The organism is Psychrobacter fozii (assembly GCF_003217155.1).
Taxonomy (GTDB): Bacteria; Pseudomonadota; Gammaproteobacteria; order Pseudomonadales; family Moraxellaceae; genus Psychrobacter; species Psychrobacter fozii.
In genome coordinates, this window is sequence record NZ_QJSU01000002.1 from 173,015 (window position 1) to 403,700 (window position 230,686).

A 230,686-nucleotide genomic window follows, 5' to 3' on the forward strand; every position below is an offset into this window, starting at 1 on the left:
TATATGCGCTCAGCGGATTAGAGTTTATCAAACCAGATTTGCAAAAGTTTGCTTGTTTACGTTTGGCACGTCAAGCTATGCAAGCGGGCACGCAAGCGACTATTGTGCTCAATGCTGCGAACGAAATCGCGGTGGCTGCATTCTTAGATGGACAAGTTCGTCTGACTGATATTGCGGATATCAATGAGCAAGCCTTAAATGATATACAAGTACCGCCATTGAATGAAACGGCTGACATAGAAGATATATTAACCATTGATAAGATAGCACGGCATCTTACTGACAAGCTTGTAGCAAAGTTGGCATAATCGTAATTAGTATAATCGCAGAAAAAGCTTTTAGTCAAAAGACGATTTATAGCAGACTCTAGCAAAGATGTTGATAAAAGATGCTAAGAAATCATACTGAGAAAAGATCATGACGTTTTTATTAACGCTCCTTGCAGCAATATTTGTCTTAGGTCCGCTTATTGCTTTGCATGAGTGGGGTCACTATATCGTGGCACGTATGTGCGGCGTTAAGGTGCTGACTTACTCTATTGGTTTTGGGCCTAAGCTGTTTGGTTGGACCAGTAAAAAAAGCGGAATTGACTATCGTATCTCGGCATTGCCACTGGGTGGTTATGTCAAAATGCTCGATGAGCGTGAAGGTGAAGTGGCCAAAGATGAGCAACACTTGGCATTTAATCATCAGCATCCGCTAAAGAAGATTGCGATTGCCGCTGCTGGCCCTATCATGAATTTTGTCATTGCTATTGCGCTGTTTTGGGTACTGTTTATGACGCCATCAGAGCAATTAGCGACTAAAATTGGCAGCGTATTGCCTGATACGCCTGCTGCTATGGCACAGCTGCCTGTTGGTGGTAAAATTGTTGCGATCGATGGTCATGATGTGCAAACGTGGGAAGGTATTAATTATCGTTTGGCTGGACGTATGGGCGAAACAGATGATGTGAGTATCACGGTGCAATCAGCTGTCCAAACTGATAACTCGACCAAAACGTATCAAGCGCCCGTGCAGCAATTTATGCAAGGCGCGGCTCAAGGCAAAGACGCATTGACCAGCTTTGGGATGCTACCGTGGCAACCAGATATTGCCCCGATAGTGGGTGATTTGAGCGCTGATGGTGCTGCCAGTCGTCAGGGACTAAAAGTCGGTGATCGCATTACGGCTATCAATGATACAGAAATAAAAGACTGGATCAGTGCTACCCGTATCATCCGCGATAGTCCTGAAACGCTGCTTAATTTTACGGTCCTACGTGATGGAAAATCTGTTCAGTTGCAGATTATGCCGCAAGGCAAAAAAGATAACTTAGGTAACGATTATGGCCAAATTGGTGCTATGGTGGTACAGTCTGAGATTGTGGTCCCTGATGCGTATAAAACCACAGTCGTCTATGGTCCTGGCGAGTCATTGGTAAAGTCATTTGAGAAGACAGAACAGCTAGCAGTAATGACGGTTAGCTCAATGGGAAAAATGCTGTCGGGTATGATTGGGTTGGATAATTTGTCAGGTCCTATCACGATTGCCAAAGTTGCCAAACAGAGTTTTGATATCAGTTGGCAGATGGTATTGTCCACTGCGGCTTTGATTAGTTTGAGTCTGGCGGTATTGAATCTTTTGCCCATTCCTGTATTGGATGGTGGTCATATCGTCTATCATTTTATTGAACTGATTCGCGGTAAGCCACTGTCAGAAGGCGTGCAAATGATCGGTCTAAATATCGGTTTACTCTTGCTGGCAGGTTTCATGGTGTTAGCAATTGGTAATGATATCAGTCGGCTATTTTGATTAAATGATAGCTAATATAAATGATAAGGCATTATGTACTAATGGCTTTACGCCTATCATAGGCTGATTGTTTCTATGATAAATGATAGTGCTTCATCTCATGGTCTCTGTACTAATCGTAATTTTTAGTTTATTTTGTGATGCATTTTATATAAAGTGTTCTGAGTCTCCCTCATATGAGTTGAAAATTTCATATGCAATGGGCTAGACAATATGTGCTTTTTAACTTAACTTAAGCAAGTTTTTTATTGACGGATAGTGTTTATGCGTACGCCTTTATTTATGAGCGCGGCAGGGTTGCCGTTAGTTGTAGCGATGATGAGTATGCCAGTACATGCTGCAGAGTTTGTAGTCACTGACATCGGTTTTAATGGTCTACAACGCCTAACCCCCGATAGCCTCTATCCGGTTCTGCCTATTTCGGTAGGAGACACGGTGAGTGACAGTAGCTTGGCAGCGAGTATTAAGGCGCTATATGCGACTGAAAATTTTGCTGACATTCAAAGTCGCGTCGAAGGCGGTCAGTTACGATTTGATGTCGTTGAGCGTCCAACCATTGCTGAGGTGACTTTTGAAGGCAATAAGCTTATTCCAAAAGAAGGGCTTGAGCAGGGACTGAAGAATGCTGGCCTAACTGCAGGTGATGTGCTTAAACAAGCCACACTACAGGGCGTCGCTAACGAGTTACAGCAGCAATACATCAGCCAAGGTTACTACAATAGTAATATTGAAGTGGATCAAACGGTACTTGACGGCAATCGTGTCAAGTTAGAAGTACGCTTCGTCGAAGGGGATCCTGCTAAAGTTGTCGATATCAATGTTATTGGTAATAAACACTTCAGCGATGAAGAAATCAAAGACGTATTTGCGGTAAAAGAATCGTCTTGGAAAAATCTGATCTCTAAATCTGACCGCTATGCTCAAGAGAAGCTGGCCGCTAGTTTAGAAAACCTAAAAGCGCTCTATCAAAATGATGGTTATGTGCGCTTTGCCGTAGACAATGCCGTGCTTAATATCAGTGAAGATAAAAATAGCATCTTTATTGAAGTGAGTCTTAATGAAGGTGAACAATATCAGTTTGGCGACGTTAACTTCTTAGGCAAGCCAACGTTTGATAACGATGAGCTAAAAGAGCTGGTTACTTTTGCCCCTAACGAAAAATACTCGCAAGCCAAGTTAGACGCGACTACCGCAGCACTTAAGAGTCGTTATGGTAATGAAGGTTATTATCTAGCGCAGGTCAGACCGGTACCACGTATCAATGATGATACCAAAATGGTTGAGATTGATTACTTCATCGATCCTGCACGTCCTATCTATGTTCGTCGCATTAACTTTACGGGCAACATTAAAACCCAAGATGAAGTGCTTCGCCGTGAAATGCGTCAGTTAGAAGGGACACTGTCTTCTAATGACAAGATTCAGCTGTCACGCACACGTTTGATGCGTACTGGTTTCTTTAAAAGTGTGACTGTCGATGTTAAACCAGTACCTAATCAGCCAGACCAAGTTGATGTGAACTATGTGGTCGAAGAGCAGCCTTCTGGTAGCTCTACTATTGCCGCAGGTTATTCACAAAGTGGTGGTGTGACATTCCAGTTAGATTTGACTCAGAATAACTTTATGGGTACTGGTAACCGTGTAAAAGCTGCGTTGTCACGCTCAGAAACCGTTGACTCTTATAGCTTAGGGTATACCGATCCGTACTTTACGGAAAATGGTGTTTCTCAGGGTCTGAGTGCTTATTATCGTAAGACCAAATATGATGATGATAACGTCAGTAACTATGTGACAGATTCCCTTGGTGCTACACTTAATTACAGCTATCCAATTGATGAAACCAAGCGAGTCAGTGCTGGTTTGAACGTTGATAATACGACCGTACGTGGCGGTAAATACCTTGGTATTTCCAATGTTCAAGAGCTGTTAGAAGATGGTGGCACGGCAACATATTATGATGATACAGATTTAAGCGATGCCAGTTTTAAAAATGACTATACGACTTATAATTTACTATTTGGTTGGGATTACAGCACGCTAGATCGCCCTGTGTTTCCAACGAAAGGTATGAGCCACGCCATTGATGCAACGATTGGCGTTGGTGATTCTAGCTACCAGAAATTAACCTATAGCGGTAATGTTTATTATCCTATATATAAAGATGTTATCGCCCGCGGCTATACCAAACTTGGCTATGGTAATGATTTGCCATTCTATGAAAACTTCTATGCTGGTGGTTATGGTTCGGTCCGTGGTTATGAGTCTTCTACGCTTGGCCCTAGATCAGAAAACTATTATTATGCTGAGAATGGCATAGAAAGTGAGGGTGAAGAGGTCGGTGGTAATGCCTTGGCAACTTTCGGTGCCGAACTGATTTTACCAATGCCATTTAAAGGCGATTGGGCAGATCAAGTACGTCCAGTATTGTTTGCTGAAGGTGGACAAGTCTTTGATACCACGGGCAAAGAAGATGAAACCTTTGAGGATACAGGTGTGTCTTTAATCACTCAAGACAATAGCTTACGCTATAGTGCGGGTGCGGGTATTACTTGGTATACGCCAATTGGACCGATATCACTCAGTTATGCGATGCCTATCGGTGATAAAGAAGGCGATGAGACTGAAAAAGTTCAGTTCCAGATTGGTAGTACGTTCTAACGCTATATCCGTTAGACAGTAATAGATTGCCAAGATGATTTTTCAGCTTGGCAATTGCCTTATTCATAACAATATTAATAATCACTATGATAACGATAGAGCAAATTATCACTCGGATTGAGCAGCGTCAGCCGGTTACCAACAAGACTGAAATTAACGCTGAACAATTACGTCAAGAGCTCGATGGTGTGGGTAGTCTGACCAATGCCAATCATCAGCAGTTGAGTTTTTTGGCAGGTGCTCGCTATGCTTCTAGTCTTGCTAGTAGTCAGGCAGGAGTAGTGCTAGTCACTGCAGAGTATAGTGATCAAGTACCAGCGATAGCGCTAGTGGTTGCAAGCCCGTATTTGGCTTATGCGAGTGCTAGTCAGCTATTCGGTCGCGAACTACGGTTTAACGAGATTCATCCTAGTGCAGTGATTGCTGATAGTGCGATTATTGGTAATAATGTTAGCATCGGTCCTTTTTGTGTGATCGGTGACCATGTGCACATTGGTGAGCGTAGTTCATTGGCTGCTCATGTGGTCGTTGAGGCAAATACTACAGTAGGCACTGATTGTATTATAAAATCACACGTGGTTATTGGACATGATTGCATCATTGGTAATCATGTCAGATTGCATGCAGGTGTAAGCGTGGGCTCAGAAGGGTTTGGTTTTGCACCAACCACTGATCCTAGCACTACAGGCTGGGAGCGTATCGCTCAATTAGGGCGTGTAATGATCGGTGACTATGTACGAATTGGTAGCCAGACCTGTATTGATCGCGGTGCCATTGATGATACGGTTATCGGTAATCATGTGATTATTGATAATCTAGTGCAAGTTGCTCATAACGTGCATATCGGTGACGGTAGTGCGATTGCTGCCCAAACGGCTATCGCCGGTAGTACTCGAATAGGTAAGCGCTGCATCATTGGTGGTGCTGTTGGCATTACTGGTCATATTGAGATCACAGATGATGTAACCTTGTCTGGAATGACAATGGTAACCAAATCCATCAAAACTGCTGGTTCATATTCCTCTGGAACGGCTGCAATGCCGACGGCTAACTGGCGACGTGCTGCGGTACGTTTTCGTCAGCTTGGCCATGATTAGCGCCACTACAAACAAATCATAAAGATTCAACACATAGCAAGGAAGCGCCATTATGAGCAGCCAAGACATAAATATTTTAAATGATGACAATATCAAAAGTTTAGATGAGCAAGGTCTTAAGTTACCATTAACTTATCATACGCTTAAGCATTATTTGCCACATCGTTATCCTTTCCTTCTAGTGGACAAAATTATTGATTGTACACCTGGAGAATGCATTACTGGTGTGAAGAACGTGACGATTAATGAAGAGTTCTTTAATGGACATTTTCCTGATGAGCCGATTATGCCAGGGGTATTAATGGTAGAGTGCATGGCTCAAGTTTCAGGCGTTCTTGGATTTATTAGTGCGGGGCTCACGGCAGAAGATGGTTATCTATATCTGTTTGCAGGCGTAGACAAGGTTCGCTTTAAGCGTCGTGTTATTCCTGGTGATCAGCTAACTATTCGTGCCAAAACAGTCATGCAAAAGCGTGGCATTTATAAGTTCGACTGTACTGTACATGTCGACGATGAGTTGGCTGCTAGCGCCCAAATAATGATTGCTCGTCAAGAGCAATAGCATTGGTTTGGTTGATAACGAACGATAATGTCCATAGTGAGCCATAGCATCTAAATAGCTATCTCAAAATGGACAATCAGAATGACCACTGAATATTTTATATAATAGCAGAGCCAGTTTTAGCTTTTTAAACACCGCTAAATTGGCTGTATTTTTACCATTTACTCGCATCAGATGATACAAAGGCCCACATTATGAGTCAGATCCATTCAACAGCACTCATCTCACCGTCCGCTCAGATTGATGAGACTGCCACCATTGGTCCATATTGTATCGTTGGTGATGAGGTATCCATTGGTGCACATACTGTTTTGCACCGACATGTAGTCGTCACTAAGTTGACTTGTATCGGCCAGCACAATCAGATTTACCAGTTTGCCAGCATTGGTGAAGATCCACAAGATTTGAAGTACGCAGGTGAACGCACCTGGCTTGAGATTGGTGATCACAATACCATTCGTGAGGCCTGTAGCTTACACCGTGGTACAGCACAAGATGGTGAGCTGACCAAAATTGGTAGCCACAATCTGCTGATGGTCAATACGCATGTGGCTCATGATTGTGTGATTGGCGATCATAATGTGTTGGCGAATAATGTCGGTGTGGCAGGCCATGTCACGATTGGTGACCATACGATTATCGGTGGTAACTCAGGTATTCATCAATTTTGTACGGTGGACGACTATAGTTTGATCGGTGGGGCGAGCTTAATTCTAAAAGACGTGGCTGCCTTTACAATGGTATCTGGTAATCCGGCAAAAGCGCATGGTCTGAACATCGAAGGTATGCGCCGTAAAGGTTGGTCAAAAGAGACCATTAATTTTTTACGCGAAGCCTATCGTACAATTTTCAGATCGGGTTTGACGACCGTAAAAGCGCTAGAAGTTTTGAATAATGAGCTGTTGCCACAAGAGCCAAAAATTCAACTACTCATTGACTCATTACAGAAAAGTCGTCGCGGCGTGGTACGTTAAAAGTAGGATAAAAATACGCTAAGAGTTAGTAATAGTATAAATCTTCTAATCGACCAAACGCTTGTTAACTTTAAATAAAACATAAAAAACCATAACTAATAGTTATGGTTTTTTATGTTTATGAGTACTTGACTTTTTTGGTCGCTTAGCAGAAACTGAGCGTTTACGGTATTGTAATCAATTCTTTCTTAATGTTACTGGGCGTTTCGTATTGATGCGCTTACTAAATAGCCTACTATTATAAATGGCGTTTATGATAATCAAGGAAGATTATCAGTGACATTAATTGAAGCACGAGGATGGAAAAATGGCTATCAATAAACAAGAACATGCACAGTGGAGCTCAAGTTTTGGCTTCGTGTTGGCAGCAGTAGGCTCAGCAGTTGGTTTGGGAAATATATGGAAATTTCCATACATGGTAGGTGAAAGTGGTGGTTCAGCTTTCGTTATCGCTTATTTATTTTGCATTGCGTTAGTTGGTTTTCCAATTTTGGTTGCTGAATGGCTGATTGGTCGCCGCGGACAAAAGAACCCAGTTAATACCTTTGTTGATGTTGCCACAAGTGAAGGCAAGTCACGCAGTTGGGGGATTATTGGTGCTTCAGGTATTTTGGGTGGCTTCTTAATTCTATCGTTCTATAGTGTCATCGGTGGTTGGGCACTCAACTATGTGACTAAAATAGCGACAGGTCAGTTCGTTGGACAAGATAGCGATGCTGTTGGTGCCACATTTGATGCTATGTTAGCCTCTGCTGGTACATTAACGATATGGCATACAGTATTCATGTTCTTTACCGCTGTTATCGTTGGTATTGGTGTGACGAGCGGTATCGAAAGAACGGCTAAGATTTTAATGCCATTATTAGGTTTGATTCTATTCGTTATCGTTGGTTACAACGTCATGAATGGTGGCTTTGGTGAGGCAGTGGCTTATCTGTTTACTCCTGATCTAAGCAAGCTGACCGAAGATGTTATGATTGCCGCATTGGGCCATGCTTTCTTCACACTATCAATTGGTATGGGTATCATGGTTGCTTATGGCTCATATTTGGGTCGTGAAGTGAACTTACTTAAGACGGCACGTACGGTTGTTATTCTAGATACTGTGATTGCTTTGGCTGCTGGTCTAGCTATTTTCCCAATTATCTTTAGTAATGGTCTAGATCCTGCTTCAGGTCCTGGTCTTATCTTTGTTAGTTTGCCAATTGCTTTTGGTAGCATGGGCGCTGGTACGATTATTGGTACATTGTTCTTCTTACTTATTACTTTTGCTGCTGTTACATCAGCAATCTCATTGCTTGAGCCAACGGTTGAGTTTTTAGAAGAGCGTACTTCAATGAGCCGTACTGTAGCGACGATCGTTTCGAGTACTATCATTTGGTTGTTAGGTATTGCGGCATTACTATCGTTCAATCTATGGTCTGACGTTACTATCTTGGACAACAATATTTTCGATGCTCTAGATAAACTGACCAGTAAATTCATTCTACCTTTAACGGGCCTTGCAGCGATTATATTCCTTGCTTGGAGAATGGATCAGCGTAGCATTCAACAAGAGCTTGGCCTGTCTAATGGTGCATTTCAGATTTGGCAAATTGTTGCTAAATTCGTTGCCCCAATTGCAGTCGTGGTCGTATTTGTTAATGCGTTAATCTAATAAATTTAAAGCAGGGCATTTGATTGCTCTACTTTAAAAGTAATAGATAAAAAAAGGGCTTAAGATAATTCTTAAGCCCTTTTGTATGTTTATCGATGAATAATTGCGATGATTAGCGCAAGTTCAGCTCAGGTACAGTTTGACCACGCTTAGTATAGAACTCGATGACAAACTCATCAAACTTGTCTTGTTCAATAGCATCTCTAATACCCTGCATCAAACGTTGGTAATAGCGTAAGTTATGAATGGTGGCTAGCTGAGCGCCTAGCATCTCTTTGCACTTATTCAGGTGATAGAGATAAGCTCGGCTGAAGTTCTGGCAAGTATAGCAGTCGCATTCAGGGTCTAATGAACCTTCGTCATTGCGATACTGGCTATTACGGATACGTACCACACCAGCGTTGTCTGTATCGCCTGTGACAAAGTAGTGGCCGTTACGTGCGTTACGAGTGGGCATGACACAATCAAACATATCGACACCGCGACGTACGCCCTCAACTAAATCCTCAGGCTTACCAACGCCCATCAGATAACGTGGCTTATCTGCTGGCATATCATCAGGAAGGTAGTCTAGGACATCCATCATCTCATCTTTTGGCTCACCAACAGACAGACCACCGATGGCATAACCATCAAAGCCGATATTTAGCAGACCTTCAAGTGATTGCTGACGCAAATCAGGATACATGCTGCCTTGTACGATACCAAATAAGGCATTGGTACTGCCCAGTCTGTTGTGCTCATCCACGCAGCGTTGTCCCCAACGTAATGATAGCTCTAAAGATTTTTTCGCTTCGTCATGAGTGGCTGGATAGGGCGTACACTCGTCAAACTGCATGACGATGTCTGAATTCAAACTGTACTGAATCTGCATCGATTTTTCTGGAGACAGAAATACCTTAGCACCATCGATAGGGGATTTAAAATCTACGCCTTCCTCGGTGATTTTACGCATGGCACCCAGACTGAATACTTGGAAACCACCTGAATCAGTCAGGATAGGCTTGTCCCAATGCATGAACTTATGCAAGCCGCCAAACTTATCAATCACCTCGGTACCTGGACGCAACCATAGATGAAAGGTATTGCCCAAAATAATATCCGCACCGATGGCCTCGATATCACGTGGTAGCATACCCTTAACCGTACCGTAAGTACCGACAGGCATAAAGGCGGGCGTTTGCACGTCGCCATGATTGAGATGAACTGTACCACGGCGTGCACGCGTGTTACCGCTGGCCGTTTTATGTAAGACAAATTGCATATGATTATCACTATTTACGCTATGAAAATGGCGATAATTATAGCATTGTTAGCGGTTTTTTTGGACATATAGTCAGAGAATCACTGAACTGCTACGGTGTTACTCTACCTAAATGTACTACTTGTACCATCTTAAGTCGACGGCCTTTCACCCATTTTAGCGTTCTTTGACTATAGATATTGAGTGTCATCGGTATACGCTCGATATGCACTTTGGTCAATATCGCTTTGTTATAACCAAAAAACACAGATAGCACCCCAAAAGACACAGACAGCAAGTGGCGTCATTGATAAAGTACCAGTCATACAGGTGAGGCAGTCAGAGTCATCAGGCTTATTTTAAGAAACAGATTTGTTTTAAGAAACTAGGAAAATAATATGAAAAAGACAGGTTATTTATTATTAATGGGCGGATTGTTATTGATATCAAAAGGGGCGATGGCCGCTGAGACAGAAGAGCCAGAGTACACGTTATTGACGCAAACAGGCGACTTTGAGCTGCGTCGTTATGACGAGCAGCTCGTGGCGCAAACGTGGGTGAGTGGCGATCAAGACGCCGCCAGTCGAGAAGGGTTCAAAGTGTTAGCGGATTATATTTTTGGTAATAATACAGCACCAACGGGCGGCAGTAGTAAAATTAGCATGACAGCGCCTGTGACCATGCAGCCTAATAATAAAAAAAGTGAGACCGACTCACAGAAAATCGCGATGACAGCACCAGTGAGCATGCAGCAGGAGGATGGAAAGTGGCGCGTGCAGTTCACTATGCCAAGTCAATACACTATGCAAACGTTACCAAAGCCTAATAATCCAAATGTTGAGATTATTGAAGTGCCTGCACAGACTTATGGTGTGATTAAGTTCTCTTGGCTCGCAGGAGAAGACAAAGTAGCGGAAAAAACCAAAGCGCTGCAAACATGGATGCAAGACCAGAATCTGACCCCTACAGGCGAGCCTGAATTGGCACGTTATAACCCACCTTGGACGTTACCATTTTTGCGCCGCAATGAGGTAATGATCGCCTACGAGTCAAAATAGTAGCCGCAGCTAAAGGATATCATTTTTAATGAGTATGTTATTTATCTGCTTTGACGATTCATAGGGTTATAAAAACTAGGCCCATAAAAAAAGACAGCAATCGCTGTCTTTTTTGTATTTAAGGTTTTAGATAGTTAGTCTAGTTTTTTTGTTCGCGGATGATATTAAGCATACGGCGTAATGGTTCAGCTGCGCCCCATAGCAGTTGGTCGCCGACAGTAAATGCACCTAGATATTCAGGACCCATATTGAGCTTACGCAGGCGGCCCAACGCAACAGTCAAAGTACCAGTAACAGCCACTGGCGTTAGACGATTCATGGTGGCTTCTTTGTCGTCTTCAACCAAATCCAACCATTCGTTGCCGCTGTTTTTAAGTGCTGCTTCGATTTCTTCTAACGGAATATCTTTTTTGAGCTTGATGGTTAAGCCTTGTGCATGACAGCGCATCGCACCAACGCGAACACACATACCGTCGATAGCAATCTTATCAGCTTCAGAATTACCAAGGATTTTGTTGGTTTCAACACCACCTTTCCATTCTTCTTTTGACTGTTTGTTTTCTAGTTGAACATCAATATAGGGGATTAAGCTACCTGCTAGTGGCACACCAAAGTACTGAGTAGGAAAGTCTGCTGAACGCTGAGTCTGAGCGATTTTTTTATCAATTTCAAGAATCGCGCTAGCAGGATCAGCCAATTCGTCTTGGACGGCATCATGCAATACGCCCATACCACTGATGAGCTCGCGCATGTTATTAGCGCCAGAGCCACTAGCGGCTTGGTAAGTCATGGCGCTGACCCATTCGACCCAGCCCTTATTAAACAACTCACCGATAGCCATCAGCATCAATGACACAGTACAGTTACCACCGATAAAGTCTTTCTTACCATTGGCTAAGGCACTATCGATGACAGCGCGATTGACTGGATCAAGAATAATGATGCTGTCATCTTTCATTCGCAACGTGCTCGCTGCATCAATCCAATAACCATTCCAACCGCCATCACGTAATGGCTGATGTACCTTTGACGTGTAATCACCACCTTGGCAAGTAATAACGACATCACAAGCAGCAAGTGCGTCAATATCATGAGCATCTTTTAATTGGCTAGTTTCAATACCCTCAAAGCTTGGCGCATCTCCGCCTGCGTTGCTGGTTGAAAAGAACACAGGTGTGATGCCATTGAAGTCATTTTCTTCTTGCATACGTTGTATCAATACTGACCCAACCATACCGCGCCAGCCTACCAAGCCTACTGTTAAATTACTCATGAAATCCAATCCTATTTACAATTATTTGTTGCATCACCAACCGATAACAATGCCGTGAATAGCGCCAAAAAGCAAGGCGTTTTAGCGGTTTTCTATATACTATTAACTATGTTCGTTATAACTTTAAGTTATTAGCATAATAGTGACACTCACTATGCCTTAGACAACTCATCGTATATTAATAATATCTAGCAATCATGACTATAGAAAAGACAGATACGATGATGGTTATTATGAGCTTGTAAATATTGTAATGTTTTATGATAGTTGTCGCATAATGATGGCTCATTAGTAGTCTATAATATCGTGAAATGCTAAGGTTAGAAGCGAGCTTCAATTCAGACCAAGCCATGCAATATTTCGTCATCGAATAAGTCATAAACATGGCCATTTCTTCAGTCATCATCCTAATAGACGGTTAATACACACTATGGATCTCTCACTATTATATTACAGCCTACAGGGACTAGCAGGATTCATCGCCTTCGTAACGATTTGGGGTTGGATACCACTTGATAATTGGTGGGTACGCGGCGTTGAGTTTCCACGTATTCAGATCATGGTGTTAGGTGCTATTGCTTGGATTGGCATGCTGCTTTTTTGGTCAGAGTGGGCGTTAAGTCAGTGGCTGCTGTTCTTGGTCTTAAGTATCACTTTAGCATTTCAGCTGAGAATGATACTGCCTTATACTAGGCTGTGGAAAAAAGAAGTCGAGAAAGCAAAAGACAAACCAGAGGAACAGGGTAATCATCTAAAAATAATGGTTTCAAATGTTTTGACGCCTAACGATAATACACAAAAACTGGTTGATTTGGTTAATCAAAAAGAACCTGATATTTTGATTACTTTAGAAAGTGATAAAAAATGGGAAAAGGCATTACAGCAGATTGAATCTGATTATCCTTATACCGTAAAAGTGCCACTGGATAATCTGTATGGTATGCATCTCTATTCTAAGCTTGAGCTGATTGATCCTGAAGTCAAATACTTGATGATTGATGATATTCCTTCTATTCATGCGCAGCTGCGCCTGCAAAGTGGTCGCGTCATTTGGTTGTATTGCTTGCATCCTATGCCGCCCAGTCCAACCGAAGCAGACAAATCTACCACTCGAGATGCCGAGCTGCTCATGGTCGGAAAACACATAAAAGAAAACGACCAAACGGCGATATTGGCAGGTGATCTCAATGATGTGGCATGGTCAAAGACGACTCGACGTTTTCAGCGTATATCTGGGTTACTAGACCCGCGTATTGGCCGACATTTTATCAATACTTTCCACGTCAATTATCCATTTCTGCGTTGGGCTTTGGATCATATTTTCCATAGTGCTTGCTTTACCGTTGTAGATATAAAGCGTATGCCCTCTATTGGCTCTGACCACTTTCCTGTTATGACGACGCTACAATATGAGCCAGAAAAGACCAGCCAACAAGCACAAAATGCGCCTACTAAGGACGCAGAAGATATTAAAGAGACGGACCATAAAATAGAAGAAGGTAAAAAAGAAGGTAAAAAGGTATCAAAAGAACACGCAGAAGAGTAAATGATTTTGGGCCAACAGATACGATCTTGTTAGCCTATTGCATGGTTTAACTTTCTCTAAAAGCGTAAGCATATGCTTACGTCAAATAAGGTCTTTAGCCTCTAGTTGTATCAAACTGATTGCCCTACAATACGACCATCAACACAAGGATATGCAAGGATGCAGTGTTGAGACAGTATCAATAAAAGCTCAGGTCAGCCCGCTGTCTTATAGGTTACTGTTCATGACTTAGGATGAGTCAACACGGAAATAATAACAACATGAAGCGTTAAAGCCTCGAACCAATCGCCCTAGGTTCGGGGCTTTTCTTTGTGTGTAAAATTCATTCGTTGAAGAGTAATTTTTTGGGCTTTATAAAAAATTAGAATATCAGGAATCAGAAAATATTCTCAAACGATATAGTCGGTGAACTACTAAACCGCTACGGCGTTACCCTTCTTAGATGTACTACTTGTACAATCTGCAGTCGGCTGCCTTGTATCCATTTTAGAATTCTTTGACTATAGCTTCTAAAAATAGGCGCTTATCAATAAAAAAGGGTACATGCATTGGCATGTACCCTTTTTCGAAAAGATTATTTATGTTGCTAATCTATTTAGTAGCTTATCCAAGTACTTGGATATAAGCGCTAGAACGTAACTCTTGTAGCCAGTCTTCTTGAGCTTGTGGTGCTAGGCGTTGGTACAGTGCTTGACGTGCCATATTGCGACGATATTGTTCACTAACGTCCTGATCACGTTTACCATCAACTTTCAAGATATGCCAACCGAACTGAGTCTTGAAGGGAGCAGAATAATCACCGACCGCTGTATTTTTCATGACAGCCTCAAACGGACCGACCATATCCTCTTCACTAACCCAATCAAGATCACCACCGCGACCAGCTGAACCTGGATCATCTGAATAGGTCGATGCTAAACCAGCAAAGTCAGCGCCACTGCGTAGCTGCTCATATAAGTCATTGATTTTTTGTTCAGCAAGCGCATCAGTCTGGAGCTCATCAACTTTCACCAAGATGTGACGAGTTTGCCATTGCGGTATCAGCATAGTATCACTGGCTTTTTTATTAGCAAGCTTAATGATATCGATACCTTCAGGGGTAACTAATGGTTCGCTAACCGCACCGACGTCAAGCTTGGTAATTTGGCTTGACAGTTCTGTAGGCAATGAGGCCGCTTTGTGAAAGCCCATATCGCCACCTTGTAGTGGGATAGGATAGCTACCTTGGCTAGCAGCGACAGCTTCCGTGACATTGACATCTGATACGAGCAGGCGAGTGCGTAATGCTTCCGCTACCTTTAATGCTTCTGCACGCTGCGCTTCAGATAAACGGCTATAGTCATCGATATAAGGCACGCGTACATGAATGGTTTGATATTCACTTTGGTTCAAACGCTTGGCTTCAGGAGATGCCAAAAATGCATCGATATCCTGCTCGCTGATGCGGACACGATCACTGATTTGACGTTGCTGCAATGCTTGAATAGAGGCATCTTCGATCAACTGAGCACGCAGAGCAGCGTAGCTACCAGGTCTTGCTGCATCTAGACGTTGCTGCAATGCTGAGATGCTACCCAGTCCTTCTGCTTGTGCGATTTGACCCAGGCGCTGATTGATAGCGGCATCGTCAGGTTTTAGGCCTGAGCGCTTGATCATAGATAGCTGTAACTCACGTAAGATAAGTGCATTTAACACTTCAGACTGTAGCTGAGCTGAGTTGGCAATTGGCTCGCCAGCAGCTTGAGCACGTGCTTGAGCTTGCGTAATAGCCGCAACCAATTCACTTTTTAAGATAGCATTCTCATTGACTAATGCAATGATGCCGTCTGTGCTATTGGCTGGAGTCAGGCGATTCACGTTGCTTTGTTCAGCATTGGTTGTCGCTTTAGCCGCTGCAGGCTTTACGGTGGCAGCTTGGGCATTGAGACTAAGCACAAGGCCTGCACTCATACCCATAGAAAACAGTACAGCACGGCTGGTTTGACGTACAGAAAAAAATCTCATGATGCTCCTCATCAATGTCATCGCATCGGATGGTAGTTGGTCAACCATATCCATTATATTTTAATAATCATATACTGAATAATCTTGTCCATAATAATGTGATAAATAGTATCACGTAAATAGATAGCTACGCGAGTAATGGGATAGGCTGACTTTATTTAGCCGCTCATTCTTAATTTGTTCAGCTAAGCAACTTATCGGTCTGTCATAAAGTTTTGGTTTTATAACAGACCTTGTAAGAAATCCTAGTTTTTCCACGCAGTTTGTACAGTATCAAAGCCACGTACCTTCTCAGACAGTAAACGCGTCAAACTGCCATTACCACTGCCAAGACCACTTAGTCTAAGCTCTGCCATGATTGCTTGTGTCGGCTCATTGGTAACATCCAAGTCATTATAATAACGACGGCCATAAACGGCAAAACCAAAGCAGCAGTCTTCGTAATCGACACCAACAAGTGCATCAAGCATCTTGCTGTTGCGATAATCATATTGGCCTTGTGTCAATATTCGCCATTTATTATTGATAGGGAATATAGCCGATGCAGTAACGGCAGATAATGGTAGCTGATTGGTGTTCGTATCACTTTGACGCTTTACAAAGCCGACATTAAATAAGCTGTTGTCTGTTGGCTGGTAACGTAGCTCAGTTGTGATAAAGTTTAAGTCATAGCTATTGTCCAATGCACCGTTCACATCGACCCAAACGTTATTATATGGTTGGATACTCGCATCCCAAACCATGCCTGATGATGACGTAGTAAAAACAGGCTCATCATCGGTGAGCGTGACGCGACCATCATCGATATAAAACTGCTCTGCAATACTACCATCGAAACGTGTCACACCCGTTGCATCGATGTAACGATAATTAATCCCTGGCGTAACGGCATGCAAGTCTTGCAAGCGGTCATGACCTAAAAACCAACTGTCCGAAAATAGCTGCTCATAGTTGGTTGAGGCAATACGGGTATTAAAGTTAGGAATGTCATTCTGGTCTTCGTATGGTGCATAAGTGTACTTCAATCGCGGATTGAGTAACTGATAACCACCCATAGTATCGTCAAACGCACCAAATGGTGAACCGGCACGGTATAGATGTAGTCCGGCATCAATGCTGGCTTGCGGTACAAACGCTGATAGACTGCCATCTTCTGCACTTAGCGAGCTATCTTCTAAGCTGTCTTCGTCGTATGCCGTATAGAGATGTTGTAGGCTCAGCTTTGGTTTAATGTAGCCCCACGAAGATTCGATCGGGTAAGCGGCGCTAATTTTATTATAAAGACGTGTACCGCTTTTTTCAGTCTCAGAACCATCATCGATAGATTTTTTAAAGTACGCTGAATCACTAACACCCGTAATTTCAAAGTTATTGTTTGTCGGTATACGGTAGTTCAGCATTAGTTGTGGCAGGCGAGAGTAAGGTTTGTCTTTATCCTCTAGTGCGTCACCATCGCTATCAAAAGCATCCAGTGTTTGAAAGGTCTCGAGTTTTAGCTCACCAGTGACATAGTCGTTATAATAGTTGAGACGGGCACGTCTCGGTAAATTTACCGTACTATCGGATAAACCAAGGGTATCAAAGTCATCCAGGTAGTCCGAATCCGAGACATAGCTGTATTTGAGATCCCCGCTTAAACGCGGAATACTCTTGGATTCCCAAGTATGATCATAAAATAGACTGCTACGATTTTCGTCATCGTACTCGTTATCATTAGGGAGGTATGAACCAGTTACCGTACCTTTCCCATAGTTTTCGGTCAAATAACGAAACTCACCTGATAACATGGGGTTGCGATCAGTATAAATATGGGTATTAAGCGTAGCATCGTAATTGGGTGCCAAATTTAAATAATAAGGTACATCAACTTCAAGACCAGTTTCACTACTAATACCGACATTCGGTAATAAGAAGCCACTACTGCGGCGACTGTCTATTGGGAAGTTAAAATAGGGTAGATAGAATACTGGTATGTCAGCGATACGGAACGTTGTATCGTAAGCTTCACCGCGGCCTGTTTCTGTATCTAAATCAATAGTTTTGGCATCAAACTGCCATTTTCGATTCATGGGTGGGCAGGTACTAAACATGACATCATCTAATTCATAGTGACTGTCATTGGGTCTGTTTAAGCGCTTGGCATAGCCATGTGCTTGTAGATCGACACTAGCAAAAGCCACATTCTCAGCGGTTGATTGTCCCGTTTCCGTGTTGTAGTTCAAGCTGTCAGCGACGCCAATCAGGCCACCTTGTGACGCTCTTTCACTTAAACTGGCTTGAGTATTATTCATAGCCTGATTGGGTACATTATTCCGTGGTACTTTTTGCCCTGTCGCTTGGTCAGTAAACATGACGTTGCCTTGGGCTGCTGCCACACCTTTGCTCAAATCTAGCGAGACTTTTTCTGCTGCTATTTGTTGGGTGCCTTGATTAATAATGACATTACCCGAGAGCTCAGCATAGTCAACGCTGTCGTAATAACCATAGTCCGATTCTGTAAACAGAGGTGCTCGGTTATTTTCTAGACTATTAGTTGCTCCAGCCTCATTGACAGCACGCTGATAATTAGGGTTGCTATGTGGATATACCCATTGACCTTCACAGCGTTGTGAGCTATCTACAGTACGTATCGGTATCTGTAAATTCTTACCAACTTTAGGAATGACCTGAGGACTGGTTGTGTCGACCATACTATCAGCGGTTGGAAGCTCAGTATCGGGTGTTAGCTCATAGAACTCTGCCAAGCGCATTAAGCTGTCTTGAATGCTTTCATCATTTAAATCAAGCTTGTTGGTGTTTTTTGCAGCTTTAGGCGTGCTGGTATCATTACTTTGTGTAGCGGCAATGCTTTTCTGAGTATCGAGTGCTGGTACAAAAGCTGAATTGTTACTGTCTTGATTATCGCTGTCTTTATTGTCGCTGTCTTTAATGGCAGTGACTTCTAGAGAGCTGTCATCTAGGGTGTCTTTACTAATGGCACTCTCAGTATTGAACAAGCTGTCATTATTGACAGAGCTATCACTGAGGCCGCTATCGTTAAAAGAGCTGCTATCTAAAGTGCTAACACTTGCAGCCGTATCAATACTATTAATGCCGTCAGTTAAAGTTGAGTCATCAATAGTAGCTTTAGCAGCGACGGCTGCCTGTTGCGACTGCTTGGTTGCAGCAGTAGTCTTTGGACTCTGACTCGCTTGATAGTTAATATCACTATAATCAGGCGTTTGATTGATGTTGCTATTAGCATTAGGCGCTGCTTTAGATATGTAACGTGTACTACTATCGGTGAGGATCGGCGCAGTTTTTTGTGTGTCAGCATCGCTGATTGCAGCATTAACGGCTAGGCTAGATAAGCCTAAGGCGCCAAATAAGATCACGCGAATGCTTTGGTAAAGCGGAGAATATAACAAGGGCACACCTATGATTGCAGAGCCTATTGGATTGCGATACTGAGCTTAGTAGCCGCATTATTGAACAAGGTATAGCAGTTAATAAACGACTAAAAAATCACTAATTGCTAATAGCGATCTCAAGAATTTGAGTGTTTTACATATAATGACGACTAATCATAGTCAAAAAAAACCAAATCAGCTACACTATTTACCAAAATTTATAATATAGCTAGGCTGCTTTTCGAATGATTGCCGAGATTATGCTTAGCGCCGCTAGATATTGAATGATAACTCAATATACTTGTTATAGCAGTTATTGTGGCTCAAGATTTCACCATTTTAACAAGGTTTTGCCTGACTTATCACTACTTTAATTGTTTACGACTTATATTTAACCTGCGATGCCCATTATGACTGACAAACTAACTTTAGAGCCGAACATGACTGATACCAAAACCAATAGTCGCCTACAGCAGCTAGAGAGCTGGTTGCAGCAGATATTTACAGGTAAAATATTTAACTTAGATAGCCTGCCTGGTGATGCCAGCGCCCGCCAGTATCACCGTATTCAACTACCAAAAGATGATGGTAATGGAGCGTTGAATTACATTGTCATGGATTCTGCTGACGAACAAGACGCCATGCGTCAGTTCATTAACGTCGCAAAATTGATGTCACCTGCTATTAATGTACCAGCGATTGTCGCACAAGATGTGACCAAAGGCTTTTTGGTCTTACAAGATTTTGGTGCGGTAGAGTTCGCCCATTTGCTTGTTGATGCACCCTCTACTCAAGTGAACGAATACTATCAATTGGCAATGCAGACGTTGGTCGCACTACAGACCGTACCTGTTGAGACAGCAAAATCTCAGCACCAATTGCCAGATTATGATACGGCGTTATTAGATCGTGAAATGGAGCTGTTTACGGATTGGTTTATACCATATATCGGCATAGCGCTTGATAAAACGTTGTGGGACAATTTAAAAGTAGCATTGACCAAAGAGATTTTGCAGCAGCCACAAGTCATCGTTCATCGTGATTATCACAGCCGAAATCTGATGCAAGACCAAGCAGACCATTCACGCTTGGGTGTGATTGATTTTCAAGATGCAGTGGTTGGCTCTTACACCTATGATTTGGTGTCATTGGTACGTGATGCTTATGTTGAATGGCCGGAGCGTCAAATATCTGAATGGATAAAAGACTTTTGGCAATTACAGCAGCAAGCAGAGCTAACCACAGCTGCCAGTGCGCAACAGTTTGAAAATGATGTCAATGTGATGGGCGTGCAGCGTCATCTAAAAGTACTGGGGATTTTTATCCGTTTGTCTGAGCGTGATGGCAAAGACCGCTATTTAGCAGATATTCCTAAAGTGATGAGTGATTTAGTTTTTGAGCTAGAGTGGCTTGGCAAACACGGTAGTGATAGCTTACAACAAGCGCTACTACCATTTAATAAATGGCTTGTGGATACTGTGCTGCCTGCATATCAGCATAAGTTTGTGCAACAGTATATCTAAACCTATTTATCATATTAGTATTTCAAGAGCTTAAAACTCACACATTATAGGAGGGTACATGTCTACCTCTACGATTACACAAGCCATGATTTTGGCAGCGGGCAAGGGTACTCGTCTACGCCCGTTGACGCTTGAGACGCCCAAGCCTTTGGTGGAAGTTGCGGGTCAGCCGCTTATCGTTTGGCATATCAAAGCGCTACAGGCGGCAGGTATCACTGATATTACGATCAATGCGTCATGGTTGGCTGATAAGCTCATCGATACGTTGGGTGATGGCGCTCAATATGGCGTAAAACTGCATTGGTCAGTAGAAGGCGATGAACCTTTAGAAACGGCAGGTGGTATTTTTCAGGCACTACAAACTGGTAAGCTGCGTGATGAGCCGTTTATCTTAGTGAATTCTGATGTTTGGACGACATATGATTTTACCCAGTTGCAAGACTATACACTGGGTGCTGATCAGCGTGCGCATTTACTCTTGATTGATAATCCGGCGCACAATGATAGCGGAGATTTTGCGATTAATAACGGGCTTGCTAGTGAGCAACCTGTAGGTGATGGTGATAAATATACCTTTGCTGGCATCAGTGTGATGTCGCCTAGATTGGTTGATGGCTTGGTATCAGGTCAGCCAGCAGCATTGGCACCATTGCTCAAACAAGCAATGCTCAAGTTCCAGATTACTGCTGAAGTCATTATTGATAATTGGATAGATGTGGGCACGCCTGAGCGCTTGGAACAGGTAAACGAGTTTATTGAAAGTAAAGGTGCCCAAAATCACTTAGGTGTATAAGCTCAATAAATTCTTATATAGTCAGAGAACTACTAAACTGCTACGGTGTTAGCCTCCTTAGATGTACAATCTACAATCAACTGCCTTGTAGCAATTTTAGATTTCTTTGACTATATGATTATGTGCAAAAAAGCAGCGTTGATTTAATCAACGCTGCTTTTTTATGCGTGTATTTCAATAAATATTAAACACCCATTGCTAGTTTGATTAGCTGTGCGATGGTAAACACGACCAAAAATCCTGCCACATATAGGCCGACAAACCATAGCCATTGTGACTTTTTCTTACTGAGCTTTTTCATGCTCGTCTCCCATTTACGTGTCAATACGCTTTTGAACATCAGTATAGCTACTGCTAATAACAGCAATAGCCAGTGACTGTTTTATCAATTCATATGTCCATGCTTAACGTTCTTATTTATCAGTACATATGCTCATGATCCGTCTTACCCTTAAAGGTATAATACGCAAAAGCGGTGTAACTCAGAATAATGGGTAGCATAATACCAGCACCAACGAGCATAAAGGACAGTGACGTATCTGCTGCGGCTGCTTCATAAATCGTCATTTGATACGGTACGATATAAGGGAACATGGCAGAACAAACACCGATATAACCCATCAAAAATAGCGCGACAGTCAATAAGAATGGACGATATTCACGTTCAGTGTTCAAGTCTTTACGCATAATAAAGAATAACACCATGACGATAATAGGCATGGGAGCCAGATATAATAAATCTGGGAAATGAAACCATCCGTCGAGTGCATTGATATCTGAAAAATACATAAATACTGTCACGACAATCATGGCGACGACTAAAGCAGATAGCATCCAGCCAGAAACTCTGCGTGCCCAAACTTGTAGTTTGTGTTCTGTCTTGATAATAAGCCAGGTAGAGCCAAGTAGGGCATAACCGATAATCATCGCAAAACCGCAGACGATAGAGAAAGGTGTTAGCCAGTCAAACGGCCCACCGGTATACAAGCGATTACTTGCTTCGAGCCCTTGTACCAATGCCCCAAGCATAATCCCTTGAGAAAAAGTAGCAAGTACTGAACCGACAAAAAAGCAAGTATCCCAGACATGGCGACGTGTCGATGATTTAAATCGAAACTCAAATGCTATGCCGCGCAAGATAAGACCAAATAACATCGCTGTCACAGGTAAATAAAGACCCGTCATAATGATGCCGTAGGCGACTGGGAAAGCGGCAAACAAGCCACCACCGCCCAATACCAACCATGTCTCATTACCATCCCAAAACGGTGCGATAGAGTTCATGATGCGGCTACGATTTTTATCGGAGCCTGCAAATGGAAATAAAATACCGCAGCCTAAATCGAAACCGTCCAGTAAAACATAGACGAAGACTGCGAGAGCGATAAGTCCGCCCCAAATCAAAGGTAAGTCTAATACATCACCGTAGTTAAACATTAGCGTAACCCTCCTTCATCGATGTCATCTGCAGGTTCATCAAGGTCTGTTCTCATTCTGTCGCCAGCACTGGTATCGCCAGTCAACGTGCGACCTTGACCTTCTGTGACAGAATGCTCATAGAAGTTATCTTCAGAAGGGTCTGAATAGGGTTTTGGCCCTTGAGCAATTAAGCGTAGGATATAGAAACTGCCTGCGCCAAAGACAAAGATATACAGCACAATGAAACCAATCAATGTGGTCGCGACTTGCTGTGCAGCGACTGGTGACATACTCTCAGCTGTACGAATCACGCCATACACGGTCCATGGTTGGCGACCCGTTTCAGTCACAAACCAACCAGACAATAATGCAATAAAACCAAGCGGTGTCATCATCATCCACGCACGGTGGAACCAAACACTTTCGGGATTGAATTGCTGTTTTTTGAAGTATTTGTATATGCTGAATAAACCGACCAGCACCATCAACATACCAATAGCGACCATGATACGGAACGCCCAAAACACAATCATAACGTGCGGTTGGTCTTCAGGTGCCCAGTTTTTGAGACCTTTGATTTCACCATCTAATGAATGTGTCAAAATCAAACCAGAGACATATGGAATCTTAACTTCATATTTATTGGTTTGGTTTTCTTGGTCGGGAATCGCAAATAAGCGTAAGGCTGCACCGCGCTCATCTTCCCAGATACCTTCCATCGCAGCGACTTTGGCTGGTTGATGCTCCAAGGTATTTAGACCATGCTCATCACCAATCAACACCTGAGCTGGCGCTACAAATATGGCCATAATCATCGCCATACCTAGCATGACACGACCGTGTTTGCGGTGCTCAGTATGTTTTTTGGATTGTAAATAATAAGCACCGATACCACCAATGACGAATGCAGTGGTCAAAAATGCTGCTGTCATCATATGAGCATAACGGTAAGGGAAAGATGGATTGAAGATAATCTCAAGCCAGTTGGTTGGGTATAGCAAGCCATCTGCGCCCACCATAAAGCCCTGCGGCGTTTGCATAAAGCTGTTGGCGGCTAAAATCCAAAAACCTGAAATCAGCGTACCAATGGCGACGATAGCGGTTGCAGCAAAATGCATGCGTTTGCTCACACGTCCCCAACCGAACAGCATAATCCCTAAGAAAGAAGCCTCTAAGAAGAATGCAGTCAGTACTTCATAGGCGAGTAGTGGGCCTAAGACGTTACCGGCTTTGTCAGAGAATACCGCCCAGTTGGTGCCGAACTGGTAGGACATTACCACACCGGATACGACACCCATACCGAAGACGACAGCGAATATCTTAATCCAATGCTTATAAACTTCGGCATAGATAGGATCGCCCGTTCGAAGCCAACGGAATTCAAGCACCGTCAACCAACTGGCTAGTCCAATAGAAAAAGCAGGAAATACAATATGAAATGAAATAACAAAAGCGAATTGAATACGCGCGAGTAACAACGCGTCCATTTGGTCGATCATAAATGCAGCGAACATAAGCGCTTACCTTTATTTGTTAGCCAAGTAGCGCAAGCTTCCATGATACGCTCAAGTAACTGCCCGCAACCTTTTATACGAGTATCGCGGTCAATAATCAGGTTTTCTTTAGCTGTGAATATTAGCGAGTTAAACCGTTTTATTTATGCTATGACTAAAGCGATTCAACTGAATAAATAATTTATATCCATACAAATTAAGAAATAGTCGTTCATTCAATTACTGTTACTGATGCTTCATTATGCGCCTGCAGCTTTATCGCTACAAGTAAGGCCATGTAACGCATACTTACTAGTAAATATAAATTAGTAAGAATAAGTTAATGCTATATTCCTTATACAATATTATATATTGTAATAAAGTATAAAGAAGGTGTTTTATCGTACTTAGCAGTGTTCAATATCGTCAATGTTCAACAGACCCTAAACTATTGATTGAGCTGCTGATGCAGTATACGCCTTAATGTCAAAATAGTTTGAGGGTTTTCTTGAATGCTGTGACCACCATTAATAACGGTTTCGGAAGCTGCACCGTCCAGATGGGCACTGGTATAAGGTACGATACCATCAGATAGGCGTTCAGTTAATGCCTGACTGATATTTTCATCGATGGTAACGGCCGCTACAAGCGATTCATCTGTCAGTTTAGCGCTATCAGAATCAGCGTTTTCACTTGCACTGATAGCCTCACCTCTTGCGTCTTCTTCTATCGCTTGTGACAAGTCGATTCTCGCACCGCCCGGCTGCATTTCTGCCAGTCCTTTGGTGATGTCAGCATCGTTATTGGCAATAATTGAGTGATAAGTAATGCGGTCATTGATGGCGAGATCTTTGGTGAGCTGTATAAAGGAGGATTTATTGCTGAGCTGGCTAGCACCGTTTTGTAGATATAGCGCGCCTAATGGGTTGTCTGCCAAATCGCCTTTCGTTGCAATCGTTGCTAAATTTTCAGTGACGGTTTTCACTAAACCGACAGGTAAGTAGACAACACGGCGTAGGGCACGCGTGAACCAGCGGTCTGCATAATCAGTACCACGAAACGGCGCAGACAAAAAGACAGCAGTATCTACTTGTGGTAATGTCTGTAGCTTAAAACGTTCTTGTAATTGTGCCTCACCAAAAGAGGCTTTGAGTGCGTCGCGGACTTTACGTTTTTCACTATTAGAGAGTATGTTTTGATCATCGAGATTGTCTAAGTCATCGACTAAGTTTTCATCAGACAGCATCATGCGAGCGATCACAGCACCCATACTATGACTGATAATCACGCTATTTTTGCTCGCGAGATTTTGTCCTGTCGGATCCGTCTGCTGATAAGTGCTGTCAATCAGACGTTGTATTTGGTAACGGTTTTCTAAAATGGGTAAGTTGGTTGGGTAAAATATTTGCCAAACCTGATAGTTGTCACGTAACTTATCATCATTGAGAATATCGTTGGTCAAGTTCACCCACGTTGCAGGGCTAGAGGCCAAGCCATGCAGCATAATCAGCACGCGCTTATTGGGGTCATAAGGCTCGAGCATAAACAGTTTGGGCAGTCTTTCTTCTGGTTGGCGAGTGATTAAATTTAGATAGCCGACGCCATCTAGTTGGTTCTCTGATAGCCACAAGCCATAACCGGCAGAGAAGTTGGCTGCCAGTGGATAGTCATTATTGAGGATGTTAACACTTTCGCTTTGATACGGATTATACAGATGGATATCGAGTTTACGACTGTCTAGTACTTCTAGCACGCTATCGCCACTGGGTTCAATCAGCCCCGTTAAAAGTAAATGGCCTGTGGGATAAATTCGCGAACTTGGTTTACTATCGTCAATATTGTCTTTTTTATCATCCGATTGACCTGACAGTGAGGATACCAATAATTGGCGAATCGTGGTGGTGTAGCGGTCATCCAAGGATGCAACCAAGCTAATACCCAAGCCTGGACGTTTACTGATTGAGTTGAGCCCAGAGAGACGTAAATCATAAGTGGAGACCAAGTCTGCCAGAGCGGAGGTTTGCTTATGTGCATTTTGCAGATAGCTGTTTTCATTGGGCAAATAGACACCGAGGTCATAGCCATCGACTTGTATCTTCATGACTTTGACTTGGTCGGTAGTCTTGCCTTCTAGAGGTGCACGATTGGCAATAGCCGCCTGCGCGCTGTTATCACGCTCAGTGGAGGCTATTGGTAAATGTTCTATCTGTGGGTCGCCCATCAGTTTATCTGAACCATCTACTGCCTTGTAGAGCTGAGTGATGACATCGTTGCTCGCTGCATTATAAATATCTTGGGTCTGAATATCGGTATCGTTTGGAATGCGGTTTGGTGTACTAGAATGGCTACTACCCTGAGCGCTACCTTCAAAGTCATGTGCTAAGCTGTCATAAAATAGATAGGTATAACTGTATTTTATCGCATTAAACAATCGCTCTTGGTAGCCAGTTAGGCAACGACTGGTACTTTCCTGTTGAGCATTGGCCTCGGTATCACTTAACGGTGCATTGGCATAATAAGGGTCGAGTGGTGGGCGAGAAAGCGCATTGAGGCAGTCTTGCGATTTTGCAAGCTGTCGAGCCTTTGCATAATGTAGTTCAGAAAAAATAGCCAGTGAGGAACGGTGGTGTTCATCTAAGATGCTATCGGTGAGCTGGGTCAAACATAAATCAAACTGCTGCATACAAGCTTGCTCATTGAGCCCTGCTGATAAGAGTGCTGATGCGGTATCACTACTGAGCTTGTTGTCCGTGACAATGTTGCCACGCTGTGCCGTAATGGTCTTTGCTGAAGTTTGTTTATTCACCGAGACCGTACTGCATGCAGGCAATAATGCCATCGCTGCTATCAAAGCGACTGAAGTGATCGGTATGCTTTTTTTATTGGCGTGCGTTACCATATTTTTTATAGGGTTAACGAAAGTCATAGTTCAGTCCAGTTAGTCATCAAGGTATGAGTCAGTAAGCGGTGTACAAGAGAGAGTGTAGCGTAACTTTTGCGATTAAGCTTTTTTATTTCATGCTTTGTCACTAGGGCTTTGTTATTGAGTAATATCAAAGGAATAAAGATATCTTTTATTGATGCTAACGTTGCCACTGATGAATTATATTTACATCTTATTAATCGAATATATGACTCTTGTCAGTAAGATAAGAAACCAACTAACTAACATAATCAGTTTATTTGCAGACACAAAAAAGCGTCTTCATTTTATATTGAAATAATATCGATATAAAATGAAGACGCTGATTGCTTTGGGCTTAGATTATGTATCAATCATTTTGATGAATACATAAAGCAGCTTTAGGCCCCTGGTTTAACATTGATGTCAGGTGCTGGTATGTCCCAAATGTAGAACTTACCTTCTTCAACAATTTTTATCTGTTGACCAATCATAGCATTGTTGGGGTTTTCACTCTCAAGGCGACGTAGACGCTCTAATGCGCTATCACGACGGTCACTTAAGACGTCTGACTGTGCCAAGCTTTGCTCTGCTTCGGTGTAGCCTAGAGAGACGGCCTTATCTAAGTATTTTTGACCTTCTTTGAACCCGCCACCTTCTGATAGCATCATGCCATACAAAAAGTTAGCTTCACCGCTGTCAGGTTGCAGCTTGATAGCGCGATCCACATATTTGCCGCCGCGTATCGTATAGTCTGAACCCAAATCTAGGTTACGTCCCATGCCATTAAGCTTGGCTGCACGAAGCAGCACATCATACGAGGCATTTGGTGACAGGGCATAAGGTTCAATCCACTCAGCCAATACTTTGATTTTTTCGCGAACATTATATCGTTGTGTACGGTTAGGGAAGTTTGGTGGATAGTGGCGGGCATTAGGTGATGCTTCTTGGATAAAGTCATCAAGCAGACTCACATCTAATTTGTCAGAGTTAGCGGTTGTTTGTTGTGGAATCAATACGGTCTTTAAAAAGCTCACGTCTGACAACTGTACTTTCGGCGTTGGAATGTTTGCAAGTTGACCACTACGCAGGTCGATACCAGATGTCGTCATTGGACCTGGCTCATAGACATGAGTGCTACCTGTGTACACCGGCTTGGTTGGAGCAGGTGTGACAGTTTGTGGCTGCCCAGAGCTCATTGGAAAAAGACTTTGCGTAGGCGCGCTTTGTTGAGTAGCAGCGACAGGTGCATTAGTTTGTGGCGCTGGTTGAGTACTTGATTGAGCTGTACTGTCTGCTTTGGGTTGAGCAAGACGAATCACACGTTTACTAGAGTCTACAGCACTAGGGACGGATGTGGCTGCTGCATTGGTTTCAGCTGCATTGACAGGCGCTGATAGCAACATTGTGCATGCGGCTGCCAGTGCGGTCATCGTGACCAGTTTCGAAGACTTGGTAGACACACTGCTAGAGAGCATTGATTTTTTAGTGGTTTTCATAAAAATTGTTACCTTGTTTATTTAGTCGTTATTTAGCAATTAAATGGTCATATAGGTTGTGTCTTTGCTGCAAAATCGTACAAATTTCTCATACCGTAGCAAATTAAGCTTTACGCTATCAGTAGTAGGATTGTTAATAATAAACGTTAAAAACTCGATAGTAGATGCGATAATCAAGCTTATAGTCTCTATTAATCTAGAGCTGGCAACTACATCGTTTACTACTACAAATGATAAGCAGTGGCTTTCATACGGTTGGCCATCCAGCGCATCGTCTTGCGTACAGGCGGTGACAATGCAGCGCCGCCGCTGGCAAGTGCGAGCTCACGATGGTGTAACTCTTCGATATCCATTTGTGCCAGTATCTCTTTTGAGCGTTTATCATGCTCAGGCAGTTGCTGGATATGATCTTGCAAGTGCTCACTGACTTGCGCTTCTGTCTCTGCGACGAACCCCAAGCTGAACTCATTAGAGATAGCACCAGCTACTGCCCCAAGACTAAAAGACATGCCGTACCATAGTGGCGTAAAGAGACTGGCGTGGCTACCAAGCTCACTTAGACGAGTCTCACACCAAACCAGATGGTCAACTTCCTCTTCGGCAGAGTGTTGCATGGCCTGCTTGACGCCGTGGTCTTTCGCCGCAAATGCTTGACCGTGATAAAGCCCTTGCGCGCATACTTCACCAGTATGATTGATACGCATCAACCCTGCGACATGCCGTGCTTCAGTGATGGTCAGCTCAGGAATTTCATCGTTGCTGACTGGTAATGGACGCGTACTAGGGTTTGAGTGCGGTACGACAGCTCGTAATGCCTTATCGACGCCGAGTAAGAACTGGTCAATTTTGGATAAGGGACGTAGGGCCATAATTCACTCCTAATGGCTGTATGTACTATCAAAAGGTACTGTTATTAAAAGATTCTGTTGTTAAAGTGCTATTGTTAAGAAGTACTATCAAAAAATAAGGTTGTCTGTTTTTCTGAGACAATTATAGTCTCAGCTTCACAAGCATTACTATAGCAAACAATCTAAATTATCAGCACGAATATTATCGGCTCAAAAACATACTGATTACTATAGTAATACTCAATTCAGCTTTAGCATATTTATGGAACGACTTCATCATGCGTTTGAATCACAGCGCTTTTGATATGTTTATTGAGCTTGACGTATAAAAACGCGCCAAATGCAATATTGAGCAGTCCTGTTGCCAAAAACAGTTGAGGCATGCTCAACGCCAACGTATTTAAGATAACAATTGCGAAAATCGCTGAGGTAACCATAAATATCGCATTAAAGATATTATTAGCACCAATGATACGCGCGCGATGGCTTTTGGGTGCATACGCCTGCATAGACGCATAAAGAGGCACAATATATAGACCGCCACTAAAGCCCAAAAAGAACAAGTCTGCAAATACTCGCCAGCTACCACTCATACCCACTAAATCACCGACACTGAGGAAAGTGTCATTACTCACGTTGATATTAAGACCTGATAGTGAGAAATATAAATCGATCGCAAAAATACTTAATCCAGCAATACCAAAAGGTAATAAGCGCAAACTGACTTGGTTTTTGGTCAGTGATTTACACAGTAATGAACCAATCGATACGCCAACTGAAAATAGCGTCAATAGGAAAATTACCACTGACTCATCACCATGCAAAATGACTTTGCTAAGCTCTGGCATTTGGGTCAAGAACGTCGCACCATAAAACCAAAACCAGCTGTTGCCAAGAATGACGCAAAATAGAAAAGGTAATGAATATAAGTAGCGAACCGTGGCCAAACTGGTGGTGAAAATATTCCAGTTGATTTTTAGACTGGGCTGCATCGCTGGCATGGTTGGAATGTAACGTGCTGCCAAATAGCCCAACACGGCTACGATGAGAACGGTCACACTAATCCAATATAGCGACTGCGACAGTTGTGTGAGGACGCCCGCGATAATCATACCCAGCAAAATAGCTAATGATGTGCCCATTTGAAACAAACCATTGGCACCAACCAACTCGTCTTCTTTCATCGCTTGCGGCAAGTAGGCGTATTTAATCGGTCCAAAAAAAGTTGAATGGGTACCCATTAAAAACAATGCTACAAATAATAGGGCATACCACTCAAACACGAAACCAACCGCAGCGATCGCCATGATTACAAGCTCAAGCAGTTTGATCAATTGCGTTAGCTTGGACTTTTCGTATTTATCCGCAATTTGCCCTGCCAGCGCTGAAAACAAAAAATAGGGCAAGATAAATAACATCGCGGCTAAGTTATTTAAAATACTGACTTCCATTCCCAACTGACTTGCAGCGGTGTAAGTCAGAACCAGTATGAGCGCTTGCTTAAAAACATTGTCATTAAACGCGCCCAAAAACTGGGTAAAAAACATGGCACTAAACCGGCGGTGCTTAAATAACTGAAACTGATTTGCCATGAAAGTTCCTACAGATAGATCGCGGCTGATAGATTAAAAGGACATACGGAGTGCGGCTTTTAAGATAAAGGTAATTATTAATAGTATCAAAAACTTATCGAAATATAGCATAGGTTTTATCAATATTAGGACGTATAATAGCAAGGCTTTGGTATAAATACATGCGCCCGACGCTATGATTTCATAATTATCTACGTTATGATTTGTGAATTTTACAGGGTTTTACTGTCATATATAAGTGATGGCAAGCCCCGCTATCAATACAGTCTACCTACCTATTGATACGATGACGGCACTCAGGACTAAAGTTTGCACTATAGGCCGTAGACTGTCATTATCAAGAGCAAAGGTAGTCAATCAGAATCTCAGCCAACTGTTAATAAGTTTATTCACCGGTAAGACTTAGCGATTGCCCTCGTTAATGACATTGTGCCGCGTGAGGTGATAGGAAATAAACATGAACCACCAGCCTTCAACTCTAGCGCGTCCTGTATCGGTTAATCCGTGTGATACTCCTATAAATGTGCCAGATAATATCAGTGCCCAACGCATGCAAACTTGCCATGCTCAAGCTTGCGATATTAAACCTTGCCATGCTCAACCTTGCCAGACTCAAAACGGCCCTCGTATGGCTACGTGCGATGCGCCGCGCATTCACTTTACACGCTCTGCGCTTTTTTCTGCTTTAGCGACCAGCTTTGTCGGTTTTGGTATCGCACCTGCAGCTTTGGCTGATACTGCTATCAATGCAAATACTCCTGCTCAATCCATGACCAATCAAGTAGCGGCCAGTCAGTTAGCCACACTTTTAGATTCAAATGATGATGCTCAGCGCAATATTTTTGATAGTTCGGATGATGAGTTGTTGCAACAAGCCACAGCGATACAGCAGCAGGGTTATCAAATGATGACGCCTGCGCAGATTGATCGTGAACTGGCTGAGTTGAATACGCAAAATACCCAAGACATTAATACGATAGGTGGCGGCAATAACCGCAATAATGCTAACGCTATCAGTAATAGTGACGTTGATAGCGATTTTACAGCACCAATCGCGACGCTGGATGATACGGCACCTCCTATTGGCTTAGATGTGGATCTTGATGCGGATAATCTGCCATTACCTAGCAATCTTGATACATTGGGTAAGAGTGAAAACGCCACTGAGCCAACAGCAGCGACTGAATCGGTGTCGAATCCGATAAATGTCAGCGGCTCTGTTAGTGCTGAAAGTGTGGACGGTGACAGTGATAGCGATGATAATAGCGACAGCGATGCTCTTGATAATAGTAATGAGCTAGTCGCGAACAACAGTGGTGTCACGGATGTAGAGGGTGCGACATCAAATATTATCGATCCAGGTGATTATCTGCCAGATTATCAAACAGATACTCAGGTAGCCGTTGAAAATGTTGAACAAACTAATAGACCTGGGCCTCGGGAACGTAACAAAGGCAACATCGTAAAGCGCCTTTATAATCGTTTCTTTAATGATGGCGCCATTGCCATACCTAATGTTGAAACGACCATCTATTTACAGGAAGCCACGTCTGAAGATACGGACGATAGCGAACCAAAAGAAACCAAGGCGGATAATGATATCCAGCCAATGAAAAATATTAAAGCCGCACTGGATAACACCACAGTTCAGTCTGTTGCTGACTTTACTGCTGCTTTACCGCGCTTGCGTCAAACGGCACTGGATGCTGCAAAAGCCGTGGGCTATTATGAAGTTACGTTGAGTCTGCGCCAGCCTAGTAGCGATACTTTGGATGTGGTTATTGAAGAGTTGGGTGAGCCAGTACGTGTCGATAGCCGTATTATTGAGATTCGTGGCGAGGGTAGTGAGCAAGAGGAATTTGCAAACTTTGAAAAAGAACTCCCACCACAAGAAGAAGATATCTTCAATCACCGTGTCTACAAAAACAGCAAAGCTGCGCTAGAGTCACTGAGTAATACCTATGGTTATTTTGACCAATATTGGCTAAACAAATCGGTTGATATTATCTTGCCGGATAACACAGCAGATGTCTCTTTGGTCTATGACACGGGCAGTCGTTACCAATTTGATGACGTTGTGTTTTTCACCTATGACCGAGAGACCAATACGTTAACGGAAGACCCTGATAAGCTGCCTGTTGAGCTGCCATTATTGCAGCAGTTGCTTGATTTCAAACCCGGCGATCCATTTTATGCGCCTGATGTGACCAAATTTAGTAATGATTTATCAGCGACTCGTTACTTTAATACAGTGAACGTTGAGTCGATACTACCACCAAATGAGAGTAGTGAAGCCAGTACACTGGCTTTTGATAATACCCCAGTGAATAGCGACGGTACGTCAGAGTCAGATGAAGACGTTAGTAGCGGTAGCATTACTGATGTTATTAATAATGGTAATGACTCTCTAATGACGGCGAACGAGGCACTTGTTAGTGGCGCCAGCGATTCTAATAACGGCAGCGTGGTTAGTGAAAACACAGTCAATGAAGACGATATTGCTGCTATCGAGTTCGAGGCTGATGAAGCAACCCTAGATAAGCTGCAAGCCATTGAACAAAAAGCAGATCGTTTAAGCCGTTTGCCGAACGATCGGGTATTAGATGAAAAACCTCAAGAAGCAGACAACCTGTTAGGTAAAATCAGTGACTCAATCAGTAATGTCGCTCAAAAAATACTGCCTGATGAAAAAAGCCTGCTTTCCGATGAAAGCTTTGTACCACCGACATTAGCAGGACGTAAAACACCGCAAGAAGTGGCAGAAAGTAAAAAAGTGCCGTTGTATGTATTTGTTGCCTCTGACAAACCGCGCGATGCCCAAGTCGGTCTTGGTTACGGTACGGATACTGGCGTGCGAGCAACGGCAAAGATAGATTATAACCTGATAAATCGTAAAGGTTATCAGGCTGGTGCAGAAACAGAAGTTTCAAGAATTGCTAAAAATGTGGCGGTCTATGCCAGTCGACCTTGGAAGCACCCGCTTAATGATAAGCTAGATGCGCGTCTGACTTATGAGGAAGAGGTGATCGACCAAGGTGAAGGTAACTTTGACCTGTCTACCAGAACACTAAAAGCAGCATTGGCACGTAACATCCGTCAAGATAACGGATGGAATCGTAGCTACTCTGTGCGCTACCGTTTGGATGAGTTAGAAACAGGGGTCGATGAAACAGAGTTGGATGATCTGCCTATACGTTTTACGTCTTCAAATCCTAGTCAGCAAGCGTTGTTATTTGGCTATGGCATGAGTAAAACCAGTATAGATAGTGTGACTAATCCGACTCAGGGCATACGTCAGTCTTACTCTATTGAAGCAGGCAGTGAATCAGTTGCTAGTGATACCAATATGGCAATCGTTCGTGCAGGTGTTAGTGGTCTTTATAGCTTCGGCGATGCCGATAAGCATCAAGTATTAGGCAGTCTGAATACGGGCTATATCTGGGCAGATGATTTTTACGAAGTGCCTTATAAATTACGTTTCTTTGCAGGTGGTGACCAGAGCATCCGTGGTTATGACTATGAGAGCTTATCACCACTAGAGAACGGCTATCTGACAGGTGGTCAAATTCTTGCGGTGGGTAGTGCAGAGTATAACTATGAGTTCAAACCGGGTCTTCGTGCAGCATTCTTCACGGATGTGGGTAATGCTTATGACGAAAACTTTGATACTGAGACAAAGGTCGGTGTCGGCGTCGGTATTCGTTGGTCGTCACCTGTGGGCGTGGTGCGAGTCGATGTAGCGGCTGGCGTGACAGAGGAGAGTATTCCCATTAGACTGCACTTCTTTATTGGTTCGCCTTTATAATTGTTTGATTCGTTCTGTTATTTATTATTTATCGTACCGATTGCCGGTAATCATTCTTTAACGTAGTTGAGTGCCATGCTGACAAAAAACAACCCGCCTAGTAACTCACCAGATGAAGATCCGGCACAGCGTGACGCTCGTGCAGTCAGGCGCTTGTATCCGTTATCATTTTTGCTCAAGCTACTGGTGCTGATTTTAATCGTACTAGCGATTATGTTTGCGGTGTTCTTTTATGCAGCCGGCACAGAGTCAGGTACCAAGTTTATATTAGAGAAAGTCAGTGCCGAGACAGGCATAGAGTTCGAATATGGGAAAGGTAACTTGCGTGACGGTATTTGGGTGACCGACATCGATATCAAGGCGACTGAAGACCTTGAGATATTGGTTGATAAAGCCTATGTAAAGATAGGCTGGCGCGCTGTATTTGCCAAAGAAGTGCATTTGCGTGAGGCCGATATACAGACTATTGAGATTATCAACAATGAGCCACCAACGGGTGAGCCCTTCGATTATAAAACCCTGCAGTTACCCGTTAATCTACGCTTTGATCAAGCTAAAATCAAAAGCATCACTTATAAGCAAGTGACCAAAGAGCCTATCATCATCCGTAATATCGTTGCCCGTGATTTGACTTGGGTCGGCAGCACGGTATCCATTGCTCGTGGTGATTTGCAGTATGCTGATATCGTCAATATCAGTGCTTTAAAAGGTGAAATTGATTTACAAGGCGATTATCCGCTAGATTTAAGTGCTATTGCAGAGGTGAGTGCGCTAGAACAAGCCTATATTGATCCACTAAACATTACCGCAACAGGTACGCTTAAGCGTACGGTTGGTAAAGTAAGCAGCCGCTATAATGATAGTGATGTTACCGGTGATTTTATCGTGCAGGGATTGGACAGCGATTCACCGTTTCGGGCGAAACTGCAATGGGATGATATCTTAATCCCGTATGCAGAAGATCAAGATATTCGCCTAAAAAGCGGTACGGCCACAGCAGAGGGTGTCATCTCTGAGATACGTCTACGCATCAATACTGAACTGACGGCCAAAGACATTCCTTCAGGTCATTATCAAGGCCGTGCGGTTATTGCTGATAGTCAGCTGCGTATTGATCGTTTAGATGCTGATGTACCTGCTGGACGTTTGGTGTTGCAAGGTATTTTAGATTGGAAGAGTAGCTTTGATGCAAAAATCCGAGCGACAGGCAGTAACTTTAATATCCGCCAAGCGATTCCTGATGAGTACGCTGACTTTAAAGCGTACGCACCGCAAACGCTTGATGGCAGACTGTCGCTACATTATCAGCAGCAGAATAGCGCTGGTAATACAGAGATAGATGCAGACTTACGTCAACGTGATGGTGAGCATGTTAATGCTAATATTGCCAGTGGCAAAGTTTCAGCGAAATCTAAACAGGCGGCCCCTTGGTATATTGATGCTAAATGGCAAAACCTAGTCCGCCGTGATGTGCCTGATGTCGGCAATATTAATAGCCCGAGTGGACAGGCAGATGTCATCATTCGTGACTCACAGCTATCCGTTGATGCCAACGCGGTTATCAATGAGCTCAATGCTGCTCCAAAAGGCAACTATGATGTGCGTCTACGTAAAGCTGGTGACGTCATTGATATCAATCGATTGAACTATGAAGGAATCGTAGGCGACCTATCTGGAACTGGACAGATTCGACTAGCGAGTAAGAATACGCCACTCACATGGCAAGTGGATGCGAGTACCAAGGGCTTACTGCCGAAAAAATACCGCAGTGACTTACCACTTGAGCGTCTAACGGGTAATATTAGTGCACGCGGTCGTCTGTTAAATATCACCAAAAGCGGTGTCAGTGGTCAGCGCCATATCATTACGCTGAATAACACTGATTTGCAGACGCAGCTTGATGCCACACAAGACAGTCGTACTATCGGTATAACAGGTGGCGGTGATGCCAGCGTCGATATCGTCGGTGGTGAGCTGTCTGTATTTGATGCGCGTTTTGATGGTCAAATTGATACGGCAGATGTACCAAAAGGCCGCCTATCTGTTGATGCCGCTGGTACGCCAAATCTGATTAGTATCCGTAAATTGAATTACAATGGCGAGGCTGGTGCAGTGGCAGCGAAGGGTGTCATTGATTTACGCAAAAATATTGGTTGGACGGTAGATGGCCGCTTTGACGATTTCAATTTGGGTTATTTTCTACCCAACAACCCAGCAATTTTGACGGGCGATCTAACCACCAGTGGCGAATGGCAAACGCCGCCTAGCAATAGCAAAAATACAGCAGGTAAGCTGAAACGTTTTGCCGTAAATTTCGATGGTGTACTGGATGCTGAGCAACTGCCAGCAGGTAAGCTGACTATTGATGCCAGTGGCGATGATCAATTGATTCGTATCAAACGCTTCCGTCATGTGGGTGCTGCCGGCAGCATCGATGCCAAAGGTACCGTAGATGTGCGTCAAGGAGTTGCGTGGGATATCAATGCGGTAATGGATCGTTTTAACCTAGGGTATTTCCTAAAAGACACACCAAGTCTTATCACAGGTACGATAGATACTGATGGACGCTGGAGTGATTCGCAGCAAATTATCAATATCAAGCAAGTTAATTTGAGCGGTATGTTAAAAGGGCAGACGTTGAGCGCTAAAGGCAGCTTGGCGGCGAAAATGCGCTTACCAAAAGACTTGGCAAGCTACTTTGAAAGTCTGCAAACGCAAGATGCTCAAGCGCAATACAAAAAAGTAAATGCCTTAATTGATAGCTTAAATGCCGAAAACCTCGTACTGCGTTGGGGTGATAATTACGTAACTGCTAACGGTAATGCTAAGCAGCTACAAACCAAAATCAATATCACCAGCTTAGATCAGCTCTCAGATCAGCTGGCTGGTAAAGTAACTGGCGGTGCCACTTTATCGCAGCCAGTAGGACAAGCGTTACCAACCATTTATATTGATTTGGTAGGTGAGCGTCTTGCGCTACCAGGCTTTGTTTTACGTCAGGGTCGTGTCCGCGGAAAACTGGTCAATCTGGCAAATAGCCCAAGTCAGCTTATCATTACTGCCGAAGGCTTAGATGCTGCTGGACAGAGTTTTAAAAGTGTTAAGGCTTCATTTAATGGGACAGAGCAGGCACATGTGGTCGATCTCGACGTAGCCAATGAACAGCTAACTATTGGTGCGCGAGTCAAAGGTGGATTCAATCGCAATAACGTGAGCTGGTCTGGAGTCATCGGTGAGGGTCGCATTCAGTCTAAATACGCGACCTTAAACCAGTTGCAACCAGCGCAGTTGATTGTGAATTTACCTAATGAACAGAACGGAAAAAATACGGACTTTAAAGTACAGCTAGCCGCGCATTGTTGGCAAGCTGCTGATCAAACTGGCAAGCTGTGTTTACGCAAAAAATTAGTCGCATCACCAGATCAAGGTGAGGTCGATGTGGCCTTACAGAATTTAGATACTTCATTATTCTCAGTCTTTTTGCCCAAAGATATTGATTGGCATGGCAAGATTAATGGTAAAGCTATTGTCGGCTGGCAACGTGGTCGTCCGCCGACTATTAATACAACATTGTATTCGGATAACGGCAAAATTGGCTTAGCTCAAGAGGGTGATAGCGCTGCTGTTACTTTACCTTATAAGCGGGTTTCTCTCATTGCTGTATCCGTTCCAGAAGGCCTCAAGCTACGCACAGACATCAATACCGGAAGCGGTGCTCGTGGCTATGCTGAAGTCGTTGTTGATCCTTATAAGGCGCCTAAGCCAATTTCGGGTGCATTGGTACTCAATGAGCTTAATCTAGCGATATTTAAGCCTTTCTTCCCAGGGATGCGAGTCCTGCGAGGAAATGTCACGATGGCAGGTGGCGTCGGTGGCACGCTGGACAAGCCGCAGTTCTATGGTGATGTGAAGCTTTCTAATGGCCGTATCGCCATGTTGGATTTACCGATTAACTTGACCAATGTGAATGCTGCTGCCAAAATTCGTGGCACTCAAGCAACGATGGATGGCACGTTTAACAGTGGTACTGGTAAAGGCTCTCTAACAGGAACGGTTGATTGGAAACAGAAGCTACAGGCTAAGCTAAGTGTTATCGGCGAAGGCTTGGTGCTTACTCAGCCGCCGTTGCTAGTGGCTGAAATCGATCCGGATATTGATATTATTGTGCGCCCAGGTGATCGCTATGTTGATATCAAAGGTGCCATTAGTGTACCGTCAGCGACTATCCGTCCACCAGAAGCCAGTGAAGATATCGTGACGCAAACCGAAGATGCAGTCGTGCTCGATCGTCGTTTGATTGGTAATATCGATGAAGTCTTGGCCATCTCGAAGCCTTGGTCTATCAATGCAAACATTGGTATTGATTTGGGTGAGGATATCAATTTCCGTGGATTTGGTGCCGTGATTCCTTTAGCAGGGGCGATTAATATCACCCAAAATGGTACTGGGGTTATGCGTGCAAAAGGTGTGGTGCAGGTATCGCGTCGTACAGATATCAATGCTTTTGGTCAAAGTTTAGAGCTCAATTATGGTCAAGTACGCTTTGACGGTGATGTGATGAACCCAACGCTGAGTGTCGAAGCAGTTAAAAGCATTGAAGGAAAAATAGTAGGCCTACGCGTTAAAGGTGATACTGAATCACCAAACATTATTGTCTTCAATAATGCTGGTCTGACACAGCAGCAAGCGATGAATGCGTTGGTCACAGGCCGCCTTACTAATACAGGTGCGACCCAAATCAGTGAGCAAGGGTTTAAATCGCAGGTTACCAATAACTTAGCAGCGGCTGGATTGAGTTTCGGACTGAGTGGTACACGCAGCTTAACCAATCAGATAGGTCAGGCTTTTGGTTTGCAATCTCTCACCGTGGATGCCTCCGGCAGCAGTGAAGACACCAATGTCAATGTCACCGGTTATGTGACCCCTGATTTATATATCCGCTACGGAGTGGGTGTGTTTAATGCTCAAAATAGCTTGTCGGTTCGTTACCAATTGACGCGTCGTATCTATGTTGAAGCAAGCGCAGCTGCAGAGAATGCAGTAGATGTGGTCTATAGCTGGCAGTTCTAAACGCAACGCTATAGTCAGAGAACTACTAAACTGCTACGGTGTTAGTCTCCTTAGATGTACTACCTGTACAATCTGCAGTCGACTGCCTTGTAGCAATTTTAGATTTCTTTGACTATAAATTATTATCAATATCTAAAACCTATATCCATTAACGATGACTATAGTAATGTTCAGCCAATAAAAAACGCCTTTTAATGAAGGCGTTTTTTTATAAGTGGACATCGAGTGATGTTCATTCTATTTGGTTAGGATTAATCGGTTATTACGTGTCAGGCGTAGGCGGTATTCTTCACCTTCATGCTCGATACGTACTTCCTTGGTTAGGGCAAATAAGTGCTGTGATTGTAGGGTAGGTAGACGGTTTTCGCGGCAGTTTAGATAACGAGAGATGACCATGCTCATAATAAAATCCTTTTGATAAAAAATAGCTGAGTAGCGATAACAGTAAGTAATCGTCTTTAACGATAATAATTATCATTTAGATTGAATGATTTTGCAAGACAATTGATAAAATAAAATGCAGTTATTATGTAAACTTATCTAAAGCAGTTGTTATAAAGCCTATCTTATTCGAGATGAACCATAAGTATTGTATTTGAAATCAGTAATTTAAGTTATATTTCTACTATTTCCTAATATTTTCGTATGACTGAATATACTCTAATAAAAATAAACAACGAAGGACAAAACCATGCCAATCGAACCAAATAACCAAGAAATAAACCAAATCATAGATAAAAAAGTAGTCATCGTAAACGTTGCAGTCGCTGTTATTCATCATAAAGAGCAGTATTTGCTTGGGTTTAGAAATGCTACCCAACATCAAGGCAATCGCTATGAGTTCGTCGGCGGTAAGATTGATGCCAATGAGAGTGCAGAACAGGCATTGGTTCGAGAAGTCGCTGAAGAAACAGGTATTGCTATAGATAATGACATTATCGTCAAGCTTGGTCGTTTGCATCACGACTATGGTGACAAGCAGGTTGTGCTACAGGTTTACAAAATTGAGCTGGCAGCGCAGCAATACGAGCAGCATAAGCATTGCGAATATGGATTAGAAGGGCAGGCATTGACATGGGTAGATAAGTCTAAGCTGTTGGCAGGTGAGTATCCCTTGCCCGCTGCGAATAAAACGATTCTAGAGTGGCTGAGATTGCCAATGCAGATAACCATCACCTATCCGTTAGCACATTTTAGCGAATGCGCAGATTCAGCGGCAGCATGGTTGCAATATCATCAAGACAATTTAGCGATAGAGTCTTTGGTTTATATTCGAACAAAAGAAGCTGATGCAGAGCGCTCAGGCAGTCTAGCAGCGCAATTGATGCATGGTCGTCCAGACGTTCAAGTAATTGTACCTTATGATGCCGATAGCCAAGTTGTGGATGTTGATAAGTCAACACCGATTAAAGATGAAAATATCTCTCATCAAATCGTTGCAAATCATTTGACCCATACGGCATTAATGCAATGGCTTGAAAGTGTTTCAGACACTTCTGTATCTGAGCATTGTTTATCGGATGACTTTCCATTGATAATAAGCTGTCACGATATTGCCAGTATTGAAGCGGCCAACAAACTCGCCAGTGCTCGAATACAGCAACAGCTGCTGCCAGTGATCGGTATTTTCATCTCACCAGTATTAGCCACTCACACGCATCCTGATACTGTACCACTTGGTTGGGAGGCATGGTCTGCCTTAGCACAGCTGGCCGATATGCCAGTCATTGGTTTGGGCGGTCTATCACCCACGATGATAGATCAAGCATTAGCACATGGCGGTATCAGCGTTGCTGGTATTCGTCAGTTTTTTAACAGTGAAAAATGAGAAGAAATTCGGCTTATATTGAGCCTATTATTTGTTGAAAATTATCAGGGATATCACTGATTTGTCTGATATTTATCCAGTAAGTAACTATGTTTTTATTAGGTGTTTGTTCTACCGCATAAAGACCTAGTTACTTACAAACCGTTGCGTTTCCCTACATTGCGACACTGTTTTAATAGTCAAGTTGTCCTTAATATAGAATACCTAATTAAAGAGTATTTACTCTATCATTCATAAGCAAACTGTTTATTATTCATTAGCAAATTGCCTATGAAAACATATTTTGACCCTTGCAATAAAATCAAATTCTGTAGCGCTGGTTTACTTATTAGACACGCTTTTTGAATTTGGCGACGTTCAGAGAGTTAGACTAGGTGGATAAATACACAAAGAATTTTTCACAGTCATTATTAATAACGGTAATTCTATGAAAGCCAACAAGTTACCTAAGTCAGGATGGTCTGATTCACAGGAAGCTGGTTCTCAATCTCAGCAGACTAGCCAGTCAAGCAGTTATTATCTAGATAAAGATAATGCGCAAAAGGCAGGCTATGCCAGCAATGATGCTAGCTACAACCATGACGAATCGAATGATGAGTATCCGAGCCATTCGGTAAAAAACACGTCTTCGCAAGACAGTTATTTTGGGTACAAGAGCGCTGTCAAAAGCCTGTTAAAGGCAAAAGAGTCTGCTATGTCTGATGATGACATTACGAAAAATAATGATTTGAAAAGCAGTGTTGAACAGTCCCAAGGACTGACTCTGTCTACGCCAATCACCTCAGAATCTGTAGGTGGTCAAATAAAAATAACAAAAGATAAGTATGAGCATAGAGATTCTGAACAAGAAACCGATTCGTCATCGGATACCACTCATTCATCATACAAAGAAATACCGGAGCGCATATTTATGAATGGACTGATCAAACATACAGGTATTGCCTTAGCTATTATTATACCATTGGCTGCGTTTTCAGCTTATGCTGCTACGCCTCCAGTCAATGCAGCGTCTATGGCGGCTACCAATGCAACGATGGATAAGACGACAACAGAGATGCTGTCTATCGAACCAAGCGCCATCATTCATAAGTCTGTAAATACCCCAACGACAGTCGATAGCGTCGACCTCGAAAAATATGCTGGAACGTGGTACGAGATAGGTCGCTTACCGATGTACTTTCAGCGTAAATGTGCAGGTGATGTTACGGCCAATTATGCTCAAAAAGCTGATGGAAAAGGTATAACCGTCACTAACAAGTGTATGGCCGAAGATGGCTCGGAGATTGTTGCTGAAGGTCTCGCTAAGCCAACGGACGAGACTGGTAGTAAGCTCAAAGTAACTTTCTTGCCCTCATGGATTCGTTGGTTGCCAGTCGGCCGTGCCGATTATTGGGTACTAGCACGTGATGCTGATTATAAGACGGCATTGGTCGGCACACCTGACAAAGATTATCTATGGCTATTGGCTCGTTCACCTAATGTCAGTCAAGAAACCTATTCTAAATATCGTCAGATTGCACAACAACAAGGTTATGACTTAAAAGAATTTAAGCTCACACCGCAAACCAATCAGACGGTAAATTTGACGCCATAGTTAATATGAATATAAAACGTTAAATTGAATTGTAGAATGAATTTGTATATCTGAATATCTGATAGATAACTGGTTATTATCAGGTTATTTCAATAAATAAAAAGTCATAGTAACTCTCATTCAAAAAAACTAATAAGGCAGCATATATGGCTGCCTTTATTTTTATCCCTGTTTATATATGAGTCTGTATATGAGAATGAAACCTATTATGCACACTAGCTAATCGGTTACTACTGGCAAAATGAGGCGTTTTAGGCTAAAATCTATGCGATTCAAATACTCTAGTGTCAATAACCCATATTGATAGTGGTTGATTATCACATTAGAGTCACCATTTAGAGCATACACAACCTATCTATTTCATATTTCTTCATATTTTATTGATCATACATTACTGACCATAAGGATGTTTCTCGTGAGCAACGCTGATACCTTACGCCAATTACATCAAGACCACTTAAGCAACTATAACAATCAAGAGCAACAAGCGATTGAGCTAATGGGGTTATTGAATAAGCTCTATAATGCGCAAGACGTACAAGTGACCTTGTTCGGCGAAACGCTAGACTCTACCTCAGTTGGTCAAATACTCGCTTTGCATCAAAAAGTTGCGTTGCGTGACCATGGCGCTAAGTCTATTGATATCGCTGACACGTTAGCGATGGTAAAAGTCATCGCAGAGAGCAAAGATATCCAAGCCACTCGTATCGATGTTGGTCAATTGATTGCTAATGACACTGACGTACAAGCTGCGCTAAAATCTGTTAATAATGCAGGTGCCGTGAATGGCGCGACAGATGTTGTATTATATGGTTTCGGCCGTATTGGTCGTATCTTGACCCGTTTATTATTGGCGCAAGCGTCAAGTGCAAAAGGTATGCAGTTAAAAGCTATCGTCGTACGCCCAGCAGCTGCTGGTGACTTGGCCAAACGTATTTCATTGCTTGAGCGTGATTCGATCCATGGTAGATTCTTGGGTGGCATCAGTATCGATGATGACAACAACGGCATGATTATTAATGGTCGTTTTGTACAAGTTATCTATGCTAAAGACCCTAGTGAAATCGATTACACCGCTTATGGTATCAACGATGCTCTCGTTATCGATAACACGGGTATCTGGAAAGACGAAGCAGGCCTTGGCAAGCATCTACAATCTACTGGCGTGAAAAAAGTACTACTAACTGCCCCTGCTGGTGGTGACATCAAAAACGTCGTTTATGGTGTGAACAATGACACGGTTGGTGATGACACTATCGTTAGTGCTGCCAGCTGTACGACCAATGCTATTACACCAACGTTGAATGTATTGAATGATGAGTACGGTATCGAAAACGGTCACGTAGAGACTATTCACTCATTTACCAATGATCAAAACTTGGTTGATAACTATCATAAAGCAGACCGCCGTGGTCGTAGTGCAGTGATGAACATGGTTATCACGAGCACAGGCGCAGCAAAAGCAGTTGGTAAAGCACTACCAGAATTAAGTGGTAAGCTAACGGGCAACGCCATTCGTGTACCAACACCAAATGTCAGTTTAGCGATTCTGAACTTAACGCTTAAAACGGCACCAGAAAGTGCTGAAGCGTTGAATGAATTCTTGCGTAAAATTGCTAACAGCAGCACTTGGCAGTCGCAGATTGCTTATACAGATTCTACAGAAGCCGTATCAACGGATTTCGTTGGTACGACTCATGTTGGTATCATCGATGCGCAGGCGACTATTCTGACTGGTAATCAAGCCATTGTGTATGTTTGGTATGATAACGAAGTAGGTTATAGTACTCAGGTATTGCGTCTGGCGACACAGATGGCTGGAATTAGCTACACTCAGATTCCTGCATAGAACGCTAAATATAACAAACCAGTTGTCTATTATTGTGTGAATCAGTGCGGTCATACTGCAAAATTTGCCATAATAGTGTCTGGTTTGGATAGCTTGATATTGCGTTAGCTGTCATACTTAAACACCCGATAGTCCGATTGATTATCGGGTGTTATTTTCATATTGAATATCAAATACAAGTAGCGTGCTTTTAGCGCTTATTTTGTCACAATATTTTTTGTGACAATACAGTAAAACCCCATAATATAACCGTTGGTTGTAACCAGTATATAAACTGGATTGTGAATTAAGGAAAGTAAAATGCGATTTATTGATGAAGCCGTCGTAACGGTAAAAGCAGGTGACGGTGGTAACGGAATCGCCAGTTTTCGCCGAGAAAAATATGTCCCACGTGGTGGCCCTGATGGTGGTGATGGTGGTAAAGGCGGAGATGTTTATGTCATTGCAGAAGACAACACCAATACCCTAGTTGACTACCGTTATACCCGTCGTCACGACGCCATGCGAGCTGAGAATGGTCACAGTAGAAACTGTTCAGGCAAAGGCTCTGATGATTTGTTTTTACCAGTACCTATCGGCACCACGGTAGTTGATACCGAAACAGATGAAGTATTGGGCGATTTGATTGAACTTGGTCAGACGTTACTGATTGCCAAAGGTGGTGATGGTGGTTTGGGTAATACCCATTTCAAGAGCTCTACCAACCAAGCACCGCGTAAAGCGACGTCAGGTTTTGAAGGTGAGCTAAAAGTCCTTAAATTTGAGCTAAAAGTAGTGGCTGATGTTGGCTTGATTGGTTTGCCTAATGCTGGTAAATCTACCTTTATTCGTCAAGTTTCTGCTGCTAGACCAAAAGTTGCTGACTATCCATTTACCACACTCGTTCCTAATTTAGGTGTGGTTGATATCGGTCGTCATCGCTCATTTGTGATGGCAGATATTCCGGGTTTGATCGAAGGTGCTTCAGAAGGTGCCGGACTTGGTATCCGCTTCTTAAAGCATGTGGCTCGTACACGTCGATTGTTACATGTGGTCGATGTAAAGCCAGTTGATGGCAGCGATCCGGTAAACAACGCTCGTGTTATCTTGAATGAGCTTGAACGTTTTTCACCTGAGTTATCTAACTTGCCCCAGATTTTAGTATTAAACAAAATCGATCAGGTGCCTGAAGAAGAGTTAGATGAGCTCTGTACCCATATTGTCGCTGAGCTTGATTGGACAGGCGATGTATTTCGCACCTCAACCCTAATGGGTGAAGGGACTGATGCGGTTAAATATCATTTGATGAATGAGATTGAACTAGAGCGCGAGCGTGAACTAGAAGATCCTATCTTCGCTGAAGCACAAAGAACACGTTTTGAGCGCTTAGAAGTAGAAGTCCGTCTAAACACTGAAGCCCAGCGTGAAGCCTATCGTGCGGCCCGCAGAGCAGCACGTGAAGGGGTGGACTTAAATGACGATGATGACGACTTCGATGATGAAGACGGTGTCGAGGTGGTTTACGTTCCATAAGTGAACAAGCTTGAACTGATGTACCTGAATTTTTTAAATCAATCCCCTAATCAATTCATAAGATAAAAAGGAGTTTATATGGCAGATGGCATAGAAAACACGATCGAAGAAGCAAGATTTGTTAAGCAAAATCGCAACTTTGATATTCAGCGCGTTATTGTCAAGATTGGCTCATCGTTGTTAACCAATAACGGTCGAGGGCTGGATCGAACTGCCATATACGAGTGGGCCAAACAGATTGCTAAGCTGCATAAGCAAGGCGTCGAAGTGCTACTAGTATCGTCAGGTGCTGTTGCTGAAGGTGTGGTACGTATGAACCTTGAGGAGCGCCCTAAAAAACTAGCCGCACTACAGGCCTGTGCCTCCATTGGTCAGATGGGTTTGATTGAAACATGGTGGTCAGCTCTGATTCAGCATGGTATTCAAAGCTCGCAGCTGCTATTGACTCATGATGATTTGTCTAATCGTAGCCGTTATCTCAATACGACAGGCGCATTGACGCAATTATTAGAATGGCGCGTGTTACCTGTTATTAACGAAAACGACACCATCACCATTGATGAAATCAAATTCGGTGACAACGATACATTAGGGGCAATGGCAGCAGCGATGGTCAATGCTGACTTGTACATTATCCTCACCGATCAAGATGGTGTGTTTACAGATAACCCACGTGACAATCCTAATGCAAAAATGATTCGTCAAGAGCGTGCGATGGCTGATTATTTATTTGATATAGCCGGAGATGGTGGCAAGCTCGGACGCGGTGGTATGTTGACCAAAATCCGTGCTGGTCGTCTTGCTGCAATGGGTGGCTGTCCAACCGTTATCGTAAGCGGTGCAATTGATGACGTCATTACTCGTGTGGTATCAGGTGAAGCAGTTGGTACGCTTTTGACAACCAACGATGAAGACAAGATCATTGCTCGTAAGCAATGGCTGGCGGCTCACCTGCGTATGTCAGGTAGCTTGGTTGTGGATGCAGGTGCGGCAAAGGCACTGACTGAGCATAATAGAAGTCTACTACCCGTTGGTGTTGTCGAAGTCCGTGGTGGTTTTGATGAAGGTGATGTGGTTGAAATTATCCATCAAGATACTGGTGAGCGTCTCGCAGTCGGGCAAGTCAACTTTTCATCGCAGGATGCGCATCGAGTAGCACGTGAGCGTACAGAGCAGTTTGATAAGATTTTTGGTAGCAGTGAAGAGCGTGTTGTCATGGTACACCGTGATAACTTGGCACTAACCGTATAGCACATTAATAATATAGAATCGCTTAGTATGCACACAGTCTCAGTCTAAATATAGGTTAATAATATTTAAACTGAGATGTCATCATGACCATTCTATAAATATTTATCATTCTTTTATTTAACGTATTTTATCCAACAAAGTATTCATCAATAAGTATGAATACTTTGTTGTTTTGGAGATTTGTACATGAGTGCTTCAGACAATAGTAATTCAACTCAGCACGACTTTGCGCCATTAAAGAACGACAGATTGTTGCGAGCACTACGATTTGAAACGATAGACACCACTCCAGTTTGGATGATGCGTCAAGCAGGTCGTTATTTACCAGAATACAAAGCGACCCGTGCTGAAGCGGGCGACTTTATGAGTTTGTGTAGAGATACAGACCGTGCCACTGAAGTGACCTTACAGCCACTGCGTCGTTATGATTTAGACGCTGCTATCTTATTCAGTGATATTTTGACCATTCCTGATGCCATGGGGTTGGGCTTATATTTCGAGGCTGGTGAAGGTCCTAAGTTTAAGCATCCTATTCGTACGCAAGCGGATCTTGATAGAATACCAAAGCTTGATCCGACCGACTCTCTTGATTATGTCATGCGTGCGGTGACCAGTATTCGTAAAGCTTTGAATGGTCAAGTGCCGTTATTTGGTTTTTCTGGTAGCCCGTGGACGCTAGCTACATATATGATTGAAGGCGGCAGCTCAAAAGACTATCGCTATACCAAAGGTTTTTTATACAGCAATCCTGACTTTCTACATCAACTATTGGATAAATTGGCAACGTCTGTCATTGATTATCTAGATGCGCAAGTAGTTGCTGGTGCCCAAATTTTACAGATATTTGACAGTTGGGGCGGCGCGCTTGGTCATCGTCAGTTTATTGACTTTTCTCATGCTTATAATAAGCGTATTGTCGCTGAGCTAAAGGTACGCCATCCGGAAATACCAGTAGTATTGTTTACGAAAGGTGGTGGGCTATGGTTAGACATCCAAGCTGATAGTGAAGCTGATGCTTTAGGCCTAGACTGGACGATGCCGATTGATCGTGCACGTAAAGTATTGACTGACAGTCAGCGTCAACTGACCAAGCAGCATAAAAAACTACAGAGTAGCAAAGCCATCCAAGGTAACTTGGATCCAGCAACCTTGTATGGTTCACCTGAAACGATTCGCGCTGAAGTAAATGCAATGCTAGATAGTGCTTATGCGAGCGGCGAAAAAACAGGTTATGTCGCAAACTTAGGTCATGGCATCACTCAGTGGGTCAACCCTGACAATGCAAAAGTATTTATCGATGCAGTGCAGGATTACAAAATCTAAAGTTTGAATATGCAAAGCTTATAAGCGTTAACATAGACGTGATATTTATCTGCTATTTACTGAGTAAAAGAAAAAAGGATATCTTATGATTTCAGCAGCGATTGTTGGTGGTACAGGTTATACAGGTATTGAGCTGATTCGCTTATTATCTGCCCATCCTGAAGTATCTATTGATTTGCTAACCTCGCGTAGTGAAGCTGGTACACGAGCTGATGAGATATTCCCAAGCTTACGCGGTATATCAGATATTGTCTTTAGCGACTTAGGTGACGATACGCTTGCGACGCTACAAAAGTGTGATGTGGTGTTTTTTGCGACACCACACGGCGTGGCAATGCAACAAGCTGAAGCGCTTACTCAAGCTGGTGTAAAGGTCATTGATTTGGCTGCTGACTTTCGTTTGCAGTCATTGACTGACTTTGAGAAATGGTACAAACAGTCACATGCGTGTCCTGAGCTATTAAAGACCGCTGTTTATGGACTACCTGAAGTTAATCGCGATAAACTTGCAAATGCATTGTTGGTGGGCAACCCTGGCTGTTACCCAACCACTGCCATTTTGGGTTTGAAGCCGATCATTGAAGCACAAAATAAACAAGCAGAACGTTTGATTGAATCTCGCATTGTCATTGATGCAAAGTCTGGTGTGTCTGGCGCGGGTCGCCAAGCCTCGCTTGCGCTTAATTATGCTGAATCAACAGATAACTTTAAAGCTTATAGCGTCGAAGGGCATCGTCATCTACCTGAGATTGAGCAGGGTGTGGCACAATTATTAGACAGTCAGTTTACCCATCGTATTCGTTTTTTACCGCATTTAGTACCGATGATACGCGGTATGCTAAGCTCAATTCATATGGAACTGACGGATGCTGGGGCTGCTATCGACTGGCAACAGGCGTTTGAAAACGCATATGCATCAGAGACGTTCGTTGATGTGATGCCAAAGGGTGTTTACCCTGATACACGTAGTGTACGCGCCAGCAATCGTTTACGTATTGCCGTGCATCAAGACAGTGATCGTGCTGAGTTGACTGTCATCGTAGTACAAGACAATTTGGTCAAAGGAGCAGCAGGACAGGCCGTGCAAAACATGAACGTTATGTTTGGGTTTGATGAGTCAATGGGACTGAACTTTGCGCCGATTGTTCCTTAAAGTCGACTGCTTTATATTCCAATCATTCACATTTACGGTGCTAGGTATTGATTATAAATTCCGCTATAATAACAGGTACTTATTGTTAAGAGATACCGCCTAAATGCGTGTTAAGTTTGTATTACGCTTTTGCTCACAGTCAGCACGTTCATCGTGTATAGACGCCAATCGCCATCGTTTTAGCCCAGTAAGTTCTATAGGCCGCGAGCAGCAAGGAGCGTCTACATTGGTACTGGCGCTATTTGTGGTTGTCATACTGGTAACTGCCATGGTTGGATTAATATTTGGTCATAAGCTCGGCTATCAGCGCGGCTACCACTCTATGGAAACAGAAACCCAGCAAGCACTAATCAATAGTGAAGAGGCGACCAAAGAGCTGGAAGACACGCGTCTTAGTCATAAAATAGCGATCAATCAAGCGGCTACTGCCAAGCAAGAGTTGGCGATAAGCTTAGCCAATGTAAAAGAGCTGAGTGAAAACAAGCAAGAATTGACGGTTGAAAACAGACAGCTTTCGCAGCTCAACGAGTTATATGCTGATATCGTTAGTAGCAAAGGCGGCATGCCATTACAGGTGCTTGGCGCTCATATTAAACCGTTACCCGAAAATGCTTTTGAGTATATGTTTGATGTTGGAATGCTTGCCAGTGATGGCGCATCAAAACGACTGACGCCAACATTGACACTGCTCAATGATGATGACTTCGTAGAAGTGCCTTTAGAGTATCCAGTCGATACGATTGAAGGCATTGTTCGTATTCGTGGTCGCTTTATCATGCCATCTAGCTTTAAGCCGTTACAAGTAAAACTCAGCTTGAAAGCAGACGGGCAGGAAGTAGAGCAAATCTATGATTGGAAGCTCGGTGCTCGAGTTGACAACATGCCGCTATCACTCTTGGATTTGCCAGAAGTTGATGACAGTCCTATTAAGCCTTAGTTGGTTCTAGATAACTGAGATATGAGAAAGGCGAGTGACAATACTATAAACAGTAGACTCAGCAAGCCTGATACTATATCTGAATGTGTTAAATCTAATTTTATTAAACTAGCGATTACCTCTCTTCACTATCCCTTATTCCGTAATAAATATACCTATTAATTTGTACTCTAATTATGATAAATCAAGCAATACTACAGACTACGCCAATCGTCTCTGATTGGCATCTCCCAAACATGCCTGCTGACCGTGCGCAAGATGGGGATACGGATGGCGAAACGTCACCACAAGCAGACGTACTAGTGGCAGAGCCGGAAGTGGCTAAGCCGCCGATGTATGCAGTCGTTATGTATAATGATAACTATACGCCGATGGAATTTGTCGTCTATATTCTGCAATCAGAATTTCGTCACAGTATGGACTCTGCCGTTGAGATTATGCTGACGATTCACAATGCGAGCAAAGGTATTGCGGGTATTTATCCAAAAGACATTGCTGAGACTAAGGCCAAAAAAGTAAATAGCTTGGCGCATCGTGAAGGCTATCCACTATTGACTCAGATAGAGCCACATCAAGGCGAATAACTGAATCCCTCTATAATGCTGATTTCAACGTTTCGTTTATCTATTCTTAGCTTTGATAAATAGCTCACTTTCCACAGTGAGCTAGATAGTTATCTTACATAGAAATTTTTTCACTTCACTGTTTAGATAAAGCCCCTTCAAATTCTTTGTCACTTCGCTCATTCTCTCTGTTATCTGTTTAATTCTCTAAGCTTTTATCATTTATTATTTCTAACACTGTTGGCGTACAGCACGCTTTGATACACTTTAGTCGTTTTTAATAGATTGACTCTGATTGAGTATCGTGTTGATATAAAGAACAGCAAGTATGAGTTATCAACACTCTTGGTTGGTAATAGTTAGTTGATGATAGACAGTACTGTTATTTATACAATCCCTAGACAGTGTCATTTAGCAAGATATTTTAATAATACAGATATTACCCTTGAACAATCCATCTATCGCCCTGATTTACTTACTAACTCATTCATAAAGCTATCAATTATAAAGATAGGTATAACCGTAGGAAGTTGTTATGTTAAGTCGTCATCTTGAAGTTTCTTTGCGTTTAGCAATGACACTTGCGCGTCAAAAATCGCATGAGTATCTAACTGTTGAACACTTACTACTGGCATTGCTAGAAAATACGCACGCCGCCAATACATTGACTGCTTGCAATGCAAATGTCTCAACGCTGCGTACTGAGTTGGAAGCTTATATCAATAAGCATACGCCAACGATAGATGCAGATACAGAGCAGTCACCGCAGCCTACCCAAAGCTTTGATCGTATTTTGCAACGTGCTATTTTCCATGTGCAATCTATTGGTGGTGGCCGTTTGGTAGAAGGCTCGGATATCTTGGTATCTATGTTCTCAGAGCATGATACCTATGCTGTTTACCTGCTTAAAAAGCAAGGTATCAGCCGCCTTGAGCTGACTCAGTATTTATCACATGGCCAAGATAAAGAAGAACCCTCTGAGCCGCGTGCTTCGATGACTGGTGAGCGCCGTAATGCCTCAGAGAAAACCAGCAAAGATCCATTGGTGGAGTTTGCGACCAATTTAAACCAACGTGCTGCTGAAGGTAAAACGGATCCATTGATTGGACGTACCTCTGAAATTGAGCGTGCTGCGCAAGTACTGTGTCGTCGCCGTAAAAACAACCCATTGTTAGTCGGTGAACCTGGTGTGGGTAAAACCTCTATTGCTGAAGGTTTAGCATGGTTGATTATCAATGACAAAGCACCAAAACCATTGAATGGTTGCGTTATTTATAGCCTAGATATTGGTTCATTAATCGCTGGCACAAAATACCGCGGTGATTTTGAAAAACGTATGAAGTCGTTGCTTGACGCATTAAAGAATAAACCCAATGCTATTTTATTCATTGATGAGATTCATATGATTATTGGCGCAGGGTCGTCAATGAGTAGTAATATGGATGTGTCGAACTTGATCAAACCGGCACTTGCTAATGGTGAGCTACGCTGTATAGGTTCTACGACCTTTACCGAGTATCGTCAGGTATTTGAGAAAGATCATGCGCTATCACGTCGTTTCCAAAAAATCGATGTAAAAGAACCAAGCGTTGATGACAGTATCGACATCTTACGTGGTCTAAAGCCTCGCTATGAAGAATTCCATAACGTTGAATATACAGATGAAGCATTGGTTACAGCTGTTCAGTTATCTGCTAAACACATTCACGAGCGCTTTTTACCAGATAAAGCCATTGATGTGATTGATGAAGCGGGTGCTTATAAGCGTTTGGGCGTGATTCCAGATGCGGATGATATCGATGCAGAAGAAAGCTTCATTGCTGATTTAGAGCAAGACTTTGATGCTCAGATTGATGCTGATGAAGAAGATTTTGATGGTGTGACTCACAGCGAGATTGACAGTAATGAAATGCAGGATGAAGCAGATACTGCTAAAGTCAACGATCGCGTTCAATCATCTAAAGATTCAAAAGCTGCGAAAAAAAGACCACCGATGAAAATCGATGTGGCAGACATTGAAGCCATCGTTGCTAAGCTTGCACGCATTCCACCCAAGTCAGTGTCTAGCGATGATAAGAGTATTCTCAAGCATCTAGATCGCGACCTCAAGCATTTAGTATTTGGTCAAGATGAAGCGATTGAAACGTTAGCAGATGCGATTAAGCTGTCTCGTGCTGGCCTAAAGGCACCAGATAAGCCTATTGGCTCGTTTATGTTTGCTGGTCCTACAGGCGTAGGTAAAACAGAAGTATCACGTCAGCTAGCCAATCTACTTGGTGTGGAATTAGTTCGCTTTGATATGTCCGAGTATATGGAAGCACATACGGCCTCACGTTTGATCGGTGCGCCTCCTGGCTATGTTGGTTATGATCAGGGCGGTCTGTTGACTGAAAAAATCAATCAGCATCCACATTGTGTCTTATTGCTCGATGAAATCGAAAAAGCGCATCCTGATGTATTCAACTTGTTACTACAAGTGATGGATCACGGTACTTTGACGGACAACAATGGTCGTGTTGCCATCTTCAAGCAAGTTATCGTCATTATGACCACCAACGTTGGTGCTGACAGTATTAGCCGCTCATCTATGGGCTTTACTCAGCAAGACCACAGTCGTGATAATACAGAGTCGCTCAAACGTGTCTTTACGCCAGAGTTCCGAAATCGTCTTGATGCTATCATCCAATTCAACCCACTAGATACGTCGGTCGTGGTATCAGTAGTCGATAAATTCTTGGTTGAGTTGCAAGTGCAGCTTGATGATAAGCAAGTTACTTTAGAGATTGACGATGATGTCCGTAACTATCTAGCTGATAAAGGCTACGATCGCCTAATGGGTGCACGTCCTATGCAGCGTCTGATTCAAGACGAGATCAAAAAGCCATTGGCAAGCATGATTTTGTTTGGTGACTTGGTCAACGGCGGGGTTGTACATCTAACGCTAGAGCCTGAAGACAGTGCTGTGCAAGATGATAAGTCTGTTAAGATTGAAAAAACCAATGGTAAAACGTCAGATAAAGGTTCGTCAGACAGTCGTATTATTTTGACCGTCGTTGAAACGCATGAGCCATATCCGGACTCTGAGTCGTTAGCCAGCTAAGTCTTTTATTATCAATAAAACAAGAACGGTTACCATGTTGCTACGGTAGCCGTTTTTTTATTGCTATAATTCATCATAAAGCCAATGTATGAGTCTACTTATTCTAATGTGAAAGACTTGTTCAGGTAGACTTATCTAGGGCGTGTCATCATTTAGATTGTGTGGCTTAAAATGAGAAAAATTGCAGTCAAACAAGGAAGAACTCGCCGTAAATATGAACATATTGACAAGGTTTCTGACGATGTTTGACAAAATTTAGCCATTTTAAGGCCACTAAATGTATCAATGTGCTAATTGATGACATGCCCTATTATTTATATGATGTATAACAAATAAAAAAGGATATATTATGGAATTGTTTGATGAACAGACAACCAAAACCACCGAGCAAAAGCAAGCGATTTTAGACAATGTACGCCTGCCAACAGATTGGAAAACAGCATTAGCAGATGAGCTAACCTCTGATAACATGGATAATTTGCGTGCATTTTTAAAAGAAGCGTACCAATCAGAGGAAAGCGTTTATCCGCTAGCACCACTGATGTTCAATGCTTTTAACCTAACGCCTCTATCACAAGTCAAAGTCGTGATATTAGGTCAGGACCCTTACCATCGTCCAGGACAAGCAATGGGGTTATCGTTTTCTGTGCCAAAAGCTATCCCAAAACCGCCATCGCTTAATAATCTGTTGAAAGAAATGGCTACTGATATTGGTCTGAAACCATCAGCACATGGCGATTTAACGTACTGGGCGCAGCAGGGAGTATTGTTATTAAACAGCTCATTGACTGTAAAAGAGGGTGAGCCGAATAGCCATCAAAATCAAGGGTGGGAGCAGTTCACTGATGCGGTGATTGATGTAGTCAATGAACAAACAGAGCGTACAGTATTTATATTATGGGGCAGTAAAGCACAGAAAAAGGGCAAGTATATCAATACAGATAAGCATCTTATCCTGACGGCTGTGCATCCTTCACCGCTTGCTGCTAACCGTGGTGGTTTTTTCGGCTCTAAGCCATTTTCTAAGACCAACGACTATTTGGTACAGTACGGCCAAACACCAATTGATTGGCAGTTACCGCAATAGATGATAAACATACCGGATATAAGCTTGAAACCATCTCAATTCTTCAATCATCATCCAGTTATCGAAGATATTCAGACTAGTATATTTTGGTCAACTGAAGATGTTAAGTGGATGCAAGAAGCACTCAAGCTTGCTAAGCAAGGTGCTGAGCATGGAGAAGTGCCAGTAGGGGCGATACTAGTACATGGTCAGCAGGTCATAGGGCAGGGATTCAATGAGCCAATTGGCCGCCATGATGCAACTGCACATGCCGAAATTATCGCATTGAGAGATGCCTGTACCCGTTTAAATAACTATCGCTTGCCATTACAGACAACGCTGTATGTTACCTTAGAGCCTTGCACAATGTGCGTTGGGGCGCTGATTCACGCACGGGTAGAAAGGCTTGTCTATGCGGCGAGCGAGCCAAGAGCAGGTATGGTTGGTAGTCAGATGAACTTGCCGATGCAGCCTTTTTATAATCACAGTATTCAAGTAAACAGAGGTCTTTGTAGCGAGCACAGTAGTCAAATACTCAAAAGCTTTTTTCGCGAACGACGAAAACTGGCCAAAATGAAATCAAAATAATCTGTTAACAAGATATCGGACTTGTCGCTAGTGATAGGGATGTTTCTTTGCTATAATATCGCCCTATTTAATGGCGAAGTTGTCAGCCATATGAGTATTGTCTCCGATTAAGTGATTATTATGACCGTTTCTACAACTGATAACACCGCACTTCATAATGATAATAGTCAAACGCAACCACTGCGTTATCCTGTTATTTGTATTGATGGGCCGAGCGGTGCAGGCAAAGGCACGGTTACATGGCGCTTAGCTCAAGCATTGGACTATCAGTTGCTTGATTCGGGTGCTCTGTATCGTATTGTAGGACTCAAAGCTTTCGAAGCTGGTCTGGTTACCGCAGATACCAGTCAAGTCATTGATGAAATGGCGGTATTAAAGTTGACTCAAAGCCTAGAGATTGCATTTGTGCCTAATAATGCGTCAGGACGTGTCGATATTTTGGTGAATGATGAGGCAGTTGGTGAGCAGGTACGTAACGAGACAGTTGGAGGCTATGCCTCACAGATAGCAATATTTCCAAAAGTTCGTGAAGCGTTGTTAAAGTTACAACAGGACATGGCCACTCGTTCAGGTTTGGTTGCTGATGGCCGTGATATGGGAACGATAGTATTCCCAAATGCTGATGTTAAGGTGTTTTTGACAGCCAGTGCTGAAGCGCGTGCTGAGCGCCGTGTGGCACAGTTATTGAATGCTGGGCAAACAGCAGACTTTGACGCAATATTAACAACGATTAAAGCCCGTGATGATCGTGATGAAAATCGTAGCACTGCACCGTCGAAACCTGCAGAGGACGCTTTGCTGCTTGATAGTTCAATACTAGATGCTGATACTGTATACGAGCAAGTGAAGAAACACTGTCAAACCAAAGGCATATTCTTTAATAGTTAATAAAAACAACATATTAAGCATTAAAAGCTTTGCTATGAGGTTTGGTTTTAGTATAAAATTGTAGTAGTGAGATTTATGGGGCTTACCAGGCCCTAAGAAAACATGATTTGATAGAATAGATAACGAAGTTTTTAGATCAGACAGACAGTTGTTGTTAATAATTTCGGTAAAACATGCGCTTATTAACAACAAACGTTTTTATATATGATTGTATGGGATAAAAAACCAGTATTCTCGTTTTATGCAATCATAAATTTGATCCGTACTGTGCTGGACAGGATACGGCTATACAAAGGTAGACATAATGGAATCATTTGCTGAACTATTTGAAGCGAGCATCGAAGAAACAGGTCTGGATATCGAGCGTGGCTCGGTTATCACTGGTACTGTTGTAGCCATCGATAGCGACTGGATCACTGTTGACACTGGTCTTAAGTCTGAAGGTATTGTCGCTCGTGAAGAGTTTTTAAGCGAAGAAGGCGAACTTGAAGTTGAAGTTGGCGATAGCGTTGATGTCGTGGTTGAAGCAGTTGATAACGGCATGGGTCAAACCTTGCTATCACGTGAAAAAGCTAAGCGTGTTGAAACTTGGAACTTCCTTGAGAAAATTGCTGACAACGATGAAATCGTAAAAGGTATCATTTCAAGCAAAGTTAAAGGCGGTTTCACTGTAGATATCGGTTCAGTACGCGCATTCTTACCAGGTTCATTGGTAGATGTACGTCCTATCCGTGATACGACGCATCTTGAAGGCAAAGAGCTAGAATTCAAAGTTATCAAACTTGATCAAAAACGCAACAACGTTGTAGTTAGCCGTCGTGCAGTTATGGAAGCTGAAAATTCAGCTGAGCGCGAAGAGCTATTGAACAAGCTTGAAGAAGGCATCGAAATCGAAGGTATCGTTAAGAACCTTACTGATTACGGCGCATTCGTTGATCTTGGCGGTATTGATGGTCTATTGCACATCACTGATATGGCATGGCGCCGTATTAAGCACCCATCAGAAGTTGTTGAAGTTGGTCAAGACCTAAAAGTTAAAGTATTGAAGTTTGATCGTGAGCGCAATCGCGTAAGCTTAGGTCTAAAACAACTTGGTACTGATCCTTGGGATAACGTTGGCGGAACTTATCCAGTAGGTAGTGTTGTTAAAGCACGCGTAACTAACCTAACTGATTATGGTTGTTTTGCTGAGATTTCTGAAGGTATTGAAGGTCTAGTACACGTATCAGAAATGGATCATACCAACAAAAACATCCATCCATCTAAAGTTGTTCAAGTGGGTGATGAAGTTGAAGTAATGATTCTTGATATCGACGAAGAACGTCGCCGTATCAGCCTAGGTATCAAACAAACTCTTGCTAACCCATGGGACGAGTTTGATAAGAAACATGAGCGCGGTGATAAAATCACTGGTACTATCAAATCAATCACTGACTTCGGTATCTTTATTGGTCTAGACGGTGGTATTGATGGTCTTGTTCATCTATCTGATATCTCTTGGAACGAAACTGGCGAAGACGCTATCCGTAACTACAACAAAGGTGACACCGTTGAAGCAATGGTATTGTCAGTAGATGCAGAAGCAAACCGCATCAGCCTAGGCGTTAAGCAGTTAAGCTCTGATCCATTCAACGAATACCTAGTCAACAATGACCGTGGTGCTATCGTTAATGGTAAAGTGAAAGAAGTAGACGCTAAAGGCGCTACTATTGAACTTGCTGACGAAGTAGAAGCTTATCTACGTGCCTCTGAAATCCAACGTGACCGCGTTGAAGATGCCACTAAGCATCTAACTGTTGGTGATGATGTTGAAGCTAAAATCATCAGTGTTGATCGTAAAACACGCAATATCAACTTGTCTATCAAAGCGAAAGACGAAGCTGAAGAGCGTCAAGCAATTAAAGAACTAAGCAGCACAAGTACTACTGCCGCTGCCGGTTCTGAAGCTCAACCAAAAACTATTGGTGACTTGATCAAAGAACAAATGCAGTAAGCTGCTAAGTTATTGATATAAAGTAATATAAAAGAAGCGACTCCGGTCGCTTTTTTTTATGAATAAATTTTGATATTACTATTAACAAGTGATGTTTTTGCCCAAAGAGGCAAACTCTTATTTTCATTTACGGTAATATCCGCTATCATTTGCAACATTGAGTAACAAAATGTGAGTCGCTACTTGTTCAAAGCGATAGGCTGTTCTAAAGACCGAGTTTTTATCCTTACTATTTTAAGGATATGCTGATTTAGCAGTAGTTATTGAAATAAATACCGTTATTTAAATAACCTAAAATATCGTTCTGACTCACAATCATCTTATCCATTAATTTACAAGGCAAGCGTAATAATGCAGCAAGCGATTAACAAGTCCGAATTTATTAGTAATTTGAGTGCGAACTGTGACAATATGACTGATACAGTCGTCGATGATGCAGTACGCGAAATATTAACTTTGATGACCCATACTTTAGCCAATGATGGCCGAGTAGAGGTTCGTGGGTTTGGTAGTTTTTGTCTACATCATCGCCGTGCACGTCTAGGACGCAACCCTAAAACAGGGGAAAGCGTGCCAGTACCTGCTAAGGCTATTCCTCATTTTAAACCAGGCAAAGCACTACGTGAAGCGGTCAATGACACGGTTGCAACTAGCTAAATGTTTTCATAACCCGTTTATTGAATAAGCATTTTTCATAAAATGGTTTATCAGTCGCTCATATCACTTATTTATTCTGAATACATTAACGGCATTTCCAACTAAGGTAACCGTCTCATGCGCTTTTTACTATTTGTATTACTGTTTCTGAGCTTTGCCTATGCGCTTGGTTTGGTGCTGGCAAATAATACTGAAGTTGGTGTAAATTTACTGTTCTCGCAAGCGCCTACGATGAATTTAGGGCTGCTACTGATACTGTGTCTGATGCTTGGTATCGTTATTGGTATTTTGCTAGCACTGCTTATTTTCCGCGTTTTACAAAACAAGTGGGAAATTTCGCGTTTGCAAAAAGCAAAAACCAATCTACAAGAGCAACTCACACAAGCCAATATAGTCATCGATCGTCAAGCGAATTCGCCAACGGTAGAAGAAGCCGTTTATGGCTCTACGGCGACTAATGTACAGGATGGAGCGGTTAGCGACTTAGATGAAAGTGCTGCTCTTACTAAACATAAGCGAGATTAAACCATCTCGCAATGAATCTGCGATTAAGTTAGATATACTTCTTTAATAACTCCGATATCAATATGGCTAAGTCATGAATAATATAATTAAGTCTCCAGTCGTCGTCGCTCTAGATAATATGACCATGGAAGCCTCTTTAGCACTAGCTGATCAATTAGATCCAGCATTATGTCGATTAAAAGTAGGAAAAGAGCTCTTTACTCGCTGTGGTCCTGACATGGTCAAAGCACTGCATCAGCGTAATTTTGATGTGTTTTTAGATTTGAAATTTCATGATATTCCTAACACTACTGCACAAGCAGTTTTGGCAGCGGCTGAACTGGGTGTATGGATGGTGAACGTCCATGCAAGTGCAGGTCTAGAAGCAATGTCACTAGCCAAGCAGCGTTTACTAGATAATGGTTTTGATACCTTGCTGATAGCAGTCACTGTATTGACCTCTATGGACAATGAAGCGCTGATGCAAACGGGCATTACTGACGGTCTGGATGCGCACGTGAGTAGACTGGCGCAATTGACTAAGCAAGCTGGACTTGATGGTGTGGTGTGCTCAGCACAAGAAGCTAAAACGCTTAAAGCATTGTGTGGTCAAGATTTTAAACTCATTACTCCCGGTATTCGTCTGCTAGAAGACAATGCTGATGATCAAAAACGCATTTGCACGCCTAAACAGGCACTCAGTGCCGGTTCTGATTACTTAGTCATTGGGCGTTCAATCACACAGGCAGAAAACCCTGCTGCGAAATTGCAGAAGATACTACAAAGTATTTAGGCCACGCTTTAATAACTTATAATGTCAGAACGATCAAAAGACAGCCTAACTCGCTGTCTTTTTTGCTTTTTGCGGGTAGGTAAAAGGTGCTAAACTATTTGTGTTTATTCAATGATATTGGCTTATATGAAATTACAGATTTTGAGTGACTTACATATTGATAGTTATGCTCGTCAGTCACATCCGATAGGACACATCCCTAAAACCGACGCAGATGTGGTGCTAGTAGCGGGAGATACTGCAAATAGTGACAATGGTATGCCATGGTTACAGGAGCAAGCTGCGCGTTTGCAAGTCCCTCTAATCACTATCGCAGGCAACCATGAGTACTTCAATGAAGATGTGCTGCATTTCGATAAGAAACTAGCGACTTGGGACAATTATAATATCGAGTCGAATGAAGGCGTTCGGGTTTTGCAGTGTCAGCATATGGATATTGGTGAAGTGCGAATCCTAGGCTGTACGTTGTGGACGGATTATCAGTATCAAGCCAATGAGGATACGATGGCAGCTGCTAGTCGCTTTATGCGTGATTACAAACAAATATATGCCGGTAGCGAGTTGTTTTCACCTGAGGTCTCTATGCAACTTCATGCCGAGCAGCGTCAATGGTTACAGCAAGCATTAATCACTGCTAATAAACTTGGCAAAAAAACCGTGGTGATGAGTCATCATAGTGTTAGCCCGTTATCTGTGTCTGAGAAGTATGCCAATTTACCAAGTAACGCCGCTTTTATCAGTGATCTCTCCGGATGGATGCATGAGGAGTGGGCGCCGACACTCTGGGTACATGGACATACCCATGAAGCATTTGATTATCAGATTGGTAAGACGCGGGTGATTGTTAATCCACGTGCTTATCCAAATGAAGTAAGCAGTACAGCATTAGAATTCTCATGGGATAGAGTGATTGATATCGGTTAGCGTGCATCTGTAGAGATACAGGTATTGTTAGCAATAATGTCATAGCAGTGTTAAGAGTGACCACCCTATTTTTGAGCAGCTTTGGGTACAATCATTGGCGCCTATACGATGATTGTACTGATATTTTGTTCATTCCTACCAGAAAATCTGCTACGCTTGTTAACATGAGTAAATACACGAACGATACTTTATCAAAATTATCTGCTGAAAAGCTCGGGACTCACATCCCAAGTGCACCAGCGCCTTCGCACCTGCCTGATAGTATGATCTCGTCAGTCAGCTTATTACCCGAAAACAAGCGATTGATTTTGTTTACAAGGCATTCTCTACGCGAGCGTTCTGATGGGAATGGCTTTGCCAGCTATCAGTTGCCACTGACACCTAAAGGTCGCGTGTTGGCAAAATCTTGGGGTCGTTGGTTGGCAGGACATCTGCCGTACTCCCTCAATGTTGATAGTATCTCAAGCCCTATAGGTCGCTGTATTGATACGGCACAGCTGATGCAAGAAGGGGCAGGTCTACGACGAGATATTGCACATCAATCACTACTGGTTGAGCCTGGCAGCCTCGTTACTGAACCTGAAATAGCCAATCCAGTGTTCAAAGAGATAGGTGTGCTTAACTTCATCAATCGATTCCTACAAGGCAACCTTGAAGGTACCAAAAACGCCTATCAGGGTGGTCTCGATATCTTATCTCTATTTTATCAACATCAGCCTGAGCATGGGCATCTTATGCTTGCCGTCAGTCATGATACGCTACTGTCTGCATTTTTAGCCGTGATGTTTGATGTGGTCGAGATTGATTGGAATGATTGGCCAAAAATGATGGAAGGAGTGTTTTTGTGGTTTGATGATATGCCATTTGAGCAAGCCAACGCGCATTTTGTTTGGCGTGGTGAGATTTATACTCGTCCCATTCATACTCTGTTAGACGGCTATCGTGCTGCAGGGTATCATCCTAGCAAACTGTTGCTACCGCCAGAAGTAAAATGGACTTGATATCAGCATAGTCAGCGAACTACTAAACCGCTACGGTGTTACCCTCCCTAGAGGTACTATATGTACAATCTGCGGTCGACTGCCTTGTAGCTGTTTTAGATTTCTTTGACTATATAAGTTGAATCAATGAGTTTTAAACAGGCATAAAAAAACCTTGCCCCAGTATTAGAACCAGTGACAAGGTTTTAGTCATTACACTATAAAGCGTAATGCGGTCTAAACGCGACCAATCTTAAGCTTGAAGGCCTTTGATTGTTTTGTTTAGGCGGCTCTTACGACGAGCAGCTTTATTCTTATGAATAATACCTTTGTCAGCCATACGATCAAGAACTGGTACCGCTTTTTTGTAAGCTTCGGTAGCCGCGTCATAATCTTTAGCTACGATAGCCGCATCAACACGTTTTAAGTAAGTACGAACCATAGAGCGTTGTGACGCAGAGTTCTGACGACGTTTGGTGTTTTGACGGGCGCGTTTACGAGCTTGTGCAGTATTAGCCACGCGTATCTCCTTGATAAAGACAGATAAAATATGAATGTTGATTGCAATAAAGGGTTTAAACAATCATCGGTGACGAGCAGCCTCTCGCCAAACATGATGTCGATGTCTTATATTAAAGTATCTAATATGAATAGAGCATCGCAAGCGCCAGAACTGTTTGGAATAATTAAACAGCGTTGACGTGTAAAGCCGGACATCTTAGCAAATTATTGCGCTTAGAACAATATATTTGATGATTAATGCCAAAAGAAGTTATGATATCACATGGGCGGCTGATTTCTCTAGTGTCTATTAGGATTGTTGTTAAGCCATCTTTCAGTATTGTTAGTGGAGACATGATTGGCTACACAGATGCGTCAGCTGATAAAACCTCTTACAATATATTCTATAGAATACCATCAGTTGTGTATTAAATTAGGTATGATACTAGACTTAAGATCTTTCACACGACAGACTGTCTTATAAAAATAAATTTTCCAACACTATATATAAATGGATCGGATATGCAGCGAAAAGCAATTGTAATTGGTGCGACAGGGCTGGTAGGGCAGTATCTGGTTAAGCAGCTTAGTGAGCTTTATGACACGTTAATTGTGATTGCACGGCGTCCGCCACGCTATATCAATGCGAGCATGCGTTTTTATCAAGTGAACGATTTTGATAATTTAACTGAGGTTTTTGCCAGCGTTGGTGTTGATCGTAAGACAGATGCTTTTAGTTGTCTTGGTACGACTAAGAAGCAAGCTGGTAGTGACGAAGCCTTTCGAAAAGTTGACCATGACTACAATGTGAATTTTGCTAAGTTGTGTCAAGATAAAGGCGTCGAAAACTTCTTCTTGTTGTCTTCAATGAACGCCGATATTGACAGTCGTTTTTTATACAATCGAGTCAAAGCGGAAACCGAGCAATCCATTATATCATTGGATTTTGCGCATCTAGTCGTTTTACGTCCTTCATTGCTATTAGGCAAACATAAAGGTCGTCCTCTTGAGAGCATTGGTCAAAAGGCTTTTAAGCTCATATCACCGCTTTTGTCAGAATCATTACCACTACATCCTATTTCTGCTAAGCGTGTCGCTAGTGCAATGGCAATGAGTGCGCACGCCATCTATGAGCGTAACAAGTACCGTGCTGAGCCTACATTGAAAAAAATAGAAATCATTGAAAATAAGCAGATGCTTGCGATGACAAGAGTGAAAAATTAAACGGTTAATGACTTATACATATATATTACAGTACCGTATTTTAAAATAGCCTAAGTATTTATATAGATATTCGATAAAAATTGAGAGTAATGACTAGATAATCAAAAATAAGGAGCTTCACTATGCCGGAATCCATGCAGATAAATAGAGAAAATTTTGTGACTTGTGATTTATTGGATGCCAATCCTGAGTCGCAAGTATGTTTGCCAAATATTGAAGGCAAGTCATTTCATAACTTTGGTGGCAAAGACAGATTTTGCGGTGAAATCGTAACAGTGAAGTGCTTTGAAGATAATAGCCGTGTTAAATCACTATTGAACAGTGACGGTAAAGACAAAGGTGGGCATGGCAAGGTGTTAGTCGTTGATGGTGGCGGCTCAATGCGCTGCGCTCTTTTGGGTGATATGATTGCAGAATCAGCAATTGAGAATGGCTGGGCAGGAGTCATTATCTATGGTTGTGTCCGTGATGTGGATGACGTGGCACAAATGAATATTGGCGTTAAAGCGCTCGGTTGTATCCCACGTAAATCAAATCGTCGCGACGAAGGACAAACGGATATCGAAATCAGCTTTGGTGATTTAACCTTGAACTCAGGAATGTTTGTTTATGCAGATAACAATGGCATTATCGCTAGTGATAAACCATTAGTTTAACAATAACTAAATGAGTACCAATTCAAAACCTCAGCTTATAAGTTGAGGTTTTTTCATTTCACGACGATTTTAGGTGGTAATGAGTATTTTTAAGGTCTTAATTGATCATTTAATAATTAGTAAAATTTTAAGTGACAAACCGTTACGGCATAAATTTTGGTAATTGATGAAATATTCGTATAATAGCTATCTGACTCTTAACTTTGATCCTATTCTATATGCCTATCACTGCTTTGACTGACGCGTTTGACCCTATTAACCAGCAGCTATTCCCTATCCAGAATGCTCAGCGGCGCTGGCTAGCACCTGTGCATGGTGCTGTCAGCAGTTTGTGGTTAGCAAGCTTGGTACAGGGATCGATATGGGATGTGGCTGATCGTCTCAAGGTTGTTGTGACTCGTGACCAAAATCAGCTCAATCAAATAGAAACAGAACTGGCATTTTGTGGCGTGGATGCCTACGTGTTCCCTGATTGGGAAACATTAACTTATGACGAACTGTCACCGCATCAAGATATTGTGAGTGAGCGTATCAATCTATTGACGGATATGCCGACATCGGGAGTCCTGCTGATTTCTGTACAGGCGCTGATGCACCGAGTAGCACCACCAAGTTGGCTAATTGGGCAGCATTTCGATTTGAGTGTGGGTGACCAGTTTGATATCAACACTCAACGCGGACTACTAGCAAAAGCAGGCTACCGCGCTGTTGAAAACGTCTTTGAGCCGGGTGAGTTTGCCGTACGTGGTAGTATTATTGATATTTTTGCGATGGGTCAGCCATTTCCGCTGCGTCTCGATTTATTCGACGATGAGATTGAAACCATTCGCTTCTTTAATCCACAGACTCAGCGCACTCTGACTGTTGATGATCTCAAATCAATGATGAGTGGTAATGACAGTAGTATGGATAAAGAGTCGTTGTCGCTACTACATAAACTGCCAGATATCTCAAAACCTATTCAGCAGTTTCAAATCCTACCAGCAAAAGAATTTCCACTTGATGAAGGGCGTGAGACCTTCCGTACAAACTTTGCTGCGATATTTCCTAATACGAGTAGCCGTAAGTTTGAACTACACAAAGACGTGATGGCAGGTATTGCCAGCAGTGGGCTTGAATATTATCAGCCATTGTTTTTTGATTTAAAAGACTGGGAAGCAGAGAGTAGTTTATTCGCCTACTTGCCAAGTAATGCGTTATTTATCACTGATGAATTGATTAACGAAAAACAGGCAGATTACTGGTCACAAATTCAGCGCCGCTATGAAGAGCGCCGTCATGATATTGATAAGCCTATCGTCGCCCCTGAGCTACTGTATCTCTTGTCTAATAAGCTTAATGAGCATCTCAACGATTATCCACGCGTTATTCTAAGCGCGCGCGATGAGCTAGCATTGATGACAGATGTCGCTGATGTGGATAATGAGAGTTCATCATTAGAGCCTGCATCAAACAAACCACAGGGGTTGGTAAGACTAAGTGCCCAGTCACCACCGCAGCTAGCGGTAAATCATCAAAAATCCGAACCTCTCGCTGAGCTCTTAGCGTTCTTAGAAATACAAGAAAAAACGTCCACACCTGTATTAATCGTTGCTGAAACAGCCGGTCGTCGTGAGATTCTCATCGAGTTGTTTAAAGGCAAAGTCGATATCAAAGCCTATGACAGTTTTGAAGCGTTCCTAGTAGCCGATAAAACGAGTGGGATTGGTTATAGCAAACTACCAAAGGTCGGTCTAACCGTTGCGCCTATTGAGCGCGGTGTTTATGTTCCAGAGCGTTTGGTGCTGATTAGTGAGACGCAATTATTTGGTCGACAAGTACTGCAAACGCGCCGTCGCCGTCAGAGCGGTGTGTCAGAGGAGTTTTTGGTTAAGAGCGTTACCGAAATAACTCAAGGTAGCCCTGTTGTCCATATTGAGCATGGTGTCGGGCGTTATAACGGCCTGATTACGTTAGACGTAGGTGATGGTGAGCAAGAGTTTATTCACCTAAAATATGATGGTGACGCCAGTATTTACGTCCCAGTTGCCAATTTACAAATGATTAATCGCTATAGCGGCGGTGATCCAGCACTTGCGCCACTGCACAAAATCGGTAGTGGTAAGTGGGATAAGGCTAAACAAAAAGCGTTGGAACAAATTCATGACGTCGCTGCTGAGCTACTAAATATGCAGGCAAGACGCGAAGCTAAAGTAGGTATTCATTTTAAAATAGACTCGTCACAATATGATTTGTTTGCCAGTCAGTTTGCGTTTGAAGAAACGCCTGACCAAGCCAATGCCATCCATGCAGTGATGGAAGACATGAAGCAAAATCAGCCGATGGATCGTCTTATCTGCGGGGATGTTGGTTTTGGGAAAACAGAGGTCGCCATGCGTGCGGCTTTTATTGCCGTTAGCGCAGGCTACCAAGTGGCGGTGCTAGTACCTACAACGTTGTTGGCAGGTCAACATGAAGACAACTTCCGTGATCGATTTGCTGATTGGCCAGTACGTATCGAAACGCTATCGCGCTTCGGTGGCAAAAAGCATCAAGACACGGTATTGGCAGACTTGGCCGCTGGCAAGGTCGATATCGTTATTGGTACGCATAAGCTGTTACAACCGGATGTTAAATTCTCTAATCTAGGCTTGATGATCGTCGATGAAGAGCATCGCTTTGGTGTGCGTCATAAAGAGCGTATTAAGGCCATTCAGACTGATGTAGACAGTATGTCTATGACAGCGACGCCTATCCCTAGAACGCTCAATATGGCGCTCTCAGGTATGCGTGATATGTCAATCATTGCTACCCCACCTGCGAGACGCTTGGCGATTAAAACTTTTGTCATGCAAAAGACAGAAGCACTCATGAAAGAAGCCATTTTGCGTGAACTATTGCGCGGTGGTCAGGTGTATCTGCTGCATAATGATGTGGCTAGCATTGAGCGCATGGCAGAGACCATACGCGAGCTGGTTCCAGAGGCGCGTGTAGGCGTGGCTCATGGACAGATGCAGGAGCGTCAGCTTGAACAAGTGATGCAGCAGTACTATCACAAAAAATTCAATGTGCTAGTATGCTCGACTATTATCGAAACGGGCATTGATGTGCCTAATGCCAATACTATTATCATTGAGCGCGCTGATAAATTTGGTTTAGCCCAATTGCATCAGCTACGTGGTCGCGTTGGTCGTAGCCATCATCAGGCGTACTGTTATTTGCTTGTACCATCCATCAAAGGTCTTAAAGGTGATGCGAAACGTCGATTGCATGCTATTGAACGTGCCAACACACTGGGCGCAGGTTTTATGCTGGCCAGTGAAGATTTAGAGATTCGCGGAGCAGGTGAGATACTGGGTAAGCAGCAAAGTGGTAATATGCAGGTAATTGGCTTTAGCTTATATATGGATATGCTAGAACGTGCAACGAAAGCGATTAAAGCGGGTAAACAGCCTGATTTAAGTACACCGCTGTCACTGACCAGTGAAATAAATCTACATAGCTCAGCATTGATACCAGAAGAGTACTTGCATGATGTGCATCAGCGCCTATTGTTTTATAAACGCATTAGTAATGCCGATGATAAAGAAGCGCTAACGGATATTCGGACTGAAATGATTGACCGTTTTGGTATATTGCCGGATCAAACTAAGCAGCTCTTTGCCATTCATGGGTTACGTTTACAAGCAGAACCATTGAAGATTAACAAAATCGATGCCAATGGTAGTAGTATGACGCTAGAGTTTGCACCTGACACACCTGTCGATGCTTTAGCGATTATTAAACTGATTCAAACAGATGGTCAGCGCTATCGTATGAATGGCGCGTCTGGCATCCGTTACCAAAATGCTGATAAACTCGAGACGCCTCAACAGCGTGTTACGGTCATTCAAGAGCTGTTGCGCTATTTTAGCGAGCATATGGTATCAGAGCCTGCTTAGCTTCATTCTATAATGGCTATTTGCTATGCAGATGAATTATGATATTGCCTAGATCGTTCACGCAGATAGTTTAAAGATAAAACGCCAAGGCAATGAGTCATGGCGCTATTTTATCGGATAGATAACTGATAAAATAATGAGACCATATTTTATTTACTCATATTTTAGCTTTCTATACTTTTGATTTCTTTTATTTGAGATCCATAACAAGAGAACCGTCATTATGTTCCAACTTCATCATAAACTTGCTGCCGATAGCTTTTTAGTGGGTGACTTTCCGCTATCGACTTGCCGTTTAATCAATGATTGCCAGTTTCCTTGGTTGATATTGGTGCCACGTGTATCAGGTATCAAAGAGTTATATGAGTTATCCGAAACAGACCAAGTACAGTTTTTACGTGAGTCGAGCTGGTTATCAAGCCAACTGGCCAAGACTTTCCAAGCAGATAAAATGAATGTAGCGGCATTGGGTAATCAAGTACCACAGTTGCACTTTCATCATATCGTACGCTATCAAAACGACATGCAGTGGCCAAACCCAGTATGGGGTGTTCCAGCTGTTCCTTATACCAAAGAAGTATTGGCACAAATGCAGCAGACTCTGATGATGGCGTTACGTGGACATCATCAAATGCCTTTTGATTGGCAAATGAAATAAAGTCTTAAGCGATAATTACATTAATAAAAATATACTAAGTTATTTAAAGTCTATTTTGCAGCAGTTAAAAAAAATCCAGATATTTATTATCTGGATTTTTTGTTTTTTAACTTAACTAATAAAGATCGTTATTTTAATTTAATTGGATATTAAGACAAAATAAATGATAAGTGGTGTTCTTTTGGTTATGAGTGGCATGGGATTTATAACCTTTAAGAAGTATAATGTAGTATCAGACCGTACTTATGTCCAATTAGTCATAAAAATAGGTAATACACTTATACTCATGCCTCTTGGTTTCTCCTACAGCCTATTTTGTTTAAGCGAATGCTCATATGACTACTTTAGACAGATTGAGACCAGAGCTTCTGACAAAAGAGGAAGTATACGATAAGGTCGATTACCCAGAAGTTTTCGTATTAATACTCACCGTTATACTCCTCGCTTTACATTTTGACTTTAGACCCACTGCAATGGCGCTCCTTGTCATTGTTGGCCTGCCAAGTATGCTAATTTTAATTTATAATTATCGTCGCCAAGCCAGCTTTTGGACATCTAATATTGTCATTATTTTACTGTCTATGGTGATTGGGTCGATAGAGCTGCATATGATTATTTCGCTTAGTCTAGCGGCATTAATAGGCCTTAGAATTATTGTTAGTAGCCCTGAAAATCGTATAAAATTGATCATTGTATCTGTAATAACGGTTATTATTTTTTATTATGTCAGTATTATTTTAAATATTCCCAAGCTAGAAGGTTATGATGATTGGATAACACCTCTTATATTATTAGCCAGTATGATCGTTGTTTTATGTCGATTTACGTGTTTTTATAGGAAGTATGTCCGTTATGAAGCTCACTCTCATCATGCGGTTGGGCGATTGAATAGTGCAGTCTCTGTTATTAATAAACTAACACGTTTTGTCCCATTGCAAGTTTGGGAGCCAATCGTAAGAGCAGATATCCCAGTGAACGTCTCTAATAAACGTGCCAAGCTGACTATTATGTTCTCAGATATTATTGGTTTTACTGAGTTGTCTGATAGCCTTAGTGCGGATAATTTGGCTGATATTTTGAATACCTATATGCATAGCATGACGTTAATTGCTAACAAACATGGTGCAGTGCTTGATAAGTTTGTTGGCGATGGCATGATATGCTTTTTCGGTGAGCCAAACAGTCAGGGTACGCGTCAGGACGCTTTGAGCTGTCTTGAGATGGCAATAGACATGCGGCGTGAAATGCGTACCTTGAGACAGAAATGGCGCCTTATGGGCTTTGAGGGGCTATACATACGTATTGGTATTACAACAGGTTATTGCCATGTGGGCAATTTCGGTAGTAACAATCGTCTTAGCTATACATTGATTGGTAAAGAAGCCAATTTGGCCGCGAGACTAGAGTCTAGCGCTGGTAAAGATGAGATACTGATCAGTGAAAGTACTTATGACTATGTCTGTCATAATTATGAGTGTCAGCATGCTGGTGCATTTCATCTAAAAGGATTTGATAAGAAAGTACAAGCATGGCGAGTCTTTGATCCTGATATCAATAAAGCCAATCTATCAAAATGGGTCGATTACACATTACCTGGATTTAATTTGCATTTAAACTTCAAGGACATGAATCATAACGACTATCAGGATGTTAAAGCTCGGTTAAATTTTGCGCTTGGACGTATTGAGCAAGAAAACGAAAAAAATGAAAATGATATTAATGCAGAAAATAAACGCAATGATATAGGTAATAAGTAAGCTGCATTGACAAATAATAGTCTTTGAATATATACGTAAAAAAGCCAACGATCATTATGATCGTTGGCTTTTTATATGAAAATAAAAAAGAGCTTTTTATCAGTGCTTAATGATTTTCTTTGGCATGATTTAGGGTATATTTAGGCACTTCGATGGTTAAGTCTTCGTCCTCAACTATCACTTGGCAGGATAGACGTGAATCAGGCTCTAACCCCCAGGCACGATCTAGCAAGTCAGCTTCGATATCATCCATCTCTTCCAGACCATTAAAGCCTTTGCGTACGACTACATGGCAAGTTGTGCAGGCTTTTGACATCTCACAAGCGTGCTCAATTTTAATGCCTTTCTCTACTAGTGCTTTGCATAAGTTACTACCGGCCTCTAGCTCGACTTCAGCGCCTTCAGGACAAATCTCGTGGTGGGGTAATACAGTAATCTTTGGCATAAATCGTCTTTCCGATGCTAATCAATTTAAAGAAATAAAAATATAATGGAGATGCTATTCAGCAAATATGCTACCAATCTTGGGCGCTCGTACCAGCCATACTGGTTTTGACGCTCTGATTCATGATACGGGCAGCAAAAGCATCACTATGGGGCTTGAGTTGTGATTGTTGTGCTTCAATAAGTGCTAAGTCATTAGTGCTCAGTACTTCTTGCATTAGTTGTATTTGATCAGCCAGTGATTGCTGCTCTTCAGCAGATAGCAAAGCTGCAAATTCATTAAGTGCCGATTGTAGTGCTAATATTTCACGCTCAGCCTCTACTTTGGTTTCAATTAAAGAGCGGGCATTTTTGTCTTCTTCTGCATGCTTAAATCCTGCAATCAGTAACTGCTCTTTTTGTTCGTCTGACAACCCATAAGAAGGCACAATTTCAATCTTACTTTCTGTTTTGGTTGTGGTTTCTTGTGCGCTGACCGTTAGCTGACCATTGGCATCAATACTAAAGGTAACCTCAATACGGGCAAACCCAGCCTTCATAGAAGGAATGCCATACAATTCAAAGCGTCCAAGTGAGCGGCAGTTATCGACAGTTTCACGTTCACCCTGTACAACATGGATTACCATGCCTGTCTGACCATCTTGATAAGTTGTAAATACTTGACGTTTTTTGACAGGGATAGGGGTATTGCGTGGTATGAGCACTTCGACTAGGCCACCCATAGTCTCAAGACCAAGTGATAGCGGCGTCACATCTAGCAATAGTAGGTTATTGTCACTATCACCGTTGACCAGTTGATGCGCTGTCTGCGCCGCGCCTAGAGCGACTACTTCATCTGGGTTGAGGCGGCACAGCGGTTGTTTGGCAAAGAACTCAGTCACGACTTGCTGAATAGCAGGCATACGGGTTGAACCGCCAACCAAGATAACTTCGTCCAAATCAGTACTGGAGAGTTTGGCATCACGCAGTACTTGTTCACAGACACTTAAGGTACGGCGGCTAACAGGTTCTACGATCGTCAGGATATCTGTACGGCTCAATACACCTTGATAAGACTGAGTATTGACGACAATGTCGATATCGACTTGTTCACTATCAGTCAGTGCTTGCTTATAAGCTTTAGCTTGTTGCGCAAGTATTGACTTGTCATGAAGACTGACATCTTTTGGATCGATAGCCAATTGTTTGATGAGCCAATTGGTGATTAGTCGATCGATATCGTCACCACCTAGTGCACTGTTACCACCAGTGGCTAGTACTTCAAAGACGCCGTCAGTCAGCTTTAAGATAGAGACATCAAACGTACCACCACCCAAATCGTAAATTAAATAGTAGCTTTCTTTTTCGCTAGCTTCTGTGGCTTGATCAAGACCATAAGCGACAGCAGCAGCAGTTGGCTCGTTCAGTAAACGCAGTACCTTGATACCAGCCGCTTGAGCCGCATCTTTGGTCGCTTGACGCTGTGCTTCATCAAAATAAGCAGGTACGGTAATGACAGCACCTTCGATACTATCTTCAGGCAGTGCGCTTGCTGCACGTTGCTCAAGCGCCGCTAGTATACGGGCAGAAACCTCAACAGGAGAGACTTCACCCTGAGCAGTGACAAAAGCTGGCATGTCATCTTTATTGCCAGACAGCTCATAAGGGTGAGAAAATTTGATATCCGCTTGGCTACGACCCATAAAGCGCTTAGCCGAGACGATCGTATTTTTTGGATCATCCGCTAAGTGGGCTAGGGCATCATAACCAACCAATGGCTTGCCAGTGCTTGGGTAATAAACAACAGACGGTAACAAGGTATCAGTGCTGGTATTTGCTTCTAATACTTGCGCCTTGCCTGAACGTACCACAGCGACCAACGAGCGTGTGGTGCCAAGATCGATTCCTAAACCAAAACGATGCTGGTGAGGTTGGGCACTTTGATTGGGTTCGGCAATTTGCATTAAAGACATAAAATAACTCAAAGATAAAATGAATAAGTGAAATGGGGTAAGTGCAGCATAGGCATTACGACAGCCTGACAATTATAGTCAAAGTATTTATCAAGTAATACGGCGCTAACCTGGCGTGTTAACTAATACTGCTATATATGTTCGGTTGCCTTGTATCAATTCTAGACTGTCTCGACTATGTTCTCTACCATACAAATAGAGTCGTACAACGGCCAATAAATTTTGGGATAAATGATTATACGGTATAGTCGGTACTATTTTAACCAAATATTTTTTAACTAAATATCTAAAACCTAGTCTTTGGATAAAATAAATTGTTCACAGCTATCTAAACGTATAAATCATCGTCATCTGAATGCGCCGCAGCTGCAACGTCATCAAGACCAGTCGTGACATCTGCATTTAACTTGACCAAAAACTTCAATTTTTGTGTCGCATCAATCGCCGTTTGCCAATCTTGGCTGTCATAAGCATGGCTAAAGCGCTCAGATTGTTTTGCGAGACGCTCTGTGATTTGAGGATGTAACTGCTGCAAGGATGGAAGATCTTTGCCTTCAATAGCGTCATCCAAATCCATTCGCATTTCCATCGCATCTTCTAAGAAGTCTAAGTCTGCGATTGAGTGCTCTAGATTTTGAGCTTGATCTGCTATATCTAATAGATAACTAGCACGACTATCAGGCGAGCTAAGCGTTTGATAAGCTTGATTGATCAGTGCTGAATATTTTTCAGACTGTAGTTGTGCTTGAGCAATGTCAGCCTGGTTTTTAGCAACGTTATCAGGGTGATAACGTTTTTGTAGCAGACGTAGATGTTGATCGAGACTGTCTTGATTGACTTCAAATTGTACTGGTTGCTCAAATAAAGCAAAGAAGTTATCAAACTGTGCTTCTGGTGTGATGTCTGTCATATCATACGCCTTGCTTTTTATTTGTTTGAAATGTCTGTCTGTTGATACTCTATTACTGAGTCTATAATCCGGATTGTAGCGTAGACTGTTTAATGTTTTTCGAGCGTAAATGTTGGAAGGTTTAGGTCATTAAACCGTAAATGACTCACCGCAACCACATTCGCCTTTTTGATTAGGGTTACTGAACTTAAAGCCTTCGTTAAGACCTTCTTTTTCATAGTCCATCAACAAACCATCTAAATATACCAAGCTTTTAGGATCGATAAAGATGCTAACGTCTCGGCTTTCATAACGTGTGTCATTTTCGTCAGGTGTATCTACAAACTCTAAAACATAAGCTAGACCTGAGCATCCCGCTGTGCGGATACCAACTCGAATGCCTTCACCTTTGCCGCGATTGTCCAAAAAGTCTCGAACATGCTGAGCGGCGCGTTCTGTCATTTCAATCATGCCAACTCCCATTGACTATTAATTATAAATATCAATAAAAAAATCTGTATAGACTGGCAACTGAAATTACGAGATTGCCAAGATAATATGCTAGCGGCTCTTAGAAAATAAAAGGTGACAATTACATAAGTGTCATTGTCACCTTTTTAGCATCAGCAGCTGTTTAACGTGTTGCTACTATAGCGCTGCTAATACCACACAGTGCTAGGCTAGTAGGTTTAGCCTTAGATAACAGCTTCTTCAGTTGCTGCTGCTACGCCATGCTTACCTTTATAGTCGCTAATAGCGGCTTTAATAGCATCTTCTGCAAGTACAGAGCAATGCACTTTTACTGGTGGTAATGCCAATTCTTCAGCAATGTGACTGTTCTTGATTTCGCCAGCTTGGTCTAGGCTCTTGCCTTTTAGCCACTCAGTAACAAGTGAGCTTGAAGCAATAGCTGAACCGCAGCCATAAGTTTTAAAGCGTGCATCTTCGATAATACCGTTATCATCGACTTGGATTTGTAGACGCATCACATCACCACATGCTGGAGCACCGACCATACCGGTACCAACATTTTTGGCGTTTTTATCAAGGTTGCCAACGTTGCGTGGGTTTTCGTAATGATCAATAACTTGGTCGCTATAGGCCATGGGGTTTTCTCCTAGTTAGATAATGAGTAGTAGCTGATTGATTTGAACGCTGCTACTCATTGATAATTGGGGTCAAACACTTAATCGTAATTGTCTGATCAATCGGTTAATGGCTATGTTCGATAGCCATATCTTCGTTTTTGGTAATTTTAGTGCTCAGCCCATTCGACTGAATCTAAATCAACGCCATCTTGGTACATATCCCAAAGTGGTGATAGGGCACGTAATTTGTCAACGGCTTCATGCATTTGCTTGATAACGGTGTTGATATCTTCTTCAGTCGTATAACGACCAAAGCTAAAGCGGATAGAGCTATGTGCCAATTCATCTGGACGGCCAATAGCACGTAATACATATGATGGCTCAAGCGTCGCTGATGTACAGGCCGAGCCTGATGAGACAGCCAAGTCTTTAAGCGACATCATGAGTGACTCACCTTCAACGAAGTTAAAGCTGATGTTCACAATGTTAGGAACGCTATGCTCTAAGTCGCCGTTTAAGTAAATCTCTTCAATATCTTGTAGACCATCCCACAGCTTTTGGCGTAGTTTCGCTGCATGGGCATTGTCTTCTTTGTAGCTGTCATTGGCTAGAGCAAATGCTGCGCCAAGGCCAACGATTTGATGCGTAGGCAAAGTACCTGAACGCATGCCACGCTCATGACCACCGCCATGTTGCTCAGCTTTTAGACGAATACGTGGTTTGCGGCTAACAAACAAAGCACCGATACCTTTAGGACCGTAGGCTTTATGACCTGAGAAGCTCATCAAGTCGATTTTCATTTCTGCAAGGTCGATCAATACTTTACCCACTGATTGCGCGCCATCCACATGGAAGACCACACCAGCTTCGCGAGTGATTTCACCAATCGCTGTTACATCAGTAAGCGTACCAAGCTCATTGTTAACCATCATAAGTGATACTAGGATTGTATCCTCACGTAGCGCTTCTTTAACTTGTTCTGGCAAGATTAGCCCAGTGCTTGGTTGTGGCTCAAGATAAGTGATCTCAAACCCTTCTTGCTCAAGCTCACGGCAGGTATCTAGTACCGCTTTGTGTTCAATTTTACTGGTAATAATGTGCTTACCACGAGACTGGTAAAAATGTGCAGCACCTTTAATAGCTAGGTTGTCAGACTCAGTAGCACCAGAGGTAAAGACGATTTCGCGTGGATCAGCGTTAATAACTTCAGCCACTTGTTGACGCGCTGTCTCTACTGCTTCTTCTGCTTGCCAGCCGTAACCGTGTGAGCGCGAGGCTGGGTTGCCAAAGACGCCATCTACCGTCAGATACTCGCTCATCTTAGCAGCTACTGATTTAGCAACTGGGGTAGTGGCGGCATAATCTAAGTATATAAGGTTGTTATGTTGGCTCATGCTGGGTTTGCCTCGCTGTTCGATAGAGTAATAGTATTGATGTCTTTTATGGAAATCTCTTTAGTAGAGCTATGCTGACGTTCGGAAACTGACTGCACGTTTTCCATGTCTAATAATTGTGCTAATGTTATATTATTCAAGTACTGTTCGATATGATTTGACAGTGCACACCATAAATCATGGGTTAAACACATTGTACCACCTTGGCAATCACCACGTCCTTCACACTGCATCGCATTCACAGACTCATCGACGGCAGATATGATGCTCATCACATCTATCTGATCCAATGGTTTAGCCAAATGATAACCACCGGCTGCACCGCGAATACTAGTAACGAGCCCACGTTTGCGAAGTTTGGAAAATAATTGCTCAAGATAAGAGATAGAGATTGATTGCCGTTTGGCTATATCAGATAAGGATACCGCACTTTCTTGTTGGCTGGTTTGTAGTGCCAAATCTAGTAACGCAGTAACGGCATACCTGCCTCGAGTAGTCAAACGCATGTGTTATCTCCAAACTGTTATGTCATTTTAGTTAACAACGATCTTAGCGAGATGATATTTGCGATAATTCGTATAAATATACAAGTCACGGATATAAATCATAGGGCAGCTAAGTTGTGTCTTATCGTTATTAAACAACAGATGATTGACCCGATGTGTGCAACGATTGGACCAATTATACTTAATCCCGAGTAATTTAGTCAAGATTAAAGTGTGGTTGAATGGTTAATCTAGCTTATTACTATGATTGATAAAAACAATGGTATTTAGAAGCGGTCATAAAACCGTTTAGTGGTGGTGACTATAGAGATTATGCTTAGAGATTTTGAACGTGCTGAGAAACAGAAGATTGTAAGTTTGTGTGCGTACTATGTTGAATGGACTAAGTATTGAAGTGACTAATTATTGAAATGATTGAGTATCGAGGTAGTTAAGAAGCAAAAAGCGGCTGATATCCTGTAATGGATATCAGCCGCTTTTTATTAAGCCATCGTTCTAAATTATGATATGCCGTTAAGATTAATTCATTAATAACGCAATGATAGTACCAATCATAATGGCAAGAGCAGCGATCGTCACAATAACAAGCATCTTTTGCTTGCTCTGTAATTCTTTTACGGTGGTTTCAAGCTCACGATTTTTGATAGTAAGGGTGTTTATCTGAGTTTGTTGTTCTTTAATACGTAACTTATAGTTTTCCTTTTTTTCTGCTAGGTCAGCTTCAGTTGGCTTAGACTTACCTTTGCCACCTTTTATCTTTTTGATCAAGCCTTGAATCAAGCTACCCAAACCGAGTTGCATGATGAATTGCTTGACCAATTGTACTTGCACAGACTCACCGCGCATTTGTAACTTTTCAGTCGTTTCGCTGTCGTGAGTGGTGATGGCATTGATAACCTGAAGGCTGTAGGCATTGATGATGACATCAGGTTCGCTACGGTCGATAGGTAGCTGAGCATCTAACAATACGCCTTTGGTACTAAAAGTGGCAAAAATTTCAACATGCGGCAAGTACAAACGCAATGCCACAACAGTGTCTTGCTTGGCAAGTGGATAAGCAGCTCTACGCAGTTCAGGATCTAAACGTAACAGTAATGTCAGCGCCGACTCGATGAACACCAGAATGATATTAGAAAAAGAGTGAGACAACGTAGAACGCTTCATGTAAATAATCCGTTTTTTTATTTGGCAAATTATAGGCAAAAGACAATCAAGGGTCAAAATCGACGCAAAATGTGCAGTAATATTTTGCTTATAGTAACGCCTTTATAATAAAAAGTAACGCTAGTTTCTGTCAGTGGGTCAATTATTACTTTACAATTTGTTAGGCAATAAAGACACGAGTGTTTGTGACTGATGGTGCATTAATGTGACCTGACCAGCGCTAAACGATAAGATAACATATAGGTGTATCTTTAAGATAAGGTCACATTAGTTGAACCTTGTGCCTTGATAGAACCGTTGCAGATACTTTGCGTAACATTGAGTGTCAAATACGTAGTGTAGTGAACAAAAATATGTAAAATCGCTTGCGCTCCTTATGCTGCCTTGATATAAAGACGATAACAAAGCGAGACCTGTTAATACGTCAGGCAGGCAGTTTTTATTGCTTAAATGCTATGAGAGCGTTACAATGCTTGGCGTGAGCGTTTATTATCCCCCTTAAACTTGAAGGAAATTTTATGAATAAGTCAGAATTAATTGATAGCATCGCAGACAAAAGTGGTCTAAACAAAACCCAAGCTGGTGATGCATTGAATGCTGTTATGGAAAGTGTTGGTGAAGCGCTAGAAGCTGGCGATAGCATCTCATTAGTTGGTTTTGGTACTTTCAGCGTAAAAGATCGTAAAGCGCGTACTGGCCGTAACCCTAAGACTGGTGAAGAGCTTAGCATCCCTGCAAGCAAAGTACCTAGCTTCAAAGCTGGTAAAAACTTAAAAGAGCGCTTGAACTAAGCCATACTATTATCAGTAAGCGCTGTGTCATGACGTAATATACGAATAAACATAACGTTTACCAATAGTAAAGTAGTAGATGATTTATAGCATGGTTCAACGCCATACTCTAAATTATAAAAAAGCACCTAATATTTGGGTGCTTTTTTTATTGCTATAGTTTGTATCATACAACGTGAATATTTTGAGTCTACACCAAAAATCACGTATCATAGGGCGCGCGATAGATGCGTTGTTGAAACTAGGCTGCTTTAGTCAGTCTTGTCCTTCTATATAAAATGCACGCGCGCTTACTTTTACCATTGCCTGCTTAGATAGCATTGATATTCATATTAATATTACAATGGTTTTTCATCAATATAGGTTAATACAGCAGAGATAACTATGGATAAATTGCGCGATTTCTTAAAAAGCTGGCCAGGTCGCATTTTATTGATTTTATGCCTATCGCCGCTCGCTCTATTGGGTGTCGAAAGTTACTTTGGCGGTGGAGTCGATCCCAACCAAGTCGCTCAGGTAGGTGACGCAAGCGTAGGGCTGACCGAATACCAGTCTGCTGTCAATAGCCGTCGTACTGAAATATTAGAACAAGTTGAGGATGCCAGTCTATTAAATGAGGATGTGCTACACGAGCAAGTCCTAAAAGGTCTTATTGATCGTACGCTACTAGAGCAGCAAGCAGGCAAGCTTGGTATGACGGTTTCTGATGACACAATTAATCGTTTGTTGCGTCAAGAAGCAGTATTTCAGGATGCTGATGGCAATTTTTCTAACGATCAATTTGCAAACTTTTTGCGTCAGCGCGGTATGACAAAGAATCAGTTGTTTGCTGAATTTCGCAATCAGTTAAGCTTGGATCAGCTTAATGCTAGTATCGTTGGTACGGCAGTGTATCCAATGCAAGCGGTCAGTCAATTGATTGATTTGCAACTTGAGTCGCGCAACGTCTGGTTGCATCGCTTTAATTGGCAAGACTACACCGATCAGGTGAAATTGAGTAAAAATGACATACAAGCCTACTATGATGCCAATAAAGAAACGCTAAAAAGTGCGGCAATGGTAGATTTGGCTTATCTGCAACTCAGCCCTCAAACCATTCAGGTGACAGACGTTACAAAAGAAGATCTACAGCAGCAATATGAAGCTTATAAGCAAGAGCAAGCCATCGTCGATGAGCGTCAAGTTAGTCAGATTCTATTGACAGGTGATAATGCTAAGGCGCGAGCAGATACGGTTAAAGCGCGTTTAGACAAAGGGGCCTCATTTGTAGCATTGGCTAAATCGGAGTCAGATGATCCATCAGGAGAGACGGGTGGTAGTATCGGTCGCTTTAACCCTTCTGTATTCGGCAATGACGCGACAGCAGTTGAAAAAGCATTAGAGGGGTTGAGTGTGGGTGACATCACAGCACCTATCAAGACCAGCTTTGGCTATCAAATATTTACGGTGACCGAAGACAATGGTAGTAAAATACCGACTTTGGAGAGCATGCGTGATGACTTAACCGCCAAGGCGACAGAGTATAAGCGTCAGGAAATGTATGCTGATAAAGTAACAGCGATCAATGATATGGCAGCAGACGGCTTTAGCATTGAAGACATTGCTCAACAAGAGAACGTGACATTGAAGCGTCTCAAAGATTACCGCAAAGAGAACAATAAATCAGTACTGTCACAACCTGCGGTGATCAAACAAGCATTTGATGAGTTTACCATTCAAGATCAAGCAGTGACTGCTGGTATCGAAGTGGGTAACGGTACTGTATGGGTACAGCCAAGCAATTATCGTCCTACCAAAACGCTTGCTTTATCTGCCGCTACGCCAAGAATTACCCAGATACTACGTCAGCAAAAAGCCACAGCATTGGCATTGAAAGAAGCCAAATCGTTGATCGCTGGTATTAAAACGTCAGCTGATATTAGTAAGCAGTCAGTCAGCCTTCAGTCATTGGGTGCAGTGAACCGTCAAACGACACTATTGACAGAAAAAGAGCGTGGATTGGCTTTCAGTCAGCAAGCGGCTAATAATGGGGTGGTTGCTGTTGCGAGCGAAACAGAAACGGGTGCTACTCTGTTGGTTGGTGATCGTATCAAGACAGAACCACAGTCTCCATTATCTGATGCGCAAAGAGCGCAAACGGCTAGTATTATTCGTGATAACTTAGGTCAAGATCAGCTACAAGACTATTTAGATTATCTACGTTTGGTGTATAAAGTTGAGATTAATGAAGCCAATATGTCAAATGCGCAAGGGCGTTAGAGATAACAGTGTTGAAATAAGAATATTAAGTGAAATATAACAAACTTGTTAAATCGCACTTTTCTAAATACCCTTATTAAATTTGACGTATAAAAAAGCCACTATCTATAGTGGCTTTTTTAATGGCTATTGTTTTTATCATAATCATAAGAATGTAGCATTAACAGCAGTATGCAATTTAGTACGGCTATTAATGCCAGTTTTCAAAGTGATACCAGACAGTTTAATGGCGGAAATGGCGCATACCAGTAAAGACCATTGCAATGCCATGCTCATTGGCTGCAGCGATAGTTTCGTCATCACGCATAGAGCCACCTGGCTGGATAATAGCAGAGATGCCTACTGCAGCAGCGTTATCGATACCATCACGGAACGGGAAGAACGCGTCTGACGCCATAACAGCGCCTTCAGTCGCTAGTCCAGCGTGCTCTGCTTTGATGGCAGCGATACGAGCTGAGTTAACGCGGCTCATCTGACCTGCGCCAACACCGATAGTGCGTTGCCCTTTGGCATAGACGATGGCATTAGATTTGACGTATTTTGCTACGTTCCAGCTGAACAGTAGATCTGCAATCTGTGCTTCAGTTGGTTGTACATCAGTAACGATTTTTAGATCATTGGCGGTAATCAAACCAAGATCTTGCTCTTGTACCAATAGACCACCATTAACGCGTTTATAGTCTAGCTGGATATCGCGTTGATCTGGTGCTGGTAGCTCGCCGCATACCAATACACGTACGTTTTTCTTAGCAGCAGTTGCTTCAAGCACACCGTCTTCGATACTAGGTGCAATAATCACTTCTACAAATTGGTTGTCGATAATGGCTTTTGCTGCTGCAAGCGTCAATGGGCGGTTAAAGGCAATGATACCACCGAAAGAAGATTCAGGATCAGTGCTAAAGGCTGTGTTATAAGCCGCTACTTGGTCATTATCAACTGCGACGCCACAAGGGTTTGCATGCTTGACGATAACGCAGGCAGGCGTACTAAAGGCTTTGACACACTCAAGGGCGGCATCAGTGTCAGCGATGTTGTTATAAGACAGTGCCTTACCTTGTAGCTGCTTAGCCGTTGCTATAGAAGCTTGTTGGCTCTTTAGTGGCTGATTTTCGATATAGAAAGCAGCGTTTTGATGTGGGTTTTCACCGTAGCGTAGGTCTTGGACTTTTTCAAGCTGTACATTGAATGTACGTGAGAAGTTTTCTGCTTCTTGGTTTTCGTTCACACGGCTGCCTAAGAAGTTGGCAATCATCCCGTCGTACTGTGCCGTATGTTCAAAAGCCTTCACTGCCAAGTCGTAGCGTAGAGCCGTTGTCAATGCGGTACCATCACCTAAAGCGGTAAGGATGCGGTCATAATCAGCCGGATCAGTCACGATACCCACATGGGCATGATTTTTGGCAGCTGAACGAACCATGGTAGGGCCGCCGATATCGATGTTTTCGATAGCATCGTTCATCGTGACATCAGCACGAGCAATGGTTTCAGCAAACGGATATAAATTCACCACCACCAAATCAATACGGTCAATCGCGTGCTCACTCATGACAGCATCGTCTTTACCACGGCGTCCCAAGATACCACCATGAATTTTAGGGTGTAGTGTTTTGACACGGCCGTCCATCATTTCAGGGAAACCGGTATAGTCTGATACCTCTGTCACATCAACGTTATTTTCTGTGAGTAACCGATAAGTACCGCCAGTAGAAAGTAAGCCAAAGCCCGCTTTAATAAGGCCTTGAGCAAATTCAACGATATTAGATTTATCGGAGACCGATAACAATGCAAGTGGGGTAGTACTCATAAAAAAACTTCCATAAAAAAAGCCTGACGTAAACGTCTGGCAAGGTGATGAAGACAATTATTGCAAACAGTATCACAATGGATAATGTCATGAATATTCAATTGCCATGCATAATGATGGTTGTTAAAGATAAGTGCGCTCATAGAGCAAGGGCTACATTAAGTCATAAGTTTTGAGTTTTTTGCGTAAAGTGCCACGGTTTAGACCTAGGATTTGCGCACATTTGGTTTGATTGCCCCGAGTTTTTTCAAGGACGACAGATAAGAGCGGTTCTTCTATTTGTTTTAGGATGAGCTCGTATAAGTCGGTGGGTGTCTCATCGCCTAGCATCGCAAAATACTGTCGTACCACACGCTCAACATGTACTCGTAGCGGCTCATGCGTATTACTCGCATAGCTGTCTACTGACGCATTAAAGTGGTGAGTCGGCTGAGGGTAGTTTTCTTTATTATAATCGGCAGGATGCTCAGAGCTTGTAGCAAAATGATTGGCATAATGCTGTGCATGAGGCGCCATAAGATAATGTCCTTGGGATTAGGGAGAATCAAACCATAAGATATTGTGGGTATTATATCAAATTAATGTCGTCTAGCGCTGATATATTGGCAGTTATCTTAGCATTGACGCTATTTACGAAAGCTTATTCTCAATAGTATGAATACAAACTTCTCTGACTGATAAGCATTAACTCAATGTTATAAGCTTCAATTTAGCTCAAAACTTAGTACAAGGGGCTGATGCTAACATCGCGGATTTGTGTATTTGCAACGGGTATAGTAAAGAGTATCTGACGGTTACTGTCTGCAGCCAGTTGGCTTTGCTTACTTAATAGGTAGTCAGCTGGTGTAGCAATAAACTCACCGATTAGCTCATTGCTACCATAGACGCTGACTTTAACATTTGGATATAGCTGAGTGCTTGCACTTTGATTATTTAATGTAGCGCTTATATCGCTAAATTTACCCGTCATTTTTATTTTGCTGGATCTATGATTGGTATTGGTGAGCGTCAGCGCATTTATATCAGCACTGGGTAAGCTACACGAAATAGCTGAACATATTGCTTGGAGTTTTTCAGCATGAGCAGGGGTTTTTACTAAGGTCTCTAAGTTAAAGATGACATATTGTGCAAAGAGTAATAGTGCCAACACTAAACACCCGAGTATCCATAGTAACGATGCTGCTGAACGTTTCCTCGGCGTTGGTATAAATTGCTCTTGAGACTTTCTCACACGCTCATCAATGGATTTGTCTTCGTCTTTAAGTGGTACGCCCATATCGAGTAACAGTCGTGATAAGTCTGTTTCGTCTTGTAGTATGTCTTCGCTTTTGTTTTGATCTTTAAGAAGCTTTTCGAGCCATGAGTTGTCAGTCGTATCATCGATATTAGCGTGAATATCATTAGAGACGGCTGAACTGATGCTTTTACTGGTTGTTTTAGAGGTGGTGTTTGACGGTTCATCAGATACTGTTGAAGTATAATTGGTCTCGTTTATTTGATCCAACCACGCATCCATACTGTCTAGAGAATCATATTCTAAAGAGGTGTCGTCTGGCTCATAGGTATCCATGTCATCATGGATTAGTATGTCAGAGGAGATTTTTTTTGAAGGTGGTTTCTTGAGTGCTGATTTAGTGTTATCTGAGCTGTTTTTATTATTGATTTTAGATGTTTGTGCAGAGTGGTTATGTGGAGTCGACATATCCTTTTTTTGGGTCGTTGCTGTCTCTACTGGAGAGGCTGATATCTTAGAAACATCAGGGTTTACGACAAGATGTTTGTTGACTAAAAAACTTTGGTGGCATTGATCGCAGATGACTGTTGCATTGTCTCTATTGAGCTGATCCTGCTGTATTTTCAAGCAATTTTTGCAATGAGGGCACTGGGTCTGTATTGGCGTAGTCATAGGGTCGAATCCAAAAAAATATGGTTATCAATACCGCTTAGCCACTCAATAAAGGCTGCCTATGATGCTAATGCCATCATTCAAAAGCGTTTAAAAATCTATGAGTCATGAGCACGGATAGAGTGGCGTCAAACACAGGGTATCTGACTGCCCTCTATCGTAACAGATGTAATTAAATGTTGCTAGCCTGTAAATGTACCAGATAGACGTTGCCAATGTTGGTCTTCTTGCGCTGTAAAAGCATGTTTTGCATCAAGAGCAAAATAAGGCTGATAAGCATCAGTGACTTGGTCAGTTTGCGACTCTATCAAGCCTGCTAGTACGATTCTACCTTTTTGCGTGATTAAAGTCGCAAAATAAGGGGCTAAGCCAATTAATGGTTTTGCCAAGATATTTGCGACGATAACGTCTACTGGCAAGACAGAATTCTGTGAACAGTAATCTGTAAAATCTTCTGGCAAGAATGCTTGTAGACGGTCACCAACATCATTGCGTTCTGCATTTTGATTGGTTGCCAATACCGCTTGTGGATCGATATCAACTGCATAGACTTGGCGTGCACCCAATAGTAAAGCAGCAATGCCCAAAATACCTGAGCCACAACCATAATCAATGACCACTTTATCTTTTAAATCTTGCTCTGTTAGCCAATCTAGACATAAGCGCGTGGTCGCATGATAGCCAGTACCAAAGGCCAGTCCAGGATCCATAATAATATTGGTCGCGTCAGGGTTCGGTGGTGTTAGCCAATTGGGTACGATCCATAGATTATTGGCACATTCGATAGGGTGGTAGTTACTCATCCATTCGCGTTCCCAGTCTTTGTCATCGACAGCACTCAGCCAAACACGGGTGGCTTGTACTTGAGCGGCAATTTCATGACTCAACTGCTCGACAGCCTGACGGTTGCCAGCATCAGTCGTCGCATCAAACAGCCCTGTTAGGATAACTTCGTCCCATAGAGGCGACTCACCAGGTAATGGCTCAAACAAAGGCTGGTCACCTGCATCATCTAAGGCAATAGACAGTGCACCTGCCTCTAGTAGTAGCGCCTCAGCCAAATCGACGTTTGCTTTTTCACATTGTAAATGTAGTTGTTGCCATGCCATAACGATAACCTTAAGCTAAATTAAATGTATATTTTGGATAAATGATGGGGTGTAGAATATAAAAAGTGAATAGATTACAAAGCTATAAACTTGGCATCTATTCACTTAGATATGTTTTGATATTAACGTAATGCTTGTTTTGCCTCACTGACGACACGTGAGTTACCTTGTGCCTGTCCTGATTGCAAAATGATTTGCCATAGCGCGCGTCTGCGATTGGCGTCTTGAGAGACACTAAGACCACGGCGTGCCATTGCTTCTGCTTTACGAGGTTGGTTCTTTTTCAATGCCACTTGTGCTAAATAGAAATATACTGCTGATGATTTGGGTGCTAGGCGCTGTGCACGGGTAAAGCTGCTTTCAGCATTGGTCAATTGACCTGTTTTGAGCTGATTGACACCTGTCTGCATTAAACTGCGAAACGCTGGCAAGTTACTATTGTTACTGGTCGCTTGTTGCGTTCGTTGCTGCGAGTTGCTCCTAGCACGTTCCAACAGTTCGCTATGTGACGGTATAGAGGGCTCAGGGACTACGTATTCTTCACGAGAAGGAATAACGAAGACGGTGTCAGGCTGAGTCGGTATAGGGTTGGATGGTACAAACACCGGAGACTCTTGCGTCAGTGGATTTGTCGATTCAACGGAACTGCTGTCAGGCTCGATAGGATAGTCGCTATCAGCATCCTCTTCATAGGTAGGGGCCTGAGTCTCAGTAGTCGCAGATGTATCAGGCATTTGTGACGATGGGACAGTTTGAGAAGGGGCTGTCGTCATCGTAGTCGGCGCAGTCTGACAAGCGCTCAAACCCAACATGCTGATAAGTGCGCTGGTTACCAGTATAGCATTGGCTGAGGTAGGCCTTTTAGGACTACCAATAACGGCTGGCTTGACTGATGTAGCGTGCTTCAGAAATAACAACATGTTGAGACCTTTTGTAATGTTTAAAAGCAATGTTAGAACCATTCAACGGCACGATCATACCAAGTATCGGCATCGTTTTCATCTTGCTCATCACTATTTTCTTGGCTATCGGTATCAACGGCTTCACCATTTGGAATCTCAAAGTTACCTTGTTGATTTTGCAGTTGTGACTGCTCGCGTGCACGGTCTTGCTGATATAGACCAAGCGCACAACTGCTGGCTTCTTCTGGTAGATGTGCTGACAGTACTGGCAGATAACGGGCATCAGTACAACGCTCATTAGAGAGCTTACCTGAGTTGTTCTCTAACCATAACCATTCAATGCCTTCAGGCTCTGGTAATGACACAGGTGTCAGCTTGAGACGATCCATATAATCAACCCAAACTGGTAATGCACCACTACCACCGCTTAGACCGATAGGTTTGTTATCATCACGACCAACCCAAACCACACTGACGTAGTTGCCACTATAACCGGCAAACCAAGCATCTCGAAAGTCGTTTGTGGTACCTGTTTTGCCCGCCAAGTTTAAATTGCTACCAAGTGATTTTGCACGTTTAGCAGAACCAGTTGCGACCACTTGCTGTAGCGCGTAATTTGTGAGGTAATTGGTCTCAGGCGGGATGCTGCGCTGAGTATTGAGTCCAGTACGCTGCAAGATACGGCCGCGATCATCTATCACCGTACGAATACTATGAATAGGGGTGCGAAAGCCACCAGTCGCAAAGACTTGGTATACGCCAAGCATATCCATCGGGCTAAGATTGACAGAGCCTAGCAGTGCTGAAGGATATGGTGGTATGTCTTCTTTTACACCCATACGCTTCAACTGTTTGGCAAAGGTATCAATCCCAAACTCCATGCCCAAGCGTACCGCCGCTTGGTTATATGACTGTGATAGCGCAGTGGTAAACGGTACATAACCATGATCACGATTGTCGTAGTTTTTCGGGTTCCATTTAGTACCGTCACTTAAATTTACCGTAATTGGTGAGTCATCTACCGAGCTTGCGAGATTGTAGCGACCGCTTTCAAGCGCGGTCATATAAATGACCGGCTTTAATAATGAGCCGACTTGACGCTTGGCATCAACGGCGCGGTTAAAGCCTGTAAACTCACTACCACTACCGACCACAGATACCAGCTCGCCAGTTTCAGGATTGGCACTCACTAGAGCACCTTGTAAATCTTTGGTTTTGCTGCTCTTGCGACGTAGTTCACCCAGTTTTTTATCAACGGCCTTGTCTGCTGCCAACTGCGCAATAGGGTCTAACGTACTGATAATAGTGAGACCTTCGTTTTTGAGGTCATCAGAATAATAAACAGTGTTCAGTTCACGTTTGACGATATCCAAAAAGTCAGGGAACTGGCTCTTACCCTCAACAGGTTTTTCAACGATATCGAGCGGTCGTTCGATCGCTTTATCATAGTCTTCTTGGCTAAGTGACTCTACGGCCAGCATATTACCAAGGACAATGTTACGGCGTTCTTTTGAGTCATTTGGGTTGCGACGTGGATTATAGATACTTGGGCCTTTTGCCATACCCACAAGCATGGCTTGCTGATCTAAGCGTAGCTCTTTGAGTGGTTTGCCAAAATAAAACTGTGAGGCCAAGCCAAAACCATTAATAGAGCGCTTACCATTCTGACCTAAGTAAATCTCGTTTAGATAGGTCTGTAGAATTTCGTCTTTGCTGTAATGCAATTCAAGTAGTACAGCCATTAATGCTTCGTTGGCTTTGCGTTTCAGCGTACGGTCTGAGTTGAGATAGAAGTTTTTGATCAACTGCTGAGTAATGGTCGAGCCGCCCTGTCTAGAGCCACCAGAAAAGTTATTTATTACGGCGCGTGCAATACCGCGTACAGATACCCCTTTGTGCTCGTAAAACGCACGGTCTTCCGTGGCGATCAACGCGTCGATGAGTGGCTGTGGCACGTCATCTAATGAGACGACCATACGATCTTCATTGCTGTCTGGGTAAATACCGCCAATGTTGACAGGCTCTAAGCGAATGATGCCACTCTTGGCAGGTAAGGTGCTCTGTACCGATGAAATCTTATTACCATTAATAGTCATTTTGATGACTTGCTCTTTGTCCACATCATTGGCGCTATAAGTAAAGCCACGCGTATGGATAAAGTAGGTATTACCTGATTTATGATAAGTGCCAGTGCGATCATAAGCTTTGTTGCTTTGATAATTAAGCAGTTCTAGCCAAGTTTTCATCGTATCTGTATCAACACTAGCACCTTGATATAACTCAAGTGGCTGTGAGTATACTTTGGCAGGAATATCCCAGCGCTTACCCTCAAACTTATGGGTAATGGTACGATCAAGTTTGATTAAGTATAGCGCGAGCAGCACCATACCCGCGATAATGACAATTAATATAAGACTACTAAATACCAAGCCGCGCTGCTGTGATGGTAGCGTGCTGACAATAGGCCTAGCAGACTGTGGTAACTGGGTATTTGGTAGCTTGGAATTGGATTTTTGCACTGATATCGCACCATTTTGGGATAAAAAACTGCTTCATAATGACGCAAAATGACAAATTTTTCAATCTATCATCGTCAAAGTTAGCATTCATTGGTATTAAACTATGAGCATTGAGACTGCTTACAGCATTTGCTTATAGTATAATCTTTATTAAAATATTCACATGAATATAAACGCATCAAGAGCTTTTAATTGCTTTTATAGATGCCATATAGAATAGTCGTTCACGATAGCAATTTAATCTTGCTACAACGATGTGTTTTTTATGAATTATCCGCTGTTATTGTTGCGTGTTACTTTATGCTAGCAACGCCAAGAGACTTCTAGAGTTACTGTTTTATTTGGTTCTATAACCTAGGCATTGAGTACCGTTAACAATAGCAAGCTGCCCGCGAAGCGAATTTACTTGAAACGAACTTGAAACGAATAGGGTTCGAGCAAACCTGTCTAAAGGAAGTAAGCGCGATTATGTCTAGTGTCCCTCCATCAATAGCCTCTACCCCAAACCATCATTATGAAGACAACTCGATCATTGAAGGTCTAGTGCTGCCACTTGCGGGCGATTGCTTTCATTGCGGCGATCCTGTACCGCAGCCGCCATTCTATGCCGAGATACTGGGTCAATCACGTGAGATGTGCTGTATGGGCTGTCAGTTGGCAGCGCAGAGTATCGTAGAGGCAGGGCTTGAGCAATATTATCTGGATCGCTCGGAGATTAGTCGTACGGCAAGCTTGCCTACTCAAATGACTCGCCTTGAGGCTTATGATCATGACGAGATAAAGCAGCAGTTTGTGTATGCGCAGGATGGTATGTCGGTGGCAGAGTTGTCTGTCAATAATCTGCGTTGTGCGGCGTGTACGTGGTTGATTGAATCACGTCTCGACGAGTTGGATGGTATCAGTAAATGTCAGGTGAATTTGACCAACCAACGTATGCGGGTGATTTGGAACGAAGACAAGCTACCGATTAGCCGTATTCTAGCCGTTATCAATGAAATCGGCTATGAAGCCAAGCCTTATCGTCAAGACACGCATGAGGCCATGCTGGCACGCCATACTAATCAAATGCTGCTGCGCCTTGGTATTGCTGCATTGGGTTCGATGCAAGCAATGATGTATGCCGTGGCGCTATATTTTGGTGAATATAGTGACATGCTGATATTGCAGCGTGATTTTCTACGTTGGGTCTCATTGTTCGTCAGTACGCCTGTATTCTTTTATGCTGGACTACCGTTTTTTACATCAGCATGGTCAGCGGTTCGCGCCCGCCAAGTTAATATGGATGTGCCTGTCAGTATTGCGCTAATTGTGACTTTTTTCGCCAGTCTATATGCCACGATTACTGGGCAAGGGGAAACGTATTACGATTCGGTCAGCATGTTTATTTTCTTCTTATTAGCAGGCCGTTACATCGAGCATAATGCTCGCCTAAAAGCTGCGACTATGGCCAATGATTTGGTGGTGGTTGAACCGGTGTTGGTGCAAAAAGTTGCGGAAGATAAAGAAGCTGCTGAGCGTATTTTGCAACAGATTTCGCAGAATATGCTCAATGAAACGGCTAATAAGTCAGAAGATGGCACTGCTGATATTTCACGTGATAATGTGAATGTGGACCCTATAAGCAACCAAAAACTATCAAGTGCTATGCCTAATTTTATGAAGAGCATAGATGATAATGTTCATGAGTTAACCGCACGTATTGCCCAAGACTGGCAGCAATCGCGTAATCAGCGATTCTCTTTATCAAAACAAGAATCAAAACCAGAGCCAACAACAGGCGTCAGCGTCGAAGATAAAAATAGTACACAAGACAAAAAAATGGTGACCGCTCATAGCTTGCAAGTGGGTGACATCATCATGGTAGAAGCGGGATCTGAAATTATCAGTGATGGTATTTTGCTCAGTCCAACCGCCACAGTCTCGCAAAGCCTGCTGACGGGTGAGGGCGACTTGATTATCAAGACCCAAGGCGACTATATCGTTGGTGGTGCGCAAAATGACAGTCAGCCATTTGAGATGCTGGTCACCGCATTGCCAGAAGATAGCCAGATAGGCTTGATAGATAGACTCATGAACCGCGCCATGAGTGAAAAGCCAAAACTGGCACAGCAGGCAGATAAGCTGGCACGTTGGTTTGTGGCGCGCATTCTAGTATTGTCCGTCTTGGTGTTTATTGGTTGGTATATCGTTGATCCAAGCCAAGCTGTTTGGGCTACCGTCGCAGTATTAGTTGCAACTTGTCCTTGTGCCTTGTCTTTGGCGACACCTATTGCCCTGACGGTATCGACGAATCGGTTGGCGAGCTATGGATTTTTAACGACGCGTGGGCATACGCTGCAAACGCTCGCTGAGATTACTCATGTGGCCTTTGATAAAACAGGTACGCTGACTTATGGTAAGCCGAATTTACTCAATATCGAATTAACTGATCCTCTGAGTCAAAAAGAGACAGAAGGTTTAGTATTAGCTGACCAAAAAGATAAAGTCTTAGCCATCGCCGCTGCTCTAGAAGTGGGTAGTCGGCACCCAATTGCCCATGCATTGCTTACTGCGGCTTATCAATTGCACCTGCCAGCCACGCAAGCACTACAGCATTATCCAGCGGGTGGGGTAGAAGCAATGATCGATGGTGTGTTATATCGAATTGGTCATGTGGATTTTGCCTTAGACAACACCAATGATGCTAGTGCAAATAATGATATAACCATTGATTTAGTAGCGCAACGAGCCAGCTCAGCGGTAGTCTTGTCTCGTCAAAATAACGATTCAGACGATTGGCAGGCGCTGGCGTGTTTTTACTTTAATGACAAGGTGCGTGACAGTGCCAAGTCGATGCTTGATACACTGAAAGCACTAGGCATTGAGTCTGTGATGCTAACTGGTGATCCAAGTCCGCAAGCGTTAGTAATGGCGAAAGGTTTGGGTATGGAGTCTGCCTATAATGGTTTATCACCAACCGATAAGGTCAACCATATTCAAAAATTGCAGTCTGAAGGTGCAGTAGTGCTGATGGTTGGTGACGGTATCAATGATGCACCCGTACTGGCAGCGGCAGATGTCTCGACCTCGATTGCTGGCGCGGCAGATTTGGCGCAAGTATCGAGCGATAGTATTATCTTAAATGGTCAAATAGAAGCTATTACTGCGGCCAAACGTATCGCTGATAAAACAGAGCGTATCATCAAACAAAACTTTCGCTGGGCACTGGTATACAACAGTATTGTGTTGATACCAGCAGCGTTAGGCTACGTGCCACCATGGCTCGCTGCTATTGGTATGTCACTCAGCTCATTGTTTGTGGTATTGAATGCTTTGCGCTTGAAGCGTGCTTAGGGGTGACTCTAAGACACGAGGTAGTGTGCAGTGGCATGGGTGACTGCACGATAGACGCTATGATGGCTATGATGGCTTTGATGACTGTTTGCTACGACAGTCGCTTCATCGATGGTCTCGGTATCTGTCACGGGCGCAAATGCAGCAGGGGTGTCTAACGTGAGCGTTTGTTTTTTAACCTGAATTCGGGATAAGCCACATTGTAAATCATTGATACATATTTATAATATGGCGACCTGTCCTTGCTAATTCATGTTTGCTTGCCTTGCGTTTAGTATTGCTTATTAATTGCTTCTATTTTAATTCTGGGTTATATAAAGATATATCAGTTCTGTCATCATCTTCGCAAAAGATCATCTCTACCATAACGTATTTAGATTGTTTCTGCTGCACAACACATTCTGTATATTTTATAATCTTTGGACTATCTAGCAATTCTTGGAAGAACTGAGGAGGGTTATCTGCACCACTTACATCTATCATCTTATAGATAATATTTTTCTGAAAATTACTAAAAGCTTCAGTAGGTTTTTGAGGTACTGCTACGTAAAATAGTTTGCCAAAATATTGATCTTTTTCTTTCTCAAAAGAATAATGAATAAAAGTATTATCGGAATATTGAACTAAACCATAAAAGCTATTAAGGTCTTCATTTATATTTTCCCCCTCAATTTTTTCAACTTGCATATCATCATAGAATGAGGTCTTTAACTTCTCTGTATTTAATTGTGGCAAAGAAAAGCGTGTCTGGGATTGCTTTGCCGGCGTACTTGTTACTCTTGGCTCCCAATCAACGAAAAAATTATTTTCTATTTCGTCTATATCTCCATCTATTGCTGGATACTGTTGATTGGTTGATACATTATCTGTATTTGAAACAGTGTTGTTAGTGCTTTTATTTTGCTCTATGCCTTTGATTTCAGCTGATTTGTTATCACAAGCTAGTAATGAGGGACTAAATAATAAGGTAATAATAAAAAATCTTAATAATTTCATAATCTATCCTGTAAATTCTCGTATCTTTTTGCATTTTATACCATTGATATCTAGTGAATGACATACGCTTTTTGCTTTTTGCTTTTTGCTTTTTGCTATTTGTTCTTTTACTAATGGCTTGCCAAGTGTAATCCATCACTTTATCACTAAAGCTTTGATAGAACTTATATTGGTTGGCAGAGTGGGGCTCAAATATATGAGGCAATGATAAACTATGGCCAATTTCATGAACTAAAGTATCAAGATTCTCCCAAGCGTTTTTAAAAACGACAGCAACATTACCCGTTGCCAATTGTGTTAAACGTTCAGCCAGATGCTGACCACCCAATGCCGTTTGGGTGAGAGTCGGGGTGTGGTGTTGATAGTTATGCTGTCCAGATTGCGCATGGGTTTGTGGCTGGGTTGTAAGGAAATAATAAAAAAACCACCCGAAAGTGGCTTAAGTAAAATAATAAAAGACTAACCTTACTCACCATCAAATTGCCAAATCACCTCACCCCAGTTGTTGTTTAGTTAGTCTGGCATGAGCTGGCTTTTCTTAAGATAGGCTCAGTTATATTTTTTGGTAGGTGTAAACCAGTAGGCTGATTTGGCTAGGCATTATTTTATAAAATAGTCTTAGGTTTGTATTCAACTTCAGACTATTTCATATACTCCCAAAAATCAGGGGTCTCATAACTTTCATCGATAGTATAGCCCTGTTCTTGCAAATCAAGCTCTTTCTTTAATCTACTAGTTAAAGACAGTTTAATCATGTCCTCATAGGCTTGTTTTAAGGCGGCTCCTTCAAGTTTAGAGCCGCCTTCTATAAGATTGACACCAGTATATCCAGCAGTGTTAAACGCAAACCTAAGCATATACTGCTCTTGTCCGATCTCGTTAATTTCTGTCCTATCGACAGTTATAATGACGATGATACCATCAAGATATAAATTATAGTACAGGCTTTGATCTGGGTTGCTGTTAAATAAGCCAGACCACTCTTCATAGCTTAGAATATAACTAGGATCCGTGACTTCATTGAATTGCTTTATAGACCTAAGATTATCTTGTTTTGAGATACGAGATGCATAGGGAGCGTAATACTGTTGCCAACCTTGTTGGTTGATTTGAGTCAATAATTCTTTATAGGCTAAGTAAGCTTCCTTTGGTTCCACAAATTCTGCTTTGTTTAAGCTAGCATTAATACTTATACCTATAATACCTTTACTTACGTTATTGTTTTTAGAGTTTCCCAATACGGAAAATGCGTTATCCAAAGTTAAAGTATGATTCTCATGAGCAATATTTACTGATCCTAGATCAGGAGGCGTCCAATCCAAATCAAAAAAGCTCATTCCAGCAGGTTGGATGTCTACATCGCCACCAGTATAAGTGTTAAAGTCTTTGATTCCTTGCTGATCAAAGTGAAGAGTGACATTTTGTGGTGTGGACATAGATTTATTCTCTTGTTGTGTGTATTGAAATAAGATAAAAACAATCGCCACGATAACCGCTAATATAACTGCTTTAAAGGATAGTAATCGCATTATTTTCCCCCTTCATTACTGCTAGGAAATATCCAAGAGGTTTCTCAACCATTGCCCTAAGTTGCAATAATTCTAAGCAGAGTGGGGTTGATCTGCTAGGCAACGTCCACGAGCCTGACTGGACATTTCAGGTTTAGTCTCCGGTTGGTTTTCGTAGTAGGGTGTCATATCTTCACCAGCCTCTTGACGCTTAATGAACTCTTCGTAAGCTATCTTATAGGGGTCAATCGATACAAACTTTCTGGTATCAATCCCTGTTTCTTTAAGTACAAGGGGTAGAGTATAGTCAGGTTGATCTTGCTGAATCTTCAATCCCATTTTGATGGCTTTAGTCTCGAAAAAAAGTCTAGCTTCAGGTAGTCCACCATAAAGTTTACTATATTCTTTAGTCAAAGATTCATCGTAGTTATTAGGGATTATTTGTTTTATTAATTCTGACTCATCGAAAACATCTAAGCTAATTAGGTAATGACGGCTGCCTGTTTCAGGGTCACTTTGCCTATTTATTCTAATATTCATAAATACATCTTTACCATGGCGCAGTTGCCATACTTGTAAATCACTGAGCTGCATCCATTGCTCAAAGTTTAAAGGATAGGTGTAATCAAGGTTAAAGTCACTTCCACCTTCTTTTGTGGCAAATGTAAAGCTGTCTTTAGGGCTTAAACGAGGTTCACTTAAGCTTTTAGCATAAGTCCAGCCTTTATCTTGTAGTTCTTTAAAGAAAGACATTATTTTCTGATAAGCATCTTCGTCTGATATGCCGCTTACTTTTTGGTTGAATAAAAAACCAAGATTGATTTTCGAGAGTTTGTAATTTGCTTTTTTGTTATCGTCGTAAGCTAAAATCGACATAACACCGTCAATACTTAACTCACCATTAGGGTATTTAATAATGACAGTAGGCTCTTTATATCTTGGAAAGTCATAACCTTGAAAAGTAACGCTCATAGGCTGAGCGTCAGCTTCTTGAAAAACTTTATACTCAGGGTTAGCATCGTATAACTCTTGAGCAGTCATATTTAAAGCAATTTCTAGAGGTTTGTCAGGCAGTTCACTGTGTTTTGCCTGACAGGCTACCGTTAAAAAGATAAAACTGAAGCAAACTAAAACACTTAAAATCTGCTTGGGCATAATACTAACCCTGTTTTTGAGTCAAAAAATACAACTAATGAATTGTTAGGTTACTCAACATATCAAACCTACAGTGCTCAAGTTCATGAGTAGTATTTCGCCCCCACAGCTCAAAGAGCAAACCATTAAAGCGAACATAAGAAAAATAGATATCAGTATCTTTTAACTTAATATCGTTTTTAACTTTTTCACTGTAGTCACTATACAACTCATTTAATATCTCTTCAGATTTTTCGCGGTCATCTAAAACTAGGTTGAGGGTCTCGAGCATGCCAAATCTATCGAGTGCTATGAGCTCATGACCATACTGTTTTCTAGCATGCACACTGTTAAAATGGTAAGAAATACTATTAAGTTTATTATTACCACCTATATCTAGTAAATGTAAATCTCCATTTATTTTTCCCAGTTCAATACGCCGATCAAAATGATTTCTATGAGTTAGCTGAGTATATAAAGGCGATTTCTCAAACCGCTCTAAAAATAAGTCTTTATCCATCACGTCGATAAATTTGTCTCTTTGCACACCAGTGTTAATAACTTTTATTTTTTCTTTAGCATAGCGACTACGTTTATATTCGACGCAGGGGGCTAGGTTTGTAAAATCAGGACTATCTAAATAAATACTTCTATAAGCGTCAAATTTTGAGTCAAATACTGGTTCTATCGGTTGCGCTCTGATTTGAACAGATAGGCTTAATAAAATAATAGTACTGAATAATTGAAAGTGTCTTATATACATAACAAAGCCTACTTTTTGGTTTAATTACTGATATCAATACACGCTTCTATCATTACGTATAATATCCCATTGCCACTTAAATGAAGCGAGATTATGCTCATAGAAATCATTAAATTGAACGTCTTGATAAGTGCCTAAATTGTCGATTTTAGTATCATAATCCATTATATTATCAGTATACCCTTGGTAAAACTGATGTTTGGCTGAGCTAGTAGTCTCAAAAGTATGCGGTAAACCTAAGGTATGTCCTAGCTCATGGATAGCAGTTAGTGCATGAAGCTTGCTGCCGTCATATTTGTACATCACCCCTAAATTCCCTGCTTCATCTATGTAGCATGGCTCAGGGTTGCATGACTGGTTATGTATTTCCTTATAGTCCCAAGTTGCTATACCAGCGGCATCTGGGGTAACGTAGTTTGTAAAGACTAGGAAAGTTTTTTTGTGATTATCTGAATCAATATACAGTCCATCTATTGAATTATTGTTTGTCGTTTCTCTTAATATAGCTGCCATCAGCTTAGCTAAATCATCAGGAAAAGCATCCCCTTCGCTCTCCGTCAAATCTCTTATAGATGGTGATGGGTATTGTGCCAAAAACCCATTTATTAAGCTTAATGCCATATCCTTATTTATTGCAAAACTGGCCTTTTGTGATTTTTCATATTGTTGTTTTAAATCGGCAATATTTAAAAGCTTGATTTTTTCAATTTTTGATGTGATACAAGCCTGTCGAAGTAATGTCTGTGCTAGATAGTCTTCAAGGTATTGAGGGACTGTAACGCTAGTATTACCAAGTACGGAAGAAAACTTATAGGGCACTATTTCACATGTCTTTGGTATGTTTGGATATATCATAAGTAAACCAACGATACGCTCTGCGCCTCTCAAGCTTGCTTTAATTTGAATAGATCCTGGCAAGCCATCTGTAACATTCGATTCAATTTTGAAAGTAGTGCTTTCATCTCGATATCTATGAATGGTTTTAGATTGGAAGACGCTATTAGAAGAGTTTAAAACATCTGGAGACAGCCGACCTCCTTTTATCAGATCACCCAAACTTATAGAGTTAGGCGTTATGGTTATGCCAGGACTGGTTATAAACTCGATTATAGTGCCATCATTGGTAAGTTCTGAACCATCGTCGCTATTTTCTTGATCTATTTGTAAGTGTAAGTCAATTGGAACACCTTTTAGAGTGGTTGAGTGAGTTGGTATTATCGATAACCATGCAGGGATATACGGCTCGCCATTCGTCGGCTTGATATTGGCAAGCTCTTTTACATCCGCTGTATCAGATGAGCTTAAGCGTGTGTATTCTTTAATTAATTCACGAACATCACCACGATATAATTGAGTTTCAGAATCCTTATTTTCTATAACTTTTAGATAATCATATACATATTCATCTCTCAACCAATCAAAGCCATACAAACCGTTATATTTTGTCAGCGTAGGCCTTCTGAAATGTATTAGAAAGTCTCTAAGGGTAGGTCCTGTTATTTTTACTATTTGGTTATTGGTACCCGTTGTGAGCTTCTTAGTAGTACCTTTAGATTTATTTCCTACCATGGTTGTGTATCTCAATATCTAATTATTAAAAATAGTTCGTAAGTAAGTTACGACATTAACGGGGTGCTGCGAAGAGTATCTTTGTTCAAACTAAGTCAGATATGGCCTGTTGAATATTAGACCATTCAACCTTGTTAGATATTGGTATCTGCCCCAAGTGAACTAGCCTTCGATAAAATAGCTGTGTTTTAGGTTTAGTTATGAATGTGATACAGGGGTAGGGGATGTCATTGTTACTTATGTATCATTATAAAAAACCACCCGAAAGTGGTTTGAAGTAAAAAATAGTCTTATCTGTCATCGAACGGCCAAATGAACTGCCCCAGTTAATGGTTGGATAGTTTGATGTTGCCTTATTCTAAGATTTAGATTTATATAAAGACAAATCTGTTCTATTATCAAACTCACATGATGTCAAATCCACCATCGCATATTTCGATTGTTTTTGTTGCACAATGCAGTCCCTATATTTAGTAATCTTAGGGCTGTTTATGAGTTCTTGAAAAAATATATCAGGGTTATCTGCCCCGCTTATATCTAATATTTTGTATATGATATCTTCATCGAGTCTATTAAACGGGTCATGTGGTTGATATTTCCCAGCTAAGGTAAACCTCTTCACAAAATATTTATTATTAACTTTATCCAATGAGTAATCTAAGATAGTGCCATCGTCATATTGAATGACAACAAAAAAGCCATATGCCGTTTCGTCAAATTGTTTACTATTTATTTGGTTTAAATTATATTCTTTGTGGAATAATTTTTTAGTTTTTTTTACATTTTCGTCAGGCAGAAAAAATGGTTCATGAACTTGCTTTGCGGGGGTTTTAGTGATGAAAGGAGCTGGGTCTGTTGTATTGAAACCCTGTTGTATTTGGGGTTCAGTCTTAGATGTTGATATGCTCTCAGCGCTATTCTGTTCATCCAGTATTACAGTAGGTTCGATCACTTTACCTGAATCTAGAGTGAGTGAGTCAGAAGAGGTGGCGTCACAGGCAGCAAATAATGCAGTAATTACTAGAGTAAGTGCAAGCTTTATTGTTTTCATACAGACCTCTTATAGTTTGTATACACTGGGATCTTTTTGCATCAGGTACCATTGATACCTCGTAAATGAAATAAGTTTATTTGGATTGCTAGGTGCAATACCTGTTTGCCATTTATAGTCCATTACTTTATCACTAAACCCTTGATAGAATTTATATTGGTTAATAAGATTAGGCTCAAATACGTGCGGTACTCCCATACTATGGGCTACTTCATGAACTAAGGTCTCGTAATCGTCTAAACCTGATTTTAAAACGAGCGCAACATTACCTGTTGCAAATTGTCCAGTAGAAAAATCAGCAGGTGCTTTACCGTACAAGTCTTTTACATCAAAATCTAATAGAAAAAGGTAAGTCTTTTTATGACCTTTTTGATTAATGGATAAAGCATTACCATTTTGGTCTCTATGTTTTCCAAGTCCATATTTATCATACGCATTAATAATGCCGTCACTTACTGATTCTGGAGTATGGCTATTTGTCTTTGCATGTTTTATATAAGACTTTATATGTGTGTCGGTATCAAATTTATTCAAATCGAATGGCTCTGTAGTTTTAATCTCTGCTCTTATAAGTGCTTGATTGAATGAATTGTACTTTAAATATGACTCTATAGATTCTAAAGATTTTTTATTTATACCTGTAGATGTCTTAACAGGTACTAGTACTAAATCAGCTTTGTACGTCTGATCGTTTTTATGCACCATTAATTCTCCTACTAAGTCTTTATCGTTAGCAGAAATAGCATAAACAGCGATACTTTCATGTCTGCTAAGTGGTTTTTTGTTTCTCACTCCCTTAACCAGTACAGCTCTTTTAAGAACATAGTCTTTTCGGCTCTTACTGTTAGTCTTATCCACTACAGTCGTTTTATATCCTTGTTTGATAAATTTTTTAATTGGAATGCTTGAAGGCGAGACAGTAAGTTTACTTGGATTTGAAGATACAAACTTTAATTCTGTATATTTACTGTTCTTGAGTTGAGATGTATCTCCAATTAGTTGTTGAAGCTCAATATCTAGTTGTATTCCATCTTTGTGCATAGAGGAGCCACCTCTATAAACACTGCTGGTTGTATACGGGAAGATAGCCAACCATGCTGGTAAATAATTGTATTTATGTAATAGTGGTGAGTACATAGCATCTTTAAGGTAAATATCGTTAAAATTAGAAATATTACCTTTAAATAATGCTTTGCGAGTACGCCTACCTGTTGTGGGTTCTGTTACCTCTTCCATAGGGTATCTATCAGTATCTCGTGGATAATCAAATCCATAACGTCCAGCCATATCCTTTGGCTGTCTAAAATGAACCGTAAACTCACGACGGCTTATTCTAACTACTGCGAACGGATCAGATGGGCCAGTAGTGCCATTAGATTTTTTACTCATAGTTTCTACCCTATTGCTCTTTGTTTTGCCAATCCAGCTCTAGATGAACTTCAATCTCATCTTCGCTATTAGAATGGAAGCGTTCTGACCGTCCGTCTTCATCGGTCACACCTTTAAACTCTTCGCCTGTTTGTTTGTTCGTCGCTGTATAAGGTGTGTTGGCATAGGGCTCATCATCGTCATCCAAAAACTGATATGCCAAACTATACACTCCATCCATCAGCGTCTTTTTCTCAGGAATGATGCTCGGCAACCCCGCCAAACTCAGCCCATCCATCCCGCCGCTATCACGACTATGCTTACCAGCCTTCTCCGTAAACTGCATCGCCGCAATCGTAATATCCGCGCCATCTAGCGTGATACTCGCACCGCCCGCCGTCAGCGTAATCTTATTCGTTGCCACTATCTCAACTTCTTTAGTTGAGGATGACATATTCACATCTTGCTTCGCTGTCGCTTCAAGCTTCCCTGTATGTGCAGACAGCATAATATTGTCCTTGCCATTGGTCATACTAAACTGACCATCAGCGACTATCGTCAAAGACTCACTACTGACCTGATGATGACCATCACCACTGCTCACCATCATATCTTGCTGAGTGGTCGTTATCATCTCACCCATCGATCGCTGAATCAGCGTATCGTCACTGACATAGCTCGTATCAGCAGCGCTATCTATCAGCGTATAGGGCGCTTGTTGATGGGTTTTGGTGTGCTGATCCTCTGCGATACTTTCTAACTGGGTCTTAATCACTTTGTGGTCATTGATATGACGTCCCAGTCCCGTTGCCAGTTGTGTTAAGCGTTCAGCCAGATGCTGACCACCCAATGCCGTTTGAGTCAGAGTCGGGGTGTACTGTTGATAGTTATGCTGTCCAGATTGCGCGTGGGTTTGCGGCTGGGTGGAGAATACTAAGGCTTCGCCCGACTTGATATTGATTTGAGCACTGGTATTGGCATTGATGCCTTGACGTTTACTACTGGCGCCATCACTTTCAGCATTGATAATTCCCATCTTGAGCGTGGCAGCCACTTGACCATCATTGACGTTCAGCTGTGAGTACGCTTGCTCCGTTCTATGATCGGTAATCCACTCTGATAAACCGTTGCCCGTGTTGCGATAGCCGCTCTCGACTGCTTGTTCATTGTCCGTAGCAAATAGGCTAGGGCGCGTGCTAGACAATAAGCTACCAGTATTGATTAAGTGCTCACCATCACCGATAGACTGCATCAGGGTCTGGTCGTCAGTTCTATGAGTGAAGTGACTGCCATAGTTGGCTCCTGCTTGGGCTTCTAATCGATTGATAGGTTGGGCAGGACTGTCAAGCAGATAGCTTTTGGTCGGGGTCATATGATTGCGACTGTCGGTATCGCTTTGAGCATCTGTGATACCGGTCATTGGCGGTAGTACGCGTTTGCTATATAAACTACCGACCCACGGCGTGTCTGCGGTAATCAGCCGCAGCTGGGTCAAGTGAATGCCTGATTCTAGTGTTGAGGCATGGCGTTCATGATGGCGACGACTGATGGTCAGCCCTGTCACATGTGCCAGACTGTTGCGCGCCAAGTGAACGATATGGGTGGCGCGATAGTGCTGATTGAGATGGTTGTGATCGACCAGTATAAAGGTATCGGCAACATTCAAATCAGTGGCATGAGCAAGTGCATGATAGACGCTGTGATGGCTTTGATAACTGTTGGCTATGACAGTCGCTTCATCGATGGTCTCGGTATCTGTCACGGGCGCAAACGCAGCAGGGGTGTCTAGCGTGAGCGATTGGCTACTTGCTTGATTGTCTTCTTGAGCGCTATTTTCATCAGTACTGGTGTTTATGGCAATATCAGCAGACTGAGTAGGGTGTGCGACACTCGCACTGTTAAAGCGTTGCATCGTCACGGAGCTTGGCTGAGTGATGATTTGCTCACTCAGTGCCAATACTGGCGCATGTACGCGGTCGTGTAATACTTGCTGATAGCGTATCGCACCAATGTTTGTGCTGATGCCCTCGCTATCGCTTGGAGAGGCTGTCGTGATAATGAGCTTTGGCGGTGTATGTTCGTCCGTTTGCTCATGACGCAGATAGGCTGTCAGTCCTTGACGTGCAAGCCGCTCACAAATATGCGTCCAGTCACTGATTTGCCATTGGGTCATGCGTGCAGGTGTCCAGCTAGCGTCTTCACCACTGCTGCTATCATCGACGGTCTCTATCTCTAGAGTAGCAGTGCGTTCTGCCACCATGGACTGTACTGATAAGTCAGTGTCTATATGACAGCGTTGGTGTTGATGCAGGCGATAAGTAATGGGCTGTGCGAGCAGACGATAATAGCCGTAGCTGCCATCGTGATCCAGTTGATGTACGGCAGTCAGGTATAAGTGGCGGTAGTGTAGACCGCTCGGGGTATCGAAGCTCAAGGTAAGCGGAGTGCCGATTAAGTAGGTGAGCGATGTAAAAGGCGGGTGGTGACGCTCATGAATATAGACATGAAGCAGGTAAGTGTCGATACCGTGCTGCTGATATTGCTCATTCCCATTGGGGTTTAGCTGGGCAACGATATCATCTTCAGAAGATGCTTGAATCAGCTTATTCTGCCACGCTTTATGGTCATTGATGTCTTGACGAGCACTCGCATAGGGAGCTTGTGTACTGCCTTCACTGGCATAGAGCCTGTCAGGATGCATGGGGAGTACAGTATTGGTCAAGCGTAACATAGTTATGTCCCTATTCTTTGCGCAATGGCATCATGTTTTTTGAGCGCTGGCATCAAAACATAAGTGTTTGTCTGCCATTGTCATGCATACAGCCGTGTTATTCGGCGAGGGTAAATTCGATACGGCGATTACGAGTACGCCCCTCTTCATTGTCATTACTGGCGATGGGGTCTGCGTCCCCTTTACCCGTAGTGCTGAGACGTGCTGCACTGATATTTCGACCGATGAGGTATTGCTTGACCGCTTCTGCACGCTTATTTGATAACACCAAGTTCGAACTAGGGTTGCCGACATTATCCGTATGTCCAGTGATGGTCACGGGCTTATCACCGACCCGCTGTAGTACGCCTGCCATATCGTCTAAAATGCCAAGCCCCATCGGGGTTAGTGTGGTGCTACCTGATTCAAACTCAACGATACGATTGCCTAATGTGTCGTCGAGGAGACGTTGTTCACCCTCTACGACAACCAGTTGATTGTCCAGTTGATAGAGGTCGGTTAGACGGGTATGAATGCGATTTTGGATCGCTTGTTTTTGTTCAAGACTGCTTACTTTGCCATGTAAGCTAATGGTCGTACCATGGATGTCGATACGGCCTTGGCTAATATTGGATATGTCGCTATCGATAATGGCAGTGGCTATCTGTTGCCAATTGGTCGGTATGCTAATGTTCGAGCGCACTTCGATTTCGTCTCTGACCGTTTTATTAGGATATTGTGCTTTTAGTTTTTCGAGCAATTGTTGCTTGTCTGAGCTGGTAGCGACCACACCTTTGATGACGACTGGTACGTTGCGTGATAGACCATCATCTTGTGCTGCAAAGACAACCGCACTGAGAGGAAGTATCATCGCGGATACTAATAGTAGTTTCTTGGAGTGACCAGCAAGCTTAGATGGTAATGTTTTGGAGAGGACTTTCATTGAAGTGCCTTTTAATCTTTATATTATTGAGCAGTTATTAAATACAGAGGCCTGATATACACGGTCATCAGTTAATCATGAATCATCATTGTGCCAAAAATGTTTTTTTAAACAATTGCCTAGTATCATACAGGTAGAGACTGTCTTGTAACAAGACTTTATTGAAGCGGGTCAGCCCGATATCTTCTTCAATATATCCTTGTGTCCAGTCACTATCAGCGATGACAACCCAGCCTTCAGGGTAGCTGTCCTCACTCTCCGATATCTGACTGAGTATATGTCCGTCAGGTTTCGTAAAGCTCAGTAGTAGACGATAGCAATTAGAGGCACGGTAGAGATAGGTGTTCAGATAGAGCTGATGTGGTTGATAAAACCCACTGATTAAATCATGCCAAAAAGTAGCCATATGTATCGAGGCAGCTCTATCGGAAGTGAGTGACCAACAGATGGCTTTGTTCAGACCATGAAAGCCTTTCGTGAATGTCGGTAAAAATAATAATCCAGTCGCGATAATTTGCTGTATCAATTGCGACTTATCGATGTTCATCAATATGGCGATATCGTGTAGAGTCGTGGTATTGATAAAATCGTAATAGTGCGTACTGGCATTATTGTCAATCGTGAGCTGGCTATGACCGAGATATTCCATCAAGTCAGTGCTGTCTGTCTTAGACTTGGCTACGCTTATAATTTCGTAAGTTTCATTCCAAATGCTAGCAGACTTAATGGGCAAATAATTCATCCAGCTTTTAGGTTTGTCGATATGTAGGACACCAAAACCGATCAGTGGATAGTTTCTATCGCTACTGTCATGACTGGGAATCAGGACGCCAGTGATAATTTCATTGGTTCTGGTATCCACATGACTAAAGTTTAAAAAAGCCGTTTTATTGGTCGTCGTCCTGTCTACTAATCTGTCACTAAATAGTGTTTCCGAGCTTACTAGGGCCTTACTGACCCATTCGTCAATCGCGTTGGTCTCTGAGATATGAGCACGTGCCCGCACAAAGTCTCCGCGTGCAGGCAGCTTGCCAAAATATACTAAAGGTAAAAGCTCAGGAGTCATGGGGTTTGCTCCTGAGTTTCTGCTTCGGCTGAGTCATTATCTGTAGAGGTGTTAGTCGCAACAGGGGTATCAGCTTGTGCATTGCCAGCGTCATTAGCATTAGTAGTAGGCGTCAAGTTTAAGATGTTGGATGGCGTCGTAGGAGTTGTATTATTCTGCCCACCGCTTGGCGTTGTCACGTTGGTTGTCGAACCATTGGTAGGCGTACTATTATTGGCAGCATTACTATCAGCAATAGGGGCTGCTGTACGTGTGACACCCAGAGCGATAATCTCATCGGGTAACTTCATACCATTGAATGGATTGGTAGAGCGACCCTGAGTAGCATTGCTGCTATTACCACTGATGATTCTAAAGCGTACAGAGATAGTGATGCCATCACCTGACCATGCCATCTCAAAGATATCGTCGCCAAGCTCAGTACGTCTTGCACTATTGATGAGGCGTTCTACACCGAAGCTACCAGCTTCTTCAAAGACGGTAAAGTCTCTGCCATCATAGTCCTTGGCTCGAATGCTCGCACCAGGTTGGCTGCTTGGGTTCGGCCATACAAAGGTCGTCCAAGCTTGGGTACCCATGCGATAGCGTAGCTGCTGACCATCAACCACAATCGTATACTCGGTCAGGCCGCTGACAGGTAGTGGCATGATTTGGAAAGTAGTTTGATTGGTAGAGCCACCATTGCCAGCAGCACCTGTCGTACCAGCAGTATTGCTACCCGTATAGTTAGTAAAGTAACGACCAAAATCAGCGACAAATTTCGGGTTAAGGCCTAGGCCTGCACCATTCCAAATCTTACTAGAGATTTGGTCACCACGGCGAATGATAAAGGGCGACAACGTCTCGTTGACGAATTTTGCCACATAACCGTCTTCACCAAAGAACTGACCAATCTCTGCGGGTGTTGCCTCTAAATTTGCATTGGCAGTAAATGGATATTTCTTTTCTAAATTATCGAGGAAAGGCTTACGTACTTGTGCTTTCCAGACTTTATTAATCTCCGCTTTAGTGGGAGTCAATAGCATATTAAATGAGCGGGTTAGTGGCTCACTTAATAACGGTCGAACGAGTTGTTTGATTTCAGAGTTGGCTTGGCTCAGTATCTGCTCGTCCAAAATCTGTAGAGATTTGGTCAACTCTGAGCCGTCAGGGCTGAGAGTCTGCGAAGCAAATAACAGAGCATCAGGACCGATATCATCACTACGAGCGATATTATTAAAGCGCGTTCTAACATCACCTAAACTTGCCAAATAATTGTCTAATAGCGACAAGTCTTGATTGTCTTCTCTTGGTGTTACCAAGGCATGTATAGAGGAGAACTCTTGAGCAATTACCCCTGACGGTGCTTGTGCTGTAGGGGTCGCTGTGTCACTGGTACTACCATTGTTGCCTAGCGCTGCTTCTGCCTGTCGCAGCTCAGCAGGGCTTTGACGCAGTATGGTCTGCTTGAACCAATTGACAAATGAGCGTCGAGATTGACCACCATTGGCTGCCGCTGGATTGGCCGCTTGGTTATCCCATTGTGTCTGACGATCGACGGTTTCAAACAGTGTCTTTAATGGTGACTCTGTGGGGTTAGACAGCTGATTCAACAGCACAGCATGGTCATCGAATCCTTTGCTATCACGAACATATACTTGCGATAAAAACCGTTTCCATTCGCTGATGTACTCTTGCTTATAACGGTTGACCAAATATTGTCGAATCTGTTCAGGACTGCCTGTTAATGTAAGGTCATTTTGACTGCTGGTTGCTAGCACCCAGTCATCTGCTACCACTCTAGTAGTAGCGGCTTTGTCTATCTCATCACTGACGAAAGAATCCCATGCTTGCTTGGTAAAAGTACCCGAAATTACATAGCTGCCCAGTAGCGCTTCACTGTTGGTGTCTTGCGTAATTTGGGCAACGGTAACGGATGGGAAGCGGGCAGAGGAGCGCATCTTAATTTCAGAGTAGACGCGATCACGAGCAGGTTGACCTTTGCTAACTTTCGATAGATTGGTACGTGTTTTGTCTACCAATCCCAAATCATTTTGGATGAGTGGAAAGGCAGGGTCGTCGGCATGAGCCAGTGTGAAACTCAAGATACGCTCAGCTTGGCGAATCATTTTGTCACGTGGCATATCTGCACGATTGGCTTCAAGCCAGTTACGCCAAAATCGTGTCATCTGATCACTCAAGTGACTGGTCTCTAAGTTGTCATGATTGCCAAGCATGAGGTAGGCTTTGAGGGCATTATAAGCGTCTTCAACATCCGTAGGATCTGACTGAATATACGCATCATTAGTCGCGGCTTCAGCGGCATCGTCAGCGGTTGAGTCCTCTGTACGTACTTCTAGCTGGTCAGTATTGCTGTTCACCTCGGTCAAAAACTGTTCTATGTTCTGTTTGGTGGGTGCCAACACGATAATGCTGATACCGTTGTAATACTCTGCTAGCAGTTTGTCTTTGAGTTTGTCACCTTGATACAGACCAAATCTTAAAGACAATGGCTTGTCTTCTTCATAACCCTCAAGTTGCTCTATTCTGCTTTGTAAGATATTAAGCGACTCGAGCTGAGATTGTAGGTCGCCATTAGCGTTCTTTTGTAGCGCTGCGACTTGTTGTAAGTCAGCCACGACGCGTTCAGTGAGTTGTTTATTGTTGGCATAAGACCATGTCCATAGACCAACTGCCGCGCACAGTGTTACGACAGCTGCTAAGGTTGCAATCGCACGGTGACTGCGTCTATTACGGTTTTTGTGCTGCTTGACCAAGTGCTTGTCTTTTAAAATAACTTTTGAAAATAGGTCTTGTAAAAAATAAGGCTTGTCTGCGGCTTCTTGCTGCGCATTGAGCGGGATAGCAGGTGGACGCAAGTCGTAATTCTGCATCATTTGCAGCGTCATTTGACTGCTAACTTGTCCCTCTTGCAATGCGCTCGTAAAGTAAAATCCGCGAAGGATAGGCTTAAACTGGAAAGGGTTGTCCTCAAACAGAGCATGCATCAGCGTTCGTATCATTGGGCGTAATGACTGAAACTCCATAGGGAATGTCATCAAGCTAGGAGATACGGTCCGCTGATGACGTAAAGACAGTTTCGTCGTGCTCAAATCCTTTAGACCATTTACCAATATGCCAAAATGCTCTTCGAATACATCGGTCATGTTGATATTGTCTGGATCTTCAGGGTAGGGGATGGTCGCACCCCATACTTGATTACGCTCCTCTTGCTCATAGTCATTAAAGAAGTCACGAAAGCCTGAGATCAAATCCATCTTGGTAAAGACGACGTAAACCGGTGCATAGACTTCTAACTGCTCAGTCAAATCTTGGACACGGCTGCGTAAGTTTTTGGCCAAATCTAATGCATAGTTTGGATCGTTTTTGGTCAATTCAGCGATACTGACAGCGATGATAATGCCGTTAATCGGTGCTTTAGGACGGTTCTTTTTGAGTAGGCTTAAAAACGACAGCCATTCTGAGCGATCTTCTTCATAAACAGAATAGCGCCCTGCAGTATCAAGTAAGATGCCTTCAGTTGAAAAAAACCAATCACAGTTACGTGTACCGCCGACCCCTTTAACAGACAGTTTGTTGGTTTGCTCCATAAATGGGAATTTTAAGCCAGAATGCAGTACGGCTGAGCTTTTACCTGCTGCTGGATTACCAATGACCATATACCAAGGCAATTCATATAATGCTGCTTTGCCCGTTTGATCACCAATTTTTGATTTGCGGATGGTTTTGATTGCATCTTGCATTTGCTGACGTAGCGCTTGTACTTCTTGGGTGTTTTCATCTTTGGCTGTAGGAGTACCATTTTCATTGGTACCCTCACCGCCATTATCTTCTACCAAATTTGCAAGCTCATCTGAGGCTTTTTTGCGCTTTTTCCACAGATAGTAGGCAAGCGCTCCTAACACCGTAAAGGTGATTAGGACGCCAATAATAATGAAAAAGGTTTTGATAGGGACGTAGTCGTATAGCAAGACTAAGGCGACTATGATACCCAAGGCTAATAGCACTCTTGGGTTATAGATAAGATGAAAAAACCTTGAAAACATGCGTGCTACCTAGTGTGGTCTTAAGATAATAAAATGAGTATTTTCAATAATAAAGCGTCACCAAAAGCTATGATTCAGACTGCTGAGAGGCATCTGCTAACCAAAGCATGGTGCAATGCTTATGTTGAGTAATCAAAAATACGCTGTCTGACTCTTGTTGGTCATTTTCGACTAAGTCTACGAATAGCGATAAGCTAATAAATGGCTTTAACCAGTGATTCAATGGCATATAATGCCCTAAATGACGTTCGTTTACTAGAGCGCCTTGCGCTATAAATGCGCCAAGAAAATTCATGTATACCGACATGTCATAAGGTTGGTTTGATGGATTAATGTCTGATATGGCTGTAATACTGAGGTCTGATAGTGCAACATTAGTTTTGGAATCAGCATCATCTGCTTTTGTTGTCGGTTTGTTGACAGTATTTAGTGCTGCCGTATTGGTCGGTGATAGTGACAGCGCATTATCGATTAATAATTTTTGGATCGTCGTTAGATGATTAAGGTAGTGGCGGTTATTACTTAGACGATTAGAGGTATGACCTTCCTTATCTCTATCACTGGCTTTGGGGGTATCTATCTCAGTTAATAGAATACGGGTACTGGTATCTATATTCAGTAAATCCTGAGCCGCTTCATTAAAAAATACCAGCAGAGCGCCAGCCTCAGTAGGAATGACATTGGCCGTTTGATTGGAATGCAGTTCAGAGTCCAACCACTCCTCACTAATCTGCGAATCTGCAATGAGCATCAAGCAAATGTCAGGGGCAGCTGATTGCGACAAGGAGATGATATGTCTATTTATAAACTCGGCAGGATTGACCGTTGTTGCCTCGCTTACTCTGTCATTTGTTGCATCGGTATCATCAGTCGCGATAGTGGTAAAAGAGAGTGCGGCTTCAGGAATACCGTAGGTCGCTAACTGTTCTGTTATTACTGAGATAAGAGATGCTGAGTCAGCGCTGGCAGGCAAGCACAAATAGATAGGCAAGTTGGACAGACGGACAGTAGGGGCGGTCGCCATTGTCTCATCGCGATTGCCTTCTTTGGCGCTAACTAAGTAATGCTGCTGCCATTCGGGATGAATATGGGCAGCCGAGTTGGACTGCATGTTGTCTTGCTGATGATGCTGATAAAAATGTTCACCGAGTACAGACCATATCTCATCGCTCAAAGTAAGCTGCTCATGAATCAATGAGCACAAGCGCAAAGTTGTGTCATTCAATCCGGCCATACGCTCTGATCTGGATTCGTCTTCATCGGAGGTATCAATATCCCAGTCGGCGTCTTCCAAATCCTTAGATATATACTGATATGGTAGCGATGCTGCATCGGTAAGTCTGGTAATCGGTTTTACTAGTATCGGCAAGCCATCGAAATCTGTCAGCTCATCACTTAATAGTGTCAGGTCTTCGTCGTTGTCAATAACTTCAGACCAGCTGTCTCCTTCAGGCAGGCAAACACGGCTAAATATAAATACTTGATAAGTATCGGGCTGCTTGGCACTTTCTGTTTTATTTGATATGTCATCAAGGGAATCAGAGTTCTTGCTGGCTTGCTTATCTAGCTTTTTTTGCCACCATAGGAGTGCCATGATAGTACCAAGTAACAGTAAAGGAATGGCAACGAACCACAGTAATAAGCCAGATGAAGTCAGCTGTCGGGCATTGTCTTTGAAGTACATCCAAACCAAAATGAGATAAATGCCTAAAAACGCTCCTAAAATAAAGCGACTGTACGACAGTATTTTTTTTGCAGCCACTTATCTAAACTCCCTATTTGTTGGGTTGTTATTATCATTGTTACTATGTAGATAAACTTGCTAGGCAGTATTTTAGGGCATTCATAGACTACTTTCTACTATATTTGATGACTTTATTTTACTTATATGTCATTTGCTTATGGAAGGAGTGCGTAATCGATGACGGTCTACTCAAACAAAAAATATCTATAAAAATAAGGTATATAAAGGGTTGTAAGTGAGAATTTATAAGATAATCTCAATATAAAATGACTTATAAATAAAAAAGCAAACGGAAAGATAAGAAAATTAACGTAATTAAGTCAGCTTTATTTTAAACGGTGGTCATTTGTCTATATAATACTTGCGCAATACCAATAATAAACGCCTGTTTGTTTTTGTTTTCATCGCCTTAACTGTCGTTGCTGCTTCTTTATGATTTACTGGACTGTGTCTGCATTTACTATTGTCTCTATCATCATGATTATCATGCTGTTTGATAGGCAGCTGTGCGCGCGACTGTTTAATAAAGTAGCTGTTCGTTTTCAGCGATTATTCAGATTCAAAATTAAGCGCTTAGCCGTCAAACCACAAGAAAAACCATTCCGTTCTCGTATCCGGCAGCTGAGTAGTATGGCTTCGCGTATCGATGTCTCTCGTGTCCCGGTTATATCAGCACTGTCGGTATTGATTGTCATGGCAACCGCTGGTCTTTGCTATGCGCTGATTAACAATCATTCTCTGGCGGTATACCATGCGAAAGATACCGTACCCAGCACTACCAGCACACAAATCAGCCAATTACTGATAGGAGAGCGATTGCGTCCGCCACCAACACCACCAGAAGAGCTATTCGATGAGCTTGATGCTGAGATTGCGAGTTATCAAGCCAGCAAAGCGGATGTGGACTATTGGCCGGATGCTCAGACGGATGTGAGTCAGATAGATAGACCGCTGATGATGCCTGAGCCTGACTTGTCTAACTTAAATGCGTTAGATCATAGTACTGGCTATTCAGGTGACATGTTGGCTTCACATTTGAGTGGGGGTCATATCAACATCAAGAATGCTGACCGTAATTGGAAAAAGATGAACTCGGAATTTGTTCAACGGCTGTTGACTGTGTATAAGGTAATGAGTGATCAGTATGGCTATGATATGGTTCTTTTAGAAGGGTATCGCAGCCCTGAAAGGCAAGGCAGACTGCTCAAAAAAGGAACGCATGTGACAAAAGCAGGCTCATATAAGAGCTATCATCAGTTTGGTTTGGCAGGTGATAGTGCCTTTATCAGAAACGGTAAGATTGTCATAACTGAAAAGGATCCTTGGGCGATGCGGGGCTACAAATTATATGGTAAAGTAGCCAAGTCTGCCGGACTTGTGTGGGGTGGTGACTGGCGAATGATGGATCTTGGGCATGTTGAGCTACGTAAAAAAGGCGTACTCGGTCGCCCAGAAATGGCAGAGATTTTGACCAGTCAATAATGATAATAATATTTCAAGGTAAATTGAAAATATGGACAGATGTATGACATTGCCGACAGCGTTAATAGCCACTGCCTGTTTGTTAAGTGGCGTGCTCACAGGATGTAGCACGGACAGATTTAGTCAATCAACTGATAAAGCCTCTGAGCTGGCTGGCGAGTCTGGTATTGGTGATAAGATAAAAGACATCATTAGCAGTGACAATGATGATTTACAGAATCTCAAAGGCCAGCTAGAGAAGCAGCAGCAACAGCTAGAGACAATGCTTGCCGAGCAGCAGGCGTTGCAGCAACAGCTAAAGCGTCAGCAGGTCACATTGACGATCAAACCATCGGCCAATGCCAATGCGGGACGCGCAAAGCAAGGTACAGCGAGTACTGCTTATATTGCGTTTTTGGAAGAAGAAAGCGAATTCACTGACATCGAATCGCTAGCAGCGAAAGAGGTCAGTGTCGTGCCCAATCGTGAGAGTAATTTGACATTGAATATTCCACAAGATGCACGCTTTATCGCAGTAAAAGTGGGATTGAGATACACCAAAAAGCGCTCACAGTTCCTTATTCCTATTACCAGTCTCAACTTTGATACCCCACTTACTCTAAATATTGGCGCATGCGATGTGAGTATCGTAGAAGGTATCAGCCCAGAGCAGGCACCCACATTTACCACCAAACTTAAATATTATCAGCAGCCGCTTGTCAGCTGTTCGTAGGAGATTGTCTTGAGTAAACATAAAGTACTATGGGGCGAGGGGCTATTCTTACGACCTCAGCATTTTCAGATTCAAGACACCTATCATGACTCGCAGCGAGCATTGAGCATGATGCTGATGCATCCCTATGCTTATGGCGTATCGGATGTGCAGATTGACAAACAACTTTTGGAAAGCAATCTATTAAGTTTTCAGAGTATTTATGCTGTACTGCCAGATGGCACGATATATCAGGCTCCTCGTACCGATGCGTTGCCAAAAGCCATTACGCTAGATACTCAAGACAATGGCGATGAAGTTTTTGTATTTTTGAGCTTAGAGATTGTCCATAGTGGTGGTAGTAATATACAGACCGACCACAGTGACAATCCCGCTCGCTATGTCAGAGGTGCTGTTGAGGCGCAGGATTTGTACAGCCAAGCTGCTGAAGCTGTTATTGATGTCGTTAAGTTATCACCTAGCTTACAGCTAAGTCATTCCGTGCAAGCGCCTAGTCAAGACACCGTGTCTCTACTGGTTGCTAAGCTAGTGCGTACGACCCAAGGTGTTTATCAAGTGGACGATGATTACATCGTGCCGAGCGTACATATTACGAGTAATGCTGCGCTTGTGAGTCAGGTCTATCGTTTGATGACCATGATTAATACTAAGTCTACTTCGCTGTACGATCATCACCGTCAGTCCAACAATGACTTACTAGAATTCCGCTCTTCAGATATTGCTTCCTTTTGGTTGTTACATACGCTGAATACGGCATATTCTCAGTTGAGTCATTTATATAACAACGCTAAATTACATCCAGAGCGCCTCTATGAAGCACTGTTGAATGTGGCCAGTCAGTTAGCAACTTTTAGCTCATTATATAAAGTAGGCGATTTGCCTGCCTATCATCATGATAATGCCAATGAGTCATTTGTGAGTATTATTCTGATCATTCGTGAGCTGCTCAATACGGTCATTGCGAGCAACTTTATATCGATTCCATTGCGTCAGAATAAGCCGTCTTACTATACTGGTGAGCTGGGCAGTGACAAGATTACGCGTGGCTCACAGCTGTATCTGTCTATTAGCTCGTCGCTACCAATGCATGAGCTCATCGATATCGTACCGCGCCGCTTTAAGATTGCGACCCCTGATTCAGTAGAGAAACGAGTCTTATCCGCGCTTCCAGGCTCACCTGTGTCACACGTTACTCAAGTGCCTAGTGCGATACCTGTGAGACCTGGATTCAGCTACTTCACTATTGAGCCGGTAGGTGAGCTGTATGACGAGATGCTAAAGTCTGAATCTATCTGTATTTATGTGCCGAATGGCTTTGATGACTTGAAAATTGAACTGATGGCTATCGTACAGTAGTCTCTTTAATCGCTATTGTCGTTTTCAACTTTGAGTGTAGCTTTATATAAACAGGCAAAGTGCTTCTACTTAACGACTATTAATGTATTTATATACCAATGTATCTATTAGTCTATACATTAATAGTCGTTAAGGATTTCTATTCGTCAGTGCTTTTAAATCAGTATTCGAAAACCAGCATTTGCAAATTAGTATTCGCAAAATAATAAGCATTAGGAACAATCATGTCAGGGAATAATTCAACGGGTTCTGCGCCTTCGCTATTAGATTCAGGTGAGGTAGCCTCAAAAGTCTCAGCAACGGGCCTTGATAAACGTATCAGCAGCCAGTCGCTGGTTGATATCATGTATGACGGCTTTTATTTGGTGTTTTTACTGCGGAATCACTATTTCAGTACAGAGCCACGCAAATTTCGTCAAAAAATATATGATTTTTTAGATAAGTTCGAGATGAATGCGCGCAAAAAAGGATTTCTGTCAGAGGATATCCATGAAGCCAAGTACGCGTATTGTGCGCTGATTGATGAAACCATCATGACATCGCAAGAGCCAGAGTTTCAAACTCTAAAAGATTCTTGGGAGCTCAATCCGTTGCAATTGGATTTGTTTGGCTCACAAGTCGCTGGTAATGAGTTCTTCGACCGTCTAGATGGGCTGCGAGAGCAGGGGGAGAAGCGTCTGCCAGCCCTAGAAGTTTACCACTACGCAATGCTGCTTGGTTTTCAAGGAAAGTATCGTTTAGAAGCCCCTGAAAAAATCCGCTATCTTATCTCACGACTGGGTGATGAGATTGAACATCTACGCGGTAACAAAAACGAGTTTTCACCATTTTGGGCGATTCCTGATCAGATCAAACATACGCTTACGAGCGAAACGCCATTATGGATTATTTTGGCGGTGATGGCGGTATTATTGACAGTGATATTTGCAACCATGTGGCAATTTACCAATAGTTTCTCTAACGAGCAGCTGTCCGCCTATGATAATGTGATTCAAGAGAACAAAGAGCAGGCTCATATTTCGATTTTCTTACCTTAATGACAGTTATGCTGTGGTAAGTATGTAGAAGCTCTGAATTGATTCTACGAGCAGACAGCAATATAAGAAGGGCATTAGTATGGTTACTATTTTATATAGCGACTATTACTAATGCCCTTTTTTGTGCGCATAGTATCTATTATTTGATCTGTATTGTCCGTCTTGCATATATAGATTAAGAAAATAGCAGACATAAAAAAACCCTCATCAAATTGATGAGGGTTTTGGCAAATGCCATAATCGAATTAATAATAATTCGAAAAATTTACTACTAAAATGTGGCTCTCCAACCTGGGCTCGAACCAGGGACACACGGATTAACAGTCCGTTGCTCTACCAACTGAGCTATTGGAGAATAGGTTGTAAGTATTAAATACGTTTACAACGAGCTTAGAAAGTCTCTAACGAGTTCTTGCTAAGTGGGGCGTATTCTAGCAAAGATAAAAAATACGTCAAGCTTTTTTTGCATAATTTTCAAAGTTTATTCTTTTAAGTAGGTAATAAGGCATTTTTCGAGGTGGTTTCCCAAAGATCAGTCATTAATAGGCGAATAAAAAAGACGCCACATACTTTCCATGTGGCATCTTCTCTAAGTGCTATTTTAATCTATCAATATATTTCTGAGCTTATCGTCTTTGAAATTTATTCAGCAACGTCTAAGTCCGCAACTGCTTGCTCGATACGTGACAAGGCATCTTTTAGTGTGGCTTCATCAGTGGCGTACGAGATGCGCATGTAACCGCCAAGGCCGAATGCATCACCAGGAACGACTGCCACGCCAACTTTATCTAACAACCATGCTGAGAACTCTGTGCATGATGACAGGCCAGCAGCTTTGATGAGCGGTACGATATTTGGATATACATAGAATGCGCCATCAGGACGCAGGCAAGTAATACCTTTAATGGCATTTAGACCATTTACGACCAAATCACAGCGCTGTTCAAATGCCGCTACCATGGGTTCTAATACGCTTTGGTCGCCACTGATAGCCGCTTCGGCAGCGACTTGGCTGATAGAAGCTGGGCATGAGGTAGATTGTGATTGTACCTTTTTCATGGCACCGATTAGTTTGGCAGGGCCGCCAGCATAACCAATACGCCAACCTGTCATTGCATACGCTTTTGAGACGCCGTTCAAGATGATCGCACGGTCTTTCAACTCAGGTGCAGCATTCAAAATATTGTAGAACTTGTCGCCCGTCCAGCGGATATGCTCATACATATCATCTGAGGCTACATAGACTTGTGGATGTTTTTTCAAGACTTCAGCAATGGCTTTTAGCTCATCTAACGTATAAATCATACCCGTTGGGTTAGATGGGCTATTCAATACCAATATTTTGGTTTTATCAGTGATAGCTGCTTCTAGTTGGTCGGCAGTTATTTTGAAGTCTTGCTCAGCAGGACATTTGACAATGACAGGTACGCCTTCTGCGATGATGACCATGTCAGGATAGCTGACCCAGTAAGGCGCAGGAATGATAACTTCGTCACCTGGATTGATAAAGGCTTGGGCAAGGTTAAAGAATGATTGCTTACCACCGGCCGATACTAAGATTTCGTTTGGCTCATAGCTGATGTCATTGTCCCGCTTAAATTTTTCAATAATGGCTTTTTTTAGCTCTGGCGTGCCATCAACAGCAGTGTACTTGGTAAAGCCATTATTAATGGCATCAATCGCTGCTTTTTTGATGTGCTCTGGTGTATCAAAGTCAGGTTCGCCAGCGCCTAAGCCGATAATATCTTTGCCCGCAGCTTTCATCTCTTTGGCTTTATTGGTAATGGCCATAGTCGGTGACGGTTGGATGTTGTTGACGCGGTTAGACAGTTGTATCTCGCTCATGAGGTATCCTTTTTGTATTAGAGTAGAGTGGGTGAACAGCTGATATTGATTGTATAACGTGCTACATGCAACCAGTACACGATATTGTAGGCGTGTCGAATATGAGATGGTTTTTTAAGCCGTTGAGACTATAAATAATACTGAATAATAAATGTGCTTTGATTGTAATATTGTAGCATCTAGGTATTTTGCTGTCCCAAGACGCCAAGACGTATATTCAACTCAAACCACATCTAATTAATAATTATTCAAATGAGCTAACAATGGCTAAATTTTGCCAAATAGCTGTTTCATATCTTTGTGTTATTCGAACTGTGTTGTCTGCGCTGTTTATCTCGATTAATTACCCTTTATCGAATTTTCACCAATATTTTATAGAATGAGAGAGACGTCTTAATAATAGGAATTAATGTCATTATTCATAGCGTTATCATTGGCTAGATAAACCGAGTGTATTTGTACTTCTATGCTCATTTTAATTGCGAAGTCACAACAATAAACCTGTATCGACACACTATAATTATTTAGATTTCTTAAATAAAATAGGCATTAGCTTAATGAAATGCGATTAATGTTATATAGCAAAAAACAATAACAACTGAGTATGTAACATCTGGCTAAGCATCGACTTATACATTATAAAAAATAACAAAGGATACTGACAATGACAAATTCTCCCAAGAAACAACATATTCTCATTACTGGCGCAACGTCAGGTATTGGCAATCAATTAGCCAAAGATTATTTGTTAGACGACCACCATGTCTATGCTGTTGGCCGTGATGATGCCGCATTGGCTGAGCTAAAATCATTGGGTGCTGAGACCATTGATTTAGACCTCATGGATCGAGAACAAGTAATAGAAGCTTTTGATAAAATAGATGTGGTTGACTTGGCGATTTGCGGTGCTGGCATGTGTGAATATTTAGATATGCCTAATTTTGATAGTGCGTCATTTATGAAAGTTATGTCAGTGAATATGGGGACATTGTCGCACGCTATTGAAGGCGTTTTGCCTAAGTTAATTGCTTCGAAAGGCTGCTTGGTTGGTATTGGTTCAGCGTCCGCTTATGTACCTTTTGCCCGTGCTGAGGCTTATGGCAGCTCAAAGGCGGCCATTCATTATCTAATGAAGACTCTACAGATTAGTCTTGCACCGCATGATGTATCGGTCAGCTTAGTCGTGCCTGGTTTTGTCGAAACACCAATGACCAAACAAAATGACTTCCCTATGCCCTTTATTCAGACACCAGCGCAGGCAAGCCAAGCCATCCGTGACGGTATAGCGAGCGGGCACGATGTGATTGAATTCCCGAAGAAGCTAACCTTGCCATTGAAGGCGTTGGGTACATTGCCAGATCTGGTCTGGCAGCAAGTCAGTGGAAAGCTTAATAAAAAATAACTGATACTAGGGCGTGTCTTCAATGCACCCGATAGTCATCTAAATGGGCTAAAAATGGCTAAATCTTGCCAAACATCGTCAAATAGCTGGTTAATATCCCGATATTATCTGCGCTATTTTTCTTGTTTGACGGCAATTTATCTCATTTTTATCACCATTTTTGAAATGAAGACACGGCCTAAAGAGTCGTTCAAAATAAATCGCTAAAAACAAGTCGTTAAAAACCTACAAAGGAACGCATGTATGTCGTTTATCCGCCGTAAACGTAAGAACACAGAAACAGTCTCTAACGAAACCAGCAACGTTTTGAAAAATAGGTCTAGCGTCCAAACTAAAAAGCGTATCGCTATTATTGGCTCGGGTGTGTCAGGATTGACTTGTGCTCATTACCTTGTGGCACAACATGATGTAACAGTGTTCGAAGCCAATGATTACATCGGCGGGCATGTGAATACGATTGATGTGACACTCCAAGATGGCAAAAAAGCAAAAACGGGCAATGTGGAAACCAGTGCGATAGACACGGGATTCATTGTTTTTAACGAGCGTACCTATCCTAACTTCTTTCGGTTGTTATACGACTTAAAAGTACCGTTCCAATCTACAGACATGAGCTTTTCGGTAAAAAATACCGCACGTCATTTTGAATACAACGGTCATACGCTTAACACTTTATTGTCACAGCGCAAAAACGTGCTCAATCCAAAATTTTGGCGATTTATCAAGGATATCTTACAGTTCAATAAGCACATCAAGCAGCTACGTCAAGACTACGAAGTGGCACGTGCTCGAGGGCAAGATGTCAGCGTCTTCACCGAGCAAACACTTGGTAACTACCTTACACAGAAAAACTACGGCAAACTGTTCACAGACAACTATCTGCTGCCAATGGTTTCAGCTATTTGGTCAACCAGTCTGGATGAAGTACAAGACTTCCCATTGGTGTTTTTTGCACAGTTCTTTGACAACCACGGCTTGCTCGATGTGGTCAATCGTCCGCAGTGGTTCACGATTAAAGGCGGCTCAAAACAGTACGTCAATAAGTTAGTGCCACGCTTTATCAAAGCAGGTGGCAAGATACGAGTCAATAGCCCAGTACAGTCTGTGGTTCGTGATGGTGAGCAAGTATTATTGACGGTTCAGGATAAAGGTAACGCTGATAACACGCTCGAAAACCTTGTATTTGACGAAGTTATCTTTGCTTGTCATGCAGATACTGCGCTGAAGGTTTTAAAAGATGCCAGTACAGAAGAGTCTGAAGTGCTGGGACATTTCCGTTTTACCAAAAATACCGCCGTACTTCATACTGATACCAGTGTTTTACCTAAGAGGACACTGGCATGGGCAAGTTGGAACTACTTAATAGATGAAACGGTTTCGGGCAGTGTTAAGAATAATGAGAATAATGAGCAAGCGGCTGGAAACGCACAAACCCCTGCTAAGCCCGTACTGACCTATCATATGAATATCCTTCAGCGACTCACCAAGCAGCATAATTATCTAGTGACGCTTAATCCAGAAACCGTTGATAAAAATATCGATGACAAGCAAATCATCAAAAGCATTGACTATAGCCACCCAGTATTTGACCTTGCGATGATTGATGCTCAAACCAAATGGTCTAGTGTCTCTGGTAACGGCTTGCATACGCATTTTTGCGGTGCCTATTGGTTCAATGGCTTTCATGAAGATGGCGTGCGCAGTGGTCTACGTGTCTGTCAGGCATTGGGCCATGGTATTGAGATAAAAGACGACGTTGATCCGACTCACTTGCCTGATGCTGATAGTGCTCATACGCCATTCCGTTATAAAGACATGCCAGTAAAGGCAGATACCAAGTTACGTAAACTTAATAAGCGTGAAGTCATCACAGCGACCACCAATCAGGAGCTGGTTGAGTATGCTGAGCGTTTACAGTCTACTGTCATAGACGGTGGTCAGAAGAAAAAACGTGGCTTATTTGGTTATCGTAACTCGAAGTAATTTTAGAATTAAAATAGAAAACACCACTAAAGAGAGTGCTATGTCTAACGAAGACTACTCGTCTAACAACGCCTTACCACATCAGTTGTTCCATGGGACAACATGGCACAGCCGATTACTGCCAAGTGTGAATAAATTTGTCTACCCGTATCGCTATTGGGGAGTCAATATCAGCGCACTAGCTGCAGGGCAGGAGCTTCCTGAAGTCAGTAAAAATATTTTTGCAAAAAATAGCCTTATAAAGAAACTGCCATTACAAAGGCTTTTAGCAAAAGGATTACCATTATTTTCAGCAAATAAAAAAGCCTTGCAGCAGTTTTGCCCAGATGATTATTTGCAGAAATTAGAGGGTTTAAGCGGCAATGAAGATAACGACAACAACGAAGGTACCAATAGCAATGTTGATTTAAATCCTACTCAAGCACTCAGCCATCGTCTGCGTGATGCTTTCGTTGAGTATTCAGGTAGCGCACCGACTGGCGATATGATCGGTTTGCTAGTCTGTCGTAATGCAGGCTTGTACTTCAGCCCAGTCAATTTTTATTTAGGATTTGATGCGCAGCAGACGCCAACGCATCTGCTAGCTGAAGTAACCAATACGCCATGGGATAAGCGTCATTGTTATGGGTTTTTACTCGATGGTGAGGAGACGGAGTTCTGTCATGATAAAAATTTTCATGTCTCACCTTTTAATCCCATCGATCAGCTTTATCGCTGGCAGGTTAAGGTAAAAAAACAGCCGGATAACTGTTTGCAGGTTCGTATCGCTATTAATATCAGTGATGAGCGTGGTGAAGTGCTAAAAACAGGCATAAAAATGTCAGGCGTACCAATGATTGACGCCTCTATCCGAAAAAGCTTACGACAAAATCCAGTGATGAATCTGACTTCTTTGACTCGTATCTATTGGCATGCTTTTAAACTTTATGCCGTCAAAAAAGTCCCTTATATTAATTATGATGAAAAGCTAGCAGACAGCCAACAGCAAAAATAAAACAGCTCAAAAGACAGCCATTAACAATCCAAAAATCTCATGAATGTTAGACCAACCAATAAAGCATTTAGACAAGGATAAATACACGATGCCAGCCAGACTGACCGATCGAGCACCTGTTTCAACATTAGAGAAATTAACTGCACAGATGAGTAAAGTGGTCAATGAGAGCGCTGTCTTGAAACCCGTCAGTGGCGGGGTCAATAAAGTGGCAAGGAAGTTGATATTTCGCGCGTTGCAGCATATACAGTTTGGTAGCCTTACTCTCATCGAATCTTTCGGTAATCAAGCACCTAAGACTAGCTGTTTCGGCAGTGAGTCTAATACGGTAGCCAGCAGCTCGGCAGTGGGTCGTCACTCTTTACATGTCACCTTGACCATCCATGATCCTGCTGTCTATCGACAACTGCTACTTGGCGGCTCTATTGCGCTAGCAGATAGCTATATCAACGGCGAGTGGGATACGGATGATTTGACGGGTTTGATTCGGTTGGCAGCTCGTAACTTGGCCGTATTGAATAAACTAGAGAATCGTTTTGCAGGTGTCAGTAAAGCCTTTGAAAAAGCCAAGCATCAACTGCGTAGCAATGATAAGTCTGGCTCCAAGTCAAATATTCTAGCCCATTATGATTTGGGCAATGACATGTATCAGCGTTTTTTAGATGACACAATGATGTACTCGTCAGCGGTATATCGTACGCCCGATGTGTCTCTTAGCGATGCCCAACAGCATAAACTGGCACTCATTTGTCAGCGTCTACAATTGACTGCTGATGACCATGTGATTGAAATTGGTACTGGTTGGGGTGGTTTTGCTATTTATGCTGCCAAACACTATGGCTGCAAAGTCACCACGACAACCATCTCTGATGCGCAGTATGGCGAGGCGCAGCGCCGAGTCGAAGCAGCTGGGCTGTCTGATAAAGTGACATTACTCAAGCAAGACTATCGTGAGCTGACAGGGCAGTACGACAAATTAGTCAGTATCGAGATGATTGAAGCAGTTGGTCATGAATATTTACCGACGTTCTTTGCTAAATGTAATAGTTTGCTCAAGCCAACAGGATTGATGGTACTGCAGGCAATTACCTTTAACGACCAAAATTATCAAGACTACGTCAATTCGGTCGATTTTATTCAGACGCACATATTCCCAGGCGGCTGTCTACTATCTAACCAAGAGCTCAATACACAATTTACTGAGCAGACTGACATGGTTATCAAGCAGCTTCATGACTATGGCTTTGATTATGCGCATACGCTCAGAGATTGGCGCTTAGCATTTATGTCGCAGCGTGAAGAGATAGTTGCGCTTGGTTATGATGAAGCGTTTATCCGCCTGTGGAACTTTTACTTTTGCTACTGTGAAGGTGGGTTTTTAGAGCGGACTATCGGTGTGGTGCAGTTGACAGCAGTGAAGCCAAACAACATCGATATAATGCACTTCTCTGATTTGCCAGCTGCCGTCTTAAATCATAAAACAGTTTTGAACGATGAGACAGTCTTTAATGATGAAAACATGGCAGACACCGCGACTGTGTAAATGTTTTGATGTGGATATGGTTTCGTTTTAGCGCTCGTAAGGTCTTATAACGCATTAACCGTTTGAGACCTATGTGCTGAGATATTTTATATTTTATGTTGTTTGAGTGGCACGTTTATCAAGGAAACCTGAATAGCATGTCACCGCTAACGCCTCATCGACATTATAATTTTCTACGTTTTTATTCATTTTATAAGAGGTAGTATCATGGGTTACGTTTTCATTTATCTCGCCGCTGTGGTTATCTTTTTGGGTGTCGATGCTGTATGGCTGACGACCATGAAAGGCGCCTTTTATGAGTCACGTATCGGTCATTTATTGGCTGATGAGCCAAACATGATGGCTGCGGGCGTGTTTTATATGTTTTATATATTGGCACTTTGTATTTTGATTCTGTATCCACAAATCAAAGCAGGCGCTTCAATTGGTCATATTTTCTTGCTTGGTGGTTTGATTGGACTGATGGCATATGGAACGTATGATTTTACTAACTTGGCACTGTATAAAGGCTTTACCTTAGATACGGCGTTGGTAGATTTTGTTTGGGGTGGTATTTTGACTGGTTCAGTGAGCGCTACTGTTGCATGGTTGGCTTATCGCTTTCATTGGCTCAGCTAAATATTATTGGGTCATCAAATCTGTCATACTGGCATGCAAATATATACAAATAAAAATTTCTAAAAATAAGGATTATCATGCCGCAATCTAACACTAGCACATCCGCTCAAAAAGCTCCCTTAAACAGTGAGCTATACATGTCGATACTCATGACGCCCGATATGGCGAATTTCATTGGCAATGTGCATGGTGGTGATTTGTTAAAGATGCTTGATCAGGTTGCCTATGCCTGTGCCAGCCGGTATAGCGGTAACTATGTCGTGACACTGTCTGTCGACCAAGTGATGTTTCGAGAGCCTATCTATGTGGGTGAACTGGTGACCTTTGCTGCCAGTGTCAACTATGTGGGAAATACGTCGATGGAGATTGGCATTCGTGTTGAAGCGGAAGATGTGCGTGGTCGTACTGTCCGTCATACCAACAGCTGCTACTTCACGATGGTCGCTATCGATGATAAAGGTAAGCCAACCGCAGTGCCACCACTTGAGATTAAAAACAACCTGCAACAGTGCCGTGCTGATGCTGCGTTAGATCGTAAAAACTTGCGTATGCAAAGCTCGCATCGTCCAAGCTGTGAGTTAAAAGAGATGGTCGGAGAGTTGGATGGTGAGCATGAACGTTAAAATAATGGGAGTATAGGTAGTGAGTTAATTTACTCTTCCTAAGTTCCTAAGTATGTATCCCAGTTATCTTGAGATGGTCACTTTGAGTCGACTATCTCGTTGAGTATCTAAATATCTATGTTTAACACGTCTGTATCGAGGCTACTATGAGTCTGAAGCCGCCAGAAACCAAATTGCAAGCCACGCCTATCGCTCAACCAACCACGCGAATTGCGCGTGGTGCTGGTATGGATAGTGTAGATCCTAATCATGTTGCTAATGTTGCTAATGTTGCTAATGTTGCTAATGTTGCTAATGTTGCTACCGATGAAAGTGAGCCACACTCTGGCTCATTGACGACGGTATTGATTGCCGTCGGGGCTAACCTCGTTATTGCTATTGCAAAAACCGTTGCAGCAGTTATGACAGGTTCTGCTTCTATGATAGCGGAGTCCGCGCATTCTTGGGCAGATGCAGGCAACGGTACCTTGCTCATTGTCGCAGAAAAAAAGGCAGTCAAACCTGCGGATAGCAGTCATCCATTGGGTTACGGCAAGGAATCTTATGTCTGGTCTATGATTGCCGCCTTTGGTGTGTTTATGGCAGGCTCTATCGTCTCCATTTATACGGGTATCACCGAATGGAATGCGGCGGAGAGTGAGACCAACTATACCATCGGTTTTATTATATTAGCGGTCGCGTTTGTGCTCGAAGGATTTTCATTAGGGCAGGCTTATTTACAAAGTAAAAAACATGGTGAAGCAATTAATGTCAGTGCCATCGGTTATGTGATCAATACATCTAACCCAACGTTACGTGGTGTGTTCTTCGAAGACTTGGCCGCTGTCATTGGCTTGGCGGTTGCTGCTGCTTCGATGGGCATGCATGCTTATACTGGACAGCCATTTTGGGATGCATTAGGCTCTATTATCGTTGGCATATTGTTGGGCGCTGTAGCCATATTTTTGATTAGCCGTAACCGTGACTTTTTGGTTGGCTACAAAGTATCAGAGCAAATACATGGCTATGCGTTAAGTGAGTTACTGAATCATGCAGATATCGATAGTGTCTCGTACTTACATCTAGAGTGGGTAGGACCCAAAAAAATATTTATGGTGGCGGCAGTCGACATCGCCGGTAATCAAAAAGAGAGAGAAATCGCTCATAAGTTTGAAGCTATCGAAAACCAATTTCGCAAAGACCCACTGTTTCAAGAAGTTATCTTGACACTATCCGTACCAGACGCAGATGTTTTGACTTTACCAGATATAGTTACTCCATTATAAAACTGTTACTGCGTTAACCTCGCTTGAAGTATTCAATATACATTTATACTCGGCTGCCTTATACTATCTTTTAATTTAATCGACTATAGTCCACTAAAAAGTAGCTAACAAACCATAGGGTGATAATTATATGAGAACTTTATTTAAGAGCGCTATACTGAAGAACACCGTATTTGCTGTATCTTTAAGCATAAGTGCGGTCAGTTTGATGGCGGTGCCAACGCTATCTGTACAAGCGGCAGTACCGACGGATGCCTCTCTATTAAAACTCATCAAGGTCACTAAGGTCGTTGAGATGATGAATGACATGTCTAGTGACAGTGGCATCACAGATCAAGTGACGCAGTCCATGTTATCTTCGCTGCCGATTGATAATTTGAGTACAGATCAGCGCCAACGTTTAGAAGGTATTGTCAGTAAATATAGTAAAGAGATGACAGACAATAGCGACAGGGACAGCGTGAATCAACAAGTTATCAAGGTTTATATGGAGACAGCGAAACAGCACTTTGACCAAGCAGAGGTTGATGCACAGATAGCATTTTATAGTAGTAAAGCAGGTCAAAGTATTATTGATAAACAGCCTGCTATGATGAAAGATTATATGACAAAAGTGATGCCTATCGTTATGGATTCTACGATGGAAAAGGTGCAAGATATTATGCCAAGAATGGCTGCAGATATTAAAGCCCTTAAACTTGAAGAGTAATGTATGACCTTATTAGCCTAGAATCATTCATTCCAAAAATCGTTGATATGAAAGTCTACAAGCATAAAAAAGGTCGCCACATCTGGCGACCTTTTTATGCTTTAAACTTACGTTTCAAATGCTCGGTAAGGTATCTGACTATTACTTGCTAGGATTACTTATTAAAGTTACTTACTAGGAGCGTTTGCACCGATGAACCATGCATCTTTGTCAATGATACGACTGGCTTCTGTAAACAAATCAGCAGTATCTTCGTCACCTGCATCGCCAGCAGTAGCGATTGCTTTACGCAATGTTTCGGCTACTTTCTTATAGCGGCTAGTCAATTCACGAACATGTTGATCGACTTCAGTGATATCTGTTGGGTAGTCGTCTAAGATAGACTCTTTTACCACACGACTGGCCAAACCGTTTGGTTGACCGCCCAAAATTACAATACGTTCGGCAATAGTATCTGACACTTCAAGGATACGGTCCGACGTATCATCTAATAACTGATGCACACCGATAAAGCCAGTACCTTGTAGATTCCAATGACACTGCTTGCCATCTAACGTTAAATCGATGACGTTGGCTAAATTTGCATTTAACAGCTCTACCATGTTTTTGGCTGTTTCGTCTGATATTCCACTTGCGTAACGTTCTCTCATATCTTACTCCATTATGTATTTTGTTTTATTGAATTAAATATTTAGCTTATTGTTATTTGATAGATTGTATCGGTACTGCTTGTTGATTCGTTATAAATAATAGCAGCTTAAATCGTTATTGGAACCCTCAAGCGTTAGGCTTTGTTGAGTGGTCGTGTAAGGAGTTTGTTAACCATGAAAAGCTTTGTAAATATAGCCAAAATCATGTGAGTTTTTTATAACTGTCTTAGACTTTTCGCCAAAACAGGCGTATACAATATCGTTCTTATGCACCCATATATAAGCTGGAACTGGTATCCATTAGCATCATGTCCAACCTATGATTGTCCTTTAAAAACCGACACTCAGACCCCATATTGTTATAAACCTTACCTCATTATAAGAATTAGGAAGAAAGCCATTATGCGTATGCCTGAACCGCGTTCATCGCGTCAGTTAAATCAATTGGCCACTCAGCTCCAAGGCGAGGCTGAAATTAGTGGTGTCAATGCGTCAGGGACGCAAATATCAAGTCGTGCTTTTGAGATGGTTACCGACTTTGAGCCGGCAGGCGATCAGCCACAAGCGATCAAAAAGTTGGTCAACGGTATCAATTCGGGTATGAATGAGCAGTTGCTATTGGGTGTGACAGGTTCTGGCAAGACATATACCATGGCGAAGGTCATCGCTGAAACGCAGCGTCCAACCATTATCATGGCGCATAATAAAACGCTTGCGGCTCAGCTATATGGTGAGTTCAAATCGTTCTTCCCTAATAATGCGGTTGAGTACTTCGTCAGTTATTATGACTACTATCAGCCTGAAGCTTACGTTGCAGCAAGTGACACCTTTATCGAAAAAGACAGCGCCATCAACGATCATATCGATCAGATGCGTCTCTCAGCCACGCGTGCCTTACTAGAGCGTCGTGATGCGATTATCGTGGCGTCAGTATCTTGTATCTATGGTTTGGGTGATCCTGAAAGCTATCTAAAAATGCTACTGCATGTGGTCGTGGGCGATAACATAGATCGTACGGCGACGATTAAGCGTCTAGTAGAAATGCAGTATATGCGCAACGAGTTGGATTTTGGCCGTGGTACGTATCGCTTGCGTGGTGAGCTGCTAGATATCTATCCGGCTGAGTCTGAGCAGTTGGCCGTACGTGTGCATTTATTTGACAATGAAGTGGAGAAAATCACTTGGTTCGATCCATTAACGGGCAAGACCGTGCGTAGCGTGCCACGTATTACCATTTATCCAAAATCACATTACGTGACGCCGCGTAATAAGCTAGAAGCTGCTAGCCATACTATACGTGCGGAGCTAGAGCCACGATTGGAATATTTCCGCGAGAATAATAAGCTCATTGAAGCGCAACGCCTCAAAGAGCGTACTCAGTATGATCTTGAGATGATACAGCAGCTCGGCTACTGTAACGGTATTGAAAACTACTCGCAGCATCTGTCTGGTCGTCCATCAGGGGAAGCGCCGCCAACGTTGTTTGATTATATTCCAGAAGACGCACTGCTGTTCCTTGATGAGTCACACGTGACCGTCTCGCAAATTGGGGCGATGTATAAAGGCGATAGATCACGTAAAGAAAACTTGGTCAATTATGGTTTTCGTCTACCAAGCGCAATGAACAACCGCCCGATGAAGTTTGAAGAGTGGGAGCGTATCAAACCCAAAACCATTTATGTGAGTGCCACGCCAGCCTTATATGAGTTAGAGCACAGCGAGCAAGTCGTTGAGCAGGTGGTGCGCCCAACGGGTTTGATTGATCCAGAGATTGAAATACGTCCCGTATTGACGCAAGTCGATGATGTGCTATCAGAGATTACCAAACGCCGCGAAAAAGATGAGCGTGTATTGATTACCACATTGACCAAGCGCATGTCAGAAGATTTGACCAGTTATCTCAAAGAATATGATGTCAAAGTCGCGTATTTGCATTCTGATATCGATACCGTCGAGCGTATGCAGATTATTCATGAGCTGCGTACAGGTGTGCATGATGTACTGGTCGGTATCAATCTGCTGCGTGAGGGTTTAGATATGCCTGAAGTCTCATTAGTAGCGATATTTGATGCAGATAAAGAAGGTTTCTTGCGTTCTGAGCGTGCCTTAATTCAGACTATTGGACGAGCCGCACGTCATATCAATGGTAAAGCCATTCTATATGCGGACCGCATTACCAACAGTATGCAAAAGGCGATAGACGAGACTGACCGTCGCCGTGAAAAACAAGTGGCGTTTAACCTTGAGCACAATATCACGCCGAAAGGTGCTCGTCGTAGTATTACGGATAAAATCGATACCGGTGACGATCAGAATGCCAATGACAATCAAGTTATTCCAATCAAGAGCAATCTGCCTGATGTCGATATTAGCATCTTACGTAGCCCTGATTTGCTTGCCAAAGAAATCAGCCGTCTTGAGAAGCTCATGAAACAGATGTCTCGTGATTTGAAGTTTGAAGATGCGGCAAAAACGCGTGACAAGGTATTAGAGTTAAAAGCACATTTAATCTAAGGTATGATTTGGCTTTTATTCGATGTTAGAAAAGATGAGTTACATATTCTGTAGCTCATTTTTTTGTGCGTCATTTGATATCAGAATCCTTGTAATAATAATCGATGCCACTTACCATATCAGCACTTATGCAAGTGAGTCTCTCCATTCATAAATCATATCATTCCAAATAACGGAAGTAGTGACAGATAGTCGCAAGTACATTGTTTAATAAACTTGGCAAGTCTAACACTGACACTGCGCATTCAATATTTGGTATGGGTACTAACTAGGCGTATTTATATTGTGCTTACCAATAATTTAATAGAATTAAACTCTAACGAAAACTCACTAGGCATGGCTGAATCTGCCAAGCAAGCAGTCATAGATTCTTTAGACATCGGCTTTCGTTATCCAGACGATCAACGAGCTGCTCTAATTAGTCGAATTTCTGATATAAACGGTGTGACAGAAAGCCAAATATCTCTAGGCTGCGGCTCAAGCGAAAACATCCGTACGGTTGTACAGATGCTGCAAAACACAGCTTTGAGAGAAGGCAAAAAATTCCAAGTGGTCGTACCGCATCCAACCTTTGCTTATGCTGAATTATATGCGACCTCTATTGATGTACCTGTATTAAAAGTACCGTTAACGCCTGAAAGCTATTCTCTCGATTTGCAAAATATGCAAAAAGTGGCTGATGACTTTGACGGAATTAGCTTGTTTTATCTCTGCAATCCTAATAATCCAACTGCGACGATTACTGATACGAATACGCTTAAAGAATGGGTAGGGGCGGCACCAGATAATCATTATTTTTTATTAGATGAAGCATACTCAGAGTATGTGACCGATTCAAATTTTGAGAGTGGTGTTACCTGGATACGAGAGGAATACTCAGAAAATATTGTTGTGGCTCGTACTTTTTCAAAACTGTGCGCGCTCGCAGGCATGCGTGTCGGCTATGCAGTTGCTAGCCCACAAATGACTGCTAAGCTAGAGGCATTTATATCAATTGATAATACCAATTTATCAGGTGCTGTTGCCGCGATGGCGACCTTAGGTGATGACGAATTTTTGGCATTGAGTTTACGTAATGCCAACCAGTCCCGCCAGATGGTCGAGCAGACGTTAGATGAGCTTGGCCTGCGTTATTTACCATCGCAGGCCAGCTTTATATTCCATGAGATAAAAGGTGATGTGCAAACCTATATCGATAGAATGCGTGAGCATGGTATAGCGGTCGGTCGTGAGTTTGCGCCTATTAGCGGGTTCAATCGCTTGACGCTTGGTCGACCTGATGAAATGGCGGTATTTATCGAGGTGCTTAAGTCATTTCGTGAAAAAGGCTGGGTGTAATTTTCATTGGATTAAGCAGGTAGTTTGCACCTCATTTTTACCAACCTTAAACGCAGTTTTACACATTACCCCTTAACAAACATCCTTCCATCTAATAGGATAAGCAAGCACAGTATATAGCTGTTTTTGACTCATCAAGATCAAAAAATATCGAATAAAAAGGACATAATTATAATGGACGTTAAAGCATTATTTAAAAAGGGCATAGAAAAACAGTTACTGGATGTGGATGACTATATATTTAAGCCTGAGCTGATAGAGATGACGGTTGAAGAAGGGGAGTTGACCTGCGTGCTAAACAGCGATGGTAGTGTCAATATTTTCTATACTAAAGCGGGAATCACCGACGTCAGAGCAGCGGCTCGAAAGCATCCTTTTACTTCTTTTGCAACTGAGCTACATCATGGAATTTATGATGATGTCATTGACGATGTCGTAGGTAACGTAAATGATATTATAGACAGTCATTCTAAGTATTTTCGTCGCAGCAAAGTCTTGCCTCTTACGCCTGCATTAGGAGGCAATGATGCCGTTATTACAGAGGCTGATAAGTATTAGGTTTAACTGATTATGCTATATACTGATCATGACTCTTGTTCAAGAAATAATGTGTTCTATAGCTGGTGAGAGTCAAGATTGATTAGCGGTCGTGTTGGCTTAATATAGATATTTTGGATGATTATTCTTTTATCTTTTCCATTTCACCGAGTCGACCTTTATACATTTCAAAAATAACGTTTGGATTCCAGTCATCCATCTCAGTTTTGCCATGTCCAAGCGACATCATGGTCATCAGTGTTTCATTATTTATATAAAACTCGCAATGCCAGACTTGCTGAGTAAAGTGGTTTTTTGGCATATATCTTTCTGTTTCTGCGGCATAAACTAAACTACCGTTTCTTTCAAAATAGGCTTCTTGATAATAAGTATCTTCGCTATAAGACTCTATTTTGATAATTCGATTGTTGTTATCTAAATTACAGATTCGCCAAAACTCTTTTTTCTTACCAAAGTCAGTGACAACATCTACCTCTATACTGCATTTTGATATATTTTTCTTAAATTCTGCATTGGTATCTGTTCGTAGTTTTTCTTTTGTATTATCTTGACTGTGTGTATGACCATTGACAGTTCCAAACAATGTCATAGCTAATGCTAATAATATGTGTTTCATAGTGGTTCGCAACATTAGTATATAAAAAAGGGCTAGGTTATCTATGATAACCTAGCCCTTTTCTTATCAATAAGCCATTAATAAATAACTTATTTAACCAAACTGGTATAGCAGCTTTGTAGTGATTTAGCGACCACGTTAGCGACCAATTCAGTGCGATAGCTTGAGTCTATGGCTGCATTACCCAATTCAATCATGGTTACTTGTTGAGGGGCTTGCTCACTGACGCAGCCACAGACGTTGGTTTTAACAGTTTCTTGCTGAGCATCAGTCATCGCAACACTAGCAACGCGCCATGCATTTTGTTTTTCGATTTCGCTGCGGCATTGCGTATCAATGGCTGATGTAAATATATTCATACCAATACTACTTGCAGTCGTCATGGCTGTGCTAGCAGTCGTGCCTGTAGTCGTGCCAGTACCTGTTGATGTACAGCCAGCTAGAGCAAGAGTGGCAAGCATAGCGGTCGAAGCTAGGAGTTTTTTCACAGAATTTTCCTTTGAAGTTTTTATGAGTTTTCAAGATTGATGTTTGATAGGAATTAGGGCGTGTTGACTATTCAGCAATATCACTGACAGTATCTATCTGCGAATGTTCAACACGACTTAATGTTTGCTAGTCGGAACTAGTCTTCTCTTTAGCAAGTCGTATATTATCAGCAAAATACGTTAATAACACTATCAATGCTTACTTAAGAAAAATCAAGCCACTTTTTATGTTAATCCAGCCACGCATAAGGATGGTAATAAGCGTAGACTTTGTAACCAATATATCCAGTAATCATTAGTAAACTACCGACGACAAATAACCATGTGGTGATGTGCTTCCATGAAAAGTCATCAAAACTGTTATTGAATGCTGCAGAAATACAGGCAATGAAGAGCATGATGCAGCCTGACAATAGTATGAACTCATAAATATTTATTCCAAGATTCGGCATGCTATGCCTCCAACATAAACTTTATCTTACTTTAACGATTTGAATAGATAAAGTAGATGAAATTTGCATGGAGTATTTGTGTATTTGGCGAAGGTGTCGCTCTTTTGATCTTGCAACATAGTAAAAAATACTGATCTAAATAGATTTTAACTAGAGGTAAAATCTCATATGAATCGTAAGTTACTTATCTTATGTGTCTTAATTGCTTTGATACCTAGCCTGTTTTTTATAAGAAGCATATATGTAATGTCTGATCATCATATACAGCAATGTCATTGGAAAAGCTCTGGATCAAAAGTCATGGGAGATGCATTTAGTTTTGATAACTATATTCGGCTTGAAGGTAATGTAATTTACTTAGGTAAGCAACCAACAGCACAAATAATGCTTAGAAAGTATCGTCCATATGCTGATAACATCATTATAGTTAGCGATATAGATTATTTTGAGTTGGAGATATATTATGAAAAAGGCTGTCATTAAATAGCAAAATCAAATGTATATATGCGCTGCTAAGTTGACATAAAAAAACCAGCAAAGACAAATGGTCTAAGCTGGTTTTTGATACTACTTAATAAGTACTTTTATACATTTTTGCCATGTTGCTTTTGCTGAATTTCTTTCGCTAATTTGTAGCATTCATTGATATGGTCATTAGCAATTTTTTTGAAAATCATATAACCCATGGTTGCTGCAACCATTTGACCACCCAATGGAATAAATTTTGTCACTTGTTTGGCAGCGATACGACCACCGAAGCCTTGTACTGTCTTTTTCACGATACCACGTGTCGCCATTAGTCCTGCAAAGTCAACGGTACGGTCTTTTAAAGCGCCCCAATGAACGGCTCGTGACTCTAAATCAACAGCTGACTGACGATCTTCAATTAAACCAAAGCGTTCACTGATATCAGGTAATAGCTGGGTAAGCATGCCAGCATCCACAGCGACATCAAAGAAAGGCACAGGAACGATGGCAACACCAGCAGAGTACTTAGCGCGTTTTTTGACCAGCTTTTGACATTCTTTTTTTGTTTGTTCGAGGTCTAAGCTAGGATCTATCGTATTTGGTAGTTTTTCAGCGTTTGGTGTGGTTTTCATAAAGGTTCCTTATAAGTAATTGAAGTAAATAATTAAAACAAAGCACTCTAAAATATCGAATTATAGTTTTAATGAATAACAAATATCTCAGTTGCTATCTATTTTATGGATTTATAAGAGTCATACAATCATTGCTTTGTAGCAAAATGCATAAAAATACAGTCACTGTGCACCGTTTTTGTAAACTGGCTGTCTTGTAAAGTATAAATATAGTCTAAGAATGAACTGTAATATATAGCTGCTCAGATAGGATTGATAGTAATGCCATACATAAAAAATGATAAACCGTTCCGCTAGAAATGACCATTGTGACCTTTTGCTAAAGCCAGTAGAATACACCCATGCTAAATTTAACCCCCCGTTATACCAGCACTCGCATCGACGAGTTGCCCACCGCGCTGCAGCCACTTGCTGCTCAATCATTAACGCTTGCCCGGCTATATGCTGGTCGAGGTATCACTGAGCCCGATGAGCTTGAGACAGGACTATCAGGTCTACTGCCTGCAGAGATGCTACATGGTGTGACTGAGGCAGTGCGCTTGTTAGATATTGCCATTGATGATGGTCAACGTATCCTGATTGTGGGTGACTTCGACTGTGATGGCGCAACCAGTACCGCATTGATGATGCGCGCGCTCACAAAAATGGGCGCAGTCGTTGATTTTTTAGTGCCTGATAGGTTTAAGTACGGTTATGGACTGACACCAGAGATTGTCGAGTTGGGTATCGAGACTTATCGACCCGATATGATAGTGACGGTGGATAATGGTATATCAAGTCATGAGGGTGTGGCTCGTGCGCAGGCCGATGGCATCACTGTCATTATTACTGACCATCATCTGACGACTAAACAGACACCGCCTGCCGAGGCTGTGGTTAATCCCAATCAGCTTGGTTGTGACTTTACCAGTAAGGCACTGGTTGGGGTGGGCGTGGCATTCTATGTGCTGGGACGCTTAGCCAAGCTGCGCCGAGAGGCCGGCAAGTCCACCGTACAAGTCAGTCAATATTTGGATTTGGTAGCGCTTGGGACGATTGCTGATGTTGGGGTACTAGACAAAAACAATCGTATCTTAGTACATCATGGGTTGAACTCTATCCGTCAGGGGCGCTGTTGCCTAGGTATCTTAGCGTTACTTGAGCAGGCAGGCCGTGACCCTAAGCAGTTGCATGCACAGGACTTTGGCTTTGTCTTGGGACCACGTATCAATGCAGCTGGGCGCATGGACAATATGCGCATCGGTATTGAGTGCTTATTAACGGAAGACTGGAGTACGGCACAGCGATTGGCGCAAGAGCTTGAGCAGTTGAACCGTACCCGTCGTCAGGTAGAGGGTGAGATGCGGACGCAAGCAGATAATATTGTGGCAGCGTTGGCAGTGGAGACGGATAACGATATAGATAAAGCCAGTGATGTCATTACCCAAAGTAAGCCTGAAAAGGAGGCTGTTAATGGTGCTAAAAGAAGCATTGTTTTATATCAAGACGATTGGCATCAAGGCGTGATTGGTATCGTTGCGGGACGATTAAAAGAAAGCCATTATTTGCCTAGCATTGTCTTCGCGCCAGCAGATACGGCTCGCACAGGTAACGAGGACGCTATAAAAGGCTCCGCACGTTCTATCGCTGGCGTGCATGTTCGTGACGCGATTGAGCAAGTGGCTGAGCGTTACCCTGAGTTGATTACTCACTTTGGTGGTCATGCGATGGCAGCAGGTTTGACGATTAAGCGTGGCAATTTTGATGGGTTTGTGACAGCTTTTGATGAAGTCATGGCAGAGATGAATGATGACGTTTTCGCTGAGCAGAAATTCACAGATGGGGCATTGCAGGCGAGTGACTTTAGCTTATGGTTTGCTGAGCACTTAGCGGATGCCAGTATTTGGGGTCATGGCTTTGCACCACCGATATTTGATGGGATATTCGAAGTGCTAAGTTTTAAGGTTTTAAAAGACAAGCATCTGAAACTGTCGTTGCGCTATCCGGATGTGCAATATCCAATTGAAGCGATTTACTTTAATTTCGATAGCGATGTATGGGATTACCGTGCGCAACAAGTACATTTATTATTTCAGCTAGACATCAACGAATGGAATGGCAAACAAAGCCTACAGCTGATGGTAAAGGACTTAGCACTGGTCGAAAAAGCCTAAAAAAATTAGTCTATCGGAAGCGTTGCGTTGCGCCTTACTACTCTTAATACTTCCATTCCAATGTTGGAAATTGCCAATCGTAGCGTATCGCCATCATGCGTAAGGTAAAAATCGTACTCATGGTGGCGATATCAGTAATCCAATCTGTCACGCCTAAATTGCGTAATACAAAGTAAAGAATACCACCGGTCAAGGCTGCGGTAATATAAATCTCTTGCTGTAGTACCAGTGGAATCTCATTGCAGATCATATCGCGGATGATACCGCCGACGATAATGGTAATAACCCCAAGTAACAATGCCACGGGTACATTCGTGCCCATGCTATCGGCAACCTTGATACCGATTAAGGTAAAGGCTGCCAGTCCAATAGTATCTGAGAGTTTGAGAAACTTATCAACGCGTCTAGAGTTGGGGTGAAAGAATATCTGCATCACGAGTGACGATATCGTAATAACGGTCAAGTAGCTCATGTCTACCATCCAAAATAATGGATGACGATCCAAAATCACATCACGGACCGTACCGCCGCCAATGGCAGTCACGATTGATACTAATAAGCAGCCAAAGACATCAAAGTTCTTGTGCTTGGCCAGTATCGTGCCCGACACACTACAAGCGATGATACCAATCATATCAAACACAAATATCAGTGAGCGTGGATCAAACGTAGTAATTAGTGCTTTAGGATCCACAGAGATGGCCAACATGAGCAAGTCTCACTAGTTTTTGATGATGATAAATCGATATGATGAGTGCTAAATCTACAGCCATTCTTACTTTAAGTGGCCAAGCAACTAAGCGACTAAGCAACTAAGCAGCTAGGCGACTAAGCGGATAGAAGGCAAGTGCCAATCAAACTTAAGCGCCAACATACGTACTGCAAAGATGATAAACAGCATGATAAACTCATTAATACCAGAGGACACGCCGAATTGTTGCAAAATCAAATAAGCCACAGAGCCTGCAATGCTAGCCGTGATATAAATCTCACGCTGTAATACCAGCGGAATCTCATTACAGATAATATCACGGAGCATACCGCCAATCATCGCCGTCCATACACCCATCATAATAGCAATAATAGGCGACATGTCTTGGTTCAACGCGATTTTAAAACCAATCACGCTAAAGGCAGCCAGCCCAATGGCATCGAAAAGCTTCAATGCCTTATCAATCTTATGATATAGATGAAAGAATATTTGTAAGATGAGGGATGTCACAGTGATGACAATCACATAATTGAGGTCAGTCATCCAAAACAGCGGATGACGGTCTAACGCCATATCTCGTAGCGTACCACCGCCAATCGCATTGACCATCGCGACTAGGATACAACCAGAAATATCGAAACCTTTATGCTGAGCAAGCAAAGTACCTGCTATCGCGCAAGCAATCACGCCAACCATATCTAATAAATACAACAAAATATCAGGAAAAACTAAACTATGAGACATAATTATATTATCAAGTAGTGACCGTCAAAATAGATAGCTTGGGCTGGTTTTGAAGGTGTTTATATCAATGATGAGTATATATTTAGTATGGTTCTAGATGGTAGTTTAACCGTCCTTCGCAAATAGAATAAGCCCTATTATAATCAGCCCGATACCTATCAATCCCATCGATGATGGCAGGCTGCTATTGAGTAATAACATACCACCAATCAATGCAAATATCACCTCGCTGGCCTGTGTGGAATCTACACCAGCGACTTCGCTTGAAGTAACGGCTTGCTCGCGCGCATACAATATAGTCGTTGCCGCAACCCCCGCCAATAAAGCCACGAGCAGAGTAGTGAAAATCTGCGATGTACTTGGTAATTCAGGGCGAACTATCATGCCTAAAACCAGCCAGAATGGCAAACTCCCGACAGTCATTAACCATACTTTATTAAATGCGTTTTTCAAGAGTGAAGTTTCAATAGCGGGGATTTTTGCAATTAAGCGTGGTAGTAAAGAGGGTGGTGAGTGGGCTGAGACAGTATCTGTCGTATGGGTGATATTGGTAGTATCAGCTGCATAGTGAGTATCAATTGCAGACAGAAATGGGCGCTCAGAGTCTAATATCTGATGAGTATTTTGAGTGGTAAGAGGCAGTTTAGTATTTTGATTTTTGGCATTATAAGACACTTGCCAAACTAGCTGATTACCAATGGGGTAGCTAAAAGCGGCAATTAATGCAGGCAGAGCACCATAAAGCAGCATGTCTGCCATTGGTATAACATTTACATCGGCTACCTCAGCTGCGTGTAATCCTTCGCTCACATTGACTAATACGACACCGATAAAAACCAGCAACGCATACGCAATGAATTTTTTATCAAAACGCTGTCCAAATGCTAGCAATACCAGCAGACTTGCCACTACCGTAAACATAAAGGTTGCTGCGACTACCCAGCCCGCAGCATGATCTGCCGCGTAGCATATGCCAGTATAGAATAGTCCGAAACCAACACTGCCCGTCACACACCAAAAGCCCCAGTGTTGACGGAAAATGGTCGCCAGCTCTCTAATACGTCCAAAGCCGTGCTGCATGACGATAATGGCAGTGAGAATCAACAACATAAAGATATAGCGTAGACTGGCTGACCAAAACCAATGACCACCAGCTGTACTCATCAGCTCGTTTAAAATAAACGTGGTGCTAAAAAATGCACCTGCCAACAAGCCCAATAAAATGAGTCTAATCATACCTACGCCTGTATCCTTGGCTTGTTACTTATACTAAATGTCCATATAGAGGATTGTTATTTGCCCTTGGCATCAGCCCAAATAATTTTGTGCAGTTGCAATTGAAAGCGTACGGGTAGGGCATCTGCTAACATCCATTCTGCAAGCTCACGCGCCAGTACTGGTACTTCAGGGCTAGGAAAATTTTTACTAGCATCTTCACTGATGTCATCTGCGACATTGAACATTGGAGAAAACCAAACCGTACCGACCAATTCATTCAGCTTATGCTCAAATAGTTTCTCTTTTGCCCAGTCATAATCAGCGCGGTTCATGATGACAAACTTGATTTGATCGTGCTGAGTCAAATAGTCAAGATTTGACCATAGGTTTTTGTCGACTTCACCTGAGCTTAGTGTTTTGAGATCCATCACTTTGCTGACGGCTGGCGGTACATTTTCTACCGTGAGCGCCCCCGCAGTTTCAAGCGAGATTTCATAATCATCGCTCAGCAGTCGCTTCATTAGCTCGATGGCATTCGGCTGCGCTAATGGCTCTCCACCAGTTAAACAGATGCGCTTACATGGATAGCCTTTGATGGTCTCGATGATAGTTTCTAATGACTGACGCTCGCCACCTGTAAATGCATATTCGGTATCGCAATACACGCAGCGCAGTGGACAGCCAGTGAGGCGCACAAATATCGTTGGCAAACCTGAGGTGATAGCTTCCCCTTGCAAGGAGTAAAAAATCTCTGTCAGGCGTAGACCCGCTTCAGGATCAGTGACAGGGATGGCGGCTGTGCGTAATAGTGATTCACTCATAATATGTCAAATACAGTTAAAGATTGATAAGGCGATTAGGCATCTATCAATCGTAATAAAAAGGCGGGTTATGATATGGGGATTTTGCGTTTGGATAAAGCCAAACTAAAGAAAAGGATTATAACGCACCACCCTCTATTAAGCTGCAAAAAAGACGCTGAAGTTTTTTCAGCGTCTTTAATAAAGAGGATCTGTCGCTGTCCGTACTGTTTGGGTACGAGACTATAAGTATTAAAAATACTAGGCTAAGCGCAATAGCTCATTGACTGATGTTTTTGCACGAGTTTGCGCATCTACTTTTTTCACGATGATAGCAGCATACAAGCTGTGCGTGCCATCTTCTGACGGTAAGCTGCCTGGTACGACAACAGAACCTGCTGGTACACGGCCACGATGAATCTCGCCAGTTTCACGATCATAGATGCGCGTAGATTGACCGATGAACACACCCATAGAGATCACAGAACCTTCTTCTACGATCACGCCTTCAACGATTTCAGAGCGCGCACCGATGAAGCAGTTGTCTTCGATGATGGTTGGGTTGGCTTGTAATGGCTCTAATACGCCGCCGATGCCAACGCCGCCTGATAAATGCACGTTTTTACCGATTTGCGCACATGAACCAACGGTCGCCCATGTATCTACCATAGCGCCTTGATCAACGTAAGCACCGATATTGACATAAGATGGCATTAATACCGCACCAGCTGCGATGAAAGAGCCTTTACGAGCAACGGCTGGTGGTACCACACGTACGCCAGCTTCTTTAAACTGCGCTTCAGTCCAATCAGCAAACTTAGTTGGCACTTTGTCATAGAACTGCACATGCTCACCAGCCGCCTGAACATAGTTGTCGTTTAAGCGGAAAGACAGTAATACCGCCTTTTTCGCCCATTGGTTGACGATCCACTCACCGTCTTTCTTTTCTGCAACACGTAGGCTACCATTATCTAATTGCTCAAGCACTTGCTCGACAGCATCGCGCACGTCTTGTGGCATAGTGCTTGGGCTGTATTCGTTACGGTTTTCAAAAGCTTGTTCGATGGTTTGTTGTAATGACATAAAAAATCCTAACGTTAGTTAAAGGTAATTAAAAAATACATCGTACTTATAGTTAAATGTTTGCTTAGTTTCGGACTAAGATTTTACTTGCCGTATTGTCGCTAATTTAACAACTTTTAGCAAACGAGTTCACTGTGAACCTCGGCATTGAGCTTAATTATCCGACGTATTACTCTCAATCCACTCTAAGATATCTTGATAGACGATTTCATGATCTTTTTCGTGTAGTGGCTCATGGCGCATATTTGGATAAAGCTGAATATCTACGTTACTAAAATTTTTCTTATTTAAGCGAGTGACGATTTTGCGGATACCGTGACCCATATCTCCAATAGGATCATCTTCACCACTGATAAATAGCATCGGGAAGTTTTTAGCGATGGTTGTCGCCCAGTTTTTATTCAAGCCTGTTTCCATTAGAGAAAACAACGTCATGAAGCCATTGTTGGTAAAGTCAAAGCCCGTCAATGGATCTGCTTCGTATATTTCGATGGCTGCAGGGTCTTCAGTTAACCATGCAAATTCTGATGAAGAGATGCGATCTTCAAGCTTACTATTAAGGACTTTATTCATCACCTTCGCAAACACAGGGTTTTGTTTTCTTGAGGCGACTTTTGCCAGTATTTTATTGACGGGCAGTAGTATTTTAGTCAATGGGTTAGCGTCGGCTGTGCCCATTAAAATAGCACCAGCAAAGGTACCTGCATGATGCTTGAGGACGTTGCGAATAATGAACGAACCCATTGAATGACCCAAGACAAAATGCGGCACGTCAGGATGGCGATTTTTTAAGATATCGGCCATGATAATCACGTCTTTCAACAATGATTGCACTGGATGCTCATCTCCAAAAAACCCTAAATCTGCTTCTGTTTTCACCGTTTTCCCATGACCCAAATGATCATAAGTTGCCACCGCGATGCCATGATCTGCCAAAAACTGTGCAAAGTCGCTATAGCGGCCACTGTGTTCCGCCATGCCATGTACAATCAATAAAGTCGCACTGATATCGACATCTTTATTACTAGGTTCAAAAAACTCATGGTGCAAATAGTGAGTATTGTCGGAGGAGAGAATATGGTCGTTACTGGTACTCATGTAGTATTCCTTGACGGGTTTTCATTATTTGTAATTTTGATGAATAAAATCTGATAAATAAAGAGACAGCGTATCTGAAGCATGCCAATAGCGACTATAAAGGTATAGTTACTATAAATGATATGCCAAAAAATCAAATAATTATAGGGCTTTAACGGGTTTGTTTTATTGAACGTGGATACATTTTACCTGCTTTTGCTAGGTTAAGTGACCCACACAGACAGATTATTTTTAATGGTACAGTCGATTCTCTATAAAAGAGCGACAGCGTTAACCTCGCCTGAAGTATTACAGTTACATCTGCAATCGGCTGCCTTGACTCTCTTATAAACTGAACAGCTAAAGGTACGCAGGTGCTAGTAGGTAACATAACTGCTTTAACATCGTAAATATTATCGAGACTGAATGATCAAGTACCACTGTTTAATGTGTATGGTTCAAGCCATTGATACTGTCATCGCACGTTTACAACAGACCATTCTCAAACCCGTTGCATTCCCATGTTATTTTTAAACAGGATGTTAAAGCCGTACTAATAACTTAAGCCATGCTTATCATTCAAAAATTATCGGAGTTTCTTTTTATACTGAACTGACTATACCACTGACTGATACGAAGTAGCCTATGACGAACCTGTCTAAAAAATATTACTACTAGCAGGAGCAGGTTATGCCCACATTGGGATGCTACGCCGACTCAGTGCTGAACGTCCAAAGAATGACACGGTCATGAATACTGACATTTATGTGAGTAGTGAGCAACTGCAAAAGCTCTATTTTGGAATGTTACTTGGTTGGCTCGGTCTGGAGATCACCGACTGATTTAGAAACGATAGATAATGGGTGGGTCAGTCTACAAGGATGTTGGGTATGGTATCTCAAACAAAAAATTGATAGACGATTTGTAAAGTCCTATGACATGTAATGTTGATTTGAAAGCACAGTACATCATCTATAAAGCACTATATATGGATGTGTAATCAACATGGTGAGTTGTGAGCGCTTATTCATAATAAGCTACCATTCATTAGAAAAAAGACAAAGTTAAGAATTTATAAATGAGGTAGTATGAATATGAAATAGTCATAAAAGCAATTGTTTACGTATCGGCATTGCTTTTTTATGTTCACGTTATTATTTTTTAGCTGTACAACTAAAAGGATTTTGTACCACTATGAAATCGACTATCGAATTGCTTGAGCATACGGACTTTCCTGCTATTAAACGCCAAACATTAACCATATTACAGGTCAACATGGGGTATTTGTGCAATATGTCGTGCGTGCATTGCCATGTGGCCGCCAGTCCTTATCGAACTGAGATGATGTCACGAGAATTGGTTGAGCTGATACCTAAGGTGCTACAAGCGCAGAATATTGACACGCTTGATCTGACGGGCGGTGCGCCTGAGATGCATGAGGACTTTAAGTATTTGGTAAAAGCAGCTCGTGCACTCGGCGTTACAGTAATAGATCGCTGCAATCTGACCATTCTCATGGAAGAGGGTTATGAGGACATGGCGCAGTTTTTAGCAGACAATCAGGTAGAAGTGGTGGCCTCTTTGCCATGCTATTCCCTAGAAAATGTAGACAAACAGCGTGGCAAAGGTGCATTTGACGACAGTATATTGGGATTGCAAAAGCTCAATAGTTTGAGCTATGGCAAGCCTGACTCAAGCCTGACACTGAATTTGGTCTTCAATCCACAAGGTGCGACACTGCCACCCAATCAGCAGCAGCTTGAAGCCGAATATAAGCGGGAGCTAAAAGAGCATTTCGATATAGAGTTTAATCAATTATTTGCACTGACTAATATGCCGATCCAGCGTTTTGGGGCAGTGTTACTGGCTAAAAATCAATTTCACCCCTATATGACACTGCTCAAAGACAACTATGTCACTGCCAATTTAGCTGGGGTTATGTGCCGCTCAACCATTAGCGTCAATTGGCTGGGCGAGCTATTTGACTGTGATTTTAATCAACAGTTAGAGATACTCGTACCCAATAAATCGCGTCGACATCTAAACGATCTGTTGACCCAAAACCCTTCTGGTGATGACATTGCTATTGCTGATCATTGTTATGGCTGCACCGCAGGACAAGGCAGTAGCTGTGGTGGCGCGTTAGAGGAAGAGGAGATAGGTCACCCAGCAGAAGATACGATTATTTAATAATTTATCTCAAATTATCACACATCCAATATTACCAACAAATAAACAGATAGTTTTTGTCAGTAAATACTATTGAAGCAGACAAAAATTAAATAGCAAAACATCATCGATTCAAATGGAGCCAGTCTTATGTCAGTATCTAACTTTTCAGTCAAAAACTTAGTGGTACAGCCCGTGATTGCGACAGCAATTCTATTATCCAGTGTTGCCGCTTATGCTGATTTCAACCATCAAAGCTGGGATAGTTTGCTTAACAAGCATGTCACCATGACCAACGGCGGTAAAGCTTCGGTCGTCAACTATGCTGGCATGAAAGCAGATAGTAGCAAGCTCACAAGCTATTTGGATGCCACGAGCAAGGTGTCTCAGTCTGAGTTTAACCGTTGGAACAAAAACGAGCAGTTGGCATTTTTAATCAATGTCTACAATGCGGGTACTGTCGATTTGGTATTGACTAAATATCCTAATATCAAATCTATCAAAGACATTGGTGGGACATTCGGCTCGCCATGGAAGCAAAAATTTATTCCATTATTGGGTAAGACCCGTTCACTAGATGAGATCGAGCACACCTTGATCCGTGGCTCTAAGCGCTACAATGATCCGCGCATTCACTTCGCGGTTAACTGTGCCAGTATTGGCTGCCCTGCATTACAAGATGATGCTTTCACTGGTAAAGGTTTGGACGGGCAATTAGAGCAAGCGACCTCGAAATTTTTGGCAGACAGTAGCCGCAATCGTCTAAAGGGCAGCACCTTGAGTGTATCGCCAATCTTCAAATGGTACAAAGAAGACTTTGCGACCAATTGGCGTAGTACCAGCGATTTAGAAGGGTTTTTGGGTCGTTACTCTTCATCATTGGGATTAAGCAAATCCCAAACCGCTGATTTGAAGCAAGGCAAAATAAAAATTAGTTATACCGATTACAATTGGAACTTAAACAAAAAGTAAATCTAGAATTTGGTCGATACAGGTGCTGATCTTTATCAAAGATAGGCGAAACTGATGATGATTCATCAAAATGGTGCATTTATTGAATATCTCTATCATCATTCCGTTGCTCAATGAAGCGGACAATATGCCGCAGCTCATTGCTCATATTAATGGTCTATATCCACCGCCATCACAAGTGATAGTGGTGGATGGTGGCTCGACGGATGATTCGGTTGGTATTGCTAGACGTTTGTTAAATGATTTATCAAGTGTGGCGCAGCCTACTATCGACTGGCAAGTGATTGAATCCGTAGCAGGACGTGCTCGGCAGATGAATACGGGTGCTAGGCAAGCAACAGAGGATGTTTTGCTATTTTTACATGCTGATACCGAGTTGCCAATTGAGGCGATAGATAACATTCAGCAGGCAATGACTCAGTATGTCTGGGGACGTTTCGATGTACGTCTAGACAGCCGTGATCCGTTATTAAAAATCGTCGCCATGATGATCAATAAGCGTTCACGCTTAGTGAGTATCGCCACGGGTGATCAAGCGATTTTTATCAAAAGGTCTTTGTTTGAGCGAATGAATGGCTATGCCGATCAGCCATTGATGGAAGATATTGAACTTTGCAAACGTCTAAAAAGTATTGCTAAGCCTGCTTGCCTAAAAAGTAAAGTGACGACCTCAGCGCGGCGTTGGCAGCAACATGGCACATGGCGCACTATTTTTTTGATGTGGCATTTACGATTCGATTATTGGCGCGGTGTATCCCCTGAAGTATTAAGGCAGCGCTACTATCGTTGAATTCAAATGACTTTGATATAAGGAAGCCGAGTGCAAGCTATACATTTGCACTGGGTTGTCTTGACGCTCGTTTAAACCGAATCAGCTATATAAATATTAATACCCCTTTAGATTAAGGATGCGCCCTAGCATGACTGAGCATTCAAGCCCTCACACAACCCTTACGATAACTGATGCACAAGCACAACACCCAGACACCTGTGTCATTTTGTTTGCCAAATATCCAGCACGTGATATGGCAAAGACTCGCTTGCAGCCAGCTCTAGGCGTAGAGGGTGCTGCCCGTATGGCAAGGCAGCTGTTGTTGCATAGTATCGAACAAGCGGTCGCTACGGATTTTACCGTTGAGTTATGTGTCAGTCCAGCAGCGACAGACACTTGCTGGCAAACCCTCAACTTACCTGACTTACTGCAGTGGTCGACTCAAGCGGATGGCGACTTGGGCACGCGTTTAATCACAGCAAGTCAAGATGCACTGAAAAAACACCAAAAAATCGTATTGATAGGCTCTGACTGTCCTAGTCTGACGGCAGAGCGTATTCAGACAGCGGTACAGCAGCTTGATGACCATGATGCGGTTATGATTCCAGCGACTGATGGTGGCTATGTGCTACTCGGGTTTAGACAAGTTGATGACAGTCTGTTTTCAGATATCGTCTGGAGTACAGCTAGTGTGGCAACTGTGACTCGGCAGCGTGTGGCGGATTTGGGTTGGACATTGGCACTGTTAGCACCGTTACATGACATTGATGAGCCTGAGGACTTAGCACATCTGCCATCAGATTGGCTTAAATTTGCTCAATAGTTATGACCATACGAACAACTGGGCGACTGTCAGGATACGCTTGTTATAGATGTACTTATATCGTATCGCTTTCCTTTTATGATGTTTACTCAGATTTTAACCAGGTTTTACTCTCAATAAGGACATTGTTATGCATGATGTTGTGCAAAATTACTATGGTAAAGAGTTACAAGGTACTGCCGATCTAAAAACCTCAGCGTGTTGTGATGTGAGCAATATGCCAGAGTGGCTCAAACCATTATTGGCTAACATTCACGATGAAGTGCTGAGTCGCTATTATGGATGCGGGCTAGTATGTCCTGCACTGCTCGAGGGTTGCCGAATTTTGGACTTAGGCAGTGGTTCAGGCCGAGATGTCTATGCATTGGCGCAATTGGTGGGCGAGAGTGGGCATGTGGTCGGTGTCGATATGACCGATGAGCAGCTGGCCGTTGCCAAAGAGCATCAGCAATATCACATCGATAAGTTTGGTTATGACAATGTGACTTTTTTGCATGGCTATATCGAAAAGCTAGATGAGCTCAATCTTGCAGATGGTAGCTTCGACATTATTGTCTCAAACTGCGTGATTAATTTATCACCAGACAAAGCGGCCGTCATGGCCAGTGTGCAGCGTTTACTTAAGCCTGGCGGCGAGTTTTATTTTTCTGATGTGTATGCTGATCGCCGTATTCCACAACATTTAGCCGATGATCCAGTCTTGTATGGCGAGTGTTTGAGTGGCGCATTGTACTGGAAAGATTTTACCCGTTTGTCACGAGAAGCAGGATTTTTAGACGTACGTTTGGTCGAGGATCGTCCGCTTGAGATTACTGATCCTGCCTTGGCGGCAAAAATTGGTGATATTCAGTTTTTTTCTGCTACTTATCGTTTGTTTAAGATTGCATCGCTTGAGGATGCTTGTGAGGATCATGGTCAAGCGGTTATATACAAAGGAACTATTGCTCAGTCACCGAATCGTTTTGATCTTGATAAACATCATGCTATCGAAGCGGGTCGCGTATTCCCAGTCTGTGGCAACACGTTTAGGATGTTAAACGAATCTCGCTTAGCACCACATTTTGAGTTCATCGGTGATGACAGTCGTCACTATGGTATTTTTGCAGGCTGCGGTGAGCTGATGCCATTTAACCATTCTGTGATATCAACCTCTGGATTAGGCAGTTGTTGTTAAAATTAAGATATTGACATTAGTAAAGGCCATTAATTCACTTAATGGCCTTTTTTATGAGTCATTCGTTTCTGATGTTTGTATATTGGTAGACGCTATAGAAATAGCGTTTTACTGTTTGAACGATTGATTTTCGGTTAGATACTCATTTATCGACATGTTTATCAATGTTTAGGAAGCAATGCCGCCAATCGAGTTTTGGTTGCATCATCCATCATATCTACTGATGTCACCAGTGCCTGAGCAAGCGCATCATGTGCAACTGAGTTAGGCGATTCAGCGGCAATCAAAGCGACCGCTTCCTTAATTACTTTTTGAGCATTATCTGCATTTTTCATTAGATTTTTTATCGCGTAGTCTGCACTGACGGTTTCTTCAGTCGGATGCCAACAATCAAAATCTGTCACCAGTGCCAAGGTCGCATAAGCAATACTGGCTTCACGTGCCAATTTGGCTTCTGGCATATTGGTCATACCGATGATATCCGCCTGCATTTGACGATACCACTGGGACTCTGCACGGGTTGAGAACTGTGGACCCTCGATACAGACATAGGTCGCTTTTGAGTGACTGGTGCCTTCTACAACATCTGCATTGTCATAGGCACGCGTCAAGAGTTCTGCTAGGGCAGGGCAAAGCGGATCGGCCATCGATATATGAGCGACTGCGCCCGCGCCAAAAAATGTACTCACTCGCTGCTTGGTCATATCAATCATTTGATCTGGAATGACCATATCTAGTGGCTGAAGCGATTCTCGTAGAGAACCTACTGCTGATACGGACACGATGTAGCGCACCCCAAGCGTTTTTAACGCATAAATATTGGCACGATAAGGCACTTCAGACGGCGTCAGTCTGTGACCTTGACCATGCCGTGTTAAAAAAGCAACGGTCACACCTGCCAACTCACCAAGGACAATATCATCAGAGGGGCTGCCAAAGGGCGTATCAATAGTGATATGACGCTTGTTGATGAGCGCATCCATTTGATACAACCCGCTGCCTCCAATGATGGCGATATCCGCAGATAGTGGTGCTTGTTCTATAGAGGTTGTCATAAGTGTTATCCAATTTTAGTTGTCAAAGACAACCTTGCTAATATAGAAGAACCTTCTTGTTATTGGCGCTTATTAATATTTAAAGAAAATATAGCAGAAATTGAGTGGTAATAGAAAGCAATCAAAAATAAGTACTGGGTCAAATTTTATGTGTTGCCTATAATGAGATATTGTCACAATTAAAGTAGAAGCTGCCTCAAATAGGCAGTATGTGTCATCTATATCTGGTTTTGATAAAGGTTTGTAATACCCTCAAACCTTGCTTAGATAGTTGATGATAGGAACTCAGTTTTATATAGAGGAACTATGTATATATTCAGATTTGATGATAAAACGCTAGCATGCCTTCAAACAGCTTAAAATATAAGGTATTGAAAGCAAAAGAGAAAACAGTCTGTGGTTTATTTATTGTAAAAATTGCTATATTATTACAAGTCTGTAACGCATTAATAAGCGTAAGTTAATGCGACCCTATGTATTAAATTGATTATTTCAAGGATGAATTCCATGCTCAACTCTTTCAAGTCTCCATTATTATTGTCAGCGATACTAAGTGCCACGTTAGGCCTAGCTGCATGTTCAGAAAGTAGTGATACTACAGCCACTGATAGTACCGCAACAGATAGCGCAGCGACTGACACTGCTGATAATAAGCTAGATACCAAGTTCCTTACCATCGCTACTGGCGGTGCATCAGGCCCTTACAATATCATTGGTACGTCATTGTCTGAAGTCTATGTCAAAACCTTTGGTGTAAACTCAAAGACACAAACCACGGGCGCTTCAGTTGAGAACGTCAATCTATTGACCCAAGGCAAAGTCGACATGGTATTGGCACTCAGTGACGTGGTCACTGATGCAATCGAAGGTAAAAACAACTTTGAGAAGCCAATCACTAACATTCAACAGATTGCTGTTTTATACCCTAATGTCGTGCAAATCGTCACGTCAAAAAAATCTGGCATCAAAACTATTGAAGATTTAAGAGGCAAGCGTATCGCTGTCGGCGATCAAGGCTCTGGCACAGAGGTCAATGCTCGCACGTTATTGGAAGGGTTTGGTATCACGTATGACGATGTCACCGTTGATTATCTAGGCTTTGCAGAAGCAGCTGATGGTATGAAAGCAGGTAAAATTGAAGCAGCATTCTTTAGTAGTGGTTTGCCAAACTCATCTTTGATGGAGTTAGAGCAGGGTTTAGACTTACAGATTGTCAGCATCGACCAAGACAAGCTAAAAGAAATCATCGCGAGCAAGCCTTATTTCAAAACCTTTGAGATTCCTGCTGGCACGTATGGTAACGAAGCCGCTATCCCAACGGCAGCAATTATGAATGCGCTATTGGTTAGTTCTGATCTATCTGAAGCTGATGGTTATAAGTTAACCAAAACGTTATTTGATAATTTAGAGGGTCTAAAAACCGCTCACCAAGCAGCCAACGACATCAGCCTAGCAACCGCTCGTGAAGGTATGGTCGCTCCAATCCATCCTGGTGCTAAAAAGTACTATGACGAACAAGCAGCCAAATAATTCATTGTGGTTATCGACTGGCGCAGCATTTATTGCCGCGCTGGTTTTTTTTACGTTATGGATGGGGGTTATTCTCCAGCCTGTCGTTGAAGTGCGCGTCGCAGGGGTAGAGGATGCTGATGATACGGTTTGTTATTTCGTTGAGCCTGACTTTCAACTGCGATGGATACATTCTGTAGAAAAACAATGGTGGGAGGAGCAGTACCAACGTAAAAGCGATGGTTTGCTACTGACCACAACCTATTTTGAAGCTTTCGGTGCAGGTACCCCTTCCACCGAAATGCTTGCTCCTGTACAAAAACCTGGCTATCTGGGTTACCAAATCAATGAGAAGTTACCTAATCTCAATTGGGTGGTATCCAGATTGACCAAAGGTGAGATTGATTATGGCGACCATCGTGTTTTAATTCACCAGTTGGTGCCAGATTATTCTGAAGTAACGATCATGCCGAAAATGTATGGTTTCATTGATAGATTTAACAAGGACTTTTGTCATGACATCCCAAGTGACGGATCACGGTAGCGTAACTACCAAGCCAGACGCTCATGTTGATACCGACGCTGAAGCTGCGGCAATCAACAAAGCAGTATTGGAAAAATATGACCGAGAGTCAATCACGCGTCATATTACCCAAGGACCAGTGAAATATTTGATCGCTGGGGTTTGTATACTCTATTCACTGTTTCACCTTTATATTACCTTTAATCCGATGCCAGCGTTATTACAGCGTTCTGTACACGTAGGTGTTGGTTTTGCATTAATTTTCTTGATTTTCCCCGCCAGTAAAAAAAGCAGCCGCCAGCGCGTGGCATGGTATGACTGGATTTGGTTTGCGCTATCGTTATCTGGCATGGGCTATCTAATATATGAATATCAAGATATTGTGACCTCGCGTGGCGGTATGGCCAACCAAGTCGATGTGATATTTTCATTGATTACTGTGGTCTGTGTGCTAGAGGGTAGTCGCCGTATCACTGGTTGGATTTTACCGATCTTAGCAGGGATATTTTTGGCGTATCCATTTGTCAGTCATTTGGATTTTATGCCCGATAGATTATTGACTCGTCCTTATGATATGGGTGATATCTTTGGTCAATTGTTCCTAAAAACCGAAGGCTTATACTCTGTTGCGATTGGTGCATCGGTAACGTTCATTTTCCTATTCATTCTCTTTGGCGCGTTCTTAGCACGTTCGGGAATGGGGCAGCTGTTCAATGATTTGGCATTGGCCATCGCGGGTCACAAAAAAGGCGGCCCTGCAAAAGTAGCGGTCATCTCTAGTGGCTTTATGGGCAGTATCAACGGCTCTGCGTTATCGAACGTGGTCAGTACAGGTGCCTTTACCATTCCGTTGATGAAAAAGGTCGGCTATCACAAAGATTTTGCCGGTGCAGTTGAGGCAAGTGCCTCAGTTGGCGGGCAGATATTACCGCCAATTATGGGTGCGAGTGCATTCATCATGGCGGAGACAACAGGCTTACCTTATAGCACGATTGCGTTGGCCGCATTATTGCCCGCGATTTTGTATTATTTGGGTGTGATTGCACAGGTGCATTTCCGCGCTGGACGCCGTGATCTAAAAGGCATTGCGAAAGAAAACTTGCCAGCGGTAAAAGAAGTATTAAAAGCCCGTGGTCATATGCTACTACCGATTGTGTTTTTGGTTTTCTTATTAATCAAAAATGTCCCTGTCGGCTATGCAGCGGCTTATACCATTGGGTTCACTGTTGTGATCAGTATGTTACGTGCTGAGACTCGCATGGGGTTGTCTGATATTTTGGGTGCATTAGAAGATGGTGCGCGCCAGTCGCTAGCGGTAATGGCTGCTTGTGCGGTCGTCGGTATCATCATCGGGGTGGTTAGTTTGACCAGCTTTGGTACGGTGATGACCTCATCTATTGTCACATTAGGCGCAGGGTCATTATTCTTTACGCTCATTTTAACCATGCTAGCATCGATGGTTTTAGGCATGGGACTACCATCTATTCCTGCCTATATCATTACGGCGACGATGGCAGCACCTGCACTAGCTGGCTTTGATATTCCAATTTTATCAGCGCATATGTTTGTATTCTACTTTGGTATCTTTGCCAATATTACTCCACCTGTATGTCTCGCAGCCTTTGCGGGTGCAGGTATTTCGGGCGGTGATCCAATGAAGACAGGGTTCTTGTCATTGAAACTTGCACTTGCCGGATTTATCGTGCCGTTTATGTTTATCTACAACCCAACGATGCTAATGATCGATCCAACAGGTTTGGCCGTTACGGCGAAAGATTTTCCACTACCTCCTATTGTGGATATCATCACCGTGGTAGTAACGTCAATCACTGGTGTGATCGCCTTAAGCGCTGCGCTTGAAGGATATTTCAGAGGCGGAATGAATACACTCACCCGTGTCATTTTGGTTGTTGGCGCATTGTTGTTGATTTACCCTGAGATCATCACTGGTGTTGCAGGCGCTGTCATTGTCCTTGGTATTGCTGTGTTTAATATTAAGACGAGTGAAGCACCGACACCGACGTTAAGTGTCTAGCTTTTAGGGATTAATATTTAATCAAGTTACAAAAAAAGGGTGAATAACAAATTTGTTATTCACCCTTTTTAGTTTTTTAGCAACTATCTTAGTAGCTTTTCTTAGCGAATGCTTTCACATTCGCTGTATGTTTAGATTAGCAGCCAAGCTTGCCTTCTGCTGCCAATGCCTTTTTGCTACGGATTGGTGCAGGGCAGTCCTCACCATAATACTGACGATCTGCAAAGTAGCTTGAGCGTACCATTGGGCCTGCCCAGATATTAAAGAAGCCGATTTTTTTGCCGTAGTCCATATAGCGTTGGAACTCATCTGGATGGACATAGCGATCAACAGGCGCATGGTTTTTACTAGGTTGTAGATACTGACCAACCGTAATCATATCCACATTGTGTGCCTTTAGATCATCAAGCAGCGCATAAATCTCTTCTTCAGTCTCACCAAGACCAACCATAAAGCCACACTTGGTAGCGATATCTGGACGACGCTCTTTATACAGCTTGAGCAAGTCGAGTGAATGCTGATAATCAGAACCCGGACGGAATGCTTTATACAGACGCGGTACAGTTTCAATATTATGGTTAAACACGTCTGGCGGCGTTTCCGTTAGCAAATCCAACGCAATATCCATACGACCACGGAAATCAGGTACCAATATTTCAATTAAGCAGTTCGGGCTAAGCGCACGTGATTCGTTGAGTACTTCAACGAAATGCATGGCACCACCATCTTTTAGATCATCACGATCCACAGAAGTAATGACTGCATACTTGAGTTTAAGACCTTCAATCGTCTCAGCAGTATGGCGTGGTTCATCAGCATCTAGCTTATTTGGACGACCATGGCCGACATCACAGAACGGGCAGCGACGCGTACAGATATCACCCATAATCATAAAGGTCGCCGTACCATCAGCGAAGCACTGTGGCAGGTTAGGGCAGGCCGCTTCTTCACAGACCGTATAGAGCTTTTGCTCACGCAATGTGGCTTTGATACGGGCGACTTCAGCAGGCGATGACATCTTGACCCGAATCCAATCTGGCTTTTTCTTTGCCTCGACGGTCGGGATCACTTTAATTGGGATACGGGCAACTTTATCGTAGCCACGCAGCTTTTCGCCTTGAATGGCTTTTTTGGGTTTGGCCTTAGCAGCAGGTACATAGGTTTGTACGGCAGTTGTCATAATAAAATTATCTCTTAACCCTTTATCTTATAAGGGTTTATGGAATTATTAGAATGTGTTGTGAGTGAGGACATTATAACAGAAATTCAAGGGGTAGCTTTTAATCAATCTTGTTAAGATTACTACGACTTGTCTCTTTACCATAGTTTTAAATATCTATGTCAATATCCAACTCATTCAGGATTTCTATGGCAGCACGAAACGCTTCTTGGGTAGCGGGTGCGCCGCAGTAGGGTAAGCTGTGCATGAGCACTTCTCGAATCTCAGCGACACTAGCACCATTATTGATAGCGCCTCGAATATGTCCTTTTAGCTCATTTGGGCTTTTTTGGGCAATTAAAAAAGCGATAGTGATTAATGAGCGATATTTGCGCGGCAGTACTGAGTCATCTTGCCACGTACTACCCCACGCATGCTCAATGATCCAATCCTGTAATGGCTGAGTGAACCCAGTCGCGCTATCCAGTGAACGTTTGACATGTTGCTCACCCATTACCTCGGTGCGAACTTTTAGACCGTTGTCATAATTGGCATTGTTTTCTTTATCATTCATTTTATTATCCTCACTGGCGGTTTATATGTGCTAGCTAGCTAGCTATGTATGTATGTATGTATGTATGTATGTATGTATGTATGTATGTATGTATGTATGTATGTATGTATGCTAATGATATGTACTACCTTATTAAGCTGCTGTGCTAGAGTGCATTAAATGACTAAAGCACATTTGAAAAAAGGCATGTTTGAAAAATAATATCTTACAAAAGAGTATAGCAGTCACACAGTTTCTATTTAACTGAAAATCATAAAGCAGTATATGAGCGTAGCGCGCGACATATAAGTTATAAAAGACCGTTCAAGCGTATTGTTGACGGTACTATTTTTATAATAAATGTCCAATATGGCCTTATTCTAAGCCTTTTCCAAGCTGAGCCATTAACATTTAGAGCGTTTTGAGCTATGATTGCACAGATAATTATTCCATCTAGTACATGGACGCAGGCTGTCATACTGACTACCCAACGTAATGTGCTAAACACCAACTGACGAGGACGACTATTGTGTTAGAAGCTTATCGTAAACATGTCGAAGAACGTGCTGAGCTAGGAACGGTTCCGCTACCACTGAATGAAAAACAAGTAGCAGAGTTGGTTGAGCTATTAAAAACGCCACCTGCAGGCGAAGATGCATTCTTGATGAACTTGCTAGAAAACCGTATTCCTGCTGGTGTTGACCAAGCTGCTTACGTTAAAGCTGCATTTTTAGCTGCGATCCTTAAGGGTGAAACATCATCACCACTTATCAGCAAGCAAAAAGCAGTTGAAATCTTAGGCACTATGCAAGGTGGCTACAACGTTCAGCCATTGGTTGCTGCACTAGATGACGCGGAAGTAGCACAAGATGCAGCTGAAGCATTGAAAAAAACTTTGCTAGTATTTGACGCGTTCAATGACGTGACTGAAAAAGCAGAAGCTGGCAACACTATTGCAAAAGAAGTCGTTCAATCTTGGGCAGATGCTGAGTGGTTCTTGAACCGCGCTGCGGTACCAGAAAAAACAACTTATACAACGTTTAAAGTAACTGGCGAAACCAACACCGATGACTTGTCACCTGCGCAAGACGCATGGAGTCGTCCAGATATCCCATTGCATTCATTAGCCATGCACAAAAACTCTCGTGACGGCATCAATGCTGATGACGAAGGCGTTGTCGGCCCAATGAAGCAAATCGAAGAGCTCAAAAAAATAGGCCATCAATTGGCTTATGTTGGTGATGTCGTCGGTACTGGTTCTAGCCGTAAGTCTGCGACCAATTCAGTACTTTGGTTAATGGGTGATGATATCCCTAACGTGCCAAACAAACGTGGCGGCGGTCTGGTATTGGGTAACAATATCGCGCCTATCTTCTTCAACACGATGGAAGATTCTGGTGCATTGCCAATTGAGAAAGTGAATGTTGATAACCTAAACATGGGTGATGTGTTTGACATCTATCCGTACGAAGGCAAAATCACTAAGCATGACTCTGACGAAGTATTGTCAACGTTTGCGCTAAACTCGCCAACTTTGCTTGACGAAGTTCGTGCTGGTGGCCGTATTCCATTGATCGTTGGTCGTGGTTTGACCAATCGTGCTCGTGAATACATGGGTCTTGGTCATTCAGACATCTTTGCTAAACCAGAAGAGCCAGTAGACACTGGTAAAGGCTTTACCTTAGCGCAAAAAATGGTTGGTAAAGCTTGTGGTCTAGAAGGTGTACGTCCTGGTATGTACTGTGAGCCTAAAATGACGACAGTCGGTTCTCAGGATACTACTGGTCCGATGACTCGTGATGAGCTAAAAGATTTGGCTTGCCTAGGTTTCCAAGCGGATCTCGTGATGCAGTCATTCTGTCACACCGCAGCTTATCCAAAGCCAGTTGACGTTGAAACTCAGCACACACTACCTGACTTTATCATGAACCGTGGCGGCGTAAGCTTACGTCCAGGTGATGGTATCATTCATAGCTGGTTGAACCGTATGCTACTTCCAGATACCGTTGGTACTGGTGGTGACTCGCATACTCGTTTCCCAATGGGTATCTCGTTCCCAGCGGGTTCTGGTCTAGTGGCATTCGCAGCAGCAACTGGTGTTATGCCACTTGATATGCCTGAATCTGTCCGTGTACGCTTCGTTGGCGAACGTCAGCCTGGTATCACGCTACGTGACTTAGTACATGCGATTCCTTATCAAGCAATCAAAGAAGGTCTATTGACTGTCGATAAGAAAGGTAAAATCAACGAATTCAACGGCCGTATTCTTGAAATCGAAGGTCTAGAAGACTTGACTGCTGAGCAAGCATTTGAGCTATCTGATGCCTCAGCTGAGCGTAGTGCTGCTGGTTGTACTATCACTCTATCTGAAGCGTCAGTGACTGAGTACTTAAACTCAAACATCACGCTACTTAAGTGGATGATCTCAGAAGGCTATGGTGATGCACGTACTATCAGCCGTCGTGTTGAGCAGATGCAAGATTGGCTAGCTAACCCAAGCCTAATGCGTGCTGATGCTGATGCTGAGTACACGATCGATATGACGATCGATATGAGCACTATCAAAGAGCCTATCCTATGCTGCCCAAATGATCCAGATGATGCTAAAACGTTAGCTGACGTCGCTGGTGATACCATTGATGAAGTGTTCATTGGTTCATGTATGACCAACATTGGTCATTTCCGTGCCGCTGGTAAACTGCTAAAAGATGTACCAGCAGGAAGTCTAAAAACTCGTCTATGGATTGCGCCACCAACTAAAATGGATGCGCGTCAGTTGATGGAAGAGGGTTACTACAACATCTACGCTCAAGCCGGTGCTCGTACTGAGATGCCAGGTTGTTCATTATGTATGGGTAACCAAGCACGTATCGCACCGAAGTCTACCGCGGTATCTACCTCAACCCGTAACTTCCCGAACCGTCTAGGTCAAGGCGCTAACGTATACCTAGCTTCTGCAGAGCTTGCAGCAGTAGCAGCGGTACTTGGTAAATTGCCAACCAATGACGAATATCAGCAGTATGCTGGTATGCTAGACAGCATGGGCGAGGAAGTGTATCAATACATGAACTTCGACCGTATGGAAGAGTACACTGAAGAAGCGGATAAAATTAACGTCGCTCAGTTGACCTAATTTTTGATGCTGTAAATCTCTCAAATTAGAAGCTTTATACTTCAAATAAGAAAACCCCGTACCGTTATGGTGTGGGGTTTTTTTTATAAAAATTAAAAAGTGAGTAGTTATTTACAAATTTTTATTGAGTAATTATACTCAACGTTGTGGCTGTTTGAATGTACGACTCTTAAAATGAAAGACTTTTTAGGACAAATATTATGGAACATAACGTTAGGCTTGATAAAGCAACACCGTCACCATTACCAACTTCTTCGATGGCCAATAATCATAGCGCTGAAGCGAGCTATGGGATCATTAAACCAATCAATGGGGCCTACCAGCAAAATAATCCGTTTTAAAACAGGTGCTAATCGTTAATAAAATTGCTTATGCCTGTTTACAAATGTGCTCACTGATTTTTTAACCTATCTTCTGTATAATATAAGGGCAGGCGGAAACCGTGGCTCTGCACTATACTTATCTTTTACCTCTCGGGACGGACCGATACTTTGATAGGCACCTTGCTGTTTAAATACAGGTGCTTTGGAGTCTTGGTTGATTACTTTATCCCCACTCAAACGTCGCCTAACATATGTGACCGTCTTTGAAATCATTGCTATTATTTTATCTACTCTTCTATTGATGATGCTCAGTCATAGTGATGCATCAGAATCGTTGCCCGTCGCGATAATGATGTCGGTAGCAGCCGTCATTTGGAACTTTATCTACAACACCGCTTTTGAAGCGTGGGAACGTCGCAAACGTTTGGTACATCGGACGTTATGGATACGCAGTGCCCATGCTGTTGGTTTTGAAGGTGGGTTGGTGCTGATTTGTCTGCCACTGTATATGGTTTGGTACGATATTGGTCTGATTCAAGCCTTTAAAATGGAGGTGGCATTACTGCTATTCTTTTTGGCTTATACTTTTCTTTTTACAATGGCTTTTGACAAGATATTTGCGTTATCGTATCAGCATGAGTCCGCTGCTGCTTCTTAGGGCGCGTTGAGCATAGTAAAAGGCTGCCTATTGGCAGCCTTTTTAATGACAGTTTTCAGTTATTCAGTCATATAGATACCAAGATAGAATGAAAATCTAATACCCAAGGTATCAAGTCTTAGTGTGTCAGTTATTTACCTTGATAAACAGGTTTATGATTCGCTATACAGACGCTGACCCCTTCTATAAAGTCATCGGTTTTCACCATTATGGTTTGTTGTTCAACTTCCATATCTAATGCCTCGCTCAAACCAAAAAAGCGTGCACATTAAAGAATCAGTTGATGTATAACCAAGGCTATGGCACGGAATTCGAAGCTATAGGCAATATCACTAAATCTATTGAACTATATTACAACTAGACTATGACTCGGAAGGATTCAGTCTATAAGAGGCCGAGACAGGTGTGGTTTGACTTTTATAGCCAAACAGCTTTATTAACCAAACCTATCTGGACAGTAGTTTAATGGTTTTACTTAGACAACTGACTAAAATTATTAGTATAATCATTCTGATTTCTCAACAAAAAACCACTGTAGCCCACTATGACTTTAAAGCCTTTATTCGTATCTTTGTTTATCTTGCCTTTATTTACCCTATCTGCCTGTGCGAAAACGACTGCTACTTCTACTGATAGTAATGGCATTCCTCAAACTCGAGACAACCTCACTGATGCTGAGCAGCAACAGCTTGCTGACTTTTTAGTCACGCAAAAGACTAACATGCGCTTTATTAAAGGGGGTAGTTATGAGATGGGGGACTTTGGGTCTAAGCTAGACTGGACCGATGGTCTGCCATTGACTGGACAGTCTGATAATAAACCCATACATAAAGTGACGCTCGATAGCTTTAGCATAAATGCCTACAAGGCCACTTACGGCGACTTTGATATCTATAGTATGGCAACTGGCCAACAAAAGGAAGGAATGCAGGACGTAACTATTGGCGTACGCCAACCCAATGCTGCCGCGGGAATCAATTGGCAAACCGCACAGCACTACTGCCAGTGGCTGGGTCAACAGTTAGACGTAGCCACGGGCTTGCCAACCGAAGCGCAGTGGGAATATGCCGCGCGTAATCGCGGAAAATATGTCTTATTTCCAACCGATACGGGAAATATTGACCCTGGACGTAATATGTGGGCTTATGAAGAACAAAGGGAGTTTAGCGATAGATATAACACTTCTTTAGCGGTTCCTATGTTGGGACTCTATCCACCTAACCCTTTAGGGCTCTATGATTTAAACAATCAAAACTACGAATGGATGTTGGACTGGTACGATCCTGAGTATTACGCTAATAGTCCAGAACATAATCCACAAGGACCAGAGACAGGCACTGAGAAAGTATTGCGAGGTGTAGAAGCCAATGAAGGATCAGCTGGTAATGTACATGCAGGAGGTTCAGTTACTGTTAAAAGATTCCAAAAAGAACCTAATCCACCATTAATATCTGATGATCCTAATGTGAATCAAAATGCTTTCACATCTGCACGTTGTGTGATCAATTTAAGTAAACCTATATCATAAAGAGGAATTAATACTTGATAGATTAAGCATCATAAGTGTCATCATCACTTCTCTGGATTGGTGAGGTATCTGTATAATCATTAAAGATAGACTGATCATACTGATCTGGATTGGCAGCAGCGTAAAATCGATAGTCGTTAGAGCTGTTATAATTGATATAGATATCATATTTAGGACTGGTGTTTTTGACCACTTCTATGCCGTCAGGGTATCTAGGAGCTACTTTAGCTCTCATTTTTAGATATAAAGTAATATACTTACTATAATCTTTATCGCTCTCAAATGCGCCTATATTTCTTGAATTTATATAATCAAAGATCTCTTGCACGTTTTTATCTAAAAATTTTCCATAATTTAATAGTCGAATAATATCCCCTTCATTTTTTCCTAAGTCACCTTTCAGCCCATTTGGATGCATATGTTGTAGTACATTTTGCCATTCGCGCTTGATAAGAACTGTTTCAAAGATTTTTATAATTGCAGCTTTGCGATTTGGCAAATAATCTATATCGAAATCATTCCAGTTTGTAGTAGTATCTGGTTCGTCTATAACTTTGTCTGCTATACCATGACGTGTCAGTTGATAAAGCAATATACCTTTGGCTTCAGGGGTAGCCGTTTTTAACCAAGCATCGTCTGCGTTGTTCAGGATAAAACTGGCTAGTTTATTGCGTTCACGGGCTTTATCTAAGGAGCTATTAAAGTCTATAAAAACTGATGAAATGTTATTTAAGTTTTCAGAGATATCATTTTTACGCCCTAACATCAGCACAAAAAATTGACTCAATTGTATAAATGATTCCTTCATTATAAATGACAATACACGGAATTCAGCAGTAAGCAGTTGACGATATATCCAAGAAGAGAATTCAAGCATTAATTTTATATTAACATCGAATAACGCAGCTCCCTTTGCACCTATGCCAAAACATAAGGCGGCTTTGGCTTGTATTCTGAATCTTCCTTTTGCATAAGAAACTAAAAAACAGCCTTCAGCTCCTGCACCCAAACTCACAGCACCTGTTACAGACAACTTAGCAAGTGCCTTAAAAGTATTAGTATCGCTATTTAGCCATTCTAAACTTGCACTAGGCGTAATTCCTGTTTCCGCGCCAACGAAAGCGGTAACACCTATATTTAAGTCTTTGTTTACAGGGGCATCAGCGAAGTGCTTATTGTCAAGAATAGGATCGAATTTAGGCTTATTAATAGTTTTTACTGGTCCGTAGAGTTGACTTGCTGATAGAGCAGGATCTTTCTCAATAGCTTGAACTTCTTGTTTATTGCCATTAAAACTTACAGACACCGCACCTGAAATGCCTGCCCAAGAGAGATATTGCCAATACCTTCTTTATTTATAACATATCTACTCTGATCGGAACTTATAGAGTTATCTGATTTAGTCTCTACAAGTATGTTTTGTATTTCACTATCAGTTTTTTCATTAAAAGATGAGACAAAATCTTCTCTTTTTTTAAGATTATCAAGACGTAACCAACCTTTCTTTGAACCCTTTAAGTAATAAGTTTCTATCCAATTATCTTTAGTAGATAGTACCTCAATCTCATCACCCTCAATAAAATATGAAGAGGTCTTATTGTTAAGATTTGGTTGTTTATAGATAAAAGCTTTATCTGCACTAACTATATACGTTGAATAATTGGTGCTTGGCAGAGCGTCACATTTTAATCCAGTATCAAACGAATATGATGTGGTTTGACCTTTTGCATCTGTTAATTCTAAATTCCTAATGGCATTTTGAGACATTAACGTTGCCGTGTATCCTCGATCATTCTGATATATACGAGTGAATTCATGAGGACGATACTTACTTGTTTCTATCTCATTAGTACTTGTCAATTTGAAAGTGCTATAGCCATTTATTTTTAATTCCTTAAGGCTTTGAGGGTAGTAGATATTTATTGATTTGCTGTTATCTATTACACACGCTTGCGTAGTTGTATCTGAGACTTGAGAGTGGTTTGATGACTTTTTACTCTGAACATTGGTCGAAGACGATGCTATCTCTGGATTTGAGGAGTTAACAGGGCTTTCACAGCCTAAAGTTAAGAATAACGTAGATATAGCTATGATCAAGGTTTTATCAAGACTCATCATTTATTGATCCTTTTTTTAGCACAATCTACGGCATTCTCAATTGATAGGTAATAGCGATATAAATTCTAAAAACACTAAAGTAAAAAGGTAGCTTATTTGAAAACCTACTAAGGTAAGTCAGCTTTAGATTCTTCTAAATCTATAATTGCTGGAGATACTAATTTTTTTTCTGCAAATGAATTGGTTGTACATTCCTTTGTGTTAGTACTACCGTTAGGACTTACAATATCGATGAAAGCTCTAACACCATAGGCTTCCTCGGGAACACCTATAATGTAGCGGTATCCATTATTTTTAAAGTGAAAATAGGTTGTGTAGGCTGAATAAACAAGTGTTCTTTTCAAAGGCTCCCTGCTAGTAAAATGTTTATATAGCTCCACTTTATCTTTTTTACCAAATCGATAAACTGCACTTTGAGAGTCAGTAGAGCCACATATAGATACAATTCTGGTTTGTGGTTCATTTATTTCGCATGATACAACGGGTATTTCACCAGCTATACATAATGAGCCTAAACTCTTTTCTTCTGCATAGATATCTGTAAACGAAAGTGATTTAGGCTCTTCCTTTATGTACTCTCCATTAATTAGATAAGTATTAGTGCTACAATTTTTACCTGTATTATCTGTAACTTTAATGACGTTAGCATCGCTTTTGGTGTTTACAGTTATTGATTCAATATCCCCACAATCCCATTCAGCTACTTCAAACGTATAAGTGTGTAAAAATCCACTATCATCAAACAAAATAGCGTTGTACGACAGGTATTCTTCTGTTGTCGTAGGTAGTATCAAAAATTGCCCATCAGCATCATTAGCGAAAACACTAATTCGCTTTAATGCGCTTTGCAAGTCTTCACCATACGTATAATTAAAGAGCCCATAAGTATAATTAAAAGGCCCATCAAGCCCTTTGCTGACAACACTACCATCCATCATTAAAGTTATATCAGACTGATCACCACCAAATAATTTGATAGAGATGGCAGTATTATCATGCTTAATGTCAACTTTGTCCTGACTCTCATCATAGGTTATTAATGAATTTATTTTATTAAAGATAAGCGGGTTACTGTTATCTTCTAAGAGAGTGTTATTTTCAATATTTGTTGTGACTGTATTGTCATTTTGAGTATCCGTTTTATTGGTAGCATCATTGTTGGTATCAGTATCACCATAGTTATTGGTGCATGATGCTAATAAAAAAATTGAAAAGAAAGTGGCTATGATTCTCACTATAGATGCCTTATCTTTAAGATACGTTATGTATGCCTGATTTTTGTATTTTGTTATGGATATCTCAAAATGTACATAAGGTGCACACGTTCCTTTACTTGGTATCATGACAATAGGTAAAATGGGGTGTAATGGAAATAATTCATACTAAAAAAGCACTTCTCAATAGTAAGAAGTGCTTTTTTGCATTCAACAATCATTCAATAGCATCATTAAGTAGTAAGGTATTATTTATCAGAATCAAACCACTTCAATATTCCGACATTAGTTTCTTGGATGAAAAATTGAGTAATAGTAAGGTATTGTTTTATGTAGCCGTCAGTTAGATAAGCGCGGATTTTATTGGCTTCGTCTTCAATGACCAGTGCCACTGCTGTTGACAACTGATTTGAGCTAAAGAAATCTTTAAACTCTTGATATATGACAAGATCATCATCTGGCTGTTCTGCTTTGCCTTGTTTTTGCTCGGTGAATTTGACAGTGAGGCTATAAAATATGCCTGATTTCTTATACTCTAAGCGCAGCCATGCTGGTACATACTCTTGCGGGATACCCCCGTTTTTTTGTATCTCTTCTTTAGTGTAGAATTGCGAATTACCATTTATCGACCATATTTTGCAGGCTTCCATCTCTATCTGAGTCGTTAGATACCAATTGAGCTTGTCTGAATAATTCTTCCAGCGTGTCAGCGGAAATGTGTCCTCTTTGACCATGGCTTTGATATTGTCAGGTAGCTTTTTATAAGAGTCATCCATAAACTCAGCCTCAGGATACGTCTCTGGTGCAAAGTGATGGGTAAGCGCGAAGAAATTCCATGACATTTGTATTTCTCGCGCTTGAAAATTAGCGATTTCAGTCACACTTATACCTCCTAGACGCAGGCTAATATAGCCACCAGGAGCTAGTGCGAAATCAATCGTCGTATATTGGGCTTTTTTTGATCGATCATAAAGCTCAACCTCAAAGCGCTTTGCAAACTCAGCAAGCATTAGATCTCTAGGTAGTGTGATTCTGGCTTGATAGTACTTTTTTTCAGTGGTGGAGAGCCAAGTGAGCTGTACACCTAAGGGAAGCTTCACTAGAGCAGGTGGTGAACCGCCTGATGCCAATACGCCTGTACTACGCCAACCACCACCAATATCTGCCGAAAATCCTAGACCCTGTCCGGCCTCTTCGGTGTAATACCAAAAACACTCCCCCGAAATAAGCCACACACGGAAGTGACGAGGCGCGAAGATATGGGTAGACCATTTAACAGGGATTTCTTTGTCAAACACGGGGCTATCCTCTAAAGTGTTGGTTGGTAAATATGCCGACTATGATAGTGCTAATACTCTTCATAATGTTGAACCTGTTGATTAACCTTCAATGACGTAGCGGAAAAATATATTTTTATTATTGTTCGTAGGCATATAGCTACAGGAACTAACTGAAAAGCAAATAGGTAAGTTTGAATTGTTGCATATTTTAACTGCTTTTTTATTCCCACATAATAGGGTTTACACTGCCATTGACACAAGTAAAGGAAACATAAGAGTAACCATCAGGAAATCCATTGTCTCTTCTAAATTGCATAATACCACCCTGCTGATTAGCAATAATCTTGCCTTGACAGTCCGCGACTTTATCTAGTAAATATGCCTTTCCATCCTTGCACATATAGTTAGTTGTTCCTCTAGGTAGGTTGTTATCCTGCCAAAATCTATCAGCTGCTGATGGTTTATCACTTGTGCTTAAGCGAAACCCCTGACAGTCTCCCACTGTTCCCTGATCATTTGATAGATAGTCTGTTCTATCTCCTGATAAATAGTCACTATTCCAGTTTTGAAGATTACCGCAGGCAGTGAGAGAGAGTAGGCAAACACCTGATATAATAATATTGATGATTTTCATAATGTTACTCCTGTTGATTAACCTTGAATGACGTAGCGGAAAAATATATTTTCCCTATTGTCTATATTGGGGACACTCACATATACAGGGCCGCTGATGCTACTACTAACATGTAGATAGCGATTTTTAATAGTCAAGTCGCTAAAGTGCAATCGATGGGGGTTACCATCGGCTTTGTGCATGTTTTTATCCACATAGTCTTTTTTACCATCTAATGCTAGCGCTTGCGATTTTAACTCTTTAAAGGCAGAGGATAGCCCTGCTGGCACGGCATACATCTTTAGCGTATCAGGGAGATAAAAGTCGGCACAGTATTTTTTGATAAAGGTGAGCATCAGATGCGTAGGTATCTTTGGGTAGTCTGGAGAGACTTGTTTTCTGTTGGTGATGAGTTGATTCTTATCGCCCGTACAGCGGATAAATAGCTCTGCTTCTTTTCCTGTCGCTTTCTCTGGTTCTGCCACTGGTATTAGCCCAGCAGCTTCATGCTCTACTTGTTTTCTTTTGACTTTACAGGTGTCAATCTCACAGGTTTTCCCTAGGCACTGATATTCTGCCTTTCCTGTGTTGTCCGCCCAGCCCTCTGCTTTTAGCGATTGTAATATAATATCGAAGTCCGCGTACTTTTGTGCGCTAAAGGACTGACTCTGATATTCAAAGACTTTTGGAGTAAAGACTTTCCAAAAGCTACTCATCTCGATGTCTCTGTTAGGATCAGGCTCAATGTCTCTATAACGAGCAGGTTCTCTTCTTCTTTCTCTAGGGGAGCCAAACTGAGGCAGTTTATGACGGTCTCTACTGAGGACAACTTGCTCTGCGTCATCACGACCTTTGATATACCAGCTATTTACTTTATTAACTTCGCCCAAAGTACTTAAGCCATCGCCGATGTCAGTATGACAACCAGGTATGATAAATTCCAGTCCGACATCAGCTCGTACGGACTGCCCGATACTGGTTAGGTTGAATTTCTGACGGTACTCGTCACCAGCGACGATATGTACGACTTTAGTTCCATCTATTTCTTTAAAATCCAGCTCTTGGCCGTCATCTTCCACGTCGTTATCATGGTTGGTGCCGATAGAAGACACCGTATCAAATAAACCCACAAAGTCAAAGACTACATCATATTTTGTTAGATCGACGAACTCCTTAACTTTTGGAGTGCTTCTCTCTGTAAAGATACGTTTACAGAACATACGAGCAGTTGCCGAACCACGGCTAAAGCCATAGACATTGAATACCAGCTGTTTGGGATTATTGCCCTTACCAACATAAGACGCTAAAGCCGTCTTTACATGTTCTAACATATTCTCAAGCTTGGTCTTAGCACCAGTATCTCCCATTCCTAACCCTGAACCTATGCCGTCATCAGCATGATATTCCCATCCTGGTACGGGAGCTGATGCATCGTTTGATTCTGTTCTGGTTTCGATACCTGAGCCGTCGGTATATAGGTTGATAACGTGTGGTCTATCGCTATCGGCCGCTCTATGTAACTGATCCACTACGCTTGGCGCTCGGGCAAAGCTAAGTGAAGAGCCAACTGGCCAAGGTTGCGGGTTATACTTTGCATCCATTCTATCTTTTAGATTTTTTACCTGCTTTGGCGCAATTTCGTTGTATAGATCTGAGTTTTCTTTACTATTCCATGTACCATCAAAGAAAATATTAAATGTCAGGTTGGCGATAGCAAGATCTACAGATGAGTTCTCTTCTGGATTGGTTAGATCGTTTTCACCGTTGATTGGTTCCTCTTTTTTTGTGTTGTCGCTACTCATTATTCATCATCCTCACTACTATTACTATCACGCCTATCTGGATATACCTTTAGCTTGGTCTTGCTAGCACCACTAAAGATACGAGCCGTCTGACCTTTTTCGTCTGTGCGACCATAGAATATCTTACCAAGATCATCAACGATCTTATATCGGAAGCCTTGAACAGGATCGCCATTTTGATCACGAATGACAAACATCTCATCGTGAGGATCTTGATAATCAAGTATGCCGTGTTTTGCGAAAGCCCCCGCAACCATCTCTTTCTTCACCGCCTGAATCTTAACCGTCCCCGGACACACCAGCTTAATACCACTGTCATCGATCGTAATCGACGCTCCGCCTGACGTTTGCAGCTTAATCCGCTTCGGACTCGACACATTGACCTGTCCTGACTCAGTGCCGATTGTCATTGATTGTTGACTGTGCAATTGCAACTCACCGCCCTGTGCCTGTATCGCCACAGGTTTGGTATTGGCACTGATATGTAGTCCTGATAGACCCGCTTGACCACCGACGCCTGAGAGTGAATCAATCGTATTTGCTGCCAGCGCATAATTGCCTGCCACCATATCTGATTGCGTGCTGCCTGATTGCCTAACGATTGTTTTCGCTGTCCACAGCGTATTGCTGCTTGATGCGAGGATACTATCTTTGCTTACTAGCAGTACATCCGCTGCGCCAAGTACTTCCGTATTCAGTGTCTCATCAATGATTTGTGCTGTACTCTTAAACCCTTCTATTGACGCTCGGGCATTACTGAGCGCCTCGGTCGATTGCAGATGTGCCTGCTTGGCCTCCGCTAACGTTTCGCTTAGCTCAGCGCCCAACTTAAGCTGCTGCTGTCCTGCATCATTGACCCACGCAGACTCATGTTCTGACTGGCTGTGTCTGATATCAAAGGTAGACAGCAGTACACCCGTATCACCAGTGATTTGTAATCCATGATCGGTAGCGACATTGATGCCTTGACCACTGTCATTTGATTGATGATTGCTAAAGCGATGACGTAGTGTGCCCAATGCGACGATATGCTCATCAGGAGCAAAGGTGGCGTTAGAAGTAATGGTTGGCGTCTCAGCATTGGCGCGCGTGCCAGTATTTACCGTCCACTGTAGACCGACCTTGTTTGGCGTGTCATCAAAGCTCATCGACACTTCAGAGTCAGCCGTCAGCCCATATTGCGCAATACCAGAGATCCAGCCGCTATGAGTATCATCATCACTGATTTGCGAGTGACCCAAGCCACCGCCATGCCATCTAGGAGAAGCACCGCCTTTGAGGTTATGTCGATTAGATAAACCTGCATCCTGAGTGGTGATATCTTTCTCGTCCACATCACCCATACCGATACCGTCAAAGAGCGCACGGCTAATCACCGGACTGTCAATATCACCATACCAGTGATTAAGCAGTACCGACTGTCCGATGCGCGGGGCGAACTGCCAGCCGTGAGTAGCGCCTGAGGAGAGTTGCAAGGAGCGTAGCGGTGGCGTCGTGCCATCATCATGAGGACTGATACCTGACCAAACGGGTGTGGTAATGGTTTGCTGTAGACTGTCATCAGTAATACTAGAGGCGTAACTAGGAGAAGATGAGCTACTCGTGTCTCCTGTACGCGCTTGGGTCAGGCCGTGATAGGTACTACTGGCAAAGGACAAGGCGCTGGGATAAGGACAATAGGGGGTGCTGGCATCAAGTAGCGTAGCTGATACCCAAACCCCAGTATCACGAGCGATATTAAAGCCATGATCGGGCATTGATAATAGGTTCGAGCTTGTGGTACGGCGTTGTATGAGATGTACAGTTTTCTGTAACCATTGTTTGATAAAGGCCTGATAATGATAAGACACGCTATCGTTGTCAGGTTCAATACCGATTAATGTCACTGCGATACAATGCGTCGATAAGCTGCCAATGGAGGGTAGGTTGTTGATACTTACTGGACTACCGACACTTAGACCACGCATGGCGCCAGTCGCTTGATACGTCTCACGCTGACAGCGATTGGCCGCGATCCATTGCTCAGCAATCGCAGTCGCCGCGTCATCGCTATAGACACGTGATGGTGCGGCAATCAGAATCGTCGTGTCATCTATCGCAAGCAGTGACTCATCTACTGCTTGACCTTCATAGATGGTATCAGCGGCGAGGCCATCTGCTCGTACCATGACACTATGACTACCTAGCTGCTGCGTAGTCATCTGTAATGCATTCACGCTGTCTTGACCTGACTGTACTGATGATTGGGCATAGCTATAGGTTAGAGGCAGTCGCTCATTTTCATCGAAACCACTGACCAACCACCACGTCCCCAAATCATCTACCGAATCCCCTGATACCCACAAAGTAGAGACACCAATATCAGCTAGCAAACCCATGACAAACTCATAGTCACTGACATCCGACTGCGTGCGTATAGGTAAGGGTAGAGATAAGCGCTCTGAGTAGGCACTGTCTGATGACAAAAGAGACTCAGAAATTTGCCACTTTATATCATAGTCACCGAGAATAGCGGTCAGGATATCGAGGGTGGATTGATTGATAAAACTGCGAGTATGTATCGACTGCGTCAATTGCCAATCAGGGCTCACGACCTCTAACGCATAAAAATGCATCGCACCATCAGACTGCTGATAACTGATACCTCGTATGAGGCCAGTACGGCAAGTAGGCGTGCGATTAGAGGATAGCGTGGTCAAGCAGATAGGCGTACCGACCAACGATAAACAAGCGTCCGAGTCCAAAAAATCGTAACTGAACACTAGTATGTCAATGATATCGGTTTTATTGACACCGCTAGCCCCAAAAAATGCAATAGGATAGAAAGCATTGGTTGTGAAGCTGTCGGCATGAACGGTAATTGTATGTAGGCGACTGGTATTAGAAGGCATGAGAGGGGTACCGTTACTACTGGCTTTATACCAAGGAAATGGCCCGAATTGGATTGTTGCTGAATTATTTGTCAATAAAAGTATAGAGTTTATTGAAATATTGTCAAGTGTATGTATAATCAATCTCACCTAATTCTTCTACTTGATAGACTTTAGTTAGATTTTTACGTCAATATACTTCCTTTTATACTTAAGTGATGATACCGCACCTATGAATCATATTTATCGTACCAACCTAAAAACGATGGGTTTGCTATCTATAGTACTGAGCGCTTCGATGGTAATAACTGGTTGTAACACGACTGCTAAAGAAGAAAAAAGTGCCACTGTCAAGGCATTGAGTCAGCCATCACTTGTCTATTTGGCAGATGCCAATCCAGGTGATTTTGAAGCATGGATGACTGTCGCTAAAAGCAACTATGACTCAAAAAATTATGCGCGGGCACTAAGAGCGGCTAACGAAGCCCTTAAGTTTGATAAGCAAGCAGTTGGGGCGCGTCAAATAGCCATGCTCTCATCTATCAAATTAACAGAGAATAATATCAGTGCTTATCACAACGATTCATTAATGGATAGTAGTGATAAAGCCATGCTTAAAAACAAGCTAACCAATATCACAACCTTGATACAAAACTCTAATTAGAGCTTCTAATTAAAGCCTCTGGTTTGATTAAAAAGCTTTAGAGCAAAGACACTCAAAGTAAAAAAGTATCCATCTAGTACTTACGCACTTAATACTAATAACGACGAGCACCGACTTACGATGACCAGTATCCAACGCAGTATTAACGTCAGCTTTAAGCTACCGAAAGCACTCTTAGCGGGTTTGTTTATCATGGGTTCAGCGATGAGTGCTGCACACAGTGAGCTTGTGATTCAAGAAAAAGATCCAAGCTCTAGTATTATCAATCAATTCGCCACGCTTAAAAATGCAGATGCCAAGTCACCGCAGCTGCATCAATTAATTGCAAATTTAAATCAAAGGCTGGCTGTTAATCGCAATGACTCTTTGGCATGGGAAGTCTTGGCACAGATTTACTATAACAATGGCTATCATGATTATGCGGTCTATGCTGCTAGTGAAGCAATTGATCAAGGTAAGAGCACGGCTGAGCTCAAAAATATTTTGTTGAATAGCAGTGCCATCATCGCTCAAAAACAATTGCAGTCTGGTTACTTAAATAATGTCGATGCGGCGTTTAAAAAAGAATATCAGCACGCCTTGAGTAAGATAGCTGGTGATGTTTATGGGTTTAATTACGATGAGTCTTTGCCAAAACCACCGAAAGTTGTAAGACGTAGCGTCCCTAAAAAAACAAGCAGCACGAAGAAAACAGCTGCTCCTGTTAAGAAAAAAACAGTAGTGAAACCAAAAAGAACTTACGTTAAACCAGTTGTTCAAAAGCCTACCCCTACTAGAAGCAATACTCCTGTATCTACTGATCCATTTGATATATTGCGTTGAAACCAGAAACTGCTGAGGTAATTAATTATGGCAAAGCAAGACAGTGTGCAAAAGAAACTCGCAAAAGTACGTGCTCCTCGTGTACATCTTACCTATGACGTCGAAGTTGGTGATGCGATCGAAACGAAAGAAATCCCTTTCGTGGTCGGTGTGCTAGGAGAGTTCTCAGGAGATTCTAAACTTGAGCAACCTCGCTTTAAAGACAAAAAGTTCGTTGAAGTGGACTTGGATACCTTTGATGAGGTGATGTCAGGTCTAGCACCTCGTGCGACTTTCCGTGTCAGTAATGACTTGAGCGACAAAGGCGGTGAGTTTGCCGTTGACTTGGCATTCAACAGTATCGATGATTTTCGCCCCGAAGCTGTCGCTGACCAGATTGAACCGTTAAAGCAATTGGTACAAGCACGAGATCGCTTAGCAGATCTACGCAATAAGATATCAGCCAACGAAAAACTCGAAGATCTATTGGATGATGTGCTCAAAAATACTGAGCAAGTCAAAAAAATGGCTGAACAAAACCAAATTGACGGTGAGGATTAAACGATGAGTGCCCAAGCCCAGCAGAATATAGCAACGGATTCCGTAAATAGTGAAAGCTACGACTTGCTTGAAGAAATCGTCAATAAAAGTAACGTTGCCAAATCCGATGATGAAAAAAATCGTGCGAAGTCACAAATCGCCGAGCTTGCCAACGAAGTCATGCAAGGTACTGTGACGTTATCAGATAACTTGGCTGCCTCGATTGATGCTCGTATTGCACAAATTGATGCGCTGATATCTAAGCAATTGACGACCGTCATGCATGCGCCTGAGTTTCAAAAGCTAGAGTCTAGCTGGCGCGGTTTGCACTATCTATGTAGTCAAACGCCCTCAGAGTCTATGCTGAAAATCCGCATGATGAATACCACCAAGCGTGAGCTAACCAAAGACTTTCAGTCTTCAATCGATTTTGACCAAAGCACATTGTTCAAAAAGATCTACGAAGAAGAGTTTGGTAGCTTCGGTGGCGAACCTTACGCTGCCATCGTTGGTGATTTTGAGTTTACTCGTCAAAATTCAGACATGTATCTACTCGAGCAACTGTCTCATGTTGCTGCTGCGGCTCATGCGCCTTTCGTATCAGCAGCATCTGCTGAGATGTTTGGTCTGGATTCGTTCACCGATATCGGTCGTCCTCGTGATCTGTCGAAGATATTTGAAACCGCTGAATATATACGCTGGCGCGCGTTTAGACAGTCAGAGGATGCTCGTTACGTCGCACTGACTGCGCCTAGATTCTTAGGGCGCCTGCCTTATGATCCTAAAGATGGCACGGTGGTTGAAGGATTTAACTTTACCGAAGACGTTTCAGGTAGCGACCATAGTGATTATCTATGGGTGAACGCAGCTTATGCATTTGCCTCACGCTTGACGGCTGCCTTTTCTGATTACCGTTGGTGTGCGGCTATTCGCGGTGTTGAGGGCGGTGGTTTGGTTGAAGGTTTACCTGTCCATACCTTTAAGACAGATGAAGGGGATTTGGCACTTAAGTGTCCAACTGAGATATCTATTACAGATCGCCGTGAGAAAGAGCTCAGCGATTTAGGTTTCATTCCATTAGTCCATTGCAAAAATACCAATTACGCTGCTTTTTTTGGGGCGCAATCAGTACAAAAAGCCAAAACTTATCAAAACGATGATGCCAATGCCAATGCTGCGCTATCGACGCAGATTCAATACATTATGGCTGTGTCACGTATTGCCCATTATCTAAAAGCGATGATGCGCGATAAGGTTGGTAGTTTCTTAGCACCTGGTAATGTTGAGACGTTTTTGAACGACTGGATTTCACGTTATGTCTTGTTAGATGACGGAGCCTCACAGGAAGCAAAAGCCCAGTACCCACTGCGCGAAGCTTCTGTACAAGTTGTAGAAGTACCGGGTAAGCCTGGTGTCTACAAGTCAGTGGTCTTTTTGAGACCACACTTTCAACTTGACGAATTGTCTGTTTCTTTGCGTCTGGTTACTCAACTGCCGCAGTCTAGCAACAGCTAATCGTTTATTAAAAACTAACGTTAAATTTAATTTTTCAAAACAAGGTATGTGACATGAAAGATATTTATATTCAGTTCCGTGGTAAATATAAAATTGATGGCGAGTCTCGTGATAGCGAGCATAAAGGTTGGCTTGAAGTAAACACTTGGGATCACTTGATCCGTCAGCCAAAATCAGCGACAGCAAGTAGCGTTGGTGGTCACACTTCTGAGCGTTGTGAGCATGCTGACATGACGTTTATGAAAGACTTGGATTCGACCAGTCCTAAGCTATGGGAAGCCTGTTCTGCCGGTTACACGTTCGATGAAATTCAAATTGATTTTTATCGTGCCAACGGTGACAAGCGCGTTAAATATCTTGAAGTTAAGCTTAAGCATGCGCTTATCGCAAGTGTTGAGCCAACCGTACGTTCAGAAGGCGTACCAATCGAAAAAGTCGGTATCAAGTATGCTGCTGTTGAGTGGACTTACACCCAGCAAGATATCGATGGTACTGCTAAAGGCGCTGTGACTAAGAAGTGGTCACTAGCCAATAATACTGCTACTTATACTGCCTAAGTCAGGCTGTATCAGGTGTTGTCTATCTTATCGTACCGAAAAAGAAAGGTTTATATCTAGGCCTTTCTTTTTTACTTTTCTAAATAGGAATGATCGTATCGATGAACTACGCTACTAATGCCTCTAACAAAGAACTTGGGTTTCGCCCAAATTTGTTCGAACAGTTATTTGATGATCAGCCTCGTCATTTGGCGCATGAGCTCGTGGTGCGTCGCCTTAATATTGATGAATTGAAGTCTTCTGTCGCGCGAGATCTTGAGGCTTTATTGAATACGCGCTGTGTGGTGTCTAGCAAGCTGCAAGACTATCAGCACGTGCGCTCATCAATATTGAATTTTGGCATATTGGATTTTGTGGGATTGAGCAGTGCCAACCCTGCTGACTGCGATTATATCTGTCGACAAATCGCAACAACCGTTGAACAGCAAGACACCCGGCTAAAAAACGTTCGCGTATCACTAGATATTGGCGCGGTTGATGTCAATCAGCTGTGTTTTTCGATTGAAGCGTTACTGAAAGTGTATCCAGCACAAGAGCTTGTTAGCTTCGATGCGTTCTTTGAGCCAAGCTCTCAACGTTACTTAATAAAATAACCTATATCAATGCTTAACCGTCAGAGTTGGCAGCGATAACCGTATTGAGGCATCATGGACAGTCTACTTCCTTATTTTGAGCATGAGCTTAGCCTGTTTAATAAACAGTCAAAAGAGTTTGCCAAAAAGTACCCAAAAATAGCCAATCGGTTACTGATGGGGCACGATACCGTAGATGATCCACATATTGAAAGGTTGATACAGGCTTTTTCTCTCATTAGCGCGCGTATCAATAAAAAACTAGATGACTCGTATTCTGACTTTACAGAATCGTTATTAGAAGTTGTTTATCCTGATTATCTCAAACCCTTTCCATCCGTCTCTATCGCGCAGTTTAATCTGGGCGTGCAGGGCAATGCGATGAGTGAAGCGGTCTTGGCACCGAAACAGAGCACATTTGCCACCCAAAAGATAAATGGGACGCCTTGCCAGTTTCAGTCAACCCAAGACGTGACGTTGTTACCGATAGAGATAGATAGCGTCAGCTTTGAGACTCGCCAAGAAATCTATGACAATCAGCATGGTCTGCTAAATGGTTGTATCAGTATTAAATTTAAGGCGCTGAACCCAAGCTTTGACTATCAGGCATTATTAAGTCATTCGTTAGATCTGTATATAGACGAAGATGCCAGTCAGGGCACCAGTCTCTGGGATTTATTATGGTGTGACGTCAAGCAAACGCACCTTCATGGTAGGCAGGTCAACAAGATAACGGGTAGTCCGTTTGAGATTATAGGCTTTGCCCCTGAACAGCAAGTGCTCCCCAGTCACCGTGTGAGTAATGCCGCCTCTGCTTTATTAAAAGAGTATTTTTATTTCCCTGAAAAATTCAACTTTTTACGTCTGAATCTTGGCCGTGCTTGTCCAAATTTAAAAATTGATAGTAATGGCTTTGAGATTCGCTGTTATTTTAAGTTTGATAAAAAAAACACCATTCGCCTAAAAAACCTGCAGCAGCTAAGCGCTAGCAGTATCAAGTTGTTTTGCACGCCTGTTGTCAATCTATTCAAAGCTGCTGCCAAGCCTATCCAAGTGACCCATCGTTCTGTCTATTATGATTTGGTGCCCGATACTCGCGCGCTTTTTCAGCATGAAATCTATGAGATCAACAAGGTCATAGAGTCTAAGCAAAGCGACAATCGTCTGATACAACGTGAATACCATCCGTTTTATGCGCTCAATCACTATGAGCAGCAAGATGAAGGCCGTTATTATCATATTAAACGTGATAAAGACATGGCTGAGTTTAAGCAAGGTTTTGAATATCAGATTATGTTTGTAGAAAAAAACCGTGAAGACTTGTCAGGCGCGGTGAGCATGAGTGCTTCTTTGTTATGTACCAATAGAGACTTGCCCGCCCAAGTGATATTTGGTCAAAGCCGTGGTGATCTGTTTAGTGAAGGTATGACAGGATTTAGCAGTTTGTCACTATTAAAGCAGCCAACCAGAACGGCACGGTTTGAATACACAGGTGAAGAGCGCTGGCGATTGATATCGCTGATTAGTCTGAACTTTTTATCATTGGCAGCCCAAGATGCGGAGCTGATGAAAGAGTATCTGTCGCTTTATGATATTACCCAATCAGCATCTAATAAGCTGCTGGTTGAAGGCATCGTCGCTGTCGAAACCAGTATTGCGGCTAGGCGTATTCAGCGCTTACCGCAACCTGGGTTTGTGCGTGGTACGGTCATTGATATTCAGATTAACCAAAAGAATTTTGCTGGAGTGAGTATCCGCCAGTTTGCCCATTTATTGGCTCATGTCTTTGGCTATCACGCTAGCTTGAATAGCTTCGTTGAGGTTGCCATTAGTGATGCCGTTACGAAAGAGGAGATATACAGATGTCAGCCACGCAGCGGTCTCAGTCCTCTTATCTAACGGATTTACTAGCGGCGCCACAATCTTATGAGCTATTGCAAGCGCTGCGCTTAGTTCAGCATGAAGTCAGTATGGGGCATGCGCCTATCGAAGTGCGTTACCGTGCCTCGTTGTCATTGGCATATCCGCAAGCTGAAATTGAGTCAATGGCGCTCATTGCCCAAGACAATATGGAAGGCAGTGACAGTTCAGTAAAAGATGGTCAAATAAAGGCCAGTTCGTTAATGGGCAGACAGATAGAGGTTTGCCCAGCAGTTATTGGACTTACGGGCCCATTATCGGCTTTGCCCGCGATGTATACCGACCATTTAGCATCACGAGTCAATCATGCAAAAGACAAAGCTGCACCGGCATTTTTAGATTTATTTAACCATCGTTTAACTGATTTGTATGTCGAAGCGAGCTGGTTTTATAACTTGCCATTACAGTATGAGTTAAAGGACAAAAAAGACAGCTACCTGTTGAGCTTGCGGGCACTGGCACGTCAGCCTAAGAAGTTAACCGCCATCGACAGCTTAATTGCCTATGCTGGCATGATTGCCCCCGGACGTCTGACCGCTGATCAGTTAGCACATGTACTGTCGCACTTTTTGGATAGCACGGTGAGTGTGGAGCAGTTCGTACCAGAATGGTTTGACTTGCCAGCTAGTGAGCAGACTGCACTTGGTGGACAACATGCGGCACTTGGCTTATCTGCATTTTGCGGTGCGCGCGTCGTACAGTTCGATAGCAAAATTAGAATCGTATTTCACCAGTTGGATGCCAAGCGTTATTTGAGACTGTTGCCAGCCGGTGATATGTATCAAGTCATCATTGATTTTATCCGTAAATGGTGCGGTGTCTGTCTTGCCGTTGAGATGCAGCTCGAGTTGGACAAGCAGTACATCACTCCTTTGTCATTGTCTGAAAGTGGTTTTGGTGGCTTGGGGCAAGGTGGGTTTTTGGTATCGCAGCCCGCGACCCAGCATCATGATGACACTCGCTATGCGTTGCCTATTCAGTAAGTAGTTAATAGATACATAGGTTGCTTTTGTATTTATCAGCAATTTTGAGTTTTATAGATAGTTTTGGTCTATTGCTAAATTCCATCTTATTAAGTTTTATACACCCGTTTTATAAAAATAATGTTAAGTCTATCGAAAATGACAACGATAATGCCAAAGGAAAAGGTTTATGAGCCAGTTAAAAGCTGTAATTACCCGCTTGAGTCCGAGCTGCCGACAGTGTTTGCAGCAGGCAGCTAGGCTTTGTATCAATAATGGACATCGTGAAGTCGATACTGTCCATCTATTGCATGAGTTGATTGCGACGCCGCACAATGACGTGGCTCAAATACTGAAATTCAATAAGATTAATCAGCAGGCATTGCTAGTAGATATCACAGACTTGCTCGGTACTTTTAGTCAGGCAACAGGCTCGACCCCTGTGTTTAGTCAAGGGTTGATGGCGTTGTTAGAAGATGCGTGGGAGCTAGCCAGTAGCCAACATAGCCAAAGTGATGATAATAACAGCCTACTCGAAATCCGCTCTGGACACATATTGCTCGTGCTATTGGCGTATGAGCGCTATCAGTCATTACTCAAAACCCTCCCTGAACAGCTACAGTATATTGATCGTTTTACCCTAAAAGATGATTATGAACGCCAATGTCTTGGTAGTACCGAGGGTAGTGGGTCAAGCAGCAATAAAGGCGTGAATAAGGGTGCTGATGATAGTGTAGACAATGATATTAACAATCAAGAATCTTTAGACGCTAAGCAAACTGAAACTAAGCCAACCCCTGCGTTGGATAAATATACTTATGATTTGACTGCTAAAGCCAGTGCAGAGCAAATAGATCCAGTGATAGGCCGTGAGTTTGAAATTCATCAGCTGATCGATATTTTGATTCGTCGTCGCCAAAACAACCCTATTTTGACAGGTGAGGCAGGCGTTGGTAAAACTGCTGTGGTAGAAGGATTGGCGCAAAAGATAGTTGCTGGCCAAGTACCTGATCAGCTTAAAGACGTGACGATACGTAGTCTCGATATGGGGCTATTGCAAGCTGGGGCGAGTGTCAAAGGTGAATTTGAAAACCGTCTAAAGCAAGTCATCGAAGAAGTACAAGCGTCGGTACAGCCGATTATCTTGTTCATTGATGAAGCGCATACCTTGATTGGCGCTGGTGGGCAAGCGGGTCAAAACGACGCGGCGAATTTGCTGAAGCCTGCGCTGGCTCGTGGTGAGCTCAGAACCATTGCTGCGACGACGTGGTCAGAATATAAGAAGTACTTTGAAAAAGATGCAGCATTATCACGTCGCTTCCAAGTAGTCAAAGTTGATGAGCCTGATATCGATACGGCAGTGGCGATGATTCGTGGTTTGAGTGCCAAGATGCAGTCGCACTTTAGCATATTGATAGATGACGATGCGCTACAAGCAGCCGTTGAGCTGTCAGCACGTTATATCAGTGATCGACAACTGCCTGATAAAGCGGTCAGCGTATTAGATACGGCAGCTGCACGGGTGAGCTTATCAAAAACAGCCATGCCCAATCAGCTGGATAGATTACAAGCCAAAGGTGTGCAATTAGAGCAGCATATCAATAATCTCAGTCAACAGCTTGAGCGTATCGGCGGTGTGGACGAAAAAGAAAAAGTCAGCCAAAAAATTGCCGTGCTTGATGAACAGCGTCAAACCAATCAGCAAAGCATCGCTGACATGACCAGTCGCTGGCATGAGCAACGTCAGCTTAATGATCAGCTTGATGCCTTAAATCAGCAGTTGAATGGTAAGGCTGATGGTGCTGATACGCTCAGTGCAACAGAGCGCTTAGACAAACAGTCTGAGTACCAAAGCATTGAGCAGTCACTAAAACAAGTACAAGAGACACATCGCCTCATTCATCCTGTATTAGACAGACAAGTTATTAAGCAGATTATCTCGGATTGGACAGGGATTCCACTTAACGATATGGCAGGGAATGAGAAAGACCATATCTTGAACTTGGCTGATACTTTGCAGTCGCGAGTCATTGGCCAAGACCATTCTGTGGCTGCTATCGTCAAGCGGATTCATACTGCAAAAGCACGGTTAGATGATCCTAATCGCCCGCAAGGGGTGTTTATGCTCGTGGGGCCAAGTGGTGTGGGCAAAACAGAAACTGCATTGGCGCTATCAGAGGTATTGTATGGTGGTGAGCGTAATCTTATTACCATCAATCTATCAGAGTATCAGGAAGCGCATAGTGTTGCCTCCTTAAAAGGCTCGCCTCCAGGTTATGTGGGCTATGGTGAAGGTGGTGTGCTAACGGAGGCTATCCGCCGTCGTCCCTATAGTGTGCTTTTGCTTGACGAAGTAGAAAAAGCCCATCCAGACGTATTGGATCTGTTTTATCAGGTCTTTGACAAAGGAGTCATGGAAGACAGCGAAGGGCGTTTAATTGATTTCAAAAACACGCTTATTTTATTGACCAGTAATGTTGGTTCATCGCAGATTATGCAAGCGTGCATCAATACTGATCCAGCCGTCACTGATTTCAGCTTACCAGACAGCGATAGCCTAAAACAGGTGATTAATCCGCATTTATACAAATCATTCAAGCCTGCCTTTTTGGGTCGTCTAACGGTCATTCCTTATTATCCATTGACGGATGACGCGCTGGCAGAAATTATTCGCCTGAAACTGGATAAAATTACTGCCCGCATCCGTGACAATTATGATGTGCCTTGTGTCATTGACCCTGAGGTCATTGAGCTCATTTTATCGCGTTGTCATGAGGTCGACTCTGGTGCACGTAATGCCGATGCCATCATCAGTCATACCTTGCTACCGCAGCTGGCAGGTCAGCTACTGGCTCATGATGACAGTCAGAGTGTGCTAAAGAAAATTACTGTATTCGTCGATGATGAAGATAATTTTGCGTATCGTCTGGATACCGATGCGGTTGTGCCGCTGAATCAAATGGCGCAATACAGTGAAGATGAGACTGAGTATAAGGTTAAAAAGTCGGCAAGCAAACCAGTTTCAGCCAAAAAGCTTGCTGCTAAAAAGCCAACAGTTAAAAAAACAGCACGCAAAAAACCTGTTAAAGAGGAATTACTATAATGAGCACTGATAACTCTTTAGCCACCAATATGGATGCCCTTATCGCTCCTATTGATGGCAGTCATCATGGTGTCGGCGAAGACCTGACTTTTGATTTACGTATCGATGCCATCGTTGCTGCTCGTCAAGAGGACGACCCACTGCTGGCACAAGGCAACTGGGTCACTGAATTAAAAGTCGCTGATTGGGATTTTGTCAAAAACCAGTGTGCAGAGTTGCTAAGTCATACCAGTAAGGATATGAAGTTGGCACTATGGTACGTTGATGCCTTGAGTCATACAGATCATCTGGCAGGTATTAGTCATGGGCTAAGCGTATTGCAAGCATTCAATGATGAGTACTGGCTCACCATGTACCCACCATTGGATGGTGAAGAAGACAGCATGGATATTAGGGCAGGGCTACTATCATGGTTTGTAAAAGCGCTCACTGATGACCTAAAACAGCTATCACTCTCTGATACAAAGACAGAAAAATATAATTATAACTATTATCTAACCGCTCGTGACCATGACAAGCAGCGTCAGCAAAATCCTGATAGCGAATCGTCCAGTCAATTGACGCTTAGTGATTATAACCAAGCCATCAAAAGCAGTAGCGAATCATGGCAACGTGCATTGATGACGACTCTGAGTACCGTTACCGAGCAGTGGCAAGCATTGTCTGACCAACTAAATGATCTCATGGGTATCGATGCGCCTGTCTTCGCGCCAGTGACAGAGCTGTTAGCTGGACTGAAGCAACATCTGCACTCATTGATACCAGAGCAGGTTGATATGGTAGACAGTAATAGTCAAGAAGGTATTGACGATATGGAAGAAGGTTTTTCTACTGAGAATGCAGTGCTAAATGATGGACAAGCAATTGGTGCAAAAACAAGCGCATCAACCAGCTTTAATCCGAACAACCGCGATCATCAAAGCAATCGCCGGCAAGCGCTTAAATTATTAGGTCAAATTCAAGACTACTTTGCGACCAATGAGCCGCACAGTCCAGTGACATTTTTACTCGGTCGAGCGATCAATTGGGCTGATATGCCGCTAGATCAATGGCTCACACATATCATCAAAAATGAAGACCAGCTTGCTAATCTTTCAGACATGATTGGTATTCAGCCAAAACGTGACTCATCTGATGACAGTTATAGCTAAGAAGACAGTTATAACTAAGTAGTCAATTTGGCTGCGGCTTAACTGGCAATTTGTGTGCCATTTTTAATGTATGTTTACACCTTTGGACTGATAGAGAAGGGCTTGTCATGGTATGGACTCAAACGAAGCGGCATCTGCAAATTAGTAGTGCCCATCCTGATATTGCTACTAGCCTTATTCAACAAGCTGACCTTATAGAGAGCTTGCTTGGTTTGCCGTTGCCTGATAGCGTGTGGAGTAAGCCCGCGCTGATGCCAACGCCCGATGCTTACCCAAGCCCTTATCATCAAGATCAACGAGCGCAATCCTATCAGCAGCGTCAGCTGGCCCTCTATTGCGGCTATCGCATTAGCATTACGCTACTGCATCCGCAAGCAGGACTGGATACTAAAGACTGGATAGGGCAGAGTTTAGCGATTCACTGGCATACAGGCGACGCGCTACTGCCAAGCCAAATCCGTCACGGCATCATCACCGAAGTCGTCGCTTTGGGTAGCAACAGTGGTATGGCCGCCTATCGTATCATCTGCGAACCCGCTTTGAATCAATTACGCCTATCTAGTCATAACCGCCGTCATCATCATCTCAGTCTAAGTGAGCTGATCACCGATATTCTTAGCCCGTACGATATGAATGTTGAGATTGACGAACGTCTCAGTGATGACAGCGTCTATCATATTCAGCACAGCGTGCAATATAACCAAACAGATCTCGCTTACTTAACGCAGTATCTCACTCTTTACGGTATCACGGGCTACTATCGTCACGAAGCGGACAGTCACACGCTGGTGCTACTACCACATGATGGTGAAGTACTGCGTCCTGATGCCAATGACATTCAAAGCATCCTCAGTCAAAATCCAGCCAACCTCGCTGACAGACAAGACCGCATCACCGCTACTCGTCCGCAAGTTGCCCAACATACTCAGCAGAGCGACCTATATCGTTACGACAACCGCTTAATTGGCACGTATACTGGTAATAGCACCAGTGAACAACCTATCGACTCGGACAGTCCCAATGGTCACAGTCGCTTTTTGCACAGTCATAGTCACCTAAATGACGACGGACTCAGCAAGCTTGCCACCCGCTACCAGCATCACGCACAGCAGCTTGCCAATCTTGGCAGCCTAACAGGCAACATCCGTCATCTAAATTTGCCAAGCGCTCACTATATCGATGGCAACCCTTATTTGACCGATCCACTCAGTCTGGTCTCTATACATCAGCACATTAACAATCATATTCCCGCAGACTGGTTGGGTGCAGTTGCCTTTGATCCTACTACCTTGCAGCCCAATGCCAATCATGCCAGTCATGACAATGATGACGACAATGACAATAATAACGACAACGTCCATCATATCAATGCCTGCTACCTACCGTTTCCACATCATCACCATATTCCCTTTGGTCAGCAACTGAGCGAGCTTGGGCAACCGCATCCGAGTCTCACAGGTCTTATGAGTGCCAGCATCATAGACACAGACAGCAGTGCCATTACCCATGACCGTAACCACCGTGCCCATATTAGATATCACTGGCAAGGTGAAGACAGTAATGGCAGTGATAATAATAGCGACAATAGTCAGGATGATACCCACTGGATACCCATCGCCAGTCATCTCGTCGCCGACCACATGGGGCAGACCCATCCTCTGCGTCATGGACAGCATGTACTCATCGACTTCATCGGTGGTGACTTAACCCATCCCATCATCATCGGTAGCACCCATAATGGACAAGGCAATTCTGACGCTCAGCATAATAGCATCGTCAGTGACTCAGGCAGCCTTGACGCTACCAGTCCAGCTTGGTTCATCAACCAAAGCCATGCTTACCCCATAGACGGCATCAAAACCCAAAGCATCGACAGCAGTCGTACAGGCGATGCGACCAAAGACAGTGTTACTAATGGCTACAACCAGCTGATGTTTGACGCTCATCCTGAGAGTCCACAGATCAACGTCTATAGCAGCAGCTACCAGTCCAGCCTAACCATTGGTCATCTCTACCAACACACTGACCATACCCGTGGTCAAGCACGTGGACAAGGCATCAGTATCGAGACCCAAGCCGCTGCCAACATCCAAGGCAGCACCGGTATTCATATCAGTAGTAGCCAGTCAGACCCCTCATCAAACCCTCATATGAGTCATGACAGTCATAGCAAACTACAAACTGCTGACCAACATCAAATAGCCTATCAAAGCCTAGCAGAAACCCATCAACCTGTCGGTATAGATGGCAGCAGTCAAAGCAGTAGCAAAGGAGGAGAGCAACAAACCGCATTCGGTCAATTTAGCAAAGATACTAATGACAGTGCACTAGATGATGCAGGACAGTGGCAACAAGCCAATCTGCTGATCGACTCTCAGCGCCGTCTCGCCATGCTAAGTGGACAGCATAGCCAACATACCAGCACCCAGAGCACGCACAGCCACGCCACTGAAAGCACCCATCATCATAGTCAAACGCAAATGAATCAGCTAGTAGCAGGTGATATCCATTACTATTCAAACAAAGCCCAAACCCATACCGCTGCTCATGGCGATGTCACCATACAGGCGCATCAGAACGAGATGCGACTCGACAGTGAGCAAGTGCTGCGCATCCATAGCCGAGACAGTATGGAGATCATCGCGCCTGATACGCTGACGCTAAAAGCAGCAGGCAGTGGTATTGAGATATCAGGTGGTAATGTGACGTTTATTACGCCAAGTCAGGTGGGCTATAAGGCAAGTAAGGTGGATCGAGGGAGTGGGGGTGGTGAGGCTAAAAACCTAATGATGAAGCAGGTGCAGTTTGAAGCTTGTGAGAAACTGTCAGAGCAGGCTGAGGACAATCATGCTGCTAGTACCGATTTATAATAAAAATGACTTTTACTCAAATCTCACACACAGATATAAAAGCATGACAGCATAATGACTATCCAACCAGAAAAACCATTGAGCGTAAGCTTACAAACGCAAACGCTTGACGCCAGGGTGCTTAGTACCTTTGATGTCATGATTATTCATCATAGCCAGACAGAGCTGATCGGCGAGATTAACTCTGCTTTCCCCGACGCTATATATTCATTACAACAAGAATTGCTTAGCTATCATATGATCGATAGTCCAGTCATGGTCACGCTAAGCTCAGACATCAGTAATATACTAGAGGTGCATTTGCAGCAGTGTGAGCTGCTATCTCGTCATCACGGCATACTCTCATTACTGGATTATACCGCCCCTAATATAAGGGCATATAAAACAAGAATTAGTGCAAAAGAGTATCTACCAGATGATCCTGAATGGCAGCAGCCAATAGTTAATGCAGCTGATGTAGAAGCCTCCAAACCAGATGCTAAGCAAATCGCTCGTTTACTAGGACTGAACCAAATCATCCAGAAAGGCAGTCAAAAAAAGCATTTTCGCTACTTAGACGCGCAAGTGCTGATTCACCTCTTACCGTTACAACAGCACCACTATATCGCCAATCGCTATGGCTATCCCAAGCGGCTCTGGTTGCCATTAGGCAGTGACTGGTACAGTGTAGATAATATCCATCATTATATCGCTGACTCTAAAAGTTATATTCAACATCAGTTAGGCTACTGTCCAATCACTCAAAACCAGCTAGACAATATCAGTATGCTTAATCGCTTCTTTGCTAAAGAAGTGATTGATGGTAACGATTTAATATTAAATCACTATGAGGCACTACTTAGTTGGTTGGACAAAGCAAACACTCAACTAACCGCTGCCACGCATCTGACCAATTCTGTGGATCGTATGACGATGATGAACAGATGGCTGTATGAGTGCTATGAACAATTTGGTTTAGCAGAAATAGATAATTAAAAGATAAGGAAAAAGGTCATGGCAGAGAGGTGTGAGCAGTGCTTAACGGAAGGGATTACGATATTTCCTGCGCGCTCGGGGTATATATTTGAACAAACAGCACTTGTACTTGATTCTAAGCTCAAAGCTAGAGTACTTCGTGAAGGCTATATGTATATTTTAGATGATACAGGTAAATGGTATGGCTATGTTGTTACCGAAGGTCGTTATCTTAAAGGTTTTACAGTAACTGGTGTATCAGGTCCGCCACCTCTTGTAAAGGAGCCCGACTTACCTTACAAAGACTCAACATGCTTAAAGGGAGGTAACTGCACGGCATTAAATAGCTTTATCCGCATTCCTAATCCAAATAACGATATTGAAACGTTATGGATAGCTTATAGTCCTGTCAAATGGACAAAAACAGTATTGAATAGGCATAAAAATAATACTGATGATGCTAAAACTAATAACATGATCGAAGTACCCGTATCTGCTACTAAATCTAAAAGCACAGCTTCTTTAGGTGTTGAATCACAAGATGCTGGAAGTTATGATTTATGGAGGTATGACCCTGACGGAGCAGGAGAAAACCCAATCGCTCAGTATTATAGCGCTGAATATTTGATAGAAGTTATTAATCCATGGACTAAAGAGCCCTATAGTCCAGATAAAACAAGTGAAGACGAAGCTCTTGGCAAAGCGTTAATCAAGACAGAAGAGGGAGGAAGTCGTGTTTTAATGGTGCTCTTTAAAGATGTCATAGGAGAGCTGATTGATCTAAATGAAATGATGATCAATATTGAAGATTATCATGATTCAAAACTACTTAAAAGTATGTCTGTTAATTCTTTTGATACACTGAATCATAAAGCATTTATTGCTAACACTATACTTGATCTAAAAAATCAAATTAAATCAAATGCTCCAGCATATGCTGATAAACGGAAGCTAGAATCTCTAAGTAATCCCTATGGATCTAATCACATCTTCTTGACTTCGAAAGAAAATTTGGCAAAAGGTTATTATAAAAATAATTGGGAAGAGGGCTTTAAGAAGCTCATTAGATATGATGAGATGTCTAGGTGGCTGTCCTCATATAAAGAAAAGCAAGCTACTAGTAATGAAGATAGAGAGAAACAACTAAAACCTATAATCGAAGCCTATGGCTTAACATGGTATTCAACAACATTACATAATGAAATGACTTATAACTTTGACGATGTTGATATTGATAGTTGTGCCAGTTATACACTAACCGTACAAGACGGTATTGGCTCAACTAGTAAATACTTAGAAATATCTCAATACTATACTTATCTGCTAAGTTTTCATCCGCTATTAAAGTCTTATAATTACGTAGGAAGAGCTTGTTGTTTCAATAATAAGGCTATGATTGAGAAATTTGAGTCAGCCACTACTGCTGATGGTATTACTCTTGAGGGCATTACTACATTATCATGGTCTGCCGCTGCAAGCGAAATACTATCGAAAATTAGAGAGAAATATCTAGAAAAACTAAAAACACATGGCACTACGATAACCTTAGAAAAGCTTATTTTTGACCCTTACCTATACGTTCGTAGAGTTGGTACTGAAACAAAAGCAACCAGTACTTTATACCCGCATATTCAGCTTGGGCGAAGTGATTTATTGATGAGTATATTTACTAAACGACCTTTATCTGTGGTTACTATTGAGGGCAATCTCAGAGAGATTACCAAAGGTGTTTATGGACTACTCAAAACAGAGCTAAGCAAAAATGGTGGTCAGCAAACAAGTAACAATAAGTTGAAAGATGCCGCTTCACAATTTATAGCTCAACTAGAAAAAGATGATATCACCGTAGATAAGAAAATATCTACTAAAGTAAAAGTTTTTGTAGATATAGATGCTTTATCTAGTGCTAACGGTGCTAAGAGTTCAGTGGGTATAGCGAAGTCTATAATGACCGATCGTAAATTACAATTTGATGAGTTTAAAATTTTTTACAAAAATCAAGCATCCCAGTCAGGCATTGGTAATTTAGGCGGCGCTTTACAAGTATTATGTTGTTTAAGTTTATTTAAGGGCCTTATTGCATCTTCTGATAATGAGGCTAAAGAACCACTATATAAATTTGGTGCAAGTATCGCGATATTGGCAGGCGGTGTGGTACAACATAGAGCTGACGTTGTTGGTTTAAGAATAGAGCTTTATGAATCGGTATCAACCAATAGTATTCATAGGCAACTGAAGTTGACTAGAATGGTAGAAGGTTCCGAAATCGCTTACTCAAGTCTAAAGTTTGGTGCTAGGGCATTAAATATTGGTGGGGCAGCCGTCTTTGCTTATTATGATATTAAAGCTGCTCAAGAAAATACTGAGAATGGCGATATATTGATGGCAGGCTTGTATTACACGTCTGCAATATCAGGTGTTGGTGCGACAGGACTGCTTATGTTTGCCGCCACTGCATCATGGGTACCAGTAGCGGGATGGGTTGTCTTAGGTATATCTATCGTGGCTGGTTTGGCTATTATGTGGTTCCAAGAAACACCACTGGAAAAATGGGTCAAGTATGGTATTTGGGGTATGGATTCTAACGGGTGGTCATTAGACTTTGAGCAGGCACAACTGGAAAAAGCTTCTGAAGGCATAGAAATTGATATTGAGGAAAACCAAAAATGAGCGGATATGTTGTAGATATGGAAGGGCGGTTTCGACTGACCAAGAAGCCACCATTTTTGACCCCTGGCTATCAGGCAGTTGGGCAAAAGCTTGATGATGTGAAAGGCATCCGTAAAAGAGTGCCGCTAGAAAAAGATAAAATCTATGAGGTGCCGTTGCAGCCTCAGCAAACGGTTGTACAGTTTAATTCAACTTATCTAGAAACCACGGGTCGCAATGAAAGAAGACGTGGTGATGCGGTAGGATGGGGGCTAGCGTTAGGAGCGCTTGCGCTGTTTATTACTAGTCAATCTAAGTTTTTGTTCGTAAATTTAATCAATGATTTTAATATTTTAATTTTAATTTTAATAATTTACTCTGCTGTCATAATGACAATGTTTTACGGTCTATTAGTTAATGTACTCTCAACCGAGTTATTTACCACATGGCATTATCCTATCCGCTTCAATCGTAAAACCCGTAAGGTCTATGTCCGTCAGTATAACCGTAAAGTAGAGGTGTATAACTGGGACGACTTGTCCTTTTTTATTGCCTATATTAGTGAAGACAGAGACATCAGAGCGGTCACCTTTGATAAGGATGGCGAAACCGTGACAGGCATGTTTGCGCTTGCTTTTCAAAACAATGTCACAGATCGAAGTTTAATCAGCTATTTTGAGTTTATCCGTCGCTATATGGAGGGTGACGATCAGCAACTAAAAGAAGTCAAAGAAGCGATACGTTATATCTATCCCATTCATAAAAAACGTGAAACACCACTCATGTCATTTAAGCGCTTGATACTCAATGTACTATATTACTCTCACGAAAATATAGAGTATCCTGAACGCACGTTTAGATTTCATCCAGTGACATTGGTTATTCTACCTTTATTAGTACTACGCTATGTAGGCCGAGTGATTTCTATGCTGACCAGTTACCGTCACCGTTTTAGCTCAGATATTCAGGCGGAATGTCAGATTGATCCCAATGACCCTTATGATTTAAATAAACACCTACCAGAAGGTAATCTTGAGCAGCGCAATCAACCTATGTGGAAGACGGTGGTTTATAGTGTCGGTATTGCTATTGCAACTATTGTCATGATGTTTGTGGGCGCCTTTATAATAGATCTGATGGGCGCGGCGAGACCACATGGTGACTATCCAAGCATGGTCGGCAAACTCTGGTATGTGGTTAGTTTGGGGTGGCTATAATTCAATCAATGTTTTTTGTTTGACTGCGATCCTGACTCTGAAAAAATGAGTGAGTAAAACGATGATCGACATAATAGGCCGCGGAAAGAACGGAACCTACGACACCTTAGGTAAAGCCTATAAAGTAGATAACTTACAACATGAGCTGCGCCCATATCAAAAGCTTGATTATCCGCTACGGCCTCAGCGTACTGTTGTACAGTTTAATAGCACCTATATGGAGCTGGTAGACATGTGGGACTTTATCCGTGGCGAGATTGTTTGGAGTCAATTATTTATTTTGATAGTTGTATTATTTGGCATCGGTACTTTCTTTTTAATGCTAAGAATGATGTTTATTCAAGATGGTATAAGTCTATACTTTGTTGCATTTATACTTCTCACTTCAATACTTTTTGCTATTTTCTATGGATTATTAAGACGTCTTAGCAGAGAACTGTTTACCTACACCTATTTTCCCGTTCGTTTTAATCGCAAAGAGGGCAAGGTCTATGTCATGGGTGCCAATAAAAAAGTAGAAACCTATGACTGGGGTAGTCTAAAGATACAAATGCAGACCGATGCCAATGCACCTTGGGATATTCGCTGCAGCGATGTGGATGACAAGGGTATTATCCAACGCACTTTTAGTCTGCCTTTTCGTTATCTTGATGTAGATGAGGCACTATACGGTCATTTTGAATTTGTTAATCGCTATATGTCTGCCAAAGATGATAGCGAGCTCGCTGAGGTAGCCAGTAGTATCCGTCATATCTTTCCCGTCCATCAGCGTAAAGAAACCTTTAAAGAAAGTGTACAGCGTACTTTATTTGATTATCACTATCGGTTTATGGATATAGAGTATCCAGAGAAGTCCATAAGACTTGATTGGTTATTTGCTATAAATATTCCTTTTTGGTTTTTAAAGCTATTGGGACGTCGCTTAGCTGTATTAACTTCTACCACGCCGCATTTTCCTTTTGAGATAGAAGTTCAATGTGATGTAGATCCCAACGATAAATTTGACTTAAATAAAAACCCGCCGATACCAGCGCTCATGAAGCCTGCTACCTTATTAGAAAAAGTATTCTATGTCGTGATGATGGTAGTTGCAACGCTTGCTTCTTTATCGATACTCGCCATCATTATTGACATCATCGGTGCTGCGCGACCACATGGTGATTACCCCAGCTTCTTTAAAATACTGTGGGATTGGCTGTTGTTTCGGTGGATTTAGATATCTGAAGACATCAGAGCTGTGCGATGGTAGAAACAATGGGGATGTCTATATAGACGAGGATCAATGCCTGAAACGTACTCTCAAGCTTGGTCACTTGAGCATACATTAGAGCAATTTGATCGTGCTGTGGTAGGTGATGATATCGATCTACAGGATAGTTAAATGATAGATATTAACGGTAGAAACCCCTTTACCAAACTTAGTTATAAAGAAATCAATCAAAAATTCGGTGGTGATTTTGGTGTGGGTTTAGGCGGACGAGTTCAAGAAATTAAGGACTTCAAATGGCTAGATAAAGCACACAGTTATGACGTACCATTTTATCCGCAGCGCACCGTCGTACAGTTTAATTCAACTTATATGGAGCTAACAGGTCGTCAGGATAGAATACGAGGTGATGTCACGTTTGGCAGTTTATTTTTTTTAGGACTAATATCAGGTGTCATCTATTTAGGTTTTATCATACTGTATGACGAGTTCCTAACAGGCTCTTTTTTATTAGGGATATTGGCTAGTGCCATAACGTTAGCCTTTATAGTTGTTTTTATTTATTTACTGGCTTTACTCTCAACGGAGCTATTCAGCTATACCTATCTTCCCATTCGCTTTAATCGAAAAACACGCAAGGTTTATGTTCGCCAAGCCAATCGCCAAGTACAAGTTTTTGATTGGGATGACCTAAAATTCTATATGGCCACTACCTACAAAGACGGTGGTGATGTGCGTGGTATTACTTTAGCTGATGATGGCGTCACTATTACGGGGATGTTTAGCTTACCGTTTGTTAATAGTTTAGGGGCAGATAGACATGATGAAGGTACATTGCTAGGACATTTCGAGTTTGTTCGTAGATATATGGAAGACAATGATAAGCAATTTAAAGAAGTTAAAAGCGCTGTTCGCTATGTTCATCCTGTACATGAAAAGAGAGAAACTCCATTAGTGTCTTTGCAAAGAGTTAAGCTAGGCTATCATGCTAGTCACGTTAATCAAGAGAATCCAAATACATTTAGACTTGTATTAGCAGAATACCTACTAATACCTTTTTCTTGGTTACGTTACCTGGGACGTTTATTATCTATCAACACCAGCATCACCCCTAAGTTTAGCCCTGAGATTGAAGCTGAATGTCAGATAGATCCTAACGATCCATATGACTTAAACAAAAACTTGCCCGAAGGCAATGTTGAAGATGCCAATCAACCCATTTGGAAAAAGCTAGTATTTAGTCTCGCGCTTATTTTATTCGGTATTATTATGTTGTTCGTTTTTGCATTTTTTATTGACATAATAGGGGCAATTAAGGGGTATGACACAGGGCTGGCATATACGCTACTGTATTGGTTTCATTTAGTGTGATTAAATTTTTTACTATGCATGTGACTGCTTAGATAAAAATAAGAAGGCTTTGAATGCAACTACGCAACGATTTTGCCACCCACATCAGTGAACTTCACAATCCTATAGAGCGTCCATACTCTCAGCCTATAGACAAGACGCTACTTAACGATAATGAAGATGATATCAGCTACCTTAATAGAGAAATTCATAATATAAACCCTGATTACCTTACCTTTTTTCCTGCTTATTTCTGGTATTTTTATTTTGCTATTGGATGGGTTTATTTTTCTTCTTTTATGTTTTCTGTCACTTTTATCTTCCTGTTCATATTAAATAAGGATTTCGTGTTATCTGGTTTTACTGTATCGTTCATAATACTGGGCATTTTTATGTTTATAGTATTTTGCACACCTTTAGTCCTAATCCTCTATCAATTCATTACCAAGAAACCGTTTCGCACCCAATACTACTTTTTAAAGCAGCAGCAAAAAATAGCTTACTACTACCGTCCGCTATGGAAAATCAGACAGCCTTATGAGCTGAAAATAGTAGACTACAAGGACGTCCATCCAGACCTCCATCAAGACAAAGGCAATCGGGCGTATACACCCCTTAATCTTTATGTCGCTGATCCTGAGACAGGCGATATCACCCATCATCTAAAGTTAGAGGACTATAACGTCAATCCAAGAGTGCAATGGGCGTTTATTCGCACCTATATGGAAAGCCCGAGTGAAGCGCTACCGATAGATTCAAAGTTATGTCAGGCTTATCCTACTGATACTAGCAAATCATTATTTGCCTGTAGCGACATTATCTATCGAAGAGAGGGTTCTATAAATACGAAACATACTGGAGACACCGTTGTTGCCATGCTGGCTATAGGCTCACTTTATGCTTTAGGGAACTTATTTCACGGCAGTCATTATCAATGCGTCAAACGAGCGATTCTACATCCCGATGTGCAGAAGTTACTGACATGGGACGGTCAAGATAACCCGTATCCTATTCAACCAATTACACCAGAAGCGGAGAAGGCATTTCAAGGTAAAAACTGGCAAGTGAATATCAGATGGATAGTGGCGATCGCGATTAACGTTGGTTTATTTGCTTGGGCGGTAGTGGCTTATAATGCTTAGCTAGTAGTTATCTACTACAGTCCCTGATTTGAAGAGTAAATAATATAAGTAGGGGGGTTGTCTAGAAGACCCATGAAATCAATACTGATTTTAAGTAATGGACTCAAACTATAATTTAATAACTTTAAAATCGATACGGTATTGTTTGTATGAATGCTTACTGACTCTGCCATGCAAACACAAGACAATCTACTACTCGTAGCCTATGATATGTAAAGAAGCATGGTTTTCAAAAGATATAGATGAAATTCTTACTGAAGACCATCTAGGAAGTGGGCGTTTAAAGAAGAGATTTAGTTCAATAAGAAATATTAAAGCATAAGAAAAAGGCTTCCAATTGCTTGGAAGCCTTTTAATGTAATGGTACCCGGAGCCGGACTTGAACCGGCACGCTATTGCTAGCGAGGGATTTTAAATCCCTTGTGTCTACCAATTTCACCACCCGGGCAAAACTTGTTTTATCTAAAATGTAAGCTAGCTGATAGACCATCTAGTTACTAGATAAGTGCTCGCTATTATAGTCAATTATGATAATAATGCAAGCTTAAATTAACGTAAAGTTAATAAATAATTGGAGGCTGGAGTCGGAATCGAACCGGCGTTAACGGAGTTGCAGTCCGCTGCATGACCACTCTGCCATCCAGCCAATCAAGGTGGCCTATATTAGCAAAACTATAATAAATTACAAGTGATTTTTTCATTAAAAACAGGTTATTTGCTACCTTATCTATAAATAACCCCAATTTAGAGTTATTTATACGATTAATAGGCTTTATGACGCTATCACCAAGCCAGTGCTCAGTGATGTTTTCTAAAAATAATGGCGATGAGACGCTAAACGATATCCTTGTTATCACGTTTTGCTTTTTTAATATCACGATAGGTTGCGGTGCAAATTAATATGAGCACCCCTAGCGTAATCACTGGCCAAATCAAAATATATGAGCCGTAGATAAAGACGTTATCCATACTATCTCCTTATAGTCTCTTTTAATAGTTATCGGATGATCAGTTTGATGACGCTATGACAAACTGACCAACCGCTGTTTGCGTTCAATAATTTCAGTTAAGACAATTTAAATTTGTGGTGTATCAGGCTTATTATCGTAGTCATCCACACGCTGCTTAATTAAGTCAAAGTCAAAATGTTCGTCACCCATCAGGCTGACTATCACACAGACAATAGTACTAGCGCCATAAGCAGTCAGTGAGGCCAGTAAGACCATGTATTGACGTAGGAAGCCAGTGGAAAAGATTAGCATCAGTACGAGCGCGATAGCAGCGGCTCCCATGCCAATCTTACGACCTAAGAACCCAAAGACCATCAGACCAATCACGACAGCACCACCGACACTGGCGAGTATCTCGAAGAATAGGGCAGTGAAACCCGTAATTGGTAGTAATTCAAAGCGTACAACACAGAATAGAAGAAGTCCGATGATGACAGCTGAGGTGAAAGCAGTATTGGTGACGCGATTCCAGAACACACTGGCAATGACAGGAAAGACGATTGCACCCCATAATGCGCCAACGAAGACTAGCATCACTAAAATATCGAGCTTAAAGCTGGCAAAAATCAATCCAGCTGCCGTCGCGACAATCATCGTGCCACGACCGACAAGCATCATAGTTTTCGGTTTAACATGACCTTTTTTGGCAATGTTTTTACCATAGACATCCGCCATCATAATCGTCGATAGCGCTGACAGATCTGAATCAGCGGTGGATGACAATGAGCCAATCACTAATATAAAGAATAATGCGATAAAGACGGGATGCAGATAAGTGCTCACCATCTGTGGAATCAGGTTATTCATGTTGCCATCGAGTGGTTCGATACCGATGGTGACGGCCATCAATCCGATCATCCCTAGACCAATGACGATACCTGCATAGCCCACAGTGGCTGTGACAAAGGTAGCCTTAATCTTAGTTTTATCAATCGCAAATAATCGTTGGGTAATGGTTTGGTTGCCGATAGCGTAAGCCAATACCGCAACGAAATAGGGCGCGCCTTGCTGAAAGAATGCTTCAGAAGAAAAGAAGTTTTGTTGCTCCAATGTCAGATTTGACAGTCCTTCAACCATGACTTCAGGCCCACCCATCGCAAATAGTACTGCTGGGATAATGACAACACCAATGGCCATCAACGCGACCAATTGGGCAAAGTCGGTAAATACAGATGCACGGAAGCCTGACGTCAACGTATAGCTCAATACCCCGATACCCGCGATCATCACACCGGTTTGGAACGATAATGGTGACAAGACTGACACCAGTGCTCCAGCAGCAGTGAAGTTGACCATCAAGCTAATTAAGCTGCCCATAATATTAGATATTGCTAAAATTAATTGGCTTGATGAACCATGGCGGGCATGGATGAGCTCGCCTAACGTGTGACCATTGGGGGCAAGCTCACGAAAGCGCATACCAAAAGGGTAGATGAATAGAATCATCAACGCTCCCCAAAACCCATAATGTATCGGTCCTGACACGCCGTATTTATAGCCAGAGGTAGCCGCAGCATAAAATGAAGCAGCCCAAATCCAAGTGGCGGTCATACTAGCCGCACCCATACCAAAGCCAACACCGTGGCCTGCGACCATAAACCCAGAAGTTGTTTCTTTGTCCTTTTTTATCAACAAAGAAAGCAGGTAAGTGCCGCCATAAAAAGCTAGTAGTAATAAAATAATGGTTAATGATGAAAATTGGAACAATGACTCAGTTTTCAAACTTATACCTCGCAATTGTTTTAAGTAAATAAAGTTTATTAAAATTATCTATTCCAAACTATTGAGCATACGACATGGCCTAAAAAGCCCTCATACTGGATGTATGTGGCTAATGTAGACAGCAAAAATACCAACTGTAGTGTTGAGCAAGTACTAAGTGTCGTGCCGCTGTTTTATGACTCACATCGTGTTAAATCAAAATGACAGGGGCTACTTTCAATAGGCGTCATTTCATGGATAAACCATGACGCTATTAATAGGCATACACAAAGGTAGCTGAGTGCTAAAGAAAGCTCATATGATGAGCGTCTATAGCAGAATTACGAATGAGCACTAAGCCATGAGGGCATGACCTGAGCTCGGTTTAGACAGCCTTATCAGCTGTAATAAGCAATAGTTAAGAGATTTTTACTCAACTATCGCATTGATGCATCACCTGTAATTTAAATACCAAATCCAGTACTGTGTGAATAATCAGCACAGTGAACTTGGTATTAATAAATAAAACTACAGATCTGTTAAGTGTATGTAACATGTTCGTGAGGTTAGGGTAACCTATTATGTCGTCAACCTCAAATGTTATGCAAGATTAAGAGGGTATTTCCTCAATTCAATTGCTTACCATCTAAATGTGCTAAAAGTAACTAAATCTTGTCAAACAACGTCAGAAATTTGGTTAATGTCTCGATATTATCTACGCTAGCTTTCTCATTTGACGGCAACTTATCCTATTTTTATTAATATCTTTAAAATATGGACACGGCCTATCCTTGAACGTCGGAGCATTCAAGGGAAGTCATCAATAGATAGTCTAGGTTTAGTGAAAGGGGTGGTATTGAGAGTTGTTACGAGAAGCTAATATGAGTAAATTTAAGATGATACCTATTCATTAGTTCTATGAATTAGCCTTTATTACAGAATACGTGATGATGGATCAAATGCCTGAGTAGTAGGTCACTCTATCGTTACGTAAGAATCCTGCTAATCCCAATCCATAACGCTCAGCGACACGTACCGCTGTACTGGTAGGCGCAGACATGCCAACCAGCCAAGGTATGCGACCACGGATAGATTTCTGTACCAGTTCAATTGATAGGCGTGAGGTCATTAGTACACAGTCGACATCGACCTTTTGACGCAGTTGCCAACCGATTAGTTTATCGAGGGCGTTATGACGTCCTACATCCTCAAATAGATATAACTGCTGCTGATGCATCGTTGCCGCTGCGTGTACGGCACCTGTCAGTTGGTGCGTGTGTTGTGTGGCATCGACTTGTTGTCGCATTTTTAATAAGTCGTCTAGACTCGGTGTTGTGGATTTTTTATTTGAGCCGTTTGATACATTATCTTGGGCGTAACTACTCAAATCAGGCAAAGCTTGTGCCAGTCCAGTGATACCGCACATGCCGCAACCTGTGCGCCCTGCGAGCTGACGTTTCTGTGCTTGGATACGTTGATGGCAGCGTTGGTTTAAGACCAGTTCCACGATATAAATATCATAGTCCTGTAGCTGTTGTAAGGTTTGTTCAAGGCTTTCTGCTTCAGCATCTTCTGATTCCAGATCAGCTGATTCTTGAGTAAGGGGTTGGTAGCTTGCGGTATCGGTCAGTTGAGTGACGTCCCAATCAAGCAATTCATGGCTGTGTTGGATCAAGCCTTCGCTAAATAAAAACCCAACAGCTAAATACTCTAGCTGATGCGGACTTGCCATCAATACCGCATAGTGAATACCATTGATAATGATGGCAACCGCCGCCTCTACAGCGAGACTGGCGGGTTGGCGATCAATATGTACTTGAGCAATGTTGTCATCGTTGTTGTTAGCGGATGAATAGTAATGCTTTTCTGATAAATGGGTACGTACCAGTGGCGTCATCGATGTATTTACGCTTTCAAACACATTGCTTTCATGCGGCTGTTCACTGGTGCGCTCATTTTCTTTAACATAGGTCTCAATTGTTATCATTTTACGATCTACTTCCCACTTACTATACTGGCTCAGCGATGCTTGCATTGACCCGTTGTAAGACAACCGTCGTTGATTTATACGCTGGTATGTGTGAATCGGGCGCATGCGTGTCTAAGTCAAATAAGTCGTTACATTCAGGGTAATAGGCGGCAACAGCATTAGACGCAATATCCATTTCAGTCAATACCAGTGGCCCTAGTGTACGCGGCTGGCTAGTACCATTTGGATTACCTTGTCGAGATACCATGACACTATCACCTGCGTGCCAGCCTAGGCGGCTGATTTCATCAGGATGCATCAATAAAACATCACGGCGATTGGTTTGACGATAGCGATCTTTATAGCCAAAAATCATCGTATTAAATTGGTCATGACTACGAACACTGGTCAATTGCCAAATCTTTTGTCCATCGTTTTGATCGTCATCAACGTTGCCATTTTTTCTCGCATTGTCTTCAAGAGCTGATGTTGTTTCTGCCATTTGTGCGGCGACATAAGTAATTGGGTATTTGGGTACTTCGAACTGTGCCTTACCACTGTCAGTATTCCATATACGATGGCGAGCAGCATGATATAAATGAAAGCCACGTTCAGTAGTGCGAATGCGATGATTAAAATCTTCGAAGCCATTGATAGCTTGGGCAACATAGTCACGAACGATGTCAAAATCCTCGCTCATGGCTTGCCAAGGAATAGTAGAGTCAGGGCCAAGCACATGAGTGGCTATGTCTGCCACAATCTGCGATTCAGACTTTAAGGTATCACTGACAGGTTTGAGCGTGCCTTGAGTGGGTACTACCTGACACATAGAGTCTTCGATGGTTGCAAATTGCTCGCCTTTAGCCGTCACGATGCGTTCAGTACGCCCTAAACACGGCAAGATTAGATTGTTTGCACCCGGGTACAGCATGGTTTCATTTAGCTTGGTACCTACGAATATATTAAGCTGCGTTGTCATTAAAGCTTGTTCAATGGCACTGGTATCAGGTGCTGCCACAGCATAGTTGCCACCCATGCCCATAAATATTTTTAGTTTACCAGCGATAAGCGCTTTGGCCCCAGTAACCACGTCGTAGCCATGCTCTTGTGGCATAGGATGCTCAAAGACACGCTCCAGACTGTCCAGTAAGCTTTTGCTAGGACGTTCATGGATACCCATGGTGCGATCGCCCTGTACATTAGAGTGCCCACGAACAGGAGACGCGCCTGCGCCATCAATACCAATCATACCCATTAATAATAATAGATTGGTAATCATCGCGACATTGTCATCACCTTGTACATGCTGAGTGATGCCCATACCCCATGTGCAAATCGTTGCAGGACTAGCAGCAACTAGCTCGGCTAAATTTATAATATCTGTTTCTAGAATACCGCAACCAAGTTCGATATCTGCCCATGATTGCTCTGCCAACCACTGTTTTATTGGCTCAAAACCTGATGTATGAGTGGTAATGAAATCGTGGTTGATTTTATCGTTTTCAATCAGCCATTTGGCGATACCTGTCAATAACGCCGCATCGCCACCGATCTGAAGTTGAACCACTTCATCGACCATGTCATTGCTTTGGCCTGCTGTCATATGTGTGGGTTTTTGCGGGTTTCTAAATTTACTTAGACCTTGTTCGCGCATGGGATTGATAGAAATAATTCGACATCCTTGCTCGTGAGCATGGGCAAGCATCTCAAGCATTCGTGGGTGATTAGTCGCTGGATTCTGTCCAAACATCAAGATAAGTTTGGCTTGCTCAAAATCCTCTAACTTGACCGTCGCTTTACCAATACCTAACTGCCTTCCTAGCATGACCGAGGTTGGCTCGTGACACATGTTTGAGCAATCAGGTAGGTTATTAGTACCGAAACAGCGTACGAACAGTTGGTACATAAAGGCTGGCTCGTTGGTGACACGACCTGAAGTATAAAAGAGCGCCTCATCTGGCGAGCTCAGTTGTTTGAATTGTTCAGCGATACGTTGGTAAGCCATCTCCCAAGAGATCGCTACATAGCGGTCTTGTGCGGCATCATAATATAGCGGCTCTGATAAGCGGCCACTATGCTCTAGCTCATAGCCTGTCCACCCTTGTAGTTCAGTGACGGTGTGTCGCGCAAAGAACTGTGCATCTGCTTTTTTGGTCATGGTTTCACTAGCGATGACCTTGATACCATTTTCACAGACGTCGATAGCTTTGTGTGACTTGTGATCAGGCCAAGCACAACCTGGGCAATCAAATCCGCCTTGAGGTTGGTTGCTTTTGAATACGCTGACACTGCCACGCAAAAAAGTTTGATAGTCCATCAGTTTACGAGTAGAGGAAAACAGCGCAGGCCAACCAGCAGCAGGGTGGGAGTAGACAGGAATTTTGCGCATGATAAACCTCATAGATACATGGTGATGGATAAGTTGTTGTTATAGACGACAACTATATAATGATGAGCGAGAAATTTGTAGAATCAGTAACTATAGATAACAAAAAACCTTTGAGAAGATTGAGTGTTCTCAAAGGTTGATAAGTGACCTATGCTGTCAAATCTGTAGACATTCACTTGGGAGATTTTAGTTACGTAGCCTGATAATAAAAGTCAAACCACATCTGTCTTGGCGTTCTATAGCCTAAATCCATAAAGTGAGTAATACCGAGCACCTTTTCGAAGAGGGTTGAATCTCATATAGTCAATTTTCTCGGAATATTAAGTTTCCGATAAAGTTGGGGCGGTTCATCTTACTCAATATATTTTTTTACTTATAACAAAATGCAAGTATTGGCGAAATATCACGATATAATTTCTATACGCATTGCAAAGTTTCCATAAACTGCATTTTGCTATTCAGCATCTCTTTTTTCAGCCAATTTTTAAACATCACTTTTCTCTCATCTTCGTAAAAAGGGTGATAAGACAATAAATGATAAGACGAGCTGTCTGCCATTGGAGGATGGATTAATTCTAAAAAGTGATGCGAAAGTTCTTTTTCCACCATAAACATTGAAACAATAGCGGTTCCCAAACCAGCTAAGCATCCCTCAATACATAAGTAAAAGTGCTCTAACACCATAGTCTCGTACGATAAAATCTCGCTACTGACTAACTTAGATTTATTTATGTGATGCCAAAAATTTGGTCGAGAAGAAGTCAGTAATAGGGTATTCGTTGGTTCAGTTCTAGGGTTGCGGACAGCGACTATGTATTCTTCAATAATTTTCTCATGAAATATATTTTTGTCCCATTCAAAATCATTTCTGCGCAAAGCAATATCGATAGATTTCCCTTGAAAGTCTACTATTCCGCCACCCGTCAGTAATACAATTTCAAACCCATAGTTTAATGAATTAAATTCAGCCAAACGTGGTATTAACCATTTCATTGAAATAGTGGGTTCACAGGAGAGTACCAGTTGCTTTTTTCGATGATCTTGTCTCGTTAGATCTACAAGACAGTCATCTAATTTCGCAAAAATTTGCTGACAACAAGAAAAAAGTAGATTGCCATTGGCTGTGAGTACCAGTTTCTTATTGACTCGGTTAAATAAAGATACACCTAAAGCATCTTCCAAATTCTTAATCTGTTTGCTCACTGCACTTTGTGTCACAAACAGTTTCTGAGAAGCAAGCGTCACACTATTATGCTCTGCAACGTAGTAAAAGAACCTTAATGAATTCAACGATATTTTTTCTATCATGCCAAAAACTCATAGATGATGATGTAATAAACTCAATTTTAGTTTATCTGTAAATGTAGGAGAATGCACTTAAATTAATAATATGAAAAAACCAATATAAAGATAAAACTCTTTATATATTGGTATTTTCTTTATAGAGTTCATTAAATGACAGAATTTTTTACCGTTATCATGATTACCATTCTTGCTGTGATTAGTCCTGGGGCTGATTTCGCTATTGTTACTAAGAATAGCTACCTATACGGGCGTTCAGTCGGTGTGCTAACGTCTATTGGTATAGCGCTAGGTGTCTTAGTGCATGTGACTTATACGTTAGTAGCTGTTGCGATTGTCATGAAGCTTGCGCCAAATTTTTTGACAATCATAAAATATCTTGGTGCACTTTATCTTATTTATATTGGTTATAAGACATTCACACAAAAGCCTGTACATGACGTCGGCGCTTCTGCGCGCATCAGTTCCGGACAAGCATTGCGCTATGGTTTTTTTACCAATGCTTTGAATCCCAAAACTACATTGTTTGTCATTAGTACGTATACACAGATTGTTAGTGCTAGTACCCCAAAGTCTATTTTAATCGGTTATGGATTGTTTATGTCTGTGGCTCACTTCATGTGGTTCGCCTTGGTGGCTTTATTGTTCTCTCAACGGACGCTAAGAGAAAAAATGCTAAAGCAGCAAGTCGCAATTAATCGTGTCATTGGTTTTATATTAGGTCTATTAGGTGTGTTCTTGCTCTTTGCAAACTTAAACTAAAGGAATTAAATATGAATAAAGTTGCCTTTATCGATATGGAAGGGGTTTTAGTTCCGGAGATATGGAAATTAATGTAAGCATTGCGGCTGATAGGTATTAAAAGCTTTTGCGCAAAGTAGAGAAGTGTCTCTATTATGCTTATTTATTCTTAAATCACCTAGGGTGTGTCATTGATTAGATTATGAGGCTTAAAATAAGAAAAATTGTAGATAAATAATGTATTAATGTGCTAATTGATAACACACCCTAACACTCTAATAACTTTAAGGTTGAACTTTCATGACGCTACAAATTGATCATATCTCACTATCGGTTGCCAACTTAAATAATGCTGAAAAATTTTACGATGCTATCATGCCTATTTTAGGAGCCGAGAAAGTAGGGCAATCAGCTGATGCATTAAGATATGGTGTTCGAAACAGGTCGTCTTCTCATAACCATAGTTATTTAACTATCTTTGAAGTGCAGAACTCCACTAACAGTACTGCCAATCATTGGTGTTTTCGAGTCGATGAAAGAGAAAAAGTGGATGCCTTTTATGCTCAAGGCATCGCTAATCGTGGACGTGATGCTGGGAAACCTGGGCTTAGAGCTGAGTATCATGAGGGTTATTATGCCGCTTTTCTTATCGACCCTTCAGGAAATAAAATTGAAGCCGTTTGTCATTCTTTATAAAATTTATATAATGACTATGATGATTAAAAATGAGGAGGATAGATCACGCCAAGGATAGCCGACACGCATAAGATACAGTACGCCTTCGACCGTTTGTCTAAGATTCCCTGTGTCATAGATATTAAGCTCTAGTAATATAGACCTTAGTCTTGTCCAGTGTTGCTCTTTGAGAAAGGCATAGCAAACGACGTCTTTTTTGTGTGAGAACTTAAAGATTACTCGTTTGCTATTTTTTTGCTCCTAATGTTCAACACGCCCATTTAACAGGCGTTTTTTATTTAGCATTCAAATGCAGCTGTTTTGCAAGTTAGCTTAAAATCAAGCTATCATCTTCGACTTTTTCGCCGCGTGTTTGCTCAAACATATCGAGTAAATCATGCACAGTCATACCTTTACGAGCATCACCAGCGACGTCTAATACGACTTGGCCTTGGTGCAGCATGACGGTGCGCGTACCATGTGCTAAAGCTTGCTGCATAGAGTGCGTGACCATCATCGTGGTCAGCTTGTTGTCCGTTACAATTTTATCGGTCAACTCTAAGACAAAAGCCGCTGTCTTTGGATCAAGTGCGGCTGTATGCTCATCAAGCAATAAAATCTTAGATGGCTGTAACGATGCCATCAATAGGCTTACTGCTTGACGTTGACCACCAGACAGCAGTCCCATACGGTCAGTCAGGCGATTCTCTAGTCCAAGCTTTAGGACTGAGAGTTTCTCTCTAAACAAGTCTCGGTTATTTGGGTTCAGCGCAAAGCTCAAACCACGTTTGCCGCCGCGCTTATAGGCAAGCGCCATGTTTTCTTCAATAGTGAGCGCTTCACAAGTTCCCGCCATTGGGTCTTGAAACACACGAGCAACCCAATGAGCACGTTGATGCGCAGTCTTTTTGGTGACATCAATACCGTTTAATAGGATTGAGCCACTATCGACGCGCGTGGTGCCACTGACGGCATTTAGAAAGGTCGATTTACCAGCACCATTGGTACCGATGACTGTCACAAACTCACCATCGGCAATGTTTAAATTGATACCGCGTAGTGCAGGGTTTTCAATGGGCGTTCCGGGATTAAAGGTCAACCGCAAATCTGTAGCTTGCATCATAATAATTATTCCTTATGGTTGCACATTGACATTAAGCTCGAACTTTACGACTTAAAAATTTATTTTTAGCTTTTGGCAATACCAAGGCAAATACGACGAGTAGCGCTGTAATCAAGTTCAAATCCTGCGGGCCAAAGCCAATACTACGCAGCGTATCACTCGATAGGGCGACCTGAATAAATAGCTTGTACAGCACAGCACCGACGACCACAGCAAAAGTAATCAGCCAAATGCGCTTGGCCGGAATGATGGTTTCACCGATGATGACCGCTGCTAGACCAATGACAATCGTACCGATACCGATTGAGATATCTGCACCGCCCTGAGTCTGAACGAACAATGCACCCGCTAAAGCGATCAAACCGTTAGACACTGCCATACCAACGATGGTCATCCATGAGGTATTAATACCTTGAGCCTGCGCCATTTTTAGGTTTGAGCCAGTCGCACGCATCGAAAGACCAGTCTCGGTACTATAGAACCAGTTTAAAAACAGCATGGCAAGCATCACAACCATACCAATAATCAAACAGCGCATCCAATAGCCATTACCATCGGTCACCAAGGTGCTAAACACCGTGGTTTCGCCCAATAGCGGTAAGTTTGGCGCGCCCATAATACGTAAATTGATAGAATATAGGGCAACCATCACTAAAATACTGGCAAGTAATTGCAGTATGCCAAGTTTGACATGCAACCATGCAGTAACGATACCAGCGACGGAGCCTGCTAACATACCAAAGGCACAGGCCAACCATGGGTTGATACCAGCGATGATGGATATACCAGCGACTGCGCCACCTAGCGGAAAGCTACCGTCAGCGGTCAAGTCGGGAAAGTCGAGCGTACGAAATGAAATCAGCACGCCAAGTGCAACAAGGCCATAAATTAGACCGCTTTCAAGCGCACCAAAAAAAGCAATTAAGGACATAAGATATTAGTCGGTTATCATCAAGCGTTTAGCGATTATTATCACAAGCAAAAAGTAGCAAAGGTATGAAGCATGCTGCCTATAAGCCTATATAACCCAAACGGCTAAGCGGTGAATTTAACAGATTAAGCAATCTGCGGTTAGGGTAAACCAAAACATCTTCCTATGAGGAATGAGCATAAAATACCTTGGTTCGAAATTCGGTTTTAATGCTTATATCACATTAAAAATAACCCAGCTCGTATACCAGTAGCTGGGTCATTTTTATACTGAAATAATAGCAGTAAATATAAGCAACAATCTATGATTAAACCATCAATATAATCGTTTAACGTGATGCTTACATTCAGAGGGCGCTATTCTACCACTTCTTTTGCTTTATCGATAACTGCTTGTGGCAATGTGATGCCTTCAGCTGTGGCATTTTTTGGACTGACATACAAATCAAGTGCTTGTGGCGTATAAACAGGGATATCGCCTGCTTTTTCACCATTTAAAATACGCACTACAATTTTACCTGTTTCGCGGCCAAGTGCATAATAGTCAACGCCCAATGCAGCAATGGCACCGCGTGCAACAGAACTGGTGTCTGAAGCAATCAGCGGGATTTTACTTTCTTTAGCGACTTGGAACAGTGACTCGTAAGCAGATACCACGTTATTATCGGTTGATGTGTAAATCATATCGACTTTACCTTCGAGGCTACGTGCAGCCATCGCGATGTCGGTACTGCGCTGGGCAGGGGCTTCATGTACAGTGATGCCCATTGGTGTCAGCTTTTCTTTTAGGTTTTTTAGGATGATGGTAGAGTTCACCTCACCTGGGCTATAAACATAACCTACATTTTTCAAGCTTGGAATAATTTGGCGCATTAAGGCAATTTGTGGCTCATAAGGGAGCGCATCAGAACCGCCAGTCACATTGGTGCCAGAACCATCAAGCTTTGATACCAATTTGGCTTCTACTGGGTCGGTCACCGCAGAGAATACCAAAGGAATCGTACTGGTAGCAGCTGCAACTGACTGTGCTGATGGCGTACCAATGGCAACGATAACATCTGAGTTGTCTGCAACAAATTGCTTAGCAATCTGCCCTGCAGTAGCAGTGTTGCCCTGTGCGCTTTGGAAGTTAACGGTTAAATTTTCACCGTCTTTAAAGCCGGCTTCATTTAGCTCATCGATGACACCTTTGCGTACGTCATCAAGCGCTGGATGCTCAACAATAGCCGTAATAGCGACGTTTTTCATCTCTGTTGCGGCATCGCCAGTGGCGCTGTCAGTACTACCAGCATCTTGTGCTGATTGATTACAACCAGTCAATAGAGCGGTACAAACACCGCCTAATAATAGCGCCTTACTAAAATTGAAATGACCAAAACGATTTTGATACAACATGGGTCTCACTCCTGAAAATAATAATGTGTCCGTACATTATTTAATAAATAAAAATGAATGCTAGCGATTCTTATATTGATAAAACGCCTTAGTATAGGTAACTATTACTTATTTAGCACTCTTTGCTTCTTTGTCGACATTGATGGCATTTTTTAGCAGCTCATCGGTCAAGCTCACGCCTTGCTCAGCCGCATGTTTTGGGCTGGCATATAAAGTCAAGGTATTCATGACTTCGGGCTTGATCGTATTGACGGCTTCGCCACTTAATACTCGATACACCATTTTGCCTGTGGTACGACCAAAGTCATAGTCATTGACACCAAGCGCCGCAGTAGCACCGCGTCTCACACTAAACTCGTCTGAGGCAATGACGGGAATATCAAGCTCATTGGCTGCACCTGCCATCGCTTCAAAGGCAGAGACGACATTGTTGTCTAACGAGGTATAAATAATATCAGCACGACCAGATAAGCTACGTGTCGCCATAGCAACGTCCGTTGGTCGATTGGCGGTGACTTCTAATATTTTAAGACCACGCGCGGGTGCGGCTTTTTTTAGTTGTTTGAGTACTGATACAGAGTTGACCTCACCTGGGCTATAGACGTAACCAATGGTCTTAGCATTAGGCGCAATTTTCTGAATGTTGTCTAATTGCGGCTCGATAGGCAACTCGCTAGATAGGCCTGTCACATTAGATTGGATAGGCACAGCGTTTGCGTCGATAAGCTTCGCCGCGACAGGATCTGAGATAGCGGTATAGATGACAGGGATAGTTTTGGTTGAAGCCACGATTGATTGGGCAGAGGGCGTTGAGATGGCCACGATGGCATCTGGGTTGTCTCCTGCGAACTGCTTGGCAATCTGCCCCGCTGTCGCTGTGTTTCCTTGAGCGCTTTGGAAGTTAATGGTTAGGTTTTGGCCTTCGACATAACCGTTGTCAGCCAACTCGTCTATGATACCGCGGCGCATCTCATCTAACGAAGGGTGTTCGACAATTTGCGTAATGGCCAATGTTTTGGCGGGCTTGCTAGCATCAGCAGTGGCGCTGTCATCAGTTGCAGTAGTGTCTGTAGCATTTGAGCAGCCGATCAGTCCGAGAGTGGCACTGATAGCAGCACCGTATAGGCTTAAGCGTAAGGTAGAAGCAATAGTCATTATTAGGTTAACTCATAGGTTATATCAATCGTAAAAACCAAGTAAATATCGTTAGATGTGTTCAGTCTATTTATAAGAGACCGTACCCGTCTTCGTTATGCTTAGTTTTTGAACATGATATTGGAAAATGCAGGTTAGCCGAGTCAATGCTATGTTGATGCCAAAATAGCAGGCTAACAATAAAGTAATCGTTCCATCGATCATTATGTTCATATTATGACAGTAATGTAAGTTATCGCAATAAAAAATTCAGTCGTGTTCGTCATCGGTGCTAATAAGGAGTAGGTTGGCTATCTTATTGAGTAAAGTCACCATCAAAAATCTTACAAGCTAGCAACGCATCTATTACGGACTGCCTTCATAATTAACGTAAGCTAATTTTTATACGAGAATTTTCTAATACGAGAATGATAGTGAGTCCAAAATTCACATTACTATTACGCTGATGTGGCGAATATAAAACTCACTCTGGTCTCTACTTGATATTGTTTAAACGAATACTCTGCAAGCACCATTATGAAGGCAACATTATGAACACTGCTAATCTCAAACTATTAACCATCGCTGGCATCACTGCTACCTCATTGATTTGCTTACCTGCTATGGCAAAAAATGGTCATGGAAACGGGCACGGGAACGGACATGGAAATGGACACGGAAATGGCAAATCTGCTTATGTCCATAAAGATAATAACCATCACAGTAAAGCCCGACCTAATATTAACGCTTATCGCAATGCTAGCCCTAACGCCTCATTCAAGCGTGATCTCGATAGATACGGTTACAGAGTAGTCGGCAAGATTGATAGAAGAGATTACGATCGTTCGGTCGTCTTAGACCGTTATGATAACCGCTACACTCGTATTCGCACGCCAGAAAATAATATTGTGACGGTGATTAGTGACACGTTGCAGATCATTAATATTTTGAATAAGTAAGACTTGGTTTTTATTCATTTAATAAATCAACCATAAAAAAAGATGCCACTAGGGCATCTTTTTTATTTTTTAACACTAAAAATAACCGTTAAGCTAATACGTCACCAACGACACAAGCATCCGGTAAGGTAACGACTGTTAAGCCCGTCTTTGGCTCACCAGTTGATAGTACCATGCCTTCTGAGATACCAAATTTCATCTTACGCGGTGCCAGGTTGGTCACACAAACGACTTTTTTATCAACCAATTGCTCTGGCTCATAAAACTTACGGATACCGCTGAACACGTTGCGCGGCTTGTCTTCACCAACATCTAGCGTAAACTGTAAAAGCTTGTCCGCGCCTTCGACGTGGTTACAGGCTAAGACGTGCGCTACCTTCATCTCAACTTTAGCAAAGTCGTCAATACCGATGTAGTCAGTTTGCTCAGCGTCTGCATTGGCTTCTGCTGCTGGCTTGCTGTTTGTGATAGCAGCTGGCGCTGGCGCGTCTACTTGTGCGAGAGAGGCTTTTGAGTCTTCCACCATAGCTTCAATATCTTTTTCTTCGATACGCTGCATCAATGGTTTGAACTTATTGATTTTATGGCCAAGTAACCACTGGTTACGACTGGCGAAATCTAAGCTGTCAATGTTTAAGAATTCTTTGGCATTATTGGTCAGCTCAGGTAGTACTGGCGCTAGATACACCATCAACTGACGGAAGATGTTAATCGCGACCGAGCAGACGTCTTGAACTTCTTGTTCAGTGCCTTCTTGCTTAGCAAGCGACCATGGTTTTTTCTCATCAATATACTCATTGGCTTTATCTGCACACTGCATGATTAAGCGCATGGCACGTGAAAACTCACGGTTTTCATAAGCAGCAGCAATCTCATCGCCCGTTTTGGTGATGTCTTCTAACAGTTCTGGCTCTGCACAAACTTCTGAAAGCATGCCGTCGTATTTCTTCACCAAAAATCCTGCACTACGACTGGCGATATTGACCACTTTGCCAACCAGATCAGAGTTGACCTTTTGCATAAAGTCTTCTAAATCTAGATTGATATCTTCGACTTTGTCAGACAGTTTACTGGCGAAGTAATAGCGCAGGTACTCAGGGTGCAAATGCTCAGCATACGTTTCGGCCTTGATAAAGGTACCGCGTGACTTACTCATTTTTTCGCCATTGACCATCAAGAAGCCGTGGGCAAAGACGCCTGTTGGTGTACGATACTCGCTGCCCGCAAGCATCGCTGGCCAAAACAACGCATGGAAGTAAACGATGTCTTTACCAATGAAGTGGTAAACCTCGGTTTTGTGCTCGTTTTCTTGTGCCCAATAGCGGTCAAAATCAAGCGCTTGCTCTGTACCTGCGCGTTTGTCGCATAGGTTTTTAAAACTTGCCATATAGCCGACTGGCGCATCTAGCCATACATAAAAGTATTTATCTGGCTCATCGCTTGGGGTATCTGGAATTTGAAAGCCAAAATAAGGCGCATCGCGTGAGATGTCCCAAGTCGCTAAGCCTGCCTCAAACCACTCTTGCAATTTATTGGCCACTGACGTTTGCAAACGGTTGTCACTGCGTGTCCAGTCTTTTAAGAATTGCTCAAACTCTGGCAAATTAAAGAAATAATGCTTAGAGGTTTTGAGTACGGGCGTTGAACCAGACAGCGTAGACTGTGGATTTTTAAGTTCGGTGGCATTGTATGTGGTGCCGCATACTTCACAGTTATCACCATATTGGTCTGGGCTATCACATTCAGGGCAGGTGCCTTTGACAAATCGATCGGCTAAAAATAACTGCTTTTCAGGATCGAATAACTGCTCAACGTCTTTAGTGCTGATGTGTCCAGCGCTACTAAGACGACGATAAATAAGCTCAGAAAATTCTTTATTTTCTTCTGAGTGAGTAGAGTGATAATTATCAAAATTAATCAAAAACTTAGAAAAGTCAGCTTCATGTGATGCTTTCACTGACGCAATTTGTTCTTCAGGTGTCACGCCATTGGCTTCTGCTTTTAGCATGATGGCGGTACCGTGTGCATCATCTGCGCAGACATAAGTGACCTGATGGCCTTGCGCTTTCATCGCACGTACCCAAATGTCTGTCTGAATATACTCTACAAGATGCCCCAAATGGATATAGCCATTGGCGTAGGGCAGCGCACTGGTTACTAGAATTTCACGCACAAAATCACCTATATTTTTATATAAACGGGTTAGGTATCAAACGTCTTAAGCAGCTAATGGCTATTGGACGCGATGTTATCAATGCTAAAAACTTCCAAAAATAATGAAAATTTAAAAAGTGTGCCTATGATACCGTAATTCGGCTAAATTTGTGATATTCCTTGGTAATTACTTCTCATTCGTTAGGCATCCACTAACCATAAACAATAGGCTTGCATCGAATTTAGACGTTATCAGCTGGTCATAAAAAACCCACCGAGCAATCGCTAAGTGGGTTTTTGGTTAGGTACAGTTGTTTAGACTTTATTATTAAAAATTAAAACGAACCAAACATAGTACCTAAAGTGATAACAGTGACGACCGCTACCAGTGGAATAGCCATTGTGACCATGGCAACGTTTAGATATGACTGCTTGTGGGTCAGACCACAAATCGCTAGCAAGGTAATAACCGCACCACTATGTGGCAAGGTATCCAAACCACCGGCTGCCATGACAGCGACTCGATGCATCAGCTCTGGATCGATGCCAGCATTTACGGCCATTCTGAGATAGTCTTCACCCAAAGTGGACAGAGCAATACTCAAACCACCAGACGATGAACCAGTAATACCAGCAAGCGTGGTCATTGCGACCGCTTCTGAGATGAGTGGGTTTTCAGGGCTTAGGTTCAATATGCTATCACGAATGATAAGGAAGCCTGCCAACGAGGCGATGACCGCACCATAGCCTACTTCCGATGCGGTGTTGAAAATCGGCAACATAGAATCATAAGTACCACGGTTAATGGTTTTTTGTAGATTGTTCCAATGACCAATACGTAGCAAGATTAACACCACACAAGCCACAACCAATGAGAGAATAATTGACCATAATCCGAGTGAGCCTGCGATATTTAAGTCAGGAAACTGTGCCTGTAGAGCGCTAAAGTCCATCGATGGAAAGATAGCATACGTCAATACAGCGTTTAAACCGATGACCAATATGAGCGGAATCATCGCAACGGTAAATGAGGTGTGATGCGTGTTTAATGCTTCAGCTTCTTGTGTGGCTGCACCAAGACCGCCCACATCCTCTTCATCATGCTGACCATAGCCTTCACCTGCTGCATTGGCCTTTCTGGCTCGTGACTGCAACCACAACCAACCACCAATAAACATCACCAGACCACCGATAATCCCCAAAATAGGCGCGGCAAATACGTTGGTATTGTAATAAGGAATTGGAATGGCGTTCTGAATGGCAGGCGTACCTGGCAATGCTGTCATCGTAAAGGTAAATGAGCCCAAAGCAATCGCTGCTGGTATCAAGCGCTTAGGAATATCGGCAGCTTTGAACAAGTCTTTGGCGATTGGATAAATAGCAAAGGCCACGACGAATAATGACACACCGCCATATGTCAAAATAGCACAGACTAAGATAACGGCTAAAATGGCTTTGCTAGCACCAAGCTTTTCGACCACAGTATTGGCAATCGCTGTCGCTGCACCAGAGTCTGCCATCAAACGCCCAAAGAGCGCACCCAATAAGAAAATAGGGAAAAACTTAAGTAAAAATCCACTCAAAGCACCCATGAAAACATCGGTATAGGCGGGAATACTGCTTAAAAAGTCACCTGAAAGAAATACGGCTAATGTCGCCATAATCGGTGCTAAGATCAGCACAGAATAACCGCGATAAGCAAAGAACATGAGTAATAATAGAGTAATGACAATAGCAAGCGTACTAAACATGATGGCCCTCCTTGGCAAAAAAAATAAGGCAGCGAGTATGCCGTGCTTATCAATATAGGTCAATAAAATTAATCAAAACAGGTCTATTTCGTCTGTTTTATCAAACATAAATCTAGACTCATGCGCTATCCATCATTAATATCTTACCGATCTATATACTGCACAGCGTTGACTCACATGCACTGACTGTTATTTTCTAGTCGCTACGAAAATAATATGTTAAGTTAGCACAAGTGTTTCACGCATGATATAGCGATATAAAATGTATTGTTATGGATGACAATATAAAATACAATGTTTTCCATTTATTAGGTGCAGTAAACAGTAATTGCTCTCAAATATGATAATTATTCAACATAGCTCTAACTATATTTTTTAAAACCAAACATTAAATTTACAAGGAATGTGAATATGTTTAGTGCCATCACCAATATGAGCGTGCAGTTAGTCAACCGCTATCTACCATCCCCATTCGTATTTTCGATCGTTTTGACGCTCATTGCGTTTGCGGTGGGACTGGCTATTACTGGCCAAGATATGATTGCTATGGCAGGGCACTGGGGCAATGGACTATGGTCATTACATAGCTTTGCCATGCAAATGGCATTGGTCCTAGTGACAGGCTACGCATTTGCCAGCGCACCATTTATTCAGCGTTTGTTAGACAATCTTGCCAGTAGAGTGCATTCTCCTACGACCGCTATTATCGTATCAACCTTGGTTGGTCTGGTCGGTTCATGGATAAATTGGGGGTTTGGTCTTATCCTCGGGGCTATCTTTGCGAAAGCCTTGGCAAAGAAAGTGGCTAATGTCGATTATCCTCTGCTGGTCGCGGCCGCGTATTCAGGTTTTGTGATTTGGCATGGCGGTTTTTCAGGATCGATACCGCTGACACTTAGCTCGGGCGGTGATACGCTGCTGACGCTATCAGGCAATACCATGACCGAAGCAGTACCTTTATCTCAGACCGTATTTGCAGGCTATAATATGCTGCTAGTGGGTTTGCTCATCGTTATTTTGCCACTCGTCAATCGCTTTATGCATCCCAAAAACCCTACGGTTATCGATCCTAAATTGATAAAACAAGAAGTATATGTCGCGCCTCAGAGAGACACGCCGGCACAAAAACTAGATGACAGCCGTATTATTGCTGTTATCCTATTGGCCTTGGCGCTGATGTACTATATCAGCGAGTTTGGTAGTAACGGTTTTAACCTAGGGCTCAACATCGTCATTGGGCTGTTTTTGTTTATAGGGTTGCTATCGCATGGCACGTTAGAGCGTTATTATCGTGCCGTGCACTCAGGGATAGGTGGCATTACAGGTATAGTGCTACTGTTCCCGTTCTACGGCGGTATCATGGGCATCATGACTGGTGCGAATGCTGATGGTATTTCTATCAGTACACAAGTGACCGAATTTTTTGTCAATTCTGCCTCCGCAGACAGCTTTCCGATCTTTGCATTTTTAAGTGCTGGTTTGGTCAATGTCTTTGTACCGTCGGGCGGTGGACAGTTTGCGGTACAGGGTCCTGTTATGATTCCTGCTGGCATTGAGCTGGGTGTTAGTCCAGCCATTACTGCGATGGCGATTGCGTGGGGTGATGCGTGGACCAACATGATTCAACCGTTTTGGGCTTTGCCATTATTGGGTATCGCAGGTTTGGATGCACGCGCTATCATGGGCTACTGTCTGATAGTACTGGCAGTCTCTGGTGCCATTATTATGGGTGTGTTCTGGCTAGTGGTATAAGGTTATAACGCTCAAAAGAAAAATAAGCGTGGTTCACTTTCGCTTTTAGTTCTTAATTTTTATAACAATCAACAATCAAACGGATAATTGAGATACTTAATTCAGCATTAGTTTATGCACGAATTAAAAATATAAATAACAGTCATAGGAGACAAGCATGAGTCAGTCAAAAGTATATAACAGTGCCGAAGAAGCGCTAAAAGGTGTCGTCAGTGATGGGCAAACACTTGCTATCGGCGGTTTTGGTCTATGCGGTATTCCAGAAGCATTAATCGAAGCGCTGCGTGACAGCAAAGTTAAAGAGCTGACCTGTATCAGTAATAACGCCGGTGTCGATGACTTCGGTCTTGGTCTGTTACTACAGACGCGCCAAATCAAAAAAATGATTTCATCTTATGTGGGCGAAAATAAAGAGTTTGAGCGTCAGTATTTGGCTGGTGAGTTAGAAGTTGAGTTGACCCCGCAAGGTACCTTGGCTGAGAAATTACGCTCAGGTGGTGCAGGTATTCCTGCATTTTATACCGCAACGGGTGTTGGTACACTTGTTGCTGAAGGTAAAGAGACACGTGATTTCGATGGTCGCACTTATGTATTAGAGCATACACTACGTGCTGATGTGGCATTGATCAAAGCGCAAAAAGCAGATAAAGCGGGCAATCTAATCTTTAACAAAACCGCTCGTAACTTTAATCCAGATTGTGCAATGGCGGGTAAAATCACCATTGTCGAAGTCGAAGAAATCGTTGAGACAGGCACCTTTGATCCAGACGAAGTGCATCTGCCAGGTATCTTTGTTCAGCGTATTGTATTGAATAATAGCCCTGAAAAACGCATCGAAAAAACGACAATTAAAGCAGTGTAAGGTGCTTAAATAAAAACGTGGTCGAAGCTTAATCGTATGTGAAATTAATAGTCAGTTCTTATATTTATGACAGTTTAGATAGCTCATCGTTTAGATGAAGAACCGTTTAAGTAAAGAACTGCTTAGATGAATAAAAATAGAATATCGTAAAAAATAAGGAATTTACCATGGCATGGACAAGAGAACAAATGGCGCAGCGTGCTGCACAGGAACTACAAGACGGCTATTACGTAAATTTAGGCATTGGTCTACCAACGTTGGTCGCTAACTACATTCCTGAAGGCGTGGACGTGTGGTTACAATCAGAGAACGGCTTGTTAGGTATTGGCGAGTTTCCAACAGCAGATAAAGTTGATGCCGACTTGATTAATGCTGGCAAGCAAACGGTCACAGCAGCGCCAGGCTCCAGCTATTTTAGCAGCTCAGAGTCTTTTGCAATGATTCGCGGTGGCCATGTTAACTTGGCGATATTGGGCGCGATGGAAGTATCAGAAAATGGCGATTTGGCCAATTGGATGATTCCAAAAAAGATGGTTAAAGGTATGGGCGGCGCGATGGATTTGGTCGCAGGTGTGCAGCGTGTGATTGTCCTAATGGAACAAGTCAATAAACACGGCGACCCCAAAATTCTAGCCAATTGTGAGCTACCATTGACTGGCAAAGGCGTGGTTGATCGTATCATCACCGAGCTTGCCGTATTAGACGTTACTGATAACGGGTTAAAATTGGTTGAATTAGCAGAGGGTGTGAGCTTTAAAGAGTTACAAGAAAAAACGCCCGTCAACATTATCCAGTAATATGGCTATCTTAAAATCAATGAGCTTTATCCCGCAGATAAATACGCCACTATAATCATAGTGGCGTATTTATTCAGTTCTATTTTTATAAAAACTAACAATATTTTAGACCATTATAAGGAATATGTATGGCGACCCAATTACAACAAGATTTGACAGGCAAAGTAGCATTAGTCACTGGCTCTGCAAGTGGTATCGGACGTGACATCGCTGAGACTTATGCAAAAGTAGGTGCAGCGGTTGGTATTGCAGATATTAACCTAGAAGCGGCACAAAAAACCGTTGATGCTATTGAAGCTGCTGGTGGACGTGCTCTCGCGATTGCCATGGATGTTACGTCAGAAGATGCAGTCAACGAAGGTGTACAGCAGCTAGTAGATACCTTTGGTGGTATTGATATTCTAGTCTCTAATGCTGGTATTCAGATCATTGACCCTATTGATAAAATGGCCTTCAGCGATTGGAAAAAAATGCTCAATATCCACTTGGACGGTGCATTTTTAACCACCAAAGCAGCGATTAAGCATATGTATAAAGGCGATAAAGGTGGCACGGTCATTTATATGGGCTCTGCTCATTCGCATGAGGCCTCATTATATAAAGCCCCTTATGTGACTGCTAAGCATGGATTGTTAGGTTTGTGTCGTGTATTAGCCAAAGAAGGTGCCGAGCATAAAGTACGTTCGCATGTGATTTGTCCAGGCTTTGTTAAAACACCTTTGGTAGAAAAACAAATCCCAGAGCAAGCAGCTGAAAAGGGCATCAGTGAAGAGTCTGTCATTAACGATATCATGTTGGTTAATACGGTAGACAAAGAATTTACGACGGTAGAAGACATTGCGCAATTGGCGCTATTTTTAGCAGCGTTCCCAACCAATGTATTCACTGGACAATCTATCGTTGCCAGTCATGGTTGGTTTATGAACTAAGAAATTAGTAACTATCCATTCGATGGAATAGCCACTCGTTTTCTTCTATATTCTTATCAGATCAGCATCTTGTTTTATACCCATTAGAGCCAATTAGATTGGCTCTTTTTTATTGCTTTTTCCTGTCTATTTTTTGATTAATGGTTGAGATAGTTTAAGAAATAGCAGGCAGCAAACTTGGCTCACAGTAGAACATATGTAGCAAAGCTCAGTCCTACTGGCGTTGTGGTTTTTTTATGCTTGTAATTCAGCTACACTATCAAGATAAAAGGTCTGGCTAAACTCTCATATATTATATAGTCAATCCTCTATAAATTGGATACGGTGTCAGGCTCGCTTAGTCTACTACTTGTAGTACTTTCACTCGCCTTCCTTGTATCCAAATTATATTGAACCGACTATATGGTTTATCATATCTACTATGATGTTGAACGAGCTGTTTTAGCATACCAACCCACTTGTATAGGCAGTAATGGTCGCTATGTTTAACTTTATGAAGAAAACTCCCACTAACAAACCAGAAACGCCAGAGCAGCGGGCAGCTCGAGATAGTGCTGTGGACAAGGTATTGCTTGGTTATGAAGTCGGTACGGTCAGTATTGCCACTATGGTAACGGGTCTTAATCGCGATGGTGATCAGCTCACTTTAGACTTGCGTCTACCGCAAGAGAGTAAGCCTGAAGCCATTCAGCAAGAACTGGGTCAATTACTGCATCCGCATGGTATTACGACGATTCATATGAATGTACGTCTACCAGCGCCAGAAAAAGGCTCCGGTTCAAGTTTACCAAAGAAAATGCCGAAGACGACCAATGCTATGGACAGTCAGAGCAAGCCTGCAGCCAATCCTGATGACAATAGTAATAATGATAACAGTGCTGAACCACCGATTACTAAAGCGGCACCGACACAAGCATCGCTAGCAGCGCATCCGCGTATTCGCCATATTATCGTGGTAGCATCGGGTAAGGGCGGCGTTGGTAAGTCTACAACGACAGTCAATATCGCATTGGCATTACAAAAGCTTGGCAATCGTGTTGGTGTGCTTGATGCTGACATTTATGGTCCTAGTATGCCTACGATGTTGGGTGTTGCCGATATGAAGCCGCAACTAGAGAACGAGCAATTCGTACCTGTTGATGCACATGGCATAGCGATGCTGTCAATTGGCAGCTTACTTGATGGCGATAATACGCCTGTCGCATGGCGTGGACCGAAAGCGACTGGTGCTTTGATGCAGCTATATAATCAAACCAACTGGCCACAGCTAGATTATTTGGTGATTGATATGCCACCCGGTACTGGCGATATACAGCTCACATTGGCACAGCGCATTCCAGTCACCGGAGCCGTGATTGTGACGACACCGCAGCATGTTGCTTTACTGGATGCACAAAAAGGCATCGAGATGTTCAACAAAACTCATATTCCTGTGCTTGGTGTGGTTGAAAACATGGCGCTACACACTTGTAGCAACTGTAATCATACCGAAGCTATCTTTGGTACCGGTGGTGGCGAAAAAATCGCTGAACAATATCATGTGCCATTATTAGGACAGTTACCTTTAGCCAGCGGTATTCGTGCTCAAGTGGATAAAGGCGAACCAAGTGTATTGGCGGATGATGAGTTCGCGCCATATTATTTGAGCATTGCTAAAAATATCGAAACCAATATTAATAAATTCGCAAAGCCTGTCGATGATAAGCGGATTTTTTGATGGTGGAGAAGTAGCCTAAGCTGGCAACTTTTAAAGTGAATGTATTGTCTAAAAAGAGGATATCTTGAACTTATCTATTTATCAAAGTCATTTAGACAATATTCCCAAGCAGTATAGAGTCCTACGATTATTTCGCCCACCGATATACGTCATTGAACTCTCAAACAATCAGTTGAGTGCCATTTGCTACTATAAAGATGGCAGTAGCGAACGCTATCAGATTAATGCTGACTTTAGCAATCGCCGAATGGTAATTGCCGATTTTAACAAATTCGCGAAGGCTCTCGCTGAGCTGTTAAAAAAGTTTCCAAGACACTTTTTATGGATGAGTGCGCTTGCATCAATAAATGTTACAGAAACACTAGCAGATGGATTAACCAATATTGAAATTAAGGTGATAACTGAAGCGTTTTTTGTGGGTTCTGTACAGGCAAAAAGAAGAATTTTACATAGCACCGTTAGCTATCAAGGACAGATAGTACCTTTAGAAAAATTTGGCTAGGATGCCGATATCATGAATAAAAGCCACGACAAACCGTATACTGCCGCCAACTTAAAACTGGCAAATCTCGAATATCTTATCCAAAATGGTCAGCCTATTTTTGGTGTTTTCTCCCAAGTCAAAAGTATCAATTACTTAGACTATCATAGTCATCTCATTTCACAAAAATCCTTACCTAACTGGCGTAAAGAACTAAAAGCCAACCAATTCTGCTTCATTCAGATACTCCAGTCCCCTTATCGAGTGTGCCTCGCGCTCGCAACGATTAAGCTTGCGACTAGCGCTTTCATTTACATTTATAATGAGGATACTCAGCAGCTAGAAGTCTGTGAGGCGCTACAGCCTTTGACGCATCATACGCACTTAGACGGTGATGGTTATCAAGGGCAGATGGCATTTACACATACAAAGCTTAGCGTCACCTTGGATTTTAGTCCTGCTCAGATGAATATTGCGCTCGACAGTCAGTATGTTGCAATAACGGCAGCATTAGCACGAAGCGCACAACCGTTAGCCATATGTACGCCGACTGGTAGGCGTGGCTGGACGTTTACGCAAAAAGAGCCGTTGACCGCACTATCTGGGCATTTACTCATTAAAGCCAAGTCAAAATTTCATACTGATACTCCTGATACTCCTGATACTCCTGATACTCCTGATACTCCTGACGCTCAGCCTCAAAAAATAACCTTCACCGATGCTACTATTGCCAATCTAGATTGGACGCTCGGCTATATGCGTCATGAGACCAATTGGTTTTGGAGCTGTATCACTAGTTATTTGTCAGATGGCCGTCACTTTTTGCTCAACCTGTCTATGGGTGTTAATGAGACAGGAGCCAGTGAAAATGCTTGTTGGCTTGATGGGCAGATATTCTATTTACCACCCGTTATGTTTGCTCGTGAGGGTTCAAATATTCGATCAAGTCAGCCAGACAGTCTTGAGCCAAGTGTTGAAATTGATACTAGCGCCACAAAGCCGTGGCGTATCTATCATCAAAATCTTGGGTGGAGTAATGTCGATATTGATTTGAGCTTTACACCGATTACCGTCTATAAAAAGACTGATAATTTTGGTGTGATAGCCAGTATCTTTGAGCAATGGATAGGTTTTTATAGTGGTGAAATTCGAATAAGAGATGAAGTCATTAGGCTTGATAATGTCATGGGGCTCGCAGAAGATCATTTTGCCAAATGGTAGCTTCTAAAATATAAGATGGGGATAAATGAGATTATTGGCTGTATTCAGTTTTAAGTAGCTGCTCCTCTATAAATTTTGCCATCAATTCCGTATAATCGTCGCTATCAAAATACTGTTATCATAACCGCTATTAAATATTTGCTAAGGAACAACAATGTCTATCAAATCTGATCGCTGGATTCGTAAAATGGCCGAAGAGCATGGCATGATTGAGCCATTTGAAGCGGGTCAAGTACGCTTTAACGATGCTGGTGAGCGTTTGGTGAGCTATGGTACGTCAAGCTATGGTTATGACGTTCGCTGTGCCCCTGAGTTTAAAGTATTCACCAACGTACATTCAGTCGTCGTTGATCCTAAGAACTTCGATGAAAAAAGTTTTATTGATATCGTTGGTGACGAGTGTATCATTCCACCAAATTCATTTGCATTGGCTCGTACCATGGAATATTTCCGTATTCCACGTGATGTATTGACTATTTGCCTAGGTAAATCAACGTATGCGCGTTGCGGTATTATCGTCAACGTGACGCCGCTTGAGCCAGAGTGGGAAGGGCACGTCACTTTAGAGTTTAGTAATACCACCAATCTACCAGCACGTATCTATGCCGGAGAAGGTGTGGCGCAAATGCTATTTTTCCAAAGTGATGCTGATGACGTTTGTGAGACCAGTTATAAGGATCGCGGTGGTAAATACCAAGGTCAACGTGGTGTGACACTACCAAGAACCTAGATTAGGTCTTAGGCGATACGCAGCACAAAAAAAGCCAGTCATATTTTATATGACTGGCTTTTTTATATAGAAAAATCGACTATTTTAAGACTTTTAAGCCTGCTTTATTATCACGTTTTGGCTTGGGCGCAGTAGTAGGGGTTGTCTTAACAGTAACGTCTGAGTCTTCTTCAGGTACATAATTATCATATTCGTTAGGATCAAAGAACATGCCTTGTGAGTTCTCTTTTGCATAGATACCCAATACGGCAGTCAGTGGCACCCAAATTTCTTGCGATACACCACCGAAGCGGGCACTGAAGTTAATATAGTCATTTCCCATACTCATATTACCAGTTGCACGGCTAGCAATATTGAGCACGATACGACCATCTTGCACATGCTCTCTTGGAATCTGTACTTCTTCAGCAGTGGCATCAACCATGAGATACGGGGTAAGTGCATTATCTTCTATCCACTGATACAGTGCGCGCACCATATAAGGACGTGTTGGGGTAATAGAGGTGGTTTCGCTCATTTGATGATTTCCTATACGAATTATTTTTAATAGTGAACAGATACTTCTTGGAGTAGCTTGTTCATTGAAAAAACCTAAATAAATATTACTTAACTTCTATTCTAATAATTTTCTATTCTAAGCCAGCTGTCTAATCAACGCACACTTTTTTGAAAGCTATCACGTTCAAAGACACGCTTTTGATAATCAAATAATGGACGACTAATGGCACGAGGCAGTTCGATATTCATCTCTTCAAGTCGCCACAATAACGGTGCTAATAGTATGTCACACCAGCCAAATTCATCTGCCATAAAATAAGGTTTATGGGCAAACAAAGGCGACAAGGTAATAAGCGAGTCACTGAGCTGTTTTTTGGCAATCGTTGCTTGTGCTTTATTAAAACTATCTGGATGCATCAGTAATCGCTTGCCGAGTGAGAGCCAGTCACGCTGAATACGCCACGCTAATTGTCTGAATTGTGCACGTTCTTGCGGGGTATCAGGCAGTAGCTTGTTTGTATGATAGCGTTCTTCGAGATATTCAAAGATAACATTAATCTCATAAAGCGCAATTTCTCGCTGCTGCAGGACAGGCAAAGTATGATAGGGGTTTAGCTCGGTCAAATCTTCAGGACGCTCAGAGTGTAAACGTGATAAATAGTAGGCGAGCTTTTTTTCTTCAAGTAATAGGCGTACCACATGACTGTCGTAGCCGTCATCAGCATACAAAATCAGCTGACTACTTGGAATGTCGTTCGCATCAATCATGAAAGCCTAATGTTAATAGTAAAGACTATCATCGTAAACAAAGTTGCCCTGATTATCAAGGCAACGTACGTAAACATTGCTTGTGAGCGCTTTATTTGTCTACTTCTTTGGCGATAGTTCTACTATTTAATGGTTTATCAGAATAGAAAAAGGCACTACCGAAGTAGTGCCTAATATTATGCTCGTTTTTTATGTTTCTACTACTACCTTACTTTACATCTTTCCAGAATTCTTTGTTCAATAAGTAAACTGGGATGAGTAGTACTAATAAGAATAGAATCACAAAGAAACCAATCACTTGACGGTCATGACGAGCAGGTTCACCCATCCATGCCATAAAGTTCACTAGGTCACCAACTTCGCTCTCAAACTCTTCTGCACTCAATTTTTCTTGCATATTATGCAAGACGTGAGGCATAGCAGCATTTTTAAGCACTAGGTTATTAGCGCCCCAAGGACGATTTGGATCTTCATAAAACGACAGTAGGTAAGTATATACCCAATCATCGCCGCGTAGTCTTGTCTCAAGTGACAAATCCGGAGGCGCAGCACCAAACCAAGATGCTTGAATATCAGGATCAATCTCAGCAGTGATATGGTCGCCGATTTGATCGGTGGTGACCATCAGATACTTTTCAACAAGCTCAGGCGGTATTTCTAAATCTTTGGCAATGCGTGAATGACGAACATACTTGGCTGAGTGACACCCAGCACAGTAGTTCATAAAGATTTTAGCACCGTTTTGTAGTGAACCCTTATTGGTAAAATCAATAGGAGCTGTACTACAAGCCAGATGTTCATCAACGCCATCAGCATTAGTGAACGTACCACAGCCGCTACCTTCGGCCATTGCGGTACCAGCAGTCAAGGTTAATGCCGCGCCCAAGCCTAGACCAGCTAGGGATTTAATTAGCGTGTTCATTAGTGACCTCCGGTAACGCGTTCTGGTGGCTGTTTACACTTCTCAATAGCAGTGTAGAACGGCATCAATAAGAAGAATAAGAAATACAAGACCGTAAATATACGAGCCATTAATGTTGCTGTTGGGGTCGTTGGTGTTGCACCCAAGTAGCCTAGTACGACAAAGCTAATAGCGAATACTGTTAAAGCAATCTTAGACAATATGCCTTTATAGCGTATAGAACGTACTGGTGATCTATCCAACCATGGTATCAAGAATAGTACGGCAATTGCAGCACCCATCGCGACCACACCACCTAGCTTATCAGGAACTGCACGTAAAATAGCGTAGAACGGCGTGTAGTACCATACTGGTGCAATATGTGCTGGTGTTTTCAGTGAGTTCGCTGTCTCAAAGTTTGGTGGCTCAAGGAAGAAACCGCCGCCTTCTGGGAAGAAGAATACCACTGCAAAGAAGCAGATGAAGAACACAACAATACCAACCATGTCATGCACAGTGTAGTACGGATGGAATTCGATACCGTCTAATGGCACACCATTTTTATCTTTTAGCTTTTTAATGTCAATGCCATCAGGGTTGTTCGAACCCACGTGATGCAGTGCTACCAAATGCATAAATACTAAGCCTACCAGTACTAATGGAATAGCAACAACGTGTAGAGCAAAGAAACGGTTTAGCGTAATGCCAGAGATAATATAATCACCACGTACCCATTCAGCAAGACCATCGCCGATCACAGGTAGGGCAGCAGGAAGGTTCAAAATAACCTGTGCACCCCAGAATGACATGTTACCCCAAGGTAGTAGATAACCAAAGAAGCCTTCTGCCATTAGCGCTAGGTAAATACCCATACCGATGAGCCAAATAAGCTCACGCGGTTTTTGGTATGAACCATATAGTAATGCGCGGAACATATGCAAATATACCACGACGAAGAACGCTGATGCGCCAGTCGAGTGCATATAACGAATGAGCCAACCGCCTTTTACATCACGCATGATGTATTCAACAGATGCAAACGCCCCTTCGGCACTTGGGTTATACATCATCGTCAGCCAAATACCAGTCACCAATTGGTTAACCAGTACAATCATTGACAATACGCCAAAGAAGTACCAAAAGTTAAAGTTCTTTGGTGCATAGTACTTTGACATATGGTATTCATAGGTTTCGGTCGCTGGGAAGCGAGCGTCCACCCAATGCATTAACTTTTTACCCATACTCATATTAAGCCTCCCCAACCGTCAAGATGGTACCATCCATGTTGTACTCTGGAATAGGTAAATTAAGCGGTGCTGGAACGCCACTAAAGACGCGACCGGCTAAGTCATATTTAGACCCATGACACGGGCAGAAAAATCCACCAAACCAGTCATTACCACCCAAATCAGCTGCACCAACATCAGGACGATAGTTCGGTGCACAGCCTAGATGCGTACAAACGCCTTCGACGACCAACACAGTTGGTTCTAAAGAGCGAGTAGGATTGGTACAGTATTCAGGCTGTAACGATGCTGCAGACTCAGGATCAGACAATAATGGCTTGACTGACTCTAGTCCTGCAATCATTTCTTCGGTACGTTTAACCACATAGATAGGTTTACCACGGTATTTGACAACAATCATCTGTCCTGCTTCGATAGAACCAATGTCTTGGGTCACTGCAGCCCCTGCAGCCTCAGCTTTAGCGCTTGGATACCAAGAACGGACAAAAGGTGTTGCCACAGCAGCGACTCCAACTGCACCAATCGCGGCAGTTGAGGCAATAAGAACTCTACGGCGTTGTACATTAACGCCTTCGGCTTGGCTCATTAATACTTCCTCCAGGTGAATGAAATGGGATTATCCCACACTGGGTTTGTGACTTATAAAATATATAATATCAAGCCACTTTGGCTATGCCTAATTTTGCTAATTGTTGCTATTCTAAGCTATTTCGGTGATAAAATAAATTATTGCGTTAAAAATAAAGCAACCTTAATAGGATATATTATAAGGTTGAAAGCGATAACCTAAGTAAAGTAGATGGTTTATCACTATCTGGACTCTGTTTTCTAGCAAGGATTATAAATGCGGATGACCTTATAATTAATAAGGATATTTAGCAATAGCGAATGATACTTGAAATTAAGGTAACTTTCACTATCTAACTGCTTTGTAAGTCGCTATAAACGAATAATCACCACTTTGTACAATCAAGTGGTGATTATTTTGTAATATTTAACTGCTTACCACTATAAATGCTCATCAAATAAGCACTTATCAAAGAACCTAAAACAAATACTTAACCCTCTAGCGTACTCCAGCGTTCAAGCTTGCTCATCATCTCGTCTTCGATAGTCAATAGACGCTCACTAGCAGCAGTCGCCGCATCAAAGTCGCTATTGAACCAAGAGCCATCTGCCAGTTTTTCTTGTAGATCATTTTGTTCAGCTTCTAATGCCGCGATTTCTTTTGGCAAATTATCCAGTTCGCGTTGATCATTAAAGTTAAGCTTCTTGGCTGCTTTATTGGGTTTTGCGGCTGTTGGTTTATTGGCTGCTTTACCTGCTGTATTGATTACTGGTGCTCTAGCCGCCTTTGCTGCTTCTTCACGATTTTTTTGTACCAAATACTCTTGATAGCCACCGACATACTCGCTGACAGTACCTTTGCCATCTTCGTCTTCGCCAAATACCCATGTTGAGGTAACGACGTTGTCCATGAATGAACGATCATGACTGATGAGCAAAATCGTACCACCAAAGCTGGCGACTGACTCTTCTAATAGCTCAAGGGTTGCCATATCCAAATCGTTGGTTGGCTCATCAAGTACCAGAATGTTTGCAGGCTTTAATAACTGCTTGGCAAGTAGGACGCGGTTACGCTCACCACCTGATAATGCTTTGACAGGTGTACGTGCACGCTCTGGAGCAAACAAGAAGTCTTGCAAATAGCTCATGATGTGCGTCTTACGACCACCCACTTCTACAAAATCCGAGCCTTCTGAGACGTTTTGCGCCACACTGGCTTCAAGGTCTAACTGATCACGCAACTGGTCGAAGAAAGCGATTTTTAGGTTGGTCCCTAATTCAACACTACCAGACTTTGTGACTTCGTCATCAGACATATCAAGTAGGGCTTTAATAAGGGTGGTTTTACCAGCACCGTTAGGTCCGACAATACCGATTTTATCACCGCGCATGATAGTCGTCGTAAAGTTTTCAACCAATACATTGCCGTCATACTCAAGATGTAAGTTTTTAACTTTACAGACGAGCTTACCGCTTTTCTCGCCTTGACCCATCGTGATGTTGACATTACCAACTTGCTCACGGCGATCACTACGCTCTTCACGTAATGCTTTTAGCTCACGGACACGGCCTTCGTTACGGGTACGGCGGGCTTTGATACCTTGACGAATCCAAACTTCTTCTTGTGCCAGCTTTTTATCAAAGTTAGCGTTATTTTTTTCTTCAGCCAGTAACTGTAGCTCTTTTAGCTCTTGATAGCGTGCGTAGCCACCTTCGCCTTGAGTGACGTCATAGCTGGTCAATTGACCACGATCAAGCTCAATGATGCGAGTCGATAGTTTGTTAACGAATGCTCTATCATGGGTGACGAACAATAGTGTCAGACCTTGCCAGTCTAATAAAAAGCGTTCTAACCATTCAATACTATCAACATCCAAATGGTTGGTTGGTTCATCGAGAAGCAGTACATCAGGTTTGGTTACCAAAGAGCGTGCCAGTAGTACACGGCGCTTACGGCCACCTGATAATGAAGACAAATCATCGTCTGGGTTGAGCCCCATGGTTTTGATAAGGCGGGTAGCTTCGCGCTCTAGATCCCAACCATGTACGGCATCGATATCATGTTGCAAATCAGCCATACGCTCGCAGGCATCCATATCGCCATTCGCACATAAGTCAGTTTGGGCGTTATAGTTGATAAGCAGATCGGCCGTGCGGCGGCTGCCACCCATCACGATATCCAAAATACGTCCGCTGGTTTCAGGAACGTCTTGTTCTAGCATCGCAACACGTACGCTACTATTGATAATAACTTCGCCACTATCAGGTTGTAAGGTGCCGCTAATCAGCTTAAATAAGGTAGATTTGCCTTCGCCATTACGGCCAATTAGACAGACACGCTCGCCTGCTTCAATAGCAAAATCAATGCCATCAAGTACAGGAGCGACGCCAAATGCAAGGTGAATATCTTTTAAATGTATCAGTGCCATAGAATATCTTAAGCTTATATAATAGTGAGGTAGGGGTTGTTGCAGAATTGCTAGCAGTATAACATGCCACTACGTGACTGTAGTGCGTGTAAATGGTTTTATACACACTATTTATAGCTACTGTTTTAAAAGTCTTATTTTTTAATAGCGGTAATATATCGGTTACTTATTTGCTTACGTAACCAATCCTACTAGCTTTATATTTACGATAACTCAGAGAAAGACATGAATCAATCTAACACTCAAGACAATGTTCAAACCGATGCTCAAAACGATGACTCAACTGTGCATGCTGAATCACAAACGCAACAAGTCATTGACCTTCAAATGAGCATGGCGCATCTTGAGATGACAGTAGAGAGACTCGATGCGGTGATTGCACGTCAAGATAAAGATCTTCAGACATTACAGCGACAGTTGCAGCTGATTTATAAGCAAGTGGATAGTCAAGATATAGAAACGGGCATTGCACCATTTGATGTGATGGCAGACAGACCGCCTCATTATTGATATATATAAATATTGAACCGTTAATAAAATTATATTCACTTTTTCGCATAAATATGCTATCTAATGACTCTCTGGTCATAAAGAAGAAATAATGTATTCTTATGGTTGTTTTAATGTTTGAAAATCATTACTATTCTCC

General features: G+C 42.4%; 177 protein-coding genes, 3 tRNA genes and 2 pseudogenes (1 of these 182 only partly in view). 98 read left to right on the plus strand and 84 right to left on the minus strand.

Annotation, left to right across the window (positions count from 1 at the left end; translation table 11 throughout):
* The 7 genes from ispC to DFP82_RS03575 all read left to right on the plus strand — a co-directional run.
* A protein-coding gene (gene ispC / locus DFP82_RS03545) for a 1-deoxy-D-xylulose-5-phosphate reductoisomerase (protein ID WP_110922363.1) crosses the window boundary here: on the plus strand, positions 1-308 show its final stretch. Its footprint begins 898 nt before the window's first position; only the last 308 of its 1,206 coding nucleotides appear in the window; the start codon falls outside the window, past its left edge; it ends in the stop codon at positions 306-308.
* A gap of 109 nt (positions 309-417) precedes the next feature.
* Positions 418-1,794, plus strand: a complete 1,377-nt coding sequence (gene rseP, locus DFP82_RS03550; protein WP_110922364.1) for an RIP metalloprotease RseP — start codon at positions 418-420, stop codon at positions 1,792-1,794.
* A gap of 264 nt (positions 1,795-2,058) precedes the next feature.
* Positions 2,059-4,452 (plus strand): outer membrane protein assembly factor BamA, encoded by a 2,394-nt coding sequence (bamA, locus tag DFP82_RS03555; RefSeq protein WP_110922365.1) that lies wholly within the window; start codon positions 2,059-2,061, stop codon positions 4,450-4,452.
* Between the two features lie 86 nt (positions 4,453-4,538).
* Positions 4,539-5,549 (plus strand): UDP-3-O-(3-hydroxymyristoyl)glucosamine N-acyltransferase, encoded by a 1,011-nt coding sequence (gene lpxD, locus DFP82_RS03560; protein WP_110922366.1) that lies wholly within the window; start codon positions 4,539-4,541, stop codon positions 5,547-5,549.
* A gap of 52 nt (positions 5,550-5,601) precedes the next feature.
* Positions 5,602-6,111: a 3-hydroxyacyl-ACP dehydratase FabZ gene (fabZ, locus tag DFP82_RS03565; protein WP_110922367.1), complete on the plus strand. Its 510-nt coding sequence runs from the start codon at positions 5,602-5,604 to the stop codon at positions 6,109-6,111.
* Between the two features lie 194 nt (positions 6,112-6,305).
* Positions 6,306-7,085: an acyl-ACP--UDP-N-acetylglucosamine O-acyltransferase gene (lpxA, locus tag DFP82_RS03570; RefSeq protein ID WP_110922368.1), complete on the plus strand. Its 780-nt coding sequence runs from the start codon at positions 6,306-6,308 to the stop codon at positions 7,083-7,085.
* Between the two features lie 307 nt (positions 7,086-7,392).
* Positions 7,393-8,742 (plus strand): sodium-dependent transporter, encoded by a 1,350-nt coding sequence (locus DFP82_RS03575; RefSeq protein WP_110922369.1) that lies wholly within the window; start codon positions 7,393-7,395, stop codon positions 8,740-8,742.
* A gap of 112 nt (positions 8,743-8,854) precedes the next feature.
* Here DFP82_RS03575 and tgt read toward each other — a convergent pair whose 3' ends face one another.
* The gene (gene tgt / locus DFP82_RS03580) at positions 8,855-10,006 is read right to left on the minus strand and encodes a tRNA guanosine(34) transglycosylase Tgt (RefSeq protein WP_110922370.1); all 1,152 of its coding nucleotides are present in this window, start codon (positions 10,004-10,006) and stop codon (positions 8,855-8,857) included.
* Positions 10,007-10,383: 377 nt separating this feature from the next.
* On the opposite strand from tgt, the gene DFP82_RS03590 reads away from it, so the two are divergent.
* Positions 10,384-11,043: an SOUL family heme-binding protein gene (locus DFP82_RS03590; protein WP_110922372.1), complete on the plus strand. Its 660-nt coding sequence runs from the start codon at positions 10,384-10,386 to the stop codon at positions 11,041-11,043.
* A gap of 139 nt (positions 11,044-11,182) precedes the next feature.
* Here DFP82_RS03590 and asd read toward each other — a convergent pair whose 3' ends face one another.
* Positions 11,183-12,316 carry an aspartate-semialdehyde dehydrogenase gene (gene asd / locus DFP82_RS03595; protein WP_110922373.1) on the minus strand — a complete coding sequence of 378 codons (1,134 nt, stop codon included), beginning with the start codon at positions 12,314-12,316 and terminating at the stop codon, positions 11,183-11,185.
* 430 nt (positions 12,317-12,746) lie between these two features.
* Between asd and DFP82_RS03600 the strand changes: the two genes are divergently transcribed.
* Positions 12,747-13,862, plus strand: coding sequence for an endonuclease/exonuclease/phosphatase family protein (locus DFP82_RS03600; protein WP_110922374.1), 1,116 nt, complete (start codon positions 12,747-12,749; stop codon positions 13,860-13,862).
* Positions 13,863-14,465: 603 nt separating this feature from the next.
* Here the strand turns inward: DFP82_RS03600 and DFP82_RS03605 are convergent.
* Both DFP82_RS03605 and DFP82_RS03610 read right to left on the minus strand, forming a co-directional pair.
* Positions 14,466-15,866 carry a peptidylprolyl isomerase gene (locus tag DFP82_RS03605; protein WP_110922375.1) on the minus strand — a complete coding sequence of 467 codons (1,401 nt, stop codon included), beginning with the start codon at positions 15,864-15,866 and terminating at the stop codon, positions 14,466-14,468.
* Between the two features lie 245 nt (positions 15,867-16,111).
* Entirely contained in the window at positions 16,112-19,273 is a 3,162-nt protein-coding gene (locus tag DFP82_RS03610) for an LPS-assembly protein LptD (protein ID WP_245905631.1), read from the minus strand.
* Between the two features lie 392 nt (positions 19,274-19,665).
* On the opposite strand from DFP82_RS03610, the gene DFP82_RS03615 reads away from it, so the two are divergent.
* Both DFP82_RS03615 and murU read left to right on the plus strand, forming a co-directional pair.
* Complete coding sequence (locus DFP82_RS03615; protein WP_110922376.1) at positions 19,666-20,778, plus strand: aminoglycoside phosphotransferase family protein; 1,113 nt, start codon at positions 19,666-19,668, stop codon at positions 20,776-20,778.
* Positions 20,779-20,836: 58 nt separating this feature from the next.
* Positions 20,837-21,571 (plus strand): N-acetylmuramate alpha-1-phosphate uridylyltransferase MurU, encoded by a 735-nt coding sequence (gene murU / locus DFP82_RS03620; RefSeq protein WP_110922377.1) that lies wholly within the window; start codon positions 20,837-20,839, stop codon positions 21,569-21,571.
* 184 nt (positions 21,572-21,755) lie between these two features.
* On the opposite strand, the gene DFP82_RS14925 is transcribed toward murU, so the two are convergent.
* The 7 genes from DFP82_RS14925 to DFP82_RS03650 form a co-directional block, all read right to left on the minus strand.
* A complete protein-coding gene (locus DFP82_RS14925; RefSeq protein WP_370463019.1) occupies positions 21,756-21,872 on the minus strand; it encodes a DUF2474 domain-containing protein in 117 nt (38 codons plus the stop codon).
* Positions 21,873-21,991: 119 nt separating this feature from the next.
* Positions 21,992-23,008 (minus strand): cytochrome d ubiquinol oxidase subunit II, encoded by a 1,017-nt coding sequence (gene cydB / locus DFP82_RS03625; RefSeq protein ID WP_110922378.1) that lies wholly within the window; start codon positions 23,006-23,008, stop codon positions 21,992-21,994.
* Positions 23,008-24,504 carry a cytochrome ubiquinol oxidase subunit I gene (locus DFP82_RS03630; protein ID WP_110922379.1) on the minus strand — a complete coding sequence of 499 codons (1,497 nt, stop codon included), beginning with the start codon at positions 24,502-24,504 and terminating at the stop codon, positions 23,008-23,010. The genes cydB and DFP82_RS03630 overlap by 1 nt, the downstream gene beginning before the upstream one ends.
* Before the next feature lie 427 nt (positions 24,505-24,931).
* Entirely contained in the window at positions 24,932-27,409 is a 2,478-nt protein-coding gene (locus tag DFP82_RS03635) for an esterase/lipase family protein (protein ID WP_110922380.1), read from the minus strand.
* A 377-nt stretch (positions 27,410-27,786) separates the two neighbouring features.
* Positions 27,787-28,884, minus strand: a complete 1,098-nt coding sequence (locus tag DFP82_RS03640; RefSeq protein ID WP_110922381.1) for a tetratricopeptide repeat protein — start codon at positions 28,882-28,884, stop codon at positions 27,787-27,789.
* A gap of 224 nt (positions 28,885-29,108) precedes the next feature.
* Entirely contained in the window at positions 29,109-29,753 is a 645-nt protein-coding gene (coq7, locus tag DFP82_RS03645; protein WP_110922382.1) for a 2-polyprenyl-3-methyl-6-methoxy-1,4-benzoquinone monooxygenase, read from the minus strand.
* A gap of 239 nt (positions 29,754-29,992) precedes the next feature.
* A complete protein-coding gene (locus DFP82_RS03650) occupies positions 29,993-31,324 on the minus strand; it encodes an MFS transporter (RefSeq protein WP_110922383.1) in 1,332 nt (443 codons plus the stop codon).
* 457 nt (positions 31,325-31,781) lie between these two features.
* Between DFP82_RS03650 and DFP82_RS03655 the strand changes: the two genes are divergently transcribed.
* Positions 31,782-35,129 (plus strand): autotransporter assembly complex protein TamA, encoded by a 3,348-nt coding sequence (locus DFP82_RS03655; protein ID WP_110922384.1) that lies wholly within the window; start codon positions 31,782-31,784, stop codon positions 35,127-35,129.
* 75 nt (positions 35,130-35,204) lie between these two features.
* Positions 35,205-40,199, plus strand: a complete 4,995-nt coding sequence (locus DFP82_RS03660; protein ID WP_110922385.1) for a translocation/assembly module TamB domain-containing protein — start codon at positions 35,205-35,207, stop codon at positions 40,197-40,199.
* A gap of 237 nt (positions 40,200-40,436) precedes the next feature.
* On the opposite strand, the gene hemP is transcribed toward DFP82_RS03660, so the two are convergent.
* Positions 40,437-40,595 (minus strand): hemin uptake protein HemP, encoded by a 159-nt coding sequence (gene hemP, locus DFP82_RS03665; RefSeq protein WP_227672156.1) that lies wholly within the window; start codon positions 40,593-40,595, stop codon positions 40,437-40,439.
* 295 nt (positions 40,596-40,890) lie between these two features.
* On the opposite strand from hemP, the gene DFP82_RS03670 reads away from it, so the two are divergent.
* The 19 genes from DFP82_RS03670 to DFP82_RS03760 all read left to right on the plus strand — a co-directional run bounded on the left by DFP82_RS03670 (position 40,891) and on the right by DFP82_RS03760 (position 63,723).
* On the plus strand, positions 40,891-42,027 hold the full coding sequence (locus tag DFP82_RS03670) for an NUDIX domain-containing protein (protein ID WP_110922386.1): 1,137 nt from the start codon (positions 40,891-40,893) through the stop codon (positions 42,025-42,027).
* A gap of 427 nt (positions 42,028-42,454) precedes the next feature.
* Complete coding sequence (locus DFP82_RS03675; protein ID WP_110922387.1) at positions 42,455-43,621, plus strand: lipocalin family protein; 1,167 nt, start codon at positions 42,455-42,457, stop codon at positions 43,619-43,621.
* A gap of 406 nt (positions 43,622-44,027) precedes the next feature.
* Positions 44,028-45,470 (plus strand): glyceraldehyde-3-phosphate dehydrogenase, encoded by a 1,443-nt coding sequence (locus DFP82_RS03680; protein WP_110922388.1) that lies wholly within the window; start codon positions 44,028-44,030, stop codon positions 45,468-45,470.
* 300 nt (positions 45,471-45,770) lie between these two features.
* Positions 45,771-46,982 carry an Obg family GTPase CgtA gene (gene cgtA / locus DFP82_RS03685; protein ID WP_110922389.1) on the plus strand — a complete coding sequence of 404 codons (1,212 nt, stop codon included), beginning with the start codon at positions 45,771-45,773 and terminating at the stop codon, positions 46,980-46,982.
* Between the two features lie 78 nt (positions 46,983-47,060).
* Positions 47,061-48,233: a glutamate 5-kinase gene (proB, locus tag DFP82_RS03690; protein WP_110922390.1), complete on the plus strand. Its 1,173-nt coding sequence runs from the start codon at positions 47,061-47,063 to the stop codon at positions 48,231-48,233.
* 186 nt (positions 48,234-48,419) lie between these two features.
* On the plus strand, positions 48,420-49,556 hold the full coding sequence (hemE, locus tag DFP82_RS03695) for a uroporphyrinogen decarboxylase (RefSeq protein WP_110922391.1): 1,137 nt from the start codon (positions 48,420-48,422) through the stop codon (positions 49,554-49,556).
* 85 nt (positions 49,557-49,641) lie between these two features.
* A complete protein-coding gene (argC, locus tag DFP82_RS03700) occupies positions 49,642-50,709 on the plus strand; it encodes an N-acetyl-gamma-glutamyl-phosphate reductase (RefSeq protein ID WP_110922392.1) in 1,068 nt (355 codons plus the stop codon).
* A gap of 103 nt (positions 50,710-50,812) precedes the next feature.
* Complete coding sequence (locus DFP82_RS03705; RefSeq protein ID WP_110922393.1) at positions 50,813-51,646, plus strand: hypothetical protein; 834 nt, start codon at positions 50,813-50,815, stop codon at positions 51,644-51,646.
* A gap of 176 nt (positions 51,647-51,822) precedes the next feature.
* Complete coding sequence (locus tag DFP82_RS03710; RefSeq protein WP_110922394.1) at positions 51,823-52,230, plus strand: ATP-dependent Clp protease adaptor ClpS; 408 nt, start codon at positions 51,823-51,825, stop codon at positions 52,228-52,230.
* Positions 52,231-52,744: 514 nt separating this feature from the next.
* Positions 52,745-55,309, plus strand: coding sequence for an ATP-dependent Clp protease ATP-binding subunit ClpA (gene clpA / locus DFP82_RS03715; protein WP_110922395.1), 2,565 nt, complete (start codon positions 52,745-52,747; stop codon positions 55,307-55,309).
* A 349-nt stretch (positions 55,310-55,658) separates the two neighbouring features.
* Complete coding sequence (locus DFP82_RS03720) at positions 55,659-56,396, plus strand: uracil-DNA glycosylase (protein ID WP_110922396.1); 738 nt, start codon at positions 55,659-55,661, stop codon at positions 56,394-56,396.
* A complete protein-coding gene (gene tadA, locus DFP82_RS03725) occupies positions 56,397-56,963 on the plus strand; it encodes a tRNA adenosine(34) deaminase TadA (protein ID WP_110922397.1) in 567 nt (188 codons plus the stop codon).
* Positions 56,964-57,083: 120 nt separating this feature from the next.
* Positions 57,084-57,851, plus strand: coding sequence for a (d)CMP kinase (cmk, locus tag DFP82_RS03730; protein WP_110922398.1), 768 nt, complete (start codon positions 57,084-57,086; stop codon positions 57,849-57,851).
* A gap of 304 nt (positions 57,852-58,155) precedes the next feature.
* Positions 58,156-59,844: a 30S ribosomal protein S1 gene (gene rpsA, locus DFP82_RS03735; protein WP_110922399.1), complete on the plus strand. Its 1,689-nt coding sequence runs from the start codon at positions 58,156-58,158 to the stop codon at positions 59,842-59,844.
* A gap of 351 nt (positions 59,845-60,195) precedes the next feature.
* On the plus strand, positions 60,196-60,501 hold the full coding sequence (locus DFP82_RS03740; RefSeq protein WP_110922400.1) for an integration host factor subunit beta: 306 nt from the start codon (positions 60,196-60,198) through the stop codon (positions 60,499-60,501).
* 117 nt (positions 60,502-60,618) lie between these two features.
* Entirely contained in the window at positions 60,619-61,026 is a 408-nt protein-coding gene (locus DFP82_RS03745; protein ID WP_110922401.1) for a lipopolysaccharide assembly protein LapA domain-containing protein, read from the plus strand.
* Between the two features lie 73 nt (positions 61,027-61,099).
* Positions 61,100-61,798: an orotidine-5'-phosphate decarboxylase gene (gene pyrF / locus DFP82_RS03750; protein ID WP_110922402.1), complete on the plus strand. Its 699-nt coding sequence runs from the start codon at positions 61,100-61,102 to the stop codon at positions 61,796-61,798.
* A 126-nt stretch (positions 61,799-61,924) separates the two neighbouring features.
* Positions 61,925-62,722 carry a metallophosphoesterase gene (locus DFP82_RS03755; RefSeq protein ID WP_245905632.1) on the plus strand — a complete coding sequence of 266 codons (798 nt, stop codon included), beginning with the start codon at positions 61,925-61,927 and terminating at the stop codon, positions 62,720-62,722.
* Between the two features lie 164 nt (positions 62,723-62,886).
* On the plus strand, positions 62,887-63,723 hold the full coding sequence (locus DFP82_RS03760) for a histidine phosphatase family protein (RefSeq protein WP_110922404.1): 837 nt from the start codon (positions 62,887-62,889) through the stop codon (positions 63,721-63,723).
* Between the two features lie 232 nt (positions 63,724-63,955).
* On the opposite strand, the gene rpsT is transcribed toward DFP82_RS03760, so the two are convergent.
* Entirely contained in the window at positions 63,956-64,222 is a 267-nt protein-coding gene (rpsT, locus tag DFP82_RS03765; RefSeq protein WP_110922405.1) for a 30S ribosomal protein S20, read from the minus strand.
* Between the two features lie 503 nt (positions 64,223-64,725).
* Here rpsT and DFP82_RS03770 point away from each other — a divergent pair.
* The 5 genes from DFP82_RS03770 (at position 64,726) to DFP82_RS03790 (ending at position 72,418) form a co-directional block, all read left to right on the plus strand.
* Entirely contained in the window at positions 64,726-65,427 is a 702-nt protein-coding gene (locus DFP82_RS03770) for an NAD-dependent epimerase/dehydratase family protein (RefSeq protein WP_110922406.1), read from the plus strand.
* Positions 65,428-65,549: 122 nt separating this feature from the next.
* Positions 65,550-66,083 (plus strand): ribonuclease E activity regulator RraA, encoded by a 534-nt coding sequence (rraA, locus tag DFP82_RS03775; RefSeq protein WP_110922407.1) that lies wholly within the window; start codon positions 65,550-65,552, stop codon positions 66,081-66,083.
* 218 nt (positions 66,084-66,301) lie between these two features.
* Complete coding sequence (gene mfd / locus DFP82_RS03780) at positions 66,302-70,003, plus strand: transcription-repair coupling factor (protein WP_110922408.1); 3,702 nt, start codon at positions 66,302-66,304, stop codon at positions 70,001-70,003.
* Positions 70,004-70,226: 223 nt separating this feature from the next.
* Positions 70,227-70,661 carry an HIT domain-containing protein gene (locus DFP82_RS03785; protein ID WP_110922409.1) on the plus strand — a complete coding sequence of 145 codons (435 nt, stop codon included), beginning with the start codon at positions 70,227-70,229 and terminating at the stop codon, positions 70,659-70,661.
* Positions 70,662-71,167: 506 nt separating this feature from the next.
* Entirely contained in the window at positions 71,168-72,418 is a 1,251-nt protein-coding gene (locus DFP82_RS03790) for an adenylate/guanylate cyclase domain-containing protein (protein WP_245905633.1), read from the plus strand.
* 106 nt (positions 72,419-72,524) lie between these two features.
* Here the strand turns inward: DFP82_RS03790 and fdx are convergent, their stop codons facing one another.
* The 8 genes from fdx to DFP82_RS03830 all read right to left on the minus strand — a co-directional run bounded on the left by fdx (position 72,525) and on the right by DFP82_RS03830 (position 79,855).
* Positions 72,525-72,863 carry an ISC system 2Fe-2S type ferredoxin gene (gene fdx, locus DFP82_RS03795; protein WP_110922411.1) on the minus strand — a complete coding sequence of 113 codons (339 nt, stop codon included), beginning with the start codon at positions 72,861-72,863 and terminating at the stop codon, positions 72,525-72,527.
* A gap of 70 nt (positions 72,864-72,933) precedes the next feature.
* Complete coding sequence (gene hscA / locus DFP82_RS03800) at positions 72,934-74,814, minus strand: Fe-S protein assembly chaperone HscA (protein ID WP_110922412.1); 1,881 nt, start codon at positions 74,812-74,814, stop codon at positions 72,934-72,936.
* 328 nt (positions 74,815-75,142) lie between these two features.
* Positions 75,143-75,724, minus strand: coding sequence for a Fe-S protein assembly co-chaperone HscB (gene hscB, locus DFP82_RS03805; protein ID WP_110922413.1), 582 nt, complete (start codon positions 75,722-75,724; stop codon positions 75,143-75,145).
* Between the two features lie 129 nt (positions 75,725-75,853).
* The gene (iscA, locus tag DFP82_RS03810) at positions 75,854-76,174 is read right to left on the minus strand and encodes an iron-sulfur cluster assembly protein IscA (RefSeq protein WP_110922414.1); all 321 of its coding nucleotides are present in this window, start codon (positions 76,172-76,174) and stop codon (positions 75,854-75,856) included.
* Between the two features lie 224 nt (positions 76,175-76,398).
* Complete coding sequence (gene iscU, locus DFP82_RS03815; protein ID WP_110922415.1) at positions 76,399-76,809, minus strand: Fe-S cluster assembly scaffold IscU; 411 nt, start codon at positions 76,807-76,809, stop codon at positions 76,399-76,401.
* Between the two features lie 149 nt (positions 76,810-76,958).
* The gene (locus tag DFP82_RS03820) at positions 76,959-78,185 is read right to left on the minus strand and encodes an IscS subfamily cysteine desulfurase (protein WP_110922416.1); all 1,227 of its coding nucleotides are present in this window, start codon (positions 78,183-78,185) and stop codon (positions 76,959-76,961) included.
* Positions 78,182-78,691: an Rrf2 family transcriptional regulator gene (locus DFP82_RS03825; protein WP_110922417.1), complete on the minus strand. Its 510-nt coding sequence runs from the start codon at positions 78,689-78,691 to the stop codon at positions 78,182-78,184. Before DFP82_RS03825 ends, DFP82_RS03820 begins: the two co-directional genes overlap by 4 nt.
* Before the next feature lie 519 nt (positions 78,692-79,210).
* Positions 79,211-79,855, minus strand: a complete 645-nt coding sequence (locus DFP82_RS03830; protein WP_110922418.1) for a hypothetical protein — start codon at positions 79,853-79,855, stop codon at positions 79,211-79,213.
* A 518-nt stretch (positions 79,856-80,373) separates the two neighbouring features.
* Here DFP82_RS03830 and DFP82_RS03835 point away from each other — a divergent pair.
* A complete protein-coding gene (locus tag DFP82_RS03835) occupies positions 80,374-80,646 on the plus strand; it encodes an HU family DNA-binding protein (protein ID WP_045445077.1) in 273 nt (90 codons plus the stop codon).
* Between the two features lie 384 nt (positions 80,647-81,030).
* On the plus strand, positions 81,031-82,905 hold the full coding sequence (locus tag DFP82_RS03840; RefSeq protein ID WP_110922419.1) for a SurA N-terminal domain-containing protein: 1,875 nt from the start codon (positions 81,031-81,033) through the stop codon (positions 82,903-82,905).
* Between the two features lie 223 nt (positions 82,906-83,128).
* Here DFP82_RS03840 and purH read toward each other — a convergent pair whose 3' ends face one another.
* The 6 genes and pseudogenes from purH to mrcB form a co-directional block, all read right to left on the minus strand.
* Complete coding sequence (gene purH, locus DFP82_RS03845) at positions 83,129-84,709, minus strand: bifunctional phosphoribosylaminoimidazolecarboxamide formyltransferase/IMP cyclohydrolase (RefSeq protein ID WP_110922420.1); 1,581 nt, start codon at positions 84,707-84,709, stop codon at positions 83,129-83,131.
* Positions 84,710-84,862: 153 nt separating this feature from the next.
* A pseudogene (gene fis, locus DFP82_RS03850) lies at positions 84,863-85,123 on the minus strand (DNA-binding transcriptional regulator Fis); the annotation flags it as partial.
* Positions 85,124-85,430: 307 nt separating this feature from the next.
* A complete protein-coding gene (locus DFP82_RS03855) occupies positions 85,431-86,615 on the minus strand; it encodes a DUF3426 domain-containing protein (RefSeq protein ID WP_110922422.1) in 1,185 nt (394 codons plus the stop codon).
* 182 nt (positions 86,616-86,797) lie between these two features.
* Positions 86,798-87,724 (minus strand): 50S ribosomal protein L11 methyltransferase, encoded by a 927-nt coding sequence (gene prmA / locus DFP82_RS03860; RefSeq protein ID WP_110922423.1) that lies wholly within the window; start codon positions 87,722-87,724, stop codon positions 86,798-86,800.
* Positions 87,725-87,846: 122 nt separating this feature from the next.
* Entirely contained in the window at positions 87,847-88,644 is a 798-nt protein-coding gene (locus DFP82_RS03865) for a tetratricopeptide repeat protein (protein WP_110922424.1), read from the minus strand.
* 32 nt (positions 88,645-88,676) lie between these two features.
* Positions 88,677-91,145, minus strand: a complete 2,469-nt coding sequence (mrcB, locus tag DFP82_RS03870) for a penicillin-binding protein 1B (protein WP_110922425.1) — start codon at positions 91,143-91,145, stop codon at positions 88,677-88,679.
* Positions 91,146-91,613: 468 nt separating this feature from the next.
* Here mrcB and DFP82_RS03875 point away from each other — a divergent pair, with 468 nt between their 5' ends.
* Positions 91,614-94,478 carry a heavy metal translocating P-type ATPase gene (locus DFP82_RS03875; RefSeq protein WP_110922426.1) on the plus strand — a complete coding sequence of 955 codons (2,865 nt, stop codon included), beginning with the start codon at positions 91,614-91,616 and terminating at the stop codon, positions 94,476-94,478.
* Between the two features lie 8 nt (positions 94,479-94,486).
* Here the strand turns inward: DFP82_RS03875 and DFP82_RS14860 are convergent, their stop codons facing one another.
* From DFP82_RS14860 to DFP82_RS03940, 14 genes are all read right to left on the minus strand, one after another.
* The gene (locus tag DFP82_RS14860; protein ID WP_281269536.1) at positions 94,487-94,609 is read right to left on the minus strand and encodes a hypothetical protein; all 123 of its coding nucleotides are present in this window, start codon (positions 94,607-94,609) and stop codon (positions 94,487-94,489) included.
* Positions 94,610-94,772: 163 nt separating this feature from the next.
* Complete coding sequence (locus DFP82_RS03880; RefSeq protein WP_110922427.1) at positions 94,773-95,474, minus strand: hypothetical protein; 702 nt, start codon at positions 95,472-95,474, stop codon at positions 94,773-94,775.
* Positions 95,434-95,802 (minus strand): hypothetical protein, encoded by a 369-nt coding sequence (locus tag DFP82_RS03885; RefSeq protein WP_110922428.1) that lies wholly within the window; start codon positions 95,800-95,802, stop codon positions 95,434-95,436. The genes DFP82_RS03880 and DFP82_RS03885 overlap by 41 nt, the downstream gene beginning before the upstream one ends.
* Before the next feature lie 313 nt (positions 95,803-96,115).
* A complete protein-coding gene (locus tag DFP82_RS03890; RefSeq protein ID WP_110922429.1) occupies positions 96,116-97,003 on the minus strand; it encodes a hypothetical protein in 888 nt (295 codons plus the stop codon).
* 72 nt (positions 97,004-97,075) lie between these two features.
* The gene (locus DFP82_RS03895; RefSeq protein ID WP_110922430.1) at positions 97,076-98,137 is read right to left on the minus strand and encodes a hypothetical protein; all 1,062 of its coding nucleotides are present in this window, start codon (positions 98,135-98,137) and stop codon (positions 97,076-97,078) included.
* Between the two features lie 34 nt (positions 98,138-98,171).
* The gene (locus DFP82_RS03900; protein ID WP_110922431.1) at positions 98,172-98,879 is read right to left on the minus strand and encodes a hypothetical protein; all 708 of its coding nucleotides are present in this window, start codon (positions 98,877-98,879) and stop codon (positions 98,172-98,174) included.
* Between the two features lie 33 nt (positions 98,880-98,912).
* A complete protein-coding gene (locus tag DFP82_RS03905; protein ID WP_110922432.1) occupies positions 98,913-100,448 on the minus strand; it encodes a zinc metalloprotease in 1,536 nt (511 codons plus the stop codon).
* 358 nt (positions 100,449-100,806) lie between these two features.
* Positions 100,807-101,499 carry a hypothetical protein gene (locus DFP82_RS03910; RefSeq protein WP_110922433.1) on the minus strand — a complete coding sequence of 231 codons (693 nt, stop codon included), beginning with the start codon at positions 101,497-101,499 and terminating at the stop codon, positions 100,807-100,809.
* Between the two features lie 9 nt (positions 101,500-101,508).
* On the minus strand, positions 101,509-102,888 hold the full coding sequence (locus DFP82_RS03915) for a hypothetical protein (RefSeq protein WP_110922434.1): 1,380 nt from the start codon (positions 102,886-102,888) through the stop codon (positions 101,509-101,511).
* A 10-nt stretch (positions 102,889-102,898) separates the two neighbouring features.
* Positions 102,899-105,598: a DUF2345 domain-containing protein gene (locus tag DFP82_RS03920; RefSeq protein ID WP_110922435.1), complete on the minus strand. Its 2,700-nt coding sequence runs from the start codon at positions 105,596-105,598 to the stop codon at positions 102,899-102,901.
* Positions 105,599-105,695: 97 nt separating this feature from the next.
* On the minus strand, positions 105,696-106,520 hold the full coding sequence (locus tag DFP82_RS03925) for an OmpA family protein (RefSeq protein ID WP_110922436.1): 825 nt from the start codon (positions 106,518-106,520) through the stop codon (positions 105,696-105,698).
* Positions 106,521-106,605: 85 nt separating this feature from the next.
* Complete coding sequence (gene tagF, locus DFP82_RS03930; protein ID WP_110922437.1) at positions 106,606-107,586, minus strand: type VI secretion system-associated protein TagF; 981 nt, start codon at positions 107,584-107,586, stop codon at positions 106,606-106,608.
* Positions 107,583-111,632 carry a type VI secretion system membrane subunit TssM gene (gene tssM / locus DFP82_RS03935; RefSeq protein ID WP_110922438.1) on the minus strand — a complete coding sequence of 1,350 codons (4,050 nt, stop codon included), beginning with the start codon at positions 111,630-111,632 and terminating at the stop codon, positions 107,583-107,585. The genes tagF and tssM overlap by 4 nt, the downstream gene beginning before the upstream one ends.
* A gap of 67 nt (positions 111,633-111,699) precedes the next feature.
* Positions 111,700-113,394, minus strand: a complete 1,695-nt coding sequence (locus DFP82_RS03940; RefSeq protein WP_146221321.1) for a hypothetical protein — start codon at positions 113,392-113,394, stop codon at positions 111,700-111,702.
* 429 nt (positions 113,395-113,823) lie between these two features.
* On the opposite strand from DFP82_RS03940, the gene DFP82_RS03945 reads away from it, so the two are divergent.
* The 4 genes from DFP82_RS03945 (at position 113,824) to icmH (ending at position 117,963) form a co-directional block, all read left to right on the plus strand.
* A complete protein-coding gene (locus DFP82_RS03945) occupies positions 113,824-114,858 on the plus strand; it encodes a M15 family metallopeptidase (protein WP_245905634.1) in 1,035 nt (344 codons plus the stop codon).
* Positions 114,859-114,901: 43 nt separating this feature from the next.
* The gene (locus DFP82_RS03950; RefSeq protein WP_110922440.1) at positions 114,902-115,570 is read left to right on the plus strand and encodes a hypothetical protein; all 669 of its coding nucleotides are present in this window, start codon (positions 114,902-114,904) and stop codon (positions 115,568-115,570) included.
* A gap of 9 nt (positions 115,571-115,579) precedes the next feature.
* Complete coding sequence (gene tssK / locus DFP82_RS03955; RefSeq protein ID WP_181416234.1) at positions 115,580-116,926, plus strand: type VI secretion system baseplate subunit TssK; 1,347 nt, start codon at positions 115,580-115,582, stop codon at positions 116,924-116,926.
* Between the two features lie 224 nt (positions 116,927-117,150).
* Complete coding sequence (gene icmH / locus DFP82_RS03960; protein WP_110922442.1) at positions 117,151-117,963, plus strand: type IVB secretion system protein IcmH/DotU; 813 nt, start codon at positions 117,151-117,153, stop codon at positions 117,961-117,963.
* 279 nt (positions 117,964-118,242) lie between these two features.
* Here the strand turns inward: icmH and DFP82_RS03965 are convergent.
* Positions 118,243-118,318 (minus strand) — tRNA-Asn (locus DFP82_RS03965).
* 287 nt (positions 118,319-118,605) lie between these two features.
* Positions 118,606-119,808 (minus strand): pyridoxal phosphate-dependent aminotransferase, encoded by a 1,203-nt coding sequence (locus tag DFP82_RS03970; RefSeq protein WP_110922443.1) that lies wholly within the window; start codon positions 119,806-119,808, stop codon positions 118,606-118,608.
* A 664-nt stretch (positions 119,809-120,472) separates the two neighbouring features.
* Between DFP82_RS03970 and DFP82_RS03975 the strand changes: the two genes are divergently transcribed.
* The 8 genes from DFP82_RS03975 (at position 120,473) to DFP82_RS04010 (ending at position 128,945) form a co-directional block, all read left to right on the plus strand.
* Positions 120,473-121,210, plus strand: a complete 738-nt coding sequence (locus DFP82_RS03975) for an SDR family NAD(P)-dependent oxidoreductase (RefSeq protein WP_110922444.1) — start codon at positions 120,473-120,475, stop codon at positions 121,208-121,210.
* A 243-nt stretch (positions 121,211-121,453) separates the two neighbouring features.
* Positions 121,454-123,193, plus strand: a complete 1,740-nt coding sequence (locus tag DFP82_RS03980) for an NAD(P)/FAD-dependent oxidoreductase (RefSeq protein WP_110922445.1) — start codon at positions 121,454-121,456, stop codon at positions 123,191-123,193.
* A 40-nt stretch (positions 123,194-123,233) separates the two neighbouring features.
* Complete coding sequence (locus tag DFP82_RS03985; RefSeq protein ID WP_110922446.1) at positions 123,234-124,187, plus strand: DUF1365 domain-containing protein; 954 nt, start codon at positions 123,234-123,236, stop codon at positions 124,185-124,187.
* An 88-nt stretch (positions 124,188-124,275) separates the two neighbouring features.
* Positions 124,276-125,730 carry an SAM-dependent methyltransferase gene (locus DFP82_RS03990; RefSeq protein ID WP_110922447.1) on the plus strand — a complete coding sequence of 485 codons (1,455 nt, stop codon included), beginning with the start codon at positions 124,276-124,278 and terminating at the stop codon, positions 125,728-125,730.
* 207 nt (positions 125,731-125,937) lie between these two features.
* Positions 125,938-126,348: a DUF2177 family protein gene (locus tag DFP82_RS03995; protein WP_110922448.1), complete on the plus strand. Its 411-nt coding sequence runs from the start codon at positions 125,938-125,940 to the stop codon at positions 126,346-126,348.
* Between the two features lie 77 nt (positions 126,349-126,425).
* Complete coding sequence (locus tag DFP82_RS04000; protein WP_110922449.1) at positions 126,426-126,971, plus strand: acyl-CoA thioesterase; 546 nt, start codon at positions 126,426-126,428, stop codon at positions 126,969-126,971.
* Positions 126,972-127,117: 146 nt separating this feature from the next.
* Complete coding sequence (locus DFP82_RS04005; protein ID WP_245905635.1) at positions 127,118-128,236, plus strand: cation diffusion facilitator family transporter; 1,119 nt, start codon at positions 127,118-127,120, stop codon at positions 128,234-128,236.
* 130 nt (positions 128,237-128,366) lie between these two features.
* Positions 128,367-128,945 (plus strand): DUF2059 domain-containing protein, encoded by a 579-nt coding sequence (locus DFP82_RS04010; protein WP_110922450.1) that lies wholly within the window; start codon positions 128,367-128,369, stop codon positions 128,943-128,945.
* A gap of 167 nt (positions 128,946-129,112) precedes the next feature.
* Here the strand turns inward: DFP82_RS04010 and dps are convergent, their stop codons facing one another.
* Entirely contained in the window at positions 129,113-129,595 is a 483-nt protein-coding gene (dps, locus tag DFP82_RS04015) for a DNA starvation/stationary phase protection protein Dps (protein ID WP_110922451.1), read from the minus strand.
* A gap of 402 nt (positions 129,596-129,997) precedes the next feature.
* Here dps and uvrB point away from each other — a divergent pair, with 402 nt between their 5' ends.
* From uvrB to DFP82_RS04030, 3 genes are all read left to right on the plus strand, one after another.
* Positions 129,998-132,109, plus strand: coding sequence for an excinuclease ABC subunit UvrB (gene uvrB, locus DFP82_RS04020; RefSeq protein ID WP_110922452.1), 2,112 nt, complete (start codon positions 129,998-130,000; stop codon positions 132,107-132,109).
* A gap of 285 nt (positions 132,110-132,394) precedes the next feature.
* The gene (locus tag DFP82_RS04025; protein ID WP_245905636.1) at positions 132,395-133,447 is read left to right on the plus strand and encodes a pyridoxal phosphate-dependent aminotransferase; all 1,053 of its coding nucleotides are present in this window, start codon (positions 132,395-132,397) and stop codon (positions 133,445-133,447) included.
* Positions 133,448-133,621: 174 nt separating this feature from the next.
* On the plus strand, positions 133,622-134,005 hold the full coding sequence (locus DFP82_RS04030; protein WP_342767459.1) for a hypothetical protein: 384 nt from the start codon (positions 133,622-133,624) through the stop codon (positions 134,003-134,005).
* A gap of 121 nt (positions 134,006-134,126) precedes the next feature.
* On the opposite strand, the gene DFP82_RS04035 is transcribed toward DFP82_RS04030, so the two are convergent.
* The 3 genes from DFP82_RS04035 to DFP82_RS04045 all read right to left on the minus strand — a co-directional run bounded on the left by DFP82_RS04035 (position 134,127) and on the right by DFP82_RS04045 (position 135,561).
* A complete protein-coding gene (locus DFP82_RS04035) occupies positions 134,127-134,621 on the minus strand; it encodes a hypothetical protein (RefSeq protein ID WP_110922454.1) in 495 nt (164 codons plus the stop codon).
* A gap of 89 nt (positions 134,622-134,710) precedes the next feature.
* Positions 134,711-135,109, minus strand: a complete 399-nt coding sequence (locus DFP82_RS04040) for a hypothetical protein (RefSeq protein ID WP_110922455.1) — start codon at positions 135,107-135,109, stop codon at positions 134,711-134,713.
* Between the two features lie 230 nt (positions 135,110-135,339).
* Positions 135,340-135,561 carry a hypothetical protein gene (locus DFP82_RS04045; RefSeq protein WP_110922456.1) on the minus strand — a complete coding sequence of 74 codons (222 nt, stop codon included), beginning with the start codon at positions 135,559-135,561 and terminating at the stop codon, positions 135,340-135,342.
* Between the two features lie 168 nt (positions 135,562-135,729).
* Here DFP82_RS04045 and DFP82_RS04050 point away from each other — a divergent pair, with 168 nt between their 5' ends.
* Positions 135,730-136,044 (plus strand): hypothetical protein, encoded by a 315-nt coding sequence (locus DFP82_RS04050; RefSeq protein WP_146221322.1) that lies wholly within the window; start codon positions 135,730-135,732, stop codon positions 136,042-136,044.
* Between the two features lie 101 nt (positions 136,045-136,145).
* Here the strand turns inward: DFP82_RS04050 and DFP82_RS04055 are convergent, their stop codons facing one another.
* Positions 136,146-136,661: a hypothetical protein gene (locus DFP82_RS04055; RefSeq protein ID WP_110922458.1), complete on the minus strand. Its 516-nt coding sequence runs from the start codon at positions 136,659-136,661 to the stop codon at positions 136,146-136,148.
* Positions 136,662-137,002: 341 nt separating this feature from the next.
* On the opposite strand from DFP82_RS04055, the gene recJ reads away from it, so the two are divergent.
* The gene (recJ, locus tag DFP82_RS04060) at positions 137,003-138,814 is read left to right on the plus strand and encodes a single-stranded-DNA-specific exonuclease RecJ (RefSeq protein WP_110922459.1); all 1,812 of its coding nucleotides are present in this window, start codon (positions 137,003-137,005) and stop codon (positions 138,812-138,814) included.
* A gap of 43 nt (positions 138,815-138,857) precedes the next feature.
* Here recJ and DFP82_RS04065 read toward each other — a convergent pair whose 3' ends face one another.
* From DFP82_RS04065 to DFP82_RS04090, 6 genes are all read right to left on the minus strand, one after another.
* A complete protein-coding gene (locus DFP82_RS04065; protein WP_110922460.1) occupies positions 138,858-139,523 on the minus strand; it encodes a trimeric intracellular cation channel family protein in 666 nt (221 codons plus the stop codon).
* Positions 139,524-139,634: 111 nt separating this feature from the next.
* Complete coding sequence (locus DFP82_RS04070; RefSeq protein ID WP_110922461.1) at positions 139,635-140,270, minus strand: trimeric intracellular cation channel family protein; 636 nt, start codon at positions 140,268-140,270, stop codon at positions 139,635-139,637.
* A gap of 105 nt (positions 140,271-140,375) precedes the next feature.
* The gene (locus DFP82_RS04075; RefSeq protein ID WP_110922462.1) at positions 140,376-141,506 is read right to left on the minus strand and encodes a multidrug resistance efflux transporter family protein; all 1,131 of its coding nucleotides are present in this window, start codon (positions 141,504-141,506) and stop codon (positions 140,376-140,378) included.
* Between the two features lie 56 nt (positions 141,507-141,562).
* Positions 141,563-142,309 carry a radical SAM protein gene (locus DFP82_RS04080; RefSeq protein ID WP_110922463.1) on the minus strand — a complete coding sequence of 249 codons (747 nt, stop codon included), beginning with the start codon at positions 142,307-142,309 and terminating at the stop codon, positions 141,563-141,565.
* A 240-nt stretch (positions 142,310-142,549) separates the two neighbouring features.
* Positions 142,550-143,371, minus strand: coding sequence for a 2,3,4,5-tetrahydropyridine-2,6-dicarboxylate N-succinyltransferase (gene dapD / locus DFP82_RS04085; protein ID WP_110922464.1), 822 nt, complete (start codon positions 143,369-143,371; stop codon positions 142,550-142,552).
* Between the two features lie 153 nt (positions 143,372-143,524).
* Positions 143,525-144,469 carry an alpha/beta fold hydrolase gene (locus DFP82_RS04090; RefSeq protein WP_110922465.1) on the minus strand — a complete coding sequence of 315 codons (945 nt, stop codon included), beginning with the start codon at positions 144,467-144,469 and terminating at the stop codon, positions 143,525-143,527.
* 1,173 nt (positions 144,470-145,642) lie between these two features.
* Here DFP82_RS04090 and arsS point away from each other — a divergent pair.
* The 5 genes from arsS (at position 145,643) to DFP82_RS04115 (ending at position 150,358) form a co-directional block, all read left to right on the plus strand.
* Positions 145,643-146,638 (plus strand): arsenosugar biosynthesis radical SAM (seleno)protein ArsS, encoded by a 996-nt coding sequence (arsS, locus tag DFP82_RS04095; protein ID WP_110922466.1) that lies wholly within the window; start codon positions 145,643-145,645, stop codon positions 146,636-146,638.
* Between the two features lie 129 nt (positions 146,639-146,767).
* Entirely contained in the window at positions 146,768-147,589 is an 822-nt protein-coding gene (locus tag DFP82_RS04100) for a DUF547 domain-containing protein (protein WP_110922467.1), read from the plus strand.
* A gap of 73 nt (positions 147,590-147,662) precedes the next feature.
* Complete coding sequence (locus DFP82_RS04105; protein ID WP_245905640.1) at positions 147,663-148,379, plus strand: TIGR04283 family arsenosugar biosynthesis glycosyltransferase; 717 nt, start codon at positions 147,663-147,665, stop codon at positions 148,377-148,379.
* A gap of 130 nt (positions 148,380-148,509) precedes the next feature.
* A complete protein-coding gene (locus tag DFP82_RS04110; protein WP_110922469.1) occupies positions 148,510-149,184 on the plus strand; it encodes a TIGR04282 family arsenosugar biosynthesis glycosyltransferase in 675 nt (224 codons plus the stop codon).
* Positions 149,185-149,314: 130 nt separating this feature from the next.
* Positions 149,315-150,358, plus strand: coding sequence for a methyltransferase domain-containing protein (locus tag DFP82_RS04115; protein WP_110922470.1), 1,044 nt, complete (start codon positions 149,315-149,317; stop codon positions 150,356-150,358).
* A gap of 161 nt (positions 150,359-150,519) precedes the next feature.
* Here DFP82_RS04115 and mtnP read toward each other — a convergent pair whose 3' ends face one another.
* On the minus strand, positions 150,520-151,413 hold the full coding sequence (mtnP, locus tag DFP82_RS04120) for an S-methyl-5'-thioadenosine phosphorylase (RefSeq protein ID WP_110922471.1): 894 nt from the start codon (positions 151,411-151,413) through the stop codon (positions 150,520-150,522).
* A 507-nt stretch (positions 151,414-151,920) separates the two neighbouring features.
* Between mtnP and DFP82_RS04125 the strand changes: the two genes are divergently transcribed.
* Genes DFP82_RS04125 through DFP82_RS04135 form a run of 3 tightly spaced genes read left to right on the plus strand, consistent with a single transcriptional unit; the run spans position 151,921 to position 155,480 of the window.
* A complete protein-coding gene (locus DFP82_RS04125) occupies positions 151,921-152,943 on the plus strand; it encodes a TAXI family TRAP transporter solute-binding subunit (RefSeq protein ID WP_110922472.1) in 1,023 nt (340 codons plus the stop codon).
* Positions 152,921-153,466, plus strand: coding sequence for a DUF1850 domain-containing protein (locus DFP82_RS04130; RefSeq protein WP_110922473.1), 546 nt, complete (start codon positions 152,921-152,923; stop codon positions 153,464-153,466). The genes DFP82_RS04125 and DFP82_RS04130 overlap by 23 nt, the downstream gene beginning before the upstream one ends.
* Positions 153,438-155,480, plus strand: a complete 2,043-nt coding sequence (locus DFP82_RS04135; RefSeq protein WP_220034713.1) for a TRAP transporter permease — start codon at positions 153,438-153,440, stop codon at positions 155,478-155,480. The genes DFP82_RS04130 and DFP82_RS04135 overlap by 29 nt, the downstream gene beginning before the upstream one ends.
* 136 nt (positions 155,481-155,616) lie before the next feature.
* Here DFP82_RS04135 and lipA read toward each other — a convergent pair whose 3' ends face one another.
* The gene (gene lipA / locus DFP82_RS04140; RefSeq protein WP_110922474.1) at positions 155,617-156,660 is read right to left on the minus strand and encodes a lipoyl synthase; all 1,044 of its coding nucleotides are present in this window, start codon (positions 156,658-156,660) and stop codon (positions 155,617-155,619) included.
* A 148-nt stretch (positions 156,661-156,808) separates the two neighbouring features.
* Positions 156,809-157,213, minus strand: a complete 405-nt coding sequence (locus DFP82_RS04145) for a carboxymuconolactone decarboxylase family protein (RefSeq protein WP_110922475.1) — start codon at positions 157,211-157,213, stop codon at positions 156,809-156,811.
* 508 nt (positions 157,214-157,721) lie between these two features.
* On the opposite strand from DFP82_RS04145, the gene acnB reads away from it, so the two are divergent.
* The 4 genes from acnB (at position 157,722) to DFP82_RS04160 (ending at position 162,834) form a co-directional block, all read left to right on the plus strand.
* A complete protein-coding gene (gene acnB, locus DFP82_RS04150) occupies positions 157,722-160,325 on the plus strand; it encodes a bifunctional aconitate hydratase 2/2-methylisocitrate dehydratase (protein ID WP_110922476.1) in 2,604 nt (867 codons plus the stop codon).
* Between the two features lie 200 nt (positions 160,326-160,525).
* On the plus strand, positions 160,526-160,666 hold the full coding sequence (locus DFP82_RS14675; protein ID WP_181416235.1) for a hypothetical protein: 141 nt from the start codon (positions 160,526-160,528) through the stop codon (positions 160,664-160,666).
* A 196-nt stretch (positions 160,667-160,862) separates the two neighbouring features.
* Positions 160,863-161,306, plus strand: coding sequence for a PACE efflux transporter (locus DFP82_RS04155; RefSeq protein WP_181416236.1), 444 nt, complete (start codon positions 160,863-160,865; stop codon positions 161,304-161,306).
* A 544-nt stretch (positions 161,307-161,850) separates the two neighbouring features.
* The gene (locus DFP82_RS04160; protein ID WP_110922477.1) at positions 161,851-162,834 is read left to right on the plus strand and encodes a formylglycine-generating enzyme family protein; all 984 of its coding nucleotides are present in this window, start codon (positions 161,851-161,853) and stop codon (positions 162,832-162,834) included.
* Between the two features lie 22 nt (positions 162,835-162,856).
* Here the strand turns inward: DFP82_RS04160 and DFP82_RS04165 are convergent, their stop codons facing one another.
* The 7 genes from DFP82_RS04165 to DFP82_RS04195 all read right to left on the minus strand — a co-directional run bounded on the left by DFP82_RS04165 (position 162,857) and on the right by DFP82_RS04195 (position 172,752).
* Positions 162,857-164,140: a hypothetical protein gene (locus DFP82_RS04165; RefSeq protein WP_110922478.1), complete on the minus strand. Its 1,284-nt coding sequence runs from the start codon at positions 164,138-164,140 to the stop codon at positions 162,857-162,859.
* On the minus strand, positions 164,131-164,952 hold the full coding sequence (locus DFP82_RS04170; protein ID WP_110922479.1) for an SH3 domain-containing protein: 822 nt from the start codon (positions 164,950-164,952) through the stop codon (positions 164,131-164,133). Before DFP82_RS04170 ends, DFP82_RS04165 begins: the two co-directional genes overlap by 10 nt.
* Before the next feature lie 107 nt (positions 164,953-165,059).
* Positions 165,060-166,187 carry a hypothetical protein gene (locus tag DFP82_RS04175; protein ID WP_146221323.1) on the minus strand — a complete coding sequence of 376 codons (1,128 nt, stop codon included), beginning with the start codon at positions 166,185-166,187 and terminating at the stop codon, positions 165,060-165,062.
* A 227-nt stretch (positions 166,188-166,414) separates the two neighbouring features.
* Positions 166,415-167,464 carry a DUF2931 family protein gene (locus DFP82_RS04180; protein WP_110922481.1) on the minus strand — a complete coding sequence of 350 codons (1,050 nt, stop codon included), beginning with the start codon at positions 167,462-167,464 and terminating at the stop codon, positions 166,415-166,417.
* Between the two features lie 202 nt (positions 167,465-167,666).
* Positions 167,667-168,080: a hypothetical protein gene (locus tag DFP82_RS04185; protein WP_110922482.1), complete on the minus strand. Its 414-nt coding sequence runs from the start codon at positions 168,078-168,080 to the stop codon at positions 167,667-167,669.
* A gap of 17 nt (positions 168,081-168,097) precedes the next feature.
* Positions 168,098-169,861 (minus strand): phospholipase effector Tle1 domain-containing protein, encoded by a 1,764-nt coding sequence (locus DFP82_RS04190; protein WP_110922483.1) that lies wholly within the window; start codon positions 169,859-169,861, stop codon positions 168,098-168,100.
* Entirely contained in the window at positions 169,861-172,752 is a 2,892-nt protein-coding gene (locus DFP82_RS04195; protein ID WP_110922484.1) for a DUF2345 domain-containing protein, read from the minus strand. The genes DFP82_RS04190 and DFP82_RS04195 overlap by 1 nt, the downstream gene beginning before the upstream one ends.
* A 211-nt stretch (positions 172,753-172,963) precedes the next feature.
* Here DFP82_RS04195 and DFP82_RS04200 point away from each other — a divergent pair, with 211 nt between their 5' ends.
* The 17 genes from DFP82_RS04200 to DFP82_RS04280 all read left to right on the plus strand — a co-directional run bounded on the left by DFP82_RS04200 (position 172,964) and on the right by DFP82_RS04280 (position 195,905).
* Complete coding sequence (locus DFP82_RS04200; RefSeq protein ID WP_110922485.1) at positions 172,964-173,395, plus strand: hypothetical protein; 432 nt, start codon at positions 172,964-172,966, stop codon at positions 173,393-173,395.
* Positions 173,396-173,515: 120 nt separating this feature from the next.
* A complete protein-coding gene (locus tag DFP82_RS04205; protein ID WP_110922486.1) occupies positions 173,516-174,217 on the plus strand; it encodes a tetratricopeptide repeat protein in 702 nt (233 codons plus the stop codon).
* 27 nt (positions 174,218-174,244) lie between these two features.
* Positions 174,245-174,757: a type VI secretion system contractile sheath small subunit gene (gene tssB / locus DFP82_RS04210; RefSeq protein ID WP_110922487.1), complete on the plus strand. Its 513-nt coding sequence runs from the start codon at positions 174,245-174,247 to the stop codon at positions 174,755-174,757.
* Positions 174,758-174,760: 3 nt separating this feature from the next.
* Entirely contained in the window at positions 174,761-176,251 is a 1,491-nt protein-coding gene (gene tssC / locus DFP82_RS04215) for a type VI secretion system contractile sheath large subunit (RefSeq protein ID WP_110922488.1), read from the plus strand.
* Positions 176,252-176,304: 53 nt separating this feature from the next.
* Positions 176,305-176,808, plus strand: coding sequence for an Hcp family type VI secretion system effector (locus DFP82_RS04220; protein WP_025651832.1), 504 nt, complete (start codon positions 176,305-176,307; stop codon positions 176,806-176,808).
* Positions 176,809-176,909: 101 nt separating this feature from the next.
* A complete protein-coding gene (tssE, locus tag DFP82_RS04225) occupies positions 176,910-177,401 on the plus strand; it encodes a type VI secretion system baseplate subunit TssE (protein ID WP_181416237.1) in 492 nt (163 codons plus the stop codon).
* A gap of 54 nt (positions 177,402-177,455) precedes the next feature.
* The gene (gene tssF / locus DFP82_RS04230) at positions 177,456-179,279 is read left to right on the plus strand and encodes a type VI secretion system baseplate subunit TssF (protein ID WP_110922490.1); all 1,824 of its coding nucleotides are present in this window, start codon (positions 177,456-177,458) and stop codon (positions 179,277-179,279) included.
* The gene (gene tssG, locus DFP82_RS04235; RefSeq protein WP_110922491.1) at positions 179,243-180,283 is read left to right on the plus strand and encodes a type VI secretion system baseplate subunit TssG; all 1,041 of its coding nucleotides are present in this window, start codon (positions 179,243-179,245) and stop codon (positions 180,281-180,283) included. Before tssF ends, tssG begins: the two co-directional genes overlap by 37 nt.
* A 169-nt stretch (positions 180,284-180,452) precedes the next feature.
* Positions 180,453-183,365, plus strand: coding sequence for a type VI secretion system ATPase TssH (gene tssH / locus DFP82_RS04240; RefSeq protein ID WP_110922492.1), 2,913 nt, complete (start codon positions 180,453-180,455; stop codon positions 183,363-183,365).
* The gene (gene tssA, locus DFP82_RS04245; protein ID WP_110922493.1) at positions 183,365-184,516 is read left to right on the plus strand and encodes a type VI secretion system protein TssA; all 1,152 of its coding nucleotides are present in this window, start codon (positions 183,365-183,367) and stop codon (positions 184,514-184,516) included. Before tssH ends, tssA begins: the two co-directional genes overlap by 1 nt.
* A gap of 107 nt (positions 184,517-184,623) precedes the next feature.
* A complete protein-coding gene (locus DFP82_RS04250; protein WP_110922494.1) occupies positions 184,624-187,386 on the plus strand; it encodes a contractile injection system protein, VgrG/Pvc8 family in 2,763 nt (920 codons plus the stop codon).
* A gap of 54 nt (positions 187,387-187,440) precedes the next feature.
* Positions 187,441-188,361: a hypothetical protein gene (locus DFP82_RS04255; protein WP_110922495.1), complete on the plus strand. Its 921-nt coding sequence runs from the start codon at positions 187,441-187,443 to the stop codon at positions 188,359-188,361.
* 18 nt (positions 188,362-188,379) lie between these two features.
* Positions 188,380-191,010, plus strand: a complete 2,631-nt coding sequence (locus tag DFP82_RS04260) for a T6SS effector BTH_I2691 family protein (RefSeq protein ID WP_110922496.1) — start codon at positions 188,380-188,382, stop codon at positions 191,008-191,010.
* Positions 191,007-192,206 (plus strand): DUF6708 domain-containing protein, encoded by a 1,200-nt coding sequence (locus DFP82_RS04265; RefSeq protein WP_110922497.1) that lies wholly within the window; start codon positions 191,007-191,009, stop codon positions 192,204-192,206. The genes DFP82_RS04260 and DFP82_RS04265 overlap by 4 nt, the downstream gene beginning before the upstream one ends.
* A gap of 61 nt (positions 192,207-192,267) precedes the next feature.
* The gene (locus DFP82_RS04270; protein ID WP_110922498.1) at positions 192,268-193,422 is read left to right on the plus strand and encodes a DUF6708 domain-containing protein; all 1,155 of its coding nucleotides are present in this window, start codon (positions 192,268-192,270) and stop codon (positions 193,420-193,422) included.
* 165 nt (positions 193,423-193,587) lie between these two features.
* The gene (locus DFP82_RS04275) at positions 193,588-194,784 is read left to right on the plus strand and encodes a DUF6708 domain-containing protein (protein ID WP_110922499.1); all 1,197 of its coding nucleotides are present in this window, start codon (positions 193,588-193,590) and stop codon (positions 194,782-194,784) included.
* A 371-nt stretch (positions 194,785-195,155) separates the two neighbouring features.
* On the plus strand, positions 195,156-195,905 hold the full coding sequence (locus tag DFP82_RS04280; RefSeq protein WP_146221324.1) for a DUF6708 domain-containing protein: 750 nt from the start codon (positions 195,156-195,158) through the stop codon (positions 195,903-195,905).
* Positions 195,906-196,266: 361 nt separating this feature from the next.
* Here DFP82_RS04280 and DFP82_RS04285 read toward each other — a convergent pair.
* The 7 genes from DFP82_RS04285 to DFP82_RS04310 all read right to left on the minus strand — a co-directional run bounded on the left by DFP82_RS04285 (position 196,267) and on the right by DFP82_RS04310 (position 204,282).
* Positions 196,267-196,353 (minus strand) — tRNA-Leu (locus tag DFP82_RS04285).
* Between the two features lie 124 nt (positions 196,354-196,477).
* Positions 196,478-196,551 (minus strand) — tRNA-Cys (locus tag DFP82_RS04290).
* A gap of 188 nt (positions 196,552-196,739) precedes the next feature.
* Positions 196,740-196,874 carry a putative transporter small subunit gene (locus tag DFP82_RS14755; RefSeq protein WP_220034714.1) on the minus strand — a complete coding sequence of 45 codons (135 nt, stop codon included), beginning with the start codon at positions 196,872-196,874 and terminating at the stop codon, positions 196,740-196,742.
* Positions 196,875-196,981: 107 nt separating this feature from the next.
* Positions 196,982-198,622, minus strand: a complete 1,641-nt coding sequence (locus DFP82_RS04295) for a sodium:solute symporter family protein (protein WP_220034716.1) — start codon at positions 198,620-198,622, stop codon at positions 196,982-196,984.
* 949 nt (positions 198,623-199,571) lie between these two features.
* Positions 199,572-200,513 carry a formate dehydrogenase accessory sulfurtransferase FdhD gene (gene fdhD, locus DFP82_RS04300; RefSeq protein ID WP_110922560.1) on the minus strand — a complete coding sequence of 314 codons (942 nt, stop codon included), beginning with the start codon at positions 200,511-200,513 and terminating at the stop codon, positions 199,572-199,574.
* A 112-nt stretch (positions 200,514-200,625) separates the two neighbouring features.
* A complete protein-coding gene (locus DFP82_RS04305; protein ID WP_110922502.1) occupies positions 200,626-202,974 on the minus strand; it encodes an FdhF/YdeP family oxidoreductase in 2,349 nt (782 codons plus the stop codon).
* 417 nt (positions 202,975-203,391) lie between these two features.
* Positions 203,392-204,282, minus strand: a complete 891-nt coding sequence (locus DFP82_RS04310; protein WP_110922503.1) for a LysR family transcriptional regulator — start codon at positions 204,280-204,282, stop codon at positions 203,392-203,394.
* 147 nt (positions 204,283-204,429) lie between these two features.
* Here DFP82_RS04310 and DFP82_RS04315 point away from each other — a divergent pair, with 147 nt between their 5' ends.
* Entirely contained in the window at positions 204,430-205,038 is a 609-nt protein-coding gene (locus DFP82_RS04315; RefSeq protein WP_110922504.1) for a LysE family translocator, read from the plus strand.
* Between the two features lie 279 nt (positions 205,039-205,317).
* Positions 205,318-205,713, plus strand: a complete 396-nt coding sequence (locus DFP82_RS04320; RefSeq protein ID WP_110922505.1) for a VOC family protein — start codon at positions 205,318-205,320, stop codon at positions 205,711-205,713.
* A gap of 27 nt (positions 205,714-205,740) precedes the next feature.
* On the opposite strand, the pseudogene DFP82_RS14930 reads toward DFP82_RS04320, so the two are convergent.
* The 5 genes and pseudogenes from DFP82_RS14930 to DFP82_RS04345 form a co-directional block, all read right to left on the minus strand.
* Positions 205,741-205,929: pseudogene (locus DFP82_RS14930) on the minus strand (hypothetical protein); the annotation flags it as partial.
* Positions 205,930-206,020: 91 nt separating this feature from the next.
* Positions 206,021-206,815, minus strand: a complete 795-nt coding sequence (locus tag DFP82_RS04330) for an ABC transporter ATP-binding protein (RefSeq protein WP_110922506.1) — start codon at positions 206,813-206,815, stop codon at positions 206,021-206,023.
* Positions 206,816-206,846: 31 nt separating this feature from the next.
* Complete coding sequence (locus tag DFP82_RS04335) at positions 206,847-207,746, minus strand: ABC transporter permease (protein ID WP_110922507.1); 900 nt, start codon at positions 207,744-207,746, stop codon at positions 206,847-206,849.
* Positions 207,747-208,102: 356 nt separating this feature from the next.
* Entirely contained in the window at positions 208,103-209,140 is a 1,038-nt protein-coding gene (locus DFP82_RS04340) for an ABC transporter substrate-binding protein (protein ID WP_110922508.1), read from the minus strand.
* 108 nt (positions 209,141-209,248) lie between these two features.
* Positions 209,249-210,295: an ABC transporter substrate-binding protein gene (locus DFP82_RS04345; protein ID WP_110922509.1), complete on the minus strand. Its 1,047-nt coding sequence runs from the start codon at positions 210,293-210,295 to the stop codon at positions 209,249-209,251.
* 530 nt (positions 210,296-210,825) lie between these two features.
* Here DFP82_RS04345 and DFP82_RS04350 point away from each other — a divergent pair.
* On the plus strand, positions 210,826-211,233 hold the full coding sequence (locus DFP82_RS04350) for a hypothetical protein (RefSeq protein WP_110922510.1): 408 nt from the start codon (positions 210,826-210,828) through the stop codon (positions 211,231-211,233).
* An 88-nt stretch (positions 211,234-211,321) separates the two neighbouring features.
* Here the strand turns inward: DFP82_RS04350 and metG are convergent, their stop codons facing one another.
* Together metG and DFP82_RS04360 are read right to left on the minus strand one after the other, a co-directional pair.
* On the minus strand, positions 211,322-213,406 hold the full coding sequence (metG, locus tag DFP82_RS04355; protein WP_110922511.1) for a methionine--tRNA ligase: 2,085 nt from the start codon (positions 213,404-213,406) through the stop codon (positions 211,322-211,324).
* Positions 213,407-213,722: 316 nt separating this feature from the next.
* Positions 213,723-215,138, minus strand: coding sequence for a GntP family permease (locus DFP82_RS04360; RefSeq protein WP_110922512.1), 1,416 nt, complete (start codon positions 215,136-215,138; stop codon positions 213,723-213,725).
* Positions 215,139-215,549: 411 nt separating this feature from the next.
* Here DFP82_RS04360 and DFP82_RS04365 point away from each other — a divergent pair, with 411 nt between their 5' ends.
* The 8 genes from DFP82_RS04365 (at position 215,550) to dcd (ending at position 223,627) form a co-directional block, all read left to right on the plus strand.
* Positions 215,550-216,890 (plus strand): short-chain fatty acid transporter, encoded by a 1,341-nt coding sequence (locus DFP82_RS04365; RefSeq protein ID WP_110922513.1) that lies wholly within the window; start codon positions 215,550-215,552, stop codon positions 216,888-216,890.
* Positions 216,891-217,047: 157 nt separating this feature from the next.
* Complete coding sequence (locus tag DFP82_RS04370) at positions 217,048-217,752, plus strand: CoA transferase subunit A (protein WP_110922514.1); 705 nt, start codon at positions 217,048-217,050, stop codon at positions 217,750-217,752.
* Positions 217,753-217,919: 167 nt separating this feature from the next.
* The gene (locus DFP82_RS04375; protein ID WP_110922515.1) at positions 217,920-218,549 is read left to right on the plus strand and encodes a 3-oxoacid CoA-transferase subunit B; all 630 of its coding nucleotides are present in this window, start codon (positions 217,920-217,922) and stop codon (positions 218,547-218,549) included.
* Positions 218,550-218,677: 128 nt separating this feature from the next.
* On the plus strand, positions 218,678-219,478 hold the full coding sequence (locus DFP82_RS04380; protein ID WP_110922516.1) for a 3-hydroxybutyrate dehydrogenase: 801 nt from the start codon (positions 218,678-218,680) through the stop codon (positions 219,476-219,478).
* Between the two features lie 481 nt (positions 219,479-219,959).
* The gene (gene apbC / locus DFP82_RS04385; protein WP_110922561.1) at positions 219,960-221,195 is read left to right on the plus strand and encodes an iron-sulfur cluster carrier protein ApbC; all 1,236 of its coding nucleotides are present in this window, start codon (positions 219,960-219,962) and stop codon (positions 221,193-221,195) included.
* 64 nt (positions 221,196-221,259) lie between these two features.
* The gene (locus DFP82_RS04390) at positions 221,260-221,697 is read left to right on the plus strand and encodes a hypothetical protein (protein ID WP_110922517.1); all 438 of its coding nucleotides are present in this window, start codon (positions 221,260-221,262) and stop codon (positions 221,695-221,697) included.
* 12 nt (positions 221,698-221,709) lie between these two features.
* Positions 221,710-222,897, plus strand: coding sequence for a DUF2804 domain-containing protein (locus tag DFP82_RS04395; RefSeq protein ID WP_110922518.1), 1,188 nt, complete (start codon positions 221,710-221,712; stop codon positions 222,895-222,897).
* A gap of 154 nt (positions 222,898-223,051) precedes the next feature.
* Positions 223,052-223,627, plus strand: coding sequence for a dCTP deaminase (gene dcd / locus DFP82_RS04400; RefSeq protein WP_010199897.1), 576 nt, complete (start codon positions 223,052-223,054; stop codon positions 223,625-223,627).
* A gap of 79 nt (positions 223,628-223,706) precedes the next feature.
* Here dcd and DFP82_RS04405 read toward each other — a convergent pair whose 3' ends face one another.
* From DFP82_RS04405 to DFP82_RS04430, 6 genes are all read right to left on the minus strand, one after another.
* Positions 223,707-224,144 (minus strand): ClpXP protease specificity-enhancing factor, encoded by a 438-nt coding sequence (locus tag DFP82_RS04405; RefSeq protein WP_110922519.1) that lies wholly within the window; start codon positions 224,142-224,144, stop codon positions 223,707-223,709.
* A gap of 134 nt (positions 224,145-224,278) precedes the next feature.
* On the minus strand, positions 224,279-224,893 hold the full coding sequence (locus DFP82_RS04410) for a glutathione S-transferase N-terminal domain-containing protein (protein WP_110922520.1): 615 nt from the start codon (positions 224,891-224,893) through the stop codon (positions 224,279-224,281).
* Between the two features lie 208 nt (positions 224,894-225,101).
* Entirely contained in the window at positions 225,102-225,815 is a 714-nt protein-coding gene (locus tag DFP82_RS04415; RefSeq protein ID WP_110922521.1) for a cytochrome c1, read from the minus strand.
* A complete protein-coding gene (locus DFP82_RS04420; RefSeq protein ID WP_181416241.1) occupies positions 225,815-227,020 on the minus strand; it encodes a cytochrome b in 1,206 nt (401 codons plus the stop codon). The genes DFP82_RS04415 and DFP82_RS04420 overlap by 1 nt, the downstream gene beginning before the upstream one ends.
* A 22-nt stretch (positions 227,021-227,042) precedes the next feature.
* On the minus strand, positions 227,043-227,627 hold the full coding sequence (gene petA / locus DFP82_RS04425) for a ubiquinol-cytochrome c reductase iron-sulfur subunit (protein ID WP_110922523.1): 585 nt from the start codon (positions 227,625-227,627) through the stop codon (positions 227,043-227,045).
* 472 nt (positions 227,628-228,099) lie between these two features.
* Positions 228,100-230,037, minus strand: a complete 1,938-nt coding sequence (locus tag DFP82_RS04430; protein ID WP_110922524.1) for an ATP-binding cassette domain-containing protein — start codon at positions 230,035-230,037, stop codon at positions 228,100-228,102.
* Between the two features lie 225 nt (positions 230,038-230,262).
* On the opposite strand from DFP82_RS04430, the gene DFP82_RS04435 reads away from it, so the two are divergent.
* Positions 230,263-230,547, plus strand: coding sequence for a SlyX family protein (locus tag DFP82_RS04435; RefSeq protein WP_110922525.1), 285 nt, complete (start codon positions 230,263-230,265; stop codon positions 230,545-230,547).
* The last annotated feature ends 139 nt before the right edge of the window (positions 230,548-230,686 follow it).

Bases quoted from the DNA above. Each gene is read 5' to 3' on its own strand.
- hscB (WP_110922413.1), bottom strand. From the start codon at position 75,724: ATGACAGACATCACACCAGAAGCACAGTTTGATAACTTCTTTGCTTTA.
- DFP82_RS03575 (WP_110922369.1), top strand. From the start codon at position 7,393: ATGGCTATCAATAAACAAGAACATGCACAGTGGAGCTCAAGTTTTGGC.
- DFP82_RS03600 (WP_110922374.1), top strand. From the start codon at position 12,747: ATGGATCTCTCACTATTATATTACAGCCTACAGGGACTAGCAGGATTC.
- DFP82_RS04340 (WP_110922508.1), bottom strand. From the start codon at position 209,140: ATGTTGTATCAAAATCGTTTTGGTCATTTCAATTTTAGTAAGGCGCTA.
- DFP82_RS03880 (WP_110922427.1), bottom strand. From the start codon at position 95,474: ATGAAATTATTAAGATTTTTTATTATTACCTTATTATTTAGTCCCTCA.
- tssB (WP_110922487.1), top strand. From the start codon at position 174,245: ATGGCAAAGCAAGACAGTGTGCAAAAGAAACTCGCAAAAGTACGTGCT.
- DFP82_RS04430 (WP_110922524.1), bottom strand. From the start codon at position 230,037: ATGGCACTGATACATTTAAAAGATATTCACCTTGCATTTGGCGTCGCT.
- DFP82_RS03740 (WP_110922400.1), top strand. From the start codon at position 60,196: ATGCAGCAAGCGATTAACAAGTCCGAATTTATTAGTAATTTGAGTGCG.
- DFP82_RS03855 (WP_110922422.1), bottom strand. From the start codon at position 86,615: ATGACTACGCCAATACAGACCCAGTGCCCTCATTGCAAAAATTGCTTG.
- DFP82_RS04265 (WP_110922497.1), top strand. From the start codon at position 191,007: ATGAGCGGATATGTTGTAGATATGGAAGGGCGGTTTCGACTGACCAAG.
- DFP82_RS04405 (WP_110922519.1), bottom strand. From the start codon at position 224,144: ATGAGCGAAACCACCTCTATTACCCCAACACGTCCTTATATGGTGCGC.
- iscU (WP_110922415.1), bottom strand. From the start codon at position 76,809: ATGGCCTATAGCGACCAAGTTATTGATCATTACGAAAACCCACGCAAC.
- DFP82_RS03915 (WP_110922434.1), bottom strand. From the start codon at position 102,888: ATGAGTAAAAAATCTAATGGCACTACTGGCCCATCTGATCCGTTCGCA.
- DFP82_RS04220 (WP_025651832.1), top strand. From the start codon at position 176,305: ATGAAAGATATTTATATTCAGTTCCGTGGTAAATATAAAATTGATGGC.
- DFP82_RS04360 (WP_110922512.1), bottom strand. From the start codon at position 215,138: ATGTTTAGTACGCTTGCTATTGTCATTACTCTATTATTACTCATGTTC.
- DFP82_RS04280 (WP_146221324.1), top strand. From the start codon at position 195,156: ATGTTTATAGTATTTTGCACACCTTTAGTCCTAATCCTCTATCAATTC.
- purH (WP_110922420.1), bottom strand. From the start codon at position 84,709: ATGAGTACTACCCCACTTGCATTGTTATCGGTCTCCGATAAATCTAAT.
- DFP82_RS03710 (WP_110922394.1), top strand. From the start codon at position 51,823: ATGATAAATCAAGCAATACTACAGACTACGCCAATCGTCTCTGATTGG.
- DFP82_RS04365 (WP_110922513.1), top strand. From the start codon at position 215,550: ATGTTTAGTGCCATCACCAATATGAGCGTGCAGTTAGTCAACCGCTAT.
- DFP82_RS03660 (WP_110922385.1), top strand. From the start codon at position 35,205: ATGCTGACAAAAAACAACCCGCCTAGTAACTCACCAGATGAAGATCCG.
- hemE (WP_110922391.1), top strand. From the start codon at position 48,420: ATGAGTGCTTCAGACAATAGTAATTCAACTCAGCACGACTTTGCGCCA.
- DFP82_RS04305 (WP_110922502.1), bottom strand. From the start codon at position 202,974: ATGCGCAAAATTCCTGTCTACTCCCACCCTGCTGCTGGTTGGCCTGCG.
- DFP82_RS04115 (WP_110922470.1), top strand. From the start codon at position 149,315: ATGCATGATGTTGTGCAAAATTACTATGGTAAAGAGTTACAAGGTACT.
- DFP82_RS03755 (WP_245905632.1), top strand. From the start codon at position 61,925: ATGAAATTACAGATTTTGAGTGACTTACATATTGATAGTTATGCTCGT.
- DFP82_RS04045 (WP_110922456.1), bottom strand. From the start codon at position 135,561: ATGCCGAATCTTGGAATAAATATTTATGAGTTCATACTATTGTCAGGC.
- DFP82_RS03975 (WP_110922444.1), top strand. From the start codon at position 120,473: ATGACAAATTCTCCCAAGAAACAACATATTCTCATTACTGGCGCAACG.
- petA (WP_110922523.1), bottom strand. From the start codon at position 227,627: ATGAGCCAAGCCGAAGGCGTTAATGTACAACGCCGTAGAGTTCTTATT.
- apbC (WP_110922561.1), top strand. From the start codon at position 219,960: ATGTTTAACTTTATGAAGAAAACTCCCACTAACAAACCAGAAACGCCA.
- DFP82_RS03950 (WP_110922440.1), top strand. From the start codon at position 114,902: ATGACATTGCCGACAGCGTTAATAGCCACTGCCTGTTTGTTAAGTGGC.
- fdhD (WP_110922560.1), bottom strand. From the start codon at position 200,513: ATGACGCCACTGGTACGTACCCATTTATCAGAAAAGCATTACTATTCA.
- pyrF (WP_110922402.1), top strand. From the start codon at position 61,100: ATGAATAATATAATTAAGTCTCCAGTCGTCGTCGCTCTAGATAATATG.
- DFP82_RS04375 (WP_110922515.1), top strand. From the start codon at position 217,920: ATGGCATGGACAAGAGAACAAATGGCGCAGCGTGCTGCACAGGAACTA.
- tssH (WP_110922492.1), top strand. From the start codon at position 180,453: ATGAGCCAGTTAAAAGCTGTAATTACCCGCTTGAGTCCGAGCTGCCGA.
- cgtA (WP_110922389.1), top strand. From the start codon at position 45,771: ATGCGATTTATTGATGAAGCCGTCGTAACGGTAAAAGCAGGTGACGGT.
- DFP82_RS04250 (WP_110922494.1), top strand. From the start codon at position 184,624: ATGGTATGGACTCAAACGAAGCGGCATCTGCAAATTAGTAGTGCCCAT.
- DFP82_RS04145 (WP_110922475.1), bottom strand. From the start codon at position 157,213: ATGAATGATAAAGAAAACAATGCCAATTATGACAACGGTCTAAAAGTT.
- DFP82_RS04410 (WP_110922520.1), bottom strand. From the start codon at position 224,893: ATGATTGATGCGAACGACATTCCAAGTAGTCAGCTGATTTTGTATGCT.
- DFP82_RS03670 (WP_110922386.1), top strand. From the start codon at position 40,891: ATGCCAATCGAACCAAATAACCAAGAAATAAACCAAATCATAGATAAA.
- DFP82_RS04005 (WP_245905635.1), top strand. From the start codon at position 127,118: ATGAGTCTGAAGCCGCCAGAAACCAAATTGCAAGCCACGCCTATCGCT.
- tssA (WP_110922493.1), top strand. From the start codon at position 183,365: ATGAGCACTGATAACTCTTTAGCCACCAATATGGATGCCCTTATCGCT.
- DFP82_RS03895 (WP_110922430.1), bottom strand. From the start codon at position 98,137: ATGCCCAAGCAGATTTTAAGTGTTTTAGTTTGCTTCAGTTTTATCTTT.
- DFP82_RS04255 (WP_110922495.1), top strand. From the start codon at position 187,441: ATGACTATCCAACCAGAAAAACCATTGAGCGTAAGCTTACAAACGCAA.
- DFP82_RS04035 (WP_110922454.1), bottom strand. From the start codon at position 134,621: ATGAAACACATATTATTAGCATTAGCTATGACATTGTTTGGAACTGTC.
- DFP82_RS03615 (WP_110922376.1), top strand. From the start codon at position 19,666: ATGACTGACAAACTAACTTTAGAGCCGAACATGACTGATACCAAAACC.
- cmk (WP_110922398.1), top strand. From the start codon at position 57,084: ATGACCGTTTCTACAACTGATAACACCGCACTTCATAATGATAATAGT.
- DFP82_RS04080 (WP_110922463.1), bottom strand. From the start codon at position 142,309: ATGAGTGAATCACTATTACGCACAGCCGCCATCCCTGTCACTGATCCT.
- DFP82_RS04330 (WP_110922506.1), bottom strand. From the start codon at position 206,815: ATGATGCAAGCTACAGATTTGCGGTTGACCTTTAATCCCGGAACGCCC.
- DFP82_RS04435 (WP_110922525.1), top strand. From the start codon at position 230,263: ATGAATCAATCTAACACTCAAGACAATGTTCAAACCGATGCTCAAAAC.
- DFP82_RS04320 (WP_110922505.1), top strand. From the start codon at position 205,318: ATGACGCTACAAATTGATCATATCTCACTATCGGTTGCCAACTTAAAT.
- prmA (WP_110922423.1), bottom strand. From the start codon at position 87,724: ATGGCATGGCAACAACTACATTTACAATGTGAAAAAGCAAACGTCGAT.
- bamA (WP_110922365.1), top strand. From the start codon at position 2,059: ATGCGTACGCCTTTATTTATGAGCGCGGCAGGGTTGCCGTTAGTTGTA.
- DFP82_RS03630 (WP_110922379.1), bottom strand. From the start codon at position 24,504: ATGTTCGCTGCATTTATGATCGACCAAATGGACGCGTTGTTACTCGCG.
- DFP82_RS04415 (WP_110922521.1), bottom strand. From the start codon at position 225,815: ATGAACACGCTAATTAAATCCCTAGCTGGTCTAGGCTTGGGCGCGGCA.
- icmH (WP_110922442.1), top strand. From the start codon at position 117,151: ATGTCAGGGAATAATTCAACGGGTTCTGCGCCTTCGCTATTAGATTCA.
- cydB (WP_110922378.1), bottom strand. From the start codon at position 23,008: ATGTTTAACTACGGTGATGTATTAGACTTACCTTTGATTTGGGGCGGA.
- DFP82_RS04275 (WP_110922499.1), top strand. From the start codon at position 193,588: ATGATAGATATTAACGGTAGAAACCCCTTTACCAAACTTAGTTATAAA.
- DFP82_RS03900 (WP_110922431.1), bottom strand. From the start codon at position 98,879: ATGTATATAAGACACTTTCAATTATTCAGTACTATTATTTTATTAAGC.
- tssE (WP_181416237.1), top strand. From the start codon at position 176,910: ATGAACTACGCTACTAATGCCTCTAACAAAGAACTTGGGTTTCGCCCA.
- DFP82_RS04100 (WP_110922467.1), top strand. From the start codon at position 146,768: ATGTCAGTATCTAACTTTTCAGTCAAAAACTTAGTGGTACAGCCCGTG.
- argC (WP_110922392.1), top strand. From the start codon at position 49,642: ATGATTTCAGCAGCGATTGTTGGTGGTACAGGTTATACAGGTATTGAG.
- DFP82_RS03675 (WP_110922387.1), top strand. From the start codon at position 42,455: ATGAAAGCCAACAAGTTACCTAAGTCAGGATGGTCTGATTCACAGGAA.
- dcd (WP_010199897.1), top strand. From the start codon at position 223,052: ATGTCTATCAAATCTGATCGCTGGATTCGTAAAATGGCCGAAGAGCAT.
- DFP82_RS03910 (WP_110922433.1), bottom strand. From the start codon at position 101,499: ATGAAAACAATAAAGCTTGCACTTACTCTAGTAATTACTGCATTATTT.
- recJ (WP_110922459.1), top strand. From the start codon at position 137,003: ATGCTAAATTTAACCCCCCGTTATACCAGCACTCGCATCGACGAGTTG.
- DFP82_RS03760 (WP_110922404.1), top strand. From the start codon at position 62,887: ATGAGTAAATACACGAACGATACTTTATCAAAATTATCTGCTGAAAAG.
- DFP82_RS04185 (WP_110922482.1), bottom strand. From the start codon at position 168,080: ATGAAAATCATCAATATTATTATATCAGGTGTTTGCCTACTCTCTCTC.
- asd (WP_110922373.1), bottom strand. From the start codon at position 12,316: ATGAGTAATTTAACAGTAGGCTTGGTAGGCTGGCGCGGTATGGTTGGG.
- DFP82_RS04270 (WP_110922498.1), top strand. From the start codon at position 192,268: ATGATCGACATAATAGGCCGCGGAAAGAACGGAACCTACGACACCTTA.
- DFP82_RS03705 (WP_110922393.1), top strand. From the start codon at position 50,813: ATGCGTGTTAAGTTTGTATTACGCTTTTGCTCACAGTCAGCACGTTCA.
- DFP82_RS04260 (WP_110922496.1), top strand. From the start codon at position 188,380: ATGGCAGAGAGGTGTGAGCAGTGCTTAACGGAAGGGATTACGATATTT.
- DFP82_RS04050 (WP_146221322.1), top strand. From the start codon at position 135,730: ATGAATCGTAAGTTACTTATCTTATGTGTCTTAATTGCTTTGATACCT.
- DFP82_RS03825 (WP_110922417.1), bottom strand. From the start codon at position 78,691: ATGCGTTTGACTACTCGAGGCAGGTATGCCGTTACTGCGTTACTAGAT.
- DFP82_RS03590 (WP_110922372.1), top strand. From the start codon at position 10,384: ATGAAAAAGACAGGTTATTTATTATTAATGGGCGGATTGTTATTGATA.
- tgt (WP_110922370.1), bottom strand. From the start codon at position 10,006: ATGCAATTTGTCTTACATAAAACGGCCAGCGGTAACACGCGTGCACGC.
- tssC (WP_110922488.1), top strand. From the start codon at position 174,761: ATGAGTGCCCAAGCCCAGCAGAATATAGCAACGGATTCCGTAAATAGT.
- DFP82_RS04130 (WP_110922473.1), top strand. From the start codon at position 152,921: ATGACGAACAAGCAGCCAAATAATTCATTGTGGTTATCGACTGGCGCA.
- DFP82_RS03905 (WP_110922432.1), bottom strand. From the start codon at position 100,448: ATGGTAGGAAATAAATCTAAAGGTACTACTAAGAAGCTCACAACGGGT.
- DFP82_RS03925 (WP_110922436.1), bottom strand. From the start codon at position 106,520: ATGAAAGTCCTCTCCAAAACATTACCATCTAAGCTTGCTGGTCACTCC.
- DFP82_RS04000 (WP_110922449.1), top strand. From the start codon at position 126,426: ATGCCGCAATCTAACACTAGCACATCCGCTCAAAAAGCTCCCTTAAAC.
- DFP82_RS04160 (WP_110922477.1), top strand. From the start codon at position 161,851: ATGACTTTAAAGCCTTTATTCGTATCTTTGTTTATCTTGCCTTTATTT.
- DFP82_RS04110 (WP_110922469.1), top strand. From the start codon at position 148,510: ATGACTGAGCATTCAAGCCCTCACACAACCCTTACGATAACTGATGCA.
- DFP82_RS04335 (WP_110922507.1), bottom strand. From the start codon at position 207,746: ATGTCCTTAATTGCTTTTTTTGGTGCGCTTGAAAGCGGTCTAATTTAT.
- DFP82_RS03995 (WP_110922448.1), top strand. From the start codon at position 125,938: ATGGGTTACGTTTTCATTTATCTCGCCGCTGTGGTTATCTTTTTGGGT.
- DFP82_RS03785 (WP_110922409.1), top strand. From the start codon at position 70,227: ATGTTCCAACTTCATCATAAACTTGCTGCCGATAGCTTTTTAGTGGGT.
- DFP82_RS14675 (WP_181416235.1), top strand. From the start codon at position 160,526: ATGGAACATAACGTTAGGCTTGATAAAGCAACACCGTCACCATTACCA.
- DFP82_RS03840 (WP_110922419.1), top strand. From the start codon at position 81,031: ATGGATAAATTGCGCGATTTCTTAAAAAGCTGGCCAGGTCGCATTTTA.
- hscA (WP_110922412.1), bottom strand. From the start codon at position 74,814: ATGTCTTTAATGCAAATTGCCGAACCCAATCAAAGTGCCCAACCTCAC.
- murU (WP_110922377.1), top strand. From the start codon at position 20,837: ATGTCTACCTCTACGATTACACAAGCCATGATTTTGGCAGCGGGCAAG.
- rraA (WP_110922407.1), top strand. From the start codon at position 65,550: ATGCCGGAATCCATGCAGATAAATAGAGAAAATTTTGTGACTTGTGAT.
- DFP82_RS04075 (WP_110922462.1), bottom strand. From the start codon at position 141,506: ATGATTAGACTCATTTTATTGGGCTTGTTGGCAGGTGCATTTTTTAGC.
- DFP82_RS04190 (WP_110922483.1), bottom strand. From the start codon at position 169,861: ATGAGTAGCGACAACACAAAAAAAGAGGAACCAATCAACGGTGAAAAC.
- lpxA (WP_110922368.1), top strand. From the start codon at position 6,306: ATGAGTCAGATCCATTCAACAGCACTCATCTCACCGTCCGCTCAGATT.
- DFP82_RS04065 (WP_110922460.1), bottom strand. From the start codon at position 139,523: ATGTTGGCCATCTCTGTGGATCCTAAAGCACTAATTACTACGTTTGAT.
- dapD (WP_110922464.1), bottom strand. From the start codon at position 143,371: ATGTCATTACAACAAACCATCGAACAAGCTTTTGAAAACCGTAACGAA.
- arsS (WP_110922466.1), top strand. From the start codon at position 145,643: ATGAAATCGACTATCGAATTGCTTGAGCATACGGACTTTCCTGCTATT.
- DFP82_RS04125 (WP_110922472.1), top strand. From the start codon at position 151,921: ATGCTCAACTCTTTCAAGTCTCCATTATTATTGTCAGCGATACTAAGT.
- DFP82_RS03875 (WP_110922426.1), top strand. From the start codon at position 91,614: ATGTCTAGTGTCCCTCCATCAATAGCCTCTACCCCAAACCATCATTAT.
- DFP82_RS03655 (WP_110922384.1), top strand. From the start codon at position 31,782: ATGAACCACCAGCCTTCAACTCTAGCGCGTCCTGTATCGGTTAATCCG.
- DFP82_RS04030 (WP_342767459.1), top strand. From the start codon at position 133,622: ATGGACGTTAAAGCATTATTTAAAAAGGGCATAGAAAAACAGTTACTG.
- rpsA (WP_110922399.1), top strand. From the start codon at position 58,156: ATGGAATCATTTGCTGAACTATTTGAAGCGAGCATCGAAGAAACAGGT.
- rseP (WP_110922364.1), top strand. From the start codon at position 418: ATGACGTTTTTATTAACGCTCCTTGCAGCAATATTTGTCTTAGGTCCG.
- DFP82_RS04055 (WP_110922458.1), bottom strand. From the start codon at position 136,661: ATGAAAACCACACCAAACGCTGAAAAACTACCAAATACGATAGATCCT.
- DFP82_RS03605 (WP_110922375.1), bottom strand. From the start codon at position 15,866: ATGAGATTTTTTTCTGTACGTCAAACCAGCCGTGCTGTACTGTTTTCT.
- DFP82_RS04420 (WP_181416241.1), bottom strand. From the start codon at position 227,020: ATGCATTGGGTGGACGCTCGCTTCCCAGCGACCGAAACCTATGAATAC.
- lipA (WP_110922474.1), bottom strand. From the start codon at position 156,660: ATGACAACTGCCGTACAAACCTATGTACCTGCTGCTAAGGCCAAACCC.
- DFP82_RS04345 (WP_110922509.1), bottom strand. From the start codon at position 210,295: ATGACTATTGCTTCTACCTTACGCTTAAGCCTATACGGTGCTGCTATC.
- DFP82_RS03745 (WP_110922401.1), top strand. From the start codon at position 60,619: ATGCGCTTTTTACTATTTGTATTACTGTTTCTGAGCTTTGCCTATGCG.
- clpA (WP_110922395.1), top strand. From the start codon at position 52,745: ATGTTAAGTCGTCATCTTGAAGTTTCTTTGCGTTTAGCAATGACACTT.
- tssG (WP_110922491.1), top strand. From the start codon at position 179,243: ATGTCAGCCACGCAGCGGTCTCAGTCCTCTTATCTAACGGATTTACTA.
- iscA (WP_110922414.1), bottom strand. From the start codon at position 76,174: ATGATTGAAATGACAGAACGCGCCGCTCAGCATGTTCGAGACTTTTTG.
- tagF (WP_110922437.1), bottom strand. From the start codon at position 107,586: ATGACTCCTGAGCTTTTACCTTTAGTATATTTTGGCAAGCTGCCTGCA.
- fabZ (WP_110922367.1), top strand. From the start codon at position 5,602: ATGAGCAGCCAAGACATAAATATTTTAAATGATGACAATATCAAAAGT.
- DFP82_RS04370 (WP_110922514.1), top strand. From the start codon at position 217,048: ATGAGTCAGTCAAAAGTATATAACAGTGCCGAAGAAGCGCTAAAAGGT.
- DFP82_RS03770 (WP_110922406.1), top strand. From the start codon at position 64,726: ATGCAGCGAAAAGCAATTGTAATTGGTGCGACAGGGCTGGTAGGGCAG.
- DFP82_RS04135 (WP_220034713.1), top strand. From the start codon at position 153,438: ATGACATCCCAAGTGACGGATCACGGTAGCGTAACTACCAAGCCAGAC.
- DFP82_RS03920 (WP_110922435.1), bottom strand. From the start codon at position 105,598: ATGTTACGCTTGACCAATACTGTACTCCCCATGCATCCTGACAGGCTC.
- uvrB (WP_110922452.1), top strand. From the start codon at position 129,998: ATGCGTATGCCTGAACCGCGTTCATCGCGTCAGTTAAATCAATTGGCC.
- dps (WP_110922451.1), bottom strand. From the start codon at position 129,595: ATGAGAGAACGTTACGCAAGTGGAATATCAGACGAAACAGCCAAAAAC.
- DFP82_RS04170 (WP_110922479.1), bottom strand. From the start codon at position 164,952: ATGATGAGTCTTGATAAAACCTTGATCATAGCTATATCTACGTTATTC.
- DFP82_RS03720 (WP_110922396.1), top strand. From the start codon at position 55,659: ATGGAATTGTTTGATGAACAGACAACCAAAACCACCGAGCAAAAGCAA.
- DFP82_RS04350 (WP_110922510.1), top strand. From the start codon at position 210,826: ATGAACACTGCTAATCTCAAACTATTAACCATCGCTGGCATCACTGCT.
- DFP82_RS03970 (WP_110922443.1), bottom strand. From the start codon at position 119,808: ATGAGCGAGATACAACTGTCTAACCGCGTCAACAACATCCAACCGTCA.
- DFP82_RS03820 (WP_110922416.1), bottom strand. From the start codon at position 78,185: ATGAGCCAACATAACAACCTTATATACTTAGATTATGCCGCCACTACC.
- proB (WP_110922390.1), top strand. From the start codon at position 47,061: ATGGCAGATGGCATAGAAAACACGATCGAAGAAGCAAGATTTGTTAAG.
- DFP82_RS03680 (WP_110922388.1), top strand. From the start codon at position 44,028: ATGTTTCTCGTGAGCAACGCTGATACCTTACGCCAATTACATCAAGAC.
- fdx (WP_110922411.1), bottom strand. From the start codon at position 72,863: ATGCCAAAGATTACTGTATTACCCCACCACGAGATTTGTCCTGAAGGC.
- mtnP (WP_110922471.1), bottom strand. From the start codon at position 151,413: ATGACAACCTCTATAGAACAAGCACCACTATCTGCGGATATCGCCATC.
- DFP82_RS04380 (WP_110922516.1), top strand. From the start codon at position 218,678: ATGGCGACCCAATTACAACAAGATTTGACAGGCAAAGTAGCATTAGTC.
- DFP82_RS04200 (WP_110922485.1), top strand. From the start codon at position 172,964: ATGAATCATATTTATCGTACCAACCTAAAAACGATGGGTTTGCTATCT.
- DFP82_RS03830 (WP_110922418.1), bottom strand. From the start codon at position 79,855: ATGAAGCGTTCTACGTTGTCTCACTCTTTTTCTAATATCATTCTGGTG.
- DFP82_RS03635 (WP_110922380.1), bottom strand. From the start codon at position 27,409: ATGACTTTCGTTAACCCTATAAAAAATATGGTAACGCACGCCAATAAA.
- DFP82_RS03835 (WP_045445077.1), top strand. From the start codon at position 80,374: ATGAATAAGTCAGAATTAATTGATAGCATCGCAGACAAAAGTGGTCTA.
- coq7 (WP_110922382.1), bottom strand. From the start codon at position 29,753: ATGGCCCTACGTCCCTTATCCAAAATTGACCAGTTCTTACTCGGCGTC.
- DFP82_RS14755 (WP_220034714.1), bottom strand. From the start codon at position 196,874: ATGGATAACGTCTTTATCTACGGCTCATATATTTTGATTTGGCCAGTG.
- DFP82_RS04310 (WP_110922503.1), bottom strand. From the start codon at position 204,282: ATGATAGAAAAAATATCGTTGAATTCATTAAGGTTCTTTTACTACGTT.
- DFP82_RS04070 (WP_110922461.1), bottom strand. From the start codon at position 140,270: ATGTCTCATAGTTTAGTTTTTCCTGATATTTTGTTGTATTTATTAGAT.
- DFP82_RS04090 (WP_110922465.1), bottom strand. From the start codon at position 144,469: ATGAGTACCAGTAACGACCATATTCTCTCCTCCGACAATACTCACTAT.
- tssM (WP_110922438.1), bottom strand. From the start codon at position 111,632: ATGTTTTCAAGGTTTTTTCATCTTATCTATAACCCAAGAGTGCTATTA.
- DFP82_RS03640 (WP_110922381.1), bottom strand. From the start codon at position 28,884: ATGAAAACCACTAAAAAATCAATGCTCTCTAGCAGTGTGTCTACCAAG.
- DFP82_RS03865 (WP_110922424.1), bottom strand. From the start codon at position 88,644: ATGTTGTTATTTCTGAAGCACGCTACATCAGTCAAGCCAGCCGTTATT.
- lpxD (WP_110922366.1), top strand. From the start codon at position 4,539: ATGATAACGATAGAGCAAATTATCACTCGGATTGAGCAGCGTCAGCCG.
- DFP82_RS04195 (WP_110922484.1), bottom strand. From the start codon at position 172,752: ATGCCTTCTAATACCAGTCGCCTACATACAATTACCGTTCATGCCGAC.
- DFP82_RS14925 (WP_370463019.1), bottom strand. From the start codon at position 21,872: ATGAAAAAGCTCAGTAAGAAAAAGTCACAATGGCTATGGTTTGTCGGC.
- mfd (WP_110922408.1), top strand. From the start codon at position 66,302: ATGCCTATCACTGCTTTGACTGACGCGTTTGACCCTATTAACCAGCAG.
- DFP82_RS03890 (WP_110922429.1), bottom strand. From the start codon at position 97,003: ATGCGATTACTATCCTTTAAAGCAGTTATATTAGCGGTTATCGTGGCG.
- DFP82_RS04205 (WP_110922486.1), top strand. From the start codon at position 173,516: ATGACCAGTATCCAACGCAGTATTAACGTCAGCTTTAAGCTACCGAAA.
- DFP82_RS03980 (WP_110922445.1), top strand. From the start codon at position 121,454: ATGTCGTTTATCCGCCGTAAACGTAAGAACACAGAAACAGTCTCTAAC.
- DFP82_RS03650 (WP_110922383.1), bottom strand. From the start codon at position 31,324: ATGGCAAATCAGTTTCAGTTATTTAAGCACCGCCGGTTTAGTGCCATG.
- hemP (WP_227672156.1), bottom strand. From the start codon at position 40,595: ATGGTCATCTCTCGTTATCTAAACTGCCGCGAAAACCGTCTACCTACC.
- DFP82_RS04010 (WP_110922450.1), top strand. From the start codon at position 128,367: ATGAGAACTTTATTTAAGAGCGCTATACTGAAGAACACCGTATTTGCT.
- DFP82_RS04395 (WP_110922518.1), top strand. From the start codon at position 221,710: ATGAATAAAAGCCACGACAAACCGTATACTGCCGCCAACTTAAAACTG.
- DFP82_RS04315 (WP_110922504.1), top strand. From the start codon at position 204,430: ATGACAGAATTTTTTACCGTTATCATGATTACCATTCTTGCTGTGATT.
- DFP82_RS03990 (WP_110922447.1), top strand. From the start codon at position 124,276: ATGCCAGCCAGACTGACCGATCGAGCACCTGTTTCAACATTAGAGAAA.
- tadA (WP_110922397.1), top strand. From the start codon at position 56,397: ATGATAAACATACCGGATATAAGCTTGAAACCATCTCAATTCTTCAAT.
- DFP82_RS03790 (WP_245905633.1), top strand. From the start codon at position 71,168: ATGCTAATTTTAATTTATAATTATCGTCGCCAAGCCAGCTTTTGGACA.
- tssF (WP_110922490.1), top strand. From the start codon at position 177,456: ATGGACAGTCTACTTCCTTATTTTGAGCATGAGCTTAGCCTGTTTAAT.
- DFP82_RS03985 (WP_110922446.1), top strand. From the start codon at position 123,234: ATGTCTAACGAAGACTACTCGTCTAACAACGCCTTACCACATCAGTTG.